We start from the raw sequence: 230,686 nt of genomic DNA, 5'->3' as shown, positions 1-230,686 counted from the left end.
GCGCGAGCTGCAGGCCGCTGGTATCCACCAGCCACTGGCTGACAGGCTCCGGACAAGGCTGGCCCTGCAGGGCACGGTGCAGGTATGGCAACGCCACGCGCATACCGGGATGGCAGCGCAGCACGAAGGCTTCGAGGTTGTGCCCCTGCGCGTCGAAGGGGGTGAACAACTGGCAGACCAATTGCGCTTCATTGACGCCATAGGCCGCAAGCAGTCGCGCCTGGGCCTCGTCGCGCAAGGCCCGCCCCTGCGGCCAGGCCACCGCCGGCTGGCGCAAACGCTGGTAGAACGCCTGCGCGCCCTCGCGGTAGGTACGCTGCTCGAGGTACTGCGCCTTGAGGCCATGCAGGTGGGCCAGCGGCAAAGGGTCGAACAACCCTGCCGGCCCCTGGGCATGCCAGGCCTGCGCCTCCTCCCGACCGAGCATGCGGTCAAGGTGCCCGCCGTCATCGGGATGGCGCAGCAGATCCTCCACCGTCATCAGGTGGGTATCGCCCCAAGGCTTATCGTGCATGGGCGCTGTCGGCGACTGCCAAGGGTCGGACAACATCTGGTGCAGCTGTTCGACACCGGCGGCCAGGACGCTGTGGGGTGTCACGGTGTGCGCGACCTCCCCGCTATGGCGCAGGCAACGCCGCCCCCAGGCCAGCAGGCGGTGGCGCTGGGCAAGCGGCGCGGCGCTGACCAGGAGCTGCTCGCCGTCTTGTCCACCCAGCACCTGCCCAAGGCTGGCCCCCACATCCAGATACCCCCTGGCGCCGAGCAAAGCCCCGGGCTGCCCGCCGGCGAGGTGCCCGAACAGCAGCCAGGCGTTACCCGCGGCGGCCAATTGTTCGGCCGAACAGGCCTGTCGGGCACCAAATGGGCCAAGCTGCCCGCCATCGGCGCGCAACAGCTCCACCCGTGGATCATCGTGCAGGAACAGTGCGCTGAAGCAACGGTCGTGAAGGGCCAGGGCGGTGTCGTCGAGGGTGGGCAGGCGGGCCGCCAGCACCCGCAGGCGGAAGGTGGCGGCGTGGCGAATGGCGATACTCAGTTGCGCGGCGCGCAGGCAGGCCAGCAGATGCGCGCTGCGCCGGTCCACGCCGTGCAGGGCCAGTACCCGCAGGTTGCCGATGTATTCCTGGCCGCCAGCGATGACCAGCAGGCGCTGGATCAGCAACTGCACCGAGGCGCGCTGGGCCTGGGCTCATGTGCTCCAGCAGGCGCTGCAGGACTTGCTGGTAGATATAGTGCATGGCTTGGTCGTGGGTCTCGGTCATGCTATCGCTCCATCTCCCTGACGGCTTCGAATTGAAGTCCGATTCTGGCAGATGAATAGCTGACCGGGTTTGAAGGAAACTTCCCAAAACCGGGTAAGAAAATTAGCAATGTTTGGCAGTGAGGCCGCGAACCAAGGCCCGCCCCTACAGGGCGGGCGTCATGCCACGGCGGTAGAAGCGCGCTTGCCCGGCGCTGGCGTCGGCAGCGTCAGCCCTGCCCGCCCATGTCCAGCACCACCCGGCCACCGCAAGGGCAGGCGTCCATATGCCGGTGCGCCTCGACCACCTGCTCGAACGGGTACACCTTGATGATCTGCGGTGTCAGCAGCTGGTCGGCGGTGAACTGGTTGATGTCGCGCAAGGCCCGTTGCAACGCCACCTGGTCCTGGGCGATGCCCAGCTCCGGCTTGCCGGTGAAGTTGCCGATGCAGTGCACATGGAACTGGATGTTCTTCTGGAACGCCGCGCAGGCCGGGAACGGCGTCTGGTTGCCGCCCTGCAGGCCATACAGCACCAGGTTGCCACGTGGCGCCAGGACATCGCCGAGCAGCGACATCTGCGGGCCGCCCATGCCGTCGAGGACCATGTCCACGCCACGGCCATCGGTGTACTTGCCGATCTGCATCAGCAGGTCCTGCTCCTCGGTGACGATCACCTTGTCCGCGCCCAGGCCCAGCAGGTATTCACGCTGCTCGGGTTCCTTGGTGGCAGCGAACACCTTCAACCCCAGGGCCTTGCCCAGTTGCACGAAGGCCGGCCCGGCGCAGTGGCTGGCGTCGGTGACCAGCGCGGTCTGCCCGGCCTTGGCCCGGGCCAGGTCGACATAGGCGAAGTAGGCGATCAGCAGCGGGGTGTAGTGCACGCTGGCCTCGATCGGGGTCAGCACGTCAGGGTAACGGGTGATGGCGCTGCGCGGCAGCACGATCACGTCACCGTAGACCGGATGGTCGTTGGGGCTGGTGGCCGGGAAGCTGGCGACCCGGTCGCCCACCGCGATATCGTCCACGCCCTCGCCGACCGCGGTGACCACGCCGGCCATCTCATGGCCGATACCCGCCGGCAGCCGCGCCTGGGACGGCGCCAGGTTCTGCCGCCAGAGCACGTCGTACCAGCTGATGCCGATCGCCTCGACGCGGATCTGCACCTCGCCGGTGGCCGGGGACGGTTCGGCCTGCTCCTCGCAACGGAGCACATCGGCCTGGCCGAACTTGTGGAAACGGATCATGCGGGACATCGCATACCTCGCCTTTGTGAATCTCGTATTACCACGGACTTTATCCGGGCTTTCACGGTTGGACCATCAGTGGCTGTTAATAGTCGACATGCCTGTCATTGATTGGGCCCCTGACAAATCTGTGCATTGGCACCCGGAAATCGGTGCAGGGTACCAGCCTTTGGCCTTAAGATTCACCCCTGCCCCACTTCAGGCGAGCCGCATCGAATGAATCGTAACGACTTGCGTCGCGTAGACCTCAACCTGCTGATCGTGTTCGAGACGCTGATGCACGAACGCAGCGTGACCCGCGCCGCCGAGAAACTGTTCCTCGGCCAGCCGGCGATCAGCGCCGCGCTGTCGCGCCTGCGCAACCTGTTCGACGACCCGCTGTTCGTGCGTACCGGCCGCAGCATGGAGCCGTCGGCGCGCGCCCACGAGATCTTCGCCCTGCTGTCGCCGGCGCTGGACTCGATCTCCACCGCCGTCAGCCGCGCCGCCGAGTTCGACCCGGCCACCAGCAACGCGGTGTTTCGCATCGGCCTGTCGGATGACGCCGAATTCGCCCTGCTGCCCCAGCTGCTCAAGCGCATCCGCGCCGAGGCGCCCGGCATCGTGCTGGTGGTGCGCCGGGTCAACTACCTGCTGATGCCCACCCTGCTGGCCTCCGGCGAAATCTCGGTGGGCGTGAGCTACACCAGCGACCTGCCGGCCAACGCCAAGCGCAAGGTGCTACGCCGCAGCATGCCCAAGCTGCTGCGCGCCGACAGCATGCCCGGCAACATCACCCTGGACGACTTCTGCGCCCGCCCCCATGCGTTGGTGTCGTTCGCCGGCGACCTGTCCGGGTTCATCGACGAGGCGCTGGAGGAGATCGGCCGCAAGCGCCATGTGGTGCTGGCCGTGCCGCAGTTCAACGGCTTGGGGAGCTTGCTGGCGGGGACCGATATCGTCGCCACGGTGCCGGATTACACCGCCGATGCCCTCACGGCAGCGGGCGGCCTGCGGGCCGAGGACCTGCCGCTGGAAGTGCGCAGCTTCGAGCTGCACATGGCCTGGCGCGGGGCGCAGGATAATGATCCGGCGGAGCGGTGGTTGAGATCGCGGATACAGATGTTCTTCGGCGACCCCGATAGCCTCTGATCAAGCTCCACCAAGCAAAACACAGCCTTCAAATACATCTACCAATTTGGAGATAACAACGATCTATCCAGCCATCATGCCTTAGACAGCTCGCCAATCTTCTCCAGCCGCGCCCGCACGATATTGCGGCTGATGCTCAGCAAGCGCCCGGTCTGCAGCTGATTACCGTGGCAATACCGATACGCCGCCCTGAACACAGTCTCCTCGATATGCTCATACAAGTTCGGGACATTCTGCTCGAATAGCGCCAGCAAAGCGCTTTCCAATTCAGGCGGTGTCGCGCTCGCTGCCGGCAAGTAAGCCTGTGCAACAGGCGCCGCCAGCTGTGGCCGGATATCGACCAAGTGCAGGTCCGCCGGTGCCACCACCTGATACCGGCACACCAGCAACGCATGGTGAATGGCATTTTCCAGCTCGCGGATGTTGCCCGGCCAGCTATGCGCCAGCAACTTGCGCTCGGCATCCGGGCTCAGCGCTGCCCGTTCGTAACCCAGCCGTCGGCAATGTTCTTCGATGAAGAATTCCGCCAGCGGCAGGATGTCTCCTGGCCGCTCACGCAAGGGCGGCAGGCGTATCGTTGCGACGTGCAGGCGGTAGAACAAATCCTCTCGAAAATGCCCTGCCACCACCGCATCAGCCAGGTTGACGTTGGTTGCCGCCACCAGCCGCACGTTGATCGGTATCGGCGTACGTGAGCCCAGGCGCACCACCTCACGCTCCTGCAGCACGCGCAACAACTTCACCTGCATGTTCAACGGCAGGTCGCCGATTTCGTCGAGGAACAGCGTGCCGCCATTGGCAGCCTCGAACCAGCCGGCCTTGTTGCTGGTAGCGCCCGTGAAAGCGCCTTTCTCGTGGCCGAACAACTCGCTCTCCACCAGGGTTTCGGCAAAGGCGCCGCAGTTCACCGCCACGAACGGCTCACGCCCTCGGCGGCTAAGGTGGTGGATATGCCGGGCGACGAGCTCCTTGCCGGTACCGGTTTCGCCGATGATCAGGGTATTGGCCTCGCTGGGTGCCAGGCGCTCGATGCGGCTGAGCAGCTCCTGGGAGCGCGGGTCCTTGAACACGAGCACAGTGGCGCGTACCGACTTGGTCAGCTCGCGGGCATTTGGGTGGGTGATCAGCGACATGGGGGCATTCCTGGCAGTTGACGCGCAGGCCCATAGTGCATGAAACAAATTAGATCAAAAAATTATTAATTAGCATTTGAATATTCGAATTGGAAATATTCGATTTTTCAACAATCGACTGCTGCTACAGCAGCAATCCGCCAGCACTGCCCTGCCCGCCGATCAGCAGCCCCTGCCCTTCACGCCCACTTCCCTTTGGCTGGAGGCCCTGTAGATAAAGGGCTGTAGCACCTAACAGCATGCTGGCATGCATTTCGCTCCTGGCCTGTAGAAACCTTTGCCTGGAGCTGCACATGAACAATCCCTGGCGTCACGCCCTCGCCCTGCTGGGCGGTCTGTTCCTCAGCCTGGCTGCGCTGGCAGCCGAGCCACCGGCGGCGGTGCGCATCGCCATCGTCGCCTTCACCCAGGGCGGCGCACCGGTGTTCGGTGGCATCCCTGGGCGAGTGATCGAAGAAGGCTGGCTGGAACAGCAACTGGCCGCCCGCGGCGTGAAACTGCAATGGACCGCCCTGCCCCATGCCGGCGCCGGGCCGCAGATCAACGAAGGTTTCAGCAACGACAGCCTGGACTTTGCCGTGCGCGGCGACCTGCCCTCGGTCATCGCCGGTGCCGGCCAGGTGCCGGGCAAGCTGGTGGTGCCGGGCGGCAGCGGCAACAACATCTACCTGGTGGTGCCGAGCAACTCCACGGCACGCAGCATCCAGGACCTCAAGGGCAAACGCCTGGCGCTGCACCGCGGCCGGCCATGGGAGTTCGCCTTCAGCAATTTCCTGCAGAGCCAGGGCCTGCAACTGAGCGACTTCAAGATCGCCAACCTCAACCCGCAGGTCGGTGCCGCTGCGGTGTCTGCCGGTAAAGTGGATGCCGCCGTGCTGCTCAACGAAGCCTACGCCCTGGAAGACAAAGGCGTGGCGCGCATCCTCTGGTCGACCAAACAAGGCGCCAACGACTGGCGGCTGGTCTCCGACCTCTGGGGCACTGACCGCTTCGTGCAGCAGCACGCCGACCTGACGCAATTGGTTGCCACCGCCTGGGTGCGCGCGGCCTGGTGGATCTCCCAGGAGCACAACCGCGACGCCTACTACGCGCTGTCTTCGCGCGCCGGCGTCAGCGAAAGCGTGCTGCGCCGTGACGACCAGGACGACCCGGTGGCCTGGAAGGTGCGCTGGGCACCGAAAAGCGATGCCCAGCTCAAGGCCCACTACGACGCCCTTGGCCAGTACGCCTTGGCCAACCGGCTGATCCGCACCCCCTACGACATTACCAGCGACCTGGCCACGGGCTTTACCCGCCAGGCGTTGATCGACCTGCAACTGACCCACTACTGGCCATCCTTCGACGCCCAGATCAGCCAACACCCTTGAGAGACTTTCCCATGAAACTGCCTGCTTCGCTCGTCTTCGGTCTCAGCGCCCTGGCCCTGTCCATCGGCGCCATGGCCGCCGAAACCTACGCCCCCAAACCAGACCCGCAACAGGGCGATGGTCGTGTGTCGGCCTTCTACACCTGGACCAAGGCCATCCCCGCTACCCCCGGCAAACTGCTGCGCAGCGAACCACTGGAGCAGGCGCTCAGCCTGCCCAATGCCGCCAGCGCGCAACGCCTCCTTTACACCTCGCTCGATGGTATCGACGGCAAGACCCCAATCGTGGTTTCCGGTGCGCTGTTCATCCCCAAAGGCAAGGCACCAGCGGGCGGCTGGCCGGTCGCCAGCTGGGGCCATGGCACCGTCGGCGTGGCGGATATCTGCGCGCCGTCCTGGGCAGGCCGCAGCTACCGCGACGTGCAATACCTCAATCGCTGGCTCGATGAAGGCTATGCCATTGTCGCCACTGACTATCAGGGCCTCGGTGTGCCGGGCGGCCACCCGCTGCTGAACAACCGCATGGCCGCCTACGGCATTCTCGATGCGGCCAAGGCCGTGGTCGCAGGCGTGCCGGGGCTGGCCGACAAGGTGTTGATCATTGGCCAGTCGCAAGGGGGTGCCGGGGCCTTTGCCGCCGGGGCCTATGCGGCGACTTACGCGCCCAAGCTGGGCGTCAAGGGCAGTATCGGCACGGGTGTGATCTACACCGTGGGCGCGAAGAATGTTGGCGAACAGGACCAGGACAAGGTCGACCCGGCCCTGGCCTACGGCTTCTATACCCTGCTGGCCGCACAGCAGTATGACCCGAGCATCGACCCGCGCGACTTCTACACCGACAAGGCCCTGCCGCTGTTCGAGCAAGCGCGCACCAGTTGCCTGTCAGCATTGGTCAGCGACGTGGTCGGTACCGGCCTTACCCCGGCCAACGCCAAGAAAGACTACAAGGGCGATCAGCTCAAGCCATGGCTGGCGCAGGTGTCGTACCCGACCCTGAAGCTTGCCCAGCCGATCTTCATTGGCACCGGCGCCGAGGACAAGACCCCCGCTGCCACCACTCAGGTCGCGCTGATGCAGGATGCCTGCAAAGCCGGCTCGGTGGTGCAGGGCCACCTCTACAAGGGCCTGGGCCATAGCGAAACGGTGAATGCGTCGCTCAAGGACTCCATCCCGTTCGCGCGCCAGGTCATCAGCGACCAGCCGGTCACCCCCAATTGCAGCCCAAGCGTCCAGTAAGGAGGCCAGCCCATGAGCATCGAATTCTTTACCCGCCTGCCCCTGCATGGCGAAACCCAGTTTCTCCCCGGCGACCCGCGCAACCGTGGCGACTGGCATGCGGGCGGGCCCAGCACCGGTGCGGTGTCGGGGTTTGCCGTGGGTGACCACTTCACCTATATCGACTACCTCGGCCAAATCGCCCGTGCCGCAGAAATTAATGGCTTTGGCGGCGCGCTGATGGTCAATGCCCCCACTGGCGAAGAGCCGTGGACGGTGTGCTCGCTACTGGCCCGGGAAACCCGCTCGCTGAAGTTCGTCACCGCGTTCCAACCCTATCACTACACCCCCTGGGTGGCCGTGCAGCAGGCCGCGACCTACCAGCGCGCCACCGGCAACCGCCTGGTGTGGAACATCATCAACGGCGGCTCGGATGCCATCCAGCGCCAGGTCGGCGACTTCGAAGACCATGACCAGCGCTATGCCCGCGCCACCGAGTTCATGGACGTGGTGCGCGGCTACTGGCACCACGAGCAGTTCCATTACCAAGGCACCTACTACCGCGCCGAAGGCGGTGGCCTGCGCGGCCCGCTGAAAAAGGCCGAGCTGCCGCTGATCTGCACGGCCGGCTCGTCAGTGGCAGCACGGGAGTTCGCCGCCAAGCACGCCGACTTCTATCTGATGCGCGCTGAACACCCGGACGAGATTGCTGCGCTGATCGCAGATATCCGCGCCCGCGCGCTGAAGTGGGGCCGCACCGATATTCGCTTCGGCCTGTCCATCGACGTGATCGCCCGCGAAACCGAAGACGCAGCACTGGCCGAGGCCAAGCGGTTCTTCGACGAAGGCGTGGCCAAGGGCACGGTCAAGGCGCGCGCCGCTCACGCCGGCCTGCGCACGGCGCGCAAGCTGAGCTACGAGCATGACTACAGCGACAAGGACGAGCAACAGGCCTTCGACGACTTCTTCATCCACCCCAACGTGTGGACCGGCTTCGGCTACATCGGCATCCCGCCGGGCTGCGCGCTGGTGGGCAGCTACGCCAACGTGGTGGCGCGTATCCGCGAGTACCACGGCATCGGTGTCGATCTGTTCTTCCTTGCCGGCTACCCGCACCTGGAAGAAGCCTACCGTATCGGTGAGCACATCCTGCCGCACTTTCGTGAGCAGCGTGCAGCCCTTGCCCGCCCGGTAGCCGAACCCGTGCCACTGCACGCCAGCAACGGAGCCTGACGCCATGGCCAGGGACGGTTACCCACTGAACCGGCGCAGCTTTCTCGGCCACGTCGGCGTACTGGCCGGCGGGCTGCTGGCCGGCTGCGGCCCCGCCGACAGCCCGAACCCTGCCGTGGCCGACGAGCCACGCCATGGCGGGCGCCTGCGCCTGGGTATCATCGACGGCAGCCAGAGCGGCAACCTCGACGCCCACAAGCCTGTCGGCAGCGGCATCGTGCGTGGTTTTGCCTTGTACAGCAAGCTGTGGGAGTGGGACGAGCAGATGCAGCCGCGCCTGGCCTTGGCCGAGTTCGCCGAGCCCAATGCCAACGCCAGCAGCTGGACCTTGCGCCTGAAGCCGGGGCTGGAGTTCCACCACGGCAAGACCATCGACGCCGACGATTTGATCTTCTCCATCCGCCGCCTCACCGACCCGCAGCTGGCCTCGCCCTATGCGGCGCTGCTGCACTGGGTGGACCGCGACAACCTGGTCAAGCTGGATGAGCGTACCGTGCGCCTGGGCTTTCGCGAGGGGCGCAGCTACCTGCCACTGCCGGAAACCTGGGTCAACTTCGGCGGCATCGTGCCGGTGGACTACCACCCGGTCACCAACCCGGTCGGCGCCGGGCCGTACAAACTGAAAAGCTTCACCCCAGGCCAGCGCTCGCTGTTCACCCGCTTCGACAATTACTACAAGCCTGGCAAACCGTATGCCGATGAACTGGAAATCATCGACTTCAAGGACCAGACCGGCCGCCTGGCGGCGTTGCGTGCAGGGCAGATCGACATGGCCAACGTCATGTCCACCGAACACCTGCAGGTGCTGCAGGCCGATCCACGGTTACGGTTGCTGAAATCGGTGAGCGGCAACTGGCTGTCGTTCGACATGAACACCGCCAAGGCGCCGTTCGACGATCCGCGTGTGCGCGAGGCGTTCCGCCTGCTGGCCGACCGTGAGGAGCTGGTACGCCGTGCGCTGAATGGCCAAGGCCGGGTGGCCAACGACCTGTATGCACCGTTCGACCCAACCTTCGACCACAGCATTGGCCCGCGCCCCTATGACCCGCAGCGCGCAGTGCAGTTGCTGCGCGAAGCCGGCCATGAACAGTTGCAGGTGGAACTGGTGACCACCCCTGGCCCGGGGTTGGCTTCGGCCCTGGTGCTGGCCGAACAGGCCCGGCGCGTCGGCGTGACACTCAACGTGCGCCAGGTCGACCTGGCCACCTTCCAGGGACCGCAGCGCGACGACTGGACCTTGAGTACCGGCGGCAGCATCGGTGCGCCGTTCCTGGCCAGCGCCATCCACACCGATGCGCCGTTCGCGGTGGCCAACAAGACCCACTTTCATGACCGCGAATTCAACGAGGCCTTCCTTGGCGCCATGGCCCAGCCGGACCTTGCGCAACGCAAGGCGCTGGTGCACCGGGCGCAACGTATCCAGTACGAGCGCGGCGGCATGCTGATCTGGGGCTTTGCCGACCTGCTCGATGGCGTCAGCACCCGCGTGGGTGGCGCGCAGGCCGAGCAGTCGCTGTTCAGCACCTGGCGGTTCGAGAGCTTGTGGCTCAGAAGTTGACCTGCAGGCCCTCTACCGCCTGTCCTGGCCCTATCGCCGGCAAGCCAGCTCCCACAGGGATAGCGCCAGCCTTCAAGCCCATGCAGTCCCTGTGGGAGCTGGCTTGCCGGCGATAGGGCCGGGACAGGCAACACAAAAAACAAACCAACCGCAGGCGCGGCTGCGCCCTCGTTTCTCCCACATTCTTACTATTGAACGAGGCCCAGCCAATGCCCCGCGTTACCTTGCTGCACCCCAAATTCCAGCCCAGCGCCCTGGCGCTGGCCATTCTGGCCGGCAGCCTGCCGCCAGCCCACGCCGAAGATACCCAGCTGCAAACCGTCACCGTGCAGGCCAAACAGGCCGACGACGACGCCCTGCCCACCCGCCCACCGGCCTCGATCTACGGCGGCCTGGAAGCCAAGGTGCTGGACACCCCGCGCTCGGTCACCCAGATCAATGCCGAACAATTGGCCAACGACCCGATCCGCAGTTCCGACGACCTGGTCAAGTACGCCCCCGGCATCACCCGCGGCGGTGGCCAGAACGCCGGCATCGCCCCGCAGATGCGCGGGCAGAACACCGAGGTGTTCCAGGATGGCCAGCGCGCCTACGGCGTGCGCCACCCGGCCAACTTCAATGCCTACGAAGGGGCCGACATCGTCGCCGGGCCGTCCTCTGTGACCTACGGTTCGGTCAGCGGCAGCGGTGGCTACGTCAATTACTTGAGCAAGAAACCCGACTTCAACCGTTTCCGTACCAAGCTCAGCGGCGAAATCGGCAGCTGGATCCCCGATGGCGAATCGCGCGATGCCACCAAGTTCAGCATCGACAACACCGGCCCGCTGACGGACAACCTGGCCTACCGGGTGAGCATCACCCGCCAGCGCCAGGAAGACTTCTACGACAACGTCGAGAACAACTTCGACGCCTTCTATGGCGCGCTGGCCTGGCGCAACGACAACCTGCGGGTTGACTGGAACGCCGCCTACGACGACTACTACGACTACAACATCACCCACGGCTGGAACCGCGCCACCCAGGACCTGGTCGACCACGGCAAGTACTACGCCGGTCGCGCCACGCCAATCGTCCAGAACGGCAACAACTTATGGTCGCCGGTGTTCTCCTCCGGCGCCGCCGACGCCCAGGTGCTTGGCTGGGTCCAGCGCCAGCGCAATGCTCAGGGCCAGTATCAGGTAGTCGATGGCAGCTTCCAGAATGCCTCGCCCAATACCCAGGCCAACCCCGGCAGCCTGCGTGGCTGGGTCTACGACCCGTCGCTGGCAGGCAACGGCCTGACTTCGTTGTCGTCACAGACCGGCCAGCGCGCGCAGGATGAAAACCGCTCGCGGCGCTTTACCACGCAACTGCGCGTCGAAGGCGACCTGACCCCATCGATAACCCTGGCCAACAGCACCTTCTACCAGCACTCCACCGACACCACCGATGCCGTCGGGGCGTTCCAGGTGCAGGGCAAGGACGACATTTTCGACAACCGCTTCGAATTTCGCGCCCGTGGTCAGTGGCAACTGGGCGACCTGACCCTGGTCGACGACAGCAACACCGGGCTGATCTACCGCCGCGAGCGCAACGAGTCGATCGCCGCCAACAACAGCTTCGGCAGCACCATCAACGCCTATGACCTGACCCTCGACCCGACCTTGAAGAACCCCGGCGACCTGCTCGGCCTGAGCGGCCGTAACCCCGCCGGTGGCAACGCAGCCTGGATCGGCCAACCCGGCGTGCCGCAGTTTTCCAGCTACTACGGCTGGCTCAACCTGCCCGCCATGTACCCGGCCGGGCACGGCCTGTATGCAGAATCGGTGGCGCCCTACACCGCCGACAGCACCTGGACCACCAAGACCCTGTTCAGCCAGCACAACCTGCGCCTGGGCGAACGTGTGGGCCTGAACATCGGCGCCAGCCGCAGCTGGATCGACGCCCGTATCGAAAACCCCTTCGTGCTGCCCGGCGGCAACCCGCGCAAAGACTCGGACAACTACCGGCTGTTCTCGGTGCAGGTAAGCCCCTACGTAAAACCTACCGAAAACAGCACCCTGTACTACACCTTCGACCGCTCGCTGGCGGTGAATACCGGCTTCTTCACCAACGGCCTGGGTTGGGGCAGCGGCACGGGGGCCAATCAGCTCAACCCGCTGGCCTTCGAAAGCCTGAGCGTGCTGCATGAGGTCGGGTTGAAAGTGGAAGCGGTGCCTGACCAGCTATTCCTTACCCTGGCCGCCTACAAACAGGCCCGCGACCAGTCGCCGGACAGCAACAACAACATCGCCCGGCTGATCGTCAAAGGCTGGGAAGCGACCCTGCGCTACCAGGACCAGCACCTGCGCGGCGGCCTCAACCTCAGCCGCATCAGCGCCTACAACGAGTTCACCAGCCAGGCCGGGTTCGCCTCGGCCGGATTCATGCCCGATAACGGCACCGTATTCGGCGACAACAACAGCCTGAATCAGCGCCCGTCCGGCAAGTTCGATGCGGTGCAGATCCCCGAATACAACGCCGGCGGGTATATCGACTACCGCTTCGACTCGGGGTTTGGCGTCGAGCTTTCCGGCTGGTGGACCAGCAGCTGGTACCTGAACCTGAGCAAGACGGTGAAAGTGCCGGACGAATACAACCTCGACCTTGCCGTGTACTACCGCCAGCCGCAATGGGGCGTGACGGTGCGCATGCTCAACGTCACCGACGAGCTGAATTTCGTCAGTGGCCTGGCCGGTTCGACCAACACATTCCTGCAACCGATGCCGGGCCGCACGCTGCTGGCCCAGGTCGATTACCAGTTCTGATCACCCTCAACCTGAAAGGCTAGGCGAATGCTCCACCAGCGTCCGGGTATAAGCATCAACCGGACGCCCAAGAACCTGATCAGCAGCCCCCTGCTCCACCACCCGTCCCTGGCGCAACACCAGCACCCGGTCGGCAATCGCCCGCACCACCCCAAGGTCATGGGTCACGAACAACACCGTCAGCCCCTCTCCCTGCAGTCGCTTCAGCAAGGCCAGAATCGACGCCTGCACCGACACATCCAGCGCCGAGGTAATCTCGTCACACACCAGCAACTTCGGCTCGCAGATCAACGCCCGGGCAATCGCCACCCGCTGGCGTTCACCACCGGACAAGCTATGCGGGAACATGTCCGCCACGCGCGCCGGTAGCGACACCCGCTCCAGCACGGCCTCGACCCGCTGACGCGCTTCACCGCCACGGACCCCGAAAAAGTGCGCCAAAGGGGCGCCGAGCGTTTGCCCTATCGTGTGCCTTGGGTTCAAGGCCCGGTAGGGGTTCTGGAACACATACTGGATCTGGTGACGCAACCCGGCATCCCGTTCACGCGCTGCAAACGCCAAAGGTTTGCCGGCGTAGCTGAGTTGCCCCTGAACGTTTTCGCCCAGCCCGGCAATCGCCCTGGCCAGGCTGGTCTTCCCCGAACCCGACTCACCCACCAGCGCCAGGCACTCCCCTTGCCCCACCCGCAGGGAAACATCGAACAGCACCTGGCGATCGTAGGCGACATCCAGCCCCCGGACCTCCAGCAACACTGCTGCGCCCGGCGCAGCAGCAGCCTCGACAGCCGTCTCACCGAGGGACAGCGGCTCTCTGTGCGGCACCAGGCACGCCACCCGATGCCCGCTGTCGTGCGCCAACAACGACGGCTCGATTACACAACACTCTGCACGACGCCTGCCGCAGCGCGGCGCAAACGCACAGCCATCCGGACGCTGCCCCGGTGCCGGTGCGTGCCCGGCAATCGCCTGCAACGGCTGGCGCCGGGCAATGTCGGGAATGGCCGCGAGCAAGGCGCGGGTGTAGGGATGCAGGGGTGCGCCGAACAACGCCTCGCGCCCGGCCACTTCCACCAGTCGGCCCGCGTACATCACCATCACCCGGTCGACCAGGTCACGCACCACCGCCAGGTCATGGGTGACGTAAAGGGCCGCCACACCCTGGTCACGGCACAGCCGCTTGAGGGTCTGCAGCACATGGGCCTGGGTGGTCACGTCCAGTGCGGTGGTGGGCTCGTCGAGTACGATCAGGCGGGGGCGCAAGACAAACGCCAGCGCCAGCATCACCCGCTGTTGCTGCCCGCCAGACAGTTGATGCGGGAACCGCCGCAGGAAGGCGTCGTCATCGGGGAGGCCTACATCCAGCAGGGTATCGCCGATGCGCTGGCGTGTTGCCTCACTCGACAGCGCAGGCTGGTGCGCCAACAGGGTTTCACGCAGCAAGGCCCCCAGGCGCAACGCCGGGTTCAGTGCCGTGGCCGGGTCCTGGGCCACGTAGCCGACCACCCCGCCACGGGCCAGGCGCAGGGCCTCGCCTTCGAGCTCGAGCAGCGATTGCCCGGCCACCACTACTTGCCCGCCAACAATGCATGCGCCTTGCCGGGCATGGCACAACAACGCAGTGGCCAAGGTGGTCTTGCCCGAGCCAGACTCGCCGACCAAGCCAACAATCTCCCCTGCCGCAAGGCTGAAGGACACCTCGGCCAGTACATCGACCTGCCCGGCAAGCTCTACCCGCAGGTCGCTGACCTGCAACACTTCACTCGCCACATTCAACAGCGCGCTCATGGCTGCTTCTCCCCAATCCGTGCACTGGCCCGGCCAATGCCTTCGGCAAGGATGTTGGTGCCATAGGCAAACACCCCGATCAGCAATGCAGGGGCCAGTACGGCCCAGGGCTGCACCAGCAGGCCGGCCTGGTTTTCGTTGATCATCAAGCCCCAGTCCGCAGCGGGGGGTGCCACTCCATAGCCCAGAAAACTCAAGCCGGACAGCATCCCCACTGCCCAGGTCAGCATGTTGCCGAAGTGCACCAACAGCGGCGTGAGGATGTTCGGCAGGATTTCATGAAAGAGGATGCGCCAACGCGGGTAACCCATCATCTGCGCCGCCTCGACATACTCCTGCCCGGCCACCGCCACGGCACTGCCCCGGGCCAGACGGACAACCCCAGGGATAAAGGCGATCGCCACGGTCAAAACGATCAGCCAAGGCGCCCGACCGAGCATGGACACGATCAACAGCACCAGAATCAGGTCCGGGAACGCCAGCGATACATCCGCCGCCCAGCTGATTAGCTGATCCAGGCGCCTGCGCGAGAAGCCGGCCAACAGGCCCAGGCTGCCGCCCACCAGCAATGCGAGGGTGGCTGCAGCCACCGACATCCACAGCACCGACAGGCCGCCGCTGAGCAAGCGTGAAAGCAAATCATGGCCCAGAAAATCGTGCCCCAGCGGTGCCCCGGCAGCCGGGGGGCCGTACACCGGCCCGACCATCGCCGTGGGCGCGTGGGGTGCCAGCCAGGGGCCGAAAGCGGCCAGCAGCGCCACCAGCAAGGTGATCACGGCGCCCCGGCGTATCTGCGGGTCGGCCAGCCAACGGGAATCAGTCATGGGTGGCCTCCTGGGCAGGGGTGCTGCGCGCACGCCGCCACCATGGCCGAATGCCACGGCGGATACGGCGGATCATCCGCACCCGACGTGCGGTGCGCAGTTTGGGGGTAAGCAGCACGGTCAGCAGGTCGGCCAGCAGGTTGATCAACACCACCGCCAAAGTGATGACCAGCACCACCGCCTGGATCATCGGCAGGTCGCGCATCTGGATCGCGGCGTTCAACGCCGTACCGATGCCCGGGTAGCTGAAGATCACTTCGGCCAGCAGCGCACCGCCGACCAGTGTGCGCAACGTCAGCGCCACGCCCTGGATCGCCGGGGTCAAGGCATTGGGCAAGGTATGCCGCCAAACGATTCGCCGCTCGGGGATGCCACGCAGGCGCGCGGCGATCACATACTCGGACTCCAGTGCCTCGATCATTGAAGCCCGTACCATGCGCGTGAGGTACGGCAGCGCAGACAGGCTCAGCGCCACGACCGGCAACACCAACGACGGCCACTGCCGCCACAACGACAGTTGCGGGTCGAGGATCGACACCGCCGGCAGCCAGCCCATGCCCGGCATGGAAAACAGCAGCACCAAACCGATGGCCAACAGAAAGCCCGGCGTGGCCTTGAGCAGGATCAACGCCGACAACCCCCAGCGGTCGAGCCGGCTGTCACGGCGCAGGGCCAGGCTCACCCCCAGCAGCAACGCCAGCGGCACCACCAGCGCCAGCACCCCGGCCAGCAAGGCCAGGGTGTGTCCGAGGCGGCCGAACAGCAGCTGCGCCACCGGTACCTGGGAGTCCAGCGAGATGCCCAGGTCCCCGCATAACAAGGCACCGAACCAACGCAGGTACTGCAGCAGGATCGGCTGGTCGAGGCCCAGTTGCCGCTGCAGGGTGAGGATGCTTTCCAGTGGCGCATCCGGGCCGAGAATCACCCGCGCCGGGTCCGAGGGCAGTGCCTGGGTGGCGATGAACACCACCAGGCTGATCACCCAGGCGGTCAGCAACCCATAACCGAGGCGGCCGATGAACCAGGCCAGCCAGGCCGGCGTGCGGGGGGTGTGGTGAGCGTCAGGCATTGGGGTTCAACCAGAGTTCATCGAAGCGCCAGGAGGCGAAGGTGGTCTGTTCCGGGGTAAGCCCACCGACCTTGGCCGACGCGGCATCCAGCACGTCGGCAAAGCCCCAGATCAGCAACCCGCCACGTTCGTGCTGGATGACCTGGGCTTCATGCACCAAGGCCGTGCGCCGCGCCAGGTCGGGCTGGGCCAGGGCCTGCTGGAACAGCTCGCTAAAGCGTGGGTCGTGGAAGTTGCTGCGGTTATAGATCGCCTGCGGCGCATCGTTGTGCAGCGCCGAGGCGAGAAAGCCGCGGGCTGGGGTCGAGCCCGGCGACAGTTGCCATTGCTCGCGTTGCGGGCCATTGAACACCGAGCCATCGACTTGGTTGACCTTCACCTGCACCCCAGCCTTCAGGGCCTGCTGGGCAAACACCAGCGCGGCGTTGACGCCAGGCCCAGATGTGGTGGTCAGCTCGACGCGCAGATCACTTTGCCCAGCCTGGCGCAGCAGCGAACGGGCTTGGTCCAGGTCGTAGGGGCGCTGGGCAATGGCGTGGTTGTAGGTAGGGTCGTGAGGCGAATACAGGTCGTTGGCCACCCGGCCAAAACCATTCAAGCCACGCGCCACCAGTTCCTGGCGGTCGGCCAGCAGGCGGAACGCCTGGCGCACGCGCACATCCTGGAACGGCGCCTTGGCCAGGTTCAGGTTGAAACCGGTGAACGAGGTGGTTGGCGAGGCATACAGGCGCAGCCGTGGGTCGGCCTTGAGCAACGCACTGTGCTCGGCCTGCACACCGCTGGCCACGTCGATCTGCCCGGCGCGCAGCGCTGCGGCGCGTGACACCTGGTCCTTGAATTCGATGATTTCCAACTCGTCCGCATAGGGGCGATTGGGTTTGTAGTAATTTTCAAAGCGGGTGTAGAGCGAGCGCTGGCCGGGAATGAAGCTTTTCAGGCGGTACGGCCCGGCGCCGACCGGGTTGGTCACCGGATGGTAATCGGTAGGCACAATGCCGCCGAAACTGATCAGCGTCTCGTCCAGTGGGTAGAAGCTTTGCCCCTGCTTGAAACGTATTTCGATGGTGCGCTCGTCCAGCTTGCGCAACGCCTGCCGGTCGATAGCGCCGACCAGCCCGGCGAATGGCGAGGCCAGTTGCGGGTCGGTCAGGCGCAGGATCGAGAACAGCATGTCGTCGGCAGTTATACTTTTGCCGTGGTGGAACTCCAGCCCCGGCTTCAGGCGGATGGTCCAGGCACTGGCATCGGCATTCGGCTCGGCGAACTCGGCCAGCGCCAGGCGCGTGCTTACATCGGCGTTCCATTCCCAGAACTTGGCGTACAGCGCCCAGCCACGGATGATGCCGCCGCCTACCGGCTTGTGTGCATCGAGGTTACCGGCCTGGTCACCATCGATAATGCCCACCCGCAAGCGCCCGCCACGCACCGGCGTACCCGGTAGCAGCGCCGTGGCGGCTGCCGGCGCGCCGCTGTCGCAGCCGCTGAGCAGCCCGCCGCCGAGCAGCAGGCCGCCACCGACGGCCAGGCTGTTGCCGAGAAACACCCGGCGCGAAAACAGCTCGCTCATCACCCTCTCCTCACGCCGGTTGCGTCACGTCGGGCTTGCTGGCTGCGCCCAGGCGCGGCACTTCAAAGCCATGGTCCAGGTCCAGCAGCGGGAACAGCAGGTCAGCCACCCGGTGCGCCTCGTCAATCAGCGGGAAGCCGGACAGGATGAACGCCGAGGTGCCCTGCGCTTCGTACTCGCGGATGCGTTCGGCAACCTGTTCGGCGCTGCCGACCAGGTAAGTGCCGGCTGCAGGGCCAAGGATGTTGAAACCGAACAGGCTGGGGCCCAGCCAGACGTTGGGGTAGATCTCCAGCTCACGGGCGGTGGGCAGGCGCCCGGCGCGGATGCTGTCGAGGTTGCGCTGGATACGCGGGTCGTCGCTGACGTAGTTGTCGAAGGTTTGCCCGGGAGGCAACTGCCGTTCAATGGCCGCGCGCGCGGTGGCCAGCGAGGTCCGTTGCAAAAGGCGCTCTGCATGGGCCCAGGCTTCTTCCTCGGTCTCGCGCACGATCACTTGCAGGCGGGTACCGTAGGTCAGTTCACGGCCGATCTTCGCCGCCTCGGCTGCCACCCGGCGGAACTTGTCGCCGAGCTTTTGCGGGGTGTCGGCGAAGCTCAGGTAAACATCGAGCAGTTGCACGGAGTGGGCCACACCCGGTGCCGAGGTGCCAGCCCCCCACAGCGGGATGCCGGGCTTTTGCTTCGGTGGGTGCCAACCGCCCAGCGGGTGTTGGGCAGCGCCTGGCGAACGGGGTGAAAGCTTGACGTAGCGGCCATCGTAACCGGCGGTTTCACCGGCGTAGAAGCTTTGGAAGGCGCGCCAGTATTCCAGGCTGAAGTCGTAGCGTTCATCGTGCGGGTAATGCACGCCCAGGGTGGCCAGGCCAGCGTCGTTGCCGTTGACCACGTTGAACAGAAGGCGGCCGTTGGAGAACTGGTCGAAGGTGAGCGCCCATTTGGCCAACACGGCTGGCGACAGCTCGCCCGGGTGTTGGGCAACCAGGAAGCGCAGGCGCTTGGTCGCGTCGATCAGCGCTGCCGACACGGCCAGGCTTTCATTGGGGCTGGAGCCGAGCAGCGAGCCGTAGAAACCCAGGCGGTCAGCGGCGATGGCCAGTTGCTTGAGGTGCTCGAAGTCGGTGTGCCAGCGCCCTTCTGGCTCCCAGGGGTGCGGGCCGTCCGGCGTGGTGAGGTACCAGAGTATTTTTACTGCCATGGGGTGAATCCTTTTCTGGAAGGGGGCGCGCCGCGCCCCAGCGATCACATCAGCTACGCCGGTCAATACCCGGCACCAGGCCCAGCTCGGTAGCCCGCTCATACAACCCGCTCATCTTCCACTGCTGGGTCAGCACCCCCGGTCCATACGGCCGCGACCCACCCAAGGCATCGGCCAACAGTTGAATCTGCGCGCCCTCCTCCAGCAACAGGATGAACTCCGCCGTGGCCCGCAGCCCCTGCTTGCCCCATACCGTGGCGCCGCCATTGGCTTCCAGGATCGCCAGGTAGAACGGGTTTTCGGCGATCTTGTCGAGGATGAAGTCGACCTCGGCCTGGCGCCGGTCGATGTACACCGGCAGCTCGCGGGCCAGCTGGTAGCGCTGCACCGGCACATAATGGAACGGCAAGGTACGGTGGGTTTGCGCCCAGGCCCCCAGGTACGGGCTGTGCACGTGTGACACGGTGGTGATGTCGGCGTGGGTCTGGAACAGCTTGGTGTAACGGCCCAGGCCACCTTTGCCCTTGCCGACGATGACGTTGCCGGCAAAGTCGGTCACCGTGGCCTGCAGCGGCTTGCGGTGGTGCCACGGGCCGCCGTAGTTGACCGCTACCAGCAGTTCTTCGCCGGGCACGCGTTCGATAAAACCGACCGTGCCATTGGCCGTGATGGTGTTGGTTTCGCGAAATACGCTGAAGGCCGCTTCGGCTTCGGCCACCACCTGGTCGATGAAGGCTTGTAGTTCGGCAGTGACGGGGCGTTCGTTGATCAGTACGGTCATGTTCAATCTCCAGTCAAGTCAGGCGCGGCGCTGGGCCAGCAATTCTTGGGCAGCTTGCAGGGGCCGCGGGTCGACCCAATCGGCGATGGCGAAGTCGGCCTCGAGGAAGCCGTGCAGGTACAGGAAGTCCTTTTGCGTGCCAAGGAAGGCCAGGCGCTGCTCGGACAGGTCTGGCGCCAGGGTGGTGTGGAAGTCACCCCGGTAGGCCTGCGCCACGCCTTGGCTGCCGGCGCGGGTTTCTTCTTCGAGGATGCGGTTGAGCGCGTCGCGGTTGTTGGCCGCCCAATCTGCGGCACGCAAGGTCTGGGCAAGGAAGCGCACCACCAGCTCGAAGTGGTCGTCGAGCAAGCGCTGGTGCACGGTGATCGGTCGTGGCGTGCCGTTGTTGATGCGGTGGCGGGGGTCGGCCAGCAGGTCGAGGTCGACGCCGACCACCAGGCCCAGCCGACGTGCCGCATCAGCCGCTGCAGCGCCCTTCACGTACACCGCATCGACTTCACCGCGCGCCAGGTACTCCAGCCCCGACCACAGCCGTTGCAGGCCCAGCTGCGGGGGTTGCAGCGTTGGCCTGGTCGAGCAGGGCCACTTCCACCAGTTGCACATCACCCAGCTGCAGGCCAGCCGACGCCAGGGCGCCTTTGTAGCCGTGCAGGCTCATGGCCCGGGCGATGCTGCCGGGGCGGCTGTCGCCCCAGGCCGGCAGGGCCAGGCGCTTGCCGCGCAGGTCGGCGGCGCTGCGGATGCCGGAGTCCGGGCGGACCAGAATGGTTTGCCATTCTTCGATCCAGGTCAGGCCGATCAGCCGGCTGGGCGAGCCAGCAGCGCGTGCGGCCAACGCCGGTACGTTGCCGCCTTCGCGGAACAGCCCGGGCAGCTGGTGATCGTAGTGGTGATGGCCAAGCTGGCGGGCCTCCTGCAGGGTCGAGACCGGCAGGCCGTCGAGGGCGAATTCCTGCTCCAGCCAGCCAAGCTTGTAAGCGATGCCAGAGGCGGTGGGCACCGGGCAGCGGGTGAACCAGATGCGTTCCAGGGCAGACAGGTCGTGCGCGGGGCGTATTGCGGTGGGGCTTGCGAGGGTCATGGGGTGGCTCCTTGGGCGTCGTGCAAGCACCATTGCAGTGTGCGTGCCAACCGCTGGAGGCCTTGATTTCATTGGCGTTGGATGTTTTGACAGGGCGCTTGCTGCTGGAGTGGGAGCAGGATTGCGGGTGGGGTGCTGCCAGATCAGCAGGGCGGCTGCTGCCCTGGCAACAAAAGGTTGCGCAAGCCGCGCAGCACGGGGCCTGAACAGGGGTGGCAAAGATATTGCTCGAGGGGTTCATGCCGCGCTGTGGCCAATTGCGGGTTCACCCGCGAGACAGGCCCACTGGCCCCTTCAGACATAGCCGAGACCTCTCCATGAGTGCCATAGAACCCTCCCCTGCCCGCCGCCTCACCAGCGCAGCCGAAGCCCTCGAAACCGCCCGCCAGGTCGCTGCAAAAATCGCCGAGCTGGCCGCCGACCCGAGCAACAACGGCCAGCTCCCCCGCCGCCAGGCCGAGCTGTTGTCCAGCAGCGGCCTGACCGCCATCGCCGTGCCGGCCGAATTCGGCGGCCTGGGTGCCTCGGTGCAGACCGTGGTCGAAACCGTGCGCCTGGTGTCCACCGCCGATGGCGGCGTCGGCCAGTTGCTGCAGATTCACAACGTGATGCTGCGCGGTATCTTTACCGGCTACCCGGATGAAGTACGCGACCGGCTGATCGCCGATGTACTGGCCGGCAAGCGTTTCGGCAATGCCCTGGCCGAAGTCGGCGGCAAGAACAAGTTCGCCCTCAAGACCCGCGTCGAACGCAACGCCGATGGCCAGTGGGTGCTCAACGGCAGCAAGTTCTACTCCACCGGATCCTACCTGGCCGAGTGGATCTCGCTCACCGCCGCCAGCGAAGACGGCGGTGTTGGCGTGTTGCTGCACCGTGACACCCCAGGGCTGACCCTGGTCGATGACTGGCAAGCCTTCGGCCAGCAGAACTCGGTGAGCGGTACGGTGAATTTCGACAATATCGTGCTCGACGAGCGCTACCTGACCCGTCGCAGCGGGCCGATGAAGCGCACCGGCCTGACCTTCCCGCAGATCCTTCACGCGGCCATCGACACCGGCATCGCCGCTGGCGCCTTGCAGGCTGCCATCGCGTACCTGCGCGAGCATGCCCGCGCCTGGGTGGAGAGCGGCGTCGAGCGTGCCAGTGACGAGCCCCATGTGATCCGCCAGGTTGGCGAATATGCCGTGGCCCTGCGCGGTGCCGAGTCGGTGCTGCGCGAGGCCGCGCGGGTGTTTGACGATCACGAGCGCGACCCGGAAAACAAGGCCTTGCAGGATGAGCTGATTCTTTCGGTGGCCACCGCCCGCGCGCATTCCGATGCGGCGTCACTGAAGATTTCCAGCGACCTGTTCTCGCTGCTGGGAGCCAGCGCGTCGCTGAGCAAGTGGAACCTTGATCGCTTCTGGCGCAATGCCCGGGTGCACACCACCCACGACCCGATCCGTTGGCGGCTGCACAACGTCGGCAACTACTACCTCAACGGGGCGGACCCTGGGGAGTACACCGCGGTGCTCAACGCCAAGGAAAACCAGGGCGCTACCCGCCGTTGAAACCAGGTTTGGACGGGGGGTGCCTTGCGCCCCTGTCGCGACACAAGGCCGCTCCTGCAGGGGGCGGCGTCGCATTCTGATCGAGCATTTACATGAACCACCCTCTACTTCGGGCCTTGGCCATCTATCGCGAAATGCCTTGGCGCTTCGCCCTGGTCACAGCCTTGTACATGGCCGGCAATCTCGGCCTGGCCTGGCAACAGTGGCTGATCGGCCACGCGGTCGACGATGTCAGCGCCGGTCGCGCCGTGTCGCGCCTGGCTGATGGCAGCCTGGACGCCAGTACCGCCTGGCACTGGCTGTGGCTGCTGTTGGCCATCGCCTTGGGCCGCGGCCTGCTGCAATACGCCGCCGCCGTGCTGTCGCTGGTGCTCAGCCAGGCCCTGCTCACGCGCCTGCGCGAACGCATCCTCAACCAGGTGCAGCGCCTGCACCTTGGCTACCACTGGGGCCACGGCATGGGTGAACTGGTCACCCGCACCACCCGCGATGCCGACAAGGTGCGCGACGCATTGATCACCTTCTGGCGGCAGATCATCGAAACACCGCTGGTGGTGATCGCCGCCGTCGGCCTGTTGAGCTGGTACGACCCGCTGTTGGGCCTGGTGCCCTTGCTGCTGACCGGCGCCGGGCTGTGGCTGTTCGTGGTACAGACCGATCGCCTGGTAACCCTGGACCGTGCCGTGGGCGCCGCCTATGACCAGGTCAGCCAGGACCTGGCCGAAGGCATCGGCGGCGTGCGGGTGATCAAGGCTTTCGGCCTGGAACGCCAGCGTATCGCCCGGTTCGCCAGCCAGGTCGAGGTGTTCACCCATCACGCCCGCGCTGCCCTCGCCTACGCCAGTTCGCGCATTCCGCTACCGCAGGCAGTGGTGGCGCTGGGGCATGTGTGGATCCTGGTCTACGGCGCCCATCGCGTGGCGGCTGGTGCCCTGGGCATCGGCGAACTGGTCACCTCGCTGCTGGTGGCGACCACGTTGGTGTTCCGTATCGAAGGCATCGGCCGGGTGATGCAGACCTTCGCCGATGCCCGCGCCAGCGCCGAACGCATCTGGCAGTTGCTGGACGAACGCCCGGCCATCCTCGGCGGCCATGCCACGCTGCCTGCCGGGCCGCTGGGGCTGAAGCTGAACCAGGTGCAGGCCAGTGCAGCAGAGGCTGGTCGGCCTGTCTTGCAGGACTGCTCGCTGACCCTGCTACCCGGTGAGGTGGTGGCGCTGGTCGGCGCCACCGGTACCGGCAAGAGCCTGCTGGCCAGCCTGCTGCCGCGCCTGACCGACGTAGAGCACGGCAGCGTGCAGGTCGGCAGTGATGCCGGCGGCTGGCATGACGTGCGCAACCTGGACCTGACTGACCTGCGCCGCCGCGTTCACGTACTGCCGCAGGAAAGCTTCCTGTTCTCCGACAGCCTGGCCGCCAACCTGCGCCTGGGCGCGCCGCAAGCCAGCAACGCCCAGTTGCGCGAAGCCTTGCGCCTGGCCGCCGCCGAGGATGTGCTGGCGCGCCTGCCCCACGGCCTGGATACGCCGCTGGGTGACCGTGGCGTTACCTTGTCTGGCGGCCAGCGCCAGCGCCTGTGCCTGGCCCGAGCGCTGCTTGGTGCACCCGATATCCTCTGCCTGGACGACGCCACCAGCGCCCTGGATGCCCTGGGCGAACGCCAGGTGCTGCACAACATCCGCCACCTGCACAGTGCCCACGGCCAAGGCCCGACCCTGCTCCTGATCACCAGCCGCCTCTCCACCCTGCTGCAGGCCGACCGCGTGCTGATGCTGGAAAACGGCCGTATCAGCGCCAGCGGCAGCCATGCCGAACTGAGCGCGAACAATGCCCATTACCGCGATTTGCTGGGGGTCGACCATGACTGATGTGCAACACGCGCCCGCCAGCGATATCGACATCGAGCAGCGCCTGGCCCGCCAAACACTGGACCGGGGTATGTTCCACCGCCTGCTGCCTCTGTTGCGACCCATTCGTGGGCAGATCCTGGCGGTGATCGGCATCGAGCTTCTGCTGGTGTTTACCGTGTTCCTGCGCCCGTGGTTCGTGCGCGAACTGCTGGACAAGGGCTTGGTACACAGAGCCGACCACTGGCTGCTCGACGAACGCCTGGTGCTGTGGCTGGGCCTTGGCCTGGCGGCGAGCTGGCTGGGACGCTTTCTGCTGGCCGGCGTATCGCAGTTCATTGCCGGGCGCGCGGCGATCGGCGTGCTCAACAACCTGCGGGTCAAGGTGTTCGCCCATGTGCAGGCATTGTCGGTGAACTACTTCGACCAGACCCGTGCCGGGCGGATCATTTCCCGCGTTGACCGTGATGTCGATGCACTGGAGCCACTGCTGGTGCAAGGCCCACCAGAACTGCTGGGCGCCCTGCTGCGCTGCGGGTTGGCTGCGCTGATGCTGTGGCGCATAGAGCCCAGTTTCTTCTACAGCCTGGCCGCCACTGTACCGTTGCTGGCCGTGGCCACCTGGCGCTTCAAGCGGGTGTCGCAGCGCAACTGGGCCAAGGTGGCGGAGCAACGCAGCCGCTTCACCGCGCATCTGGTGGAAAGCGTAAGCGGGGTGCGGCTGATCCAGCAATGCGGGCAAGCGCAGATCAACCAGGCGCGCTACCGGCGGCTGCTGGAAGACTTCAACCAGGCGCTGATCCGGGGCAGCCTGCGCGCTGGCTGGTTCGCCCCGTTCACCGCGTTGCTCAGCACCGCCGGCATGGCCGTGCTGTTGCTGGTCGGCGCCCATGGCCTGGCCGAGGGCAAGGTCAGCGTTGGCCAAGTGGCAGAGAGCCTGTTCTACGTGTTTCTGTTCCTCGGCCCGCTGCAGGAGTTGTCGGACCTGTTCGAGCGCTATGCCACCGGCAGTGCCTCGGCCCAGCGCATCTTCCTGTTGCTCGACACACGCCCGCAGGTACTCGACCCACCTGCGCCACAAGCGCTGGCCAGGGCACACGGCCAGGTGGACTTCGAAGAGGTCGGTTTTGCCTATCTGCCAAACAGCCCACGGCCAGTGATTGACCGGCTCGACCTGCATATTCGCGCTGGTGAAGTGATAGCCATCGTCGGCCCCTCGGGGCATGGCAAAAGCACCTTGGTACAGCTGCTGACGCGCTTCTACGAAGTGCAGGACGGCGCCGTGAAGCTGGATGGCATCGACCTGCGTGCCCTGGCCCAGCATGACGTGCGGCGCAACGTGGGCGTGGTGCTGCAGGACAACGTGCTGTTCAGCGGTAGCATCCTCGACAACCTGCGCCTGGCCTCGCCAGCTGCCAGTGATGCGCAGCTGATTGCCGCGGCCCGCGAGCTGGGCGCCGACGAAGTGCTGGAGCGCCTGCCGCAGCGCTACCATACCGAAGTCGGCCCGCTGGGCGCGCACCTGAGCCATGGCCAGCGCCAGTTGGTGTGCCTGGTGCGGGCTTACCTCGCCGACCCGGCGGTGCTGGTGCTGGACGAAGCCACCTCGGCAGTGGACGTGCACACCGAACGGCGCATCCAGCGCGCCCTGCGCCGGCTGTGCCAGGGGCGCACGGCGATCATCATTGCCCATCGGTTGGCGACTATTCGTGATGCTGACCGGATTGCCGTGGTGAAGCATGGGCGGGTGGTGGAGCAAGGGGCGCATGCCGAACTGATCGGGCGCGGGGGTGCCTATGCGGCGCTCCATGACGCGTATCTGCGCAGTGCCGGGGAGGTTGTAGCCGAGAAAATCGAGGCCTGACTTGCCGGCCTCTTCGCGGGGCAAACCCGCTCCCACAGATATGGCGCTGGACTTACTGACCGCGCCGGACCTGTGGGAGCGGGCTTGCCCTGCGAAGAGGCCGGACCTGTTCATGCTGCTGTCCCAGCATCCACTGCTGCCCGATTGCTGCCACAGCAGCACCCCTCTCCCCGTCTGCTCCACAAATCCCCGCCCCACAGGCCCTACACCACGCATGGCACAGCCGTTGCACCACCCTCCCCACTCGCACACCCTCCCCCTTCAGGAGTCCCCATGACCACCGAATTCTTCTGGCGCCTGCCCTTGGGTACCGACGGCCCGCAGCTGTCCACCGACAGCCACAACCGTGGCAACCCTGTACACCGCGCCGGCAACATCGCCCCCGGCCGCCTGCCCGATGGCCAGGCCGACAGTTTTACCTACATCGACTACATCGCCCAGGTGGCCAAGGCCGCCGAGCTGGCCGGCTTCGAGGGCGCGCTGCTACCCACCGGCCCGGAGCCTTGGATTGCCGCCGCCGCGCTCGCCCGCGAAACCCGGCGCATCCGCTTCCTGATCGCTTTCCAGGCCACCTGGACCCTGCCCGCCTATGCCGCCCAGCAGGCGGCAATCCTGCAGAACCTCAGCGGTGGCCGGCTGGACTGGAACATCATCACCGGCGGTAACCCGGCAAGCCAACGCGCCAATGGCGATTTCCTGGAACATGACCTGCGCTACAAGCGCACCGGCGAATTCCTCGACGTGATCCAGGGCCTGTGGGCGCAGGACAAGTTCTCCTACGATGGCGACATCTACCGCCTGGAAAACGGCAGCCTGCCGCCAGGCCTGCAGCACGAACGCAAACCGGGCGTTTATTTCTCCGGATTTTCCGATGCCGCGCTGGAGGTGGCCGCGCGCCATGCCGACGTATACCTGAACTGGGCCGAGCCGATCGACAAGCTCAAGCCGCATATCGAACGGGTACGCGAGCTGGCCGACAAGCAAGGGCGCACGGTGCGCTTCGGTCTGCGCGTCGACCTGTTCGCCCGCGAAACCGAGGAGCAGGCGTGGCGCGAGCTGCGCCAGCAGTTCGAACGCCTGGAAGGCAAAGCCAGCGCCAGCGCCAAGGGTTTCGTGACCGGTTCGGACTCTGTGGGCGGCGCACGGCAGGCGGCCTATCACCAAGGCTTGCAAGGCTTCGACGAGCTGGTGCTGGCGCGCAACCTGTGGGCCGGCTTTGCCAAGGCCAAGCCTGGCCCTACCGTGGGCCTGGTGGGCAGCCACCAGCACATCGCCGAACGCCTGGCCGAATACCGCGATGCCGGTTTCAGCACCTTCATCCTCGCCGCCAACCCGCACCTGGAAGAGGCCTTGCGCATCGGCCAGGAAGTGCTGCCGCTGGTGCAACAGGCGACCAATCCCCCTTTGCAGGCCAGCGCCTGATCCCGACCGGAGCCCGAACATGAGCCAACCCCTCGAAACCCTGTGGTACACCCGCTGTCCGGTGCCCACCGGCCTGGGCATTGCCGTGCAGCAAGGCTGGCTGCAAGACGACCTGGCCAGCCTGGGCACCCAGGTGCAATCGCTGCGCGAAGCCGACCAGCAGGCGGTGCGCGAATCGCACTTCGACCACAGCCTGCTCAACTCGGTGCGCCATGGCGGCAGCATCCCAGCCATCTGGGCCCGCGCCCAGGGCCGCGAAACCCGCGTGATCGGCCTGTCGTGGGCCGATGAGGCGCAGTTGATCCTGACCCGGCCAGACAGCGGCATCCACAGCGTGAAAGACCTCAAGGGCCGGCGCTTCGGGCTGCCTGACTGGGCTGCCGCGCAGATCGACTTCACCCGTGCCCAGGCCCTGCGCGGGCTGGAAAACGCCTTGAAGCTCGAAGGGCTGCAAGTGGGCGACGTGGCGCTGGTCAACTACCGATACGACGGCACCTTCAGCGACCGCCCAGTGCGCAACGTGGCCGGCACACCGGTGTCCAGTACCCAGAGCGAAGGCCGCAACCTGGAACTGGCTGGCCTGCTGCGCGGCGAAGTGGACGCCATCTTCCTCAAGGGTGCCAGCGCCGTGCAACTGGCCCACGCCTTTGCCCTGCACACGGTGATCGATACCGGCAGCCACCCCGACCCACTGATCCGCAGCAACAACGGCACACCACGCACCCTGGCGGTGGACAGCCACCTGCTGACGCAGCACCCGCACGTGGTACGCACCCTGCTCGGTTCGGTGCTGCGCGCCGAGCGCTGGGCGCACCAGCACCCGGATGAAACCCGCCGCTACCTGGCGCGAGAAACCAACAGCAGCGAGTACTGGGTGCAAGTGGCCTACGGCAATGACGCCCACCTGCGCCTGAGCACCCGCCTGGACGAGCAGGCCATCGTGGCCTTGCAGGATTTTGTCGAGTTCCTCGCACGCTGGCGCTTCATTCCGGCGCGCTTCGAGGTGCGCGACTGGATCGCCCGCCAACCCCTGGATCAGTTGCTGGCCCCCACTCCCATGGACAGGAAACCCGCTACCCCATGACCAAGCCCCTGGAAACCCTCTGGTACACCCACAGCCCGGTGCCCACCGGTCTCGGCATTGCCGTGCAGTCGGGGCGCCTGGCCAAGGCCTTTGCGCCATTCGGCACCAATATCCAGTCGCTGCGCGAGTCCAGCGAACGCGAGGTGCGCGAGGCCCACTACGACCACCACCTGCAGAACTCGGTGCGCCACGGCGGCAACATCCCGGCGATCTGGGCCTACGCCAGCGGCGTCGAGACCCGCGTGCTGGGGCTGTCGTGGAGCGATGAGGTGCAGTTGATCCTCACCACCGAAGAAAGCGGTGTTCGCAGCATCCGCGACCTGAAGAACCGCCGCTTCGGCTTGCCCAAGTGGGCCAATGTACAGATCGACTTCACCCGTGCCCAAGCCCTGCGCGGGCTGGAAAACGCCCTGAAGCTCGAAGGCCTGGCGGTGGCCGATGTGGAGCTGGTCGACTACCCCTACGGTGGTACCTACAGCGACGATGCCAAGCAGCACCTGTATGGCGCCGAAGTGAGCCTGGACACCAGCCGCTTCAGCCGCCGCAACAACGAGCTGATCGGCCTGCTGCGTGGCGACATCGACGCCATCTTCCTCAAGGGCGCCCATGCGGTACACCTGGCCCATGAGTTCGGCCTGCGCGTGGTGGTGGATACCGGCAGCCACCCCGACCCACTGATCCGCAGCAACAACGGCACGCCGCGCACGCTGACCGTCGACCGGCACTTGCTGGAGAACCACTTCGAGGCCAGCCGCACGCTGGTCGACACGGTGCTGCGCACCGAGCAATGGGCCTGGGCCAACCCCGAAGAGACTCGGCGCTTTCTGGCGCGTGAACTGAACACCAGCGAGTACTGGGTAGCGGCGGCCTATGGCGATGATGCGCACCGGCGGTTGCGTACGACGCTGGACAGCCGCTCGATCGAGGCGCTGCAGGACTTTACCGAATTCCTGTTCAGGTGGGGGTTCATACCTCGGCGCTTCGATGTGCGGGAGTGGATTGATTTTCGCGTGCTGGAGAATGTGATCGGCTCGACTTCGCGCTTGGCCGTTTAAGACGCTGGGGCTGCTGCGCAGCAGCCCCAGGCATTTCTGCCACCCCACTGCTGCCCCAGCAGCACCCGCCCAGCACCCCACTGCTGCCCAACCTGCAAGACCCTCCAAGCAAAGGCATTAAATTCATATAAATCAATCATTTAACAATGTGGCACAGTCCCTGCTCTAGCTCTCCCCAACAACGTTTTACATACGGGGAGATCCACCATGCACCAACGTCAACCACTCGCCCGCCAGGTCAGCCTTGCGCTGCTGCTGGCCGGCACCGGCACCCAGGCCATCGCCGCCAACGAAGACAAAAAGAACGAACCGGCCCTGGAAACCGTCACCGTCACCGCCCAGCACCGCGAACAGACTTTGCAGGAAGTCCCGGTCGCCGTGTCGGCCATCAAGGGCACCAGCATCACTGCCGACGGTGTGCGCGCGATGGGCGACATCACCACCTTCGTGCCCAACGCCTCGGCCAAGAACCCCGACGGCGACGGTCGCCCGCGTTGGTACATCCGCGGCCTGGGCACCGGCGACACTGGCGCGGCGACGGTCTACCCGGTGGGCATCTACGCCGATGACGTGTACCTCAACGCGCCCATCGCCGGTGGTGGGCCGCTGTTCGACCTGGAACGCATCGAAATCCTGCGTGGCCCGCAAGGCACCCTGTATGGCAAGAACACCACGGCCGGCGCGGTCAACGTGATCTCGAAAAAGCCGACCTTCGACACCGACGGCTACGGCACGGTCGGCTTCGGTACCAAGAACGAGCGCATTGTCACCGGTGCCATCGGTGGTGCGCTTGTGGATGAAAAATTGGCTGGGCGGGTAGCGCTGTACTCCGAGGAGCGCGACGGTTTCCAGAACAACGACTTCGATGGCAACACTTACGGCGATGTGAACAAGAAGGCCATCCGCCTGCAGTTCCTGGCCCAGCTCAACCCCGACCTGGACGCCCTGCTCAAGCTGCACAGCCGCCAGTTCAAGGGCGACGGCAGCAACGGCTCGCTGCCGGTGGGCCGCTACTACAACGTCGGCTACGAACGCCCGCACGGGCGCGACATCTCGTTGAACGTCAATGAAGACTATCGCCTGGACCACGACGGCGCCTCGCTGACCTTCAACTGGTACCTGGGCGACTACACCCTGACCTCGATCAGTGCCTACGACTACATCCGCAACCGCTCCACCAGCGATGCCGACTACACCCCCTACGAGGTCAACGGCGCGGCCATCACCGACAACAGCTACCGCCAGTGGTCGCAGGAGCTGCGCCTGGCCTCGCCGGAAGACCGCCCACTGCACTGGCTGGTGGGCACCCACTACTTCCATGAAGACCTGGACAGCTCTGCGCAGCGTATCGTCACCCCGGGGCCGACCCCCAACGGTACCGGCTCAAACCAGGTGGGCACCACCGCGTTCCGCGACCTGGGTTACGATCACCGCACCGACAGCTACGCCCTGTTCGGCAACCTGACCTACGACTTCACCGATGACTTCAGCGTCACCGGCGGCCTGCGCTGGACTCAGGAGAAAAAGGACATCGACCTGGACCTGGTGCAGCAGACCCGTGCCACGGCCAGTGGCCCGCTGATCCCATTGGCTGGAGCAGGCACCAACGGCAACCGCCAGGAAGACAAGACCTGGGAAGCCTGGACTTACGACCTGACGCCTGAATACCGCATCAACGACAACCTGCGGGTGTTCTTCCGCTACGCCCATGGCTTCCGCTCGGGCGGCTTCAACACCGGGCTGTCGACCAGCCTGGCACAGTTGACCACGGTCGACCCGGAAAAGCTGGACGCCTACGAACTGGGGCTGAAGTCGGAGTGGTTCGACCGCCGCCTCACGGTCAACGCGAACATCTTCTACTACGACTACTCCGACATCCAGGTGAACCTGCTGACGGTGAACAACGGCGTGCTCACCACCGCTCTGACCAACGGCGCCAAGGGCAAGGTCAAGGGCGCGGAACTTGAGATCGAGGGCCAGCCGACCGAACGCCTGCACCTGCGCGCGGCGTTATCGTTCCTGGACACCGAGTACACCGACTTCAAGAACACCAACCCCACCACCGGCGCAGTGACCGGCGACTACAGCGGCAACAGCTTCGTGCGTTCGCCGCGCAACGTGGTGTCGCTGGGGGCGGACTACACCATCCCGCTGGAAGTGGGCGGCAAGCTGGTGGCCGGCGGCGACGTGAGCTTCCGTGACAAAGAGTACTTCCTGGCCGACCGGCAGAGCAGCGCCGACGCCACCCTCAGCCAACCCCACTACACCCTGGCCAACGCCCGCCTGAGCTGGTTCAGCCATGACGACAAGCTGAGCGTGACTGGCTTCGTCAACAACCTCACCGACCGCCGCTACCAGGTGCACGGCCGGCCCAACGGCACCGCCGGGCAGTACGTGATCACCTACGGTGACCCGCGCACCGTCGGGCTCAGCGTTACCAGCCGCTTCTGATTATCAGGCCATTGGGCTGCTGTGCAGCAGCCCCAATGCATCACGCTGCATAAAAGGATTACTCCATGCCCCGTCCAACCGCCTTGGCCAGCGCCATCGCCCTGGCCATCGCCGGCCTTGCCGTGCCCGCATTCGCCGCCGAACCCTACGCCCGCCTCGACACCGTTGTCGTGGTCGGCACCCATCGCAGCGACGTCACCGCCCTGCAAAGCGCCGCCCCGGTCGATGTTCTGAGCGGCGAAAAACTCCAGCAAACCGGTGCCAGCGACCTGTCCGCCGCGCTCACCGCGCTGTCACCCTCGTTCAGCTTCCCACAGTCGCCGCAAGGTGCGTTTGCCGGCTCCATCGCCCAGGGCGCCTCGCTGCGCGGCCTGGCTTCGGACCAGGTCCTGGTGCTGGTCAACGGCAAACGCCGCCATACCAGCGCCAACGTCACCCGCCAGGGCCTGGTCAACGCCCGGGGCGCGGCAGCAGTGGACCTTAGCCTGATCCCGCTGTCAGCCATCGAACGGGTGGAAATCCTGCGCGATGGCGCCGCCGCTCAGTACGGCTCGGATGCCATCGCCGGGGTGATCAACATCGTGCTCAAGGAGCGCGACGAAGGCGGCAACGCCGGCTACCGCTTCGGCGGCTACAAGAAAGGCGACGGCCTGCAGCGCAAGCTCAGCGGCTGGAAGGGCTTTGCCCTGCCCAACGACGGCTTCCTGACCCTGGCCTTCGACGCCGGCAGCCAGGACCCCGCCAGCGATACCCGTGACGACAACCGCCTCTTCTACCCCGGCTCCACCAGCATCGACACACCGCGCGAGCAGAACAACCGCTACCGCAACTGGCGCTGGGGCTCGGGCAATGTCTCGGACCAGTACAACTTCACCGCCAATGCCGAAATGGGCTTGAGCGAGGGCCTGAGCGCCTATGGTTTCGCAACCTACGCGCACAAGAACACCGATGCCGAGAACTTCTTCGACCCACCGACCACCCTGCGCAGCAACTATGGCAGCGTAGCCCTGGCGCGCTACCCAGACGGCCGCCTGCCAGTCACCCGCTACGGCCTGGAGGACTATGCCGTCACCGGTGGCCTGCGCCTTGAAAACGACACCCTGGGCAACTTCGACCTGGCACTGAACTACGGTAACAACCGCGTCGACTCCACCGACCGCAACGCCATCAACCCCAGCTGGGGCACCACCAGCCCGTCGACCATCTACACCGGCCGCCGCGAAGCAGACCAGACCAACCTGACCCTGGACTGGACCCGCGATTTCGCCAACGACTGGCTGTTCAAGCCATTGACCGTGTCCGCCGGGCTGGCCTGGCGCCAGGAAAACTACGACCTCAGCGAGGGCGACGCTGCCGGCTGGTCCAACGGGCCGCTGTTCAACACGATCGACCCGATTACGGGCCGACGCATTCCTGGTTACTACTCGGGGATCACCCAGGTCGATGCGGTGTCGCTGGACCGCCGCGTGATCGGTGCCTACTTCGATGTCGAAGCCCAGCTGACCGAGAAATTCCAGGCCGGCGTGGCGGTGCGCAGCGAACATTACTCGGACTTTGGCGACACCACCAACGGCAAGCTGTCGCTGCGTTACGACTTCACCCCGCAAATTGCCGCGCGGGCCAGCGCCAGCACCGGTTACCGCGCGCCCTCGCTGGTGCAGAGCGGGTTGTCGTCGTTCAGCGTGCAGGTGGTGGAGCAGCCGCCGGGCAGTGGCAACTGGGTCGAGGTGCAGCAGCGCACCCTGCGCGCCGACAGCCCGGAAGCAGCCTTGCTGGGCGGCAAGGCACTGAAGCCGGAAGAGTCGACCAACTTCTCCGTGGGCCTGGTCTGGCAGCCACTGCCTAACGCCTCGCTCACACTCGATGCCTACCGCATCGACATCGACAACCGCATCACCCTGTCCGACCAGTTGCCCGCGTCGGTGGTCGGCCCGATCTTCGCCGGCACGCCCTACGCCAACATCCAGAGCGCGGCGTTCTACACCAACATCGCCGACACCCGCACCGACGGCTTCGAGCTGGCCGGGCATTACCAGCTGGACGTAGGCCGCTGGGGGCGTGTGGACTTCAATGGCGGCTATGCACGCAACAACACCCGCATCACCGGCCTGGGCGACGTGGGCAACATCCCCGGCAACCAGATCATCGGCCGCAACACCCAGGGCCTGATCGAAGACGGCACGCCCAAGGACAAGCTGACCCTCAGCGCCAACTGGCTGTATGACGGCTGGAGCGTCACCGTGGCCCAGCGCCGGTATGGCGAGTGGCAGAACCGCAACGCCGCCAACCCCGCCCTGGACCAGACCTTCAGCCCGCAGTGGGTAACCGACCTGGACGTGTCGTACCACTTCGACCTGGGCCTGACCTTGTCGGCGGGCGCGATCAACCTGTTCGACAGCCACCCGGACAAGCTTGAGGGCGCGCAGTTGTATGGCGTGCCGAAATACTCCATTACCAGCCCGGAGGGGGCGCAGGGGGCGTTCTACTACACCAGTGTGAGTTACGATTTCTGATCTGGAACCGAGTGGGCGGCTTCTCGGGCAAACCCGCGAAGCGCCGACGCCGATGCTGCTGACCGACTGCTGCTGCAGCAACACCGCGCTGCTTCCCCAGCACCATCCCCCTCCCTGCAGCCCTGTAATCCAGGGCCTGCGCCGCCTGGCACAGCTCTTGCGATAAGCCGTTACCCCCTGCTCTCCCAAGGCCAGCCATGCGCGTGCTCTCGTCCCTTACCTGGTTCATCTCACCCCTGGCCCTGCTCACCCTCTGGGCCGTGGTGGCCAATGCCGGACTGTTTCCGGCCAACCTGCTGATCTCGCCGCTGGAGGTGTGGCGCAGCCTCACCGACCTGCTGGCCAGCGGCGAGCTGCAGGAGCACCTGGCCGGCAGCCTGTCGCGGCTGGCCCTGGGCTTTACCGGTGGCGCACTGGCCGGCCTGGCCTTTGGCGCGGCACTGGCGCTGTCGAAAACCGTGGAGGCTTACTGCGCCCCTCTGTTCCATACCCTGCGCCAGGTGCCGAGCATCGCGCTGATCCCGATGTTCGTGCTGCTGTTCGGCGTCGACGAAACCTTCAAGGTGGTCATCGTCGCCAAGACCGCGTTCTTCCCGGTGGCGCTGGCCACCTGCGAAGGCATCCGCGCGATCCCGCGCAGTCATTTCGAAGTGGCAGCGGTGTACCGCCTGCGCTGGCCCACGCTGGTAGGCCGGATTGCCCTGCCCGCCGCGGTCCCGGCCATTGTCACCGGTATCCGCGTGGCCCTCACCCGTGCCTGGGTGGTGCTGGTGGCCTGCGAACTGCTGGCGGCCGACAGCGGCCTGGGGCAGATGATCGAGATGGGCCGGCAGATGCTGCGCATCGATGTAGTGATGGTCGGCGTGGTGCTGACCGGGCTGATCGGTTTCTGCCTGGATTTCACCCTGCGCCGTGTGCAGCGGCGCCTGTCTGCCTGGCAAAGCCGCTGAGGAGGATGCGATGAAACTGCAGAGTGTGCGTGGCCTGGTGTTACCGCTATTGCTGCTCGGTGCCTGGGAATATGCCTCGCGCCAGGGCGCGACTGGCGCCTATGCCTTCGTACCGCTGGCGCAGGTAGGTAGCGCACTGGCCGAACTGCTGGCCAGCGGCGAGTTGCTGGTCAACCTGTGGGCGAGCCTGTTGCGCACCTGCAGCGGCCTTGCCATCGGCATCGTCGGCGGTGTCGGCCTGGGGGCGCTGATGGCCCTGTCCGTGCCGGCCAACCGTCTGATCGCACCGCTGTTCCATGCCCTGCGCCAGGTGCCGATGCTGGGCTGGATCCCGTTGATTGCCCTGTGGCTGGGTAACGGTGAAGGCGCCAAGCTGCTGATCGTCAGCCTGGCGGCGTTGTACCCGATGGTGCTGAACACCTTTGAAAGCCTGCGCCAGGTCGCCGGCCCGCACCGTGAGGCCGCGCGAGTATTGATGCTCGGCCGTTGGCAGCAACTGTGGCTGATCCTGCTGCCGGCGGCATTGCCAGGCATTGCCGCCGGCGTCTTGCAAGCCCTGGCCTTCGCCTGGGTTACCTCGGTGGGCAGCGAGTTGTTCCTGTCCGCCGGGGCTGGCCTTGGCAGCCTGATGATGAACGCCGAGGCCGCGGCGCGCATGGAGATCATCGTGGTCTGCGTGCTGTGTATCGGCCTGTGCGGCTACCTGATGTCCTGGCTGTGTTCCCTGCTTACCCGCCGCCTGCTGCGCTGGCAGCCCACCCGTTGAAAGGCCCGATCATGAACGCTATCGCCCATGCCTTACCCACCAGCGTCAGCCCTGGCGCCCTGACCATCCGCGGCCTGAGCAAGGCCTACCCGCTCAAGGGCAAGCCAGTGCCGGTACTTGAAGACATCGACCTGGACATCCGCCCCGGCGAGTTCGTCAGCATTCTCGGCGCCAGCGGCTGCGGAAAGTCGACCTTGCTACGACTGATCGTCGGCCTTGATCAGGATTACCAGGGGCAGATCCTGCTGGACCAGCAGGCGGTGCGCGGGCCGGGCCTTGAGCGCGGCATCGTGTTCCAGGACCACCGCCTGTTCCCGTGGATGACCCTGCAGCAGAACATTGCCCTGGCCTTGAAGAACCATAGGTTACCGGCGGCTGAAAAGAGCCGGCTGGTGGCCGAGCACATCGAACTGGTGGGCCTGGGCGGTTACGAGCAGGCCTACCCGCACCAGCTGTCTGGCGGCATGGCCCAGCGCGCGGCGATTGCCCGGGCACTGGTGAACAAACCCAAGGTGCTGTTGCTGGACGAACCGCTCGGCGCACTGGATGCCTTGACCCGGGTGCGTCTGCAACAGGAGCTGCAACGCATCTGGGTGCAGGAGCGCTGCACCGTGATCATGGTGACCCATGACGTCGAAGAGGCTCTGTACCTGGGTGACCGGGTGATCGTGATGGATGCGCGGCCTGGCAGGATAAAGGAAGACATCAGCATCCCCCTGCCCCATCCACGCCGACGAGACAGCGCACGCCTGCACGATCTCAAACAGCGTCTGTTGCAAGAATTGGCCGGCGCTTGAGCTCAGCGTTACGCATCATGCCGAATAGCACCCGGTTCGAACACGTGGGCGGTGGCAAGTCACATTCAGAACAATGCAGGTTCTGGATAAACCATCCTCGGATGTGCGATGGAGATCTCATTGTGCTGCCCACGACTTACCGTTGATCAACCAACCCAACCTGCCCCGCATCGTCAACATGGGGAATCAGCGCACTGGCCTCCAGGTCGCGCATCAGTTCAGTCAGCATCTGCCGCTGGTTCTCGGTGATCGGCGGCGGCACATACCAGGCGCCCACGCTCATGCCCTCACGCTTGTAGCTGAAGGTGCGCAGCAGCTCGCCGTCCTTGTAGACCTTTCCGGTCAGGTTGTGCACGTAGCTGTAGGGCATCGGGAACGTCAGCAGCGTCAGGGCGTTGAGCGCGACCAGAAAACCAGCCCCTTCGCCTGGTGGTTGGCTGATGACCAGGGCGTAACCCTTGCGCGGCAGTCCGTGATCGACGAAAGAGAATGCGCCGGACGACCTGACTGCGCTGGTCAGCTCGTCACGCTCCTGGACGTCGAAGCGGGTGTAGCCATCCGGCAGCACCAACAGGCTCATCGGCACATAGGGCTTTTGCGCGTGATAGCCCAGCGGCTTCATCGACGGGTTGCAGCCGCCGAGCAATGCCAGCCCGGCCGCCATCAGCGCCACCTTGACCAGGTTGTTCATCGCTGCGCCTCCAGCGGCTTGCTGGCCAGGTTGGCGGCCTGCATGTCACGGGCGAAAGCACGGGCGACCCGACGGATGTTTTCCTCGCGTTCAGGAACACCGAGGTCGAGCAGCCAGGCGTACTTGGCCATGTAGTTCTCATAGTGATAACGCTTGAGCACCTTGCCATCACGCATCACGGTGAAGTCGGCCTTGGTGTCCAGGTCACTCTGCAAGGGCAAGAGGAACAGAGTGGCGGCACTGAGGAACAGCAACGGCGCAGGCGCAACCTTGCGCTGGGCATCCAGCTTGACCATCACCTGGGTCTCCCCTTCGCCGGCGGCACCGTTCTCGACCTTGCTGAACACGCCGCTCTCGCGCAGGTAATTGCGCAGCTCGGTGCCGTGCTCGAGCGAATCGACCATTACCGCGATCGGCGGCAGGTAATCCTGGCCTGCCTCGATGCGCGGATCGGGCAAGGTCTGGGTACCTGCGCAGCCGGCCAGCAGCAGGCTGGCGCTAAGCAACAGAGTCTTTTTCATTGCGGGTTATCCTGGGTACGGGTCACTTCGCCGGCTGGGCGGCTTGGGGCAGTGGCATGACGAAGGGGAATGCCGGCGCCATGTTCAAGTTCAGGGCCTGCAGGGGTGGCAATGCAGGGGTGTAGCGCCGGGCGATCACTTCATCGCGCGGCTGTTGATCACCATGGAAGAACAGGCAGGCGGAAGTCCCGAGGCAGCGCGAACGGAATTCGCCAATGTAGTAAGCCTTGCCGGCTTCCAGGTGCATGGGCACGAGGAACTGTTCCCGTGCCCTGATGGAGCTGTAGCCACCGTTGTAGCCATTCCAGAAGAACTGGAAGTCATAGAATTCGTAGTCGCCGGGCTTGAGGGGCATGACGAACACGCTTGCCTCGCCGGGCAGCGCCTGTTTGTCGGGGCCGCGCACCTCTTCGATGTCCTTCGGGGTATGGGCCACCTCGGCAAACCCCCACCATGCTGCCGCGCCGTCCTGCGCGCCACGTTTGCGCAGGAGGATGCGCTGGTTGGTGTAGGCACTATCGCGGCCAAGGGGGCCGATGCTGCCTACCAGGTACGTTACTGGACCACCAGCGGCCGGTTGCAGGGCCTCGCTGACCAGGGCGGGGGATTTGGCGGCGCAGCCGGTAAGTAGGGCAAGCGGTAACAGACGTGCGAACGCACGGAGCAATCCAGACATGAAAAATCCTTGGGGCGGGTCTCGATCCATCGGCAGCTGCAATCAGCGAGCAAGCACCTCAGCTGCGGGGGCGCAATGATATAGCGCGGCAAGGGATCAGGCGAGCAGGAATACGGCCTTTTGCCACCATCATTGGGCAGGCGGTATTGCCCTCCCTCAATCCAAGCAACGACAACGCATTGAGCCGAACGCCCCATTGGTCAGGCGGTCATGGCGGATCGCCTTCAGGGGGCTATCGTTGCTTGTCTGGGCGACCACGACCGACGAGGGCGGTGCCATGAATACCAGTGATCTACTCGAACAGCTGCTTCGGGCAGGACAAGCTTCGCAGATGCAAAAAGGGAGCGGCGGCAGCTCATCGCAAGACAGCATGGGTGGCTTGGGTGGCTTGCTCGGCGGCCTGCTTGGCGGCGGCGGTACGACGGCTGGCGGTGGCGGCCTTGGTGGATTGCTGGGCGGACTGCTGGGCGGCGGTGGCAGCAACACTGGCGGCTATACCCAGGGGCGTTCCGCGGGCGGCGTCAATTACGCGGCCCTGGCGTCGCTGGGGATGATGGCATTCAAGGCCTATCAAAGCTGGCAGCGCAGCCAGGCGGCAGCCCCGCAGCAGGCGGTTCGCACGGTGGATCAACTGTCCGGCGCCGAGGCCGAGGATCACAGCCATGCGATCCTGCGCGCGCTGATTGCGGCGGCCAAGGCCGATGGGCGCATCGACCAGCAGGAAGAACAGTTGATCTACGCCGAAATCAAACGCCAGACCAGCGACCCGCAACTGCAGCAATGGCTGGATGAAGAAGTCGGCAAGCCACTCAATGCTGCAGAGGTGGCGCAGTCGGCGCGGGACCCGGCGATGGCCGCGGAAATGTACCTGGCCAGCGTGATGCTGGTGGATGACCAGCAGGCAGCTGAGCGGGCCTACCTGGATGAGCTGGCCGGCGCACTGCAACTGGATCCGGCATTGCAGGTGCATCTGGAGCAGCAGGCCAAGGGCGCCGCCTGACTTGGCAGCGATGCCTGCGCTAACCATTGATCCCGGGCCAGGGCGGGCAAGGCTTTTGCGAACGATGGCCGTGGGTCGATAGCTGCAATCCTCGGGTGAGCGCTTACGACCCAAGCGGGCTATTTCCTATGGGACACCCTCGGCCAATAGCGGATATTCCGGGCATCGTCTCAGATCGAGCGCTGGTTGACACGGGCAGCGAGTTGCTCGGCGTTTTCCTTACGCTCCGAATAGCGATCCACCAAGAACGCCTGGCGGTCGCGCAACAGAACGGTGAACTTCACCAGTTCCTCCATGACGTCCACCACACGATCGTAGTACGGCGAGGGTTTCATCCGCCCGGCGTCATCAAACTCAAGGTAGGCTTTGGGCAGCGAAGACTGGTTGGGAATGGTGAACATGCGCATCCAGCGGCCAAGCACGCGCAACTGGTTGACCACGTTGAATGACTGCGAGCCGCCGCATACCTGCATGACCGCCAGGGTCTTGCCTTGAGTAGGGCGAACCGCACCCAGTGCCAGAGGAATCCAGTCGATCTGCGCCTTGAACACTGCTGACATTGCACCGTGGCGTTCTGGCGAACACCAGACCTGACCTTCCGACCACTGCACCAGATCACGCAGCTCCTGCACCTTGGGGTGCTCAACAGGTACATCGTCAGGTAGCGGCAAGCCCGACGGATTGAAGACCCTGGTCTCGGCACCGAAGTGCTCCAACAGGCGTGCAGCCTCCTCCACCAGCAGGCGACTGAAGGAACGTTCGCGGGTCGATCCATACAGCAACAGGATGCGCGGTTTGTGCTCGCTGGAGCGGGTTGCCGCTGGCGGTAGATCGAACAGCGAGAGATCGAGATTAGGCAGTTGCTCGGACACGTTTCCTCCTGCTCAAAGCATAGCGATGCGATCCAGCTCATTTTTGAGCTGATCACGGTCGAGATTTTCGAATGGCAGCGTAAAGAAGGCCTGGCAGCGAGACTGGATCCGGGCCAGCGTGGCGCGGAATGCAGCGTCGACCGACGCTTCGTCAGCCACGACAGCGGACGGATCCTCCAGCCCCCAGTGCGTCTTCAGCGCAGGGCCGAAATACACCGGGCAGGCTTCGCCGGCGGCGTTGTCGCAGACGGTGATGACGATGTCAGGAGGGCAATGCTCGAACGCGTCATTGCCCTTGCTGCTCAGCCCCTCGATCGGGATACCGGCATGCTGCAAGGTGGTCAGGCTGCGCGGCAACACTTGGCCCTTTGGGAAACTGCCGGAACTGACGGCTTCAAATCCATGAGGGGCCAGGTGATTGAACACGGCCTCGGAAAGGATGCTGCGGCAGCTGTTGGCCGTGCACATGAATAGGACTCGCATGAGGGCTCCTGCGCTTCGTGGCGGGTTCAGAGGCTAAGGCGCAATGCCAGAGCCGAAAGGGTGATCAATAGAACTGGCAGCGTCAGCAGGATGCCGACTTTGAAGTAATAGCCCCAGGTGATGCGCATGCCTTTGCGCTCCAGCACGTGCAGCCAGAGCAGCGTGGCGAGGCTGCCGATGGGGGTAATTTTCGGGCCGAGGTCGCAGCCGATGATGTTGGCGTAGATCATCGCCTCGCGTACCAGCCCTTGCGCCTCGCTGGCCTGGATCGACAAAGCGCCGATCAACACGCTGGGCATGTTGTTCATGACCGAGGACAGCAATGCAGCGATCAGCCCGGTGCCGATGGCGGCACTCCACAGCCCTTGCTGCGCAAGGCGGTCGAGCAGGTGGGTGAGCATGTCGGTGAGGCCGGCGTTCTTCAGCCCGTATACCACCAGGTACATACCGAGAGAAAAGATCACCACCTGCCAGGGTGCTTCGCGCAGCACACGCCGGGTCGAGATGTGATGGCCACGGGCGGCGACGGTAAACAGGATCGCTGCACAAGTTGCTGCTACCGCACTGATCGGGATACCCAGTGGTTCCAGAGCGAACAGGCCGATCAGCAACACCAGCAGCACCCAGCCACCCACCTTGAAGGTTGCGCGGTCATGAATTGCCTCGTTTGGCATCTTCAGGGCCGCGAGCGCGTACTGTCTCGGGATATCACGGCGGAAGAACAGGAACAGCACCAGCAGGGTTGCCGACACACTGGCGAGATTCACTGGCACCATCACCGAAGCGTATTCGCTGAAGCCCAGCTTGAAGTAGTCGGCCGAGACGATGTTCACCAGGTTGGAGACCACCAACGGCAGGCTCGCCGTGTCGGCGATGAAACCGGCCGCCATGACGAAGGCCAGTGTCGCGGCGGGCGAGAAACGTAGCGCGAGCAGCATCGACATGACGATAGGTGTGAGGATCAGTGCCGCACCATCGTTGGCGAACAGCGCCGACATGGCGGCGCCGAGCAGCACACAGAAGGCGAACAGGCGATAGCCGCTGCCGTTTGCCCAGCGCGCCACGTGCAGCGCGGCCCACTCGAAGAAACCGGCCTCATCCAGCAGCAGGCTGATGATGATGACGGCGATGAAGGTGACGGTGGCGTTCCAGACGATGGCCCACACAGTCGGGATGTCGTGCAGCGAAACGGCGCCTGCCGCCAGGGCGATGAGGGCACCGAGCGCTGCGCTCCAGCCAACGCCAAGCCCCTTCGGCTGCCAGATGACCAGGATGAGGGTGAAAACGAAGACTGCAATCGCTACCAGCATGATGACCTCGTACAGTAATGATCAGCAGCAGGCAGCGTCACGAACGGGGCGACCGTCCATGTTCTGCAGACGCAGGGTGTTTTCTGCCAACCATTGCCTGTTGGCCTGCAGTGTCGCCTGCAAGATCTCGTGTACCCAGGCGGGCAGGTCCGGGTTGAGGCGGTAGTACACCCATTGCCCTTGGCGGCGGTCCAGCAGCAGGCCACTGCTGCGCAGCTGCGCCAGGTGGCGACTGATCTTCGGCTGGCTGTCGTTCAGCGCGCACATCAGCTCACAGACACATAGCTCACCGAGACTGGCAATCAGCAGGCTGGCGCGAGCACGGGTTTCGTCAGACAGGCTCTTGAACACATCGGGCGGGGTTATCATGGCTGCACCAATACATATGGAAATCCAAATATACGGATCCCCATATGTATTTTGCAAGCGTCCACGGGCGTTCAGGCGTGCCAGGGGTGGTCGTATTCGCGGTACAACCATCGATCAGGCTGATGTTTACTATCGAGCGCCCCGCCTGTCGGCTCGGCAAAACCGTCTCTTATAATCGCCAACCATTTTTTCCGCTCCCCGGTCCGCCCCAGGCGGCATCCCCCCATGGAATCCAACACCATGCCCAGTGTCACTCCGCCGTCTCACGGCCGTCCCGAACACAGTCAACAAAGCGTCAGCCAACAGTGGCTGGCGATTCTCTCGGTCGCCGTGGGCGCCTTCGCCCTGGTCACCAGTGAGTTTCTACCGGTGGGCGTACTCAACGATGTCGCCAGCGACCTGGGCATCAGCGCCGGCCAGGCCGGCCTGATGGTCACCCTGCCCGGCATCATGGCCGCCCTCGCCGCGCCCTTGCTGTCGGTGGGCATCGGCGCCCTGGACCGTCGCTACCTGCTGATCGGCCTGACGCTGATCATGATCCTCGCCAACGCCGTCGTGGCCTACGCCAGCGACTTCAGCCTGCTGCTGTTCGGCCGCGTGCTGCTGGGCATCAGCATCGGTGGTTTCTGGGCCACCGCCATTGCCCTCAGTGGCCGGCTGGCACCCAAGGGCGTGGGCGTGGCCCAGGCCACCTCGATCATCATGGTCGGCGTGACCCTGGCCACCGTGCTGGGCGTGCCGGTCGGCACCTGGCTGAGTGGCCTGATGGGCTGGCGCATGACCTTCCTGGCTACCGCGCTGGTTGGCGTGCCAGTACTGCTGGCGCAGGTCTTCCTGCTGCCGCGGCTCACCCCCGACAAAGCCATTCGCATCAGCGACCTGCCGGCGCTGTTCGTCAATCCGCAGGCACGGGTCGGGTTGATCGCGGTATTGCTGATCGGCCTGGCGCATTTTGCCGCCTATACCTATGTCGCACCGTTCTTCAAGCAAAGCGCCGGCTTCGATGGGCCGACCATCGGTTCGCTGCTGTTGCTGTACGGCGTGGCCGGGGTGATCGGCAACATCTTCGCCGGTTTCGCCGCCAACCGCAGTGTGCGTCACACCCTGTTGCTGGTCGCCCTGATGATCGGCATCAGCACCGCCCTGTTCCCCTACTTCGCCACCGGCATGACCGGCGCCGCGATGCTGATCGCGCTGTGGGGCTTCGCCTTTGGCGCCTTCCCCGCCTGCGCCAGTATCTGGATGTTCGTGGTGGCGCCCAAGGATGTCGAACGCGGCATGCCGCTGTTCGTCGCCATGTTCCAGGTAATCATCGCCTTGGGCTCGTTCTTCGGCGGGCGCATTGTCGATCAGCTCGGTACCGCGGTGCTGTTGAGCCTGGCCACGGCCCTGGTGGGCTGCGGTTTTGTCGCGGTACTGGTGCTCGGGCGCAACGTCTCCAATCGGATGGCGGCGCAGCCTTGCTGACCAATCGCGGTAGATAACACTGGGCAGCGGCTGCCCTCGGGAGGACACGAGCGGCAAGGCGAACACCTCGATGTGCGGTATGGTTGCACGATCGCTACGGCGTTGCCGATCAACGCCGCGCCCTTCCGGAGACCAGCATGCTGCGTGTTTTTGAACGATGGCTCGACCCCTTCCCGCCTGATGAAATACCACCGCCACCGCTAGGCCTGCTGCGCTTTTTGTGGGCCTGCACGCGTGGCGCGCGCGGGTACATCCTGGCCCTCGCGCTGTTCAGTGCCGGCGTGTCGATCTATGAAGCCTGGCTGTTTTCCTTCCTCGGCCAGGTGGTCGACCTGCTTCCCGCCTGGCAGGCGGGCGGCGCAAGCGAACAGGAAAGCCGCGTGCTCTGGAGCATCGGTATCGTCCTGCTGACCAGTATCGTGCTGGTGACCCTGCGCACCCTGATGCAGCACCAGGTGCTGGCGATCAACCTGCCGCTGCGCCTGCGCTGGGATTTCCATCGGCTGATGCTGCGCCAGAGCCTGTCCTTTTTCTCCGATGAGTTTTCCGGCCGGGTCACCACCAAGGTGATGCAGACCGCGCTGGCCGTGCGCGAGGTGTTGTTCACCCTGATCGAGGTCCTGCCCGGCATCGGCGTGTACTTCATCGCCATCATCGCCCTGGCCGGCGGCTTCGCCCTGCAACTGATGCTGCCGTTCCTGGCCTGGGGTGCCCTGTTCGGGCTGGCCATGCTGTACTTCGTGCCGCGCCTGGGCAAGGTCGGCCAGGAGCAGGCTCATGCGCGGTCGTCGATGACCGGGCGCATCTCCGATGCCTACACCAACATCACCACGGTGAAACTGTTCTCCCATTCCAAACGCGAAGCACACTTTGCGCGGGCGGCGATGGAGGACTTCAAGCTCACCGGCTTTCGCCAGATGCGCCTGGTCAGCCAGTTCGAGATCGTCAACCAGGCGCTGGTGGTCGGCTTGATCCTGGGCGCCGGCGGCTATGCCCTGTGGCTCTGGCACCAGGGCCAGGTCGGCGCGGGCGCCGTGGCGGCGGTCACGGCCATGGCCCTGCGGATCAACGGCATGTCGCACTGGATCATGTGGCAGATGACCTCCCTGTTCGAAAACATCGGCACCGTGCAGGACGGCATGGCCACCCTGACCCGCGGCCCCAAGGTGCAGGATGCGCCCGACGCCGGCACGCTGGTGACCTGCGGTGGCGCGGTGACCTTCGACAAGGTGAGCTTTAACTACAACGGCGAACGCCAGGTGCTCGATGACCTGACCCTGCACATTCGCCCCGGCGAAAAAGTCGGCCTGGTGGGCCGCTCCGGCGCCGGCAAATCCACGCTGATCAACCTGCTGCTGCGCTTCTACGACGTCAACGACGGCGAGATCCGCATCGATGGGCAGAACATCGCCCAGGTCACCCAGGACAGCCTGCGCAGCGCCATCGGCATGGTCACCCAGGACACGTCATTGCTGCACCGCTCCATCCGCGACAACATCGCCTATGGCCGCCCCGAAGCGACCGAGGCGCAGATCCGCAGCGCCGCGGCCAACGCCCAGGCCGATGGTTTCATCAGCCAGCTGAGCGATCGGCAAGGCCACAGCGGTTACGACACCCTGGTGGGCGAGCGTGGCATCAAGCTGTCCGGTGGTCAGCGCCAGCGCATTGCCATTGCCCGGGTGATGCTCAAGAACGCGCCGATCCTGTTGCTCGACGAAGCCACCAGCGCCCTGGACTCGGAGGTTGAAGTCGCGATCCAGGAAAGCCTCGACGACATGATGCAGGGCAAGACCGTCATCGCCATCGCCCACCGTTTGTCCACGATCGCCGCCATGGACCGGCTCATCGTCATGGACGAGGGGCGCATCATCGAACAAGGCAGCCATGCCGAACTGCTCGACAGGAACGGCACCTATGCACGGCTGTGGCGGCATCAGAGCGGTGGTTTCCTGGGTGAGGACCAGGGGCTGGCGGAGGCAGTGGAGTAGCGGCGGGGAAACATCGTGAAAGTCGCGACCCGGAAAAATACTGCCCCCTACCCTCTAGCCACCGACAAGCTGCCCAGCCAGCCAGTCGATGAACGCCCGCACCGGCGGTCGTTCGAGCTTCTCCCTGCGGGCGACCACGTAATAGGCGAAACGCGACGGCCAGGGCCGGTCCAGGGCCACCACCAGTCGCCCCTCGCGCAGGTCTTCCTCGGCATGCTGCGCCTGCACCAGCGCGATGCCCTGGCCACCGACGGCCGCACGCAACAGCAGCAAGTCCTCGTCGAAGCTCGGCCCGCGCCGGCTGCGGCTGTCCGGCACCACGCCGTGGGCCTGCAACCACAGCGCCCAGTCGGCGCGCTCGGCCTCCTGCAGCAGTGGGTATTGCAGGCAGTCCTGCGGCTCGCGCAGCAGCGGCCCGCCGGCGAGCAGGGCCGGGCTGCAGACTGGCAGCAGCACCGGTGCCAGGAAGGGGATCGATTCAAGCCCCGGATAGTCGCCCAAGCCATGGCGCAATGCGATATCGACGCGCCCGCGCTGCAGGTCGACCAGTTGCGCGGTAGCCTCCACGCGCACCTCGATATGCGGATGCAGCGCATTGAAAGCGGCCAGGCGCGGCACCAGCCAGCTGGAGGCGAACGAGGGCTGGGTACTGATGGTCAAGGTACTGGCGCCCACCAACGCGTCCAGGTCCAGCAACGCGCTCTCGATCTCGCCGAAGCCACGCGAGAGGCCCGGGTACAACGCCGCTCCCGCCTCGGTGAGCTGCACGCCATGGCGGCTGCGGGTCAGCAAGCTGACGCCAAGGCGGTCCTCCAGCTGGCGGATCTGCTGGCTGATCGCCCCAGGCGTCACCCCCATGCGCTCGGCCGCAGCCTTCAGGCTGCCCAGGCGAGTGGTTTCGGTAAAAGCGCGCAAGGCGAGCAATGGCAGGACAGCGCCCATAGGGACCCCTTGATTTAGAAAATCTAATTCTGGTGACAGAAGCTATCGTTTTAAATGCGCATACAGCATGCATAGGATAGCGCTCAGGCCAAACAACTTACGTTAGTTTTCCTGAGGTTATCCAGCATGCAAGACCCCTCCCTCGTTCTTTACACCGACAGCTCCCCCAACGGTTTCAAAATCACCATCGCACTGGAAGAGATGGGCCTGCCCTATCACCTGGAACATGTCCGAATCGAGCACGGCGAGCACATGCAACCAGACTTTCTCGCGCTCAACCCGGCAGGCCGCATACCCGTGCTGGTCGACCGTGATGCGGACATCGTGCTGTTCGAGTCCGCCGCCATCCTGCTTTACCTGGCTCAGCTCAGCGGCCAGTTGCTCGATCAGGCAGCGCAGCCCCGCTGGGCCGCGATCACCTGGCTGATGTACCACAGCGCCAGCATGGGGCCCCTGCTCGGCCAGCGCGTGCACTTCGAGTGCTTCGAGGTCACGCCCAACCCGGCGGCGCTGCAGCGCTACCGCAGCCTGACCGAAAGCACCTTCGAAACGCTCGACCAGCACCTGGCCAGCCGCTCGTGGCTGGCTGGGGACGCTTATTCGATTGCCGACATCGCCACCTTCGCCTGGCTGCATATAGCAGCCCTTGTGAGCTTTGATTTCAGCGCCCACCGCCACCTGACGCGCTGGTACCGGCAGGTCGAACGGCGCCCGGCCGTGCAACGCGGTATCCGCCTCCCCGCCCCGGCCACCGGCCCGTGAACACGCTGACCCAAGGAGCAGTCATGAACACCACCCCGAGCACCTGTGGCGCCGACGCCGATGCCTTCCGCGAGCATCCCGGCTACCGGCGCATGTTCGCCCCCGACACACTGACGCTGGGCATCTTCATGCCACTGCGCTTCTATGACGGCGATATGCGCGTGCTGTCCGGCCAGGCGCGCCTGGTCGGCAAGATCGACCAGTTGGGTTTCGCGGCGGTCTGGGTGCGTGACGTGCCGTTGTTCGACCCGCACTTTGGCGATGCCGGGCAGGTCTTCGACCCATTTGCCTACCTCGCCTATCTGGCCGCCCATACCGAACGCATCGCCCTGGTGACCGGCAGCACCGTCTTCCCCTTGCGCCACCCCATCGACCTGGCCAAGGCCGCGGCCACCCTCGACAACCTGTCGGGCGGGCGCCTGGTGCTGGGTATCGCTTCGGGGGACCGGCCCGTAGAGTTCCCGGCCTACGGCCTGGACCACGATAGCCGTGGCGAGCGCTTTGCCCAGGCGTGGACTACTTCCGTCGGCTGCTGGCCCAGCAACCTGGGCCGATCGACTCACCGCTGGGGCAACTGCACGGCGCCCGCCTGCTGCCCGCGCCGATCTGCGGGCGCATCCCGCTGGTGATGACCGGTTCTTCGCGGCAAAGCCTGCAGTGGCTCGGCGAGCATGCCGATGGCTGGCTCACCTACCCGCACGCCACCCACGACAGGCACGGGCCGCTGCGCCTGGCGGCAAAAGTCCGCGCCTGGCGCGAAGCGATACCCGGTGGCGGTTTCCGCCCGCACATGACCAATGAATGGATCGACCTGGACGACGACCCGCACTTTCCCCGAACGCCCCTGCAGGGCGGTTACGTACTGCGCACAGGGCGCCATGGGCTGGTCGAGCTGCTGGAGGAATGGCGCGCGGCCGGGGTGAACCACGCCGCGCTGGGATTGCAGATGGCCAGGCGTCCGGCGCAGGACATCATCCAGGAGCTGGCCGAGGAGGTATTGCCATTGTTTCCGACGCTGCCAGGGCCGCAGCCTCATTCACAAAGCTGGTAGCGCCAGGCAGCCGCAGAGCCTGTCCATCGCGGTATGTCGGGTGGCCTCGGCTGTGGGCCCCACCCGACCTGCCCGACGTGGGTCAGAATGCGTAGACCAATGTCGCCGTGGCGCTGCGCGGGGTGCCGTACCACCCGCGCCCACCGATCGCAGAGTAGTACTTCTCATCCAGCACGTTGTTGAGGTTCAAGGCGACGCTGGTCTGCGGCGTGAACGCGTACTGCGCCATCAGGTCGACCACACTGAAGGCGCCCTGGGTGAACGTCTCCTTGTTCGGGCCGGCGTTCTTCTTGTACTCCATGCCCTGCCAGCGCACGCCGCCGCCAATCTTCAACTGTGGCAAGGACTGCAGTTGGTAACTGGTGAACAGCTTGAAGGTATCGCGCGGTACTTCGGTGAGCAGGCGCTTGCCATCGGAATCCTCGGCCTGGGCATAGGTGTAGCTGGCGGAAACCTGCCAGTCAGGCAGGATCTGCCCCGCCATTTCCATCTCGAAACCACGGGTCTTGGTGCCAGATTCGGCGCGGTAGGCCTGGTCGCCGTTTGGTGCCAGCTTGTCGCCATCGGCCACGGCCAGGTTGTCCTGCTGCACCTCGAAGACACTGAAGGCGGTGGTCAGGCGCTTGTCCCAGAACTCGCTCTTGATACCCAACTCGTAGTTCACGCCCTCCAGCGGCTCGATGTAGCCGCCACTGGCATCCTGCCTGCTCTGCGGCTTGAAGATCGCGGTATAGCTGGCGTACGCCGACCAGTTTTCGGCGAAGTCGTAGACCAGCCCCACGTAAGGCGTGACAACCCCGGTTTCGCTGCGCGAGGTGCGCGTGGTGGCGCCGCTTGACAGAGTGGTCCCGGTTTCGTCGCGTTTCCAGTCGATCACCCGTGCGCCGGTGATCAGCGACAGCTCATCGGCCAGGCTCCAGCGTACCGACGCCACCAGGCCGTCCTGGGTTTCGTCCAGCGCATCTTGCGAATACTTGTTGTGGATGGCGTCCGGAATCGCCAGCGAACCGTCCCAGGTATGAATGTTGTCGATAGGCTGGCGTCGTCCATAGCTGGTAACCGGGATTACGGTAGTAGGCCCGGTAGTGACTGGCGCCGAGGTACGCTTGATGCTCGCGGGAAAGCAGCTCGAACGGGCCGCTGGCGGACAGGTCGAACGACGTCTGCCGGGGCTCGCCCGCCCAACGCCCGGTCCAGGTGCTGATACCGCTGCCATCGGGCTTGACGCTACCGGCGGCGGCGGTGGCGAAGGTGTCGTCATAGCTGCGGCGACTGTGCTCGGCATTCAGTTTCAACTGCCAGCCGTTGTCCAGCTGGTGTTCCAGCGTGGTGAACAACGTTTTCGTGCGGCGCTTGTGGTAGCTCCAGTCCGAGGCCGAGTTGAACGAACGCGACGGATTGAAGTGGCTGCCATCGGAGTTGTACATCGGGAAGCCGTGGTTGCCTGCGCCGTCGTTGTCCATCTCCTGGTACTCGGCGCCCACGGTCAGCATCGTGCTGTCGGTGACATCCCATTCCACCACCCCGTAGGCCACCTGCCTCTCCAGCGACTGACGATCGACATGGCTCTGGCTGTCGGTGGTCGACGCCACGAAACGCCCACGCACATGGCCGCTCTCCGACAGTTTGCCGGACAGGTCCAGCTCGGTGCGGTAGCTGTCCCAGGAGCCCGCCTTGAGGGTCAGCTTGCGCTGCGTCTCGAGGGTCGGTTTCTTGCGCACCAGGTTGATGGTGGCGCCGGGGTCGCCGGTCCCCGACATCAGGCCGGTGGCGCCGCGCACCACCTCGACCCGGTCGTACGACACCATGTCGGCCAGGTCGTCGCGAAAGCCGAAGGTATCGGGGCGGTTGACGCCATCGACCTGGATGCTGCCGACCTGGAAGCCGCGCACATAGATATGGTTGGCGTCGCTGCCGGCCGGGCCCATGCTGTCAACGACCACGCCCGGCGTCTGCTCGAGCACCTGGGTGACATCTGTGAGGTTCTGGTCCTCTATCTGCTGACGGGTCACCACACTGACCGACTGCGGCGTCTCGCGTGCCGACAGGCGCAGGCCGGTCGCGGTGCTGGCCGAGCCTGTGGTATAGCTGCCGGTACCTTCGGTAGTGCTGCCCAGACCCAGAGCGTCGATGCTGGTCGCGCCGAGTTCGACCGCGCCGTCGTTGTGCACCTTGCTCAGCACATAGCGCTTGTCGCCCACCTGCTGCACGCGCAGTCCCGATCCCTGCAGCAACTCGGAGAAACCTTGCTCCAGTTCGAAGCTGCCGTGCAGCCCCGAGGAATGCAGCCCGCTGGTTTCGTCATTGCTGAAGCTGATGGTCACGCCGCTGGCGGCGGCGAACTGGCTGATCGCGGAAGCCAGGCTGCCGGCCGGGATATCGTAGCGCTGCGCGGCGGCCCAGGCGGTCGAGGTCGCCAGCGCGGCGCCGCAAAGGCTCAGTGCGAGGGTCGCCTGACGAATACTGCAGGCTAGCGAGGTACGGCGTGCGGACATGAAAAAGGGTTCCTGTTTCGGGTTGGCTTGGGCACGCTTGATGCGCGCGCCCTCAAGAGCCGAAGCAGCGAAGGAAATCTGCTACCCCAAATGCGAAAAATTCTCGAATGTTTGAGAACAGATGAAATTTCACCCACTCTTCCCAGCGCGGGCCTCCACGATTGTGGGCCCCTACCCCTTGCCGATTGGCTCCAGGCGCACCCAGTAGCGCGTCATGCGCCGTGCGCGAACCGGCAACGCGTCTTCCAGGCTGGCCAGGGCGACGTCGGTGTCGTCCAGGTTGAATGCGCCAGACAGGCGCAAGCCCGCAACCTCCCCGGCGCAGCCGAAATATCCGGGGCGGTAGCGCGCCAGCTCGTGGACCACCTCGTCCAGGCGCCAGTCGACACTGACCAGCATGCCCTCGGCCCAGGCCTGGCCACCGGGGGCCAAGGGTTGCAGGGGGCCGATGTGGTCGGCGGCAAAACTCAGGCTGTACCCGCTGTCGATACGCACCACCTGCGACGCCCGGCTGGGCCGCACCTCCACGGCATGGGCGGCCACCGCCACATGGCTCACGTCGTTGTCCTGACGCACGCTGAAGCGGGTACCCAGGGCCAGGATGTCGCCTGCCATGGTGCGCACGCTGAATGGCCGCGCATCCTTGGCGGTTTCCACCAGGATCTCGCCGCGCTGCAGCTGGATCAGGCGTTGGCCCGCGTCGTAGCGAACATCGACACGGCTGTCGGTGTTGAGGTCCAGGCGTGTGCCATCGGCCAGGGTCAGTCGGCGGCGCTCGCCGATCCGTGTCGCATAGTCGGCACTCCAGGGCGAAGCCCGGTACCCCTGCCAACCAACGGCCCCGACGCCGAGCAACAGCGCCAGTGCCTTCACGGCATGGCGCCGGTCGCGCCGGGCGTTCTCCAGGGTCTGCGCCGCGCCGCGGGGGGCGCTGCCCAGGCGGCCTTGCAGTTGCTCCAGGCGCGCCCAGGCTGCGGCGTGGCGAGGGTCGGCCATGCACCAGGCTTGCCATGCGGCGCGGGTGGCGTCATCGACACTGCTGTCATGCAGGCGCACATACCAGTCCACCGCGGCGCTGAGAATGGCCTTCATGCGTCCTCGACCAGCAGGCAATGCATCAGCGCGCGGGCCAGGTGCTTGCGCACGGTGCTCACCGAAACACTCAGGCGTTCGCTGGTCTTCTCGTAGCTCAGGCCATCGAGTTGCACGGCGAGAAACACAGCCCGCGTGCGCGGGCCAAGCCCATCGAGCATACGGTCGATGGCCATCAGGGTATCGAGGATCGCGGCGTGGGTTTCGGCCGAGGGCGCATAACGCTCCGGCTGCTGCGCCAAGGCTTCGAGATAGGCGCTTTCCAGGCTGCGGCGGCGGTAGAGGTCGATGGTCAGCCCACGCGCGATGGTCGCCAGGTAGTGCCGCGGCTCCTTGAGGGTGCCGGCGGTGCGCGCCAACAGCACCCGGATGAAGGTGTCCTGGGCCAGGTCCGCGGCATCGGCGGAGTTGTTCAGACGCTGGCGCAACCAACCGTGCAGCCAGCCGCTGTGCTCACGGTACAGTGTTTCCAGGCCGGTGTGCGCAGTGCCATCGGGAACAACGGTGGACATCACGCCTCCCTAAAAAGATTACCAGGTGCAAATAAGAACTTGTCTCAAGTGTACTCAGTGAGGGAGGAATTGGGAATGCTGGCATGTGAAAGGGGTCGCAGGGATTGAAGTCCGCCATAGGCCCTGGTGGGGTCTGGGCATAGCTGGATGTTTGGGCGAGCGCAAAGCTAGGCAACGAGGACTTTGCTAGTCTCGAAAGGCTCCCGGAGGGCGGTCGAACCAGCGCTTGAAGGCACGGTGGAAAGTGCTGGTATCCCTGAACCCCAGCCGCTCGCTGACCGTCGCCACGGGCAGCCCCTGGCGAATCAGCTCCGCGGACAACTCGCGACGTACCTCCGCCACCAGCGCGCTGAAACTGGTGCCCTCTTCCTTCAAGCGTCGGTAGAGCGTGGTGCGACTGACGTGCAACGCCTGGCAGGTTGGCTCGATGCTCATGGCATCGGGCAGGCTTGCGAGAATCAAGCGACGCACCGTGCCGACAAGCGTATCTGCGTCTTGCAGCTGCGCGAGTGTCGCCCTTGCACGAGCCTCCAGCATCTGTCGCAGGTAGTCGCTGGCGCCGAGAATGGGATGCTGCAGGAAGTCGCGCGGCAGGTGGAGGCTGTTTCTCTCGCTGTCGAAGCGCAGCTCGCTGCCGAACAGCTCGACATAGTGCGCATGGTAGGCCGGGGATGGGAAAGCGAACTCGCAGGCCAAAGGCCGCAGCTCTACGCCGGTCATCTCCCGGCTCCAGCGCAGCACTGCACTCATGCTGCGCTCGATGGCGGCCTGCGGGTAGGTTTTGCCGGGGGCGAAGGTGATCTCCAGCACCAGAGCATCTGCCGTTTCACTGTACTGCCAGCTCTCCGAAGGGTTCATCAGCGCGATATGCCGCTGGAACACTTCCAGCGCCTCGCTCACCCGGCTGCATTGGCACAACCAACTAGCCAGCACGCCATGCGTGGCGGGGTTGAAGGTCTGCCCGATCAGCAGGCCGATATGCGGCAAATGCGTGTTGTTCGCGGCGAACTGCCACAGCGCCAGTAACTGGGTCTCGTCGACACGCTGCTCCTGGATCGGCGATGCCGCAGCCCCCTGGTCGAGAAGTTTGGCACCCTCCACTCCGGCCTCCCGCAACTGGGTTGCAGTGACCACGCCGAGATTCAGCAACTGGTCGTGCAGATCCAGCACTGCGACGGCCGATACGGTGGTACTTCTGACCATCGGGCCTGCTCTTGGTAATTGCTTGGGTAACGACTCTAACGCACGGTGCAGAGTGGCGGCCAGCCGTCGGCCGTGCAAGTGCAGGTTGCAACCAAAAGCCATGCAGGTTGAACCGCAGAGCCATGGCCAGCCGTCATCGGACTGCCTAGCATCGACGACACGACCATGGCACAGGAAGACCTGCTATGCCCGAGCACAGAATCGCATCGTTAAGCGCCTTGCGCGCACTGATTCCGCCACCACCGGCGATGATGCACAAACGCCTGCAGCGCAGGTTGGATGGGCACTGCCTGCTGATGATCCGCCAAGCGACGGTTTGCGCCGTAGGCTTCGCCGACCCGCGGTTAGATATCGAGTACCTCGATTTGCGCCACCATCCAGTGTTACGGGCCGAGGGCCAGGACATCCTGCTGCCCTGGCCGGCAGACAAAGCGATCTCACAGCAGCCGATAGAGGAAATGGCCTGCAGTCTGTATTTCATCCTGCCCGGCGTGGGGTTCAGCCTGCGCGCCAATGGCCGGTGCTCTCTGCGAGCCGGAAAGCTGTTGGAGTTTCGCGCCGAGGCGCTGTTCCTGCACTGTTCGCGAGCCAAGGTACGCGCCGATTTCTGGAGGGCCAGAGCGTACACGACACCTTTTTTAGCTGACACAGGGCAGGCCTTGTCCGAGCCAGCGCAGGCCTTTATCGCCGCCTCGCCGTACCTGCTGATGCTCACGCAGCGCCAGACCGACGCCACCGAGATGTCGCCACGAGGTGACCCGGCTGGTTTCGTCCAGGTACTGGATCGCCACACTCTGCTGGTACCGGAACGCCCCGGCAACAAGGTTGCCTGCAGCCTGAGCAATATCCTCGTCGATGGCGCCTTGCGCCTGTCCTTCCTTCAGCCCGGCGCCGACACGGTTTTATCCGTGGCCGGACGCGCCTGGTTGAACAGCGACTCGAACTTGCTCGCCCCACTGGCAATCAACGGCAAGCCACCTCGGGTCGCTACCGTCGTGAACGTCGAGCGCTATCGCTTCCAGCACTGCCCAGAACTGCTGGCCGCGGGCTTGTGGGATCGCGCAACACACCTGGACGAAAGGCAGATTCCAGCCTTTTCCAAGATGCTGTCCGAGCACATGAACGGTACGGGCCTGTTAGGCAAGGCCACCAGCCTGGTGGTCGATGCGGTGGTCAAGCATGACCTGCGCCATCTCTACTGAGGTGGCGGGGTAGGCGACGGTTTAAGTGCCCTTCTGTACCTTGCCCAGCCGGATGCTTATTGCTATCCGTCAGCATCCGAATCCGCTGCGCTTTCTAGCGAGGTTCTGCTCTAGCCGGTCATGTAAGCATTCGACTGACGGGTATTGGCCGGTTCAGGTCATCCACGAACGAGCGCAAAGGGTCGAAAACAGCCGGTCGCGACTGGCTGCTATCGACCCATAGCTGCCAGTTGCGGCTTAGAACGTTCCGCGCAAGGTCAGCATGTAGTTGCGCGGAGCCCCATACCAGTTGCCGCCCGCTGTGGAGTCCACCGTCTGGTAGTAGGTCTTGTCGAAGAGGTTGTTGGCATTGACCTGCGCAGTCCAGTTCGAATCTATTCGGTATTCGACCAGTCCATTCCACACCGCATAACCAGGCTGTTCGAAGGAATACGCTTCTGCACTGCTGAGCCCCCCGTTGGGCAAACGTTGCTGGACCGTGCCGGTCTTGTAGCTGTCGCTCTGGATGGTCGCGCCTACTCCCACCTTCCAGCGCTCGAATTCACCCGGCAGCTGATAGGTAGTGAACAGCTTGAACAGGTGCTTTGGCGTCTGCGAGCTCGTGGGTTTGCCGTTGTTGCCGGTGTTGTTACCGACACGCTGTTCGTTGAAGTTCAAGGTATAGCCGACCATGGCCTGCCAGCCTGGGGCCAGTTCACCGGAAATCTCGCTGTCCAGCCCCTTGCTGATCGCTTCACCAGAGGCGTCATAGAAGCCGTTGCCCATGCTCACCGCTTCGTTCAGGCGTTTGGTGTAGTACAGCGCCGAAGAGAGGTTCAGCCGCCCGTCGAACAATTCGCCTTTGGTACCGAACTCATAGGTCTCCCCTTCGATGGGGTCCAGGGGGGAACCGCTGAGGCTCTTGTAGGCGGTCTGGGGCTGATAGATCTCGGCGTAGCTGGTATAGAGCGACCAGTGCTCGCTCACATCCAGCACGAGCGAGCCGAACGGTGTGATGACGCCGCGGTTGCTTTCCTTGACCGGGGTATCCATGTTGAAGCTCGGCACGACGGTACGCACGTAATCCCGGTAGTCGGAATAGCGCGCGCCGAGGGTCAGGTGCAGCGGTTCGGCCAGTTGTGCCTTGAAGGTAGTGTAAACCCCGGATTTACGCTGATTCCAGTCCGGGTTGTAGTAGTAGATCCCGGGCTTGGCGGGCTTGGGCATCGAGCCGGCATCATCCGCGAGGGGGTCGAAAGGCACGTTGATATCGCTGACTGCCCGTAGATCGGAGTGATCAGAGTAGGTACGTTTCACCTCGGAATAATCACCACCTACCAACCACTCGTGTTGCAGGCCGAAGGCTTCGAACTGCCCGGCCAGGTTGATATCGAACAGGTCCTGTTCGTTGGTGTAGCCACGGATGAAGCGCGAGAACGTGCCTCCATCGGCTACGCCCTGGGTGATCGAGGACTTCACCTCGCCAATGTCCTGAGTCGAATCGAACTTGGTCTTGGTGTAGCTGCTGTTGATCTTCCAGTTCTCATTCAGCGCGTGCTCGACCTTGGCGAAGTACTCGGTGCGCTTGTAGTTGTTCGACGACCAGTCGGCCGCCAGCGACGTGCTGCGCGAGGTGCCCAGCGGTGTGCCATCCTTGTAGCGCACCAGCCCCCGGTCCCAGTAGCCGTCCATGTCACGCCACTCGTAGGTGCTACCCATCGTCAGCAGTGTATCGGGCGTCAGGTCCGCTTCCAGGGTGCCGAAAACGACGTGTTTTTCGCTGTCGGCATTGTCGTAGAAATACTGCTTGTCCTCGAACGACACGGCCACTCGGCCCCGAAGGGCGCCGTTGAAGGCCAGTGGGCCGGTGAGGTCGACCTCGCTGCGGTAGTTGTCCCAGCTACCGGCAGACTGGCTGACTTTCACCTGGTTGTACGGCAGCGCGCGCTTGCGTACCAAGTTGATGCTGCCCCCCGGGTCGCCGGTACCACCGAACAGGCCGTCGGAGCCGCGCAGCACTTCGACATGGTCGAACGCCGTCATGTCCGGCAGCGTGTCGTAGGCTTCGTTGCGCAGCATCGGCGCGCCGCTGTCTACCTGGATGCTGCGAATGACGAAGCCGCGGGAATAGATTTCGTTCTTCGAGTCATTGCCACCGACCACGGTGATGCCGGTGGTCTGGTCGAGCACCTGGGTCAGGCTGGTGAGGTTCTGGTCCTGCATGCGCTGCTGGGTCATCACCGACACCGACTGCGGCGTTTCGCGCAGGGTTTTCTGGGTCTTACCGCCGATGTTGGCGGTGCCGATGGTGTAGGAACCAGTGCCCTCGGTGTTCGCGCCCAGGCCGACACCGACAACGCTGGTCGGGTCCAGCGCCACAGTACCTTGAAAAACCGGCTCTATAGGTACTAGGCGATAGCCGTTCGCGTCCTGGCTCACCGCCTGCAACCCGCTACCCGCTAGTACGCGCTGCAAGGCCTGGTCGCGATTGAAGCTGCCCTGCAGGCCCGCACTGTGCTTGCCCGACAGGTCGGCGGACGCGAAGGCAATGTTGAGCCCGGTGGCGCGACTCAGTTCAGTGAGCACGGCGTCCAGCGTACCGGCAGGGATTGCCAGGTCATAGGTGGCGTTGTGGTCGGCGGAGGGAGCGGCCAGAACCAGCGGCGGCAAGGCACCCAGCCCGAGGCTGGCACATAGCACGGCGTGGCGAACGGCAATGCGAAGGGAAGACTGTCGGGACACGTGAGTTCTCGTTGGCAATTGAGTTGTTCTGCCTTGTATGCCGGGTGAAATGAAAAAACCCTTCACGCGCCGAGAACTTTTTTCAACTCCTTGTTGATTGATGGCTCAAGCGGTCAGGCGCACCCAATAGCGGGTCATGCCATGGAGGCGAAGGCCGTGCGCCTGGGCGATGAATCGCAGGGTCGCATCCGTGTCGTCGAGGTTGAAGTTGCCACTGATGCTGCGCCGGGCAATCTCCGGGTCGCAGCCCAGATAGCCGGGGCGGTAGCGGCCCAGCTCGCCGAGCAGTTCGCTCAGTGGCATTGCCCGGGCAATCAACAGGCCATCACGCCAAGCCTGGGCATCCTGCGCACTACCCGATAGGCGCCACACGCTGTCGCGGGTGAGTTGCCAGGTTTCACCCGCCTGGGCGATGTCACCCTCCCCTGCACGTGGCTGCATCCGCACCGCGCCTTCTGTGACGCCGAGGCGACAGCCGTCGCTGTCCTCGCGCACACTGAAGCAGGTGCCCACGGCTTCGAACAGGCCGAAGGTACTGGTGACGCGCAGCGGCCGGTGGAGTGGGTTGTCGGGGTCGGTACCGCTGGCCAGGTACAACTCGCCGCGCAAGAGTTCGATGACGCGTTCGTCCTCGTCGAAGCGCAGGCGCACCGCACTGTCCGTATTGAGCTCGAGCAGGCTGCCGTCATCCAGCGTCCACTGCCGGTGCTCGCCAAGGCCGGTGCTGTAGTCAGCCATCAAGCGTTGCCAGGACAGCGTATCGCGGGTGTTCCAAGCGGTGGTTCCGACGGCGGCGAACAGCGCCAGCAAGCGCATCATCTGACGGCGCTGCAGCCGGGCCTCGGGAAGCCTGTCAAGCGCCTGCCGAGCCATGCCCGCTGGCATGCCGGCAAAGCGACCGCCAAGACTCTGCAAGCGCGACCAGGCCAGGCGATGGGATTCGTCGCTGGCCAGCCAACGGTCGAACGCCAGCTGGGTTGCCGTGTCGGGGCGGTTATGGACCATGCGGATCGACCACTCGATGGCCTGGTCGACGGTTTCGCTGGGCAGGGCAGCCAATCCGGTGTCTATCATGGCGCAGACTCGAACATCAACTGATAGCAATGACGAAGCGCCTTAGCCAGATCACGTTCGACCGTCGACAGAGACACGCCCATGTGTTCGGCGATATGGGGGCATGGCAGGCCATCAATCTGCGCAAGCAGGAAAATGCTGCGCATCCGCGAGGGCATTGCATCCAGCATCTGGTCGATGGCCTCCAGCGCCTCGATGGCCAGGGCCGTGATTTCAGGCGATGGCGCCTCGGCCCCGGGTAACTGTGCCACCACCTCCAGCCAGGCATTCTCGACATCACGACGGCGCCACATGTCGATCACCAACCCGCGGGCGATGGTGCGTAGATAGGCTCGCGGCTCCAGCAGCGGTTGGGCTTGGCGCCGCTGTAGCAAGCGGATGAACGTGTCATGGGCCAGGTCTGCCGCATCTGCAGAATTGTTCAAGCGCTGGCGTAGCCAGCCTTGCAACCAACCGTGGTGCTCGACGTAGAGGTGTTCGATGGGGTGTGGAGTGGTCATCACGGTTGCCCATGGGTATTAATGCTAATTGTTCGCATTATTACCTACTGAACAGATCAGACACCACCGCTGATTCCGTCGTGGAGGCTCAGCTGTTGAGAAAAGCTCCATCAGCACCTGCAAAGCGTTCAGGCTGGGCCAGCATAAAGAAGTGGAAACCGCCCCCAATGGGCTCGAAGCTTGCGTTGGATGTCGGGGTACGCTTGAGGTCCGAGAGGAGTTAAATTCAGTGTCAGGTATTGGGATTATCTGGTTGTCAGTTCTCCTGCGAAGGGCAGCTATGGGTCGATAGCTGCCGATCCTGGATGACCGCTATCGACCCAGAGCAGACATTGATCCAAGCCTTTGTGTTGTCCACGACCAACATTCGCTCGCGCCATGAGCCCTGTGGCAATCACAGCAGACCCTCGCGCACTACAGCCAAACTAGAGTTCAGGCGTGTATTTCACACTGAACATGACGTTGCGCGGGTCGCCGTAGTAGTTGTTGTAGTCGATGGTGTTGTAGGCCGGCTGGTAGTACTTCTTGTCCAGCAGGTTGTTGAGGTTCGCCGCCAGGGTCACCTCGTCGCTGACCTTGTACGCGACCCGAGCATCCCAGATGGCATAACCGGGCAGGTCGAAGACGTGGTCGTAGGAGGTGGTGCCGGTGACTGCCGTGGTGCCCAGCCCCACCGAGGTACGGCTCCAGTTACCGGGCAAGGTGTAGTCGGCCCACAGCTTAAACTGATGCTTGGGCGTCCAGGTGCTGTAGACCTTGTCCTTGTAGGTGGCGTCTTCCAGGTAGCGCGTGGTGTTGTAGACGTAGCCGGCCATCACTTGCAGGCCACTGAGGACTTCACCGCTGACCTGCGCCTCCAGGCCCTGGCTGCGCACCTTGCCTGAGGCCTTCGAGCAGTACCAGCCATTGCAGTCCATCGGCCCGCTGCGGTCGAGCACCGCGTGGTGCTCCTGGTCGTAGCGGAACAGCGCAACCGAGGTGTTCAGCGCCCCGTCGAACAACTCGCCCTTGAGCCCCAGTTCGTAGTTGCTGCCGATGATCGGCTCGACCACCGAACCGCTGCTGGTGCGTGCACTCTGCGGCTGGAAGACGTCGGTGTAGCTGGTGTAGACCGACCACTGTTTGTTCAGCGCATACACCAGGCCCGCATAGGGCGAAACCTTGCCGTTGCTGCTGGTTGTCGACTCGCTGTAGCCGGTGCGGGCGAAGGACTGCGAGGCGTAGCTGTAGTCGTACCAGCTGGTGCGGGCACCGACGATCAGCTTCAGCGGCTCGGTCAGGTTGATCGACCAGCGCGAATACAAGCCTTTCTGGGTGACCTGGTACTCGGTCAACTCGCCACGGCCCCGGCTTGCCAGGCCGTAGATGTCTGGCATCGGCCGGTGATGGTCGACGTTACTGGAGTCTGCGCCTAATGTGGGAGCCCTGGCCCAGCGGTCGTCGGTATTGATGCGTGAGTAGTTGGCGCCGAGCAAGAAGGTCTGCTCGAAACCGAAACCGGTGAACTGGCCGTCCAGGTACAGGTCCAGGCCCTTGCTGTGGGTGGTGAAATCGGTGCTCCAGTCGATGTAGGTGTTGCTGGTGGAGCCGTTGGCCGGGAGGGCATCCCACAACGCCTGGTAGGTCGCGCCGTTGTGTTCGCTCATGTACACGCCGGCAGCCTTCAGCCGCCAGTCGTCGTTGAGCCGGTAGCTGGCGTCGAGGAACACGCTGGTCTGGTCGTTGTTGGCACGGTTCCAGTCCGCGCCGACATAGGTCGAGCGCGACCAGTCGGGGTTGCCGCCGTCGGCATAGCGCGGCAGGCCGAGCATGGCCGGGCGGGCGTGGCCCTTCTGGTTGGCAACGCCAAGGCCCATCGTGAAGTCCGGGGTGAAGTCATAGTCCACGGCAGCGTAGACGGTCTGGTTCCAGCCACGCACGTAGTCGATGAACGAGCCGTTGTCGTTCTGGCTGACCACCGTGCGGGCCCGCAGGGTGCCCTCGGCATTCAACGGGCCGCCAGCGTCCAGTTGCAGGCCATAGCGGTCCCAGGAACCGGCCTTGCCGGTCAGGCTGACCACCGCCTTGTCCTGCCCGCGCTTGCGTACCAGGTTCATCGCCCCGCCCGGGCTGTCACCGCCTTGCAGCAGCGCGGCCGGGCCACGCAGCACTTCGACACGGTCATAGAAGCTCAGGTCTTCGGTGAGGTAGCTGCCGAGCGAGTAGGTATTGCGCGGGATCGGCACGCCATCGTACTGCAGCGTGTCGATGCTGAAACCGCGCGAATAGATGAACAGCCCCGACCCCGGCGAACGGCTGGCGGTGAGGCCGGGCGTGCGGTTGACCAGGTCGCTGATGGTCTGGGTGTTCTGGTCGTCCATCTGCTGGCGGGTCATCACCGTGACCGACTGCGGGATGTCCTTGAGGGTCTGTACGCCCTTGCCCAGGGTGACCGCGCCGGAGGTGTAGGAATGGCTGCCCTCGGTGGTGGTGACCGGCTGGCGGCCGATGACGCTGGACGCGTCCAGTTCCAGCGCACCGTTGCTGGGTTCGCTGGGCAGCGCGATCAGATACTGGCCATCGGCTGCCTGGGTGAGGCTCAGGTGGCTGCCGGCGAGCAAATGGCGCAGCGCCTGTTCGACGCTCAGTTGCTGGTGCAATGCCGGCGCTTGTACCGCGTGCGCGGCGTCAGTGTTGAATAGAATGCGGCTACCGGTCTGGCGGGCAAGGGCGTTGATCGACTGATCCAGCGGTTGGGCCGGCAGGTCGATGCGGTAGTGCGTCTGTTCGGCCTGCACAGGCCCGGCAAGCAGAAATCCGAATGTCGCCAGGCCCATGGCCTGACGCAGCGGGTGGTTAAAGAGCGTCATGGAATCCCCATCAGAGCAAGTGAGAATGCGTTTCATAGGGATTGGCGTTTGTGCTGACCCGCACATTGATGCAGCGCTGAAAAAATTTTTCAGCGCTGCACATCCACCTGCACAGCACCGCTCTTGTCGCGACTGACCGTTACCGGCGCCAGTTGGGGCAGGCTGTCGAGCAACTGTTCGACATTGCCGGTGGGGAACTCTCCGCTGAGCCGGTGTTGCCTGGCGGTCGCGCCCTGCAGCCGAATCGGCGCGTCACGGTGGCGGCGCAGTTGCGCCAGGACCGACTCGAGCGGGGTGCCGTCGAAATGGAACAGGTCATGCCGCCAGGCATCTCGTTCGCCGGGCTTGCTGGCGTGCACCGGCCCCAGGCGCTGAGGGTTGGCAAGCAGTTGCTGGTTGGCCGTCAGCCGTTGACGCGCCATACCGTTGTCCACTTCCACCTCGCCCTCCAGGACAGCCACCCGCACGCCGTCCAGGTCGCTGCGTACATCGAACACCGTGCCGATATCGCGCACAGCCACGCCCTGGCTACGCACAATGAAAGGCTTGGCTTGATGAGCCACGCTGAACAAGCCTTCGCCATCGAGCAGCTCGAACTGCCGACTGCGCAGGCGATACTCGATGCGCAGCACGCTGCCGGCGTCCAGTTCGACCACGCTGCCGTCGTCCAGGTGCAACGTTTCGCGACCGCTGCTGGCCACCTCGACCTGGCGGTAGCCCAGCGCCGGGTCGGCCAGCCAGGCCCAACCGGCCAGGGCCAGCAGCAGGGCCGTGCCGGCGGCCTTGCGCCGACGATTAGCGTTGCGTGCGCTCTGCGCCTTGGCTTCCTGCAAAAGCGCCTCACGGCTGGGCACCAGCGCACGCAAGGATTCAGCGTAAGGCTCGAGGGCATCGCGCGCGCCGGGCGCGCTACGGCGTTGCATCGATCAGGCCTCCGGCTGCCAGCGTTGTGCGAGGGTGCGCATGGCCCGCATGAAATGCTGGGCAACCATGTTCACGGAAATCTCCAGCTCCTGCGCGATGTCCTTTTGTGGCATGCCGTGGATACGGTGGAGCAGGAACACCTGGCGCTGGCGCGCCGGCAATGCGTCGATCACCGCCAGCAAGGCACGCAGGCGCTGTTCGAATTCGAGCGCCATCGCACCATCCAGCGGGTCGCAGTGCTGCTCGACCACGGCGATCTGGCTCTGCGCGTACAGCGTGCGGGTGCTTTCCGAACGGCGCCGGTCGATTGCGCGGTTGAGCGTGGCACGCCGCAAAAAGGCCATGGGCACGCTGATGGCGTTGAGCGGCGGCTTTTCCAGGATCTGCACGCAGACATCATGGACCACGTCGCGGGCAAAATGCTGGTTGGAAAAACGTCGGCGAATGTGCTCGACCAAATCGTCGTAGTGCAAGGCCAGGGCTCGCAGGAGATCGTTGTCGGTCGACGCCATGATGGCAACCAATTGATAGTGAATCTCATTTATATCATGCGCTTTTCAGGTCGGGCAACTTGACCTGCCATGACAGGCACGTCACCTATGTTCGGCGCCCAGCGCTTCGAATCCCCCCGATACTCAAGAGAAAAGCCCGAGTGTGCGTCCACCCATGCATCTGCAAGTTAGTGACTGGCCTGTCAGTGCAGGCTTTGCCAGGCGCGCAGCACTGCATAACCGCGCCAGGGTCGCCAGCCCTGCGCGGCTTGCGTTGCCGCCTGTGCGCTGCTCACCCCCAGGGCTTTTTGCAGCGCCACATCGCCCGCCGGGAAGGCATCGGGCCAGCGCAACGCACGCAAGGCGATGTATTGCGCGGTCCAGTCGCCGATCCCCGGCAGTGCGCGCAAGCGGGCACAGGTGGCCGCGACGTCCACCCCTGGGCTCAGGATCAGGCCGCCCTCCAGCACCGCTTCGGCCAGCGCCTTGAGCGCCGCCTGGCGTTGGCGCGTGATGCCCAGCCGGCCCAGTTCATCACCGCTGGCCGCAATCAACGCGGCGGGTGTGGGGAACAGACGGTCCGTGCCAGCCAGCGCTGTTGTGATGGGTTGTCCGAAGGCCGCGACCAGGCGTGCGCCCAATGTGCGCGCAGCGGCCACGGTGATCTGCTGGCCCAGCACGGCACGCACGGCCAGCTCGAAACCATCCACCGTTCCCGGAACGCGCAGGCCCGCACCCGAGGGGAACGCACTGTGCAGCACGGCGTCGATGGCGAGCGGGTCGGCATCCAGGTCGAACGCGGCGCGCACGCGGTTGATCACCGTGGGCAGGACGCCCGCCAGGGAATCGCTGATCGTGACCCGCGCCTGGGCGCGCACCTCGTCAAAGGCCACGCTCAACCAGCCGCAATGTTCCTGACTGTCCTGCATGAGGCGCAGCGTACGGGTGTATGTCCCCTCCTCCACACGCTCCAGGCCGGGTATCGCCCGCAGGCGCAGAAAGCCGAGCATTGCCGCAGTGTCATAGGGGGGACGCCAGCCCAGGAAAAAACAGCCGTCCAAGCGCGCATCGTGCGCTTTCAGTGCCAGGTCGCAGGCGTCGTTTTCGGTGGTGTCGTTGATATTGGCCATGGGTGACATGGTAGCCCCTGTGCATAGCGGTGACTCGCCATTTTCGTACCGGCGCCCTAGTGTGGTGTTTTGCAAATACGACCAATAAATCGCGAGCGATTTTTGCGCTCAGGCAAGGCGTCGCGACGAGTCGTAGCCCAGCTACGGCGAGGAGCGACAACGCTGCATGAGCGCAAAAAGCGCCGCGAGTTATGGTCGTTATTTGTGAAACACCACACTAGCGACCAGGCACAAAAAATCCGATGCCTTGCGGCATCGGATCTTCATGCGGTGATCAAGCCGACAGGCCTCGACTGTCGGGCATCAGGCACGTCTGCCGGATGCTGGCTCGATCAGGCGTCGGTGGACGCTGTGGCCTTGTTGCCACTGTTGATCAGCGGCCCGTAGCGCCGGCTGAACTCCTGGTTGTAGGGCACGTGGTTCTTGTTGACCCCGCTGTCCCAGTTGACCGACCAGGTCATCAGGCCCTTGATCGACACGCCCTTGGCGTAAAGGCGCTTGAACGCGTTGGTCACCGCCGTCGGGTTGATCACATAGCCGGTGGCGGCGGCATCGACGTTGGCCGGCAGGCCGATGACGAACTTGTCGGCCGGGATCCGGGTGAAGCCGCGGGTGCCACTGACCAGGCTCTCGGTCAGGTAGAACAGGAAGTCCTCCTTCATGGCATCGTTGTTCTGCGCGATCCAGGCGCCGTTGCCATTGTTGGCCTCCTGCACCCAGAGCCCGTCGCCCCCCTGGTTGTAGAACTGCGGGGCGATGAAATCGTAGTACCCCTCCAGTGCCTTGAGGTAGTCGACGTAGCGCCCCGCGCTGGTCAGGTAGGGGAACTCCGGTGCCATGCTGATGATGAAATGCTTGCCCTCGGCGGCGTAGTGATCCTTCACCAGTTTCAGCGCGGCAGGCAGGACCGTCTTGTTGGCGGCGAAATCGATCGCGCTCTGTTCAAGGTCGATGTCCAGCCCGTCGAAACCGTAGGTTTCCACCAGGCGAATGATTTCATTGGCCAGCGGTTGTTCATGGCCCGGGTTCAGGGCGATATGCGCATCGGCGCCGCCCAGGGACATCAGCACCGCCCTGCCCTGGCTGTTGAGCACGCCCACCTGGCGCCGGAACTCGGCATCGGACAGGTTGTACGGCTTGAAGGTCGGTATGCCGCTACCTTTCATGAAGGCCACCGCCACCACGTTGTAGTCGCGTGGCACCTCCTCCAGGCTCATGTTGGCGAACTGCCCGCGCTGGTAACCATCCGCCGGGCCGGCCGGCCAGTTGTGCCAGTAGCCCATGAGGATCTTCTTGCCCGCCAGGCTGGGCATCCGCGATGCAGCGTCATCCTGCGCTGCCTTGAGTTGGGTAAAGTCAATCATTGCCATGTTCCAATCCTTCAGAACGTGTGTAGATCCCGCGGACTTACTGGAAGTCGACGTCGAATGCCTGGTAGAAGGCGTTGCCGGTGTTGGCCACGATCCACATCAGCACGATCACGTGACGACCCTTCTTGTTGGCCGGCAGCTTCACTTCGTGATCGACCTTGGCCTTCAGCTCGCCGGCGTGGCTGTAGTACGGCACCTGCGGGTAGAAGTCCTCGGCGAACGGCTTGTCTTCCAATTGCGCACGGGTGATGCGTTGTTTCGGGTCCCAGCCGTCCTTGGTGATCAGCCAGCGATAGCCGCGGGTGGTATGCGGCGCGGTGTAGCGCCAGGTCACCTTGAACACTTGCCCGGCGTCGACATTGATCAGCGGCCAGGTGAAGGCGCGGTTGAGCTTCTTGCCCATCTCCTCGTCGGTGAAGTTGACGCAGTCACGGGCGTCGGTCTTGCCACCGCTGAGGATGTAGCCATCGGCGGGCGGTGCGACGCTCGGGTTGTCCGACTGGAACGGCGCGGGGAACGGACCGGCGGCCAGGGCCGGGAAGTTCTTGCCGCCTTCCATTTCATCGACCTGCCAGCCGCTCAGCACGCCGAGGTCGATGGCGACGGCGCCACGCGAGGCTGGGGTGGTGACACGACCGTGGCGAAGCGGGTTCTGGTTTTCTGGTTGGTTCATCGTTGTAACTCCATGTGGTTTGAGAACTCTCCCTTTCCGAAGGAGAGGCCTTCAAACTAACGGAGCTGGATTTATTGTCCACGCAGCCATTTTTGCTCCTGGTGTGCTCAGGCATTGTAATCACCAATGAGTGCTGGACAAATATACAGTATCGCTTGAATTATCCTACTCACCCTGAAGCAAAACACCTACACGCTAGCGCGACGTCTGCCAGTGCCCGAGCCTGTCAGCCAATGAAGTACTGCCGGCGTTTCGAGCGGTAGTTCGACGGGTCCAGGTGCGCGGGCAGCCACTGCCCGGCCGTCTCCTTCAGATAATTGCCCTGGCTGCCGGGCCGGTCCTGGTACCTGGCCGCCAGGTAGCGGGCGTAGTGATGGTCGAACAGGCGCATGAATTCGCCGAAGTAGATGTCCGCCACCCGGGTGTCGCCGTGGATCACCAGCATGTTCTCGTCGTTCTTCACCTGGGAGGCGCTGCTGAAGTTCGCCGAGCCCGTCACCACCGTGGGCTGCTCGCCCAAGGGATCGACCAGCATGTACTTGGTGTGGATGTAATCGTTGCTGTTGAGCGGGTTGTCGCGTTCCTTCAGCGCGTTGCTCAGCGTGTTGTCCTCGCTCAGGTAGCTACCGGCAGCGAAGATCACGTCACCGTCGGTACCGATGTTCTCCGTCGCCTTCAGCGGATCGTCCTTGATCACGTAGCGCAGCACATCGTTCTGTGCCTGGAACACCGCCTGGAATTCGGCGGCGATCTCGAAGGCAGCGGTGAAGCACACCAATTGACTGGCCGCGCTGGCCAGGTTGGCGTACCACTGCAAGGTCTTGCGCGCCTGGGGCTCCTCGTTATCTTCGCGCGGGCTGAACACGGGATAGGTACCCGGCTGCAACGGCAATGCCGGCAGCGGGCTGGCCTGGGCATTGGGCGTGCGCAACTTGCCTGGCGTCAGGTTGCGTTGCAGGCGTGTCCAGTAATCGAGGTATTGCCGGGCGATTTCGGGGTCGTGGACGACGTGCCCCACGTTCGAATGGCCGAAGATCCCACCGGCCGAGATATTGGTCGAGCCGGTCCAGACACTGACCGGCTGGCCATGCTCGAGCAGCACGATGAACTTGTTGTGGCGGATACCTTCGCTGACCGTACGCGGATGAGCGTGGGCGGCCAGGCCGGCCTGGGCGATGGTGGCCTGGTTCTCGGCCTTGTATTTGCTGGCCGCATCATAGACCACCTGCACGTCGCCTGCTTGCGCGGCATCGCTTAGCGCCTGGGCGACCGGCAGGTAGTGAAATTCATAGAACGCCGCGCGCAAACCCATGCCCGGCCTGGCACCGCGTTCGATGAAGGCAAGCAGGGCTTCGTACAAGCCTCGCGAAAGCCACCTCATCGGCTTGGATTGCGGCGCGTCAGGGTCGGGGGCAACGTTGTCGAACTCCCGGGCATAGGCCTGGGAGCCGATCACGCCACGGTTGAAGTGCACGTCGTGCCTCACGCCCGCGCCCGGCGCCGCCGTGCTTTCGCAGCGCACACGGACGGCAACACCCAGGGCCTCATCGACACGCAGGTTCTTCGGCTCGCCGAACACCGGTTGCACCGCGTACTCGTAGTCGCCTTCGGCAGTGGCGGTGTAGTCCGCCCACAGGAAACTCTGGATGGGGTGTTCGCTGGTCGGCACCCGCGTGCCCGGGGGCAGCCCCTTGTCCTTGTCTGCGAAGCGTTTCAAGCCACGCAGGTAATAGCGGGTACGCACCTGGCCGGCCGCGTCGAACTGCTTGCGCTGCACGGCAAAGCCCAGCAGGTTCTGCTCGGCGACCAGCGTCGCAAGGTTCGGTGGCGTGACGAAGTCCCAGGCCAGCACCACGACATGGGTGCCGGCGATGGCGCGTACGCGCAGGTAGTCGCCCGTGGCGGATGCTCGCATGGGAGGCACTCCTTGCAGGAAGGTTACTGGTAGGGTGTGCGGACCTTGATCTGCTGGTTGTCGGGGGTCCCGCCGGCCGGGCACGGCATTGGGCCGAGCTGTTTGTCCAGGCAGACCCAGAGCTCTTTCAGGCGGTTGCCCGAACCCACCGATACCCGCAGGCTCTGCGCAGGCAGCGCCGGGTTATGGGCCAGGAACGCCTGCTTGATGTCGCTCACCTTGGCGTCCAGCAATTGGTTGGGACCCGCTTCGCTGCCGAGCATTTCCTGCAGGGAGGGCCGCTGCAGCGAGTCGTAGACCCGCTGGATATCGGCAAAGTAGCGCTCCGGCGATGACCAGCCGCAGGTACCGTGGGCCTGCCATTCGTTCTGCATCAGGTCCGGCCCGGGCATCATGCACAGGTGCTGCCTGACCAAGGGTGCCGGTAGCGAACCGACTGTCTGGCAGTTGCGCGGATGGTCCTGGTTGGACTTGGCATAACCATTCTGCGGCCACAGGCCGTGCACCACCCATTCGAAACGATTCCCCGAGAAGCACTGGAAGGCATGCTTTTCGCGTTGCGCCTTGGGCTTGTTGCGCTGGGCTTCACAATGCTCCGGCGACCAGGACAGCACCAAGGCCAGGTAATCGGTGGGCAGGTCCTTGTTGACGTAGTCCACCGGGCGGGCCGGCGCAGGCTCGACATTGTCGGGCAACACGCAGACTTGCTCGGCGAAGGCGGGCCAAGCGGCGGCTGCCAGGCAGCCAAAGAGCAGCGCTTTCAGGCAGGTTGCAGATCGTGGTGTCCATTGCATGATGACCTCCTTGTCGGGTGCGACAGGCTCCGTGCCTGTCGCTCGGTTTAACCCGTCATGTGATGGTGTAGCGCGAATATGACGATTCGTCAGTGGCGGTTTGCTGTATCGTTCACCCCTGCGGCAGCACCCAGCGTCAATGAAGTGGAATAACATGAACCGTCGTAAAAAGATCAACCAGCTGTTGAAAGCCCACGCCAAGAAGGCCAGTGCCAAGTTGGCGCCGAAAAACAGGAACCCCTACATCTCCAAGGCCGACCGGTTGAAACTGGCGGCCGAGGCCGGCCAGCCCGAAGCAGACCTGGTGAGCGACGGCGCGCCGGCACAGCCCTGAACCTTCTGCATGAGCGAGCAATGCGATGGACCTCAAGTTCAGCCACGTGGATGTACTGGTCGCCGATCTGGATGCCGCCTGTAGCTATTACGCGCAGGTGCTGGGCGCCGACATTTCCCGGACGCTGGTCTGGGAACGCGGCGGCCTGCACGTCCACTACGCGATCGCCCGGGTCGGCCAGGAGCGTTTCATGCTGGTCCAACCGTTGGCGGGCAACCTCAAGGACCTGCTCGATACCCATGGCGAAGGGATGATCTACCGCCATTGCTATTCCACGCCGGACATCGAGCAGGCCTATGACCAGCTGACGGCCAATGGCATCCAGCCCGAGGACGAGAACGGCAGGCCACTGGCTCGCGAGCACCTGCAATCGCCTGCCGGGGCCCGCATCATCTGGTTGCCCAAGCGTTTCGGGCATTTCTCGATCGAGATCATCGAGGCCCTGGCGCTCGAGGCCTTCATCGCAGACGCGTTCAGCCCTTCGGCCGTTGCAGACTGACTGCGGCGCCTGTCACTCGCCTGGCCCGGCAAACGCCCGCACCAACTGCTCGATCACCGCGCGCACCCGCGCCGTGTGGCGCAGGTCCTGGTGGGTGACCATCCACACCTCGTAGGGCTGGCTGCGCGTACGCTGCGGCCAGACCCGCCGCAAGCCGTCACGCTGCCCCAGCTCCACCGGGATCTCCCCCAGGCCCAGGCCTTCGGCGATGCCGCGGCGCAGCATCATGCTGGCGTTGGCCGCCATCACCACCCGCCCTTCGCCCAGGGGCACGTCCACCAGGGTCGGTTCGGCGCGGTCGCGCCAGTACGGCTCATACACCACCAAGTCGTGGCCGGCAAAGCTGCCCTCCTCCGGCACGCCCCGCCGCGCCAGGTAATCCGCCGAGGCGAACAGGCCCATCTGCCAGCTGGCCAGCTTGCGCAGCACAAGGTCGGGGCTGTCCGGGCGCTGGTTGCGGATGGCGATGTCGGTTTCGCGTTGCGACAGGTTGACGATCTCCGAGCTGCCGCTGAGCACCGCGCGCACCTCGGGATGGGTCTCGTGCACCTGCCGCAGTGCCGGGATGACGAACTCCAGGGCCAGGGAGTCGGTGGTGGCGATGCGCACCTCGCCGGCCTCCTCGTTGTCCGCGCCTCGGGTTCGGCGAGCCAGTTCCAGGGCCGCCTGTTCCATCTTCTGCGCCATTTCCACGGCCACTTCACCGATGGCGGTCAACTGGTAGCCGGCCGGCGTGCGCAGGAACAGGGTCGAGCCCAGATCCGCCTCCAGTGCCGCCACCCGCCGGCCCACCGTGGCCTGGTCGACCCGCAGCACCCGGGCGGCGCGGCGCAGGGTCTGTTCGCGGCTCAAGGCCAGCAGCATGCGGGCATCATCCCAGTTCATTGGTCCACTCCTGATTGGGGGCGCGCCGCGCCCCATCGCTGGCAAGCCAACTCCCACAGGGATCACCTGCGCATTGTGGGAGCTGGCTTGCCAGCGATGAGGCCAGTACAGGCAACACAAAACCGCTTCCCACAACAATTCGCAGGGATGCGGCAGGCTGAAGAAAATCTGCAAAGGTGCGTCGCAAAATCGCCGCGCGACCCGGCAACCCGGGTTGCATACCCTGTGTCGCAACGGGCCGGCACGGCCTTTCTTCAGAATGACAGAGGTCTTCATGCGTCACATCATCCCCAGCCAAATGAGCGCTATCGATATCACCCGGCCAGGCGGCCCCGAGGTCTTGCAGGCTGCCAGCCATGCCACGCCCCAGCCAGGCCCGCGCGAGGTGCTGGTGCAGGTGCATGCCGCCGGCGTCAACGGCCCCGACCTGCTGCAGCGCAAGGGCCTGTACGATCCACCCGCCGGCGCGCCGGCCATCCCGGGCCTGGAGATCGCCGGCAAGGTGGTGGCCATCGGCGAGCAGGTCTGTCACTTTGACCTCGGCGATGCCGTGATCGCCCTGGTCCAGGGCGGTGGTTATGCCGAGTACGCCGTGGCCGACGAACGCACCACCGCGCACCTGCCGGAAAACCTGTCGATGGTCGAGGGCGCGGCGCTGCCGGAAACCTTCATGACCGTGTGGGTCAACCTGTTCCAGCGCGGCGGCTTCAAGGCCGGTGAAAGCGTGCTGATCCATGGTGGCGCGTCGGGCATCGGCACTACCGCGACGCAGCTGGCCCGGGCCTTCGGCGCGGCGAAGATCTTCACCACGGTCAATGGCGCCGGGCAACAGGCCGCCAGCCTGGAACTGGGCGCCGACGTGGCCATCGACTACACCCGCGAGGACTTCGTCGAGCAAGTCATGGCGCACACCGACGGCAAGGGCGTGGATGTGATCGTCGACATCATCGCCGGCGACTATGTGGCGCGGAACTTCAGGGCTGCCGCCATGGACGGGCGCATCGTGCAGATCGGCGTGGTCAAGGGCCCGGCCACCGAGGTCGACCTGTTCCCGCTGCTGACCAAGCGCCTGACCCATATCGGCTCGACCCTGCGCGCGCGCAGCGCCGACGACAAGGCGGCGATCCTCGGCGAGTTGCAGGCCAAGGCCTGGCCCCATGTACGCAGCGGCGCGGTCAAGCCGCTGATCCATGCCACCTTCCCGCTGGCAGCGGCCAGCCAGGCCCATGAACTGATGGAGTCGGGCCGGCATATCGGCAAGGTGGTGCTGACAGTGGCGCACGGGGGTTGAGCCGCCCAGTGCGCCAACTTGGGGCCGTCAACCGCAGTTGACTTCCTTGAGCAGCGCTGCGGCGGCCAGCTTGCCCAGCGCATTGCCCGCCAGCGGGCTGTCGCCGCTGAGCAGCTTGTGGTCCTGGTGAACGGCACCGGAGATACCGTCGTTGATGATTTCGACGCCACAGGCCTTGAGGCGCTCGCCGAACCTCCAGGTCAGGTGGCCGGGCATGTAGCCGATGTCCGGGGTCTTGGCATCCAGGTCGTCGGGGAAGGCGCACATCTTGTAGCCGTTGTAGAGGTGCCCGGCGGCCAGCAAGGCCGCCGGCCCGTGGCACAGGCTGATGACGAACCTGTCGTTATCGGCGGCCCATTGCAGCACCTGCCCGACTTCCTTGCTGTTCGGCAGGCCGATCAGCGCGCCGTGGCCACCGGGGATGAACACGCCGATGTAGTCGGACAGCGAGCCTTCGAGTACCTCGGCCAACTTGCGTGGCTGCTTGAACGCCTTGCGGTAGCGCTCGAACAGGCCCAGGACCTCGTTGTCTTCACCGGGCATGGCCCAGTACTCGAACTTGACCGGGTTGCCCGACAGGGTCGCCACGTCGAAGGCGAAGCCGGCCTTGTCCAGGTGATACATAGGCAGCAGGGTTTCCACCGGGTGGTTGCCGGTGGAGAACAACGTGCCGTTGTCAGTGAGCAGATAGCGCTCATCGGCGCCGATCAGCAGAATTTTCCAGCGCCCGCCTTTATAGGGGGCCGGGTAGTAGGCGCCGCTGAGGTCGGACTTGCTTGAAGTGAACTGGCTGAGGGAGTACGGCGAGGGGAAGAAGGCGTTGTCTTCGGCCGGGTCGGGTTGTGGGCGTTTGTCGTCAGGTGAGGTAGTCATTGCTGTGCTCCTGTGCCTGGGGTGGGTAATTGGGTCCCTGCTAGGAGGCCAACGAATCAGCCGCGATGATGGCACTCCTTTAGCAGAGGTCAGCCGCCGACATTCCTAGACATTTGAACATAGCCTAAAAGCCTGTCGGTTCTGACATCACAAGATGGATAGCTCCGCTCCCAATTTTTTCGAGCGTCTCAACGTGCTTCGGCCTGCCGCGCTGCCTGAAGCTCCCACACTCGTCGCTTGCCTCACAAGGTGACCGCAAGCTGAGATAGGTAATCACCTAGGTATTTTTTTACCAGCATGCGTGTCATGGCAACGTAAGCTTCTTTAGGAGATAGCAAATCAACCAAGTCTTGCAGGTCCGCCCCTGGATCCTCACCCGCATCCAAAGCTGCCACGGTGTGACGGATTGCAGCCATTACCACTCTTCGATGCCTGGCGCGCATCTGCAGGAGCTCCCATCGCCCCAATCCAAGTAAATGGATAGTCGTACGCCCCTTCAGGCTAGGCTCGCCGTTGATGATGGCTGGCTCGACCCCTCCGTCCTCCCTGAAAACCAGGTGCTCTGTAGGATCATCAACACAGGGATTCAAAATCAACGGCTGCTCTTGACCAAGTTGCCAATGCCCCTTGGCACGCTGACTTTCATCTGCCAAAGGAAAGAAATTTGCCTTTCCAATGACTCGTTTACGGGCATCATGGTCGAATTGAGTTCGGGGGCGATTACAATCCGCACAAGACAGCAGGAGGTTGGGCCACCTTGCCGCCAACCAGAAGTAGCCCTCAACAGATGCGCCCCCTGCAGTAGGTGGATATAAAACGACCTTACCCTTCGGCCGATAGTGCTCAACGTCTCCGGGCTGAGTACCCGCCAGCAACGACTCGCAAAACATACACTTGCGCCCAAATAATTCTGCCAGCCGCTCCTTCACAACCTCATTCGAATATGCCTTGAATTTCCGCACATTTGTTAGACGGTTTAATTTAAGCTCCCTTCGCCCTGCTGCAGACAGCCCCTTGGGAAGGCTGCCAAGCGGCCTACTCAACTTGATCATGCGCCAGACTCTTTATTTCCCGATGCAGGAGCGATCCCTTCTATCAGTAACTTTAACCTTGCTACCGTCTTCTGCGAAAGCTGCTGGGCGCTAACTTGGGGCGATGCTGTCTGATCAAATTTCCCAGCGGCATCAACTAACTGTAAAGCTATACGCTCGCGGCGACTGCCACCGAGATACCGAATATCGGTAAGCAGGTCGATCAACCTGACGAACTCTTGCTCGTCCTCTGCCGTACGATGGGGTTGTTCAAGCAGTTTTTCATAGGTCTTTATGTCAGCTTCCAACTGCGGATCAACCGTACTGCGCAAGCCGAAGTGCTCAGAAGAGAGCAGTTGCTCAACGCTGAGCCGAGCAACATTCGGAAGGTCTTCCAACACATAGACCTGACCATTCATGTCTTTACGAAGAACAGCCACTTCGCCTTCGCACAAGCCTCGCAAGCAGAGAGGGTCGTGCGTGCTGTATATGAATTGTGCTCTTGGGAATGCCAGCCTTAAGGCTGACAAACACTGCAGACGCCATGCAGGATGGAAGTGATTCCCCAGCTCATCGATGATCACAATGCCTTCAGCGGAGTCAATCGAGGAGCCCGTCCTATAGAGCACCTTCATGATGTCCACCGAAATGCCGAGCATTGATTGATAGCCATCACTGAGGTTCTGAATCTGCGTCCCTGTAAGTCCATCTACGCTCAGCGTGACTGTACCGTCATCATCGAGCAACACGCGGACCTCGCTCTCCTTCGGCATCAAATTGGACAAAACGGTATTGATCTCCCCCAGCCTGCCCTCATCCTGCACCTCCAGCCACTCTTCAGGATGATTCAATGGTAGAAAGGGATCAAACAGGTTATCTATCTTGGCATGTTCACGACCCGATTTTGGCTTATGACGCCCCCTCGGGAGCAACCGCGTGGCCCCATATGCCAATACCAATGACTGTGAGCTATCGGCACTGAACCGTATCGGGGCATTACGCCTGAAACTCATGACTACTCTTCGATTACCAACAAGGTATACGTTGACAAACCCTTCATAGGCATTAGGCGAGAGCACTTTATTACTGGTAAACCCCAACGACTTGACATAAGACTTTCCCGCCAGAGCAAGTGCTAGCGCCCTGAGCACCGTACTCTTACCTACCCCATTCTCCCCTAGCAATGCGAAACATGGGGCGCCCGCGGACTGGGATTGATCCAGATCTAGAACCAGATCATCAATCGGGCCGAAGCACTTTATCTCTATTCGTGTTACATACTGTGACTGGGCCCTATATTCATCAAACCCTTCGCCTGCTTCAGTGTTTATTCCTGCATCACGGCCCTGATCCAGCGCCCGTTCAAAAATGTGCTCATAAAATGCGTCGAAGTAAGGGTTCGGACTAGGCAATTCAGGATACACATATGAATATTCAGGAAAAGACATTGCTTTTGTCAGCTGACGCCAAACAGCCCGATGAGAACCATTAACCTGATGACTGGCGCGTTCAGACTGAGTAGAGCGCGGAATTATAGATATCTGTTCCAGCCGAGAAAGAATCAATTGCCGCCGATTCAAGTCAAGCGTATCAATTGTCACTCGGCCGCGCTCACTCAATGGCCTAACTGATCCATCCGATAAAAACTGAAGGTGATCATCTGCATTATCGAGGCACGGATCGAGCAGCAGTGGCCGCTCACTACTTATCGCGTCACTGTATTCGGCACTCGAACTAAACCCGCCACTTTCCAGAGGGAAGCGGTCCGCCTTGTAACGGCTACAAACCGGACAGGCCCAATACAGATTCTCCCAATCAAAGTAGAATTGTGGATACTGGGATTCAGGACGAAACCTCTCAATCACACCGTCCTGTGCAATCAGCGTCTCGCAATAGCAACAAACATCTACAAACATCCCACTGAGGTGAGCCTGAAGCTCACGCTTAATTTCTTTTGTTGAAGACCAAGCGATAGATGCCTGCAGCTTTCCTGAAACATCAAATTCCTCCAGGCGCAGCCTCTCAAGAAACACCTCAAGAAATTTAGGGCATCTCGCTCGCTTTACCGGGGTCATCTTGGGCTCCAATCAAAAATCATGCTTTATTTTGTGCTTATAAAGTCACGCCTATTGACGCCCGAAAATTAGCCACCTAAAGAGGTAATTCAACTCGAATCAATATCAGCAGATTAACTATTGAACCACTATCGCTTCAACCTCGCCACCCTACTGAATTGGCGAAAAGTCACTGTAAGCGGTCGCTACATCATGCTGACAGCAGCACCCAGGCGTCATAACGTTCGAAGGATACAACGTGCCAAGGCCAATGTGCCATCATGGCCTCCGATAAAAGGGCCAACCCCTAAATAGCCAGCGATACCACTAACCCAGCGCGGCGGGTGTATCGACGTCGCGCGACACCCCGCTGTCGTCCACGTCCAACACCAGCACGCGATCACGGTGCCGTTGCAGCACCGAGCGCGCCCCTTCATCACCGGAAAGCTCGGCCAGCGCAGGCCAGCAATCGCGGCCGAACAGCACCGGATGGCCGTTCTGGCCCTGGTAGCGCGGCACTACGATGGCTGCCGGGTCCGCCGCCTCGACCAGCCGACGGTAAGTGTGCGGCAAGATCCAGGGCATGTCTCCCAGCACGATGGCCACCGCCTGGGCATCGCAGTCACGCAACGAAGCAGCACCGGCCGCCAGGCTGTGTCCCATGCCCATGCCCGCATCAGGGCTAGGGACGATACGACAGGCGGCGGGTAAACCCAACGCGTCGGTGTCCTCCCCTGCGCGCAATACCACCCGCACCTCGTCGAACGTCGCCAGGGCGCGCTCCACACTGTGCTGCAACAAGCTGCGCCCATCGGCCATCAAGGCCCGGCGCTTGTCCGCGCCGAAGCGCGCGCCCTGCCCGGCCGCGAGCACCAGGGCGACGACCTTCACAAAGCCTCGCGGGCGATGCCGCTGCGGGTCCGCAGGATATCGGCGAGCACCGCCAGGGCGATTTCCGCCGGCGTCTTGCTGCCCAGGTTCAGGCCGATCGGCGCATGAATGCGCGCCATGTCGGCATCACCCAGCTCGCCGATACGGCGCAGGCGCTCACGACGCTTCGCCGACGTGGCCTGTGAACCCATCACACCGATGTAGAACGCTTCGGTACGCACTGCTTCGAGCATGGCCAGGTCGTCGATCTTGGGGTCGTGGGTGAGCGCCACCACCGCAGTGTCGCGATGGCAGCCGCCGTTGGCGATGAACAGCGAAGGCAGTTCACGACGGATTTCTATCCCGTCCAGCGCCACGTTGTCCATCACCTCGTCGCGAGGGTCGCACAGCACCACCTCGAAGCCCAGGCCCTTGCCGAATTCGGCGCAGAAATGCGCGACGCTCGAATACCCCGCCAGCAACAGGCGCTGGGCAGCGCCGATGCGCAGGCGCACGCAATGCTCGCCACGCTCCACCCGTGGCCCCTGGCCGAGGTCATCGCTCAGGCGCCGTTCACCGCTGCGCAGGTCGACCTCGCGCAACAGCCGCCGACGCCCGAGCAAGGCGCTTTCCAGCTCGGCAAGATGCGCCTGGGTGGCGCAGTCGCCGGGCAGGTTCTCCACCAGCACGTCGAGAATGCCGCCGCACGGCAGGCGAATGTTGCCGCGGGTGTCGCTGCCGTCGCCATAGCGCACCACGGCAACCGCCGTGGCGAACTCGCCGGCGGCGACCCGCTCGAGGAAGTCATCCTCGACACAGCCGCCCGACAGCGATCCCACCCAGTGCCCGCCCTCGCTCACCGCCAGCAACGAGCCCGGCGCGCGCGGCGCCGAGCCATAGGTGCACAGCACACTGCACAGCCACACGCGCAGCCCGTCGCGCGACCATTGCGCCGCCTGGCGCACCACCTGCAGGTCGAGATGCTGCACGGGTCAATCCGCCTTCAGCTGGGCCAGCTGCTGGGTGGTCAGGTCGCCCGGCAGGCCGCCCCAAGCTTCGCGCAAGTAGTTGACCATGTCGGTCAGCTGCTGGTCGTCAAGCTTGTCGGCAAAGCCCGGCATCGGCTGCATGCGCTCGAAACCGGTGAACTGCTGTTCGCGGATGCCGTCGACGATGGCCTTGACCAGGTTGCGCGAGTCGGCCTGGCGCAGCACGGTATTGCCCTGCATGGCCACGGCAATGTGCGGCTTGCCCTCGCCATCGCCGCCGTGGCAACCGGCGCAGACATTGAGGTACTGCTGGCGGCCACGCTTGGCGCTCTCGCCCAGGGTTTCGTGGGCCACCGCCTGCACCACCTTGGCCGCCGGCGGCTGGTCGCCGAGCAGGTAGGTGGCCATGGCCGACAGGTCGCTGTCTTCAAGGTGCTGGGTGCTGTGGTGCACCACCGGGTACATCTCGTTGAACATGCTGCCCTGGGCACTGATACCGTGCTTGAGGAAGGTCGCCAGGTCGGCCTGGTTCCAGCCGCGGTCGGCCAGGTCCTGGGCCAGCAGGCTCGGCGCCAGATAGCCCAGCAGCAGGCCGCCGGTCAGGCGTTTGTCCTGCTGCAGTGCGCCGATGGGGTTGCGCGGGGTGTGGCACTCGCCGCAATGGCCGAGCACCTCGACCATGTACTGGCCGCGCTTCCACGCCTCGCTGTTGCCCTTGCCCTCCTCCAGTTGCACGCTCTTGCCGTACAGCAGGTTCCAGCCCATCAGGCCGGTGCGCACGTTGAACGGGAAGCTCAGGCTGGTTTCCGGCGCCGGCCGGTTGATCGGCGCCACGCTCATCAGGTAGGCGTGAATCGCATCGGAATCCTCGCGCTTGATCAGGTGGTACGAGGTGTAGGGCATGGCCGGGTAGAGGTTGGCGCCGTCCTTGCGCTTGCCCTCGGTGAGGGCGGCGAAGAACTCGTCGCTGCTGTAGTTGCCGATGCCGTGCTGCTTGTCCGGGGTGATGTTGGTGCCGTAAATGGTGCCGAATGGCGAATGGATCGGCAGACCGCCAGCGTAGGGCGCGCCGCCCTCGGCGGTGTGGCAGGCCATGCAGTCGGCGGCGCGGGCGAGGTATTCGCCGCGCTTGATCAATGCCTCATCGGCCGCCTGGACATTGCAGGCGACCAGCGCGCCAATGGCCAGGGCGAGGCTGCTCAGAACTCGCGTCATGCTCAACCCTCCTTGACCAGGCCGAGGTCGCCCAGCACGTCGCGGGTCGCCTCGTAATAACGCACATAGCCGGTGCAGCGGCACACATGATGGCCGAGGCTGGCTTCGATGGCCTGCTCCAGCTCGCTTTTTTTCAGCGGCTTGCGCTGGGCCTTCTCCACCAGCACCGTGGCGGCGTTGACGAAGCCCGGGGCGCAGTAGCTGCACTGGAAGGCGAAGCGGTCGACGAACTTCTGCTGGATCGGGTTCAACTCAGTGGGGTTGCCCGCTTCGTCGCGTTTGGCGTGACCTTCGATGGTGCGCACTTGCTTGCCCTCGAAATAGTGCGCGCCGGTGATGCAGGTGCGCACTTCCTCGCTGGTGCCGTCGGGGTTGTCGACGATCACCACGCAGGCGTGGCAGATGCCCTGCCCGCAGCCCAGGCGCGAGCCTGTGAGGTTCTGGTATTCGTGCAGGTAGTCGATCATCGCCAGGTCATCGGGGACCACTTCGGTGACGACAGGTTGACCGTTGAGGGTCAGTTGCAGCTTGCGGTCAGCCATTGAGGGCCTCCTTGACGCGGGCGGGGGTGATGGGCAGGTCGCGGACACGCTTGCCGATGGCATGGGCCACGGCGTTGCCGATGGCGCCGACCACCGGGATCATCACCACCTCGGCGATGCCCTTGGACGGGTCGGTCGGCGACAGCGGCGGCAGGATCTCGGACGTCTGTTTCCACACCGCCACATGCCGGGCCATCGGCAGGCGGTAACGGTTGAAGTTCCAGTCGCCTTCGCCCGGGCCACCCTCGTACAGCGGCATCTCCTCCAGCAGCGCATGGCCGATGCCCATGGCGATACCGCCTTCGAGCTGGCCCTTGACCAGTTCGGGCACCAGCACCCGGCCGCACTCGACCCAGCTGTGGTGGTTGAGCACGCTCACTTCACCACTGCCCTTGTTCACCTTCACCTCGACGATGGTCGCCACCGGGCTGTAGTAGGTGACCATGGCGTTGTTCAGCTGGGTGGCCGGGTACTCGACGTTCTGCCGGTCGAGCAAATGGAAGCCAGCGCTGTTCATCTGCGCCTTCTTCGCATTCAGCGCACCGTCGCCGTACTTCACCGCCAGCGCATCGAGCGGCAGGCGCTCGCGCACGCCGTCGATGACGAAGTCGGCCTCGGCCCAGCTCCAGCGGTTGAAGCCATGCACGCTGACGCCGGTGATCAGGCCCATCTCGTGGGCCTTCTTCGCAAGCTCCGCGAACGGGATCGGCTCCAGGCCGTTGCCGGTCAGCGCGCCGTTGACCCACACCGCGTTCTCGCGACGCACCACCAACGGGTTGGCCTGGCCGCCGAACGGGCCCTGGCTCCACAAGGCCATGGCTGCCGGCCACAGGCCGTGGTTGAACAGCACGCGGGCCGCCTCGCGGGTGGCGTGGCTGAAGTAGAACGCCGAGTTGGTCGCCGACGACGGCGAAGCCAGCTTGGCGACCCAGCGCGGGTTGCGCAGCGCGGCGTCCTGCTCGGCCTGGCTGATCAGGTAGGGGTTGCCGCTGGTGCTCAGCTGCAGCTCAGGCCATTCGGTCTGGGCGGTCTGCACGTGATCGGCAACGCGGCCGAGGAAGTCGCTGACCACCAGGGCCTGGGAGGTCGACATGCCGGTGCCCAGCTCGGTGCCGATATGGCGCAAAGTAATCTGGCCATCGGCAGTGAACTCGACCGCCGCCATCGGCGCTTCGGCGCCGGTACCGAAGTCCTTCTGGGTGATGGCGAAGCCCACGCCGTACCAGTTGTCGTGGTCCTTGGCGTCTTCGGCTTGCTTGCGTGCGTGGCGGTGCTTCCACCAGTCGTGTTCGGCGGCCTTGTCGAGAATCTCGTGCAGGCGCAGGGCGCCGGCGGGCACCGCGCCCTGGGTGTTCTTCATGCCCGACTTGAGGGCGTTCTTGCGGCGCAGCTCGATGGCATCCACGCCCAGGCGATCGGCGATCTCGTCGACCATCATCTCGGTGGCGGCCATGCTCTGCAGGGTGCCATAGCCGCGCATGGAGCCGGCCTCGACGCCGCGCGAGTGGTAGGCGGTGACCGACAGGTCGTTCTGCGGCATGTAGTAGATCGACTGCGCGGCAGTAGCGCCTACTGAAGCCACCGACGGGCTGTAGTTGATGCGCCCGCCGCCGTCGACAGTCATGTCGGCGCGGAAGATCTTGAAGCTCATGTCCTTCTTGTCGACGGCCAGCTGGTAGCGGATGTCGAACGGGTGGCGCTTGATGCCGCTCTGGAACTGCTCGTAGCGGTCGTTGGCCAGGCGGATCGGCACGCCCGCGCCGTACAGGGCGGCGACGGCGGCGTAGAACACGAAGATGTTGTTGTCCTTGGAGCCATAGCCGACGGTGTAGCCCGGGTGCATGTTCAGGTGCTTCAGGCCGAAACGCGACGGCTTGATCATGTGCACGCATTCCTGCGCCACTTCGAACGGACACTGGGTGGCGACGACGAAATGCAGGGTGCCGGTGGCCGGGTCGAACCAGCCGTTGCCGTTGTCCGGCTCGAGGGCTGCGGGCTCGATCGACGGGGTCTTGTAGCGCTCGTCGAACAGCAGCCAGTCTTCCGGCGGCTGCTTGAGCTGCTCGTCGATACGCTGGGCGTAGAACATCCCCTGCTCGGTGAGGGTGCCGTGCTGCTTGGGCTCGGCGGTCCATACCGGCTTGCGCGCCAGGATGGTGGGGAACAGCATGGTGTTCTTCAGGCTGGAGTATTCATCTTCGTCGAACGGCGTCTTGCCGGCCACGCGCACGAAACGGAAGCTGCCGTAAGGATCGCGCTGGTACAGCGGGGCCTGGGCACCGTAGCGGATCGCCTGGTCGTTGAACTGCAGCTTGAGCTTGGCCTTGCGAAAGCGCTCGAAGTCGTTCCAGATCAGGATCGCCACCGGATGGCCGATGAACATCGGCACCTGGCCGGGCGGCAGCAACGGGTCTGGCGAATGGGCTTCGGGCCAGGCGATGCCGTCCTTCTTCAGGTCATCGGCGCTGACGACGCGGTCCGGCTGCAGCTCGGCGCCCAGCAGTGACAGGTCGTAGCCCGCGTAGATTCGGTCGGCCTTGGTCGCCTTGAGCAGCATGGCGTGGCCTTGCTGCTGTGGCCAGCCTGGCATGTCCTTGGCACGGATGTCGCGGGCGAACACCTTGTTGCCGCAGACCTTGGACAGCGCGTCGTTACGCAAACGCACCTTGCCGTCGTGGTTCATCCACTTCTGCGGCGAGGTGGTGACCTTGCTCTCCATCAGAGCGGCGAACGCCTGGCTGCCGAGCGGCGCCATGGTCACGCCGACACCGGCGATCAGCCCGCCTTGCAGGAACGAACGCCGGGAAATATCACGGTTGGACATGGTTGATCCTCTGGGCAGCTCTTGGGTTGCCCATGCTTTTTCTGGTGCTTGAGAAACTGAAAGGGCGCGCACGATCACAAAAACTGACTACGAAGTCAAGTTAACGATCGTAGAGTGCCCTTGCAAGTCAAGCAGACAACTTGTCGCGGGGCGGCGCGAAGGGTCAATCCGGCAAGCGATAGCGCTCGGCGAAGTACTGGCGGAAGAACTCCACCGCCACCCGCACCTTGGCCGAACCTGCCAACGGCGCGGTATACACCGCCCAGATATCCGCCGCCTGCTGGTACTCGGGCAGCACCTGCACCAGGCGCCCATCGGCGATGCTGTCATGCACGTCCCACCAGGAGCGCAGCAGGATCCCTCGCCCGTCCAGGCACCACTGGTGCGCCACCTCGCCGTGGTTGCTGGAAAGCCCGCCGGTGACGCGCACGCTTTCCTCGCCCTGGGGGCCTTCCAGGTGCCACAGGCCGAACGGGTGGTCGCGCTCCTTGATCACCAGGCAGTCATGGCTGGCCAGGTCGGCCAGCACCCGCGGCGTGCCATGCGCGGCCAGGTAGCCAGGGGCGGCGCACAGCACCCGACGGTTGCGTGCCAGGGGCTTGGCGATCAGGTGCGGGGCGATGACGTTGCCCACGCGGATGTCCAGGTCCACCCCTTCGGCGATCAGGTCCACCAGGCGGTCATGCACATCCAGGCGGATGTCCAACCCTGGGTAGCGCGCCGCCAGCTCCGACAGCGCCGGCGCCACGAAGCGCCGCCCCAGCCCCAGGCTGCTGGCGATGCGCAGTTGCCCCGCCGGCTCGCGCTGGCCGGCGTTGAGGTCGTCGTCCATGCGCCGCAGGGTCTCGAAGATCTGCTGCGCCCACTGGTACACGCGCTCGCCCTCCTCGCTCACCGTCACCCGCCGGGTGGTGCGGTGCAGCAGGCGCACGCCGAGGCTTTCCTCCAGCAGGCGAATTCGCTTGCTGATGAACGCCGCCGACATGCCGCGCTCGTCCGCCACTGCGGCGAAGCTGGCGCGGCGCGCCACCTGCAGGAAGATGTCGAGGTCATCCAGGTTCGGCAGATTATTCACGTTTCGTGCACCAAGAATTGATGGATTGCCGGATTATCTCCGAAGCACAGCCTTATAGCATGGCCTGCATCTTCCCTGGACACGAGATGCGCCCCATGACCAAGACCTTCAAGATCGCCGCCATCCCCGGTGACGGCATCGGCAACGAAGTCCTCCCCGAAGGCCTGCGCGTGGTCGAGGCCGCCGCCCGCAAGCACGGCCTGGACCTGCGGTTCGAGTTCTTCGAATGGGCCAGCTGCGATTACTACCTGGCCCACGGCAAGATGATGCCCGACGACTGGTTCGACCAGCTCAAGGGCTTCGACGCCCTGTACTTCGGTGCAGTCGGCTGGCCCGACAAGGTCCCGGACCACATCTCGCTGTGGGGCTCCCTGCTCAAGTTCCGCCGCGACTTCGACCAGTACGTGAACATCCGCCCGGTGCGCCTGTTCCCCGGCGTGCCCTGCCCGCTGGCGCACAAGCAACCCGGCGACATCGACTTCGTGGTGATCCGCGAGAACACCGAGGGCGAATACTCCTCCCTGGGCGGGCGCATGTTCGAAGGCACCGACAACGAGTTCGTGCTGCAGGAGTCGGTGTTCACCCGTCGCGGCGTCGACCGCATCCTCAAGTACGCCTTCGACGTGGCGCAGACCCGCGAGCGCAAGCACGTGACCTCGGCGACCAAGTCCAACGGCATGGCCGTGAGCATGCCCTACTGGGACGAGCGCACCGCCGCCATGGCCGCCCGCTACCCCGAGATCAGCTGGGACAAGCAGCACATCGACATCCTCTGCGCCCGTTTCGTGCTGCAGCCTGAGCGTTTCGACGTGGTGGTGGCCTCCAACCTGTTCGGCGACATCCTCTCCGACCTCGGCCCGGCGTGCGCCGGCACCATCGGCATCGCGCCGTCGGCCAACCTCAATCCCGAGCGCAAGTTCCCCTCGCTGTTCGAGCCGGTGCATGGCTCGGCGCCGGACATCTACGGCAAGAACATCGCCAACCCGATCGCGATGATCTGGTCCGGCGCGCTGATGCTCGAGTTCCTCGGCCAGGAGAACAACGATGCCCGCTACCAGGCGGCCCACGACGACATCCTCAAGGCCATCGAGACGGTGATCGCCAACGGCGACACCACCCGCGACATGGGTGGTAGCCGTTCGACCCAGGAAGTGGGCAAGGCCATCGCCGAGCTGCTCGGCGCCTGATTTGACGTCAGGTCATCGCGGGGCAAGCCCGCTCCCACAAGTAGAAACACGTCTTTGCGTGGGAGCGGGCTTGCCCCGCGATAGCGACAGCCCACCCAATCATCCGGATTGTCCGACGATCCTATTGCCACCCACTTCGATTCAATGCAGAATCTGTCAACCATAAGATACTTGTTATCTATTAGTTAACAGAAAGGAAACACAGAACCTCGATACGGACTTCCCAACGCCTGACGCCTACTACAAAAAAAATGCTCCAGGAGACAATTGATGTCCCCCAATAACAAAAAGATCGACGTGTTCCTGATCGCCGTGAGCCTGTTGGCCGTGCTGCTCACCGTGATCGGCCTTGCCGCCTTCCCTGCCCAGGCCGAAAACCTGGCCAACCAGCTGTTCGAAGTGGCCACCCGCACCTTCGGCACCAGCGTCCAGGTACTGGTGTTCGGCAGTTCCCTGGCCGTGCTGTACCTGGCCTTCAGCAAATACGGCAACATCCGCCTGGGTGCCGGCAAGCCCGAGTACTCCACCGCTACCTGGGTGTTCATGTTCATCTGCGCCGGCATGGGTTCCTCGACCCTGTACTGGGGCGTGATGGAATGGGCCTACTACTACCAGACCCCAGGCCTGAACATCGCGCCGATGTCGGCCAAGGCTCTGGAATACAGCGTCAGCTACTCGTTCTTCCACTGGGGCATCAGTGCCTGGTCGATCTACGCCCTGGCCTCGCTGGCCATGGCCTATCACTTCCATGTGCGCAAGAAGAGCGGCCTCAACCTGGCCTCGATCATCGAGGCGGTCACCGGCTTCAAGGCCACCGGCCCGGTCGGCCGCGCCGTCGACCTGATCTTCCTGCTGACCATGATGGGCGCGCTGACCGTGTCGCTGGCGCTCACCGCCTCGACCCTGACCCGCGGCCTTGCCGACCTGGCCGGTACCCCCAACACCTTCACCGTGCAGTTGCTGGTGATCGGCGCGGTGGCGCTGCTGTTCTCGCTGAGCTCGTACATCGGCATCGACGGCGGCCTGCAGCGCCTGTCGAAGATGGTCTGCATCGGCGCCCTGGTATTCGCCGCCATCGTCCTGCTGGTGGGGCCGACCCAGTTCACCCTGAACAACACCGCCAATTCCATCGGCCTGATGCTGCAACATTACGTGCAGATGAGCCTGTTCACCGACCCGGCCGGCGACGGCGCCTTCACCCGCAACTGGACGGTGTTCTACTGGCTGTGGTGGGTGTCCTACGCCCCTGGCGTGGCGATGTTCGTCGCCCGCGTATCCCGTGGCCGACTGATCAAGGAAGTGGTGTTCGCCCTGCTGCTGGGCGGCAGCTTCGGTTGCTGGTTCTTCTTCGGCGCGCTGGAAAGCTACAGCATGCACCAGTTCATCAACGGTCAGATCGACGTACCCAAGCTGCTCGGCACGCTGGGCGGCGAAGCCGCGGTGACCGACCTGTTGCTGGCCCTGCCCTGGGGCACGCTGTTCCTCGCCGCGTACCTGTTCATCATGGCGGTGTTCTGCGCCTCGCACATGGACGCCGCCGCCTACGCCGTGGCCGCCACCAGCACCCGCAACCTGCGCGAAGGTGAAGACCCAAGCCCCACCCTGCGCCTGTTCTGGTGCGTGGTGCTGACCCTGGTGCCACTGGCCATGCTGTTCGCCAAGGCCTCGCTGTCGACCATGAAGACCGCCGTGGTGCTTACCGCGATCCCGTTCATGCTGATCCTGCTGGTGAAGATCTACGGGTTCTTCAAGTGGCTGGTGGCCGATTACGGCCAGGTGCCGGCCTACCGCATCGAGGAAGAGGCCACCCGCCTGGCGGGTGAGGAACCGCAGCCGCATGCGCCGCGTAGCGCTGCCGTAGTGCACTGAAATACAACCTGGGAGCGGGCTTGCCCGCCCCCGTTCTGGCAAATTTTTTTGCCCAGATTGTTAACCATCAGATACGCGTTAACCAATAAGAACCGAGATAGAGCCATGAACGATTTCAAACGCCTGCCCGCCGACTTCTGCGCCAACCCCGAGGAGGCCTTCACCCTCCCGGCCAAGTTCTACACCCAGGCCGCCGTGTTCGAACACGAGAAGGAAGCGATCTTCGCCCGCAGCTGGATCTGCGTCGGCCACCGCAGCGAAGTCGCCGAGAAGAACGCCTACATCACCCGCCAGGTGATCGGCGAGAGCATCATCGTCGTGCGTGGCCGCGACGACGTGCTGCGGGCCTTCTACAACGTCTGCCCGCACCGTGGCCACCAACTGCTCGAAGGCAGCGGCAAGGCCAAGAATGTGATCACCTGCCCGTATCACGCCTGGACCTTCAAGCTCGACGGCGAGCTGGCCCATGCGCGCAACTGCGAGAACGTGGCCAACTTCGACAAAGGCAATTCCACCCTGGTGCAGCTGCGCGTGGAGGAATACGCCGGTTTCATCTTCATCAACATGGACAACGACGCAGGCTCCGTCGAAGACCAGCTGCCGGGCATGCAGAAGCGCATGCGCGAAGCCTGCGCGGTGATCGACGACCTGCACCTGGCCGCGCGCTTCGTCAGCGACACTCCGGCCAACTGGAAATCCATCGTCGACAACTACCTGGAGTGCTACCACTGCGCCCCGGCCCACCCTGGCTTCTCCGATTCGGTGGACGTCGGCCAGTACAGCCACAGCCTGCACGGCAACTGGACCCTGCAATATGGCCTGGCCAAACCGTCGGAGCAGTCATTCACCTTCGACGAGTCGGTGAAAGACCCGTCCTTCGCCGGCTTCTGGGCCTGGCCGTGCACCATGTTCAACGTACCGCCAGGGGCCAACTTCATGACCGTGATCTACGAGTTCCCGGTCGATGCCGAGACCACCCTGCAGCACTACGACATCTACTTCCTCAACAAGGAGCTCAGCGAAGAGCAGCACAAGCTGATCGACTGGTACCGCGAAGTGTTCCGCCCCGAGGACCTGCGCCTGGTCGAGAGCGTGCAGAAAGGCCTGAAGTCCCGCGGCTACCGTGGCCAGGGCCGGATCATGGTCGACGCCCAGCGCAGCGGCGTCAGCGAGCACGGCATCGCCCACTTCCACAACCTGATCGCGGTCGCCCACCTGGACGACTGAACACACGCCAGCTCCCCGCCCCGCGCCAGGGCCTGGCGCGGGGCTTTGTTGTCGAGGTACGCCATGGCCAAGCAATACGAGATGTTCAAGGTGCGCGTGACCGGTGTGGAACAGGCCACGCCGCAGATCAAGCGCTTCACCCTGGCCCGCGCCGACGGCGCCGCCCTGCCCGCCTTCAGCGGTGGCAGCCACGTGATCGTGCAGATGCAATCCGCCTGCGGCAGCCAGTTCAGCAATGCCTACTCGCTGATGAGCGACCCGCGCCAGTTGCACAGCTACCAGATCGGCGTGCGGCTCGAGGAGCAGTCCAAGGGCGGTTCGGCGTTCATGCACAACCAGGTAGCGGTGGGCAGCGAGCTGACCATCTCCACCCCCAACAACCTGTTCGCCCTGGACGCCGATGCCGGGCGCCATGTGCTGATCGCCGGCGGCATCGGCATTACCCCGTTCCTGGCGCAGTTGCACGAGCTGGAAGGGGGCGCCACCCCCTACGAGCTGCACTACGCCTTCCGCGCCCCGGAACACGGCGCCTTCCAGGGCGACCTGGAACAAGGCCCGCATGCCGGCAACACGCGGTTCTACATCGACAGCCTGGACCGCAAGCTCGACCTCGCCGCGCTGTGCGCGGGCCTGGCCGATGACGCCCACCTCTATGTGTGCGGGCCCAAGCCGCTGATCGACGCGGTGATCGCCACCGCCGCCGCCGCTGGCATCGCCGAATCGCGGGTGCACTGGGAACAGTTCGCCGCCGCCGCGCCGGCCACAGGTGCGGCCTTCACGGTGGTGCTGGCCCGTTCAGGCACCGAGCTGGCAGTCGAGGCAGGCATGACCATCCTGCAGGCCATCGAGAAGTCCAAGGCCGCGAAGGTCGAGTGCCTGTGCCGCGAAGGCGTGTGCGGCACCTGCGAGACGGCGATCCTCGAAGGCGAGGCCGAGCATTTCGACCAATACCTCAGCGACGAGGAAAAGGCCGCGCAGCAGAGCATGATGCTGTGCGTGTCGCGGGCGCGCTCGGCGCGGTTGGTGCTGGATCTCTGAAGCCAGATCGCGTCCCAACGGGGCGAACGATACCATCGCGGCGCAGGCCCGCTCCAGGAATAGCGCATGAGCTGGAGCGAGCGTGCCGCGATGGCGTCAGGCGCCTCGATGTAAATGCAGGCCAGTGGATTGAAAAATTGTTATGAGATAACATTTTACTTCCACTGTTTGCGACTTTTTTCAATGGCCAGCCCCCAACTCCCCCAACGCCTGCAAAGCATCGACGCCCTGCGTGGCCTGGTGATCCTGTTCATGCTGCTGGATCACGTGCGCGAAACGTTCTTCCTGCACCGCCAGGTCAGCGACCCGATGACCATCGACGCCACCGAACCCAGCCTGTTCGCCAGCCGCACCCTGGCGCACCTCTGCGCGCCGGTGTTCGTGCTGCTTACCGGGCTATCGGCCTGGTTGTATGGCGAAAAGCACCAGGGCCGTGGCGATGTCTCGGTGTTCCTGTTCAAGCGCGGTCTGTTCCTGGTGGTGCTGGAATTCACCCTGGTCAACTTCGCCTGGACCTTCCAGTTGCCTCCGAGCGTGATCTACCTGCAGGTGATCTGGGCCATCGGCCTGAGCATGCTCGCCCTGTCACTGCTGGTGTGGCTGCCGCGCCCGGCGCTGCTCGCCCTCGGCGCGCTGATCGTCGCCGGTCACAACCTGCTCGATGGCCTGCACTTCAGGCCGGAATCGGCGCTGCATGTGCCATGGGCGATCCTGCATGAGCGCAGTTGGCTGGAGGTAGGCGAACATCTGCGCCTGCGCACGTCCTACCCGCTGTTGCCGTGGATCGGCGTGATCGCCCTGGGTTATGGGCTCGGGCCGTGGTTTGCCCGGGGCAGCGACGCCGGCAAGCGCCAGCAGCGTCTGCTATGGGCCGGCGCGGGCCTGCTGCTTGGGTTCGTCGCGCTGCGCCTGCTCAATGGCTACGGCGAAGCCCCCTGGAGCCTCTACGCCCGCGTCGGGCAGACGCTGATGAGCTTCTTCAATATCACCAAATACCCACCGTCGCTGCTGTTCCTGGCCCTGACCCTTGGCGTCGGCCTGCTCCTGCTGCGCGGCTTCGAGCGTGCCGGCGACGCCCGCTGGATCGGCCCGCTTGCGGTGTTTGGCGCAGCGCCGATGTTCTTCTACCTGCTGCACCTGTATGCGCTCAAGCTGCTGTACGTGGCCTGCGTGGCACTGTTTGGCCTGAACCAGGGCCGCTATTTCGGTTTCGATGGCATCGGGGCGGTATGGCTGACCGCCGTGCTGCTGCCACTTGTCCTGTACCTGCCGGTGCGCTGGTTCGCCCGGCTGAAAGCGCGACGGCGCGATATCGCCTGGCTCAAGTACCTGTAAAAGCGTTTTCACCCGACAGCCCGATGGTCTACCATGCCGCCCGCCGGTTTCCACACGGAATCAAAAGGGAATCCCGGGCTCGCCACTGGCGATCCAAAGGGAACTGCCCCCGCAACTGTAGGTGCCGAGCCTGCGCCATCGATGCCACTGGGTCTGCCGACCCGGGAAGGCTGGCGCCGGCCTGGACGCACCAGTCAGGAGACCTGCCGGCACGCATTCACCAACCGGCGGGGTGTCCGGGATGGTCATCCGCCCTGGCCGCGTGCTTGCGCAGGCTGCCGGGCGATGCCTGTCCGTGGGCCATTCCGTGCACCACCCAGGAGATCGCCCCACCATGCCGCACCGCCTCGCCGCCCTCCTCGCCGGCCTGTCCCTGTCGGGCCTGGCCCACGCCAGCGCCACCCAGTACCCGCTGACCGTCGACAACTGCGGCATGCCGCAGACCTTCACCCAGGCCCCGCAACGGGCGGTGACCGTCGGCCAGGCCGGCACCGAGCTGCTCTATGCCCTGGGCCTCGGTGAGCGGCTGGCGGGCACCTCGCTGTGGTTCAACAACGTGCTGCCGGAATTCAAGACGCAGAACGACAAGGTCCCGCGTCTGGCCGACAACGAACCGAGCTTCGAGGCGGTGGTCGGCAAACGTCCGCAACTGGTAACGGCGCAGTTCGAGTGGATGATCGGCGCCCAGGGCGCGGTCGGCACCCGCGAGCAGTTCCAGGAGCTGGGCATCCCCACCTACCTGCTGCCCTCGGACTGCGAGGGCAAGGACAACCTGGTGGGCGCCGACGGCACCCGCCTGCAGCCGTTCAAGGTGCAGAGCATCTACAAGAGCGTCAGCCAGCTGGCCGAGATCTTCGACGTGCAGGAACGTGGCGCGCGCCTGAATGCCGAGCTCCAGGGCCAGCTGGAACAGGCCAGGCAGCGCCTGGCCGGCCAGGACCTGGCGCACACCAGCGCGCTGTTCTGGTTTTCCAGCGCCGACCTCAAGACCGACCCCTATGTCGCCGGCCGCCAGGGCGTGGCCGACTACATGCTGCAGACCCTCGGCGTGCGCAACGTGGTCGAATCCAGCGAAGAATGGCCTACCGTGGGCTGGGAGACCCTGGCCAGGGCCAACCCCACCTGGCTGATCGTCGCGCGCATGGACCGCCGTCGCTACCCGGCCGACGACTACCAGAAAAAACTCGACTTCCTGCGCAGCGACCCGGTCACGCGCAATATGGACGCGGTCAAGCACGGCCGCATCATCGTCCTCGATGCCGACGCCATGCAGGCCGGCATCCGCCTGTTCCGCGGCCTGGACGTGCTGTCCAGCGCCTTCGCCAGCGGTAAAGCACCCCAGTCATGAACCGCCTGCTGCCCATCAGCCTCTTTGCCTTGCTCGCCCTGTGCCTGGCCATGCTTGCCGGGATTGCCATCGGCGAGACCCGAGTCGGCGCCGAGGCGATCTGGCAGGTGCTGGCCAACCAGCTGTGGCAGGCCGGCCATGCCGTCGACCCGATCGACGCCGGCATCGTCTGGAACTACCGCCTGCCGCGCACCCTGGTCGCCGCCGCTTGTGGCGCGGGGCTGGCGACCTGCGGGGTGATCCTCCAGGCGCTGCTGCGCAACCCGCTGGCCGAACCGTATCTGCTGGGCCTGTCGGCCGGTGCCTCGACCGGTGCGGTGGCGGTGGGGTTGTTCGGCCTGGGCGGCGCGGTGCTGTCGCTGTCGGCAGGCGCCTTCATCGGCGCGCTGGCGGCATTCGCCCTGGTGCTGCTGCTGTCGCGCGCCAGTGGCAGCCGCCATGACAACGCCCAGGTGATCCTCGCCGGCATCGCCGGCTCGCAGCTGTTCAACGCGCTCACCGCCTTTCTCATCACCAAGTCGGCCACCGCCGAGCAGGCCCGCGGCATCCTGTTCTGGCTGTTGGGCAACCTCAGCGGCGTGCGCTGGCCGTCGGTGTGGCTGGCGGTGCCGGTCGCTCTGTTCGGCCTCGCGATATGCCTGTGGCAACGCCGGGCACTGGACGCCTTTACCTTCGGTGCCGACTCGGCGGCCTCGCTGGGCGTACCGGTGCGCCGTACACAGCTGCTGCTGATCAGTTGCGCGGCGCTGGTCACCGCGGTGATGGTGTCCATCGTCGGCGCCATCGGCTTCGTCGGCCTGGTCATCCCCCACGCCTTGCGCCTGCTGCTCGGCCCCGGGCATAGCCGCCTGCTGCCGGCCAGTGCCCTGGGCGGTGCGCTGTTCCTGATTATCGCCGACATCCTCTCGCGCACCCTGATCGCCGGCCAGGTGATCCCGGTGGGAGTGGTCACGGCCTTGATCGGCGCACCGGTGTTCGCGCTGATCCTGATCAGCCGCCGGGGGCGCCCATGAGCGTGATGACCACCATCGCCGACGCGCCGCTCACCTGCCAAGGGCTCGGCCTGCGCTTGGGCGGGCGCGATGTGCTGCAGGGGGTCGACCTGAGCGTGATGCTTGGCGAAACCCTCGGCGTGGTCGGCCCCAACGGCTCGGGCAAGTCCACCCTGCTCAAGCTGCTCGCCGGCCTGCGCACGCCCAGCAGTGGCAACGTGCGCCTGCTCGGTGAAGCGCTGGAGCGCATGCCGCGCCGGCATATCGCCCAACGCCTGGCCCTGGTCGAGCAACAGGCCGACACCCTGGACGCCATCAGCGTGTACGACGCCGTCGCCCTGGGCCGAACGCCCTGGCTCTCGGCCCTGGCACCGTTCGGCAACGATGACCGCGCCATCGTCGAACAGGCGCTGGCCGACGCCGACGCCAGCCACCTGCGCCGACGGCTATGGGGCGAACTGTCTGGCGGCGAACGCCAGCGCGTGCACATCGCCCGGGCGCTGGCGCAACGGCCGCAGGTGCTGTTGCTGGACGAGCCGACCAACCATCTCGATATCCAGCACCAGCTCGGCTTGCTACGCCAGGTGCAGGCGCTGCCGGTGACGACGCTGGTGGCGCTGCATGATCTCAACCAGGCACTGACTTGCGACCGGCTGGCCGTGCTCGATCAAGGGCGGTTGGTTGCGCTAGGCAAGCCGGAGGCGGTGTTGACGCCGGAGCGGTTGTTGGGGACGTTTGGGGTGCGGGGGCACTACCTGGTCGATCCGTATGATGGGGCGCGGGTGCTGCGGTTTCGTGCCTGAGTCGGCATGGAAAGCGCCGCTCACGCGGCGCATCGCCGGCAAGCCGGCTCCCACACCGACCGCGCCAGCCTGAGGCCATGCGCCATCCCGTGGGAGTCGACTTGGTGGCGATCAGGCCGATTGGTTTACCTGCGGCAGCTTCCAGGCCTTCATCTCCTGCGGCGTCAGGCTGGCCAGTACCTGCATGAAGGTTTCGGTCAGCTCGCTGCTGACATTACCGTGGGCGCGGTAGTTGCTCAGCAGGTAGCGCTTTACCGTATTCGGCCAGTTGTTCGCCAGGTGAGCGGCCTTGATGATGCCCTTGGCGTCCTGATAGTTGGCGGCGGGCTTGACCTGGGTCAGCCGGCGCTCGAAGTGGCCGAAGCTCCAGTCGTCCTCGCGAGCCTCGAATTCGTCCAGCAGTTTCACCTTGTACAACGCAAGCTCGGGCATGCGTGATCTCCTTGTGATGGGGTGGAAGGAGACGGTAGGTGAATACGTCGGGAATGGAAATGAACACGGTGTTGAGCATGGCGGGTGTCGGTTGGGACGGCCTGTCAGACGCCAGCTGCAGGGGCTGGTAGCAAGGGCTACCGCGCGGATAACGCAACCGGACGCTCGCCCAGTTTCTGCGCCAACCTCAACAGGTAGCCATCGGGGTCCTGGACCAGGAACTGGCGCAACCCCACTTCGACGGCATCTGCGCGATACCAGACTTCCTCGCATGCCTGGAACAACGGCCAGCGATGGCGCTCCAGCCGTTCGAGCAGCGGCGCGACAGCGGGGACATCGATCTGCAGGTTGATCCCCCGCCCAAAGGGTTTTTCCAGCGGCCCGGTGAGCCAGTGATCATCGGCATCGAGCTGCTCGAGCATCACCTGCGCGCCGTGCAGGTCGAGGTAGGCGAAACGCTGCTCCGGGCGTTGATAGGCAATCTCGAAGCCCAGCAACGACACCCAAAAATCCAGGCTGCTGTCGAGGTCGCTGACGATCAGTTCGGGCACCATCCTGTTGCGCTGTAGCATGCGGGTCGTCCTTGAGGGGTATGGGCAAGCGGACGACATGATAACGCTTACCCCAACTTCCACCAGCGTGGCCGGCAAGCACGAAACGAATGCGATGTGGGCCGCAGGGCCTGGGCGCCCTTGCCATCGAAGCAGCCCAGCAGCCCAGCAGCAAGGCGACCGTGGGGGTGCGCATGGAGCGCCGTAAAAGTGTTACGCCGTATGGCATCCTGGCCTGCGCGCCCGCGCCACTGCTAAAGTGCGCGCCGCGGCCCTCCCGGCCCCAGCAATGATGGAAACCTGCCGATGGAAAGAATGATCCAGTTCGTGGCGGTGGTGGTGGTCTGCACCAGCATCGGCATCGCCTGCGAGCACTACGAAGTGAACCGCTACCTGAAATGGCTGCTGATGGCCCTGCCGGCGATTGTCTGGGTGCGCCTGCGCAATCCGTTGCAACGCTGAATTTGCGCATGGGTTTGCAGTAAACTCGCAGGCCTTAACGTGCCCAAGGCTGCCCCATGTCCCGCCTGACCCGACTGCTGTTGCCCGTGCTCCTGCTCGGCGCCCTCGCCGCCTGCGACCAGAAGCCCAGCCGCGAGGAACAGATCCTCGCCAACCTGCCCTTGCAGGAAGCCTACGACCACAACATCGAACGCATGGCCGGGCTGCTGGCCATGAACCACGCGCAGGTGCCCCAGGACAAGATCAAGGAGGTGCTGCGCAAGCACCTCACCGTCGAGGATCAGCGCCAGGACCTTTTCAAGTTGTACAGCGAGGAGCACTTCGACGACGCCGAATTCGCCAGCATCGTCCAGGCCACCCGCGACCCGGCCAAAGCCAGGGAACTGGGCCAGAGCGACGAGGGCAAGCGCCTGAGCGAGAAGCTCACCCGGCTGATGCGCGAGAGCGCCAGCGACCCCCAGGTCCAGGCCCTGGCTCAGGCGCGCATGCAGCAGGTCGAGGATGACCTGCGAGCACTGCAACAGGACGCGCCCTGACCCTGTAGGGCACAGGAATCAATCACGGCAAAGTCCGTGATAGCTGTGAGAAGCCGGAGCGCCCTGCGTAATCCAACCCTGCAATTGCCCGCCTGCATGGTTCACCTTGCGCCTAGCGCGTAAGGTGAGGCACCTGCTGCATCCCATGAGGCCAAGGATTGCGATACATGCCCCCCCACGCTCGGCGCCCCGACCTGCGCACTCTCATCCTCGCGCTCTGCGCCATCACCGCGCTGGTGATGCTGCTGGCCAGTTACTTCGCCAGCTACCGTGTGCAACGCCAACTGCTGATCGACAGTGCCCTGGAAGCCAACCGGGCCTACGCCGCCAAAGTGGCCGCCGTGACCGAGAACACCCTGGGCAACGCCCTGCAGCAACTGGCCTACAGCGCCAGCCAATGTGCCCGGCACCCCGATGACGTTAACCTGGTACAGGCTGAAATCGACCGCCTGCAACAGCAAAGCAACCTGTTCAACTCAACCTTGCGAGTCAGCGCCCAAGGTGTGGTGCGCACGCTTGCGCCAGCGCCACTGCAACACCTGGCCGGTACCCAGGCCAGCTCGGCCGCGTCCCGGGAAGCCTTGCGCGAGCGCCGTACGCTGGTTTCCACGCCCTTCCTGTCGGCGGCCGGCAACCTGTTGGTGATCATGTCGCAGCCGATCTTCGACGCCGACGGACGCTACCAGGGCTATATCGGCGGCAGCCTGTACCTGCGCGAACGCAACTTGCTCAACAGCCTGCTGGGCACGCACTTCTACCAGAACGGCGCCTACCTCTACGTGATTGATCGCAACCGTCGACTGCTGTTCCACCCCGACAGCCAGCGGGTCGGCACGCTGGTGGGCGACAACTCGCTGGTCGACGAGCTCCCCCATCTTGACCAAGGCACCCGCCGGCTGGTGAACAGCCAGGGCGTGGAAATGCTCGCCGGTTTCGCCACGGTGCCCAGCACCGGCTGGGCCATCGTTTCCCAGCAACCGCTGCAACAGACCGTGGCACCGCTGCGCCACCTGATCCTCAATGTCATCGCCATTTCCGCGCCGCTGGCCCTGCTCGGCTGCCTGCTGCTGTGTTGGCTGACGCAAGTCATCGCCCACCCGCTCAGGCAACTGGCCACGGTCGCCCGGGGCACGGGCGAGCAACAGACCACCGAGCGCATCCACCAGGTTCGCGCCTGGTACGCCGAGGCTGCGGAGCTCAAACGCGCCCTGCTGTTCGGCCTGAACCTGTTGCAGGAGCGCATCGGCCGACTCAACCATGACGCCCAGACCGACCCGCTCACCGGACTGCTCAACCGCCGTGGCCTGCAGCAGGCACTGCGTTTGCTGCAGGCCGAGAAACGCGGCTTCGCCGTGGTGGTACTGGACATCGACCATTTCAAGCGGATCAACGACAACCACGGCCATGACATCGGCGACCTGGTCCTGCAGCGGCTGGCAGGCCTGATGCGTGGTACCTGCCGTGAGGGCGACCTGCTGTGCCGCACCGGTGGCGAGGAGTTCCTGATGCTCCTGCCGGGCGCGGGCCTGGAGGTGGCGACCGCCATCGCCGGCCACCTGCGCCTGACCGTGGAGCATACCCCTATCGAACCTATCGGCGGGATTACCCTGTCCCTGGGCGTGGCCAGCTGGCAGCCCCTGACGGGTGACGAGCCTGGCGATACCCTGCGCAAAGCTGACCAGGCGCTGTACCGGGCCAAGCAGAAGGGGCGCAACCGCGTGTGCATCGACAGCCAGGCCTGACACTTCGCCAGCACAGGCCGGAAAAAGGCCGGCCTCCTGCAGACTGCTGTAACATCCCGCGCTTTTGTTCAAGGAAGACGCGCCATGCGCCGTTTGCTGTTCCTGTTGCTGGCCCTGAGCCTGACCTCGTGCGCGCCCCGCCTGCCCTCCCCAACACCTCCCGAGCCTGCCGCCACGCCGCTGACCCTGCTCGACCATGGGCGCTTCCGGCTCTGGTACGACTGCCAGCGCGGCGAGCCGCACCGTTTCAGCTTCACCCTCGACAATGACCAGGGTCACCTGCCTCGCGTCGATAACTTCCGTATCGATCGCAGCCTGCCCGAGGGTTGCATGGGCCAGTTCTCGGCCAAGGCCTACTCGACACCCAAGGGCTATCACCGCGGCCACCTGGCAGCCAACAATCATTTCGACGACGACCGGGCGGCGATGGACGCCTCCAACCTGATGAGCAATATCGTCCCGCAGTTGGCCTCGCACAATAGCCGCACCTGGTACCAGACCGAGCTGCTGACCGAGTGCTACCGCGACCTGCGCCCGGTGACGGTAATCGGTGGCGTGGTGTTCGGCCATGCCGGCGCGGCCCTGGACAACGATGCCTTCGTCCAGTCCCACGGCATCGCCACGCCCGAGGCGTTCTGGAAGGTGCTGCTGACCGAGGATGAACACGGACAGCCCCAGGTCATCGCCTGGTGGATCCCGCACCAGGCCGGACTCGGTACCGACCTGGACCCATACTTGCGCAGCGTTCGCCAGATCGAGACTGCGCTTGGCCCGGACGAGCCGCCGATCGAGGTGCCCGAGCAGCTGAAAGATCAGCGCCCGCCCCACACCTGGCCGCTGCCTGCGCGTTGCGACCGTGAGTGAGGGGAAGCCTTCCCCCTGAAGAATGAGGCGCAGTCACATTAAGCTACCGCCCCTTCTCAAACCGGTACACGCAGGTACCGGTGTTTGCCTCCAAGGACGTTGCCGTGTCGAAGATCCAGCGTTTCACCCTCTCCCCCCTGGCAGCGCTTGGCCTGCTCACCCTCGTGGCCTGCAGCGCGAACCCCGAGGCCAGCGCGAAAGTCGACGCCGCCGCCCTGTCCGGTTTCACGGCGGCCATGCAGAGCGCCCTCATCAACCGCATCGATGCCGCCAACCAAGGCACTCTGGTTGGCGTAGTCACGCTCAAGCTCACCCTGGACCGGAACAATCGCCCCATCGCCTGCAAGGCCGTGCGCAGTTCGATTGCCCATGAACGGCTGTTGCCCTTGGGCGTCACGGCATCTTCCTTGAGCCAATTGAAGCAACTGGTCGAGCACGAATGCTGGAGAACCACCTACCCGCCAGTGCCTGAAGGCCTGTTCGAGAACGACCAGGTGGAAGTGATCGCCCCCCTTGTGCTGATCTCTCGCCTGCCGATGCCGCGGCCCTGAGTCCCACATCCGGTGCTAACAGGCATCCGGATGTCGCCCCCGACAAAGCGCCCTCGCCCTACCGCTTGTCTACTGGCCCGAGAACAACGACGGCGCGCCCCGAGCGCGTCGCATCCGTCCAGGCTGCCAAGACCACCGGAGAGCACCCCATGTCCATCGCCCACGAGGTCCCACCCGCCACCTTGCGGCGGGTGATCGCTGCCTCGGCCATTGGCAACTTCGTCGAATGGTTCGACTTCGCCGTCTACGGTTTCCTCGCCACGCTGATCGCCAGCCAGTTCTTCGCCAGCGAGGATGAAAGCGTCGCCCTGCTCAAGACCTTCGCCGTGTTTGCCGTGGCCTTCGCCCTGCGCCCGCTGGGCGGCATCGTGTTCGGCGCGCTGGGCGACCGCCTCGGGCGCAAGCGCATACTGTCGTTGACCATCCTGCTGATGGCCGGCTCCACCACGCTGATCGGCCTGCTGCCGACCTATGCCAGCATCGGCGTGCTGGCCCCGGCGCTGCTCACCCTTGCCCGTTGCCTGCAGGGGTTTTCCGCTGGGGGTGAATATGCCGGCGCTTGCGCCTACCTGATGGAGCACGCGCCACGGGGCAGACGGGCGTTCTACGGCAGCTTCGTGCCGGTCTCGACCTTCTCCGCCTTCGCCTGCGCGGCGGTCATCGCCTATGGCCTGGAGGCGAGCCTCACTGCCGAGGCGATGAATGCCTGGGGTTGGCGTATTCCGTTCCTCGTCGCCGCGCCCCTGGGCCTGGTCGGCCTGTACCTGCGCTGGCGCATGGAGGAAACCCCGGCGTTTCGCCAGGCAATCGCCGAAGGCAAGGCCCACAACCATTCGCCGTTGGGCGACACCCTGCGCCACCATGGCCGCACCATCCGCAACCTTGGCGCGTTCATCTCGCTGACAGCGCTGTCGTTCTACATGTTCACCACCTACTTCGCCACCTACCTGCAGACGGTCGGCCACCTGAGCCGCGCCCAGGCGCTCCTGGTCTCGACCGTGGCGCTGCTGTTCGCCGCCGCCGGTTGCCCGCTGGCGGGCGCCTTTTCCGATCGTGTCGGGCGACGCCGGACCATCGGCTTCACTTGCCTGTGGGTGATGGTGGCGGTATTCCCGGCCTACTGGCTGGCCAGTTCGGGGTCGCTGACCGGGGCATTGCTGGGGGTGATCCTGCTGGCCATCGGCGCGCTGATGAGTGGCGTGGTCACCGCCGCGCTGCTGTCGGAGTGCTTCCCCACCCGCAGCCGCTACACCGCCTCGGCGATCACCTACAACGTTGCCTACACCCTGTTTGGCGGCACCGCGCCGCTGGTGGCGACCTGGTTGATCGAACAAAGCGGCAGCCGCCTGGCGCCGGCGTTCTACCTGGTGGTGATTGCCTTGCTGGCGTTGGTGGGCGGGTTGGCGTTACCGGAGACATCGCAGGTTTCACTACACCGTGAAAGCGAAGGCGCGCGCCGGCATGCCGATAGCGATAAAGCGATGTCGACGGACTGATTGCACGCGCTGTCGACAGCATCAAGACATGGCGATAGGCCATGCATTAGCATGCGTGGCCTCGGTGGCCTGATGGGGGCCACCTGTCTTGTTCCTACTCACTGAGCCGTGAGTCGGTCAATGCCATGTAAAGGATGCGCTGATGGCTACAGATGTCTGCACTCTGGCGGGAATCGCTTTCGAATGTTTCCAGCTGGACAAGAATGCGCCCAAGCTCTTTGGTTTCGCCGAACTGCTCAGTGGCCTGGCCCTGACCCTGCTGGTCTGGACCATTGCCGATGTACGCTACAAGTTTCGTATAGAGACCGCCGGGTTCAGGGTACGAGACACCTCGATCGCTATCATCCTGGCGCTGGGTGTAGTGGTACTGATTACTGATCTATGGCGCTACAGCCAATGGTGGATGCCCCTGAAGGGACCGATCACTCCCGAAATCTGGCAATTCATGCTGGGCCTGGTGTTCTTCGCGGTATTCAGCACGTGGTTGATTGTCGCGTTCCTGAGACCTCCAGTCTTCAATCACTGCAATGCCAGACAGTTCGGCAAGAGTGTCGAGTCTCGTCTACAGCGTGGGTCCACGGGCGAATTGACGATTGTCGCAGCAGAACTGATCCGATCATCCAGCAGCATTATCAGCCATGCTGCCGAACGGGCGCCGAAAGGCAATCTCAAGACCACAGCACGCGCCCGTGAGCTACTCAACACCATTGCCAGCCCCAGGTTCTGCAAGGTTTTCGTGGAAAGCGCACCAAAGTTGATCATCAGCTTGTTCAACGAGATCCGCGCACAGGAGGCGTATGGTCCCGAAGCAGAAAACCTGGCACGAAATGTCCTGACCGCCGCCATCAACAATCGTGACTCATTCCTGTTCGTAGAATTGCAACATGAAGAGCTGGGCTTGAAGGACTACCCGGTTATCAGGGCACTGTGGGGCGACCTGAACATGGTCAACGGTATCAGCATGCTGCTCTCTCCCTACACTTCGCGCAGAACCCCATGGGATCTCGAACAATGGCGCGCTTATCTCCACCTGGTCCGGGAAGCGTTCGCTACGTATGTGAAGGGGCCCTGCACGATGAATCCCAATTCGCTGCATTGGGCATATCTAAATATTCGCGGGATGTATGCAGATCTGAATGCGGATCTGTCAGTTCAGGAACTACGGCCCGACGACGATCTTTTCCAGCGCCTCCAGGCCCTTGGAGAATTGATCGAGGACATGGTCGAAATGCTGGACAAGCACAAAGCGCCTGCGCCCCTGCCGCACACAACTATCGCCAAGATCATCCTTGACCTGATCAAAGCAGCCTCTTGCGTACGCAAGCCACGCCCCGTAGCGAGGAAGATCCAGGCCAAACTGGTCTGGGAGGACATCCTCAACTCCTGCGCACTCAGGAGCGATGCAGGTACAGCGATCCAGTCCATCGTACATGAGCAGCTCCTGAACACGATCAAGCGATGCCCGGATCTCGATAGCGTTCGCCTGCTGGGATATAGCCTCAACGTGCTCGGTTTCGTGGTCTCCAAGGAAGACAGTGACTATGGATCGACCTGGAGAACACTTCACATCGAGCTTCTGCAATGGGTCAGGGCGCATCTGGCAGGAATGCTCAGGCAACACCCCCGCATGGCCAGTGAATGCTTCGTCGACGGGATGTCATTCGATGCGGTACATAATCGACTGGTCATACGCTACCCCACCGATTGGGGAGACGTACCGCCTGAATACTTCGAACTGGACCCGACACCCGACGAACCGCAAGCCGCTGCGGGTTGAAGGCTATTACCCAAGGGTTAAAAGGGGGCGCACAGCGCCCCCTGACCTTCGGGAATCAAGGCAAATCGAACCTGTCCAGCTCCATCACCTTCACCCACGCCGCGACGAAGTCCTTGACGAACTTCTCCCTGGCATCGCTGCTGCCATACACCTCGCTCAAGGCACGCAGCTGCGCATGGGAGCCGAACACCAGGTCGACCCGGCTGGCGGTCCATTTCACCTGGCCGGTCTTGCGGTCACGGCCCTCGAACGCTTCGTTGTCCGCCGAAGTCGGTTTCCACTCCACGCCCATGTCCAGCAGGTTGCGGAAGAAGTCGTTGCTGAGCACGCCGACCTTGTCGGTGAACACACCCTCCTTGCTGCCGCCATGGTTGGCGCCAAGCACCCGCAGGCCGCCGATCAGCACGGTCAGCTCCGGTGCGGTGAGCGTCAGCAACTGGGCCTTGTCCAGCAGCAATTTCTCGGCCTTGACGCTGTAGCGCGCCTTGCTGAAGTTGCGGAAACCGTCGGCCAGAGGCTCAAGCACCGCGAACGACTCGACATCGGTCTGCTCCTGCGAGGCATCCACGCGCCCCGGATGGAACGGCACGCTGATGTTGTGCCCGACATCCTTGGCGGCTTTCTCCACCGCCGCGCTGCCGGCCAGCACGATCAGATCGGCCAGGGAGATCGTGTTCCCGCCCTCGTTGCGGATCTTCTCCAGCGCCGCCAGCACCTTGTCCAGCCCCTGGTTCGCCGTCCAACCGTTCTGCGGAGCCAGGCGCAGGCGACCGCCGTTGGCGCCGCCGCGCTTGTCGGAACCGCGGAAGGTCGAGGCCGAGGCCCAGGCGGCGGACACCAGTTCGCCGACACTCAGCCCAGAAGCCAGCACCTTGGCCTTGAGCGCGGCGATATCGGCGTCGCTGGGTTGAGGCCCTGCCTTGGGCAGCGGGTCCTGCCACAGCAGTTCCTCGTTGGGCATTTCCGGCCCGAGGTAGCGTGCCAGCGGGCCCATGTCGCGGTGGATCAGCTTGTACCAGGCACGGGCGAAGGCATCGGCGAGCTGGTCGGGGTTGTCCTTGAAGCGCCGGGCGATGGGCTCATAGATCGGGTCGAAGCGCAGCGCCAGGTCAGAGGTGAGCATCGACGGCGCGTGCTTCTTGCCGGGATCATGGGCATCAGGCACGGTCCCCGCGCCCTTGCCATCCTTCGGCCGCCACTGGTGGGCGCCAGCCGGGCTCTTGGTCAGTTCCCACTCGAAGTTGAACAGGTTGTTCAGGTACTCGTTGCTCCACTTCGTCGGGGTCGAGGTCCAGGTCACTTCCAGGCCGCTGGTGATGGTGTCGCCACCCTTGCCGGTACCGAACTTGTTGCTCCAGCCCAGGCCCTGCAGCTCGAGGCCCGCGGCTTCCGGCTCGGCGCCGACGTTGTCGGCGGGGCCGGCACCGTGGGTCTTGCCGAAGGCATGGCCGCCGGCGATCAGCGCCACGGTCTCTTCATCGTTCATGGCCATTCGGCCGAAGGTCTCGCGGATATCCTTGCCGGATTTCACCGGATCGGGCTCGCCTTCCGGGCCCTCCGGGTTGACGTAGATCAGGCCCATCTGCACGGCGGCCAACGGGTTTTCCAGGTTGCGCTCGGCAGACAGGTCGCGGTTCTGCTCCTCGCCATGCTTGGCGGGCTCGGCCACCAGGTCACCCTGGCCGGGCGGCTGGGCCTTGACCTGTTCCTTGCCGTAGCGGGTGTCACCACCCAGCCAGACCTTCTCCGAGCCCCAGTACACGTCCTCGTCGGGCTCCCACACATCGGCGCGGCCACCGGAGAAGCCGAAGGTCTTGAAGCCCATGGACTCCAGGGCGACGTTGCCGGTAAGCACAATCAGGTCGGCCCAGGAGATCTTGTTGCCGTACTTCTGCTTGATCGGCCATAGCAGGCGCCGGGCCTTGTCCAGGCTGACGTTGTCCGGCCAGCTGTTGAGCGGGGCGAAGCGCTGCTGGCCGGAGCCGGCGCCGCCACGGCCATCGCCGATGCGATAGGTACCGGCGCTGTGCCAGGCCATGCGGATGAACAATGGGCCATAGTGGCCGAAGTCGGCCGGCCACCAGTCCTGGGAGTCGGTCATCAAGGCGCTCAGGTCTTTTTTCAAGGCCTGGAAGTCGAGGCTCTTGAACGCCTTGGCGTAGTCGAAGTCCGGGTCCATGGGGTCGGACTTGCTGGAGTGCTGGTGGAGGATCTTCAGGTTGAGCTGGTCAGGCCACCAGTCACGGTTGCTGGTGCCGCCACCGGCGGTCTGGTGGAACGGGCATTTCGATTCGTTCGCCATCTGCTTCTACCTTTAGGGTCGGTTCAATTCAGATTTCCGGGCGTTCTTGTAATTGCGCTGCCAGGTGTTGGATCAGGCGTTCGCCAAGCGCGCCTGCCCCTCATCGGTTATGGCCGGGCACACCTGTGCACCGGCTTTTCACGGAACCAGCAGAAAGACTAGCCGAGCCTGGGCAGAGGTCTAATAGAGGCGATATTGGGGGGTGATAGCCTGGCTCTGTCAGCCTGTGGCGCCGGCAGATCAGGATCGTCACATTGATCTGTTCAACTGGGCTCGCCCCGATGCAAAAGCACATTCGGCCGTCCTTCGCGATAGCGGCCGACCCCGCGCCAAGGACGGCGCAGTCACGGGCCTGATGGCACTTGCCTGGCCAAGTGCGTGGACAACTCGGACGAAATGCGCCTCACGCCCTTTCGTACCGCGGCAAGTGAAGGCACAATGCGTGTCCTTTTTTTGGCCGGCCTGGCCGGGGGCCTTTAAATGATCAAGACGCCGTACTACCTCATCGACAAAACCAAGCTGCTGAGCAACATGGAGAAGATCGCCTACGTGCGCGAACACTCCGGTGCCAAGGCACTGCTTGCCCTCAAGTGTTTCGCTACCTGGTCGGTATTCGACCTGATGCAGCAGTACATGGACGGCACCACCTCGTCTTCGCTGTTCGAGCTCAAGCTCGGCCGCCAGAAGTTCGCAGGCGAAACCCATGCCTACAGCGTGGCCTGGGCCGACGACGAAGTCGAAGAGATGCTCGAGAACTGCGACAAGATCATCTTCAACTCCATCGGCCAGCTCGAGCGCTTTGCCGAGCAGTCCGAAGGCAAGGTGCGCGGGCTGCGCGTCAACCCGCAGGTGAGCAGCTCCGACTACCTGCTGGCCGACCCGGCGCGCCCGTTCAGCCGCCTCGGCGAGTGGGATCCAGAGAAGATCGAGAAGGTGATCGAGAAGATCTCCGGCTTCATGTTCCACAACAACTGCGAGAACGGCGACTTCGGCCTGTTCGACAAGATGCTCACGCACATCGAGGAGCGCTTCGGCCATCTGCTGCACAAGGTCGAGTGGGTCAGCCTCGGCGGCGGCATCCACTTCACCGGCGAGGACTACGCGGTGGACGCCTTCTGCGCGCGCCTGAAGCAGTTCTCGCAAACCTACGGCGTACAGGTGTACCTGGAGCCGGGCGAAGCGGCCATCACCAACAGCGCCTCGCTGGAAGTGACCGTGCTCGACACCCTGTACAACGGCAAGCACCTCGCCGTGGTCGACAGCTCCATCGAAGCGCACCTGCTCGACCTGCTGATCTACCGCCTCAACGCCAAGATGACCCCCAACGACGGCGCGCACACCTACATGGTCTGTGGCAAGTCGTGCCTGGCCGGCGACATCTTCGGCGAGTACCAATTCGACAAGCCACTGGCCATCGGTGATCGGCTGTCGTTCGTCGACACGGCGGGCTACACCATGGTCAAGAAAAACTGGTTCAACGGTCTGAAAATGCCATCCATCGCGGTCAAGCAACTCGACGGCAGCGTCGAAGTGGTGCGCGAGTTCGGTTTCGAAGACTACGTTTCGAGCCTGTCGTAAGACAGGCTTTCATGAAGGAGAGCAGCTGAATTGAAGAAGAACGTTCTTATCATTGGTGCAGGAGGTGTCGCCAAGGTGGTGGCCCACAAGTGCGCACAGCATAACGACGAACTGGGTCGTATTGCGATTGCGTCACGGAACATCTCCAAATGCCAGGCCATCATCGACAGCGTCAAGGCCAAGGGTAGCCTCAAGGTACCCGCCGACATCCAGGCCTTCTCGCTCAACGCCCTCGATGTCGAGGCGACCAAGGCACTGATCCGCGAGACCGAATCGCAGATCGTGATCAACGTTGGCTCCGCCTTCCTCAACATGTCGGTGCTGCGCGCCTGCATCGATACCGGTGTCGCTTATCTTGACACCGCCATCCACGAAGAGCCGGGCAAGATCTGCGAGACCCCGCCGTGGTACGGCAACTACGAGTGGAAACACCTCGAAGAGTGCCAACAAAAGAACATTACCGCCATTCTCGGCGTCGGCTTCGACCCGGGTGTGGTGAACAGCTACGCGAAACTCGCGCAGCAGCAGTACTTCGACCAGATCGACTCGATCGACATCCTGGACGTGAATGCCGGTTCTCACGGCAAGTACTTCGCCACCAACTTCGACCCGGAAATCAACTTCCGCGAGTTCACCGGGCAAGTCTGGAGCTGGCAGAACAGCCAGTGGACCAGCAACACCATGTTCGAGGTCAAGCGCACCGACGATCTGCCGGTAGTGGGTTCGCAGAACCTGTACCTGACCGGCCACGACGAAGTGCACTCGATCTCGAAGAACCTGAACGTGCCGAACGTGCGTTTCTGGATGAGCTTCGGCGAGCACTACATCAATGTGTTCACCGTGCTGAAGAACCTCGGCCTGCTCTCCGAGCAACCGGTGAAAACCGCCGAAGGCCTGGAAGTGGTACCGCTGAAGGTGGTCAAGGCCGTGCTGCCGGATCCGGCCTCGCTGGCCCCGGGCTACACCGGCAAGACCTGCATCGGTGACCTGGTCAAGGGCACCAAGGACGGTCAGCCGCGCGAGGTGTTCATCTACAACGTGGCCGACCACGAAGAAGCCTACGCCGAGACCGACAGCCAAGGTATTTCCTACACCGCAGGCGTGCCTCCGGTAGCCGCCGCGCTACTGGTTGCCCGTGGTCAGTGGGATGCCGGGCGCATGGTCAACGTCGAGGAGCTGCCGGCCGAGCCGTTCCTCAAGGCGCTGGACGTGATGGGCCTGCCGACCCGCGTCAAGGATGAAAAAGGCGATCGTCCGTGGGACGCTGAAGCCTAAGCTGCACGATGAAGGGGCGCCAGATGGCGCCCCTTCTGTTTGTGGGATCTAACTGAGGGAGCGGGCTTGCCCCGCGATAGCGCTAGCACCGGCAAATCGCTACTTCCTGGCCTCCAGTATCAAGTTGAACGGCGTCTGCGTCGCCCGCCGGAAGCGCCTGAACCCCGCCTCCTCGAACACCGCCCGCAACCGAGCTTCCCCAGCCTGCGCACCCAGCCCCAGCCCCACTTCCTGCGACAGCGAGTTCGGCGTGCAGATGAACGTCGAAGCCGCGTAGAACAAGCGCCCCACCGGGTTGATATTGGCATCCAGGGTATCCTCGGCGAACGGCTCCACCAGCATCACCGTGCCGTCGTCCTTGAGCGCCTGATAGGCGTGTCGTGCCGCGCCCACCGGGTCACCCATATCGTGTAAACAATCGAAGAAACACACCAGGTCCAGATCGTGGCCGGGATAGTCCTTGGCCGACGCCTGCTGGAAGCCGACCCGCTCGGCCACGCCTGCATCACGCGCGCGCTCGCTGGCGGTGAGCACCGAAGGCGCATGGTAGTCGTAGCCGATGAAGCGCGAGGCGGGAAACGCCTCGGCCATGACAATGGTCGAGGCGCCATGGCCGCAGCCGACATCGGCCACCTGGGCGCCGGCCTGCAGCTTTTCCACCACCCCGTCCAGAGCCGGCAGCCAATCAGCCACCAGGAACGTTCGGTAGCCGGGTCGAAAGAAGCGCTCGGTGCCACTGAACATGCATGGATGGTGATCGCCCCAGGCCAGGGCGCCATCGCCGCGCATGGCCGCCACCAGCTTGTCCTTGTCATGGAACAGTGCCGCCAGCACCGAGGCGCCGCCGGCCATGTAGGCGGGCGAATCTTCCAGCGCCAAGGTCATGGCCTGCTCTTCGGGCAGGGTGAACTGTCCATCGTGATGCACCAGATAACCCGCCGCGGCCTGGCCATTGAGCCACTCGCGTACCAGCCGCGGCTGGCAGCCGGTGCGTTCGGCCAGGGCCTCGGGCGTGACTGGCTGACTGTCGGCCATGGCCCGATACAGCCCCAGCTCATCCCCAAGGATGACATTGGCCAGCGTCGCCGCCGCGCCCATGTCGCCCACCAGCTTGCCCATGAACTCGTGAAGCCTTGCCTCGTCCATGACCTGCCCTCCTCTGCCAGAAGGCCACCGTCGGCGACGTCCGGTCCGGTAGGCGGTGGTCGGATGGTTGATCGGGTCGCATCTGCAACCGACCCGGGCTTTAAGTCTAGACCCGCCTGCGCTATCTTCGCCGCGCCGCAGGCTTGCCCGCCAATGGCGGACGACCGCATTCGCGCACTAAAGGAACTGTCAGCATGTTTTCCAGCCGTACCCTCGTCCTCACCCTGGGCGTTGCCTTCATCATTCTCGACCAGTGGGTAAAACTGATCGCCCTGGTCGCCCTGAACAATCACAGCTATGTCTATGGCAACCAGAGCGTCTGGCTGGACCTGGCCCTGAGCCTCAACCCCGGAGCGTTCCTCAGCCTCGGCGCCGGGCTGGCTCCGTGGCTCAAGCAACTGGTGTTCGTGGTCGCCGTCGGCGTGGTGTGCGCCTGGGCCATGGTCTGGGCCTGGCGCCACTGGCAATCGGCACCGGTCAAGGCCAGCGCGGCCTGGTTCATCGCCGTGGGCGGGCTGTCCAACTTGATCGACCGGGTGTTTCGCGACGGCCACGTGGTCGATTACCTGGTCCTCAACATCGGCACCCTGCACACCGGCGTGTTCAACCTGGCCGACATCGCCATCATGGCCGGCGCCACGGTGCTGGTGGTGGACGGCATTACCCGGCCGAGCAAAGGCTGATCCCGCCTCGCCAATGGGCCGCACTGCGGGCCGCCCCAAGCGAGGCAAAGCCTGCGCACCTGAATGAGCGAGGCCCTGCCAGCATCCGCAAGGCCTCGATCACCTGCACTCGCTCAGTTCTTGCGACTACCGACACTCTCCAACTGCTCGAGCAACGCCTTGGCCAACGCCTTGTCGGAAAACGGATTCTGCCCGGTGATCAACTCGCGATCGACCACTACATGGGGCTGCCAGGCCTGGGCATAACTCATGTCGCCTCCTGCGCCGGCCATGGCCTTGGCGGGATAGAACTGCAGACGCTGCTCCTTGAGTGAGCCCTCGAACACCTGCTCCTCAGGGTCAGAGAAAATGGTCATGCGATAGCCCCGGTACGTCCAGTCGCTGGCCGCCGGGGTTTCGCCACGAGCGAGCGCGGCGCGGTAGGCAACCGGATCCTGCTGCGCCGACAGCAACGTGATCGGGCCGTGGCAAATGGCAGCCGTGGGCTTGCCGGCCTGGTGGAAGTGACGCAACAGGGCACCGACGTCGGGGTTGTTGGCCAGGTCGATCAGCGGCGCATGGCCCCCCGGGATGAAGATCCCGACATAGCGGCCCATATCGCCCGCCAGTACCTCCTTCACCGACAGCGTGTCGTCGATATCCGGCAGGCTGTCGACCACCTGGCGGATACGCTGCATCTCGCGGGCATCGCCGCCGAAGTACATCGGATCGATCGAGCGCTCATCGACACTCGGCGCATTGCCCTTGGGAGTCACCAGCACCAGCTTGTAGCCGGCCTTGAGCAACTGGTCGGCAGGCACGCCGAATTCGTTGAGGTAGTAACCGGTGGGGTACGGTTTACCGTCCTTGAGCTGCAGCTGGTTCTCGCTGGACAACAGCACCAGTACCTCACCCTTCACAGCGGCGGCGGCCTGACCGGCGAGCAAAGTGCCAGCCAGTGCCAGCGCGACGGGAGCAATCATGTTCATGGTGTCTTCCTGATCAGTTGAATGGCGCGATATCCAGCCCGTGGGCAAGCTGCACCTGAGTCGGTGCGGCCAACCAGCCGGCGCTGGCGGCGCGATAGGCCTGGTAATGGGCACTGTTGCGATGGGCCTCGACGGCGGCGGCATCGACATACAGCTCGAACAGCTCGAACGCCATTACCTCGCCCTCGCGGACGAACAGGTCATAGCGCAGGTTGCCGGGCTCGGCGCGGGTCTGCTCCACCATCAGGCGCAAGGCCTGTTCTGTGACCTCACGGTGTTCAGGATGCGGCTGGATAGTGGCGAAGATGGCAATGGTCACGGGCGTCTCCCTCAACAAGTTGGGCCCATCCTACCCATCGCGTTATGATTCGATAATTCGAAAGCACTTATTCCTGTGATTCATTTTATGAATATCAGCAACAAGGACCTCAACCTGCTGCACCTGTTCCAGGTGCTCTATGAAGAGCGCAATGCCTCCCATGCAGCGCAACGGCTGGCCCTCAGCCAGCCCGCCCTGAGCCACAAGCTCAACAAGCTGCGCCAGCAGTTCGGCGACCCCTTGTTCGTGCGTGCGCCGCGTGGCCTCACGCCAACGCCCAGGGCCCATGAACTGGCGCCCCGGATACAGCAACTGGTTGCACAGCTACAGGACTTCTACAGGGATTGCGACGGCGATGATTTCCTCTCCCGCCCGACCCAGGTGCACCTTTACAGCACCGACTACCTGGAGCAGACCCTGCTGCCCAGGCTGCTGCCGATCCTGCGCACCCAGGCACCGAACCTGACCCTGATCACCCACAACACCCAGGGCAACCTGCCACGCGAGGCGCTGGAAAAAGGCACCTGCGACCTGGCCATCGCCGGTTTCTACAACGGCTTGCCGGACACCTTCCATCAACAGCGCCTGCTCAGTGAGGACTTCGTGGTACTGGCCGCCGCCGACAACCCACACCTGACCGAGGGCATGGGCCTGGAGGCGTTCCTGGCCTGCGAGCACCTGCTGACCACACTCACCGGCGACCTCGATGGCCGGGTCGATCACGCCCTGCGGGCTATTGGTCGGCAACGTCGGGTGGTGGCCGGCCTGTCCAGCTTCATTGCCCCTACGCGCCTGGTGCGCGGCACCGACCTGCTACTCACCTGCCTGCGCTCGCTGGCCATCGAAGCGGTCGAGCGCGACCCCGGCCTGCGCCTGCACACCCTGCCCCTGGCGCTGCCTCGGGTGGAAGTGATGCAAATCTGGCACGCGCGTACCCACGCCGACCCCTTGCGTCGCTGGTTCCGGCAACAGGTATGGGAGGTGGCGCAGCAGGTCACTGCACCAGCTGGTTGATCTCGATGATCGGCATCAGCACCACCATGACGATCAGCAGCACCACCGCCCCCATATCGCCCACCAGCTTGCCCATGAACTCGTGAAGGCTTGCCTCGTCCATGACCTGCCCTCCTCTGCCAGAAGGCCACCGTCGGCGACGTCCGGTCCGGGAGGCGGTGGTGGGATGGATGATCGGGCCTTGTCTGCAACCGGCCCGAACTCAAGTCCAGATCCGCCGGCACTGCCCCTGCGGCTGCGCATGTCCACTGAAACTCTCGGGCGGCCCGATGGGTCACACCCAGTGCATGCAACAAGGATCACACCTTCAAGGAGACTGGACATGCCCTACCCCCTGACATTCACACCCCCCTTCCGCCTGCTGGCCCTGGCTGGTGCCCTGCTGGCCTGCGCTTCTATGGCCAACGCCGACGACGTGCTGCTGGTCGGCAACAAGGCCGACGCCAGCGTGTCGGCCCTGGACACTCGCAGTGGCCAGGAAATGATCCGCCTGCCGGTAGGCACCGGCCCCCACGAGGTGGTGGTCAGTGGCAATGGCCTGCTGGCCGTGGTTGGCAATTACGGCGCGCAAGGCACGGCGAACAACAGCCTGAGCGTGATCGACTGGCCGACCCGGACGGTCGTGCGCACCATCGACCTGGGCGAAGACGCCCGCCCCCACGGCATTCGCTTCCTGCCCGACAGCCAGCGTGTGGTGGTGACCACCGAAGCCAGCGAACGCCTGCTGGTGGTCGACCTGGCCCAAGGCAAAGTGCTCGACCGGATCGACGTCGGTGGCGGCAAACCGCACATGGTCGCGCTGTCACCCGGTGCCGACCGCGCCTACGTCAGCCATGTCGAGAGCGGCACGCTGTCGGTGGTCGATCTGCTGCACAAGAAGAAAATCGCCGAGGTCCCCACGGGCGCCGGCAGCGAAGGCGTGGCGGTGACCCCCAGCGGCACCCAGGTATGGGTCAGCAACCGCGACGGCAACGAAGTGGTCATCGTCGATAGCAAGCGCCTGGAAGTCACCGACCGTATCCGGACCGGCCTGTTCCCGATCCGCGTCGCGATGACCCCGGATGGCAAGTATGCACTCGTCACCTGCGCCAAGTCGGCGGAACTGGCGGTGATCGACGTGGTGGCCAAGAAAGAGATCAAGCGCATCGGCCTGGCGCGCGAAGGCGCCGAATACCGCCGTACGATGCTCGGCGAAGAGGCGTTGCCAATTGGCGCGGTGGTCTCGCCGGATGGCAAGCGGGTCTATGTGGCGATCAGCGGCGGCGACGAAGTCGCGGTGATCAGCACCGCCAACTGGACCGAGAAGGCACGCTGGAAAGCCGGCCCCGAGCCGGATGCCCTGGCGATCGTGGTGCAGCCGAAAGAAGAGAGCTGAGCACCGAAGGCGCCTCGCGGGAGGCGCCTTTGCCGAGCGCTCGGGCCATGGCTGCCCCCCTCACTGCACCAGCTGGTTGATCTCGATGATCGGCATCAGCACCGCCATGACAATCAGCAGCACCACCGCGCCCATGATCACGATCATCAGCGGCTCGAGCAGCGCGGTCATGCCCATGGCGCGGCGCTCGATGTCCTTGGCCAGGCTGTCGGCGGCGCGATCGAGCATAGGCGGCAGGTTGCCAGTCTTCTCGCCGCTGGCGATCAGGTGGATGAGCAGCGGTGGAAAGACCTTCTCCACCGCCAGCGCCGAGGCCAGCCCGGCGCCCTCGCGCACCCGCGCGGTGGCCTCGCTGACACACTGGTCGAGGCGATCGTTGCCCAAGGTCTGGCGCGCCGCCTCCAGCGCACGCAGCAGCGGCACCCCGGCGCTGCCGAGGATCGCCAGCGTGGAGGCAAAACGCGCCGTGTTCAGGCCCAGCGCGAAACGGCCGAACAACGGCAGCCGCAGGATCCGGGCGTGCCAGGCCAGGCGCGCCGCCGGGGCGCGCAGGTAGACCCGCCAGGCCCAGAACGCCCCGACCATCAGGGCGCAGCACAGCGCGCCCCATTCACGCACGAAGTCACTGGCCGCCAGCATCGCCAGGGTCAGCCCGGGCAGGTCCTGGCGTGCCTGGGTGAAGGCGCTGACCACCTGCGGCACCACGTAGCTGAGCAGGAAGATGACGATGCCCACCGACACCAGCCCGACCACGCCGGGGTAGATGAACGCGGTGAGTATCTTGCCGCGCAAGGTGTTGCGCTCCTCGATGTAGTCGGCCAGGCGCTCCATCACCTGGGCCAGGTCGCCGGACTCCTCACCCGCCGCCACCAGTGCCCGGTAGATCTCGGGGAAGTCCCGCGGCCGCTGCGCCAGTGCGTCGGCCAGGCGCATGCCACTGCGCACATCGCCGCGCACCGCCCCCAACAACTGCGCCACATGCTTGCGCTCGGCCTGCTCCAAGGTCGCGCCCAGCGCCGCTTCCAGCGGCAGGCCGGCGGCCAGCAGGCTGGCCAGCTGACGCGTGGCCCAGGCCAGGTCGCCATCGCTCAGCCTGGCGCTGAACAGGCCCGCGCCCTGCCCGACAGCGGCCTGGGCCTCGACCTCCAGCGCGGTCAGCCCCAGGCCGCGCAGCTGCGCCATCGCGGCGCCCGGACTGTCGGCTTCGAGCAGCCCTTTGACAATATGCCCCTGGGCGTCGGCGGCTTCATAGCGATAGCGGTTCATCAGGCATCCCGTGTCACGCGCAGGATCTCTTCCAGGCAGGTGCTGCCGCTGTCGACCCAGCGCTGGCCGTCTTCACGCATGCTGCGCATGCCGTTGCCCCGGGCGGCGGCGCGCAGGGCCTGTTCATCGGCGCCCTGGTGCACCAGGGCGCGCACTGCGTCGTCCACGCAGAACAGCTCGTGGATGCCGGTGCGCCCGCTGTAGCCACAGTGATTGCAATGCGCGCAGCCCACCGCCCGGTACTGCCCGGGCGCGGTTGGGTCGGGCTCGCGGCAGTGCGGGCACAGGCGCCGCACCAGGCGCTGGGCCAGCACGCCGAGCAGCGCCGAGGCCAGCAGGAACGGCTCGACGCCCATGTCGACCAGGCGGTTGACCGCCGACACAGCATCGTTGGTGTGCAGCGTGGCCAGCACCAGATGCCCGGTCAGCGAGGCCTGCACGGCAATCTGCGCGGTCTCCAGGTCGCGGATCTCGCCGATCATGATCACGTCCGGGTCCTGGCGCAGAATGGCGCGCAGGGCCACGGCGAAGCTCATGTCGATGCGCGCGTTGACCTGGATCTGGCTGATCCCCGGCAGGTCGTATTCCACCGGGTCCTCGACGGTGAGGATGTTGCTGACACTGGCATCCAGCCGCGCCAGGGCGGCGTACAGGCTGGTGGTCTTGCCCGAGCCGGTGGGGCCGGTGACCAGCACGATGCCATGGGGCTGGCGGATCAACTGGTCCAGCCGCGCCAGCACTGCGGCGTCCATGCCCAGCGCCTCCAGGCGCAGGCGCCCGGCCTGTTTGTCCAGCAGGCGCATCACCACGCGCTCGCCATGGCCGGTGGGCACGGTTGACACGCGGATATCGATGGGCCGCCCGGCCACGCGCAGGGCGATGCGGCCGTCCTGGGGCAGGCGCTTCTCGGCGATGTCCAACTGCGCCATGATCTTGATCCGCGACACCAGCGCGCCGTGCAACGCCTTGCGCGGCGAGACCACGTCGCGCAGGGTGCCGTCGACCCGGTAGCGCACCAGGCAGTGGCTCTCGAACGGCTCGATATGGATATCGCTGGCCTGGTCGCGTGCCGCCTGGGTGAGCAAGGCGTTGATCATGCGGATCACCGGCGCGTCGTCCTGGGCCTCGAGCAGGTCGGTGACTTCCGGGATGTCCTGCAGCAGGCGGTCGAGGTCCACTTCGTTCTCTGCCGCGCCCACCACCGCCGCGGCGCTGCCGGTATCGGCGTAGGCGCTGACTAGCAACGCGTCCATGTTCGCATCGGTCACCGCTTCGACAGCCACCGGGCCAAAACGCCGACGCACCTCTGCCAACGCCCAGCCCGGGCTCGAAGGGCAACACGAGAGTACCGCCCTCGCCTCGTCATCGGCCTGCAGCACCACCCGCTGGGCCTTGGCCCAGGCATACGGCAGGCGGCTCAACGGGCCACCTCGTCCACCGGCACGGCACGGATCGAGGCCCGTGGTGCCTGCGATGACACCGGCCGCGCGCGGCCCTGGTCGGGCACGCCCTGCTCCACCGGCGGCAGCAGCGGCATGTCCATGTCCGGCAGCGCCCAGGAATGCTCGGGCTTGAGGTTGCCCTGGGTACGGCGGATGAAGTCGTAGCGGTTCAGGGTGATGCTGCGCCCGGCCGCGGCATCGCGCACGATGTACGGGCGCAGGAACACCATCAGGTTGGTCTTGGTGCTGGCCCGGCGCTCGCTGCGAAACAACGCGCCGACCCCCGGCAGCCCGGACAGCCACGGGATACCTTCGTTGCTCTGGGTGTAGCCGTCCTGGAGCAACCCGCCGAGGACCATGATCTGGCCATCGTCGAGCAGGATGCTGGTGTCGATGGCGCGCTTGTTGGTCACCGTGCCGGCGGCACTGGAGGCGCGCTGGTCGACGCTGCTGACCTCCTGGTAGACGTCGAGCTTGACCGTGCCGCCCTCGGAGATCTGCGGCCGCACGTTCAGGCGCAGGCCCACTTCCTCGCGCTGGATGGTCTGGAATGGGTTGTTGCTGTTGCCGCCGCCATCGGTGACGTACTGGCCGCTGACGAAGGGGATGGTCTGGCCGACGAAGATGCTCGCCGCCTCGTTGTCCAGGGTCAGCAGGTTGGGTGTCGACAGCACGTTGCTGCCACCCTTGCTGGTCAGCGCACGGGCCAGCACCTTGAGGTCGAGCACCTCGCCGATGCCGGGGATCTTCACCGTGCCATCGACCACGCCCACCGACAGCCCCTTCGGCAGTACGTCGATGCTGCTCGGCCCCTTGACCAGCCCGCTGCCACCGAGGTTGGCGCCGCCGAACACGCCATTCTTGCCAAGGTTGCCGGCTTGCCACTGGATGCCGAATTCATTGGCGTCGTCCTCGCCGACCTCGACGATAAGGCTTTCCACCACCACTTGGGCGCGGCGCTGGTCAAGCTGGTCGATGACCTCGCGCAGGCTACGGTACAGCGGCTCGGGGGCGGAAATCAGCAGGGTATTGGTGGTCTTGTCGGCCTGGATGGTCGCGCCGCCAGCGGAGAACGCGGTGCCTTGGTCGTTCTGCTGCGCGCTGGCGCCGTAGCCGTTCGGCGTGCTGCCGGCGCCCAGGCCGTTGCCGCGGTTCTGGCTGCCAGTTGTGCTGTTGTTCTGCATGCCGGTGTTGTTGCCGGTGCTGGCGCTATTGCTGTTGCCACTGCCGCCGGTGAGCATGCCGCCACCGCTGAGCAGCGCACGCGTGCCGTCGGCAGTGGCGCTGTCGCTCTCACCGGTCAGCAGCCCGCGCAGGCTCTGCGCCAGCTTGTCTGCCTGGGCATTGCGCAGGTACACCACGTGCAGATTGCCGGCGCTGTTCTGCGCATTGTCGAGCTTGTAGACCAGGTCGCGGGCCAGCTGGGTGCGCTCGGGGCTGCCGGAACGGATCACCACGCTGTTCGAACGCGGATCGCCCAGCACGCTGATCTTCTGCGTCGGGTCGCTGCCCTGGCTGTCGAGCAGCTCATTGACCATGCTGGCGATGTCGCTGGCGATACCGTTGTTGATCGCCACCACATCGGTGTCGATGGCGCTGGGGATGTCGACCCGATCGAGGATCTGCGCGACCCGCTCGAGGTTTTCGGCGTAATCGGTGACGACCAGGGTGTTGTTGCCCGGGTAGGCGTTGATCGGGTTGTCCGGCGAGACGATCGGGCGCAGCACCGGGATCAGGTTGACGGCATTTTCATACTGCAGACGGAAGGTCCGGGTGACCATGCCGTTGCCGGCGTCGCGGTCACCGCTCACCAGCGCGCCGCCGAGCAACTTGGCGTCGGCCTGGGGCACCACCTGGGCCACGCCGCCGACATCGACCACGCTGAAGCCCTGCATGCGCAGGGCCGACAGCAGCATGGAATAAGCCTTGGCGGCAGGCACCTCACCTTCGGAAACCAGGGTCAGCTGGCCCTTGACCCGTGGATCGACCAGGAACTGGCGACCGGTGGCGCGGGACAGGCCGCGCACCACTGCCTGGATATCGGCATCGACGAAGTTCAGCTGTACCGGCTGGTCGCCGAGTGGATTGGTCGGCACGGGTGCGGCCACGGCGCGGCTGTGGCGCTGGCCGACGCGAGGCGGTGCCTGGCGCTGCAGCGGGCGGCTCTGCGGTTCGCGGTGATCCAGGGTGCCCGCCGTGGCACCGGCTTCGGCCAGCGGGCGGCCCAGCTCGCTGCTGGCCAGGGGGCGTTGCACGCTCGGCGCGCTGGCGCAGGCGCTGAGTGCCAAGGCCAGGAGCAAGGGCGCGAACGGCAGTCGCGGTGAACGGAGGCACGTCATGAAGGGTCCTTAGCGCCATGCGCCTGAGTCATGCGAAGGGTTCCGGAAAAGGTCACCGGGCTGCCGGGCTCGCCGGGGTCCCGGCGCAATGTCAGCTGGCCAACACCGAGCCCGAGGCGCGGCGGCACAGACTGTAGCCACGCCATGGCCGCCTCTGCGGGGGCCCGCTGCCAGCCCAGGTGCCAGGTGTCGCCCTCGCCGTCGAGCTGTGACTGCGCCAGCAGGCCAGCCTGCTCCAGGCCCTGGCGCAAAGCCTGGGCGGTATCCGCTGGCCGTTGTGCCAGGCGCTCGCCGAGCAAGGCATCGAGCGCCTGCGCCTGGCTGCGCAGCTTGGGTGTTTCGGCCTGCCAGTGGTCGATCCGGGCCAGGGCGGGAAGCATCAGTACCTGCCAGCAGAACAGCGCGCCGAGCAAGCCGCCTGCCAGGGCGACCGCACGACGCTCCCGCGCGGCCAGGGCTTGCCAGCGTTGCCGGCCCTGCCCGCGCAGCAGGCCCAGGCGGGCCTTAATCGACATGGGCCAGCTCCTCACCGGATGGGTTGGCTGCCCTCAGGGTCCAGCCTTGCCCACTGGCCTGGCCCTCGATGCCGCGTGCGGCGAGGTCGGCCTGCCAGGCGCTGTCCGCCGGAGCCTTGCCACCATCGTCCAGGGGCGTGAGACGCAGCACGCCATCCTGATAGTCCAGTGCCTCGACATTACCCGCGAGGAACGGCATGACCTGTCCGGCGCCGTCGAGCAAGGCCGCCAGCCCCGAGCCGGCGCCGCCCTGCCCGCCCTGCAGTTGCTGACGCGCCTGCTGCAACGGGTTGAGAACCACCGGCAACTGCGGGAAGGCCATGCGCACCTGGGCGACCATGTAGGCGCGCAGCCGCTCGCCCTCGTCGGCCAGGTGCGCGGCATAGAGGTTCAAGCCCAGGCACCAGATCACTGCCGCCGCGCCCCAGATCGCCAAGGTGCGTCCCAACGCTGGCGATTTCACTGGCCCGGCAAGCCCGCCGGCCAAATCGACCGACGACGCTGTATCGTCCTGCCGGGCGAACAGCCCGGCCACGCGGATGCCATCGGCCTGCAGCCACGCCTGCAGAAGCGCCATCTGCGCAAGGCCCAGCCAGGCCACGGCGACCTGCCCATCAGCCCGGCGCGGCCCGTGCGCCACATGGACCTGCCCGACATCGCCAAGCACCAGCCCCTGGACCGCGCAGCCCACCGCCGCGCTCAACCGCTTGCCCGTCAGCGGTGGCAAGGCCAGGGCCAGGGCCAGGCTGTCGTGCGCATGCAGGTGCAGGCGCCAGGGCGCGCCCTTGGCCTGGCGCTGCAACTGCGCGCGGGTGGCCTGGCCGCCACGCTCGGCCTGGCGGTAATCCAGCAGCGAGGCATCCCCCAGCTCCGCCAACGGCGGCAGCTGCACGTCAACCAGCGTACTCATGCGCCCACCCGGCTCCAGATGACATCCGGCAACTGCCCCTCGCGCTGGCGCAGCAGCGCCTGCAGGGGTAGTTCACGGCTGCCCAGGCGCGCCTGGCCGCGCAGGCGGAACCAGTCGCTGTTGATCCCCACCCGCACATTGGCCATGGCCAGCTGCGGCATGCGCAAACGGTTGACGAAATCGCCCCGGTTGATGAACCAGCGCCCACTGTCGCGCTCGGCCACCAGCGCCATGGCCTGCTGCAGCGACAGCCCCGGCACCTGCGCGGCAAGCACTTCGGCGCTGGCGGTGTTGCCATTGATCCAGGTCAGCGCCGGCAGTACCGTGACGAATTGGCGCAGGCGTTGCAGGGCCTGGCCATCCATGCCCTTGAGCCGGGCCAGGGCATCGACGCTGCGCAGCATCGGGCGCCTGGCCGGCAACGGCTCGGCGGCAACGGCCGGCGAGCTCGCACGGCTGCCTTGCAGGCCTTGACCGGCACTGCTGGGGGATACCGGCGGGCGCTGTGGGTAGCTGTCGATCACCTGCCCGGCGATGGCCGTGGCCAGCCGCTCGCCGATGCCGATCAGCGCGCACAGGCGCTGGAAGGTCGCCAGTGCCTCGCTGTCCACCTGGCCATCGACCACCAGGTTGCGCAGGTTGAACTTGCCCTGCTCATCCTCCAGTTGCCCATCGAAGCGCACGCTACCGGACGGCACATCGCGCATCGGTCGCGTCCAGGGTTGGCCGCTACGTACCAGTGGGTCGCGCAGGCGTTGTTCGAACAACACCCGACGGCTCAACTGCAGGCCGCCTTCCAGCGCCCATTGTCCCTGCAGCGCCATCTGGCGGTTCTCTATCTGCCGGGTCTGCAGCCCCTGGCGTTCGATCATGCCTGCGGCGATCACCGCCACCACCGCGGCAATCAACAGCGCACTGATCACGGCCATGCCTTCCTGGCGCGCCATGGCCGGTCACAACTGCCAGGAGCCGAGGTCGGCGTTCACCCCGTCGCCCCCGGCCTGGCCGTCGGCGCCCAGGGAAAACACATCGATCTCGCCGTTGGCGCCCGGATTCAGGTACTGGTAAGGGCGGCCCCAGGGGTCGTTGGGCAGGCGGTCGAGGTAGGCACGCCATTGGCCATCCTTGGCCTGTGCCGGCTTCTCCACCAACACCTTCAGGCCCTGGTTCTGGTTCGGGTAGGCGCCGTTGTCCAGGCGGTACAGCTTCAGTGCCTGCATCAACCCGCCGATGTCCTGGCGCGCCGCCGTGGCGCGCGCCTGGTCGGGGCGGTCGAGTACCTTGGGCACCACCATCGCCGCGAGAATCCCGAGGATCACCACCACCACCATGATCTCGATCAGGGTGAAGCCCTGCTGGCGCAAGCGGCGGGCGGGAAGGTTGCGGCGGGCGATCTGCATCTCGGCATTCCTTGCGTGAGTTCGAATCGGGGGCCGATTGTGGCAAGGCGGTATGTCACGGATATTGAAAAAGCTCGGGAGTCGACGTCGTCAAAGCGTCATCGGGCCGCTCTACAGTGCTGCTTTGCCTTGCGCGAAAGGTGCCCTGTGCGTGCCACCGAGGATGGTTTCACCCTGATCGAAGTGCTGGTGGCGTTGACCATCGTGGCGGTGGCCATGGCCGCCGCAGTGCGCGCCAGCGGCTTGATGACCCAGGGGAACGGGCTGTTGCGCGACAAGGCGCTGGCCTTGCTCGCCGCCCAGGGACGCCTGGCCGAACTGCGCCTGGAAGGCAGCGCCAGGCCAGGCGTCAGGCAGTTCGAATGCGACCAGGGCCGCCTGCGCTTGCGCTGCGAGCAGCGCGTGTCGCGCTCGCGGCAAGGGCTGCTGGAGGTGTCGCTGCAGGTGTTCGACCGCCAGCATGAAGGGCCGGCGCTGGCGCGGTTGCAGACGTTGCTCGGGGGCGCCGAGGCTGCGCCCTCCACGTAAGAAGCGGGCGTGCCCGCTCCCCCGTGGCGGGTACCCTCAGAACGCGTAGCGCGTGGTCAGCATGAAGTTGCGTGGGTCACCGTAGTAACCGCCGTTGTAGAAGCCCAGGTTGTTAAAGTACTTCTTGTCGGTGAGGTTGTTGCCGTTGAGGGTCACCGACAACTGCTCGGTCACCTGGTACCGCGCCAGCGCATCCAGGGTCAGGTAGTTCGACTGGGTGTAGCGGATGGTCTCGCCCGCCGCCACCGGGCTGTCCAGGTCCTTCCAGATCTTGCTCTGCCAGTTGGCCGAGCCGCCGACGGTAAGCTTGTTCCACACCCCCGGCAGGCGGTAGGTGGTGGACAGGCGCAGCAGGTTCTCCGGCTCGATGGTGGAGATCTTGTCGCCCTCGCCATCGCGGGTGATACGGTGGGTGAAGCCACCCTGCACATGCCAGTCCGGGGTCAGCTCGCCCGCCACTTCCAGCTCGAAGCCACGGGTCTTGGCGCCCTGGATCGCCCGGTAGATGCCACGGTTGGTGGCCGGGTCGGTGCGGTCGAGTTCAGCGAGGTTGTCCTGGCGTACCTCGAACAGCGCCAGGCTGGCGTTGAGACGCCCGTCGTAGAACTCGCCCTTCAGGCCCAGCTCATAGGCGTCGCCCTCCTCCGGCTCGATCATCTTGCCGTTGGCGTCCTGCTCGGTCTCGTGCGGCTTGAAGATGCTGGTGTAGCTGCCATACACCGACCAGCTGTCGTCCAGGTCATAGACCACGCCGGCATAGGGTACGACCACGCCGTTCTCTTCCAGGTCCTGGGTCTTGCTGCGCTGGCCGCTGGTGGTGTCCAGGCGGGTGCTGTCGAGCTGCCAGTTGGACAGGCGACCACCGAGGATCACCGACAGTTTGTCGGTGGGCTTGAAGCGGCCGGTCAGGTAGGCCGCGTCTTCCTGCACACGGGTATCGACCTTCGACAGCGGACGCCCCCAGTCGGGTTCGCTGAACTCGCCGCGCCACTGGTAGATGTTGGCGCCACCGAAAAGGAACGGCCAGTTGCTTTCATGGGCGCGCACGTCGCGGTGGGAAATACCCGCTACCAATTCGTGCTCACGCCCCAGCAACTGGAACGGGCCACTGGCGTACAGGTCGTAGGCGTTCTGGTCGGTCTGGTAGCGGTAGCGGCCCAGCCACACGCCCATGCCGGCTCCCGTGGCGGCATCGGGGTAGCCACTGGCAGCCGAACCCAGGCGCATCGGCGCATCGGTCTCGCTGCGAGTGGCCGAGGCCTTGAGCGTCCAGTCGTTGGCCAGGCGCTGCTCGAGGGTGACGAACAGGTTGTCGGCGGTGTTGTCCCAGGCACTCCACTTGGCCCCGGGGTTGAACGAGCGCGACATGCCAAAGCGGTTGCCCTGGCTGTCCAGCAAAGGTGTCGACGGCCCCCAGGACGAACCTTCCGGGCGGTTGCTCTGGCGGCTCAGGCCGACGCTGAGCAAGGTGTCATCGCTGAGGTCGGCCTCGACGATGCCGTACATCACCTGTTTCTTCTCGGACAGGTTGTCCATGAACGACTGGCCGTCCTCGTAGGCCGTGACCAGGCGCCCGCGCACATTGCCGTCCGGTGTCAGCGCGCCGCCGATGTCGAACTCGCCACGGTAGGTGTCCCAACTGCCGGCGCCGAGCGATACATAGCCGGACAACTCGCGGGTCGGCCGCTTGCGCACCAGATTGACGGTCGCCGACGGGCTGCCGAAGCCACTGAGCAGGCCCGTGGCGCCACGCAGCACCTCGACCCGGTCGTAGATCACCAGGTCGGTCTGGTCGATGCCATTGCCGAAGCGGAAGGCCGCCGGGATGCCATCGACCTGGAAGTTGTCGATGTCGAAGCCACGGGCCTTGAAACTGGCGCGGTTGCTGTCGAGCTTGGTGACGGTGACGCCAGGCGTCTTGCCCAGCACATCGCTGATGCTGGTGAGGTTCTGGTCATCCATCTGCTGGCGGGTGATGACCGTGACCGACTGCGGCGTTTGCCGTGGCGACAAGGCCATGCGCGTGGCGGTGCGGCTGGCGCCGGTGGTGTAGGACCCGCTGCCTTCGGTGGTCTCGCCCAGCGCGGTATCGGTGATGGCGGTGGCGCCCAGCTCCAGGGTGCCCTTGCCGCTGGCGGCTTCGGCCCAGGCCGGGCCGGCCGGCGCGGCGAGGCTTGCCGCGAGGATGGCCAGTGCCAGCGGATGGCGCTGGCGGACGGTGGTGGCGTTCCCTGCCCTTTGAACCGTGTTCAGAGAGTGCTGTCGTTGCACGCTTGTCGACCCCTAGTTGTTGTGTCTGCTTGATGCAGGTGGGGCTAATCACTGGCGATTGTTGTGGTTGTGCGCCCGTTCAGCGACGGCTGAGGCGCATCCTAGGGTTTTTACGAATTTTTTACAATTGCGAATATTTCGCATTGATTGGATCCAGGCAAAGAAATGTAACAGCCTGCCATTCGGCAACCCCGGCGAACGCGACTAGGCTCAATGGCATGTGATGCCGGGCCCCTCTGACGGTTTGCGCCGCCATGTCGGAATCACTGTTGCCATGCAACGTCGACAATCAAGGAGGGGCTCATGACAGCTCTGCACACTTTTCTTTTCACGCCTTTTCTCGGTACCAGCGCCTGGTTGTGGCTGGTCTTCATCACCATCGTCATCGCCTTGCTGGTCCTCGACCTCGGTGTGCTGCACCGCCAGGACCGCGAGATCGAGATGCGCGAAAGCCTGCTGCTGTATTCGGGCTACTTCAGCGTCGGCGTGCTGTTCGGCGTATGGGTCTGGTATGAACTCGGGGCGCAGCCGGCGCTGGAGTTCTACACCGGTTTCCTGGTCGAGCAGTCGTTGTCGATGGACAACGTGTTCGTCATGGCGATGATCTTCAGCTTCTTCGCCATCCCCCGCCGCTATCAGCACCGCGTGCTGTTCTGGGGCATCCTCGGGGTGGTGGTGCTGCGGGCGATCATGATCGGCGTGGGCGCCGCGCTGGTACAGCACTTCGCCTGGGTGCTGTATATCTTCGGCGCCTTCCTGCTGTTCACCGGAGTGAAGATGGCGCTGTCCAAGGATGATGCCCACCCGGACCTGGCCAACAACCCGGTGCTGCGCTTCGTGCGCCGGCACATGCGGGTGACCGACCAGCTGCATGGCCGGCACTTCTTCGTCCATCTCACGCCGCCGGGAACGGACCGCGCCATCCGCTATGCCACACCGCTGTTCCTGGCCCTGGTGCTGATCGAGCTGGCCGACCTGGTGTTCGCCGTCGACAGCGTGCCGGCGATCTTCGCCATCACCCAGGACCCGTTCATCGTCTACACCTCGAACATCTTCGCCATCCTCGGCTTGCGCTCGCTGTACTTCGCCCTGGCGGCACTGATGCACCGCTTCGTCTACCTCAAGTACGCGCTGGCGTTGGTGCTGATCTTCATCGGCTGCAAGATCTTCTGGCACGGGCTGGTGGGCAAGGTGCCGGCCGGCATTTCGCTGGGGGTCACGTTCGGGCTGTTGCTCGGCGGCGTGCTGCTGTCGTTGCTGCGCACACGCAATCAGCAGCAACCGGCCGAACAACAACCAGCACAGGACGAACCACTGCCCACAGAAAACAAGCCGACCGCCATTGCCGCCGACAACATTGCCGAGAAGAAAGGCCCGCACCTGCGGGTCTGATCAGGGCACGAGCCCCTCGACGATGATCACCTGAGCCATCGCCGCCCCCTGGCGATGGCGGCAGGCCTCCTGGTACAGGTCCGAGCGATAGCAGGCCACGGCCTGCTCATAGGAATCGAACTCGACCACCACGCTGCGCTGCGGCGTCGCCCGCCCCTCCAGCGCCTCGCTGCGCCCGCCCCGGGCCAGGAAGCGCCCGCCAAAGGCGACGAACGCCGCCGGGGCGCGCTGGGTGTATTGCAGGTATTGCTCGGGGTCGGTGACGTCCACATGGGCGATCCAGTAGGCCTTCATTCGTCGCGCTCCGGTTGCATGGTCATTATCGTATTATGGTATACCATAAAACTTTCCTGACCAGTATGAGCGTGCAACATGGCCTTCAACAACATCGAAGAACTCCTCGACGACTACCGCCAGGGCCGGATGGTCCTGCTGGTGGACGACGAGGACCGGGAAAACGAAGGCGACCTGCTGATCGCCGCCGAGCGCTGCGACGCCCAGGCCATCAACTTCATGGCCCGCGAGGCGCGTGGCCTGATCTGCCTGACCCTCACCGATGAGCACTGCCAGCGCCTGGGCCTGGAGCAGATGGTGCCAAGCAACGCCAGCGTGTTCGGTACCGCTTTCACCGTCTCGATCGAAGCCGCCAGCGGTGTGACCACCGGCATTTCCGCCGCCGACCGGGCACGCACGGTGGCCGCGGCCATGGCCGCCGACGCCCGCCCCGAAGACCTGGTACAGCCCGGCCACATCTTCCCCTTGCGTGCCCGCGAAGGCGGCGTGCTGACCCGCGCCGGGCACACCGAGGCCGGTTGCGACCTGGCCCGCCTGGCAGGCTTCAGCCCGGCATCGGTGATCGTCGAGGTGCTCAATGACGACGGCAGCATGGCCCGCCGGCCCGACCTGGAAGTGTTCGCCGCCCGGCATGGCATCAAGATCGGCACCATCGCCGACCTGATCCACTATCGGCTGAGCACCGAGCAGACCATCAAGCGCATCGGTGAACGCGCATTGCCCACGGTGCACGGCAACTTCCGCCTGGTCACCTACGAAGACCGCATCGAAGGCGGCGTGCACATGGCCATGGTCATGGGCGAGATCCGCCGCGAGCAGCCCACCCTGGTGCGCGTGCATGTGATCGACCCGCTGCGCGACCTGGTTGGCGCCGAGTACGCAGGCCCGGCCAACTGGACGCTGTGGGCGGCGCTGCAGAAGGTCGCCGAGGAAGGTGCCGGGGTGGTGGTGATCCTGGCCAACCATGAATCCTCCCAGGCCCTGCTCGAACGCGTGCCGCAACTGACTCAGCCGGCCCGGCCCTACCAGCGTGGCCAGTCGAAGGTCTACTCGGAGGTCGGCACCGGCGCGCAGATTCTCCAGGACCTGGGCGTGGGCAAGCTGCGCCACCTGGGGCCGCCACTCAAGTACGCCGGGCTGGCCGGGTACGAGCTGGAGGTGGTGCAGAGCATTCCGTTCGAGGGCAATTGATTTCACGGGGCTGCAAGCACTGCCTGTCAGCGGGCTCCCCCAGGGACCTCGCAATTCCTGAGACCCGCGCCGTATCTGTCGGAGCCGGCTTGCCGGCGATGGGCCGCAAAACGGCCCTGTCGCCACGCGGAGTGATGGCCGGTCAGCGCCGACCTCTTGCGAAAAGCTTGGAATACCATAATATGACATTCCGTAGACCTTGATTCTGCCGGCCGCACCTACACTGACATGACGGCCACGCTCCACCCGTTTGACGCTGCTCCCCGAACATGATTGGCGGGCGACAGAAGCCCGCCTCGAATAACAAAAGCAACGAGGGCGTAACCATGCTGTTGAGCAAACGAGTAACCGCAGTGCTGTCCGCCAGCCTGCTGACCCTGGCCTGCCAGGCCACCCAGGCGGCCGACAGCCTGAACTTCGTCAGCTGGGGCGGGACCACCCAGGATGCGCAGAAGGCCGCATGGGCCGACCCCTTCAGCAAGGCGTCCGGCATCAAGGTGGTGCAGGACGGCCCCACCGACTACGGCAAGCTCAAGGCCATGGTCGAAAGCGGCAACGTGCAGTGGGACGTGGTCGATGTCGAAGCCGACTTCGCCCTGCGCGCCGCCAGCGAAGGCCTGCTCGAACCCCTCGATTTCAAGCAGATCCAGCGCGACAAGATCGACCCGCGCTTCGTCTCCGACCATGGCGTCGGCTCGTTCTTCTTCTCCTTCGTGCTCGGCTACAACGAGGGCAAGCTCGGCGCCAACAAACCGGTGGACTGGTCCGCCCTGTTCGACACCAAGACCTACCCCGGCAAGCGCGCCCTGTACAAGTGGCCCAGCCCCGGCGTGCTCGAACTGGCCCTGCTGGCCGACGGCGTGGCGCCAGACAAGCTCTACCCGCTGGACCTGGACCGCGCCTTCAAGAAGCTCGACACCATCAAGAAGGACATCGTCTGGTGGGGCGGCGGCGCCCAGTCGCAGCAACTGCTGGCCTCGGGTGAAGCCTCGCTCGGGCAGTTCTGGAACGGCCGCGTGTATGCCTTGCAGCAGGACGGCGCGCCGGTCGGCGTGAGCTGGAAGCAGAACCTGGTCATGGCCGATTTCCTGGTCATCCCCAAAGGCGCGAAGAACAAGGACGCGGCCATGAAGTTCCTGGCCAACGCCAGCAGCGCCGAAGGCCAGGCCGAGTTCGCCAACAAGACCGCCTACGCCCCGGTCAACGTCGACAGCGTGGCCAAGCTCGACAAAGACCTGGCGCCGAACCTGCCGACTGCCTACGCCCAGGACCAGGTGACCCTGGACTTCGCCTACTGGGCGAAGAACGGCCAGGCCATCGCCGCCCGCTGGAATGAGTGGCTGGTCAAATGAAAGTCGCCATCAATGCCCTGCACAACGCGCAAGGTGCCCCCAGCGGCACCGGCGCGCCCGGGGCGGCCGAGCGTCGCCCGCCCATCAGCCAACGCTGGCGCGGCAGCCGCAACCTGCTGCCGGCGCTGCTGTTCCTCGGCCTGTTCTTCTTCGCCCCGCTGGTCGGCCTGCTGCTGCGCGGGGTGCTGGAGCCCGAGCCGGGCCTTGGCAACTATGCGCAGCTGTTCGCCAACTCGGCCTATGCCCGGGTGCTGTTCAACACCTTCTCGGTGGCCGGCCTGGTCACCCTGATCAGCGTGCTGCTGGGCTTCCCGCTGGCCTGGGCGATCACCCTGGTGCCCAAGGGCTGGGGCCGCTGGCTGCTGAACATCGTGCTGCTGTCGATGTGGACCAGCCTGCTGGCGCGCACCTACTCATGGCTGGTGCTGCTGCAGAGCTCAGGGGTGATCAACAAGGCGTTGATGGCCATGGGCATCATCGACGCCCCGCTGGAGATGGTGCATAACCTCACCGGCGTGGTGATCGGCATGAGCTACATCATGATCCCGTTCATCGTCCTGCCGTTGCAGGCGACCATGCACGCCATCGACCCGATGGTGCTGCAGGCCGGCTCGATCTGCGGCGCCAGCCCCTGGACCAACTTCTGGAAGGTGTTCCTGCCGCTGTGCCGCTCGGGGCTGTTCTCCGGCGCGCTGATGGTGTTCGTGATGTCGCTCGGTTACTACGTTACCCCGGCCCTGCTCGGCGGCGCGCAGAACATGATGCTGCCCGAATTCATCATCCAGCAGGTTCAGTCGTTCCTCAACTGGGGCCTGGCCAGCGCCGCCGCCGCGCTGCTGGTGGTGATCACCCTGGTGCTCTTCTACCTGTACCTGAAGCTGCAGCCGGAGTCCCCGGTCGGCAACGCGAGGTAAACCGCCATGCTGCTTTCCCCCAATGCCATGGGTCGCCCACTGCGCACCGGGCTGTACCTGACCACCGGGCTGATCGCTGCCTTCCTGCTGCTGCCGGTGGTGTTCATCATCCTGCTGTCGTTCGGCTCGTCGCAGTGGCTGGTGTTCCCGCCACCGGGCTGGACCTTGAAGTGGTACGCGCAGTTCTTCGCCAACCCCGAGTGGATGGATGCGGCGCTGGCCAGCCTCAAGGTGGCGCTGCTCACCACCTTCGCCGCCGTGGCTCTCGGCCTGCCCACTGCCTTTGCCCTGGTGCGCGGTCGCTTCCCGGGCCGCGAGCTGCTGTACGGGCTGTTCACCATGCCGATGATCGTGCCCCTGGTGATCATCGCCGTGGCGGTGTACGCGCTGTTCCTCAAGCTGGGCTACACCGGCACCTTGTTCGCCTTCGTGGTCAGCCACGTGATCGTCGCCCTGCCCTTCACCATCATCTCGATCATCAACTCGCTCAAGCTGTTCGACCAATCCATCGAGGACGCCGCGGTGATCTGCGGCGCCTCGCGCCTGCAGGCGATCGTCAAGGTGACCTTCCCGGCGATCCGCCCGGGGATGATCGCCGGCGGCCTGTTCGCCTTCCTGGTGTCGTGGGACGAGGTGGTGCTGAGCGTGATGATGGCGAGCCCCGACCTGCAGACCCTGCCGGTGAAGATGTGGACCACCCTGCGCCAGGACCTGAGCCCGGTGATCGCGGTGGCCTCGACGCTACTGATCGGCCTGTCCCTGCTTGTGATGTTCATTGCCGCCGCCCTGCGCCGGCGCGCCGAAAACGCCTGACTGCCTGGAGACAATGACAATGAGTGCAGTGATCAAAGACGATACGCGCAACCAGACCCTGGTCAGCCTGCGCGGCCTGAACAAGCACTACGGCGACTTCACCGCCGTGGACAACCTGGACCTTGAGATCCAGGACGGCGAGTTCCTCACCTTCCTCGGCTCCAGCGGCTCGGGCAAGTCCACCACCCTGTCGATGCTGGCCGGCTTCGAGACGCCCAGCAGCGGCGAGATCCTGGTTGACGGCCAGTCGCTGGTCAACGTGCCGCCGCACAAGCGCGACATCGGCATGGTGTTCCAGCGCTACTCGCTGTTCCCGCACCTGAACGTGCGCGACAACATCGGCTTCCCCCTGGCCATCCGCAAACTCGGCGCCGACGAGACCCGCAAGCGCGTGGAGGCCATGCTCAAGCTGGTACGCCTGGAACCCTTCGCCCACCGCAAGCCCTCGCAGATGTCCGGCGGCCAGCAGCAGCGCGTGGCGATCGCCCGGGCGCTGGTGTACGAGCCGCGCATCCTGCTGATGGACGAGCCACTCGGCGCGCTGGACAAGAAGCTGCGCGAAGACCTGCAGGACGAACTGCGCCAGCTGCACCGGCGCCTGGGCATCACCATCGTCTACGTGACCCACGACCAGGAAGAGGCGATGCGCCTGTCCCAGCGCATCGCCATCTTCAGCCATGGCCGCATCGTCGGCCTGGGCACCGGCTACGACCTCTACCAGAACCCGCCGAATGCCTTCGTCGCCTCGTTCCTGGGCAACTCCAACTTCCTGCGTTTCACTGCCAGCGGCAACGGCGGCGGACACTTCGAGGGCCAGCCGGTGGCGGTGCGCCTGACCCCGGGCCTGGCCAACGCCCAGGAAGCGTTGATCATGGTGCGCCCGGAGAAGGCCCAGGCGCTGACCGTCGAGCAGGCCGCGCGCGAACCCTTGCCGGCAGGCTGGAACGAAGTCAGCGCCACGGTCGCCGAGTTGCTGTTCCTCGGCGAAAGCCAGACCTGCCATGTGGTCACCCAGGGCGGCACGGCGCTGACGGTCAAGGCGCTGTCCGCTGCGGGCATGCCCATGCAGCCGGGCGACCAGGTCAGGGTGCGCTGGGCCGTAGCGGATGCGTGCATCTACACCGACTGGGCCGAGAGCGACCTGAGCAAGGGCGCCGGGGCACATTGAGCCAACCAGGGGCCGCGGCGCGGCCCCTCACAGCAACAGGTTGCCCCGCTCCTCCTCGGTCAATTGCGCCTTGGCCCGCTCATCCAGCGCCCCCGCGCCCAGCACCTGCACCGGGCTCTGGCGGTTGTACTGCGGATTAAGGCTCGCCCCGTCCTGCCCCGGCACCAGCCGCTCGCCACCGAAGCCCAGCACCTGCACGGTGATCACCGATGGCTGGCGCTGACGCGACGCGGCCTGTTGCTGGCGGCCCGCCTCCTCGGCCGCCTGGCTCGCCGACGACGCCGCGGCGCTGGCCGAAGCAATCGCCCCGGTATTCACCGCGGCCACCACCGGCATGCCCTTGGCATCGCCCTGCACCTGGATGTTGGCAGCGTTGACCACCTGCAGCGCGGCGATGTTGACGTTGCCCGACACGCGGATCCCCGCCTCGCCGGCATCGATGGTGCCCAACGGTGCGATCAGGTCGATATCCCCCGGCGCCACCTCGGCAATCGGGTTGAGCGTGGCAATGCCAGCACCGGTGCTCGGCACGCTCGGCGCCAGGCCGACGTTACCCCACAGGTCGTAGGTGCGCTTGGGCGGCGTGTACACCACGGTGGTCTTCGAGCCGCGGCCGGCGTTGATGTCGCCCTGGGCCGACCAGCCGAGGATCGAGCCGCCGAAGGTGGTCATGATCCGGCTCTGGCCGAGCAGGATGCTGCCCTGGGAGTACAGCTGGATGTCACCGCTGCCCTGGGTGATCACCCCGGCGGTGGACGGCGGCGCTTCGCCCTCGATGCCGAACACCTGCTGGCCACCTGGGGTCAGCACCTGGATGCCGCCGCCGAAATCGGTGTGGATGCCCGCGCCGCCGTAGACGGTGGCGCTGCCGTCGTAGCGGATCGGATTGCCGGCCACGTCCTTGTCCGGGAACAACGCGGCGATCGCCTGGCGACCGCGCAGGTAGCTGCCGGTACGCGGGCCGTTGACGTCGTTGTACTCGCGCCCGCCTTCACGCAGCTCGCTGAAGTAGACCTGGCGGGCGAAGATGCGCTGCTGCTCGGCGGGCAAGGCGGCAAAGTAGGCGCGGCTGTCGGCGCTGTCGCCGCTGAAGCCGAAGCGTTCGCGCAGCCAGGCCTGCAGCTCCAGGTCATAGCGCTTGAACACGTTGTCCGCCTGGCCGCTGTCGACGGGCTGCTCCGCACCGAGGTAGCGCTCGAGCAGACGCTGGTAGTCCGGGCCGGCCTTGCCGGCGCCGACGACGATGGCGATAGCCGCGCCATCGTTGCCGCCACCACTGCCATCGACCCGGCCGATACTGTTGATCGCCGCCTCCTGGTAAGCCGAGCCCACGCCCTGGCCGGACTGGAACAGGTTGCGCCCGGCGACCACCTCCAGCTGGCCGGGCCCGGCAACATTGAAGGTGCTCAGGCGAATGTCGCGCCCGGCGCTGATCAGCGAGACATCCAGGGCATCGCCATGGATAACCAGGTTGCCCGAGGAATAGACGTTACCCTGGTCCCCCGCCACCATGCCCGGCGCGCCGAAGCGCTCGACGCCCAGCGCCTTGCCGGCGTTGACGATGTCGCGCCCGGCCATCACCCGCACCGGCCCCGCGCCCTGATACAGCTTGAGCCCGGTCTGCTGGTACTCGATGATCTCGCCGGTGTTCAAGCCGACGATGTCCCCGGCCAGGGCATAGAAGCGCGCGGGTGTCTGCGGCCGCGACCCGGCCTTGTAGGTGTTCAGGCCATAGGTGAACAGCGGCGACGCATCCAGGCTCGCGGCGATATCCGCGCTCAGGTTGCTGGCCTGGTACACGTACGAGAAGTCCTGGCCAAGCATTGCCGGCCGTTGCGGCGTGGCGATGGCCGAGGTGTCGGTGCCCGACTGGCTGATCACATAGCCGCCGGCGTAGATCGACTCACCGGCGATCAGTTGCAAAGCGCTGCGCGCCGAAGGTGCGGTCATCAACGAATAGGCGGAGGTGGCGATGCCACGCTCGCTGGCCGAACTGCCGTAGTACAGGCTGCCGTTGGCCGCCGTCACCCGCAGCGCCGTCGGGTAGAACAGGCGGCCACCGTAGAGCGGCAGGTTACGGCCCGGACGCAGCTCATCGAAGTTCACCGGCGTGACATTGCCGCCCAGGGCGAGCATGTCCACGGCGGTGGTCTCGCGCCACAACGAGAACCAGCTGTTGCCCTGCCCGGCATAGCGCACACCGTTGTCGCCGAGGAAGCCGGTCATGTTGAACTGCGGCACCCGGCCCGGGTCACCGACACCCTGCACGACCAGGTCGCCGCGGCTGTTCAGGCGCACCGCGGCATCACCAGGCATGAGCGTCAGCCCCCCCAGCGCCGCGGCCTTGGTCGAGGTATACGGGTCGTAGGCGCGCGACTCGCTGCTGTCATTGAAGGCGAAGCTGCTGCCATACACCTGCCTGACCACCCCGACGCTGCCCGCCTGGACATTCAGCGCACCCCGCAGGTTGACCAGCGTGCCGCCCAGGTCGGGGGTGACCCGCGCCATCTCCAGTGCCGCGGACGCCGGGTTGATGCCACCGGCCACCCGCAGGTTCAGGTCGCCGCCGCCGGTCTGCACCAGGCGACCATCCTCGGCGATCCGGCCGCTGCCGCCGACCACCAGGTTCAGGCCCTGGCTGCGCTCGGCCTCGACGCCCGCGGTATTGCTGGCCTGCAACAGGCCGGCCGAGCCACCCACGCCGACGTCCAGGTTGCCACCCCCCAGGGTGCCGATGCCGGTGAAGCCCACCAGCCAAGGTTCGGCCACCGAGGCCTGGGGCTGCTGGGCGAAGGTGCCGAAGTTGACCCACCACGCCGCCGGGGTATCGGCACTGGTCTGGCCCTGGCGCCACAGCCAGTTGCCCACCGCGGCCGATGCCACTTGCGGCCTGGAGAGGGCGCCGCCGGTCTTGCTCGCCACCAGGTTGCCGGCAAGATCGCCCCCGGCCGCGATCCGCAGGTTGCCGCCCTGCTCCGGATACCAGGCGCGGTACAGGCTTTCGGTCAGCGCCTCATAGGGCGCGCCGGCGCTGCCGAGCACGCTGCCGTCGGCCAGCCGGCCACGGGCGAGCTGGTGCGGATCGACGCCGTCGCGCCACAGCGACGGCGCCTGGGTGCCGGCGGTGTAGACACCGAACAGCGAGTCCATGCGCCAGTCGCCGGCACTGAGCAGGTCAAGGTCGCCGGTACCGGTGCGCAACACGCTGAACATCAGGGTGTGCGGCGTGACCTCGATACGCTCGGGCTCGGTCGGCGCGTCGATCTCCACGCACCAGCCGGGGATCGAGCACAACTCCATGTCGGCGTCGGCCACCGGGGTGCCGGGCTCCATGCCATAGGTGTTGTCCGGCCCCCAGACCCAGATTTTCTTGCCCCCCAGCGTCTGGTCCACGCACCAGCCGGCGATGTCGCACAACACCAGGTCCTCGGGCGCCACCGGCGTGCCCGGCTCCATGCCGTAGGTGTTGTCGGGGCCCCACACCTTGATGGTCTTCACCGCCGGCTCGCACCAACCGGCGATGTCGCACAGCGCCAGGTCCTCGGGGGCTACCGGGGTACCGGGCTCCATGCCGTAGGTGTTGTCCGGCCCCCAGACCATGCCGGTGCCGCCAGCCCCGCCACCGCTGCGCTTCTGCTGCGCGATGTAGTGCAGGTCGGCCAGGCGCAGCACGCCGGCATCGGTGTCGGCGCGGGTGATGCGGCTGTCGGCGGCGTCCAGGTCGGCGCCGGCCACCAGGCGCATCGACCACGACTGCGAGCCTGCCGGCAACATCTGCGCCAGCGCCCAGTTGCGCCCCTGCTGGCCATTGCTTGCGGGGCGCAGCTCGATCAGGTCGACGCCTGCGGCGAGCTTGACATCGGTGCCCGCCGGCAGCCGCGAGCCAACGGCCAGGGTAAGCGCGCTGCCTTGGGTAAGGCCGCCACTGGGCAGGGCGATGCCCTTGCTCCAGATACCGCCCTGCACGGCCACGCTGACCGGCAGGCGGCTGCCGGCGTCCAGGCGCGTACCCATGCCCAGGGTGACCGCCTCGCGCAGCAGCGTGCCGGCGGCGTACAACAGGTTGCCGCCAGCGTCGCGTATCGCGGCCTCGAGTACCGTGCCCGCGGGCAGGCTCAGCGGCACCGACAGGCTCATGGCGCTGGGCAGGCGCAGGTTGGCCGGCAAGGTGGTGGCGGCGAACGGCAGGTCGAAATTGAGCAGGCTGCCTTCGGGGAACTGCGTGCCCTCGGCCAGCTCGACGCCGCTGCGCGGGATCACCAGGTCGCTGTCGAACGGCTGCTTGCCGGGCAGCAGCAACCAGCCCTTGCCGTCCATGCGCGCTTCGTCGCTGGCCAGGTCCAGCGGCATGAAACCGTCGCTGATGCTGCCATACACCTCCAGGTTGCCGCCGGCGCGCAGCACCAGGTTGCCCACCTCGCCCGAACCGTGAACGGCAGTCTTCGGCGTCAGCGGGTTGAGGCTGGCGTAGCGATGGCCGGACAGGTCCAGGTCACCCTGCACCACCAGGTCGGTGCCGGTATCGACCGTGGCGATCTCCACACCCGGGCGCAGGTGCAGGGCCTGGGCGTAGCGGGCGTTGTTCAGCCCGGCCAGGCGCACGTCGAGCAGGGCGCGGTTGCGCAGCAGGTTGTCGATGAACAGCACACTCTGGTCGTGCTTGCGGGTCAAGTAGTCCTGGTCGATGACCTGGATCGGCCGGCCACTGGCCGAAGTGCCGCCCGGCGCCGCGTCGGTGTAGCGCTGGTTGCCGACCACGGCGATGGTGCGCGCGCCGAGAATGTCCACTGGGCCACGCACGTCGATGGCGATATCGCCCGCCGTATCGCTGCCCAGGCGCGGGGCGATCAGCTCCAGGGTGCCGCGCTGGCGGCCATCGCCCTGCCCGGAGGCGGTGCCGTGGCGCAGGTCGATGCGTGCGCCGCTGGCCAAGGTCAACTGGCCCTGGCCACTGCTGAGCTCGACCACGGCGCGGTTGGGCGCATCGATGATCGCGCCGTAGCTGTCGACCCGCAGCACACTGCCATGGGCGTCAAGCAAGGCCCCGGCGCCCAGGGTCAGGCCTCGATTGGCAGCCAGGCGGATGCTGCCGACCTGCTCGCCGCTGGCATCGACATGGCCGTTGACCGTGAGCTGCCCGTTGTCCAGCGACAGGTTGATCTGCTGGGCCTTGAGCTCATCGCCGATCACCAGGTCACCCTGCTTGATCTGGAAGCTGCGCGCACCGAACACCTGGTCGCGGTTCAGGCGCTGGTTGAGGCCGGCAAAGTCGTCCAGTTGCCGGGCGCGGATATCGACCACCCCGCCCGCGTACGGGACCTGCGTGCCGGCGGCGTCGTAACGGCCACTGGCCGCGCCGAGGATCTGGCCGAGCAGTTCGATGCGCCCACCCTGCTCGCCCAGAGCAATGGCCGTCAGCCGCCCGGCGCGGTTGCTGCGGGCACTGAGGTCGATCAGCGCGCCGGCGGCCTGGTGAATGTTGCCGAACTGGCTGCCGAGCACCAGCTCGCCGCCCCAGCTGTACTGGGTCACATCATTGAAGGTCAGGGTGCGCCCGGCCAGGTCCAGCCGTGCGGCGTCACCCAGGCGCAGGTCGTCCAGCGCCTGCAGGGTCAGGCGGCCGCTGGGCAGGCTGAAGGTGCCATCGACCAGCAGTTGCCGCGCCTTCAGGCTCAGCTCGGCGCCCAGGGCCTGACGACCGCTGGCCAGGGTGCCACCGCCGCCCTGCACGCGCAGGGTGTTACCGGCCTCGATACGATTGAGCGAGCCGGCGCTGCCGGTCCACAGCGGTGTGTCCACCAGCAGGTCACCGCCGCTGTAGGCGAAGCTACCGTCGGCCTGGTAGTCACCACGGCGGTGGTGGACCAGCAGGCTGCCCTTGTGGTTGGCGCTCACCTGGTGGCTGGCGTGCAGTTCCACGCGGCTGAAGCCCAGGGTCTGGCGCGCCATGTCGGCGCTGCCATCGGGCTGGCTGTTGGCGCCGTAACCGAACTCCAGGTCCTTGACGCGGATTGCCAGCAGGCCATCGCCACTGCCGGCCCCGCCCGCGATCGGCGCGCCCGCGGCGTTGCGCGCACCGCTCCAGATCAGCCGTTCGGTGCGAATGGTCGCCTGGTCGCCGGCCTGGCCATGGCCATAAATGGCCGGCACGCCGAGCACCAGCGCCTGCAGGCGGTTCTTGCCGGTGACCGGGTCGAAGGTGTCGAGCGCCGTGGTGCCGAAGAAGTTCAGCGAGTCGGACGCCGCCAGGGTCAGGGTCTCCAGTGCCGGCACAGCCTCGGCCGGGCTGCCCTGCAGCAGACGGTCGAGCACCTGCTGGTTGAGGGTCAGGCCCTGGCCCAGCACGCCGTCCGCCAGGGCGCGAGCCAGCGCGCCGTCCGCCAGGGCGCGAGCCAGCGCGTCGGCGCTGCCGACGTTGATCCGCCCGACCGCCAGGCCCAGGTGCCGGGTCCCGAAGGCTACCCCGTCATCGAGACTGAAGGTCTTGTCGGTGGCGGCGAACAACGAGCCTTCCGAGTACAGCCGGGTGGTGCCCTGGCAACCGCCGGTGCTGCAACCGCCAATGAGGATGGAGCCCGGCGACCAGCTGCTGGTGAACTGCGACGACACCACATCCAGCCGGCCGTTGGACACCGCCAGCAAGGCACGGCCGTTGCTGTTGATGAAGTAGCCGTCATCGGCATCGAAAGGCACCGCGCCTCGGCCAAGGGTGACGATCCCGGCCCCCTGCTCGACGACGATGCTGCCACGCGGGTCGTTGTTGGTCAGGAACACTTCACCGGCCTGCAGCACCGCCCCCGAACGCAGCCAGATATCGCTGGTGCCTTCGAGGAAGGTCATCTGGTTGCCGCCCTGGCCGTAGAGTACGTTGGCGCGGCCGCCCAAGGTCAGCCGGGGTGCCTGCAAGGCATTGAGCTCGCGGGCCGACAGCACCGCGATGTTCTCGCCGCTGGCCTGGCCGGCGCCACCATCGGCCACCACCTCAAGGCCGCGGGCGCCGAACACTGCCGCGCTGCCGGCATGACCGCCTTCGGCGGCGGCGAAGTTCACCCGGCCGGCGACGCGCAAGGTACTGGCGGCCTCGTTGTTGCCCTGCACCCGCAGGTTCAGCCACTTGCCATCGGCCTCGATCGCCGCGCGCGGCACGCCCTTGGCCGAGGCATCGGCACGGGCGAAGGCGGCGTAGGAGGTTTCGTTGTACTGCGAATAGCGCCGCAACACGTCGCCCGAGGTCAGGATCACCTGGCTCGACAGCGGCTGGCGGATACCGGTGTTGGCCACCGACAGGCTGCCCGTGGTAGTCCAGGAGCCGTTGCGCATCGCCAGGCTGGCAGCGCTGCCCCCGGCCATGGCCAGGCCATTGAGCTCGACCCTGAACGCCCCCGGCAGCAGCGCAAAGCTGGCCGGCAGCAAGGTGTAGGTGCCCGCCGCCAGGCCTGGAACGCTGCCATCCAGGGTGATCTGCTGGCCGATCCCCGGCGCCGTCACGCCGGCCTCGCCGGTCACCGGCGCGTAAGGGCCGGTGAAGCTCGGCACAATGGCGTAGACCGGGTTGCTGCCCAGCGTGGGCAGGACCAGGCGGCCCTCGCCATCGAGTTGCATCAGCGGATGGTAGCGGGCGTCGGTGGAGCCGCCACGCCCGGAGACGAAGCCGGCGCCGGTCAGCGTGCCGCCTCCGGACAGGTCGATCAGCGCGTCCTGGCGGATGTCGATGGACTTGCCGTTGAGCGATACCCCATACAGGCTGTCGCCCGCCGCGCCCAGCAGCTTCACCGCCAGGCCTGCGAACAGGTAGCTCAGGCCATCCACCGTCCCGCCGTAGGGCATGACCAGCCCTGCCGCGCTGACCGAGGTGATGCTGCCCGGCAGCAGGGTGACGGACTTGGTGCCGCCCGCCTCCAGCCCCAGCGACAGCCCGCCGAGGGGCGCGCGCAGCACCCCGCCCTGCTCGACCTTGCCGGCGATCAGCGCCAACCGGCCAAACACCGAGAACGGCTGGTCGGGCGTGCCTTGCCCAGCCCTGCCGATGCGCAAGGTGGCGTCGCTGGCCGTCTCGATCTGGCCGAAGGCGCCCGTGGTCGGATAGACCTGGGCAGCGAGCAGCTCCAGGTCGGCATTGCTGCGCAGCAGGGTCCTGTCGGTGCCCTCGCCAACCTTGCCCAGCACCCGCAGGTCGCCCTGGCTGCGCAGGCTGCCCAAGGCAAAACCACGGCGGTCGAAGTCCAATGAACCACCGGCGGCCAGCGCCAGGCTGCCATGGGCGCCCAAGGTCACGGCATCGCGCAGGTCCAGAAGGTGGGCGTCGACCTGCAACAGCGCCGCGCTGTCTTGCGTCGACAGCCCGCCCTTGAGGGTCGGCCGGGTCGCCTGGTCGGCGCTGCGATGGTTGCTGCCGGCAAGCCGCACATAGGGCGCCTGCAAGTGCACACGGGCATCGCCGGCACTGCTCTGGGCCAGCACCAGCGAGCCGGTGTACAGCTGCAGGCTACGGGCCATGCGCAGGTCCAGGTCACCCTCGAAGGCCACTACACCATCGCTGAGCAGCGACAAGCTGTCGAAGCCCCCCGCAGCAACCTGAGCAACGTCGAGCTGCCCCTGGCCATAGCGCAGCGGCCCTTGCTCGGCATTGGCCGCGCCTTGGCCGAGCACCAGCTCGCGTGGTGCCTTGACGGCGTCGACCAGGCTACCGTTGAGGTAGAGACCGCTATCCAGCGCCACCTCCAGGCTGCCGCCTGCGGCACCAAGACCACCGGAAGCGGCGCTGAAGCTGCCGTTCAGGCGCAGCCCGTGGCTCGACGCCAGGCTGATGCGCCCGCCGTTGCTGGCCATGGCCAGCGGCCCCTGGCCACGGATATCCAGCGTGGCCTGGGCACCATCGGCGCGCAGGCGAGCGCCCTCGGCCATGTCCAGGAACAGGTAGGCGCCGTTGCTGATGCCCTGGTCATGGTCGATCTGCCCGCCAATGACAATGCTGCCGCCATCGTCGACCCGACCATAACGGCGACCTTGCGCATCCAGCGCGGTGAACGCCCGCCCGGACACATCGATCAGGGCCTGGTCACCCAGGCGGATCGAGCGCTGATGCGCCCCTTCCGTCACGCCGGAGTCCATGGTCGGCAACCATTGCTGCAGCAGGCTGACACTGCCGCCCCAGGCATTGAGGGTACCGTTCAGGTTCAACTGCGCGGTGCTGGTCAGGCTGATCGACTGCAAGGGGTCGACGCTGATCGTCGCGCCGCGCCCGACCTCGAGCACCGCCGCTTCACGGCTCGCCTGGTCGAAGCGGCTATCACCCGCCGCCAGGGCCAGGCTCGCGCCGGCGCGCGGTTCCAGCTTGCCGGCCACCGCGTTCTGCGCCAACAGCGGCGCCAACCCGATCAGCGCCGGATCGCCGAGCGGCCGGCTGGCGTCGAGTTGCTCCACCGGCCGGGTGACGTCGATACGGCTGCCAGCGGCCACACTCAGGCCATGGTTGCCGGTGATGGCGTAATGAGCGAAACCACGGTTGAAGAAATCTTCGGCCAGGTGCACGCCGGTCTCGCCCTGCCCGCTGCCCCCCACACTCACCCGCTCGGCGGCCACGGTCAGGGTGCCTGCGCCACTGCTGCCGTAGCCGCGCAGCTCGCCATCGAGGCGCATGCGCCCGGTGCCGCTGTTGTCCAGCGCGCTACTCTGCAAGGTCAGGTTGCCGCCACTGCCACCGAGCAGGCGGTTGCCCTCGCGGCGTACCACACCGCCGGATACGTCCAGCACGCTGCCGTTGTCCAGCAGCACATCGCCGCTGCTGCGCAGGCTCAGGCTGCCACCGTTGCGCCAGGCGCGCTCACCCGTGTCGGTGCCCTCACTGCGCAGACCGCTGACATCCAGGCGCGCCCCGGCGGCCACGCCGACCTGCGCGCGCAGCCCTGCCGGGGTGGCCAGCGCCTGGTCCTGCAGGCTGGCGAGAACACGCTGACGGAGCACATCGCCCAGGACCATCTGCCCGCCCTTGGCGGTCAGGTCGGCATTAACCTGGACCTGCGGGGCATAGAGGGTCAGGCTGCCGCCATCGGCCAGACGCACGGCATCATCGACCTCGATGCGCCGCTGGGCGGCAACGCTAAGGCCTCCCAGTTCCAGGCCGTTGAGCCAGTCGCTGTCGAGTGCCAGCTGGCCACGGCGCTGCTCGTCCAACGGTGCCTGCAGGCCGACGTCGGCGCTCTGCCCCCCGGCGCCCTGGCGTATCAGCACCTGCTGCATGACCGGGGTCAGGCTGAAGCCGAGCTCCTTGGCGTCGCTGAGGTAGCCGGGCAGCTGTTGGCCGAGCACCAGTTGCGCGCCCTGGGCCCGGGCGGTGTGCACCTGGCGATAGCCGTCGCGCCCGCGTACCGGCGCCTGCACCTGGCGCTCGTCCTGCCAGGTCTGGCCGAGCAACTGGCCGTCGAGCAGCGCGCTCTGGGTCGCCACCACCAGGCTGCCGGCGTCGCGGCCCACGGTATAACCCTGCTCGTAACGCTGGCCGGGGGCAATCAGCGGGTTGTAGAAGGTGCGGGTCTGGTCCCAGCGCGCGCTGTGCGCCTCGTAGCCGTTGTACAGGCCGGTGTAGAGCAGGTCGCCCGGGGCCTTCGACAGTTCGTAAAGGCGGCCGTCCTCACCGCGCAGCCAGCTCTGGCGGATGTAGCCGTCCTGCACCGCCAGGGTGCCGCCAGACAAGTTGATCTCGGCGCCGGCGCGGGTCACCAGGTCCTGGCCGGTGAAGGTCACCGTGCCGCCCTGGGCCATCCACTCGCCGACGCTGTGGTTGCGCGTGCCCAGGTAGCCGCCCACCTCGAGCAGGCCACCGGCGGTGTACCAGCGCTCGCTGGCGTAGCCGTTGACGCCCTTTTCCACATGCACCAGCTCACGCACGTCCACCCACACATCGCGGTTGATCAGGCCGCCCTTGTCACGGTTGCCGGCCGCGTCGCGCTGTTCGTTGCCCTGCACGTTGATCTTGATGACATTGCTTTCCATGGCGACCTTGACCCCGAGGGCCCCGGCCACGTCGATGCGCGCGCCATCGTCCACCAGGCTGCGCAGCCCGGCGCTGACGGCCACCTGGCCACCGGTGGCCAGGGTCAGGGCGCCTTCCTGGAAATGCACGGTGCCACCGCTGACCACCTCCACCCGCGACTGCTCGGGGCGGTCGATGACCTTGCTCAGGTTGTCGAAGCGGCCCGTGGCATTGTTGCCGCTGACCCCATCCACCCCCTGCCGCGAGGCCTCGCGCTGGCTGTCCAGGGCCTGACTGTCGTCGAGCAGCACGGCGGTGACGCTGCCCTTGCCGAAACTGACCGTGCCGCTGGTGTCGCTGGCCGAGTTGAGCAGGTGGATGCTGCCGCGCCGGTCCACCGCGGTGCTGGCAAGGGCCACGCCATCCTGGCGCACGGCATGGCCGGTCAGGGTGATATCACCGCCCGCCGCCTGGATCAGTCCGTTGTTGACCACGTTGCCGGCGCTGCTGCCGGGCTTAAGGCTGCTGGCGACCTCATTGCCGCGGGTGGTGGAGAAGGCGTTGGCCTGGGTGCCCCTGCCCCGGCGGATGTAGAAGTCGTCACCGGCGGCAAGCGTTGCCTGGCCCTGGGGCGTGATGATCTGGCCTTCGTTGTTCACCTCGCTGCCCAGCAGCAGCACATACCCGCCGCCTTCGGTGGAGGTGGCTGGGGCGCGGGTCTGCAGTTGCGCGCCCCGTTGCACCACGACCTTGCCGCCGGCCTGGGTGAAGGTGGCCTGGCTGCCGTTGCTGTCGACATACAGCCCGCGTTCGCGGAACTGCTCGTCGCTGACCTGCGCCGCCGCCGCCACCAGGTTGCGCACGTTGACCTGGCTGCTGCCGTTGAATACCACGCCGTTGCGGTTGAGCAGCATCACCGTGCCCTGGGCCTCGATCTGGCCGTGGATCTGGCTCGGCCGGGCGTTGGGGTCGTTGACCCGGTTGAGTACCGCCCACTGCGCCTGCTGGTCGAACTTGACCGTGGTGTCGCGGCCAACGTTGAAGGTTTCCCAGTTGAGGATCGCCTTGTCGGCGGTCTGTTCGATCAGCACCTGGGTCTTGCCGCCCACCTGGCTCTGCTGCGGCGCCTTGGCGTTCTGCCAGCCCTTGGTCAGCGGGTTCTCGTCGACCTTCAGGCCGCCCTCGCCCAGGCCGTTGGGCACGGTCTGCGGCTGCACCTGCGCCAGGGTGCGGCCGGCGGCCTGCGCCGCCTGCTGCGCGGCGATGGCGGACACGGTGTTGTCGAGGTTGCCCAGGGAGCGCTGGAACCGCTGCTGCAGGCGCTGCTGCTGGGCCAGCGGAGGTGGCGCGCCGGGCAGTTGCACGTGGCCCGCTGCCGCGCCGCCACCGGCTGCGGGCGCGGCGCCCTTGGCCGCGAACCAGGCCGAGCTGAACGGCTGCGCGGCCTGGGCCGTGCCGGACAGCAACAACAGTGCGATGGCCTGGGCCAAGGGCTTGAGCAGCATCGGCGCGTGGCCTGCAGGCTGGCGACGCCGGCGGGCGACGGTGGCGGGTAGGTCTGGCTGGTGCTGGCCGCGCGACATTGCAGGGTTCCTTGTGCAGGGTCATGGAAGGCAGGTCGGTGCGGCCGTGATGCCGCTTTGCCATAAGGCAGTCGGCCCGGGCGCGGACCGAAGCTTTGTCATGCAAAGTTCATCTGCCTGGGGTACGCGCACACGCGAAAACCGACGGTGCCGTGCCGGCCACCGTCGGTTGTCCGCCCGTTGCGGGCCTGGCGCTTCGCGTGACGCTTACAGACGGCCGATACCGTTACAGACCGAAGCGTTGGCGATGTTGGTGCCTTCGTTGTAGCCGTTGTCCAGGAACACCTTCTTGATCTCGGCGGCGTAGGCGGCCGGCAGGCTGACGAAGGAGTGCTGGGCGATGGTGGCGGCCTTGGCACCGGTGTACAGATCGTTCAGGAAGCTGCGGATGGCGGTGGCATCGGCGGCGGTCTGGTAGCACTGGCCGACTAGCAGGTTGGTGTAGCCGACGATCGGATAGCCCGAAGTCGGTACCACGCCACCGGCGTTGAAGATCGGCACCCACTTGCTTGGGTCGGCGCGGTCGGCTGCGGTGCTCGGGGCGACAGCGGTACCCAGGGCGGTGCGGGCGTTGGCGGCGGTTGGCAGTGGCGCGGTACCGGCGGCCATGGCGTTCTTGCTGACGCGGGCGACCACGGCGTTGTTGCCGGTGGCGACATAGTCAGGGCTGACGTAGCCGATGGTGCCATCGGTGGCGTTGACCGCGTTGACCACATCGGCGCTGCCGGCGACGGCTTGCCAGGTGGCCGGTTCGCTGCCGACGTTGGCGGTGGTGAAGGTGCTGCTGACCACGAAGGACGATGGGCAGGCGTCAGCCAGGAAGCGCGACAGCAGCTCGGTGGTGCCGCTGCTGCCGGAGCGGTAGATGACCTTGATCGGCGTGGCGTCGGCGGTGCCCAGCAGCTGGCCCCAGGTGGTGGTGGTACCGGAGAACACGCCGCACAGCTGGGCGCCGGTCAGTTGCAGGTTGGTCACGCCCGACTTCTTGTAGGGAATGGCAACGGAGGTGCCCACCGATGGGATCTGCACCAGCTTGCCCCAGGTGGCGGCCTTGCTGCTGTTGTAGGTCGACAGCTCCGAGGCGCTCAGGACCGAGTCGCTGCCGGCGAAGTCGACGTTGGTGCCGGCCGGCTGGTTGATCGAGGCCGCTGCGTTGGTCAGGAACGCCGTCTTGCCGCCACCACTGCCGACACCGGTGTAGCTGAAGTCGGCCGGCAGCAGGCGCGGCAGGCTCGAGGTGCCGTTGTAGAGGTTTTCCGGCAGGGTGGCGCCGCCACCGACAACAGCAGCCATGGATTGGGCCGAAGCCAGGGTAGCAGCCACCAGGGAGGCGGCGATCACAGTACGCTTAAACATGAAGCAATCTCCTATCGTCGTGTTCATACGTTGAGTGGGTCGCGCATTGCTGTGGCCACAGGCCGTATACCCTGATCCAGAGGGGCTGAGGCCTGTCCACGGGGCCAACATTCGCAGCTTGTGGTGACAGGCAAAGGAAAAAACATCGGGAGTTCGGCGGGGAAAAGCTCGGGTGTCGGCGGGCGCTTTTCGGGTGTGCGGCGGGCTGGCCATGAGCCGGCGCAGGCGGTACGGGAGGGGACGCTCCGGAGGATGGCGAATCAGGCACTCGGGAGTTGGGCCAAGGGGAGAAAAAACAGTGTGCCAGCGCCGGCCACTTCACAGTGGCCGGTTGGTCATGGCCGGACTTTCAGGGCGCGGCCACCTCGCTGGGCGATGCCAGTTGCAGGAGTTCGCTGGTATAGGTCCACTCTTCCTGGACCTTGTCGGGGTGCTCGTTCAGGCGGATGCCATAGGAGGGGATGATCTGCTTGATCTTCGCCTGCCACTCAGGCGTGGCCACCTTGTCCTTGAACACCTTGTTCAACAGGTCGAGCATGATCGGCGGCGCGGTCGAGGCGCCCGGTGAGGCGCCGAGCAGACCGGCGATGCTGCCGTCCTTGGCGGTGACCACCTCGGTACCCAGCTTCAGCACCCCGCCCAGGTTGTCGTCCTTCTTGATGATCTGCACCCGCTGCCCGGCCTGCCACAGGCGCCAGTCTTCCTTCTTCGCCTCGGGGAAGTAGGTCTGCAGCGCGGCAAAGCGGTCGTCGTCGGACTGCATCAGCTGGCCGATCAGGTATTGCACCAGGTCGAACTCGCGCACCCCGACCCGCACCATCGGCCAGGTGTTGTGCAGCGACATGCTGGCGAACAGGTCGAGCAGCGAGCCCTCCTTGAGGAACTTGGTGGAGAAGGTGGCGAACGGCCCGAACAGGATCATGCGTTTGCCATCGAGTACCCGGGTGTCCAGGTGCGGCACCGACATGGGTGGCGCGCCGGTGGCGGCGATGCCGTAGGCCTTGGCCATGTGGCGCTGGGCGATGGCCGGGTTGTCGGTGACCAGGAACGAGCCGCCCACCGGGAAGCCGGCATAGTCCTTGGCCTCGTCGATGCCCGACTTCTGCAGCAGGTGCAGCGCGGCGCCGCCGGCACCGATGAACAGGAACTTGGCGTCGGTGCTCGCGGTGCCGCCGTCCTTGAGGTTCTTGTACTCGACGTGCCAGCTGCCGTCGTCGTTACGGGTGATGTCCTGCACCTCGCTGGACAGCTTGAGGTCGAAGTTCGGCCGGGTCTGCAGGTAGCCCACGTACTGGCGGGTGATCTCGCCGAAATTGACATCGGTGCCGATCGGCGTCCAGGTGACGGCGAGCTTCTGATTGGGGGCGCGCCCTTGCATCATCAGCGGCACCCATTTGGCGATCTGCGCGTGGTCCTCGGAATACTGCATCGGCTTGAACAGCGGGCTGGCCTGCAACGCCTCGTAGCGCTTCTTGAGGAAGCGGATGTTGTCGTCGCCCCAGACGAAGCTCATGTGCGGCGTGGTATTGATGAACGAGCGCGGGTTCTTCAGCACGCCCTGCTTGACCTGCCAGGCGAGGAACTGACGGGTGACCTGGAACGACTCGTTGATCTCCACCGCCTTGCTGATGTCGATCTTGCCGTCCTTCTCCGGCGTGTAGTTGAGCTCGGCCAGCGCCGAGTGACCGGTGCCGGCGTTGTTCCAGCCGTTGGAGCTTTCCTCGGCCACCTTGTCCAGGCGCTCGACCATCTGCATCGACCAGCCCGGCTCCAGCTCGTTGAGCCACACCGCCAGGGTGGAACTCATGATGCCGCCGCCCACCAGCAGCACATCGACGCGCTTGCTGTCGGCGGCCTGGGCATGCAACCCCAGGGCCAGGGTGAGGGCCGCCAATGCCCATCTGGGCGTTTTGTAGATGTTCATGTGCTCTCCCGTTTTGGTCATTCCGTGCGCCTGGAGGACAAGCTTAGCCGAGTGTTTTGCTCAGGCATGGTCGCAGTGTTTTCTGGTCCCTTGCCCGCGACAAGGCCAGTACACCCAGTTCGATAATCGCCCGTTTTCAACCCTTCGGGATTTGACGAAACTAACCAGATAGTACAAATATCGGAGTATTCAAAAACAACAAAGCGATACCCGCCATGACACCCCGAATCCTCGTGCTCAACGGCCCCAACCTCAACCTGCTGGGTACCCGCGAACCTACCCAGTACGGCCATGAAACCCTTGCCGACCTGGCCAGCCTGTGCGCCGGCAGTGCCCGCGAACTGGGCCTGGAACTGGAGTTCCGCCAGACCAACCACGAAGGCGAGCTGCTCGACTGGATTCACGCCGCCCGTGGCCGCTGCCACGGCATCGTGATCAACCCCGCCGCCTGGACCCACACCTCGGTGGCCATCCGCGACGCCCTGGTGGCCAGTGAACTGCCGGTGATCGAAGTGCACCTGTCCAACGTGCACAAGCGCGAGCCGTTCCGTCACCTGTCGTTCGTCTCCAGCATCGCCGTGGGAGTCATCTGCGGCCTTGGCAGCCAGGGCTACCGCATGGCCCTGGGCTATTTCAGCGAGCACCTGCGCGAGCACGCGGCATGAGCACCCAAGGCATCCTCGCCGGCCTCATCGGCCGTGGCATCCAGGCCTCGCGCACACCGGCGCTGCACGAGCGCGAAGGCGACGCCCAGGCGCTGCGCTACCTGTACCGGCTGATCGACGCCGACCAGCTGGGCCTGGACGACAGCGCCCTGCCCGCGTTGCTCGACGCGGCCCAACGCACCGGGTTCAGCGGGCTCAACATCACCTTTCCGTTCAAGCAGACGATCCTGCCGTTGCTCGACGAACTGTCGGACGAGGCCCGCGGCATCGGCGCGGTGAACACCGTGGTGCTGCGCGATGGCAGGCGGGTCGGCCACAACACAGACTGCCTGGGCTTCGCCGAAGGTCTGCGCCGGGGCCTGCCCGGGGTGGCCAGACGCCGCGTGGTGCAGCTGGGCGCGGGTGGCGCGGGCGCGGCGGTGGCTCACGCACTGTTGGCCGAAGGCGTCGAGCAACTGCACGTGTTCGAGGTGGATCCGGCCCGCGCCCAGGCGCTGGTGGACAATCTCACACAGCGCTTCGGCGCGGGCCGCGCCATGCTCGGCAACGATCTGGCCGAGACCCTGGCCGGCGCCGATGGCCTGGTCAACACCACGCCCGTGGGCATGGCCAAGCTGCCGGGCACCCCATTGCCGCCGGCGTTGCTGCACGCAGGGCTTTGGGTGGCGGAGATCATCTATTTTCCGCTGGAGACCGAGCTGTTGCGCCAGGCCCGGGCCCTGGGCTGTCGCACCCTCGATGGCGGCACCATGGCAGTGTTCCAGGCGGTCAAAGCGTTCGAGCTGTTCAGTGGGCGCCCGGCGGATGCCGCGCGGATGCAGGCGCATTTCGCCAGTTTCTAGTCGCCAGGCAGCTCATCGCGGGGCAAGCCCGCTCCCATGAAAGAGGGAGCGGGCTTGCCCCGCGCTTGCATTCAGGCCTTGATGTAACGCATCACCGCCTCGCAGATTACCTGCTTGTGACGCTGCTTGACCTGCTCGTCGGACAGGTCGATCTGGAAGATGTCGCCAAAGGTATGGCGGTTGGACACCCGGTAGAAGCAGAACGAGCTCATCAGCATATGCAGGTCGATCACTTCGATGCCGGGGCGGAACACGCCCTGGGCAACGCCACGGGCGAGAATCTTGCCCAGCGCGTCGAGCACCATGCTGCTCATTTCGCGGATCACCGGCGACTGCTTGACGTACTCGCCGTAGTGGATGTTCTCGGTGCAGACAATGCGCACGAAATCGACGTTGTTGGCGTGGTGGTCGAAGGTGAACTCCACCAGGCGCTGGATCGCCTGCTCAGGCGCCAGCGAGTCAAGGTCCAGGCTGTGCTCGGTCTTGCGAATGTCGCCGTAGAGCTTGACCAGGCACTCGACGTACAACTGCTCCTTGCTGCCGAAGTAGTAGTAGATCATGCGCTTGGAGGTGGCGGTGCGCTCGGCAATGGCATCGACCCGGGCGCCCGCCAGGCCCTGCTGGACGAACTCGGTGATGGCGGCCTGGAGAATGTTCTCGCGGGTCTTTTCCGGATTGTTCTTGCGCGTCTTGCGCAGGCCTTCGACTTCAGGCTTGACGACCGAATCACTCATACCGACTCACAGGCTCGTTGTAGTAATCCGGGCGATTATCCGTGAGCCGGGCGATGCTGGGAAGCGCGGTGTTGGTCGGGTGGTCAGGTTTGGCCTAGAGGCGCCGTCGCCGGCCAAGGGCCTCGCTCACAACACCACCTTGCGCCCTGCCCCGCTGCGCGCCTTGGCCATCGCTGCCAGGCGCACCGCCACGTTGGCCGCGCCATAGCCGGCATAGCCGCCCTTGCGCTGCAGGACCTCGAAGAAGAACCGCCCTTCGAACGGCTCGGTGTACACGTGGAACAGCTCGCCGCCCTGGGCATCGCGGTCGTACAGCACGTTGTAATACGCCAGCTCGCTGAGGAACTCGTCATCGAAGTCGAAGCGCGCCGCCAGGTCGTCGTAGTAGTTCAGCGGGATTTCCAGCAACGGCACGCCGGCTTCCTTGGCCCTGGCCACCTCGCGGAAGATGTCGTCACAGTCAAAGGCGACGTGGTGCACGCCCGAGCCGCGATAACTGTCCAGGGCATGGGCGATGGCGGTGTTGCGGTTTTCCGAGATGTTCAGTGGCAGCCGCAGGGTGCCGCAGTGGCTGCGCAGGGCACGGCTCTTGACCAGGCCATAGGGGTCGGGCAACACCACCTCGTCGTCGGCGGTGAAGTCGAACAGGCTCTTGTAGAACAGCACCCAGCTGTCCAGCGCTTCGGCCGGCAACGCCAGAGCCATGTGGTCGATTCGCTTGAGGCCACCACTGGCGCGGGCTGTCGGGTCCAGGCGGAAATCGGTGTCGTAGAGGGTCTGGCCGTTGCCGTCGGGCTGCACCAGGTACAACAGGCTGCCGTCCGGTGCGCGCACCGCCGGGATCTCGCGCTCGTTGGGGCCGACCAGGCCGCGGAACGGCTGGCCACGGTAGGCCATGGCGCGCTGCAGGGCGTCCTGGCCAGCGTTGACCCGCAAGGCCGTGGCGCACAGTGACGGGCCATGAGCTTCGAAGAAGTTGTGGGCGAACGAATAAGGTTCACCATTGAGGACGATGTTGATATCGCCCTGGCGCAGCAGACGCACGGCCTTGCTGCGGTGCTCGCCGGCCTCGGCGAAGCCCAGGCGCTTGAGCCAGGCGCCCAGGCGTGCGCCGACCGCCTCGTCGACGGCGAACTCGAGGAACTCCACGCCGTCGTAGCGGCTGGCGGCCGGCGGCGCGAACAGCACGCCCGGCTCGACCGCCCGCGCCTCGCGCTCGAGCTGGCGGCGGGTCTTCTCCTCCAGGTACAGCAGCGAGCGCAGGCCATCGGCGGCGTTCTGCCGGGGTGGTGCCGCGCGGAAACCGTCATTGAAGATCTCCAGCGACAACGGGCCGCGATAGCCGCTGGCCAGGATCGGCGCCAGGAAGCCCGCCAGGTCCATTTCCCCCTGGCCGGGGAAGCAGCGGAAGTGCCGGCTCCACTCCAACACATCCATGGCCAGGATCGGCGCATCGGCCATCTGCACGAAGAAGATCTTCTCGCCAGGGATATCGCGGATGCCGCTGGGGTCGCCCCTGAGCGACAGCGTATGGAAGCTGTCGAGGATCACCCCCAGTGCCGGGTGGTCGGCCTGGCGCACCAGGTTCCACACCTGTTGCCAGGTATTGACGTGGCGCCCCCAGGCCAGGGCCTCGTAGCCGATGCGCAGGCCCCGCGCGCCGGCATGTTCGGCGAGCAGGCGCAGGTCGTCCACCAGCAACTGTTCGTCGCCCAGGGCGTCGGGCTGGACATTACTGCACACCAGCACCAGGTCGGTGCCTAGCTCCTGCATCAGGTCGAACTTGCGCTCGGCGCGGTCGAGATTCTTGCGCAGGCGGTCGCGGCGGCAGCCCTCGAAATCGCGGAACGGCTGGAACAGGGTAATGGCCAGCCCCAGGTCCGCGCACAACTGGCGCACTTCGCGGGGGCTGCCGGCGTAGTACAGCAGATCGTTCTCGAAGATCTCGACGCCGTCGAAACCGGCGGCGGCGATGGCTTCGAGCTTTTCCGGCAGGGTGCCGCTCAAGGAAACGGTGGCAATCGAACGGTGCATGGCGGGTATTCCTTGTTATTGAGTGAGGCCTGGCACGATCGATTATTCGCAGGTAAAGTCGCCCCGGCAACGAACTTTGTACGGAACAGTTAGTTTTTGTTCGATTACCGAACAAAACCCGTTCCAGCGAATTGCGTCACCCACCCCCGTGAACAACCATGAACACCAGTCGCAGGCCCGCCGCCCCTTCCCGCCGCCACGCCGGTCGTTCGGCGGAACCTGCGCTGCAATACCCAACGTCACCACATAATAAGTTCAAGAAAACGGGTACCGACCTATGCACACCTTGCTCGCCCTGCGATCCGCGCCGCCTCGTTCGTCTTCTCCACACAGCCCCTGCCCGCGCCTCAAGCGCTGACCAATCCGGCCCCTGACAAGAACAACGGAGACAACATGGCCCGCTCAAGTTCCCAAGCCAAGAAAGCCACCGCCAGCGGATGGATCGGCTCTGCCCTCGAGTACTACGACTTCTTCATCTACGCCCAGGCCGCGGCGCTGATCTTCCCGCAGATCTTCTTCCCGTCCGCCGACCCGAAGATGGCCATCATCGCCTCGCTGGCCACCTACGGCGTGGGTTACCTGGCGCGCCCGGTGGGCGCCTTCGTGCTTGGCCACTGGGGCGATACCCGCGGGCGCAAGAACGTGCTGCTGCTGTGCATGTTCCTCATGGGTCTTTCGACCATGGCCGTAGGCCTGCTGCCGACCTACCACGATGTCGGCCTACTCGCCCCGGCACTGCTGGTCCTGCTGCGCCTGGTCCAGGGCTTCGCCGTGGCCGGCGAGATCTCCGGCGCCAGCTCGATGATCATGGAGCACGCGCCGTTCGGCCGGCGTGGTTACTACGCCAGCTACACCCTGCAAGGGGTGCAGGCCGGCCAGGTGATGGCCGCCGCGGTGTTCCTGCCACTGGCCTACTTCATGCCCAGCGAGGCCTTCAACGACTGGGGCTGGCGCATTCCGTTCCTGATGAGCGCGCTGGTGCTGGTGGCTGGCTTCATCATCCGCAAGGAGGTGCACGAGACCCCGGCCTTCGTTAGGGAAGAGAAACAGGACAAGGTGGCCAAGTCGCCGATCAGCGAGGCCTTCCGCCACAGCTGGAAGCACATGGTGCTGGTGATGTTCATGGCACTGATGAACGTGATCCCGGTGGTCGCCACCATCTTCGGCGCGGCCTACGCGGTGCAGCCGGCCTACGGCATCGGCTTTGACAAGAGCGTGTACCTGTGGATCCCGGTGGTGGGCAACATCGTCGCGGTGCTGGTGATCCCCTTCGTCGGCAACCTCAGCGACAGGATCGGCCGGCGCCCGACCATGATCGCCGGTTGCCTGGGCTCGGGCCTGCTGGCGTTCGTCTACCTGTATGCGATCAGCATCCAGAACGTGCCGCTGGCCTTCGCCGCCTCGATCATCATGTGGGGCATGGTCTACCAGGGCTACAACGCGGTGTTCCCAAGCTTCTACCCAGAGCTGTTCCACACCCGCTACCGGGTCTCGGCCATGGCCATCGCGCAGAACCTCGGCACCATGATCACTGCCATGCTGCCGGCGTTGTTCGCCGCAGTCGCGCCGCCGGGCTCGGACAATATCCCGCTGGTGGTCGGCGGGCTGGCGTTCCTCATTACCTGCGTGTGCGCGCTGGCCGCCTACCTGGCACCGGAAACCCACCGGCTGGCTATGGAAGACCTGGGCAACCCGCAGGCACGACCCATGGCGCGGGAAGCCTATGAAGCGAGCCGCAAGGGCAGCTTGAAAGCGTTCGGTCACTGACCGTCAACAGCCGTTCCGAACATGGTGTTAGGTTTCCCGTACGGGCCTCATCGCCGGCAAGCCGGCTCCCACAGCGATTGCGCATACCCTCTGGGAGCCGGCTTGCCGGCGATGCGCCGCGCGAGCGGTGCTCTATCTCCAGGGCCGCAACACGTCCGTCGAACAGGTGCCGATCAGAGAATCGACAACGGGTACTCGACGATCACCCGTACCTCGTCCAGGTCCGACTCGAAGGCTGTCGCCCGGGTGGTGGCCTGGCGCACGCGCAGTGCCAGGTCTTTGGCCGCGCCGGTCTGCACCACGTACTTGACCTCGATGTCGCGCTCCCAGCGCTTCTGGTCGGTGAGCGGGTCGCCGTTGCCGTCGCGGCGCATGTAGTAGGCGTTGGCATGGCTGTAGTCGGCGTCGCTGCCACGGCCATAGCGGGTCATGAACGACAGCCCCGGCACACCGTAGGCGGCCATGTTCAAGTCGTAGCGCAGCATCCATGAGCGCTCTTTCGGCGAGTTGAAGTCGCTGTACTGGATGGAATTGTCGAGGAAGATCGAATCGGACTGGCGCAGGTAGTCGAAGTCGTCGTCGCCGTTGTTGCGCTGGTGGGTCAGGGCCAGGGTATGGGCGCCGTAGCGCACGCCGAGCTTGGCGCTCCAGATGTCGTTGTCGAACTGGCCCAGGCGCTGACGCCCTTCGTCCCTGGCGTTGTAGAAATTGAACCCGCCGATCAGCGCCAGCTCATCCGACAACGGCCAGGTCACGCTGGTGCCGGCGTAGTACTGGTTCCACACATCCTTCAAGCGACTGCCGAACAGGCTGACGCTGACGTTTTCGTTGATCGCGTAGTCGCCACCGCCGTAGGCGATCCACGGCGAATCCACCGGGCCGCCGTAGAACGTCACGAAGTTGTCGCGCAAGTCGCTGGACACCGGCTGGCTCATGGCGTGCAGACGCCCGGCCTGCAGCGTCAGGCCTTGCACACTGGTGTTCTCCAGGGTCACGCCGCGAAAACTTTCCGGCAACAGCCGCGAGTCGCCGGCCGCCACCACCGGGTTGACCGGGAACACATCGCCCACCCGCAGCACGGTGTCGAACAGGCGCACCTTGGCCGCACCGCCGAGCTTGGTGTATTCGTCGCGAGCCTGGCCATCGCGGTCCACCGGCAGCACGTCGAACGAGCTGCGCCCACCGTTGCGCCCGCCACCGGTGTCGAGCTTGAGCCCGAGCATGGCGAAGGCGTCCACCCCGACGCCCACCGTGCCTTGGGTGAAGCCGGACTCGAAGCGGGTGATCACGGCATGGGCCCAGGCTTCGGAGTAGCCGTTGCCGCTGTCCTTGCCGCTGTTGTAGGTGGGGGCCGGGCCATCGCGATGGTCGCGATTGAAATAGTAATTGCGGTTGAGCACGCTCAGGCGGCTGCCCTCGATGAACCCTTCCTTCTGCTCTTCTGCGGCCCAGGCCGCCGGGCCGAAGCCGGTCAGCGCCACCAGGGCGGCCAGGGAAAGTGTCGGATTGCTCTTCATCCACTGCTCCTTCGATTGCGGCTGTTCTTGTTGTCAGGCCCTGGCGCTGGAGCCTCCCTGGTCTGGCCAGATGCGCACGCACCCAGCCCCATTGGCCGAGCCTGATGCTCGCTGCTGGCGGATAACGGGAAGGTGATGGGGGCATTACAATCGTGTCATGCGCAGCGGGGGGAGCTGCGTGCGCGCCCAGCTTTCAGATCTGTAACCCGGCCGTCATGCCCCTGTTGGCCGGGCATCGCTAGCGTGGTCTGCGAAACGAACTTTTCGGAGGCACGACCATGCTACGACCGACCCTCACCGCCGCCCTGCTGGCGCTTTCCCTCTCGACCCAGGCCAGCGGCTTTTCCAGGCTGGACAGTGAACAGCTGCTGGCGGACCACCAGCAGGCCGTGGCGGCCTATGCGGCCAAGCGGGCGAAGCCCATGCCGGAGATCGTCGACTACCGCTATGGCATGAAGCTCGACGTTGCCCGCCTCGTGCGCCAATCGGGCGACCCGCGCACCTGCGAGGTGGTGCCACGGCTGATGACCTTCGAAGACAGCCAGGGCACCTTGCGCACCGTGCGCTACGCGGTGCAGTCGCAGTGCATCAACAACAAGTAGTTCAGCCGCGCAGCCCGTCCACCAGTTGCAGGCTGTTGCGCCCGCTGCGCTTGGAGGCGTACAGCAGCACGTCGCCTTGCTCGATCAACGCCGCCAGGCTGGCCGGCGGGCGGTCGAACAGATTGGCGCCGATGCTCAGGGTCACCGCCTCGGGGGTGCGGAACGCCTGTTCGGCGGTGCCCTGGAACTGCTGACGCAGGGCCTCGGCCAGGCGCTGGATGGCTTCGCGCGAAGCCCCGGCCAGGAGGATCACGAACTCGTCGCCGCCCAGCCGTGCGGCGATCGCCCGCTCCGGCAGCATGGCCCGGATCATCTCGCTCAAGGCCACCAGCAGGCGGTCGCCGGCGGCATGCCCATGCAGGTCGTTGACCAGCTTGAAGTGGTCGATGTCGATCAGCAGCAAGGCCCCGGGGTTTGCCGGGGAAACCTCGTTGAACAGGTTCGCCGCGCGCATTTCCAGGGCACGGCGGTTGTACAGCGCGGTCAGCGGATCGCGCGCGGCCAGGCGCTCGATGCGCTCCTCGCGGCGGTAGCGCACGGTGCCGGTCATCGACAGGGCAATCAGCATGATCGCCATGGCCCCTTCCACCAGCGACACCTGGATGATCTGCCCGCGAAACGCGGTCAGGTCGATCAGTGTCCCCGGCAGCAGCGCCGGCAGCGTCTTGGCCAGGTAGAACAGCCCGTGCAGCAGCAGGATGCAGCGCAGCTGCACCGCACCGACACTGAACGACTTGCCGTGCGGGCGCAACAATGCGCTGGCGTACAGGGTGAACGCGGCGACCAGCAGCGAGTTGGTCACCAGGAAGGTCTTCGACCAGTTGGGCCACTGCGGCAGCAGCAACAGGCTCAGCCAGGCCAGCGGGGCCAGGTAGCAGAGCCGTGACAGGCGGGTTTCGGTAAAGCGTGACACCCCCAGCAGGAATAGCCAGTGGGCAGCCACCAGCATGCCGTTGGCGAACCAGATACCGATGAACAGATATCCGCTGCCACGCAGCAAGGCGAGCGAGGAACCGACGCTGATGGTGGCGAAGCTGGCGCTCCAGCAAAGCAGCGAGGACTCGCGCACGCTGCGCCACTCCACGGCCAGATAAAGCGCGGCGGCCGCGGCCAGCGCGATGGTGAGGGTCAGCATGGTGGAAGCGTCGAACGCCATGGGTGGAAGTGGCCTGTATCTGGGTTACCGTTCAGAACGGTGATTGTATGCGTTCAAGGGCCATTGCACAGGCATAAATGATATCCAAATGATGGCGCTCGGACGACCAACCAATTCATCCGAATACTCGACGACAGTCACCTGTCATTGCCCGGAGAGGAAACTCACCAGCTGTCGCCCGTGCGAGCTGAGCGCCTCCCAGCTACGGAAACAGATACGCAGTTCCAGGGTCGCCCAACGCTCCTCAAGCGCCACACGGCGCACCGCCAGCTCCTGCTCGGCGCGCAGCGCCGCCGTTTCCGGCAGCATGGCGATACCCGCGTGCTGGGCCACCAGTTGGGCGATGGCTTCGAAGCTGGGCGCGCGCACCCGCACCTTCAGCGGCATGGCCAGGTTCATCGCCAGCTCCTCGACAAAGCGCTGCATGGCACGCTCGGCGGGCAGGCAGACGAAGGGAAAGCCCAGCGCGTCCGCCAGGCGCAGCTGGCCGCCCCCGGCCAACGGGTGATCGAGCGGCACCAGCAGCACCAGGCGCTCGGTGCGAAACGGCAGCGACACCACGCCCTCGTTGACCAGGTTGCCGTCGTACACGCCGATCTCGCACTCCCCGGCCAGCACCACCCGCAGCACATCGATGCTCTTGTGCTCGACCAGTTGCAGGTCCACCTCCGGGTAGTCGGCCAGGAACGGCCCGAGCACGGCCGGCAACAGGGTGCTGTTGGTCACGGTGGACGCCGCCAGGTGCAGGGTGATGCGCCGCTGGCCGGCGAGTTCGCGCAGCGTGTCCTGCAGCTTCTGCGCCTCGCCCAGCACGCCCCGCGCCGACTCCAGCACCAGGCGCCCGGCCGGGGTCAGCTGCATACCGTCGGCCTTGCGCAGGAACAGGGTCAACCCGCTGCGCGCTTCGAACAGGCGCAGGCGGGTGCTGGCGGCCGATACCGCCACCGGGAAGGTGGCCGCCGCCTTGCTCAGGCTACCGGTGGCGGCAATGGCGGCGAGCAGCCGCAGGTCGGCCAGGTCGAAGTGCATCAGGGCTTCTCCAAATCAGAACGCCATGTTCGAGAAAAAGCGATTCTAGCGCGGGTGTGTTCTGCGCAGAATAAACCACACTTCCTCTGTGCCACGGACCCGCCATGACCCGCCTGCCCGCCCCGCTCCAGCGCGCCCTTGCCAACGGCAGCCTGTACGCCGTACTCGCAGCCCTGGGCTTCAGTTTCAAGGCCATCTTCGTCAAGCTTGCCTATGCCGCAGGCCCGGTGGACGCCATCAGCCTGCTGGCACTGCGCATGGCCCTGTCGCTGCCGCTGTTCGCCTGGCTGGTGTGGGCCAGCCGTGGCCAGGGCGGCGCGCCGCTGAGCGCTGGCGACGGCCTGCGCGTAGCCTTGCTTGGCCTGTTCGGCTACTACCTGGCCAGCCTGTTCGACTTCTACGGCCTGCAATACATCAGTGCCGGGCTCGAGCGGCTGATCCTGTTCACCTACCCGACCCTGGTGCTGGTGATCCAGGCCATTGTCCAGCGCGAACGCCCGACCCTGCGCACCCTGGCGGCCATGGGCCTGTGCTACCTGGGGCTGGGCATCGCCTTTGTCCACGACATCGGCGCCTCGGGCGGCGGCAATGCGGTGCTGGTCGGCTCGCTGTGGGTGTTCGCCAGCGCGGTCACCTATGCCCTGTACTACTCGGGCACCGGCATGATGCTCAAACGCATGAATTCGATGCGCCTGGCCGGGTTGTGCGGCACCGCCTCCTCGCTGATGGTGCTGGCCCACTACCTGCTGGTGGCCGATGTCGCGCCGCTGCTGCAGCTGCCCGGCACGGTGTGGCTCAACGCAGCATTGATGGCGCTGTTCTCCACGGTGCTGCCGATCTACTGGGTGGCGCTGGCGATCCAGCGCCTCGGGCCCACGCACACGGCGGCGGTGGGCAACCTGGGGCCGGTGCTGACGATGCTGGCCTCATGGCTGATCCTCAGCGAGGCGATCTCCTTGTACCAGGTGGCCGGGCTGGTCCTGGTGCTGTTCGGGGTATCGCGGCTGAAACCGGCGAAAAAGCCAGAGGCGCCAACCGCACCGATTCCGGCCTCGGCGCGGTCCCTGTAGGCGCCATGCATCCGCTGCGGGCACGCATGGCATTTGCCCTGCACGGCGAACCCATGGCATAGAAAGGCTGTCCACGTCCTTACCCGGCCGCATCGCGCCCTCCAGGAGATCTCCATGAGCAAGCCCCCTTATGTCCCGCCCAAGGTCTGGACCTTCGAGGCCCCTTCCGGTGGCCAGTTCGCCAGCATCAACCGCCCGGTGGCCGGCGCCACCCACGACAAGCCGCTGCCCACCGGCAAGCATCCGCTGCAGCTCTACTCCCTGGCCACGCCCAACGGGGTCAAGGTCACCATCCTCTTGGAAGAACTGTTGGCCCTCGGCCACGGCGACGCCGAGTACGACGCGTGGCTGATCCGTATCGGCGAAGGCGACCAGTTCGGCAGCGGCTTCGTGCAGGTCAACCCCAACTCGAAGATCCCCGCCCTGCTCGACCGCAGCGTCGAACCGCCGGTGCGGGTGTTCGAGTCCGGCGCGATCCTGCTGTACCTGGCGGAAAAATTCGGCGCCTTCCTGCCCCAGGACCTGGCCGCACGCACCGAAACCCTCAACTGGCTGTTCTGGCAGATGGGCGCCGCACCTTATCTGGGCGGTGGTTTCGGCCACTTCTACGTCTACGCGCCAGAAAAGTTCGAATACGCGATCAACCGCTTCACCATGGAAGCCAAGCGCCAACTCGACGTGCTCGACCGGCGCCTGGCTGAAAGCGCCTACCTGGGCGGCGACGTGTACAGCATCGCCGACATCGCCGTCTGGCCCTGGTATGGCCAACTGGTGCGCGGCAACCTGTACGGCGCGGCCGAGTTCCTCGCGGTGGACGAATACGCCAATGTGCAGCGCTGGGCAGAGGCCATCGCCCAGCGCCCGGCGGTGCAGCGTGGTACCCGCATCAACCGCACCTGGGGCGAGGAAGCCAGCCAGGTGGCGGAGCGCCACGCGGCCAGCGACCTGGAGTGACCCAGTCACCCCGCACATAGCGACGCGTACACCTCATTCGTGTTGCCTATGCCTCGAGGGGCATAGGCAACTGCGCACACCGACCTGCCGTTCGATTGCCTGGCTGCAACCAACCATTTCCCCGCTGCATGCCTGCGCCCATCGGGACCTTCTTGCTACACTCGCCGCCATGATTTTCCACCTGCACAACTGTGGTGACAGCATGATCGAGGTAACCGAGGTTTCCATTGCCGAGCTGCGCGACGCGCTCGAGTCCGGCCGCACGACGGCCGTCGAGCTGGTCAAGGCGTACCTGGCCCGCATCGACGCCTACGACGGCGCCGACACCGCCACGCGGCTCAACGCCGTGGTGGTGCGCAACCCCGAGGCCCTGAAAGAGGCCGAAGCCTCCGATGCCCGCCGTGCCCGTGGCGAAACCCTCGGCCCGCTGGATGGCATCCCCTACACCGCCAAGGACAGCTACCTGGTCAAGGGCCTGACTGCCGCCTCCGGCAGCCCGGCATTCAAGGACCTGGTCGCCCAGCGCGACGCCTTCACCGTCGAGCGCCTGCGCGCCGGCGGCGCCATCTGCCTGGGCAAGACCAACATGCCGCCGATGGCCAATGGCGGCATGCAACGTGGCGTGTATGGCCGTGCCGAGAGCCCGTACAACGCCGCCTACCTGACCGCCCCCTTCGCCTCCGGCTCCTCCAACGGTGCCGGCACCGCCACCGCCGCCAGCTTCAGCGCCTTCGGCCTGGCCGAGGAAACCTGGTCCAGTGGCCGCGGCCCGGCCTCGAACAACGGCCTGTGCGCCTACACCCCGTCGCGCGGGGTGATCTCGGTGCGCGGCAACTGGCCGCTGACGCCGACCATGGACGTGGTCGTGCCTTATGCGCGGACCATGGCCGACCTGCTGGAGATCCTCGACGTGGTGGTGGCCGACGACGCCGACAAGCGCGGCGACCTGTGGCGCCTGCAACCCTGGGTGCCGATCCCGGCCGCCTCGAGCGTGCGCCCTGCCTCGTACCTGGACCTGGCCGTGGGCGCCGAGTCGCTCAAGGGCAAGCGCTTCGCGGTGCCACGCATGTACATCAATGCCGACGCCGAAGCCGGCACCTCGGAGAAGCCCGGCATCGGCGGCCCGACCGGCCAGCGCATCAATACCCGTGCCAGCGTGATCGAGCTGTGGCAGCAAGCCCGCCAGGCCCTGGAAGCGGCCGGTGCCGAAGTGGTCGAGACCGACTTCCCGCTGGTCTCCAATTGCGAGGGCGACCGCCCCGGCGCGCCGACCGTGTTCACCCGTGGGATCGTCAGCAAGGAGTTCCTGCATGACGAACTGTGGGAACTGTCCGGCTGGGCCTTCGACGACTTCCTGCGCGCCAACGACGATCCCAAGCTCAACCGCCTGGCCGATGTCGATGGCCCGCAGATCTTCCCCCACGACCCCGGCACCCTGCCCAACCGTGAAGACGACCTCGCCGCCGGCATGGACGAGTACGTCAACATGGCCAAGCGCGGCCTGAAGAGCTGGGACAAGATCGCCACCGTGCCCGATGGCCTGCGCGGCCTGGAAGCCACCCGCAAGCTCGACCTGGAAGACTGGATGGACGCCCAGGGCCTGGACGCGGTGCTGTTCCCCACCGTGGCCGATGTCGGCCCGGCGGATGCTGACGTCAACCCGGCCTCGGCGGACATCGCCTGGAGCAACGGCATCTGGGTGGCCAACGGCAACCTGGCGATCCGCCACCTCGGTGTGCCGACCGTGACCGTGCCGATGGGCGTGATGGCCGACATCGGCATGCCGGTGGGCCTGACCTTCGCGGGCAAGGCGTACAGCGACAACAATCTGTTGAAATTCGCCGCCGCCTTCGAGTCCACCGGCTCGCGCCGCATTGTCCCGCCGCGTACGCCGAAACTGGGCTGACGCACCTGATCGCGGGGTCATCCCGCTCCTGCCTTGAGTAGGAGCGAGATGGCCCCGCGGTTGCTTTTGAGCATTCGAAACTCTCGCCAAATTCAACTTTTTGTGTAATATTCAACACAATATTGAATCTGGTGCCGACCATGCTCACCCTCGCCCACGAACGCCAGCTCACCCTGAACGTGCTCAAGACCGCCCTGCAGGCGCTGGGCAGCGTCGTCCCGCGTAATGTGGAAATCCTTCTGCACGACCTCGAACACCCGGAACGCTCGGTGGTGGCGATCGTCAATGGCGAGCTCTCCGGCCGCCAGGTCGGCAGCCCGATACTCGCCGCTCCCGAACAGGATCAAGGGTTCAAGGCCTTGATGCAGGCCGCCGCCGACCAGCAAGGCTGCGACCCTGTGGTACTGCCCGACTACCCCACCACCCTCAAGGGGCGCAGCCTGCGCAGCGCCACGGCGATCTACCGTGACAGCACCGGACAGCCCTTCGCCAGCCTGTGCGTGAACACCGACGTCACCGGCCTGGACGCCGCCATGGCGTTCCTGCGGCACTTGCAGCCGCTGGGCGCCACACCGGCGACGGTGCCAGGCGACGAGCCAGCGGACATGACCGCGTTGATGGCCGGGATCATCCAGGACGCGCTGCAGCGCAGCGGCCAGGGACGGATGACGAAGCAGGCCAAGGTCGAAGCCGTGCGCGTGATGCAGGAGCGCGGCCTGTTCATCGTCAAGGGCGGCGTCGAGAAAGCCGCCGAGGCCCTCGGCGTGACCCGCTACACCGTCTACAACTACCTGGAACAGCTGCGCGGCGAGCCCGCCGCGGCTGCCCGCGACTGAGCCACGGAGCCCACCATGCCCTTGCATATCCCTACCCCACTGATCGAATCCCGTCCGCTGTCGCTGAGCGCCGGCCGCCCGGTGTGGCTCAAGCTCGAAGCCCTGCAACCCTGTGGCTCGTTCAAACTGCGCGGCGTCGGCCACGCCTGCGAGGTGCACCATGCTCGCGGCGCCCGTCACTTCGTCTCCTCATCCGGCGGCAATGCCGGGCTGGCGGTGGCCTACGCCGGCCGCAAGCTCGGCGTGCCGGTGACCGTGGTGGTGCCCGAGACCACCACCGAACGGGCCAAGGAACTGCTGCGCCTGGAAGACGCCAGCGTGGTGGTGCGCGGCAGCTCCTGGCAGGAAGCCAACGAGCACGCGCAGACCCTGCTGGGCGCGGGTGACGCCTTCATCCACCCGTTCGACGACCCGCTGCTGTGGACCGGCCACGCCAGCATGATCGATGAAGTGGCCCAGGCCGGCTGCAAGCCGGATGCGGTGGTGCTGTCGGTCGGCGGCGGCGGCCTGCTGCGCGGCGTGGTCGAAGGGTTGCAGCGCAATGGCTGGCAGGATGTGCCGGTGCTGGCCGTGGAAACCGAAGGCGCGGCGTCGATGCACGCGGCCATGGCTGCCGGGCACACCGTGGAACTGCCGGGGATCACCTCGGTAGCCACTTCACTGGGGGCCAAGCGGGTGGCCGAACAGGCGCTGGCCTGCACCCGCCAGCACCCGGTGGTCAGCCACCTGGTGAGTGATCGCGAGGCGCTCGACGCCTGCGAACGCCTGCTGCGCGATCACCGCCTGCTGGTGGAGCCGGCCTGCGGCGCGGCGCTGGCCTTGCTCGAACACCCCGACGCAGTGGCGGCCTTTGGCAATGTCCTGGTGATCGTCTGCGGTGGCGCCACCGCAACACTGGAGCAGATCCGCGCCTGGCGCGAAGCCTGCTGATCCGACACAGGCTCGCTTGAACACGAGCCTGGGCAGCTGTCGGCGAACACGTTACCGCTATATACTTTTGAACATATCGATTCAGAAGTACGTGTTTGCCATGCCCAGTATCCGTGATCGCAACCTGCAACTGATCCTCGCCGCCGCCAGCGAGGAATTCGCCCACCATGGTTTCGCCGCCGCCCGGGTCGACGCTATCGCCGCCCGCGCCGGGCTGCCCAGGGCCAACGTGTTCTACTACTTCCGCAACAAACGCCTGCTCTACACCGCAGTGCTCGACCTGGTGATGGAACCCTTGCTGCGCGCCTCGCGCAGCCTGGTGCCGGAGGCTCACCCCGAACAGGCCCTGCCCCGCTACTTCAAGGCCAAGGCCGAGGTGGCACGCCAACACCCCGGCGCGGTGCGCGTCTGGCTCAAGGAAATGCTGCATGGCGCCCGGCAACTGCCCGGTGAACGCGCCGAGCTGCTGCGCGGCAGTGCCAGGCAGACGCTGGCCTGCCTGGCGCAGTGGATGGAGCGCGGGCTGATCGTGCGGACCACGCCCGAGCACCTGCTGCTGTACCTGTGGTCTACGTCCCTGGCGACCTTCCGCTTCGGCATGGCCCCCGGCAGCTCAGCGCAGATCAAGCCATCCCGCGCCTCGACCCAGGCCCAGGCCGAGCTGCTCTTGCGTGGCCTGCGCCCCACGCCCTTTTTTGCCCATTCGCTATAGCGTAAAGATTATAGCGATAGCTTCAGGCTTGTTCAGCTACCCCCCCCTGCAACCGCGCCCACAGCCGCTCGACATGCTCGCGCTCGGTGGGCAGCGCCCCCACCGAGACCCGTACCATCCAGCGCCCGTCCAGGGTCGCCGGGGTCACATAGGCATCACCCGAGGCGTTGAGGCGCTCGGCCCAGGCGCGGGTGTGGGCATCCAGCGCCTCGCCCTCGAGACCTGTCGGGCAATGGCGGATGCACAAGGTCTGCAACTGCACCGGCGCCAATACCTCCCACGCGGGCGCCCCCTCCACCTGCGCGGCCAGCCACTGCGCGTTTTCCAGGTCACGCCGCAGGCGTTGCTGCAGGGCCTCGACACCTTCGCTGCGCAGCATGAACCACAGTTTCAAGGCGCGGAACCGACGCCCCAGGGGAATGCCCCAGTCGCGCAGGTTCTTCACCTCGCCATCGACCGCCGACTGCAGGTAGCTGGGGTTGGTGCTCATCACCCGGATCAGGTGCTGCGGGTCACGCACATAGTAGATCGAGCAATCGAAGGCCACGCCCAGCCACTTGTGGGCATTGACCACCACCGAGTCGGCCAGCTCGATGCCGTCCCACATCCAGCGGCATTCCGGGAGGATCATCGCCGAACCGGCCATGGCCGAGTCCACGTGCAGCCACAGCTGGTTGGCCTGGGCGATCTCGCCGATCGGGCGCAGCGGGTCCAGCGCGGTGGTGGTGGTGGTGCCGGTGGTGGCAACCACGGCGCAAGGCTGGTTGCCGGCGGCGAGGTCCTGGGCGATGGCTTCGCGCAGCGCCTCCGGGCGCATGGCGTAGTGCGCGTCGGTAGGGATCAGGCGAATGTTTTCACGGCCGAATCCGGCCAGCAGCGCGGCCTTGTCCACCGAGCTGTGGGCATGGGCGCTGACGTAGACCACCAGGGGCTTGCCCTGGGCCTGCAGGCCGCCGCGCACCTGGGCATGGTCGGTGGCACGCTCGCGGGCGCAGATCAGCGCCACCAGGGTACTGGTCGAGGCGGTGTCCTGGATCACCCCGCTCCATTGCCCGCTCAGGCCCAGCAGCTGACGCAGCCAGTCGAGGGTGGTTTCCTCCAGTTCGCTGAGGGCCGGGCTGGACTGCCACGACAGGCCGAGCACGCCCAGGCCGGTGCTGAGGAAGTCGCCGAGCACCGACGACAGGGTGCCGTTGGAGGGGAAGTAGCCGTAGAAATCCGGGTGCTGCCAGTGGGACAGGCCGGGCATCACCAGCTTGTCGACGTCGGCGAGGATCGCCTCGAACGGCTCGCCTTGCTGCGGCGCGCCCTGGGGCAGCGCGGCCTTGAGGTAGCCGGGTTCGACCTGGGCCATGACCGGGCGTTCGCCGACGGTCTGGCGATAATCGGCGATCAGGTCGATCAGTTGGTGGCCGTACTGGCGGAATTGTTCGGGGGTCATGGGCGGTCTCCTGGCTGACAATGCCTCGCAGTCTAGGCCTCCATCACCCGCCGAATAACCCCGCTTCACGCATAGCTGCTATGGCAAAGGCGCATGCCCACCCTGCACGCCGAACTGCGACTGGCGCCACACCTCGAACACCCGGTTACGCAGCCAGCGATGTTCGGCCGAGGCCTGCAGACGCTGATGCCATACCACCCAGTAACGCTGGGTGTGCTCGACAAAGCCCATCGGCCGCCAGCTCAGCCCATGCAACCGCGCCAGTTGCCGGGCGATATGCTCGGGCACCGTGGCCAGCGCCTGGCCGTTGCCGACCACCTGGACCATCGCGCTGAAGAACGGCACCTCCAGGCTGACGCGCCGTTGCAGCCCCTGGGCACGCAGATGGCGGTCGATGAAACTGTCCTTGTCGCCGCCACCGGACACCCGCACGTGCTTGAAGGCCAGGTAGTCATCCTGGCTCAGTTCGGCGCGGGCGCTCAGCGGATGGTCATGGCGCATCAGGCACACCGCCCGATCCTCGCCCAGCAGCCGACCGTGCAGGTTGGGTGGCGACTCATCGAACAGCGTGGTGGCCAGGTCGATCTCGCCGCTGGCGAGCAAGGCGTACTGCCCGGCCTGCCAAGTGCGGTACTCCAGTGATACCCCTGGCGCCTCCTGCTCCAACGCTTTCACCAGCTGCGGCAGCATATGTTCAGCCACGTAGTCCGATGCCGCCAGGCAGAAGCGCCGTTCGCAGCGCGCCGGGTCGAACGCTGCGGGCTGGCGCAGTGCGTTGAGCTCGTCCAGTACCTGGCGCAATGGCTCGACCAGCGTTTCGGCGTGTTCGCTGAGCACATAGCCACGCCCCTGGCGCACCAGCAGCGGGTCGTCGAAAGCCTCGCGCAGGCTGGCCAGCTGGCGGCTCAGCGCCGATTGGCTGCAGCCCAGGCGCTCGGCGGCGTGGCTGAGGTTCTTCAGCTGCAGGAGGCAGTCGAGGGTGCGCAGGTGGGCGAGGCTGAGGGAGGCGAAGGTGGGGTTCATGCAAGCTCCCCTTGGGTGAGTCTAAAGGCCTCATCGCCGGCAAGCCGGCTCCCACAGGCATCTGCGCAACCCTGTGGGAGCCGGCTTGCCGGCGATTGGGCCGCAGAGCGGCCCCTGAAGCACAAATCAGTCAGTCAGGCCGACATAGACGTTCTGCACGTCTTCGTTCTCGTCGATAGCCTCGAGGAAGGCCTCGACCTCGGCCAGGGCTTCGGCGCTCAGGCTGGCCGCACTCACCGGGTTTTTCGGGGTGTAGCCGATCTTCGCCGAGGTGACGGTGAAGCCATGCACGGGCAGGGCCTTCTGCACGGCATCCAGGTCAGTGGTGTCGGTGATGAACAGGGTCGAACCCTCTTCCTCGCCGTCCTCGAAGTCCTGGGCACCGGCTTCGATGGCTGCCATTTCCGGGTCGGCGTCGCCTTCCGGGGTCGCCTCGATCAGGCCGACGTGGTTGAAGTCCCAGGCCACCGAGCCGCTGGCACCCAGCTGGCCCTTGCGGAACAGGACGCGGATCTGCGCCACGGTGCGGTTGACGTTGTCGGTCAGGCACTCGACGATCAGCGGCACCTGGTGCGGCGCGAAGCCTTCATAGCTGACGGCATGGTACTGCACGGCCTCGCCGTCCAGACCTGCGCCCTTCTTGATCGCGCGCTCCAGGGTCTCACGGGTCATCGAGGCTTTCTTGGCCTGGACGATGGCCAGGCGCAGGCGCGGGTTCATGTCCGGGTCAGCGCCGGACTTGGCGGCGATCTGGATCTCCTTGGCCAGCTTGCCCATGATCTTGCCCTTGGCGTTGGCCGCCGTTTCTCTATGCTTGGCTTTCCACTGTGCGCCCATATCGACTCTCTTTGTTTCAGCGGCCGGTTCAGGAAGCGACCGGCCAAAAAGTGGGGAGAGTTTATACGCCCTGCGCACCGGGTTCGACAAGAAATCGCATCAGCTTCAGCCCTTGTCGGCCTTCCCCGCCGCCGCCGCGAACTTCGCCAGGCGCACATCCAGCCCGCGTGGACGCAAGCCGCGGTCTTCGGCGCGCTCCTTGCGGCGAATGGCGTTGCGCACCATCAGCGACCCCAGGTAGCGCACCGGCTCCGGCGGGAAACGCCCCAGCGGACCCTTGACCAGCGGCGAGCGGGTCCAGGCGTTGTCCAGCCCCAAGGTCAGCGACGAGAGGATCTGCCCGCCCATGTGACACGGCCCCACCCCGCTGCCTGAATAGCCGAAGCCATAGAACACGTTGCCCTGCCCATCGAGCCGGCCAAAGAACGGCAGGCCGGTCACCGAGCGGTCCGACGGCCCGTTCCAGCTCGCCGCCAACGGCACCTCGGCCAGCGCCGGGAAGAACTCGGCCAGGCTGTCACGCAGCAACGGTTGATACGGCGACGGCTGGTCGAACACCGGCAGCATGCGCCCGCCGTAGGCAAAGGTATTGCCGCCCTTGCCGAGCATCAGCCGACCGTCGGAGGTGTTGTGGTAGTAGTGCACGAAGATCCGCGAGTCGAGCACGCTGACGCCGCTGTCCAGGCCGATCTGACGCAGCAGCTCGGGGCACGGCTCGGTGATCACCATGTCGCTGGAGACGATCGCCACGCTGCGCTCGAACTGCGGGAAAGCCCGCGCCATCCAGGCATTGAGGCCCAACACCACGCGGTCGGCGCGGATGGTGCCGGCCCGGGTGCGCACCTGTGCCGGCGCGCCATGCTCCAGGCCGGTCATCGCCGTGCCTTCGTGAATGCGCACGCCACGCTGCAAGGCTACCCGGCGCAAGCCGCGCACCAGACGCCCCGGCTGTACCGTGGCCGCGGCCGGCGAGTACCAGCCCTCCAGATGCCGCTGGGAGCCGGCCAGGCGCTGCACCTGTTCCAGCGCCAGGCGCTGGAACGAGTTGATGCCGTGGCGCTCCAGCGCGGCGATCACCGCATCGGTGCCGCCGAGCTGGGCCTGGTTGGTGGCGGTGTAGAGCGTGCCGTCCATGCGGAAGTCGCAGCGGATGCCATTGGCCGCGCAGAACTCGCCGATGGCGCCGATGCTGCGTTCGGACTCGCCCACCAGACGCACCGCCTCGGCCACCCCGAACAACCGTTCGAGGGTGAAGTACTTGGCCGACCAGGACAGCGCGCAGCCACCGTTGCGCCCGCTGGCCCCGGCGCCGCAGATGTCGGCCTCGATCAGCAGCACCTCCAGCTGCGGCGCCTGTTCCTTGATCATCAAGGCAGTCCACAACCCGGTGTAGCCACCGCCGACGATGCACACGTCGCAGCGCGCATCGCCGGCGAGCGGCGGGCACAGGGCCTCGTCTTCCTGGTCCAGGGCCTGTTGCAGCCAGAAGGGTCTCATCTGCTCGCTTTCCTCTAGGTACGCAGTGGCTTGATCGCCATGCCGGTATTGGGGGCCACGTCGGTGGCCTGGGGTGCCGTCGCCGGCCGGCTGTTCCAGTGCGGCAGCAGCACCAGGGCGGAGAACAGCGCGGTGCCGGCGAAGACGATGAATACCGTGACGCTGTCGAAGTAGCCCGGCAGCAAGCCGCCAAGCACCGCGCCCACCGAGCCGCAGCCGTTGACGAAACCAGCCGCGGTGGCGCCGGCCTTGGCCGTGCCGAAGTCGATGGCCGCGGCGCCGCTGATCATCGAGTCCGGGCCGTAGAGGGTCAGGCCCATGACGAACAGCAAGGCCACCACCAGCGCCACGCTGCCGCTGTGCATCGCCGCCATGAAGCCGGCCAGGGTCAGGGTCAGCAGCACCAGGCTGATCACGCAGGCCGGCATGCGCCGGGCACCGAACAGCTTGTCCGAGGCCAGGCCGATGAGGATCGGCCCGAGCAGCCCGGCCAGCTCGAACGCCGTGGGGATGATCGCCGCGCCGACCTTGCCAACCGAGGGCATCTGCTCGAAGACGATCACCGGCCCCCACAGCAGGATGGCGTAGCGCGCCGGCTTGAGCATGAAGTAGGCCAGGCCCAGGGTCAGCACCGTGCGGTTGCGCAGGATCTCGCGCAATGGCGCCCACACGCTGCACAGGTTCGCCCCTGGGGCCATGCTCTGTGGCTCGGGCTCCACCGCCGGCAGGCCGACGTCCTCGGGCTTGTTGCGCTGGAAGATGAAGAACAGCACCGCCACCACGGCCACCACCACGGCACTGGAGAAGAATGCCGCGTGCCAGGTGCCGACCAGGGTGTAGGCCCACCAGCCGGCGAACGGCGAGGCCACCAGGCCACCGAAGGCGTAGCACGAACTCCACAGCCCCAGTACCCGTCCGCGCTGGGACGCCGGGAAGAAACTGCCGATGTTCTTGCACAAGCCCGCCCAGCCGGTGGACTGCGCCAGCCCTTGGACCAGCATGCAGGTAGCGAAGATCGGGAAGGTTGCGTAACTGCCCATCACCACCGCGGCGGCCGACGAGATCAGCAGCCCGCCGAGCACCACCACGCGCGGCCCGAAGCGATCGGCGAGCATGCCCCAGGTGAACTGGCCCACGGCGTAAGCGGCCAGGTAGATGGCGTCGAGGTTGGCCATGGCGGCCTTGTCCAGCATGAAGGTCGGGTCTTCGCCGATGCCGAGCTTGGCCACCGAGAAGGCCTTGCGGGTGAAGTAGAAGGCGGCATAGGCCAGCCAGGTGATCGCGAAAATCTGCACGCGCCAGCGCTTGATGGCGCCCAGGGATTGGTTCATTTGACTCTGACCTCTTGTTTGAGTGTGCCGGCAGAATGTGAGGAAACGCCTGTCTTGTTGTTGTGTTGCGCACTGCGTGACGGAGGGACGTCACCTGGTCAGATGGCGGTGGTGCCGCCATGGCCGACATGCCGCTGCTCGTGGCAGAGGCGTCGGGTTGAAACACATGGAAACAGCTGCTGACTGATAAATAAAATCGATTTATCGTATTTCACACATAAGCCCAGCTTGTAAGCGGAGTGTTCGATGTCGGTTTCCCACGCTCAACTCAAGGCCTTCCACGCGGTTGCCGAGCAAGGCAGCTTTACCCGCGCGGCGCAAAAGCTGTTTCTCACCCAGCCGGCGGTGTCCGACCAGGTGCGCAAACTGGAGGAGCGCTTTGGCGTTTTGCTGTTTCACCGCAACAAACGCTCGGTGCAGTTGACCGACCTGGGCGAGCGCCTGCTCGGCGTCACCCAGCGCCTGTTCGCCTGCGAGGCCGAGGCCCAGGAGCTATTGCAAGACTCACGCGCCCTGCACACCGGTAGCCTGACCCTGGCGGTGGACGCGCCAGTGCATGTGCTGCCGCAGATTGCCCGGTTCTGCCAGCGCTATCCGGGGATCCAGGTGAAGATCGAGACCGGCAACACCGATGAGTCGCTGGCGCGGTTGTTCAGCTACCAGGCCGACCTGGCCCTGCTCGGGCGCGATGTCGATGACGAGCGGCTGTTCTGCGTGCCGATGCGGCGCGACCCGATGGTGGCGTTCGTCTCGCACCAGCATCCCTGGGCCAGCCGTGGGCAGATCAGCCTGGCAGACCTGGACGATACGCCGCTGGTGCTGCGTGAGCCGGGGTCGGTGACGCGGCAAACGCTGGAGGAGGAGATGCAGCGGGCGGGGTTGCGGATTCGGTCGGCGATCCAGGTCGAAGGGCGGGAGGCGGCGCGGGAGGCGGTGGTCGTGGGGATTGGTGTGGGGGTGGTGTCCGCGGCTGAATTCGGGGCCGATGCGAGGGTTTGTGCTTTGCCGATTGTGGATTGTCAGCGGCATTTGACGGAGACGTTGGTGTGTTTGCAGGAACAGCGGATGCGGCGGGTGGTGGCTACGTTTTTGGAGATGGTTTTGGAGGGGGGTTAGGGTCTGGGCCTGGGTGATTGTTTTGGGATTTGTATGCGCATTCGTAGACGATGCTGACATTTAGTCACCTTTCCGCCCTTACGGCGGCCTACTTTGGTCTTGGCCAAAGTAGGCAAAACCGTTCGGCTCCGTTCATACGGCCCCTGCGCTTCGCTCCGGGGTTCCCTCGCTCCGGGCTTGCTCCGGGAGGACGCGCCGACGGGCCATCCATGGCCTGATCGGCGCTTGACGGGCATCCATGCCCGTCACCTCCCTGCGCAAGCCCTGCGCTCGGCCTCCTGAAGTCGCAATTTGTGTCGCCTGAACTATCGCGCGCTTAGAAGCAAGATCAAGTGCAGATCAAGTGCAGATATCTTGGTTTATTAGTGGATGATATGTTGTTCTTCATTACGCCATCGCGGGTCAAGCCCGCTCCCACGTTGAATGACATAATCAAACTATCGTGGGAGCGGGCTTGCCCCGCGATGTTGATCTAGAGCTCCCACGATGGCAACTAGCGACTAGCCGCGTTAGTGCAGGCGCCGCCCGTAACTTCGCGACTTCAGGAGGCCGAACGCAGGACTTGCGAAGGGAGGTGACGGGCATGGATGCCCGTCAAGCGCTGCGCCCCAGGATGGGGCGTTCAGCGCGGTCCTCCCGGGAGCAAGACCGGAGTGAGGGAACCCCGGAGCGAAGCGCAGGGGCCGTATGAATGGAGCGAGCGGCTTTGGTTACTTTGGCCAAGACCAAAGTAACCCGCCGTAAGGGCGGAAAGGTGAATAAGCGTCGACATCGCATATGAATGCGCATACAACTATCAAAACAATTAACCAAACTTAGAAACGAAAAACCAAAAAACCATGACAAACTAACCCATCTCCCCCAGCAAGGCCCCACCCACCATGCTCCACCGCCTGGCCGCCGACACCCTGGTCCTGTTCCACCTCTCGTTCATCCTGCTGGTCCTGTTCGGCGGCCTGCTGGTGCTCTGGCGCCGCCGCGCCCTGCTGATCCACCTCCCCGCCCTCGCCTGGGGCCTGGCCGTGGAAGGCCTGCACCTGGAGTGCCCTCTGACCGACTGGGAAAACCACCTGCGTAAAGCCGCCGGCGACGCCGGCTACCACGGCGGTTTCGTCGAACACTACATCTGGCCCGTGATCTACCCCGCCGGCCTGACCCCACAGATCCAGCTGTGGCTGGGCACCATGGTGCTGGCGCTCAACCTCGGCATCTATGCCTGGGTGCTCTGGCGCCTAACGCGTGGCCACCACAAATAGCCGCGGGAACGGCAACAACACCCGACCGTCGCTGGCCGCCGGGTAGTCATGTTGCATGGCCTGCAGGTACAACTGCAGAAAACCCGCCTGCTCCTGCTCATCCAGCCGCGCCAGGTAAGGCCGCAACGCCGATCCCTTGAACCACTCCACCACCGCCTCGGCGCCACCGATCAAGGGGTGGTGATAGGTGGTGCGCCACACATCCACCCGCGCGCACAAAGGGCTGAGCAGGTCGTAATAGAAACCTGCGTTGTGCCGCGGCGGCAGACTGAAGTCAGCGAACTTGTCAGCCCAAGGTCCTTGGCTGGCTATCTCGCGCAAGCGGCGATGAGCCGGCTCGTCGAGGTTGTCCGGCGTCTGCACGGCCAGGCTCGCACCTTCGTTCAGCTGCCGTACCAGATGCGGATAGAGGCTGGCATGGTCCGGCACCCACTGCAGCGAAGCGTTGGCAAGAATCAGGTCCTGGGGCACCTGGGCCGCCCAGCCGGCGATCTCGCCAATCTCGCAACGCACCCGTGGAATACTCAACCGTGGCCGCTGCCGGGCCTTGTCGACCATGTCCGGATCGCTGTCCAGGGCGACGACCTGCGCATCGGGGCAACGTTGCAGCAACACTTCGGTGGAGTTGCCCGGACCGCAGCCAAGGTCGGTGGCGTGGCGCACCGGGCGCGTCGGCACGGCGGCAAGCAGGTCGCGTACGGCGCGAGTGCGTTCGTCTTCGAACAGCGAATACTGGGTGGCGGACCAGGACATGGGACACTCCTTGTAGGGCAATTGCGTGCAGCATAAGCCATGTCGGCACCCCACAGCGTAGGGATGATCCGATTGGCGCAGGCGAAAACGGAAACGGCCGGTCCCTTGACGGGTACCGGCCGTTGCGCGCGGCGCTACCGCAGTCAGTGACGCTTGGCGGTACGCATCTGGTGCACCACGCCCATGGCCACCACGATCGCCGCAGCGATACCGGTGGAGATCACCAGGATCTGGTAGTCAGGCATGAAGGCCATGGTCACCAGCGCCGCCACGATGAACACGATCACCAGGTAGGTCAGCCACGGGAACAACCACATCTTCAGGCGCACTTCCTTGCCCTCGGCCACCAGCTTGCGGCGCATGCGCAGCTGCGAGAAGGCGATCACCAGGTACACCAGCAGGGCGATCATGCCGGTTGTGTTCATCAGGGTTTCCAGCACGTCTTTCGGGCGCAGGGTGTCGCTGAAGTTGATCAGCGCGCAGAACACCGCCACCAGGCACGAGCCGATGATCGCGTTCACCGGTACGCCGGTGCCGGTACGGGTGAACTTGAACAGACGCGGCGCGTCGCCACGCTGGGCCAGGGAGAACAGCATGCGCGAAGCCGTGTAGTGGCCGGAGATCAGGCAGCTGCTCACCGAGGTCAGCACCACGAAGTTCATCAGCAGCTCGGCATAGGGCACGCCCAGCAGCTCGAGGGTGCGTCGGTAGGCGCCATAACCGGAGACGCCCAGGTGCGGGTCGTTCCACGGCACCAGGCAGACGATCAGGAAGATCGAGCCGACATAGAACAGGCACACCCGCCAGACCACCGAGTTGGTCGCCTTGACGATCTGGGTGGCCGGGTCCTTCGCTTCGGAGGCGGCGATGGTGACGATCTCGGCGCCGAGGAAGGCGAACATCACCCCCAGCAAGGCGCCGATCACCGTGGTGATGCCGTTGGGCATGAAGCCTTCGGCGGTCAGGTGGCTGATGCCGCGCACCTCGCCGAACTGCCAGACGTTCATCACCGCGGCGGTGCACACCACCAGGAAGCAGACGATCGCCACCACCTTGATCAGCGCGAACCAGAACTCGAACTCGCCGTAGTGCTTGACGTTGAAGAAGTTGACGGTGATCAGCAGCAGGGTCGTGGCCAGCACGAACACGTTGACGCTCACGTCCGGGAAGAAGCCGTGCAGGATCTTGCCCGCCACGTAGGCCTCCCAGGCCATGAGGATCACCCAGTACCACCAGTACAGCCAGCCGATGGTGAAACCGGCCCAACGGCCAATGGCGCGGTCGGCGTAGGTGGAGAACGAGCCGGTGTCCGGCGAGGAAGTCGCCATTTCACCCAGCATGCGCATGATCAGCACCACCAGGATGCCGCCGGCCAGGTAAGCCAGGACAGCGGCCGGGCCGGCGCTGTGGATCACGCTGCCGGAACCGACGAACAAGGCGCCGCCGATCACCCCGGCGATGGACATCATCGTCAGGTGGCGCGACTTGAGCGAGGCACTGAGCTTGCTCTCGTGCCCATCCTTCGCGGTGGTGGATGTGGATGTTGCGTCCATCAGTTATTTACCCCGTGCTTCTTTTTATCCAAGGAAAAACTGTGAAACCCCGATGGTTATCGGTCTCACCTGTACATCAGTGCTACTGCGGGCAGGGAGGTGTGCGCGAGCACACGCAGGCCATCCGTGGCGGCCTGCTTACGCGGCCAGAGGCGACCCTCTGGACGAACTGAACCATGCTGGGGACGGACGAGCAGCGTCCGGCCACGCGGGAAGAAGGTGCGAGGCGGACCTCGACGGTAAAGCAGCGATGTTGTGATTATTCATGGCGCTGTCATGTGCTGTGTTGGCTATATCTGACACGTAATGTAAAAATGTCGAACACATTGAGCCATGCACAGCGGCATGAAAAACGCACTGCACTGTACAGGCCGCCGATGCAATACACCCGCTGTGCCCCGCAGGCGCCTGGCGTCCCGCACACCTGAAGGCCCCCGAATGCTCCAGCTACATCCGGACTCCTCCACCCCGCTGGTCAACCAGATCATCGACGGCTTGCGCGCGCTGATCGACGACCAGACCCTCAAGCCCGGGGCGAAGGTCCCGTCGATCCGGGCGTTCGCCTCGACCTACTCGGTGAGCACCTTCACCGTGGTCGAGGCCTACGACCGCCTGGTGGCCCAGGGGTTGCTGGTGAGCAAGGGCAATGCGGGGTTCTTCGTCAATCGTGCGGCCAACGATCTGCTGGACAAGCACTCCGTCGAGGCCGATACCAGCCGCCCCACGTTCAACTCGGAATGGTACCTGCAGCAGATCTTCGAGATCCGCCAGCTGCCGTTCAAACCGGGTTGCGGCTGGCTGCCCAACGACTGGATGTACGAAGAAGGCTTGCGCCGTGGCCTGCGCCAGGTCGCCGGCAGCCCGCTGGAGCTGTCCGGCTACGGCGACCCCATGGGCCTGCCGGAATTGCGCGCATTGACTGCGCAGAACCTGCAGCAGGAACTGTCGATCGTCGCCAACCCGGCGCAACTCATGCTCACCCACGGTGCCAGCCAGGCCCTGGACCTGGCCGTGCGCACCCTGGTGCGCCCCGGCGACGTGGTGCTGGTGGACGACCCCGGCTACCCCAACCTGATGAGCATCCTGCGCACCCAGGGCGCCACCCTGGTGGGCGTGCCGCGCACCCCGGCCGGCTACGACCTCGACCAGCTCGAGCGCCTACTGGCCCACCACCGCCCCACGGCCTTCTTCACCCAGCCGCACCTGCACAGCCCGACCTGCTCGCGCACCCCGCTGGCGCAGCTGCACCGCCTGTTGCAGTTGGCCAGCCAGCATGGTTTCCGCCTGGTGGAGAACAACCTCTACGCCGACATGATCGCCGACCCGCAGCCCTGCCTGGCGAGCCTCGACCACCTGCAGCAGGTGGTGTACGTGGGCAGCTATTCGAAAAGCATCTCGCCCAACGTGCGCGTCGGCTACCTGCTGGCCAACCCCGAGCTGACCCAGCAACTGCTGCACCTCAAGATGCGCTCGGGCCTGACCACCTCGCAGGTGATGGAGCGGGTGGTGTACGCCGCGATCATCGACGGCCGCTGGCGCAAGCACCTCAAGCGCCTGCGCCAGCGCCTGGCCGAGGCGCACCAGGAAGTGGGCCGGCACCTGCATCGGCTGGGTTTCGAGCTGTTCATCGAATCGGATGAGGGGATGTACATCTGGACCCGCCATCCGGCCATCCCCGACAGCGCCGCGCTGCTCGACGATGCGCTGGAGAAAGGCATCATGCTCGGGCCCGGGCAGTTGTTCATGGTCGATGCCAAGGCCACCGGGTGGATGCGCTTCAACGTGGCGTTCAGTACCGACCCGGCGATGTGGGAGTTGCTGGAGAAGGTGTTGGTGAAGCATGTACGCCGGGGCGGGGTGTGATACCCGTACCAACGTAATCGCGGGACAAGCCCGCTCCCACCGTTGCGATACAACCTGTGGAAGCGGGCTTGCCCCTCGACAGGCTTAACGCCAATCGCGCTCTTCGCCGAAGAATGCCCGCGCATTCGCCTCCAGGCTCTCCAGGTGGTACCCGCCTTCCTGCACGATCAGGCACGGCAAACGCAACCCACGAATCTGTTCACCCAGGCAGGCGAACCCTTCGGTAGTCACCGCCACCTTGCTCTGCGGGTCCAATTCGTAGATATCGAAGCCCAGCGAAAGCACCAGCACCTCGGCGTCGAAGTCCTTCAGCGCTTGCAACGCAACCTCCAGCTGCGCCATGAAGTCCGCTTCACTCGCCCCGTGGGCCATCGGCAGGTTGAGATTGCAGCCCTCTCCTGCTCCACTACCGCGCTCGTCGGCAAAGCCCGCTACCCCAGGATAGAAATTGGTCGGGTCACCGTGCACAGAGACGTACAGCACGTCGTCCCGCTCGTAGAAAATCTCCTGGATGCCCTGCCCGTGGTGCATGTCGGTATCCAGGATCGCCACGCGCTGGTAGCGCCTACGCAATACCTGCGCTGCTACGGCGGCGTTATTGAGGTAGCAGAAGCCACCAGCAGCGTCGTACCGGGCATGGTGCCCCGGCGGACGGCACAGGGCATAGGCGGCGGGTTCGCCATCAAGGATGGCCTGGGCCCCGGCGACGGCGCTCTGTGCCGACCAGTAGGCCGAACGCCAGGTGTGCTCCCCCACCGGGCAGCTGCCATCGGCCAGGTAGCGCCCGGCCTGGGCAAGAATACCGCGCAGGGCGTTGGGTTCGCGGACGAAGATGTTGGACATCACCTCGTCGCCCCAATCCTCGGGCACCTCCTTCCAGCGCGCATGGGCTTCTTCGAGGAACGCGAGGTAGGCCTCGCCATGCACGGCCTTGAGCGGTGCCAGGCCGGCATCCTCGGGTTTGCGGATATCGAAGCCAAGGTCCTTGGCGGAATGCAGCAGGCGTTGGGCGCGCTCGGGGACTTCCTGCGGGGTGCGCATGGCGCCGCGCGAATAGTAGCTGCGCGGGTGGTGGAGCAGTTGTTCAGGGTGGAAATAGCAGCGCATCAGGCTTCTCCTTCGACAACCTGGCCGGCACGGGCCAGCACGGCGTTGAGCAATACATCGGCGCCCTGGCGGGCATCCTCGGGCAGCACATCCTCGGCTTCGTTGTGGCTCAGCCCACCAACGCAGGGGATGAACACCATCGCCGTGGGGCAGTAGCGTGCCAGCAGGATCGCATCATGGCCGGCGCCGCTGACGATGGACTGCTGGCTGTAGCCCAGGCCATCCACTGCCCGCTGCACGGCGGCCACGCAGTCGGCGTCGAACGGCGTGGCCGGGCTGACCCAGTGGCGCTCGATGCGCACCGCCAGGCCACGCTGGCCGGCGATGGCCTGCAACTGCAGGCTGATATCGCGCTCCATGGCGTCGATGGCCTCGTCGCGGTGGTGGCGCAGGTCGAGGGTGAAGCGCACCTGGCCGGGGATGGTGTTGCGCGACGACTTGGCGATGCTCAGCTCACCCACTGTGGTCAGGCCCTCGGGGGCGAAGTCGCTGGCCAGCTGTTCGATGGCCTGGATCATCCGTGCCACGCCGTACAAGGCGTCCTTGCGCAACTTCATCGGCGTGGTGCCGGCATGCGCGGCCATGCCCTCGACAGTCACGTCGAGCCAGCGGATCGCCTGGCCGCCGCTGACCACACCGATGCTCCTGGCGTTGTCCTCGAGGATCGGGCCCTGCTCGATATGCGCTTCGAAATAGGCGTCCACCTTGCCGCCCAGCGGGCGTTGGCCGGCATAACCCGTGCGCGCCAGTTCATCGGCGACGCTGATGCCGTCGGCATCGCGGATCGCCAGGGCCTGGGCCAGCGGCAAGGTGCCGGTGAACACCGCCGAACCGAACATGGCCGGGGTGAAGCGGGCGCCCTCCTCGTTGGTCCACACCGCGACTTCCAGCGGTTTGCGGGTACGGATACCCAGGTCGTTCAGGCGGCGCACCACTTCCAGCCCGGCCAGCACGCCGTAGACGCCGTCGAAACGCCCGCCTTCGGGCTGGGTGTCCAGGTGGCTGCCCATCATCACCGGCGCGGCATGCGGGTCGCTGCCTTCGCGGCGGGCGAACAGGTTGCCGATGGCGTCCACGCTCAGGCTCAGCCCGGCCTCGCGGCACCAGCGGCCGAACAGTTCACGCCCGGCCTTGTCCTCGTCGCTCAGGGCCAGGCGGCAGCTGCCGCCACGGGCGGTGGCGCCGATCTCGGCCATGGCCATCAGGCTCGCCCACAGGCGATCGCCATTGCTTTTCAACATTGCGGATACTCCAGATTCAGGCCAGCTCGAGCTGCCGGCCAAGGGCGTAGCGGCGCGCCAGCGCCAGCACGCAGACCAGGGAAGTGCAGGCGATCAAGCTGTAGAAGACCGCCATCGGCCACCATTGGCCGCTGAAGCTGTGGGCCAGCCAGGTGCCGATCAGCGGGGTCAGGCCACCGGCGATGGCGCCACACACCTGATAGGCCAGGGAGATGGCGGTGTAGCGCACGCGGGTGGCGAACATGCCGCTGACGTAGCCTGCGATCACTGCGTAGAACGACGCCATGCACGCCGCCGCCAGGGCGATGCCGAGCACGATCAGCGGGCCTTCGCCGCTGCTCACCAACACGAACATCGGGTACGGCGAGGCCATCGCCAGCAGCGCCATCAGGGCCAGGAAGCGCGTGGCGCCGAGCCGCTCCGACAGCCACGCCGCCAACGGCTGCACGCAGAACTGGATGATCGCCACGAAGAACAGGCATTCGAGGATCAGCGAACGCTCCAGGTGCAACTGCTGGGTGGTGTAGCTGATCATGAAGGTATTGGTGAAATAGACCCCGGCGATGCCCAGGGTGTTGGCGCCGATGCACAGCAGCAGCGGCCGCCAGGCGCTGCGCAGCACTTCCAGCACTGGTGCCTGCTCCTTGCGCCGGGTCTGCTCGGCCTGCTCGCGGCTGGCGAGAAACTCGGGCGACTCGTTGACCCCCAGGCGGATTGCCAGGCCCACCAGCAGCAACAGCGCGCTGGCCAGGAACGGCACGCGCCAGCCCCAGCTCATCAGGTCTTCTTCCGGCAGGCGGGTGACCGCGCTGAAAGCCAGCAGCGACAGGATCAATCCTGCCGGGCTACCCAGCTGGGCGAACGAAGCGAAGAAGTTGCGCCGGCCCTTGGGCGCATGCTCCCCGGCCATCAGCACCGCCCCACCCCACTCGCCACCCACGGCGATGCCCTGGACCACGCGCAACAGGACCAGCAGCACCGGCGCGCTGGCGCCGATCTGCGCGTAGGTCGGCAGCAGGCCAATGGCGACGGTGACCACACCCATCATCAGCAAGGTGATGATCAGCGATTTCTTGCGCCCGATACGGTCGCCGATATGGCCGAAGATGATGCCGCCCAAGGGCCGGGCGAAGAAGCCCACGGCAAAGGTGCCGAAAGCAGCCATGGTGCTGAACAGGCTGTTGTCCGAGGGGAAGAACAAGGCACCGAACACCAGCGCGGCGGCGGTGGCATAGATGTAGAAGTCGTACCACTCGATCATGGTGCCGATGAACGCGGCGGCGGCGGCACGGCGCGGTTGGGGCGAAGCGGCGGGCTTCATAGGGTGGCTCCTTTGGTTGTTTTTCTGGCAGGAGTTGTCGGGTCACGGTGGCGCTCTGGCGGCGCCTGGGTCGGGCTCCGCGAAGAGGCCCGCACTGCTGGAGATCATTCATCGCGGGCGCCTATAATTCAATTTTCTATTTATTATTCGAATTATTAACCACGCTTATCATCGAGCCCGACCATGCCCGACCGCCTGCTCAACGACCGCCTCGACTGGAACCTGCTGCGCACCTTCCGCGTCATCGGCCAGGAACTGTCGATCAGCCGCGCCGCCGCCCGCCTGCACCTTACCCAGCCCGCCGTGAGCCAGGCGCTCAAGCGCCTTGAAGAGCAACTCGGGCGCCAGCTCATCGCCCGCCGTGGACCGCGCTTCGTGCTGACCGAGGTGGGCGAGCAGCTGTTCCAGCTGGCCGGCGAGGTGTACGGGCAGATGTCGCAGATCGGCGGCCTGCTGGAGCAGCCGGCGGACGAACTGGTAGGCAAGGTGCGGCTGTTGATGATCAGCCGTATCGTCAGCGAACGCTTCGACGACTTCCTCGCCGACTTTCACCGCCAGCACCCGCGGGTAGAGCTGGAAATCGACGTGATGCGCAGCTCCGACATCGTCGCCGCCCTGCAGGAAAAAACCGCCACCGCCGGCCTCAGCCTCAACCGCCGGCCCCAGCCACGGCTGGAGCAGCGGTTGTTCCTGCGCCAGCGCTACGCGTTCTTTTGCGGCAAGCACCACGCGCTGTTCGGCCAGGCCGAAGGCGACCTGCAGCGGGAGAATTTCGTCAGTTTCACCAGCGACCAGATTGGCGGCATGCTCTCGCCGCTGACCATCTTCCGCGACCAGCAGGGCTTCGCCGGGCGCATCGTCGCCTCGTCGCCGAGCCTGGAAGAGGTGCGCCGCCTGGTGATCGCCGGCTTCGGCATCGGCTGCCTACCCGAGCATGTGGTGGCGCCGGATGTCGACGCGGGGCTGTTGTGGAAACTGCCGCCGCAGGAGGGCATCGCCGACGTCGACATCCACCTGTTGTGGAACAAGGACCAGCGTATGAGTCGAGCGGAAAGCCTGTTTATCGAGACCTTGCTGTCGGCCGCCACATCTGTGATCTAGCGGCAATCCTATAGGCGATCAGCGGCCGAGCGGTAGGCTTGCCCACGTTCGCGCTTACCTATCGCCACGACCACGACAACCACCCGATCATCCTCGACGCGGTAGACCACCCGATAGCCGCTGGCCTTGAGCTTGATCTTGAAATGGTCAGGCAAATCACGCATTGCATCCGCCCCAACCCTGGGGGAGAGCAGACGCTCCTTGAGTTTTCTCCTGGCTTGCTCGCGCACGGTGTGCCCAAGCTTCTTCCATTCTTTCAGCGCCGAAGGCAGAAACTCGAGCTTATAAGTCATCCAGTTCGACCGGGATGCCTTTCTCTCCCGCACGCGCCTTTACCAATGCCGCAAGTTCCATGTCTTCCAGTCGCTCCATCATCGCCTCGTAGAGTTCAGCGGGCACCATGTAACCCATGACGCGATTATGGTTGAGAACGGCCACCGGTTTCCCCTGCGCATCGGCCATCACCGCCGTAGGATTCTTCTTTAGTTCCGAGACGCTGACGGTCACGTCGGCAAAGATGTTCTGCATATCGATCGCCCTCATTCAAGAGCCATAGATTGGTCTGAATTCAGGTCTTTTTCAAGCCGGCGTGCCATAGGTCTATCGCCTACAGGCTATGTGATACCCCGGCAACCCGTGCCCGCCCCAACCAGACATACGCCAGCGCCAGTAACCCCAGCCCCAGCACGGCGAACACCGCCACCACCACCTGACTGTAACGCGCCAGCAGCGCCGGGAACCCCGTCACTTCACGAACCACCTGGATATCGGCACTGCCATCGGCATCGCGAATGCTGATCCCACCCTGGCGGATCTGCGAGTAGTCGGCGTCGAAGTACACCCAGACCTTGCTCTCGTTCACCCCGTCAATAGCCGGCAGGTCGATGCTGCTGGTCGGCGTCGGCACCAGCGTGTCGTTGCCGGCCGCATCGCGTACCTGCACCAACCCCTTGGCCGGCAGGCGAATGTGCACGGCCTTGAGCGGTACACGGGAGGGATTGGACAGCTCGATGAGCAGACCGGTGCGGTGGTCCACCAGGCCGGCCTCGAAGGGCCTGGCGAACAGGTGCAGATACGGCGCCTGGGCCAGGTCGACCAGCTTGTCGATCTGCGGGTGGCTGAGCGCGCCTGTGCCGATCTCGCTGATCTGGGCATGCAGCCGCTCGTACTTGAGCAGGTCGTTGGCCTGGCTGATGCGCTCGTTGAACTGGCCCGGGTAGGTGAGATGGGCGTAGGTCAGGCGCGCCTGCAGGCGGTCGTCGTCGCGCAACGTCATATAGAGCGTGGCGGCAACGGCAACCAGGGCCAGCAGGCCCACCAGGGATTTACCGACTTTCTCCCAACTCACCTTGAAGGTTCCTTGTTTGATGGGCGTGACGAGACGCAAGGCAGGCAAGGGTGCCAAGAACACCGGTTTCGGGCAAGGCCTGGCTGCCTGTGGCGACACTATCGCGGGGCAAGCCCGCGACAGGAGCCTAGCCCACCTGGTGTTCGTGAAGTGGGGAGCATTCCCCACCCAGCCCTGGGTGTCTATCCCCAGGTTTGTGGCAGTTGCCCGAGCGTGTCTCATTCGCACTCTTGCAACATCTTGAAACACGTGGCGTTTAGCCATTTGCCGATTGGCACAGCGGTTGCTGACCCCTGTTCAAGGCACATCGCCACTTATCGCAGTGGCAACAGATGCCAACCTGCACAACACGGGGCATACGGCAATGAAGAAACCAGTTGCAACATCGACCCAGGTGTTCAGGTTGTCCTCCCTCACGGCGCTGCTGCTCAGCCTGGGGATGGCCAACGTGTTCGCTGGGTCGCTTGACGACGTGAGCCAACCACCGCCCACCGACCCTTCCGCCTTCAGCGACCCGGCCGCCGACCCAGTGGCCCAGGCCGCCGCCCTGGAAGCCTTGAAATCGATGCCCGAGGCCAACGAAGGGTCGCTGGAACTGAGCAACGGTGCCTACGGCACCCGCGCCACGGTGACCAGCAACAACGTGCTGCCCCCTACCCTGCAGACTTCACGCAAGTACCCCACCAACGGCAAGCCCAGCCCGTTGTTCGGCGCCGAGCCGTTCACCCAGCAACTGCTGCTGTTCGAAGAATTCGGCCCGGAGAAACTCGACCCGGCCACCCCACCCTACAGCCTGACCTTCCCGCCCCCCGTGATCGGTGCCGCGCCCGCGCAGGACCCGGACTACGCCGCGCGCAGCAGCCCCAACGGCAATGCCCTGGAGGCGTTCCTCACCCAGCCGGGGCTGACACCGTTCCCGTCGCAGTACGCCAACGTGCTCGACCGCAACCCGTGGAAGGCGCAGATCGAGATGTTCCTCAACCGCAGCGGGGTCGGCTCGCCCGCCGAGGGCCGCCCGCCAGGAAAAGGCTGGTCGCACCAGCGCTGGAACGAGTTCTACCCACAGGCCGCCTTCAAGACCGCGCAGGCCGGCGCGCGCATCAACCAGGGCCTGCGCGACCGCAAGCAACTGCACAACTACGCCAAGGGCGAATTCGCCCCCGGCGGGCTGTACTACCAGACCTCCGACATCCCCACCACCCTGGGCACCACCAAGGGCATCGATACCCGCTTCCATCCGAAGATGCCCTTGCAGGGCCACAAGGCGCTGTGGACCTTCGACGGCACCTTCCCGGTCAAGCTGCTGATGGTGCGCTATGGCCAACCGGTGCTGATGCGCCACTACAACGCCCTGCCGATCGACCCCTCGGCCAACAACGGCTTCGGCCTGCACACCATCTCCACCCACGAGCACAACGGCCACTCGCCGGCCGAGAGCGACGGCTTCGCCAACGCCTACTTCTTCCCCGGCCAGTACTATGACTACCGCTGGCCAATCCAGCTGGCCGGCTACGACACCATCAACACCCACGCCCAGGACCCGCGCGCCGCCTTCCCCTGCGCGCCGGGCGAAACCCTGTACGTCAACGATGCCTCCCCGGGCCTCAAGACCTGCGAGAACGGCAGCATCAAGATCCGCGGCGACTGGCGCGAGACCATGAGCACCCACTGGTTCCACGACCACATGCTCGATTTCACCGCGCAGAACGTCTACAAGGGCAACGCGGTGATGATGAACTACTACTCGGCCATCGACCGTGGCAACGAGGCCCTGCAGGACGGCGTCAACCTGCGCTTCCCCAGCGGCGCGGCGATGCCGTGGGGCAACCGCGACTACGACGTCAACCTGGTGATCGCCGACAAGGCGTGGGACGCCAACGGCCAGTTGTGGTTCAACCCGTTCAACACCGACGGCTTCCTCGGCGACCAGATCCTGGTCAACTGGCAGTACCAACCCAAGCTCAAGGTGCGCGCACGCAGCTATCGGTTCCGCATTCTCAACGGCTCGGTGTCGCGCTACTTCAAGTTTGCCGTGGTGCGTGAAATCGCCGGCAACAGCGGCGAATTCAAAGGCCCGAGCGGCTCAAACGTCTCCTATGCCCGCGTGCCGTTCCACATGATCGCCAACGACGGCAATATCATGGAACACGCCGTGCCGTTCGACGGCACCCTCGACCTCAACGGCGACGGCAGCCTGCAGGACAACAACGCCATCCTGCCGCTGCAGGGCATCGCCGAGCGCTACGACATCATCATCAATTTCGCCAGGAACGGGATCAAGGTCGGCGACAAGCTTTACTTCGTCAACCTCATGGAACACGAGACCGGCAAGGGCCCGAAACAACCCATCGCCCTGGCCGACGTGCTGTCGGGCAAGTACAAGCCCGTGATCAAGCAGACCAGCAACGGCCCGGAATGGGATGGCGGCGACCCGGTGGTCGGCAAGTTCATGCAACTGATCGTGCAGCCCTACGCCGGCCAGGACCTCAGCATGGACCCAAGCCTGTATGAACCGGCCAAGCCCGGCAAGGCTGCTGGCCTGGTGATGATTCCCCTGCCGATCGACCGCAACAGCGCCAGTGACCAGGTCAAGATCAAGGCCGCCCGCCACCGCGAGTTCATCTTCGGCCGCTCCGACGGCACCGACAGCACCCCCTGGACCATCAAGACCGACGGCGGCTTCGGCTACACCATGGACCCACGGCGTATCAGCGCCGCACCGCAACTGGCCAACGAGGCCACCGACGGCGGTTTCAGCGGCGACGGCACCCTGGAAGTGTGGAAGATCAAGAACGGTGGCAATGGCTGGAGCCACCCGGTGCATGTGCACTTCGAGGAAGGGGTAATCCTCAGCCGCGACGGCAAGGCCCCGCCGGAATGGGAAAAATGGGCGCGCAAGGACGTCTACCGCATCGGCCCGGACAGCGACTCTTCGGAAGAAGTGGAAATGGCCATTCGCTTCCGCGAGTTCGCCGGCACCTACATGGAACACTGCCACAACACCCAGCACGAAGACACCTCGATGCTGCTGCGATGGGACCTCGAGCACCCCGGCCAGTTCCAGATGATGCCGACGCCATTGCCTGGCTGGGATGGCGTGGAGTATGTCAACTCCGCAGCCCTGCCGACCTTCCGCACCTCGAGCAGCGGCCCGGGCAACGACAGCAATAAGCCGCCGGTGGCGGTCAACGACAGCGCCGCGACCATGGCCGGCAGGCCGATCGTGCTCAACGTGCTGGCCAACGACACCGACCCCGACGGTAACCTGCCGCTGAGCGTCAGCAGCCTGGCCCAGCCCGACTCCGGCCAGGGCACGGTCAGCAGCAACGGCACCCAGGTCACCTACACCCCACCGGCCACCGTCGCCACGGCGTTCACCGCCAGCTTCACCTACGCCGCGCGCGACGCCAAAGGCCTCGAATCCGTGGCCCCGGCCACGGTGAGCATCGCGGTCTCGCCCGCAGTGCCAATGGACGAGATCCAGGTCAGCAGCGCTTCGGTGCAGTTGCGCAGCAACAGCCGCTGGACCTGGGAGATCTCCGGCACCACCTCGGTAGCCGCCGGCAACAGCATCCGGGTGACCACCAACACCACCAGCGGGCCGCTCGACCTGGGCCTGGCAGCGCTGAGCGCCAGCGGTTCCGGGGCGCGCTGGAAACTATCGGTAACCACTACCGGCAGCGGCCCGGCCTCGCCGCCGGCGGTAACGGTCAAGTCAGCGCTGGGGCAGAGCGTGACGGTACCGTTGAGCATACGTTGATATCGCCAAGACCCGACAGGGAATTGGCGTGGGAGCGGGCTTGCCCCGCGATGAACGCACCGCATGGCACCGGCTCTGCCGGTGTTCGCGGGGCAAGCCCGCTCCCACGCTGCCCTGGCCTGCCCCTGACCAGAGGGTAAAACCATGCCCCGCCTCTTCCGCCTGCTGCTCCTGTTGCTGCTCACCCTCAGCCTCGCCTGGTCGCTGCCCCCCAGCACCCGCGCAACGCCCTCCACCCCCTGGGGCGCCGACTACTTCCCCAACATCCCCCTGCTCACCCAGGACGGCCGCCAGGTGCATTTCTTCGACGACCTGATCAAGGACAAGGTGGTGGCCATCAATTTCATATTCACCGGTTGCGGCGACTCCTGCCCGGTGGAAACCGCCCGCCTGCGCCAGGTACAGAAGCTGCTGAGCGAGCGCGTCGGCCAGGACATCTTCATCTACTCGATCAGCATCGACCCCTACAACGACACCCCCGCCACCCTCAAGCGCTACGCGGAAAAATTCGCCATCGGCCCCGGCTGGACCCTGCTCACCGGCGAGGCCGCCGACATCGAACAGCTGCGCCGCAGCCTGGGCCTGTACATCGAAGGCCTGGAGAATGGCCGCAGCAAGGACCATAACCTCAGCCTGATAATCGGCAACCAGGCCACCGGCCGCTGGATGAAGGCCTCGCCCTTCGAAAGCCCGTACATCCTCGCCGACCGCCTGGCCAACAGCCTGCACAACTGGAAAACCGCCAGCGCCCAGCACCGCGACTACACCCAGGCCCCCGACATCCGCCCGCCGAGCAAAGGCGAGCAACTGTTCAGGACCCGCTGCTCGTCATGCCATACCCTGGGCGACGCAGAGCCAGGCGCCACCCACGGCATCGGCCCGGATCTGCTGGGGGTGACCCGGCAGCGGGACGAGGCCTGGCTCAAGCGCTGGCTGATGGAGCCCGACAGGATGCTGGCGGAGAAAGACCCGTTGGCGATGCTGCTGTTCGCGCAGTACAACCAGTTGGCGATGCCCAACATGCGATTGGGAGAAACGGAGGTGGCCGCCTTACTGGGGTATCTGGACGAAGAAACCACGCGGCTGAATGGGCAGTAAATGCCTGCTGGCAACCAGCCTGCAGCGCTTGCCAAGCGTTGTGTCCGGCATCCAGAGGGATGCGCGCTCGATGGCACTCCACACCGTCACGATTGCGACGAGAGCGGCCAGGCGAGCAGAAAACCGGCCAGGCTCAGGCACAGAATGATCCAACCGATATAAATGGGCGGCGCGGCGCCCGTACGCTGCCTGACCCCGCTGGACACCCTGATGACCGGCGCAGTGCCCAGCGTGATCAACGCCTGCAATGCCATAAGCAGGCTAGGTTGCGCGGGCTGGTAATGCCAGGCGCCCAACAAGGCAAAACCGGCGAAGGCAATGACCATCCAGCCCCAGCCAACCAAGTGGATCAATGCCAGCAGCAGTAGCCGCTGAGCGTCATCCAGATCGCGCCAACTGCGTGAAAGCGCCACGCTGTGATAGGGCATGAACTGTTTGCGCGTGCTGTAGACCACGCCCACAAACAGAACGAGCAGCAAGGCAGCGCCGTAGAAAGACGATGAAGCGACCATCAGGGTCGACATAGCATGGCTCCTGAGCGTGCACCGCCCACATGGCCAGGTGCGTGCGCCGATGATGGCGCAGGCTTCCCTCCGGCAACTACTGGCAAAACTGCCAGGTCCCCCCACCTTGACCCCTTGACCAGCGCGTCCAGCCCACTCCATGCTCGACCGCTTCCACCCCACGCTCAAGGAACGATTGCATGAAGCTGGAAACACTCGCCATCCACGCGGGCTTCAGCCCCGACCCGACCACCAAGGCGGTGGCCGTGCCGATCTACCAGACCACCTCGTTCGCCTTCGACGACACCCAGCACGGCGCCGACCTGTTCGACCTCAAGGTGGCCGGCAACATCTACTCGCGCATCATGAACCCCACCAACGATGTGCTCGAACAACGCATGGCCGCCCTCGAAGGCGGGGTTGGCGCGCTGGCAGTGGCTTCGGGCATGGCCGCCATCACCTATGCCATCCAGACCGTCGCCGAGGCCGGCGACAACATCGTCTCGGTAGCCAAGCTGTACGGCGGCACCTACAACCTGCTGGCCCATACCCTGCCGCGCCAGGGCATCACCACCCGCTTCGCCGCCCACGACGACATCGCCGCCCTCGAGGCGCTGATCGACGAACGCACCAAGGCGGTGTTCTGCGAGTCCATCGGCAACCCTGCCGGCAATATCGTCGATATCGCGGCGCTGGCCGAGGCCGCCCACCGCCACGGCGTGCCGCTGATCGTCGACAATACCGTGGCCACGCCAATCCTCTGCCGCCCGTTCGAGCACGGCGCTGATATTGTCGTGCACTCGCTGACCAAGTACATCGGCGGCCACGGCACCAGCATCGGCGGCATCGTCATAGACTCGGGCAAATTCCCCTGGGCCGATCACACGCAACGTTTCGCCCTGCTCAATACCCCCGACCCGTCCTACCACGGCGTCACCTACACCGAAGCCTTCGGCCCCGCCGCCTTCATCGGCCGCTGCCGCGTGGTGCCGCTGCGCAACACCGGCGCCGCGCTGTCGCCGTTCAACGCCTTCCTGATCCTGCAAGGCCTGGAGACCCTGGCCCTGCGCATGGAGCGCCATACCGAGAACGCGTTCAAGGTTGCCCGCTACCTGCAGGAACACGACCAGGTGGCCTGGGTGAAATACGCAGGCCTGCCCGATCACCCCGAGCACCAACTGGCCCAGCGCTATACCGGCGGCAAGCCGGCCTCGATCCTGTCGTTCGGCATCAAGGGCGGCCAGGCCGCCGGGGCGCGCTTCATCGATGCGCTGCAACTGGTGGTGCGCCTGGTGAACATCGGCGACGCCAAGTCGCTGGCTTGCCACCCCGCCTCCACCACCCACCGCCAGCTCAACGACGACGAGCTGGAAAAGGCCGGTGTGCCGCGAGACATGGTGCGCCTGTCGATTGGTATCGAGCACAGCGATGACATCATCGCCGACCTCGCCCAGGCCCTGGAGGCCAGCCGCGGCTGATCCACCCGCGCCCCACCCAATACCGACGGCGGGCGCCCCCTTGCAGAACCGGAACTGCGCGCAATGACCCTCTTCTACCTGAAACTCCTCGTCACCCCGCTGCTGATGTGGGCCATCTCACTCGCTTCGCGGCGCTGGGGCGGCCTGCTCGGCGGTTTGCTGTCTGGCCTGCCGATCACCTCGGCGCTGGTGATGACCTTCCTGTGCCTGGAGCAAGGCACGGCCTTCGCCCTGGGACGCGGTGCCGGGTGCGTTGGGCGGCCTGGCCGCGGTGCAGGCCACCTACACCTTCTACCTGTTCGCCACGCGCAAGCTCGGCATCGCTGCGGCGGTATCGCTGGCGATCCTGTTCTATGGCCTGGCGGCCTATGCCTTCACCCACTGGGGTGGGCTGTACCTGTCGATCGGCGTGGCGCTGCTGCTGATCGGCGTGCTGATTCGCGCCAGTGGCCGCGAACCCAAGCCCGATACGCTTGCCCAGCCCCGACACCGCTATTGGGAGATCCCCCTGCGCATGGTGTCCGCCACCGCGCTGCTGATGCTCACCACCAGCCTGGCCAGTTGGCTGGGGCCGGCAACCAGCGGGATGCTGGCGCCGATCCCGGTGATTGCCTGGCCGTTGGTGGTGTTCGCCCATGTACAGGGCGGCCGCGCCGGGATGGCAGCGATGGTGCGGGGCAATGCCATCGGCGCGGTAGGGGTGATTGCGTTCTATCTGGCGATGGCGGGGTTGCTCGAACACACGGGCGTCGCCATTACCATGCTGGTTGCGATGGCGACCGCCGTTGGCCTGACCATCGCCCTGGCAGCACTATTGAAAGGGCGCACCTAACTGCCGTAATCGACGGCACATCGGTATCGCCGACATTGATACCCCGTACCGCGTCTTGCGCCAGGGCCTGGGCCCCTTCGAAAATTCAATGATGGCAAACTGGCATTCCGCCAAACCTCGACAATACTGGCTCGACACATGGATTCCTTGCCCACAACAACAAAAGGGAATTTGCGATGAGCCAGCCCCAACCCTTGGACGTCGCCATCATCGGCGGCGGTGTCTCCGGTACCTACAGCGCCTGGCGCCTGCAACAGGCACACGGCGACAGCCAGCGTATCCAGCTATTCGAATATGGCGACCGCATCGGCGGGCGGCTGTTCAGCGTCAAGCTGCCCGGCCTGCCCAACGTGGTCGCCGAGGTGGGCGGCATGCGCTACATGCCCGGCGCCGACGGCCATGTGATGGTCGACACCCTGGTGCAGCACCTGGGCCTGCCGAGCAAGGACTTCCCCATGGGCAACGAACTGCCCAAAGACGCGCCCATCGGCGCCCAGGACAACCTGTTCTACCTGCGCGGCCAGCGCTTCCGTTTCCGCGACTTCGTCGAGGCGCCGCACAAGATTCCCTACGACCTGGGCTGGACCGAGCGCGGCTACAACCCCGAAGACCTCCAGGTCAACGTGATGAACAGTATCTACCCCGGCTTCGACAAGCTGAGCCTGGCCGAGCAGATGCAGGTGCAGGTGTTCGGCAAACCGATCTGGCGCTACGGCTTCTGGGACCTGCTCTACCGCGTGCTGAGCAACGAGGGCTACCAGTTCATGAAGGACGCCGGTGGCTACGAGGCCAACGTCGCCAACGCCAGCGCCGTGACCCAGCTGCCCGCCACCGAATACAGCGACGCCACCGTGTTCCGCACGCTCAAGGATGGCTTCCAAAGCCTGCCGCTGACCCTGGCCCAGCGCTTCAGCGAACAGGCCGGCGGCCTGGTGCCCGCCGACCAGCGCATCCAGATGAACCGCCGCCTGGCCGCCCTGAGCTACAGCGACGACACCGAGTACCCCTACCGCCTGCACCTGCGCCACACCGAAACCGTCAACGGCAAGACCCACGACCTCGAAGGCGAGGACATCGTCCACGCCCGCCAGGTGATCCTCGCCCTGCCGCGCCGCGCGCTGGAGCTGATCGACTCGCCGCTGTTCGACGATCCATGGCTCAAGGACAACCTCGGCTCGGTGCTGGTGCAGTCGGCGTTCAAGCTGTTCCTGGCCTACGAGCAACCCTGGTGGCGCAACCTGGGCCTGGTGGCCGGGCGCTCGGTCACCGACCTGCCGATCCGCCAGTGCTACTACATGGGCACGGAGTGCGATCAGGCCGGTGGCGAGAACACCTTCAACTCGCTGCTGATGGCCTCCTACAACGACATCGGCACCGTGCCGTTCTGGAAAGGCCTGGAAGACGGCCCCGAATTCATCGGCTACACCCCGCGCAGCCTCGAAGGGCGCATCGCCAGTGACGCGGTGGTGCCGCGCACGCAGTTCCAGATCAGCGACGAGATGGTGCGCATCGCCCAGCGCCAGGTCACTCAGCTGCACGCCCAGGTCGAGCTGCCGGCACCCTACAGCGCCGTGTACCACGCCTGGGATGCCGACCCCTACGGTGGCGGCTGGCATGAGTGGAAGGCCAACTACCGCCTGGACCTGATCATCCAAAAGATGCGCCACCCGGTTAAGGACCAGCAGGTGTTCATCGTCGGCGAGGCCTATTCCTATGGCCAGGGCTGGGTCGAAGGCGCGCTGACCACCGCCGAGTCCGCCTTGCAGGAGTTCTTCGAACTGCCGCGCCCCAACTGGCTGCCGGCCTCCTACCAACTGCTGCCGACCCCGGCACCGGAAGAGATCGACTACGCCACGCCGCCAATGCCCGGCCACGCGCCGCAGGTGCTCGAAGCAATCACCCAGGCCATCTGTGCGGGGGTCAAGCCATGAGCACCTTCACCGTAGCCGACTACCTGCTGACCCGGCTCAAGGAACTGGGCCTGGACAAGGTGTTCCAGGTGCCGGGGGATTATTGCTCCAGGTTCATGAGCGCGCTGGACGCCTTCGACGGCATCGACGCCGTGGGCGAAGTCTATGAGATGGGAGCCGCCTACAGCGCCGACGGCTACGCCCGGGTGCACGGCCTGGGCGCGGTGTCGCTGCAGTACGGCGTGGGCACCTTCAGCGCGGTGAACGCCATCGCCGGCGCCTACGTGGAGCGCAACCCGGTGGTGGTGATCTCCGCCAGTCCCTCGACCAGCGACCGGCTCAAGGCCAATGCCCAGAACGTGCTGTTCCATCACTCCACCGGCAACTTCGAGGCCGACCGCAACGTCCTGGAGCAGGTGACCGTGGCCTGCGAGATCCTCGCCGACCCGCACCGCGCGCCCTGGCAGATCGACAACGCGCTGATCGCCGCCCTCACCCACCGCCAGCCCATTTACCTGGAAGCCTACCAGGACATCTGGGGCGCCGAGGTCAGCCGCCCCCACGGCCAGCTGACCCCAGCCCCGCGTCCGTCCAACCCCCAAGCCTTGCAAAGCCTGGTCGAGGCCACCGTGCAACGTCTGGCCACGGCGCGCCAGCCGCTGGTGCTGCTGGGCGTGGAAATCATCCGCTACGGCCTGCAGGACGCCGTGCAACGCCTGATCGACAGTTGCGGCCTGCCCTTCTCCACCACCCTCGACGCCAAGACCGTGCTCGACGAAAGCCAGGCGCCGTTCATCGGCACCTACGCCGGCCCCGCCTCGCGCCCGGAAACCTCGGCCCAGGTGGATGCCTGCGACTGCATCCTGGCCATCGGCGTGATCTTCACCGACGACTACCTGGACCTGCTCAAGGCCCGCTATGGCGAAATCGTCCAGGTGAACTGCGAGCTGGCCCGCGCCGGCGCCGACTACTACCCCAACGTGCGCCTGCCCGACTATGTCGACGCCCTGCTCAAGGCCCTGAAGGTGGACACCCAGTTCCCCCGCCCAGGCACGGCCCTGGCCGCCTCGCGCCCGCTGCTGGGCAGCGGCGCGGTGCCCAGCGCGCTGAGCTATGCAAGCTTCTTCGACAGCCTGGTGAACTTCGCCCAGGAGCATCGCCTGTGGCAGACCAGCACGCTGATCCTCGGCGAAAGCTCGTCGCTGTACGTGGCCAGCAACATCAACGGCATGCCCCGCGGCAGTTTCATCTCCGATGCCATCTGGGGCTCGCTCGGCCACGAGACCGGCTGCGCCCTGGGCGTGGCGCTGGGCAGTGGCCGGCGCCCGGTGGTGGTGGCCGGTGATGGCGGGTTCATGATGGTCAGCCAGTCGCTGGCGGCGCTGGCGCGCAACAGGGTCAATGCCGTGGTGTTCGTGATGAGCAACCAGGTGTATGCGATCGAGCAGGCCTTCGTCGACCCTGATGCGTTCACGCCCGAAGGTGAATTCGCGCCGTTCGATACCCTGCCAGCGCTGGACTACACCGCGCTGGCCAGCGGGTATGGCGCGCTGGGGTATCGGGTGGAAACGGTGGACGAGCTGGAGCGCTTGCTGCCGCAGTTGCTGATGGTGGTGCAGCGGCCAGTACTGGTGGAGGTGAAGATTGCCGAGAAGGACTTCGCCGAGCAGATCAAGCGGTTGGCCGGGGTAAGTTGATTGCACGGCTGATCGCTTGCCTGCAGTAAACAAAAAGCCGCTTTCGATTGCTCGAAAGCGGCTCTTGCGTTTGCAGCGCTGCTCAACTGTCACCCTGTTCCTTGCTTGCCGGCAACTGCCCGTCGATCATCGCCTTGGCCATCCCGCTGAGGTAGTACGTTGCGCGCATCAGCGTCTGTGCCTGTTTCGGCTGGCTCAACGCCTGGTACGTGAGCGCGGTGATACAGCCCAGGATGATCGACGTTTCCTGCAGCACCTCGGCCGTCGGCAACCCCGGTATCGCCTGCACCCAGTCGCGTACCGACCGGCGTCGGGTACGGCCGACCAGGCTGACGATTTTCAGTTCGCCGCTGCCCTTTGCTTGTTCGTCCTTGTCCATGACCCACCCCCTGAAAAATGAAAGAGCCCGCCGCGTCTCACCGCCCGGGGCCAGCGGGCCAAACCGCGCGATCCTTGCGCGGCGCTCTGCCCAAAGGCCCGGCCAACCCCGGACGGCGAAACACGACGAGCAGGGCGAGACTAAAGGGCCTACCCACTCGCTACAACGGCCCGACGAGTGGAAAAGGTACCTTTAGGAAAAGGACTACACGAACAACGGAAGAATGGCTGTAGGACCTACAAAATCTGCCTGAGCAAGCGGCCGCATAAGTCCATCGCAAGGCACGCACCTACAGAACTGTGCGCTGCCCTGCTTCGCCACTTCAGGCTAGGATGACACCTCGCCCCTCCAGGCCCAGCCACCGCCATGCCCAGAACAAGTAAAGTCACCGACCCGTCCTACGAGCTGATGGACGACCACGAAGGCGCCTCGCTGATCTACCGCCAGCACGGTTTCCCCAGCCCGCTGGTGCGCTGGCACTTCCACAAGGAATACGAGCTGCACCTGATCGTGGCCAGCGCCGGCAAGGTGTTCATCGGCGACTACATCGGCAACTTCGCCCCCGACACGCTGTTCCTCACCGGCCCCAACCTGCCGCACAACTGGATCAGCCAGGTCGGCCCCGACGAGGTGGTGGGCAAGCGCGACATGCTGGTCAACTTCACCGACCAGGTACTTGAACACGGCAGCCAGGTGTTCGCCGAGCTCAACCAGCTGGCCCCGCTGCTGGCCCGGGCGCGCTATGGCATCGAGTTCCGCGACCCGGCATTGATCAACGAGAGCCGCCAACTGCTGCAACGCATCGCCGACAGCCGCGGCATGACCCGCCTGGGATACTTTTTTATCCTCATGGAACAGCTCGCCGCCTGCGAGGACTACCAACTGCTGTCCACCGTGACCTCTTCGCAGCTGGCCGACGAACACAACGTCGAGCGCATCAACCGGGCGGTGGACTACATCTTCCAGCACTACGCCCAGGACCTGACCCAGAACCAGGTCGCCGAGCACCTGGGCATGACGCCGACCTACTTCTCGCGGTTTTTCAAGCAAGCTGCCGGGCGCGGCTTCGTCGAGTTCGTCAACCGGCTGCGGGTGAGCAAGTCGTGCGAGCTGCTGGCCAAGGGCGAGCTGCCGGTGACCGAGGTGTGCTTCGAATCGGGCTTCAGCAACCTGTCGAACTTCAACCGGCGCTTCCTGCAACTCAAGGGCATGACCCCTTCCGACTACCGCAGCCTGGTGACCCAGCGGCTGACCGAGCAGAACCGCGCCTGAGCCTTGGGGCTGCGTTGCAGCCCATCGCCGGCAAGCCGGCTCCCCCCCCGACCGCAGCGCCTTCAAGCCAGCGCCATCCCTGTGGGAGCCGGCTTGCCGGCGATGGGGCGCGCATCGGCCTCTGTCCAAGCACTGCAAAAAAGTATCAGCCAAGGTGCAGGCGAGGCTTTGTCGGCATCGCCGTGCACGGGTGTAATCAGCGCCGAGCGATACAAAAACAATAAGGGAGTTCACTGATGAACGACTCGATCAAGGCCTGCCTGGCCGCCGCCTGCCTCAGCCTGCCGCTGCATGCCCAGGCCGCCGACACCCTGACCATCGCCACGGTCAACAACAACGACATGATCCGCATGCAGCGCCTGGCCAAGGTGTTCGAGCAGCAGCACCCGGACATCCAGCTCAAGTGGGTGGTGCTCGAAGAGAACGTGCTGCGCCAGCGCCTGACCACCGATATCGCCACCCAGGGCGGCCAGTTCGACGTGCTGACCATCGGCATGTACGAAGCCGCGCTGTGGGGCGCCAAGGGCTGGCTGGCACCGATGACCGACCTGCCCGCCGACTACAACCTCGACGACGTGTTCCCCTCGGTACGCAACGGCCTCTCGGCCAATGGCACGCTGTACGCCCTGCCCTTCTACGCCGAAGCCTCGATCACCTACTACCGCAAGGACCTGTTCCAGCAAGCCGGCCTGAGCATGCCCGAGCAACCGACCTGGACCCAGCTCGGTGAGTTCGCCGCCAAGCTCAACCACCCCGACCAGGGCCAGTACGGCCTGTGCCTGCGCGGCAAGGCCGGCTGGGGCGAGAACATGGCGCTGATCGGCACCGTGGCCAACGCCTTCGGCGCGCGCTGGTTCGATGAGCAATGGAAACCCGAGTTCAGCGGCAGCGAGTGGAAGAACGCGCTGAACTTCTATGTGAACACCCTCAAGCAATACGGCCCGCCCGGTGTCTCCAGCAACGGTTTCAACGAAAACCTCGCGCTGTTCAACAGCGGCAAGTGCGCGATGTGGGTCGACGCCAGCGTCGCCGGCTCGTTCGTCACCGACAAGACCCAGAGCAAGGTCGCCGACCAGGTCGGCTTCACCTTTGCGCCCAAGGAAGTCACCGACAAGGGCGCCACCTGGTTGTATTCCTGGGCACTGGCGATCCCCACCAGTTCCAAATCCAAGGACGCCGCCAGAACGTTCGCCACCTGGGCCACCTCCGAGGCCTACGGCAAGCTGGTGGCCGAGAAAGAAGGCGTGGCCAACGTGCCGCCCGGCACCCGCGCCTCGACCTACAACGACGCGTACCTGGCCGCCGCGCCATTCGCCAAGGTCACCCTCGAATCACTCAAGCGCGTCGACCCCAACCACCCCACCCTCAAGCCAGTGCCCTACGTGGGCATCCAGCTGGTGACCATCCCCGAGTTCCAGGCCATCGGCACCCAGGTCGGCAAGCTGTTCGCCGCCGCCCTCACCGGGCAGATGAAGGTGGAGCAGGTGCTGGCTGCCGCCCAGCAGTCCACCGAACGCGAGATGAAGCGCGCCGGTTACCCCAAGTAACCCCTACCGCCACCAACCGCGCCGAACCCCGGCGCGGTGACCGCCCCTTTTTGCCGCACACGGAGTCGCCATGAACACATCGGCCCTCGACACCCCGAGCCTCGCCACCGCGCGCCCCGGCAAACGCCGCGTCGGCCCCGGCTGGTTCCTGGTCAGCCCTTCGGTGGCGCTGCTGCTGTTGTGGATGATCGTGCCCCTGGGCATGACCCTGTATTTCTCGCTGATCCGCTACAACCTGCTGTACCCCGGCGAAAACCAGTTCGTGGGCCTGGAGAACTTCGCCTTCTTCGTCACCGACGCGGGCTTCGTGCCCGGCGCCCTGAATACCCTGACCCTGGTCGGCAGCGTGCTGGCGATCAGCGTGGTGCTCGGCGTGCTGATCGCCGCGCTGCTGGAGGCCGGCGAGTTCTGGGGCCGCGGCGTGGTCCGGGTGCTGCTGATCTCGCCGTTTTTCATCATGCCCACGGTCAGCGCGCTGCTGTGGAAGAACCTGATCTTCCACCCGGTGTCGGGCATCCTCGCCGCCGTGTGGCGCCTGTTCGGCGCGCAACCGGTGGACTGGCTGGCGCACTACCCGCTGCTGTCGATCATCCTGATCGTCTCGTGGCAGTGGCTGCCGTTCGCCATCCTGATCCTGATGACCGCCATGCAGTCGCTGGACCAGGAACAGAAGGAAGCCGCGCGCCTGGATGGCGCAGGCCCCTTGGCGATCTTCTGGCACCTGACCCTGCCGCACCTGGCGCGGCCCATCGCCGTGGTGGTGATGATCGAGACCATCTTCCTGCTGTCGGTGTTCGCCGAGATCTTCACCACCACCAGCGGCGGCCCCGGATACGAGTCCACCAACCTCGCCTACCTGATCTACAACCAGGCGCTGCTGCAGTTCGACGTCGGCATGGCCTCGGCCGGTGGCCTGATCGCCGTGCTGATCGCCAATATCGCCGCCATCGTGCTGGTTCGCATGATCGGCAAGAACCTCACCGCGCGCAGCTGAGGAGCCCGCCATGCTGACACTCAAGCAAACTCGCACCCTGAAGAACGCCCTGCTCGGCCTGCTGTGCTGGGCCATCGCCCTGGTGATCTTCTTCCCGATTTTCTGGATGTTGCTCACCAGCTTCAAGACCGAGCTGGACGCCTTTGCCACGCCGCCGCAGTTCATCTTCGCGCCGACGCTGGAGAACTACCTGCACATCAATGAGCGCAGCGACTACTTCGCCTACGCCTGGAACTCGGTGCTGATCTCGTTCTCGGCGACCCTGCTGTGCATGCTGATCGCCGTGCCGGCGGCGTATTCGATGGCCTTCTTCGAAACCCGCCACACCAAGCGCACGCTGCTGTGGATGCTGTCGACCAAGATGCTGCCACCGGTGGGCGTGCTGATGCCGATCTACCTGCTGGCCAAGCAGTTCGGCCTGCTCGACTCGCGCCTGGCGCTGGTCATCGTCTACACCCTGATCAACCTGCCGATCGTCGTGTGGATGGTGTACACCTACTTCAAGGACATCCCCGTGGACATCCTCGAAGCCGCGCGCCTGGATGGCGCCGGCACCTGGCAGGAGATCGTCCGCGTGCTGCTGCCGATCGCCCGCGGCGGACTGGCCTCGACCCTGCTGCTGTCGCTGATCCTGTGCTGGAACGAGGCGTTCTGGTCGCTCAACCTGACCTCGTCCGCCGCCGCCCCGCTGACCGCGCTGGTGGCCTCCTACTCCAGCCCCGAAGGGCTGTTCTGGGCCAAGCTCTCGGCCGTCTCGACCCTGGCCTGCGCACCGATCCTGATCTTTGGCTGGATCAGCCAGAAGCAGCTGGTGCGCGGGCTTTCATTCGGTGCTGTGAAATGACTTCCTGCCATGCACGCTCCCACGCCAGCCCCTTTCCACGCCTTCCTTTCCACGGCTCTGACAAGGACACCCATCATGGCTGACCTGAAAATCCGCAACCTGCACAAAGGCTTCGATGGCCACGCCATCATCAAGGGCATCGACCTGGACGTGCGCGACCGCGAGTTCGTGGTGTTCGTCGGCCCCTCCGGCTGCGGCAAGTCCACCCTGCTGCGCCTGATCGCTGGCCTCGAGGAGGTCAGCAGCGGCAGTATCACCCTCGACGGCGCCGACATCACCGACACCGCCCCGGCCAAGCGCGACCTGGCCATGGTGTTCCAGACCTACGCCCTGTACCCGCACATGACCGTGCGCAAGAACCTGTCCTTCGCCCTGGACCTGGCCGGCGTCGCCAAGCACGAGGTCACCGCCAAGGTCGACAACGCCGCACGCATACTCGAGCTGCAACCGCTGCTCGAACGCAAGCCGCGCCAGCTCTCCGGCGGTCAGCGCCAGCGGGTGGCGATCGGCCGCGCCATCGTGCGCAACCCGAAGATCTTCCTGTTCGACGAGCCGCTGTCCAACCTCGACGCCGCCCTGCGCGTGCAGATGCGCCTGGAGCTGGCGCGCCTGCACCAGGAGCTGGCCGCGACGATGATCTACGTGACCCACGACCAGGTCGAGGCCATGACCCTGGCCGACAAGGTGGTGGTACTCAACGGCGGGCGCGTCGAGCAAGTGGGCTCGCCGCTGGAGCTGTACCACCATCCGGCCAACCTGTTCGTCGCGGGGTTTCTCGGCACACCGAAGATGGGCTTCCTGCGTGGCCACCTGAGCCGTAACCAGGGCAACCAGTGCGAGGTAGCCCTCGAATGTGGTGCGCGCATCGCCCTGCCGCTGTGCGCGGGCGAGCTGCACACCGGCAGCCAGGTGACCCTGGGGATCAGGCCCGAGCACCTGAGCATCAGCCCGGTGTGCCAGGGCGCGCCGGGCTCGCTGCAGGTGACGGCCGATGTCAGCGAGCGGCTGGGCAGCGACAGCTACTGCCATGTGCGCGCCGCGTCCGGCGAGATGCTCACCGTGCGCGTGCGCGGCGACTTCGCGCCGACCTTCGGCGAGGCCCTGGAACTGACCTTCGACCCCGTCCACTGCCACCTGTTCGACAGCAACGGCCAAGCCCTCGACAAGCGCCTGCAACAGGCGGCCTAAGGACCTTCAGGATGAAACTCAACCAACACAACCTCCCCCGCCTGGCGGTAGCCCGCCCCAGCTACGACCCAAGCCAATTGCGCCAGGGCATCGTGCACATCGGCGTCGGCGGCTTCCACCGCGCCCACCAGGCCGCCTACACCGACGCCCTGATGAACCTGGGCGAAGGCCTCGACTGGGCCATCTGCGGTGCCGGCCTGCGCCGCCAAGACCGCGCCATGCGCGATGCCCTGGCCGCGCAAGACCACCTCTACACCCTGGTCGAGCTGGGCGACCAGCCCGACACCCAGGTCCGCGTGATCGCCGCGATCAACGGCATGCTGCTGGCCGAGGACGGCGCCGAAGCGCTGCTGGCCAAACTGGCCGAACCCAACATCCGCATCGTCTCGCTGACCATCACCGAAGGCGGCTACTGCATCGACGACAGCACCGGCGAATTCCGCGCCGACCTGCCGCAGATCCAGCACGACCTGGCCAACCCGCAAGCCCCGCAGAGCGTGTTCGGCTTCCTCTGCGAAGCCCTGCGCCGCCGCCGCGAGGCCGGCAGTGGGCCGTTCACGGTGATGTCCTGCGACAACCTCCCGCACAACGGCGACGTCGCCCGCAAGGCCCTGCTGGCCTTCGCCCACCTGCAGAACCACGACCTGGCCCGCTGGATCGACGGCCACGTCAGCTTCCCCAATGCCATGGTCGACCGCATCACCCCGATGACCAGCCCGGCCCACCGCCAGCAGCTGCTCGAGGGCCACGGCGTCGACGATGCCTGGCCGGTGGTGTGCGAGCCGTTTTTGCAATGGGTGGTGGAAGACAAGTTCGTCGCCGGCCGCCCGACCTGGGAGCAGGTCGGCGTGCAGTTCACCGACGACGTCACGCCCTATGAAGAAATGAAGATCAAGCTGCTCAACGGCAGCCACCTGGCCCTCACCTACCTGGGCTTTCTGCAAGGCTACCGCTTCGTCCACGAAACCCTCGCCGACCCACTGCTGCACCGCTACATGCGCACCTTCATGGACCAGGACGTCACCCCGCAACTGGCCCCGGTACCGGGCATCGACCTGACGCGCTACAAGCACAGCCTCACCGAACGCTTCGCCAACCGCGCCATCGCCGACCAGCTGGAGCGCGTGTGCTCCGACGGCTCGTCGAAGTTCCCCAAGTTCATCGTGCCCACCGCCAACCGCCTGATCGCCGACGGTAAGCCCCTGGAGCGCGTGGCCCTGGTGGTGGCCGCCTGGGCCCTGTACCTGCGCGGCGAGGACGAACAGGGCACCCGCTACAGCATCCCCGACCCCCGCGCCGCCGACTGCCAGGCCCGGGTGGCGCAGCGCGACGGCCTGGCCGCCCGGGTGCTCGGCGACGAGGCGATCTTCGGCAGTGCAGTCCCCGCATCCAAAGCCTTCGTCAGCGCATTCGAGCGCCTGTACGACAGCTTGCGCGAAGTCGGCGTGAGTGAAACCCTGCGCCAGGTCCTCGGCGACTGACACGGAGGTTTTCGAAATGGACGGACTGTTCCTCGGCATCGACTGCGGCACCCAGGGCACCAAGGCCCTGGTGCTGGACGCCGGCAGCGGCCAGGTGCTGGGCCTGGGCAGCGCCGCCCATGCGCCGCCCCGAGGTCGCGATGGCCGGCGCGAACAGGACCCGGCCGACTGGCTGCAAGCCCTGCGCACGGCGGTGTCCGCTGCCTTGCGCGATGCCGGCGTGGATGGCCAGGCCATTCGCGCATTGGCGGTGTCCGGCCAACAACACGGCCTGGTGCTGCTCGACACCCAAGGCCAGGTGCTGCGCCCGGCCAAGCTCTGGTGCGACACCGAAAGCGCGCCTGATAACGCGGAGTTGCTCGATGCCCTCGGCGGCGCCCAGGGCTCGCTCGAACGCCTCGGGCTGGTGATCGCGCCGGGCTATACCGTGTCCAAGTTGCTGTGGACCCAGCGCCAACATCCCGAGATGTTCGCCCGCCTCGCCCATATCCTGCTGCCCCACGATTACCTCAATTACTGGCTGACTGGTCGCGCCTGCACGGAGCCCGGCGACGCCTCCGGCACCGGCTACTACGATGTACGCCGACGCACCTGGGCGCCCGATATCCTTCAGCACATCGAGCCAGGCGCACGTCTTTTGGCCGCGCTACCCGAGCTGGTCGAATCCGGCGATTGCATCGGCACCCTGCGCGAACAGGCCGCCACGGCACTCGGCCTGAGCCCACAGACCTGGGTAGCCACGGGCGGCGGCGACAATATGCTCGGCGCCATCGGCACCGGCAATATCGCCCCCGGCATGATCACCCTGAGCCTCGGCACCTCCGGCACCCTGGCCGCCCATGCCGACCAGCCCCACGTCAGCGCCTTGGGCGAAGTGGCGACCTTCTGCGCCTCCAGCGGCGGCTGGCTGCCGTTGATCTGCACCATGAACCTCACCAGTGCCTGCGCCCTGGTGCGCGACCTGCTGGAACTCGACCTTGACCGTTTCACTGAGCTCGCCGCCCAAGCCCCGATCGGCTCCGACGGCCTGCTGATGCTGCCCTTCTTCGACGGCGAACGCGTGCCCGCCTTGCCCGAAGCCACGGCCAGCCTGCACGGCATGACCAGCGCCAACCTGACCCGCGCCAACCTCTGCCGCGCCGTGCTCGAAGGCACCTGCTTCAGCCTGCGTTACGGCCTCGACCTGCTGCGCGCCAGCGGCCTGCCAGGCAGCGAAATCCGCTTGGTCGGCGGCGCGGCGAAAAGTCCGTTGTGGCGACAGGTGCTGGCCGACCTGCTCGGCCTGCCGGTGGTATGCCCCCAACAGACCGAAGCCGCCGCCCTCGGCGCCGCAATCCAGGCCGCCTGGAGCCTCGGCCGCCAGCTGGGCCAGGGCGACAGCCTCGAAACTCTGTGCGAACGCTGCGTCGCCCTCGACGAAAGCACCCGCACCCTGCCCCGCCCGGCGCAACAGGCCGAGTACGAGGTCGCCTATCAACGCTACCGGGATCAACTGCCTGCGCACTGAGCGCAGGTATCCTGCCCTTATCTATCGCTCTGGAGAACTGCATGTACCTGGTGTGTGGCGAGGCCCTGTTCGATGTCTTCAGCCTGGAAAACAGCAACCGCAGCAGCGAGCTGGGGTTTACCGCGATTGCTGGCGGGTCGCCGTTCAACGTGGCCGTCGGCCTGCGACGGTTGGGCGTGGCGTCGGCGTTGTTTGGCGGGTTGTCCAGCGACTACCTCGGTGCCCGGCTACGCCGGGTGCTGGAAGAGGAACGGGTGGACTGCCGCTATGTGGTGACCAGCGATGCGCCGACCACACTGGCCATGGTCGGGCTGGATGCCAATGGCTCGGCGCAGTATCAGTTTCGTGGTGAAGGGTGTGCGGATCGGCAGGTGAAACTGGAGCATCTGCCGCTGCTGGATGAGCGTGTGCGGGGGTTGCATGTGGGCTCGTACACCCTGGTGGTGCAGCCCGTGGCCGATACACTGATGGCGTTGGTAGAGCGCGAGCGGGACCGACGACTGATCAGCCTTGATCCGAATGTACGGCTTAATCCGCAGCCGGATGTGGCGTTGTGGCGGCGGCAGGTCGAGGCGTTTGCCGGGCATGCGCATGTGATCAAGGCCAGTGAGGAAGATATCGCCTTGCTCTATCCGGGCCGGGAGACCCGTGATGTGGCGCGAGGCTGGCTGAACGATCGCTGCCGACTGGTTTTCATCACCCATGGAGCAGACGGTGCCAGCGTGCATTGCGCGCATGGGTCATGGCAGCGCCCAGCGGATACCTCATTGCCGGTATGCGATACCGTCGGCGCCGGTGACACCTTCCAAGCCGCCGTGCTCGCCTATCTGGCTCGCCTAGGAGCAGACAGCCCGGCCGGTGTGGCGAAGCTCCCCCATAAAACCATCGATTCAATCCTCGCCTACGCAATCCATGCCGCAGCAATCACCTGCTCCCGAACAGGCCCGAACCTGCCCTTCGACCATGAGCTACCAGCCAACCCATACGCCGCCCCCCTGTAGGAGCGGCCTTGCGTCGCGAAAGGACCGCAAAGCGGTCCCGGCGATTTCAGCCCCGCAAGCGTGCGGCCAAGTCACCGTCCAAACGCCCGCATTGAAGCGATGCCTGGTGCTATCCTCTTTCACCGGATTTTTCGCATTCCGAATCAAGTACTGCACCAGGTAGATACAGAGCCAAGTTGCTGCCAAGGCCGACCTCAGCGCGGGTATCACCAGGCGACTTGACCCAGGGCACCCGTGCCACAACCGCATCAAAGAGATCCAGGATGTCCCTTAGCACCCTCTCCCCCCATTCGCTGCCTGATCATTGCAAGGCTGTTCTCTATGCGCTGGTAACCTCGGTTCCTGGCAAAGGTAAGACCTCGCTGCTCAAACTGCTGCGGGCCATGGAGATCCGTGACGATGGTGGCAGGCTGCTTGACGCCACGACCTTGCCCGCCTTGCTGGAGTGGTTGCAAAGCCAGGGCTGGGTCGAAGTGGAGCAGCGCAACGAAGGGCAATATTTCTGCGTGACGGCACAGTGTCGTAACAGCGTGCTCCTCAGCCTGCTGGGCACAGCCGAGGGGAGCCTGCGCTTGCATCAGATCAACGCCAGTTTGCCTGCACTTGGGCAATGGCAAATGCCTGGCAGACCCCGAGTACTGCAAGAACTCTGGCTACGCCTGCTTAGCGGTGACCGCCAGCGACTGCCCGACTCGCTGTACCTGTCGTACAGGCTGCTCCCGGTGAGCGAGTGGCATGCCCAGCACCCTATGCGCCTGCTGCAGTGCGATCCGGCCGGGCGGGAAGTGATCGGCCAACTGGACGAGACGGTGCGGAGGCTGCTGATCGAGGATCACCTGCGCCTGAACAACGACCTGCTTGGGCCGGCAGACGAGAGCTATGCATTGGCCAAGCAGGAGATGGCACTCAAGCCCTCTCTCGCATTGCGCCTGCAACTGGTTCAACAGGCGCTTTGGCGTGGCGACTGGGCGGCGCTGCAACACTATGGCGAGCAAGAGCTGCCGCTGACGACACAGTGCCTGCAGTCGCTGCTGCGCGGCCAGCCCGACGAGACCCTGCGATTGCTGCGAGCCTGGCTCACCGACCAGCGCAAACAGACCAAGAAGCGCAAAATCGACCTGCCACCCTTGAACAATGCACTGTACTGCCTGGCGCTGATCGCTGAAAACGACAGCCAGCACTACGCTGCGCTCAAACAGGCACTGGCTCTAGGCACAAAGGAAAACTACGGCAGCGCTTATCCGGCGCTCTATCAAGTGTTCGAGCGCTTGCAAGGCAACACGCCGGACTTGTCCTACCTACGGTCAACCACCCTCAATGGCCTGGATGGGCTGATGCTCTCCCTGGCACTGTACTGGCTGGATGCCCCACTCGCGCGTGGGCCCGATTGGCGCGCGAAGCTGGAAGGTTACCGAGGCGGACTCGATCAACAGGGTTACAACTGGCTGGCGGCAGAATTCGACGCCCTGATCGCCATGCAATTCGGCGTGCCCCGGCAACTTCACGACCTGCATCACGATGCAGGTTTCAAACCACTGACTGCGCTGCTTCAGCGCCAGGAAGCCTGGCAGCATGCCCTTAGCGCATTGAGTCAGCTGAAACCGGCCAATGCACCGGTCACCGCGGCTGGCAAGAAGAGCACCCGCCTGGCGTGGTTGTTGAATCTTCATCGCTACGGCAACCAGCTTGAGCCGCGCGAGCAGAAACTGGGGGCCAAGGGACAATGGAGCAAGGGCCGCCCAGTGGCACTCAAACGCCTCATGGACGAGGGCGACAGCCTGGACTTTCTCTGCGAGCAAGACCGCCAGGTGATCAGCGCGATTCAAGTCAGCCAGTCCTACTACCACGCCGAGTACGAATTGCCGCTTGGCATGGCCCTGCCCAGGTTGGTCGGTCATCCGGCGTTGTTCTGGCAAGATGCCCCTGACACACGCATCGATCTCCAGGCAGGCGAAGCCAGCTTGCACCTTCAGGCCGAGGACGGACAGATCCATCTGCGTCTCGAGCCTCCGGGCGTCGTCACCGCCGAGACCTTCTACATCGATCAGCAGACACCGACCCGCTTGCAGCTCTATCCGGTCAACAGCGATCTGCGCCAGATCGCCAGGATCATCGGCGACGGCCTGCGCGTACCGCAATCGGGCAAGGCGCAACTGATCGAAGCCGTCAGTGCCATCGCACCGCTGCTACCCATCCACTCGGACCTGCCCGAGCTCTCGGTGAACCTTGAACAGGAACCTGCCGATACGCGCCTGTACGCGCATTTGCTGCCACTTGCCGAGGGTTTGCGCTTGCAACTGCTGGTGCGCCCTTTGGCCGAAAGCAGCTGGTTTCGCCCGGGCCAGGGCGCGCAGAACCTGCTTGGCGAGCGCGACGGCAAACCCTTGCAGGTCTGCCGCGACCTGGCAGGCGAACGCCAGGCACTGCAACAGGTATTGCATGACTGCCCCGGCCTGGCCAACGCCAATAGCGATGGCCAGGAATGGCAGCTGGACCAGCCTCAGGATGCCTTGCAGGTACTCGGCGAACTGCATGCATTGGACGGCAGTTTGCTGCACTGCGTCTGGCCAGAGGGCGAGCGCCTGCGCATAAAAGGCCGCGTGAACCTCGACGCGCTCAAGCTGGGCCTGCGCAAACAGGGTGACTGGTTCATCCTGCAAGGGGAAGTCGCACTCGATGACGGCAAGGTACTGCAACTGCGCCAGCTTCTGGAACTGCTCAAGGCCGGCCCCGGACGCTTCCTCAAACTCGACGAGCGTGACTGGCTGGCACTCGACAAGCGCTTGCGCCAACGCCTGGAGGAACTGGCGTATCTGGCTGATCGGGTCACGGACCAGGGCCTTCGCCTCAGCCCGTTGACTACCCCGTTGCTGGCCGGGCTGGCCGCCGAGGTGAGTGAGTTCAAGGCCGATAAAAGCTGGCAGGCGCACCTCGATAAACTACAGTCGATGCGCGACCACCAGCCCCAGCTCCCTCGCACCTTGCAGGCCGACCTGCGCGCCTATCAGCATGAGGGTTTCACCTGGTTGGCACGCCTGGCTCAATGGGGTGTCGGTGCCTGCCTGGCCGACGACATGGGCCTGGGCAAGACGGTACAGCTTCTGGCCGTTCTGCTGCAGCGGGCCGCCGGTGGCCCGCAACTGGTCGTGGCACCGACGTCGGTGACCCTCAACTGGCAGGCTGAGAGCCGGCGTTTCGCGCCACAACTGAAACTGCATATGTATCAGCAAGCGCGCAGTCTGGCAGATCTCGGCCCCGGCGACCTGGTGATCACCAGCTACGGGTTGCTGCAGCAGGACAGCGCAGCCTTCGCCACCTGCCACTGGCACAGCGTCGTGCTGGACGAGGCCCAGGCCATCAAGAATGCCCAGACCAAACGCTCTCAAGCGGTAATGGCCTTGCAGGCCGATTTCCGCGTGGTCGCCACTGGCACCCCGCTGGAAAACCACTTGGGCGAGTTGTGGAACCTGTTCCGCTTCATCAACCCAGGGCTGCTCGGCAGCCAGGAACACTTCAACAGCCGCTTCGCTACCCCTATCGAACAGGGCGATGCAGCAGCCCGACGGGCTCTGAAAGCGCTCATCCAGCCCTTTATCCTGCGCCGTCTGAAAAGCCAGGTGCTCGACGAATTACCCGCGCGCACAGAGATCACCTACAAAGTACCGCTGTCCGATGAAGAGGCTCACCTCTATGAGGCCCTTCGCCAGCAAGCGGTGAGCAATGTCTCTGATCTGGCGCCCGGAGCAGGCAGATCATTCCAGATCCTGACGGAGATCACCCGCCTGCGCCGGTTCTGCTGCCACCCGGCCCTGGTGACTCCCGGCTCGACCCTGCCTGGCAGCAAGTTCCAGGCGGTCACCGCAATCGTCGAAGAGCTGTTGGACAATGGCCACAAGGCCTTGGTCTTCAGCCAGTACGTCGACCACCTGAGTATCGTCCGTACCTGGCTCGATGAAAAAGGCATCGCCTACCAGTACCTCGATGGCAGCGTGCCGGCCAAGGAACGGGAAAGCCGAGTCAATGCCTTCCAGGCTGGCGCGGGTGAAGTCTTCCTCATCAGCCTGAAAGCTGGCGGCAGCGGCCTAAACCTTACCGCCGCCGACTATGTGATCCACCTCGATCCCTGGTGGAACCCGGCGGTGGAGGATCAGGCCAGTGACCGTGCCTACCGCATCGGCCAGCAGCGTCCGGTGACGATTTACCGGCTGGTAGCCGAGAACACCATCGAGGAGCAGATCGTCGCCCTGCATGCTCGCAAACGAGACCTGGCCGACAGCCTGTTGGAGGGTGGCGAAGTGAGTGCCAAGCTGGATGCTGATGCCCTGTTGGCGCTGCTTGCGGGGTCGCTGCAATGATTGGGTGGGCGTAGGAAAAGCATGGCCTGTATCGGGGTTGCCGGGAAGGCGAAGCACACCGCAGGCCTCACCCGGCAATCCAGAGCGATGTTACCTTTTGCCCAACAATTCAGAACGGCCAATCACCTCACCGCTGCGTTCAGGCTTGCCCGGCCCAGAAAAGCCTGCGCCCGCAATGGCAGCATCCAGACCTCGAAAATGTGGAGCCGCCTTCGGGCTGCGCAAGGCTTCCATGCCGACGTTCCAAGCATGCACCATGTTCTTGGCAACATCACGCCACGCAGGTTCGTTTTTCGACGCTTCGATGACTTCCTTTCCAACCGCCACGGCAGACTCGCAAAGCTGCTCGATCATCGCCGCGTACTGCCGTGGCGATATGCTCAGAACACCTTTGAAAAATGACTCCAGTGAGCGCCCAGGTGTCCAGGTCTGCCTTCCACCAACGGAGAGTCCAGGCGGGTTGTTGGCGAAGCGAGGGTAGGCTTGCGTGGTAACCAAATCAAAGACGGGCGTGAACGCCACATCAGTCAGCGAGGTGTAAAGCAGTGCAATATTCTTCGCGTGGCAATCCGCATTGCGCACCACATAGTTGGTCAATAGCTGCCAGCCAAAGTGCTCACGTTGCGCCTTGAGGTGTTCCGCGGACAAGTAGGCCCGACAGGCATTCCAGACGCGCTCTGTCGTGGGCGCATATTTTTCATGTGGAGGCAGCCCTAGCAGCCCACAGGCATCTTCGACGCCCCGGCACGCGTTACCTTGGTCGTCCACGTCAAAACGATCCACTACCAGAACCTTGCCATCCTCGGACATACGGCATGAAGCTACGGGCACCACACCAAGCCGGCCCAGCACACGCATGGTGTAGAACTCGTTGAAACCCAGGAATGGGGTCGTCTCATCAGAGCCTTTGATGATGTGAGATCCGGTGCGCAAGGTCGGCTTGCCAAGTGGTTCGACACGCCGGGCAACAGCATCTGCCGCAATGAATTTTGGCACTACCCCCGATACCGCTACCCGAGCATATTGCCGAACAAGCTCGGCGAACCGCTCAGTGGTGTTTTCCGCCTTGAGCAGATGACCGAGGTCCAAAGGCTCCATCACAATTCCAGGCTTGATACCTTCAGGCGTGACCGAGACCCTGCCAATACCCGTACCACCCACCAAGCCCAGCATCGACAGATCGGTACCATCGAGCAGCGGGCCGAACGCTTCGCGGATGACGTTCAGCAAATACCCTTCAGGAAGGTTCTGCCGGAAGAAAGGGAATAAATCACGGGGCCAGCGCCAAGGCGCTTCACGAACAGGCAGGGCCAAGCTGACAAAGTCCTCCCGGGCTGTTCCGGGAAGATAGTGCAGTACATATTCGTCACGGTCCCGATAAAGCTTGGCCACGAGCCTCGAACGGACATGGACGTCAAGGATCATGGTCAAGCAACCCCAGACCGTTGTTCCTCGAGGATGTCCTCGACCGTACGTGCGTGACCAGCCTTCACCAGCTTCAGGTCATAGCCTGCGGCTTCCAGGAGCCGGACAAGCGCCAAGACACTCATGTCCCCCTTGGCCAGGGTCTCCATCCTCGCCACTGTGGAACGGGAAACACCTGCGCGGCTGGCCAACGCATCTTGGCTTAGCTTTGCTTCACGCCGGACGGTTTTAAGCATTTCAGCGACATCATAGAGAGAGGACATTTGTAGCTCTCGAGCATCAAAATGAAGGGTTTCTCTGAATAATGTAGCCCTTGGGCCACATAGCGGCAACCTCTCACCCAGATAGTTGTGTGTCACATGGGCTACAAAATTTGTAGAAAACCTCACTTTAGTAGCTCAGGGGCCACAATATTAGAGGGACGCTCAAGATTAGCTTGCGCCCGGGCCCGAAGATGAGCCGTCCGACTCAGCAACGATGCCGGGATGGGCTGGATACATTCCGCGTGCTCGGTAATGTCAGCGTGCACAAGCTCGAGAAAGGCTTTTTTAGCCTCCTGCGCTTCGCGCTCGGCTAGAAGAGCCACTTTCAACCTTGATTTGGACATGTTTTGCTCCTTAATCCGGCCCCTGCGACAGCTGCCGCCTGTGCGGTCTGCCCAAGGGAATGTACAGCAGAATCACTTGAGGGAAATGAGGCACAAGCCCACCGTTACATGTTTCAGAACGGGACTACATACCCATTGCCGATCGATTGTGCTCTACCTATTCACGGACGCTCTGTTTACCGCACCTGAACCCCACACAGGCCTTTAGCCATTAGCACAACCGCCCTAATCGACCCTGCTCACTCAGCGCTCGTATAGTTCCTTCTTGATTACAAAAACCAGGAAAGGACTCCATGGGCCACAAACTTCCACCCCTCTGCCAATGGCTGGCCATCCTGGCCCTCACCTGCAGCACCCCGGCCCTCGCCGCCCCCGCCTCAGGCGACTACTGGATCATCTACGGCAAAGGCGAACGCCTGCACAACGAGGTCTACGTTGCCGATGCCGCCGGCATCCTGCAAAAACCCGGTGGCGTGCAATCGGCCCAAGTCATGCAGCTGTTCGAAGACCCGGCCTTCCCGACCCTTGCCGCCTACGAGGTGCAGGTCAAATGCAAACAGCGCCAGATCCGCCTGGACAGCGCCCGGGCGATACGTCGCTTCGACGGCGCCGTGCGCGATGTGAAAACCAACGCCAAAGACTGGGTCGCACCAAAGGACTACTGGCTGCAGCGCACCTTCGCCTTCGTCTGCGCCCCCGACAACCGCGCGCGCAACCAGATGCTGTCGATCGGCAAGATGCCGGCGGCGAAGATGGTCGCCACCATCCAGGCCATGTTCATCCAGTTGATTGGCGTGCAGGCCAACAGCCAGGCGGTGCAGGAGCTGGACGACATGCTGGCGAACACCCCACGATGAACACGCGCCCGCTGCTGATTCTTGGCCTGTTGCTGCCGACGTTGGCCGGCTGCATCCCGACTCTGCCGGAGCTGATGGCGGGCAACCAATGGCAAGGCCGCGACGCCAAGCAGGCCATCGACTTCTTCGGCCCACCCATGCGCATGGAGCCGTTGCCCGACGGCGCTGGGGTGCAGTTGGGCTGGTACCGCGATACCACCTACGTGCGAAAGGAGGTGATCGGCAGCACCGCCGAGATGCAAGGCAACGTGATGGTCCATACCAACTACTGGGATGACGTGGCTCATCCTGGCGGCTGCACGATCCTGATGTCGGTGAACAAGGCGCGGCAGATCAATGATTTCTCCACCAAGGGCCGCTGTAACGGCGTGAACCTGGCGCCATAACGGCTAGCCGAAACTCGGGAGCAGGCCTGTGGGACCGGGTTCGAGGAATCGGGCTCGCAGGCGCGGATTCGTGGGAGCGGGCTTGCCCCGCGATAACGCCCGCCCAGACAACCAAACCCCCAGCCAGATACCCTCCCCCTACTCAGCCCCCCGCCCAACCATCAACCCATGATTCACATCCTGGGCCAACGCCTTGGCCATGCCACTGAGGTAATGCACCGCCGTCAGCAGCGTAGGCAGATGTTCCGTCTCCACCATAGCCAGATCACTGATCCTGTGCACCGCACACATCAGCACGGTCGCCTGCTCCACCGCATGGTCCAGCGGATGCCCCGCCACCACGCGGAACAGCGGGTCTTGCACACCCACCTCCGCGCCTTCGCCGAAATGCCCGACGCCGGTGGTGGCGAGTTTCTTGATGCGCGGGATTTGCAATTCCTTCTCCATACCATTCCTCCTGCGGCACCGCGAACGGCGCGGGGCCTGATCGGTGAACATCAAGTACGAGCCCAGGCTCGCCAGGTCAGTGCCGGGATTGCACGCGGCTCAGCGCCACTTCCACCAGGGTGCGGGCGCTGTCGATTTCGTGCATGGCGGCGAGGGTCAGTACCTGGCCTGGGGGTTTGGCGTGGAGCAGGACGGTCTGCTGGCTGACGGTCAGGGCGCAGACGAGGTATTCGGAGATCTGGACCAGGAGGTCTTCGAGGGTGTGGGTGGTGTATTTGTCGTGTTGGGGTGGATCGGGGACTATTTTCAGCATGGTAGAACTCCTATTTTCAAATGGAGCTACCGTTCTCTGCTGTCAAACAGAAAGGTGGCAGCTGTACGCGGGTTGACAGACCGGGAAAATAGGAAACCGGCGCACCGAAGTGCCCCACGTACAGCCACCATAGACGGCTATGCACGCGCGTTACTATCTTCCCGGTCTGTCAAAACCGGTCGCTGAATTGGCAGCGACCTGGCGAGACTAGATGGGTGATGCAGCGGCTGCAACGGGCTGTAAGGGGGTAGAAGTATGTTTCGGAAACGGACTACAGAGAAGAGGGAAAATCTGATCCCGTAGACCCTGGGCACGTCTGCTGCCACAGCGGATATGTCCCCGGGATGCATACGAGCTCTCGCGGGGCCAACACGATCGCAGTGGCGCTTTCCCCCTCACCAATGAGCTTTTAAATTGTGGATCGTGCGATGCCAGTCGAGTCGATGATATCCTTCAGTTGGATAATCCTCATAAGTAAGAACCCAGAATCACGCGGGCCAATACAATCGTTTCAACGGCACGATGCGTTTGGTCTCAGCGTCGGTTGCGTCGTAATGCTCAATGAGCGCGCGCACCACGTGATCCAATGTCCACATCGCCAGAGGAATAGAGGCTCGATCAGCCTCGTACTGGGCGTCTTTGCTAAAGCCTCCGGTACTCACATAGAGGCCTCGATCATCCTTGTGTCGACCACCCAGGAAGCTACGAATCTCCTGGCTACCCATCTGCCCTTTACGGTGCTTAACCTCCACAACGATACGTGGATGCTCGAAACCGAAGCCGTCAGGCGAGGCAACGATGTCCTTGCCTCGATCGGAACCAGGTGGCGAGACTTGAGTCTTGTAGCCCATTGCGCGAAGAATTCCTGCTACTAGCTGCTGCATGTCATCCCAATCCAGCTCGCTTACACGATCCTTGATACGCTCCAGTGCCTGAGCCTCAACATCTGCCAGCGGGTCGGCAATGCTTTCCTCGGCCTCATCTTCCTTCGGCGCTACTGGCTTGCCTTTCAACGCCTCAAACACTTCAGCAGCTGCATCGGAAGGTACTTCGAACAAGGTCAAAGTCGAGCCCAAGCTATTTTTGGTGCTGGTACCCAAGTTATCGCGGGGCAGCTCTTGTTGCTGCCACTGAACCTTGCGCACCAGAGCCATGCCCTGCTCTGCCCATTCCGGATGATGCTCCGCCTGACCGACTACCTTACCGACAAGATACAAGCGGTTAGCTGGCGAGTAGGTCACAACCCAATCACCGACCGCGACTTCGTTGACGAAGCGCCACACTTGCGAAGCGCCTGCGACCACAGAGCCCTTCTTGAGCTGCGGCTCAAGTGCTTGATACATGGCAGTGAGCTCTTTACGCCCAACGCCGAGCTTTGCATGCGGTGCCAAATGGCTCCAGCCGACTGCCGTCACTTCACGCTCGCGAAAAGCATCGTAAAGGCTTCCAGATTCGCCACGTACCATCCACATTCGGCTCATGTCTTCTCCTGCGGAATAAAAATCAATCAACCACTTCTGATCTAGGCAGACTCAAAGATACCTCTCGAAAAGCAAGCAGTGCCGCTTCGAGATGCTCAATGATCTCCTGCTGGAGAACATCCGGTGGCGGCAGATCATCAAGGTTGTCCAGGCTGTCGTCCTTGAGCCAGAAGATGTCGAGACTGGCCTTGTCGCGCGCCATTAGTTCTTCGTAGCTGAAGAACTTGAACCGATCGGTAGCCACTCGCTCGTGACGATTTTCCGGGTTGTAGCAGGTGATGAAATCCTGCAAATCGTCCAGCTTGAGCGGGCGCGTCTTCAGAGTGAAGTGCTTATTGGTGCGCAAATCGTAGAACCAGATGCCCTTGGTGTGGGTCTGCCCATCCTTGGGCTTGGCGTCGAAAAACACCACATTGGCCTTCACGCCCTGGGCGTAGAAGATGCCGGTGGGCAGGCGCAAAATTGTGTGTACATCGCAGTTCAGGAGAAGCTTGCGACGAATTTTTTCGCCTGCCCCGCCTTCAAACAGAACGTTATCTGGCAACACCACTGCCGCTTTACCGTCCACCTTAAGCATGCTGACGATATGCTGTAGAAAGTTGAGCTGCTTATTCGACGTGGTTTCCCAGAAATCCTGGCGCTCGTAGGTCAGCGCTTCCTTATCTTCATCACCCTCTTCATTGGTGATGGTCATGCTGCTCTTCTTGCCGAAGGGCGGGTTGGCCAGCACGTAATCCACCTTGCGTTTGGGCTCGGAGATCAGGGCATCAGAACGCTCAACAGAAGGCTCCCCGTCCAGTTCGCCAATGTTGTGCAGGAACAGGTTCATCAAGCACATACGGCGCGTGTTCGGTACGATTTCATTGCCGTGGAAAGTCTGATCACGCAGGAATTCTTTCTGACGCTTGTCCAACTTGGCGCCCGGGCGTGTCAGCCAGTTGTATGCGCCCAAGAAAAAGCCGCCCGTGCCGCAGGCGGGATCGGCAATGGTCTTCATCGGCTCGGGGCGTACACAGGCAACCATAGCGTCGATCAGCACACGTGGCGTGAAATACTGGCCAGCACCGCTCTTGGTGTCTTCGGCGTTTTTCTGCAGCAACCCTTCGTACAGATCGCCCTTGGTGTCGGCGTCCAGGCTGATCCAGCTCTCGGCATCAATCAATTGCACCAGGCGCGAGAGCTTGGCCGGGTCCTGAATCTTGTTCTGGGCCTTGAAAAAGATCGCACCCAGCATGCCAGGCTCCCTACCGAGCTTGTGCAGAGTGGCGAGATAGTGAGCCTCGAGCGGCTCACCAACCTTGGAGGTCAGGCTGGCCCAGTCATAACCTTTCGGAATGTGGGTGTCGCGATTGTAGGGCTCTTGGGCGTATTCATGCGCCAGCTTCAAAAACAGCAGGTAGGTGAGCTGTTCGAGGTAATCGCCATAGCCTACGCCGTCATCGCGCAAGGTGTGGCAGAAGTTCCAGACTTTCTGGACGAGGGTGCTTGTATTCATAAAAGTGCCTCCACCCAAGCCTTGTCTCGATGCGTGCCGATGGCTGATCGGAAGAAGCTGGAGTATTCGTGATCGATAGATAAATGTTCTTGCAAGTGTGTGAGAACAGCAGGTTGATTACCGGCAAGTCGAATCAAATCATCGAGAACTCGCCAAGATTTTTTTTTGGTTTCTGGCGTGTTCCATTCATTGAACCCCAAGCGGTCAATCGTGTATCGCGCACGCGTGTATTCCCAGGTCCCATCTAGAGCGACTGGCTTAACTTCGCCATCAATACCATGGGCGAGCAACTCACAATCAACCTGCACACAAGGGTCTAATAATCTGGGCAATTCCGAATTAAGTTGTCCCGAAGGTAGTGCGCAACGTTGTGCCTCATCACGAATAGGGAATTCATTGGCTTTGCCGTGCTGTACGCCGGCATCGTCATTTTCCGGTCGATTGCAACGCTGGCATGACAGTCGGAAATTCCACCATTCATAGGCCAGCCAGTAATACCCGTCATGACCCGCCAGCTTCACGCCATCCACAGTGATACCCAGCTTGGGTCGGAAGTGGTCGACATCAAACGGTGCGCGCGTGCTTTTCGCTTCGCAATACCAGCATTTTTGGCCACTGGCATTGGCGAGCCATTTTTTTAGTAAGCCCCAGCTACCGTTATTCTTGATGTAGTCAGATCGAGGAGTTTGGGTGCCCAACAAATTCACTCTTGCGAGCCTGGCCGCATAAACCTTGGGCCAGCGTGCTGGTAAATGTGGGGGCGTCGGAATCTGAATGAATCTCAAGCCTGACCCTCCTGCAAGCTGCGCAGCAGGCTTTGCACCAGAGCGTCGAGAGCCTTTTGCTTGTTCTCCGGCGTGACGATGGCCCCGTCGATATCGCCGTCTGCAGCTAGATCAAATCGGGCACGCAGATACTCTTGCTCCAGCCTGTCCCTCGACGCAAAGTTAAAATCCAAGCCTTCAAGGCGCGTGCGGATTTCAACGAGTTTGGCCCGATCCGCATCGCTGAGAGGGGGCTGCTGAGTGGAGAGTTGATGAAGTGCTAGCAGATCCTCATTCGTGGCTTTATCCAGGCTGGTACCCAAGCCGAACATATCGCTGGTCACGATCCCGGCAAAGCCCATGCCTTTGGGATCGACGGCAGGATTCTCGGCACGCACTGTACGGCTTGCTGCTTCACGATACAGGATCTGCACCTGCTCCTTCACCAACTCTGCTATGGCCAAGGGATTGTGGGTCGTGAGCACAATGTGACTGTTGTCCTTACCCTCAGTGCTCTGGCCGACAAAGGACTTCAGGTAGTTCAGGTAGTCAACGCACCAGCGCGGATTCAAATGAGTGTCCGGCTCATCCAGCAGGAACAGGCTTTCATCCTCTGCGGTAAAGCGCAGCAGGCCCAATACGGTCAGCAATTGCTGCTCACCCTCGCTGAGTTCTCGGAACGTAACGCTGCCATCGTTCTTCTTCAGGCGCACACGGATGCGCACCTCTTCAATGAGCTCCGAAACATACGTGCTCTCAAGATCACGGAAGAACTGCGCTGGGGACTGGTTGCCAACCAAGCGACGAAGAGCCGCAATATCCTTTACGTACAAATATTTAAACTGCAGCGTTTCCTTGTTCCAGATCGAGGTGGAAACACGACGACTGATTTCCACTGGTGCCAGCGCGATGTCGTAGAGTCGTGACAGAAAATCGCGCACCACGCCCCGCGCGTTCCAAAAGCGCGGGTCGCCATCGGCAGCCTTCGACTTCCAAGGTGGCTGCCGCAGCACGAATAACACCGACTCAATACCTTCGTCCGGATCAAGGCCGAGGTGATCATCGAGGAATGCCCGCACAACGTCGGATTGCTGAATCAAAAAGGCCAGCAAAACGAACTGGCTGTGCACCGGCATGGCATAAAACAGGCGCTTCAGGCCAGGGTCTTCGCCGTTACGCAGCTTGCTGTCGTAGTTTTCGAGATAGGGACGAAACACCTCGTGCATACGCGGACTCTCGCCCGAGTAATAGCTGAACACATAGCGCGGCAGATACTCGTTATCCGCATTCAGGAACGCCGTGAGCTTGATAGCCTTACCACGCAGAGCCGAAACCTGCGCTGCGCCCTCCATGAATGGGATCAGGGTGCCAGCACCACGAGCTTCTGCATCTGTCGCAACGCGAATGGTGAAAGGCTCTTTCTCACGATCCGGATCGGCATCAATGTGGATGTGCCGAAGATTTTCGCCAGCCCCCATGCGATAGGCCAGCTGAAAGGCAAACACGGGTGTTCGTTTTTTACCGATCAGATCACGAAAGATGATGGCCAGCGCCTCCAGTACGTTGGACTTACCAGTTCCGTTCCAGCCGATCACCACCGTCACCCAGTGATCCTGATCGAAGTCGATGGTGACATTCTTCAGATTCTTGAATTGGTGTGTTGGGCTGTCCTTGGCACTGCCTATGGTGAGTTTGTCTAAGCGCATGCTCAGCCCGCCAACAGTTTCAGCTTGTCATACAGCTTGCGGCCTTGCGCATCGGTCACAGCCTCCACCGCCAGGCGGCCAGCCTTATCCAGCTTGCGCAGTTCGGCGTACAGCTCTTCGATGCGTTCCGTCAGCGCGCCATCAGCTACACCACAGCGGCGGAAGGCTTCTTGAGCCGGTACCCAGTCGCCCGCTTGGGCGAGCACGTCGATGAGTTTGCTCACCATGATGGCTATCTCTTTCGGCTTGGTTTTGCGGGTCTTGGGCTGTTTAACGCGTTCCGCCCGTTCGGCACGGATACGCTCCAGCAGAGCACTAGCGGGCTCATCGTTCGGATCTTGCGGCACCAGTAGGCCGGCGAAGGCTGCGCGCAGAATATTCTGTCGTTGGGCGTTGGATTGTTTGAGGGAAATATCAACACTCTTTAATTGCTCAACAATCTCGCTGGCTTGGGCCTGAAGCGCCGAGACTATTTCTTGTTGCTCTTGAAACGGAGGAACCGGCACGGCAAGTGCGGACAGTTTGGAACCATTCACATTAGCCTGACCGACTTGCTGAACCACAACAGATTTTATCCAGCGTTTTCCATATGCCGAATTGATAAATGCTGATGCAATCTCAGGAATGTAGCCAGCAGAAAATCGAACGCTAATCAAATACGAGGCAAATGAGCAGGGTGAGATTTGAGATCGGTAGACCGCAGTCTTTCCAACCAGCTCTGGACTGTTTGTGCGATTAAATAATAAATCACCGTCTTGAAGATGGAGGCTAGGAAATTCAGCATGACAAACAGGTAGGTACTTCAAATTTGAGAAGTCCAGACCCCCATCTTTAATATTGCCCATCCGCAAGACGGGAACACCAGTTGGCTCCTCATTCGTTTTTGACGAAGAGCCGTACTTTTGCTCGACGGTAAGCTGGTCGACGCTCGCCCAGACCCACCCCTCCGGCAACGTCGGTAAGTCGGTGATGTCCGGCCGAACCGGCTCGGGGTATTTCTTCTGCCAGTCCTTGGGCGGGATTTTGCCTTGTTCAGTAAATTTGGCAAGTTGTTTGGCTTCCCAGCGAGCGCGACGCTCCTGCAGGATGCGTTCGAGCAGTTGCGCGCCACTTTCTGCTGGAGTGTTATTTGCTCGCCACTCGACAGTAAGAGCACCGTCCATGGCGGCTTTGAGCAGTGATTGCCGGTACTGTGCAAGCTTTTTCTGCGCACCCTTGAGTTCGGCTACACCGGCATCGAGGTCGGTCAGCAGCTCTTCGAGTTTGGCTACGATGCGGGTTTGTTCGGCGGCGGGGGGTAGGTGAAATGGGATGGTTTTCGCCAGAGTCTTTGAAGAAATACTGGCTTGATTCACGTGGTTGGTACAACGATGCTTCATGTACCCCGCCATCCACAGAAAATGCAATTGCCGCGCAACAAAGACGGAGTTCACCCCATCCTCCGGGCGAATGCGGGTCATGTGATTGGAGAAGGCATAGCCGCCTTCACGAGCAGAAACTACTGCAGTCTTGCCAACTAGCTCTGCGGAGTTTGTATTATTGAATAAAACGTCACCCTGGCGAAGTTCAATGCCATTGCTCATAGCCACTGACTTAATAACTTTCAGATCGATCTGACCATCACGATCGACATTCATAGGTCGAAGGTGTGGTACCCCGGCACCATCAGAGTTATGTTTTCCGCTGGCAAAGCCAGGACTCACGTCCGCTGATACTTCCTCCAGAGCCACAAGGCTCCAATTCAGTGGTAGAGTGATATCGGCAAAGGGATAGCTCTGCATTGCCTCGTCGCTAAACTCACTCACGCCACCAAGTCCTCATTCATTTCATTCATTAGCGTGTCTAACTCCTTGCCAAACAGGCCCCAGGCTTTTTGCAAGCCGCCATTGTCGGCCAGTTCTGCGTAATCAAAATCGTCGCGGCTGATGCTGCAACTGCTGGCAATGTGGTCTTTTATCAGGCGCAGCCATTCAGTCTGCTCCGAAGTGAAGGCCGTGCCGCGCTGCGCGTTGTGACGAAAGATCCACGTTTGGAATCGCTTATCTACATCGTCGGCAAAGGGTTTGAGTTCGCCATCCAACCCCAGCGCAAAGCGCAGCAGGGACACTAGATCAGTGAGCTGGCGTTTGCGGTCAACACCTTTCACGGCCGTGGCCTGCACACGGGCATAGGCATTCCACAACCGTTCGGTGGTGAGCATCAATGGCGGCTTTCTCAGGTGCTCGTGTAGCTCTTCGAGCATGTCGAAGGTGAGTGCGCGGCGCTGGTAGGGCTGTTGGTAGAAAAAGTCCAGCGCGGCGATTTCATCCTTGTTCTGCGCGATATAATCGGCAAATGTCTGGATCACAGCCTTGGCCTGGATTTCGGCCTGTTCACTAAACCCGCTGAAGGTGACCTGATCGAGGTTGATGTGATCGATGAGCTGCTCGCGCTCACGGCGGGCGGCTTCTATCTCGTCACGCAGTTCAGGTTTGTCGAAGGGGGCACAGGCTGCAGCAACGCGCTCAGCTCGGGCGACTTCAATCTCTTCGGGCAGCAAGGTGTCCTCAGAGCGCGTGATGCCTTTGGCCTCGGCCGTGACTAGCGCGGCTTGCACGATAGCGTCCGGGTCCAGCGCGGCGATCAGACCTTTGCCGAGTTCACCTACTGAAATGCCACCGCTGACCTTCTCGATGCGCGCCTGCGCTTTGTCGTCCAGCTGCTTGGCCAGTCGCACAAGTCGGTTGGCGAGCGAGAGCACGGTGTCGTCGTCGCGACTACCCATGGCCACGCCTTGCAGCAGGTCCTTGAGAGCCACGCCGGGCTTTTTCTCCAGCGGGCGGCTTTCGGTCTTGAGGCTTTTTTCCACGCCCACAGCGTCGATTAGGACGAAGCGGGTCTTGGCACCATCAGCGCTGTTGCTGACACGCTTCAGGCTTTCGCCATCGAGGCTGCGCACACCACGACCCTTCATCTGCTCGTAGTAACCCTTGCTACGCACGTCACGCATAAATAGCAGCACTTCAAGCGGCTTCACGTCGGTGCCGGTGGCAATCATGTCCACGGTGACGGCAATGCGTGGATTGTAGTCGTTGCGAAAGCCGCTGAGGATGCTGTCGGCGTCTTCCTCAGCACGGTAGGTGACCTTCTTGCAGAAGGCGTTGCCCTGGCCATAGACCTCGCGCACGATGTTGATGATGTCGTCAGCGTGGCTGTCGGTTTTGGCGAAAATCAAGGTCTTGGGTGTTTCTTTGCGCGCCGGGAAAATCTGCGTTTCCACCGCCGTTTTCATCGCCTGAATCACCTGGCGGATCTGGCTCACGTTGACCACCGACTTATCTAGCTCCTTACCGGTGTAGGTGGTGTCTTCTTCGGTTTCACCCCAACGCTTTTTGCGGGTGGCGCGGTCGCGATGGTCTACCCACTCTTTGGCCTTCAGCTCCGCACCCTTCTGGGTGATCTCGGTTTCGATCTCAAACACGTCGTAGCCTACGTTGACACCATCCGCCACGGACTGCTCGTAGGTGTATTCAGCAACGATGTTTTCTTTGAAGAAGCCGAAGGTGCGTTTGTCAGGTGTGGCGGTGAGGCCGATCAGGCTGGCATCGAAGTAATCGAGCACCTGCTTCCACAGGTTGTAGATGCTGCGGTGGCATTCATCGATGATGATGAAGTCGAAGGTTTCTACCGGTACGGCCGGGTTGTAGCGGACGAGCTTTTCCTGCTTGCCAGTTTGTTGTACTTCGTTGAGCGAGAAATCCTCGGCAGACTCATCAATCGGCTCACCACTAAGAATCGAGTACATGCGCTGGATGGTGCTGATGCACACCTGCGAATGCGGATCGATATTGGGTGAGGCCAACCGCTGTACGTTGTACAACTCAGTGAACTTGCGACCATCGTCCGGTGGCGTGTAGGCCATGAATTCTTGATGGGCCTGCTTGCCGAGATTGCGGGTATCGACCAGAAATAGGATGCGCTTAGCACCACCGAACTTAAGAAGACGGTAAACCGCAGTGATGGCGGTGAAGGTTTTGCCCGCGCCGGTGGCCATATGCACCAAGGCGCGGGGTTTGTTCAAAGCCAGTGATTTTTCCAGCCCGGTAACGGCGCTGATCTGGCATTCGCGCAGATTTCTTTCTGGCAGCGCTGGCATTTGTTCGGCTAGACGGCGACGGAGGGTATCTGGCTTCGCCAGCCAGGCGGCCAGCGTTTCCGGCTTGAAGAAGTGGAAAATTTCGCGCGAACGAGGCACCGGATCGGCACCATCGGTAAAGCGGATGATCTTGCCGGTTGCTTCGAACAGGAAGCGCAGCGGTGCATTGCCTTGCCGATGCTTGAGTGTGGCTTTGACGTAGCGCTCCGTTTGGCTTTCTGTGACCGTAAGGTTTACACCCGCGCCGTCTTTCTTAGCCTCAATTACCCCGACGGAGACCCTGTCAACAAAAAGCACGTAATCCGCACGCCCAGAATCAGTCGGAAACTCTCGCACAGCCACCCCACGAGCCGCACCTAAATTAAGCTGCTTCATGTCCTGGATGACCCAGCCAGCGTGTTGTAGCTTCTGGTCAATCTGCTGACGTGCTTCTGATTCTGGGGTCATGATGCTTATCCCTGCGATTTTGGCTCCGTTGATCTAGAGCTTTTCGAAAACTTGCTGCGACTCACATGACAGGAGTCTGAGCAAGCCACTATCAATTGGCAACCAGAAAGCGACTTTCACTAGGGGCACAGAAAAATCAGTGAGCATAAAAAAATCCAGCCACCGTTAAGTGACTGGATTCTTTGGAGTATTTTGGTCGGGACGGAGTGATTCGAACACTCGACCCCTTGCACCCCATGCAAGTGCGCTACCGGGCTGCGCTACGCCCCGACATCATTCTCGATACCGCTGAGAACGTTGAAGAATTTAACCTAACCTTTTGAATAATGGAAGCTTTTTTTCAAAAATTTCCACTCGTCGCCAACCAGGTCACTTCTTCAGAACCACCAACACATCCTCCAACTCCGCAATCATCTGCCGAATCAGCTGCTTGTACTGGCTGGATTCATCCTTGACCTCATCACTGGAAAGCCGTAACCGCGCCCCGCCAATGGTAAAGCCCTGGTCATACAGCAAAGCGCGGATCTGGCGGATCATCAGCACGTCCTGGCGCTGATAATACCGCCGGTTGCCACGGCGCTTCACCGGGTTGAGCTGCGTGAACTCCTGCTCCCAGTAGCGCAGCACGTGCGGTTTTACCGCACAGAGCTCGCTGACTTCACCAATGGTGAAGTAGCGTTTGCCCGGGATGGGGGGCAGCTCGTCGTTATGGCTTGGTTCCAGCATAGGCCTCTACCCGGGCTTTCAGCTTCTGCCCTGGACGAAAGGTGACGACGCGGCGCGCGGTGATCGGGATCTCTTCCCCTGTTTTAGGGTTGCGGCCCGGCCGCTGGCGTTTGTCGCGAAGGTCGAAGTTGCCGAAACCGGACAACTTGACCTGCTCGTTGTCTTCAAGCGCGTGCCGAATTTCTTCGAAAAACAGCTCGACCAGCTCCTTGGCCTCACGCTTGTTAAGCCCCAGCTCCTCGTACAGCCTTTCGGCCATCTCAGCTTTCGTCAGAGCACCCATGCCGTTATTTCCTTAACGTGGTGTTCAACCTTTGTTCAAGCGAGGTGAGGATGGTTTGCAGGGTTTCATTCACCTCATCGTCGTTAAGAGTGCGCGATGGATGTTGCCAGGTCAAGCCGACCGCCAGGCTTTTTCTATCAGGATCAATGCCTTTACCCTGGTAGACGTCAAACAGCCTGAGGTCTGTGAGCCATTCGCCCGCATTGTCACGAATTACTTCAAGCACCGAGCTAGAAGCTACATCACGACCTGCGATCAAAGCCAGGTCACGACGGGTTTCCGGGAACTTGGACAGCTCGCTGAACTTTGGCAGGCGGCCTTCGACTACATCGCCGAGCACCAGCTCGAAGACGAACACCGGGCGGTCGAGGCCGAGGGTCTTGGCCAGCTCGGGGTGGATGGCGCCGAGGTAGCCGACTTCCTTGCCGTCGCGCTCGATGCGGGCGGTCTGGCCGGGGTGCAGGGCCGGGTGCTTGCCGGCGGCGAAGGTGAAGTCGCTCAGGGCACCGGAGTAACCCAGCAGGGCTTCCACGTCGGCTTTCACGTCGAAGAAGTCGATGCTGTCGCGGCCATTGGCCCAGCCTTCCGGCAGGCGGCTGCCGGTGACGACGCCGGCGATCATCGGTTGCTGCTTGAGGTCACCAAGCTGGCCGACGAAGCGCAGGCCGCTTTCGAACAGGCGCACGCGGTCTTGCTGGCGGTTGAGGTTGTGCTGCATGGCCTTGACCAGGCCCGGCCACAACGAGGCGCGCATGGCGGCCATGTCGTTGGAGATCGGGTTGGCCAGCAGCAGCGGCTCGACGCCTGGGGTGAACAACTCGAACAGTTTCGGATCGATGAAGCTGTAGGTGATGGCTTCCTGGTAGCCGCGGGCAACCAGCAGGCGGCGCAGATTCGGCAGCTCGCCACGGGTTTCCGGGCGGGCTTGCGGAGCCAGGCGGGCCTGCGGGTAACGGACCGGCAGGTTGTTGTAGCCATACAGGCGGGCCAGCTCTTCGATCAGGTCGACTTCCAGGCTGACGTCGAAGCGGTGGCTTGGGACGGTGACGGTCCATTCCCCTGCCCCATTGGCGCTGGTGTTCAGCTCCAGGGCGTTGAGCAGCTGCTCGACCTGGGCGGCTTGCATTTGCATGCCGAGCATCTGGGTGATGCGTTCGTCGCGCAGGGTGATCGGCGCGATGTTCGGCAGGTGCTGCTCGCTCACGGCTTCGACTACGGGGCCGGCTTCGCCGCCGACGATCTCCAGCACCAGGGCGGTGGCGCGCTCCATGGCTTCACGGGCCAGTTGCGAATCCACGCCTCGCTCGTAGCGGTGCGAGGCGTCGGTGTGCAGGCCGTAGGAACGGGCCTTGCCGGCGACGGAGATCGGCTCGAAGAAGGCGCTCTCGAGGAACAGGTCGCGGGTCTTCTCGGTGTTGACGCCGCTGTGCTCGCCACCCATCACGCCGGCAATGGCCAGGGCGCGGGTGTGGTCGGCGATCACCAGGGTGTCGGCGCGCAGGGCAACTTCCTGGCCGTCCAGCAGGACGAGTTTCTCGCCCTCCTCGGCCATGCGTACGCGGATGCCGCCGTTGATTTCGGCGAGGTCGAAGGCGTGCATCGGCTGGCCGAGTTCGAGCATCACGTAGTTGGTGATGTCGACGGCGGCGTCGATGCTGCGCACGTCGCTGCGGCGCAGGCGCTCGACCATCCACAGCGGGGTCGGCTTGCTCAGGTCGACGTTGCGGATCACGCGGCCCAGGTAGCGCGGGCAGGCGGCCGGGGCGCTGACTTCGACCGGGCGCACTTCGTCGTGGGCAGCCGGTACGGCTGGCACCACCGGGCGGGTGACCGGCACGTCGTACAGGGCGCTGACGTCACGGGCAAGGCCGGCGATGGACAGGCAGTCGCCGCGATTCGGGGTCAGGCCGATCTCAATGCTGGCGTCGTCCAGGTTCAGGTACTGACGGATGTCCTGGCCAACCGGGGCGTCGGCGGCCAGTTCCAGCAGGCCGTCGTTCTCGTCGCTGATCTGCAGTTCGGAAGCCGAGCAGAGCATGCCGAAGGATTCGACGCCGCGCAGCTTGGCCTTCTTGATCTTGAAGTCGCCCGGCAGTTCGGCGCCGATCATGGCGAACGGGATCTTGATGCCTGGGCGGGCATTCGGGGCGCCGCAGACCACCTGGAAGGTCTCTGCGCCGTTGCTTACCTGGCACACGCGCAGCTTGTCGGCGTCCGGGTGTTGTTCGGTGGTGAGGATCTCGCCCACCACGATGCCGCTGAACTGGCCGGCAGCAGGGGTCACGCTGTCGACTTCGAGGCCGGCCATGGACAGGCGGGCGACCAGTTCGTCACGGGAGACTTGCGGGTTTACCCAACCGCGCAGCCACTGTTCACTGAATTTCATGCTGTTCTCCTGAAAGTTGCGTCGATTGGGCCTAGCGGAATTGAGCCAAGAACCGCAGGTCGTTGTCGAAGAACAGACGCAAATCGTTGACGCCATAGCGCAGCATGGCCAGGCGCTCGGCGCCCATGCCGAAGGCGAAGCCCTGGAACTCTTCAGGGTCTATGCCGGACATGCGTAGCACGTTCGGGTGGACCATGCCGCAGCCCATCACTTCCAGCCAGCCGGTCTGCTTGCACACGCGGCAGCCCTTGCCGGAACACATCACGCACTGGATGTCGACTTCGGCGCTCGGCTCGGTGAAGGGGAAGAACGACGGGCGGAAGCGCACGGCCAGTTCTTTCTCGAAGAACACCCGCAGGAACTCTTCGATGGTGCCCTTGAGGTCGGCGAAGTTGATGCCGCGATCGACCAGCAGGCCTTCGACCTGGTGGAACATCGGCGAGTGGGTGATATCCGAGTCGCAACGGTACACACGGCCTGGGCAGACGATGCGGATCGGCGGCTGGGTGCTTTCCATGGTGCGCACCTGGACCGGCGAGGTGTGGGTGCGCAGCAGCATGTTGGCGTTGAAGTAGAAGGTGTCGTGCATCGCCCGGGCCGGGTGGTGGCCGGGGATGTTGAGCGCTTCGAAGTTGTGGTAGTCGTCTTCGACCTCAGGGCCTTCGGCGATGCCGTAGCCGATGTGGGTGAAGAACTGCTCGATGCGCTCGAGAGTACGGGTGATCGGGTGCAGCCCGCCGGTGGTCTGGCCACGGCCTGGCAGGGTCACGTCGATGCATTCGGCGGCCAGGCGAGCGTTGAGCTCGGCCTCTTCAAAGGCGGCCTTGCGTGCGTTGAGCACGTCGGTGACGCGTTCCTTGGCGTCGTTGATCAGCGCGCCGACCTTGGGGCGCTCTTCGGCTGGCAGGTTGCCCAGGGTCTTCATCACCTGGGTCAGCTCGCCTTTCTTGCCGAGATATTGGACCCGGATCTGTTCCAGGGTAGTGATGTCTTCAGCGCGTTCCACGGCCTCGAGGGCTTGGGCGACCAGCGCGTCCAGGTTTTCCATGTACAGACTCCAGATACGAAAATAGGGGAAGAGCTTTTGAAGGCTCTTCCCCTATCCGATGACGTTTTACACCCGACGGCGCAGGCGCCGCCGGATGATTGTCGTGGGTACTTAAGCCAGTACGGCTTTAGCCTTCTCGACAATCGCAGCAAACGCCGCTTTTTCGTTCACTGCCAGATCAGCCAGAACCTTACGGTCGATTTCGATCGACGCTTTTTTCAGGCCAGCAATCAGACGGCTGTACGACAGACCGTTGGTGCGGGCACCGGCGTTGATACGAGCGATCCACAGTGCGCGGAACTGACGCTTCTTCTGGCGACGGTCGCGGTAGGCGTATTGGCCTGCCTTGATGACCGCTTGCTTGGCAACGCGGAATACGCGCGAGCGTGCACCGTAGTAGCCTTTAGCCAGTTTCAGAATTTTTTTGTGACGCTTACGAGCGATAACGCCGCGCTTAACACGAGCCATGAGTAACTTCCTCTATCTTAACCAGAATTAACGAACGCGCAGCATGCGCTCGACTTTTGCCACGTCAGACGGGTGCAGCAAGCTGGCACCGCGCAGTTGACGCTTACGCTTGGTCGACATTTTGGTCAGGATGTGGCTCTTGAAAGCGTGCTTGTGCTTGAAGCCGGAAGCCGTCTTCAGGAAGCGCTTCGCAGCACCGCTCTTGGTTTTCATTTTTGGCATGTTGGAACTCCGCATTCGAATAAAAATTACACAATAATCATCAGGCCTGCCGTGCCCGGGAGATTACTTCTTCTTTTTGGGGGCGATGACCATCATAAGCTGGCGTCCTTCCATCTTCGGATGCTGCTCAACGGTGCCGTATTCCACGAGGTCAGCTTCGACCCGCTTCAACAGCTCCATGCCCAGCTCCTGGTGGGCCATCTCACGGCCGCGGAATCTCAGAGAGATCTTGGCCTTGTCCCCATCGCTAAGGAAACGTACCAGGTTGCGTAGTTTTACCTGGTAATCCCCTTCTTCCGTCCCTGGACGAAACTTGATTTCTTTGATCTGGATCTGCTTCTGGTTCTTCTTGGCTTCGTTGGCCTGCTTCTTCTTCTCGAAGAGGTGCTTGCCGTAGTCCATCACCTTGCAGACGGGCGGTACCGCGTCTGCAGAGATTTCCACCAGATCCAGCTTCGCTTCATCAGCGATACGCAGCGCTTCATCAATCGAGACGATGCCAATCTGCTCGCCGTCAGCACCAATTAACCGAACCTCGCGTGCCGAGATATTCTCGTTGATCGGGGCTTTCGGTGCAGTTCGTTTATCGTTTCTCATTTCACGCTTAATAGTCATTACTCCGATTCTTGGCGACCACGCCGGGAAACCGCTTGCGACAGCAGCTCAGCGAACTGCGCGACGGGCATCGAGCCCAGGTCTGCGCCTTCGCGGGTGCGCACAGCGACGGTTTGCGTTTCGACTTCGCGATCCCCTATAACCAAAAGATAAGGGACCCGCAGCAACGTATGCTCGCGGATTTTAAAGCCGATCTTCTCATTTCTCAAGTCCGACTTGGCACGGAATCCGCTACCGTTCAGGGCTTTTTCCACCTCGAGGGCGAAATCGGCCTGTTTGTCGGTGATGTTCATGATCACGGCTTGGGTCGGGGCGAGCCAGGCCGGGAACACGCCGGCGTAGTGCTCGATGAGCATGCCGATGAAGCGCTCGAACGAACCGAGGATGGCGCGGTGCAGCATCACCGGGCGCACGCGGCTGTTGTCTTCGGCGATGTAGCTGGCGTCCAGGCGCTCGGGCAGGTTCGGGTCGTACTGCAGGGTGCCACACTGCCAGTTACGGCCGAGGCAGTCGCGCAGGGTGAACTCGATCTTCGGCCCGTAGAAGGCGCCCTCGCCCGGCTGGTATTCCCACTCCAGACCCGACTCGTTCAGGGCGTCGGCCAGTGCGCCTTCGGCACGGTCCCACAGCTCTTCGGAGCCCACGCGCTTGGCCGGACGGGTCGACAGCTTCATGGCGACGTCGGTGAAACCGAAGTCCTTGTACACGTCCAGGGTCAGCTTGATGAAGTCGGCGGCTTCCTTCTTCACCTGTTCTTCGGTGCAGAAGATGTGCGCGTCGTCCTGCACGAAGCCACGCACGCGCATGATGCCGTGCAGCGCGCCGGACGGCTCGTTGCGGTGGCAGGCGCCGAACTCGGCCAGGCGCAGCGGCAGGTCGCGGTAGGACTTCAGGCCCTGGTTGAACACCTGCACGTGGCACGGGCAGTTCATCGGTTTTACCGCGTAGTCGCGGTTTTCCGACGAAGTGGTGAACATGTTCTCGGCGTAGTTGGACCAGTGGCCGGAACGCTCCCAGAGGATACGGTCGACAACCTGCGGGGTCTTGATTTCCTGGTAGCCGTTTTCACGCTGGACCTGGCGCATGTACTGCTCGAGCACCTGGTACACGGTCCAGCCGTTGGCGTGCCAGAACACCATGCCCGGGGCTTCTTCCTGCAGGTGGAACAGGTCGAGCTGCTTGCCGATCTTGCGGTGGTCGCGTTTTTCGGCTTCTTCGATGCGCTGGATATAGGCGGCCAGCTGCTTCTTGTCGGCCCAGGCAGTGCCGTACACGCGTTGCAGCTGCTCGTTCTTGGCATCGCCGCGCCAGTAGGCGCCGCTGAGCTTGGTCAGCTTGAACGCTTTCAGGAAGCGAGTGTTCGGCACGTGCGGGCCACGGCACATGTCGACATATTCTTCGTGGTAGTACAGGCCCATGGCCTGTTCATCCGGCATGTCCTCGACCAGGCGCAGCTTGTAGTCTTCGCCACGCTGGGTGAACACGTCGATGACTTCGGCGCGCGGGGTCATCTTCTTGACGACGTCGTAGTCCGTGTCGATCAGCTGCTGCATGCGCTTTTCGATGGCGGCGAGGTCGTCCGGGGTGAAGGGACGCTCGTAGGCGATGTCGTAATAGAAGCCTTCGTCGATCACCGGGCCGATCACCATGCGGGCGGTCGGGTACAGCTGCTTCACTGCGTGGCCGATCAGGTGGGCGCACGAGTGACGGATGATCTCCAGTCCCTCTTCATCTTTAGGGGTGATGATCTGCAGGGTGGCGTCGTGGTCGATCTTGTCGCAGGCATCGACGAGCTTGCCGTCGACCTTGCCGGCCAGGGTGGCCTTGGCCAGGCCTGCGCCGATCGAGGCGGCGACTTCGGCTACGGATACCGGCTGGTCGAACGTGCGTTGACTGCCATCGGGAAGAGTAATAA

At 64.7% G+C, this 230,686-nt stretch carries 178 protein-coding genes, 1 tRNA gene, 6 pseudogenes and 1 riboswitch (2 of these 186 cut by a window edge); of the genes and pseudogenes, 84 read left to right on the top strand and 101 right to left on the bottom strand.

What is annotated here, in order from left to right; translation table 11 throughout:
* On the bottom strand, positions 1-1,168 hold the 5' portion of the coding sequence (locus ACZ9C1_RS04075) for a hypothetical protein (RefSeq protein WP_476253630.1). It extends 119 nt beyond the left edge of the window; 1,168 of the gene's 1,287 nt are visible here — the first part of the coding sequence; the start codon lies at positions 1,166-1,168; its stop codon lies beyond the left edge, outside the window.
* 302 nt (positions 1,169-1,470) lie between these two features.
* On the bottom strand, positions 1,471-2,496 hold the full coding sequence (locus ACZ9C1_RS04070) for a zinc-dependent alcohol dehydrogenase family protein (protein ID WP_102684953.1): 1,026 nt from the start codon (positions 2,494-2,496) through the stop codon (positions 1,471-1,473).
* A 207-nt stretch (positions 2,497-2,703) separates the two neighbouring features.
* Here ACZ9C1_RS04070 and ACZ9C1_RS04065 point away from each other — a divergent pair, with 207 nt between their 5' ends.
* On the top strand, positions 2,704-3,618 hold the full coding sequence (locus tag ACZ9C1_RS04065) for a LysR family transcriptional regulator (RefSeq protein ID WP_046855927.1): 915 nt from the start codon (positions 2,704-2,706) through the stop codon (positions 3,616-3,618).
* A gap of 74 nt (positions 3,619-3,692) precedes the next feature.
* Here the strand turns inward: ACZ9C1_RS04065 and ACZ9C1_RS04060 are convergent, their stop codons facing one another.
* Positions 3,693-4,751, bottom strand: coding sequence for a sigma-54 interaction domain-containing protein (locus tag ACZ9C1_RS04060; protein WP_277503690.1), 1,059 nt, complete (start codon positions 4,749-4,751; stop codon positions 3,693-3,695).
* A gap of 293 nt (positions 4,752-5,044) precedes the next feature.
* Between ACZ9C1_RS04060 and ACZ9C1_RS04055 the strand changes: the two genes are divergently transcribed.
* From ACZ9C1_RS04055 to ACZ9C1_RS04035, 5 genes are all read left to right on the top strand, one after another.
* Positions 5,045-6,118: an ABC transporter substrate-binding protein gene (locus ACZ9C1_RS04055; protein WP_277503688.1), complete on the top strand. Its 1,074-nt coding sequence runs from the start codon at positions 5,045-5,047 to the stop codon at positions 6,116-6,118.
* Positions 6,119-6,129: 11 nt separating this feature from the next.
* Positions 6,130-7,353 carry a lipase family protein gene (locus ACZ9C1_RS04050; RefSeq protein ID WP_457378070.1) on the top strand — a complete coding sequence of 408 codons (1,224 nt, stop codon included), beginning with the start codon at positions 6,130-6,132 and terminating at the stop codon, positions 7,351-7,353.
* Between the two features lie 12 nt (positions 7,354-7,365).
* The gene (locus tag ACZ9C1_RS04045) at positions 7,366-8,565 is read left to right on the top strand and encodes an LLM class flavin-dependent oxidoreductase (RefSeq protein ID WP_476253629.1); all 1,200 of its coding nucleotides are present in this window, start codon (positions 7,366-7,368) and stop codon (positions 8,563-8,565) included.
* A gap of 4 nt (positions 8,566-8,569) precedes the next feature.
* Positions 8,570-10,123, top strand: a complete 1,554-nt coding sequence (locus ACZ9C1_RS04040; protein ID WP_476253628.1) for an ABC transporter substrate-binding protein — start codon at positions 8,570-8,572, stop codon at positions 10,121-10,123.
* A gap of 209 nt (positions 10,124-10,332) precedes the next feature.
* Positions 10,333-12,909 carry a TonB-dependent receptor gene (locus ACZ9C1_RS04035; protein ID WP_476253627.1) on the top strand — a complete coding sequence of 859 codons (2,577 nt, stop codon included), beginning with the start codon at positions 10,333-10,335 and terminating at the stop codon, positions 12,907-12,909.
* Between the two features lie 6 nt (positions 12,910-12,915).
* On the opposite strand, the gene ACZ9C1_RS04030 is transcribed toward ACZ9C1_RS04035, so the two are convergent.
* The 7 genes and pseudogenes from ACZ9C1_RS04030 to ACZ9C1_RS04000 form a co-directional block, all read right to left on the bottom strand.
* A complete protein-coding gene (locus tag ACZ9C1_RS04030; protein WP_476253626.1) occupies positions 12,916-14,694 on the bottom strand; it encodes a dipeptide ABC transporter ATP-binding protein in 1,779 nt (592 codons plus the stop codon).
* The gene (locus ACZ9C1_RS04025) at positions 14,691-15,518 is read right to left on the bottom strand and encodes an ABC transporter permease (protein WP_102683984.1); all 828 of its coding nucleotides are present in this window, start codon (positions 15,516-15,518) and stop codon (positions 14,691-14,693) included. The genes ACZ9C1_RS04030 and ACZ9C1_RS04025 overlap by 4 nt, the downstream gene beginning before the upstream one ends.
* Entirely contained in the window at positions 15,511-16,587 is a 1,077-nt protein-coding gene (locus tag ACZ9C1_RS04020) for an ABC transporter permease (RefSeq protein WP_476253625.1), read from the bottom strand. Before ACZ9C1_RS04020 ends, ACZ9C1_RS04025 begins: the two co-directional genes overlap by 8 nt.
* Positions 16,580-18,154: an ABC transporter substrate-binding protein gene (locus ACZ9C1_RS04015; RefSeq protein WP_457378064.1), complete on the bottom strand. Its 1,575-nt coding sequence runs from the start codon at positions 18,152-18,154 to the stop codon at positions 16,580-16,582. Before ACZ9C1_RS04015 ends, ACZ9C1_RS04020 begins: the two co-directional genes overlap by 8 nt.
* Before the next feature lie 10 nt (positions 18,155-18,164).
* Positions 18,165-19,352 carry an LLM class flavin-dependent oxidoreductase gene (locus tag ACZ9C1_RS04010; RefSeq protein ID WP_457378063.1) on the bottom strand — a complete coding sequence of 396 codons (1,188 nt, stop codon included), beginning with the start codon at positions 19,350-19,352 and terminating at the stop codon, positions 18,165-18,167.
* Between the two features lie 49 nt (positions 19,353-19,401).
* Positions 19,402-20,133 carry a class II aldolase/adducin family protein gene (locus ACZ9C1_RS04005; RefSeq protein ID WP_476253624.1) on the bottom strand — a complete coding sequence of 244 codons (732 nt, stop codon included), beginning with the start codon at positions 20,131-20,133 and terminating at the stop codon, positions 19,402-19,404.
* A gap of 18 nt (positions 20,134-20,151) precedes the next feature.
* Positions 20,152-21,214, bottom strand: a pseudogene (locus ACZ9C1_RS04000) (ABC transporter substrate-binding protein).
* Positions 21,215-21,531: 317 nt separating this feature from the next.
* On the opposite strand from ACZ9C1_RS04000, the gene ACZ9C1_RS03995 reads away from it, so the two are divergent.
* The 11 genes from ACZ9C1_RS03995 to ACZ9C1_RS03945 all read left to right on the top strand — a co-directional run bounded on the left by ACZ9C1_RS03995 (position 21,532) and on the right by ACZ9C1_RS03945 (position 37,513).
* Positions 21,532-22,764: an acyl-CoA dehydrogenase family protein gene (locus ACZ9C1_RS03995; RefSeq protein ID WP_277503667.1), complete on the top strand. Its 1,233-nt coding sequence runs from the start codon at positions 21,532-21,534 to the stop codon at positions 22,762-22,764.
* A gap of 92 nt (positions 22,765-22,856) precedes the next feature.
* Positions 22,857-24,632, top strand: coding sequence for an ABC transporter ATP-binding protein (locus ACZ9C1_RS03990; RefSeq protein ID WP_277503666.1), 1,776 nt, complete (start codon positions 22,857-22,859; stop codon positions 24,630-24,632).
* Positions 24,625-26,475, top strand: coding sequence for an ABC transporter ATP-binding protein (locus tag ACZ9C1_RS03985; protein ID WP_476253623.1), 1,851 nt, complete (start codon positions 24,625-24,627; stop codon positions 26,473-26,475). The genes ACZ9C1_RS03990 and ACZ9C1_RS03985 overlap by 8 nt, the downstream gene beginning before the upstream one ends.
* Positions 26,476-26,748: 273 nt before the next feature.
* Complete coding sequence (locus tag ACZ9C1_RS03980; protein ID WP_476253622.1) at positions 26,749-27,897, top strand: LLM class flavin-dependent oxidoreductase; 1,149 nt, start codon at positions 26,749-26,751, stop codon at positions 27,895-27,897.
* A gap of 19 nt (positions 27,898-27,916) precedes the next feature.
* Positions 27,917-28,981, top strand: coding sequence for an ABC transporter substrate-binding protein (locus tag ACZ9C1_RS03975; RefSeq protein ID WP_434728527.1), 1,065 nt, complete (start codon positions 27,917-27,919; stop codon positions 28,979-28,981).
* Positions 28,978-30,036: an ABC transporter substrate-binding protein gene (locus tag ACZ9C1_RS03970; RefSeq protein ID WP_102683995.1), complete on the top strand. Its 1,059-nt coding sequence runs from the start codon at positions 28,978-28,980 to the stop codon at positions 30,034-30,036. The genes ACZ9C1_RS03975 and ACZ9C1_RS03970 overlap by 4 nt, the downstream gene beginning before the upstream one ends.
* Before the next feature lie 207 nt (positions 30,037-30,243).
* Positions 30,244-32,487: a TonB-dependent receptor gene (locus tag ACZ9C1_RS03965; protein WP_277503660.1), complete on the top strand. Its 2,244-nt coding sequence runs from the start codon at positions 30,244-30,246 to the stop codon at positions 32,485-32,487.
* Between the two features lie 65 nt (positions 32,488-32,552).
* On the top strand, positions 32,553-35,000 hold the full coding sequence (locus ACZ9C1_RS03960) for a TonB-dependent receptor plug domain-containing protein (protein WP_476253621.1): 2,448 nt from the start codon (positions 32,553-32,555) through the stop codon (positions 34,998-35,000).
* A gap of 197 nt (positions 35,001-35,197) precedes the next feature.
* Positions 35,198-35,950 carry an ABC transporter permease gene (locus ACZ9C1_RS03955; protein WP_110699580.1) on the top strand — a complete coding sequence of 251 codons (753 nt, stop codon included), beginning with the start codon at positions 35,198-35,200 and terminating at the stop codon, positions 35,948-35,950.
* Positions 35,951-35,960: 10 nt separating this feature from the next.
* Positions 35,961-36,716, top strand: a complete 756-nt coding sequence (locus ACZ9C1_RS03950) for an ABC transporter permease (RefSeq protein ID WP_401105128.1) — start codon at positions 35,961-35,963, stop codon at positions 36,714-36,716.
* Positions 36,717-36,727: 11 nt separating this feature from the next.
* Complete coding sequence (locus tag ACZ9C1_RS03945; RefSeq protein WP_277503655.1) at positions 36,728-37,513, top strand: ABC transporter ATP-binding protein; 786 nt, start codon at positions 36,728-36,730, stop codon at positions 37,511-37,513.
* A 136-nt stretch (positions 37,514-37,649) separates the two neighbouring features.
* On the opposite strand, the gene ACZ9C1_RS03940 is transcribed toward ACZ9C1_RS03945, so the two are convergent.
* Genes ACZ9C1_RS03940 through ACZ9C1_RS03930 form a run of 3 tightly spaced genes read right to left on the bottom strand, consistent with a single transcriptional unit; the run spans position 37,650 to position 39,401 of the window.
* Entirely contained in the window at positions 37,650-38,204 is a 555-nt protein-coding gene (locus ACZ9C1_RS03940; RefSeq protein WP_277503653.1) for a hypothetical protein, read from the bottom strand.
* The gene (locus tag ACZ9C1_RS03935; protein WP_476253620.1) at positions 38,201-38,725 is read right to left on the bottom strand and encodes a hypothetical protein; all 525 of its coding nucleotides are present in this window, start codon (positions 38,723-38,725) and stop codon (positions 38,201-38,203) included. Before ACZ9C1_RS03935 ends, ACZ9C1_RS03940 begins: the two co-directional genes overlap by 4 nt.
* Before the next feature lie 22 nt (positions 38,726-38,747).
* Complete coding sequence (locus tag ACZ9C1_RS03930; protein WP_139670759.1) at positions 38,748-39,401, bottom strand: hypothetical protein; 654 nt, start codon at positions 39,399-39,401, stop codon at positions 38,748-38,750.
* Between the two features lie 277 nt (positions 39,402-39,678).
* On the opposite strand from ACZ9C1_RS03930, the gene ACZ9C1_RS03925 reads away from it, so the two are divergent.
* A complete protein-coding gene (locus tag ACZ9C1_RS03925; protein WP_277503651.1) occupies positions 39,679-40,401 on the top strand; it encodes a tellurite resistance TerB family protein in 723 nt (240 codons plus the stop codon).
* A 170-nt stretch (positions 40,402-40,571) separates the two neighbouring features.
* Here ACZ9C1_RS03925 and arsH read toward each other — a convergent pair whose 3' ends face one another.
* From arsH to ACZ9C1_RS03905, 4 genes are read right to left on the bottom strand one after another with little or no spacing between them, the layout of a single operon-like run.
* Positions 40,572-41,273 carry an arsenical resistance protein ArsH gene (gene arsH, locus ACZ9C1_RS03920; RefSeq protein ID WP_277503650.1) on the bottom strand — a complete coding sequence of 234 codons (702 nt, stop codon included), beginning with the start codon at positions 41,271-41,273 and terminating at the stop codon, positions 40,572-40,574.
* 12 nt (positions 41,274-41,285) lie between these two features.
* The gene (locus tag ACZ9C1_RS03915) at positions 41,286-41,756 is read right to left on the bottom strand and encodes an arsenate reductase ArsC (RefSeq protein ID WP_277503648.1); all 471 of its coding nucleotides are present in this window, start codon (positions 41,754-41,756) and stop codon (positions 41,286-41,288) included.
* Between the two features lie 26 nt (positions 41,757-41,782).
* Positions 41,783-43,066, bottom strand: a complete 1,284-nt coding sequence (locus ACZ9C1_RS03910) for an arsenic transporter (protein ID WP_277503647.1) — start codon at positions 43,064-43,066, stop codon at positions 41,783-41,785.
* Between the two features lie 21 nt (positions 43,067-43,087).
* A complete protein-coding gene (locus ACZ9C1_RS03905) occupies positions 43,088-43,435 on the bottom strand; it encodes a metalloregulator ArsR/SmtB family transcription factor (protein WP_102684010.1) in 348 nt (115 codons plus the stop codon).
* Between the two features lie 240 nt (positions 43,436-43,675).
* On the opposite strand from ACZ9C1_RS03905, the gene ACZ9C1_RS03900 reads away from it, so the two are divergent.
* Both ACZ9C1_RS03900 and ACZ9C1_RS03895 read left to right on the top strand, forming a co-directional pair.
* Positions 43,676-44,902 (top strand): MFS transporter, encoded by a 1,227-nt coding sequence (locus tag ACZ9C1_RS03900; RefSeq protein ID WP_102684034.1) that lies wholly within the window; start codon positions 43,676-43,678, stop codon positions 44,900-44,902.
* Positions 44,903-45,039: 137 nt separating this feature from the next.
* The gene (locus ACZ9C1_RS03895) at positions 45,040-46,890 is read left to right on the top strand and encodes an ABC transporter ATP-binding protein (RefSeq protein ID WP_476253619.1); all 1,851 of its coding nucleotides are present in this window, start codon (positions 45,040-45,042) and stop codon (positions 46,888-46,890) included.
* Positions 46,891-46,944: 54 nt separating this feature from the next.
* On the opposite strand, the gene ACZ9C1_RS03890 is transcribed toward ACZ9C1_RS03895, so the two are convergent.
* Positions 46,945-47,832 (bottom strand): LysR substrate-binding domain-containing protein, encoded by an 888-nt coding sequence (locus ACZ9C1_RS03890; RefSeq protein WP_476253618.1) that lies wholly within the window; start codon positions 47,830-47,832, stop codon positions 46,945-46,947.
* Positions 47,833-47,958: 126 nt separating this feature from the next.
* On the opposite strand from ACZ9C1_RS03890, the gene ACZ9C1_RS03885 reads away from it, so the two are divergent.
* Together ACZ9C1_RS03885 and ACZ9C1_RS03880 are read left to right on the top strand one after the other, a co-directional pair.
* Positions 47,959-48,594 (top strand): glutathione S-transferase family protein, encoded by a 636-nt coding sequence (locus ACZ9C1_RS03885; RefSeq protein WP_476253617.1) that lies wholly within the window; start codon positions 47,959-47,961, stop codon positions 48,592-48,594.
* A 23-nt stretch (positions 48,595-48,617) separates the two neighbouring features.
* A pseudogene (locus ACZ9C1_RS03880) lies at positions 48,618-49,645 on the top strand (LLM class oxidoreductase).
* An 82-nt stretch (positions 49,646-49,727) separates the two neighbouring features.
* Here the strand turns inward: ACZ9C1_RS03880 and ACZ9C1_RS03875 are convergent.
* The 4 genes and pseudogenes from ACZ9C1_RS03875 to ACZ9C1_RS03860 all read right to left on the bottom strand — a co-directional run bounded on the left by ACZ9C1_RS03875 (position 49,728) and on the right by ACZ9C1_RS03860 (position 54,947).
* Positions 49,728-52,140 (bottom strand): annotated as a pseudogene (locus tag ACZ9C1_RS03875) (TonB-dependent siderophore receptor).
* Positions 52,141-52,311: 171 nt separating this feature from the next.
* Positions 52,312-53,232, bottom strand: a complete 921-nt coding sequence (locus ACZ9C1_RS03870) for a FecR domain-containing protein (protein WP_277503637.1) — start codon at positions 53,230-53,232, stop codon at positions 52,312-52,314.
* On the bottom strand, positions 53,229-53,744 hold the full coding sequence (locus ACZ9C1_RS03865; protein ID WP_139670749.1) for a sigma-70 family RNA polymerase sigma factor: 516 nt from the start codon (positions 53,742-53,744) through the stop codon (positions 53,229-53,231). Before ACZ9C1_RS03865 ends, ACZ9C1_RS03870 begins: the two co-directional genes overlap by 4 nt.
* A 186-nt stretch (positions 53,745-53,930) precedes the next feature.
* Positions 53,931-54,947: an AraC family transcriptional regulator gene (locus ACZ9C1_RS03860; RefSeq protein WP_277503636.1), complete on the bottom strand. Its 1,017-nt coding sequence runs from the start codon at positions 54,945-54,947 to the stop codon at positions 53,931-53,933.
* Between the two features lie 185 nt (positions 54,948-55,132).
* On the opposite strand from ACZ9C1_RS03860, the gene ACZ9C1_RS03855 reads away from it, so the two are divergent.
* Positions 55,133-56,149 carry a PNPOx family protein gene (locus ACZ9C1_RS03855; RefSeq protein WP_277503635.1) on the top strand — a complete coding sequence of 339 codons (1,017 nt, stop codon included), beginning with the start codon at positions 55,133-55,135 and terminating at the stop codon, positions 56,147-56,149.
* Positions 56,150-56,386: 237 nt separating this feature from the next.
* Here the strand turns inward: ACZ9C1_RS03855 and ACZ9C1_RS03850 are convergent, their stop codons facing one another.
* The 11 genes and pseudogenes from ACZ9C1_RS03850 to ACZ9C1_RS03800 form a co-directional block, all read right to left on the bottom strand.
* Positions 56,387-58,870 (bottom strand): TonB-dependent siderophore receptor, encoded by a 2,484-nt coding sequence (locus ACZ9C1_RS03850; protein WP_476253616.1) that lies wholly within the window; start codon positions 58,868-58,870, stop codon positions 56,387-56,389.
* 105 nt (positions 58,871-58,975) lie between these two features.
* Entirely contained in the window at positions 58,976-59,944 is a 969-nt protein-coding gene (locus ACZ9C1_RS03845) for a FecR domain-containing protein (RefSeq protein WP_476253615.1), read from the bottom strand.
* Positions 59,941-60,444 carry a sigma-70 family RNA polymerase sigma factor gene (locus ACZ9C1_RS03840; protein ID WP_277503630.1) on the bottom strand — a complete coding sequence of 168 codons (504 nt, stop codon included), beginning with the start codon at positions 60,442-60,444 and terminating at the stop codon, positions 59,941-59,943. The genes ACZ9C1_RS03845 and ACZ9C1_RS03840 overlap by 4 nt, the downstream gene beginning before the upstream one ends.
* 425 nt (positions 60,445-60,869) lie before the next feature.
* Complete coding sequence (locus ACZ9C1_RS03835) at positions 60,870-63,293, bottom strand: TonB-dependent siderophore receptor (protein WP_277503629.1); 2,424 nt, start codon at positions 63,291-63,293, stop codon at positions 60,870-60,872.
* An 89-nt stretch (positions 63,294-63,382) separates the two neighbouring features.
* Complete coding sequence (locus tag ACZ9C1_RS03830) at positions 63,383-64,216, bottom strand: FecR family protein (protein ID WP_111532277.1); 834 nt, start codon at positions 64,214-64,216, stop codon at positions 63,383-63,385.
* A 3-nt stretch (positions 64,217-64,219) separates the two neighbouring features.
* Positions 64,220-64,729 (bottom strand): RNA polymerase sigma factor, encoded by a 510-nt coding sequence (locus tag ACZ9C1_RS03825; RefSeq protein WP_046855966.1) that lies wholly within the window; start codon positions 64,727-64,729, stop codon positions 64,220-64,222.
* 182 nt (positions 64,730-64,911) lie between these two features.
* Entirely contained in the window at positions 64,912-65,847 is a 936-nt protein-coding gene (locus ACZ9C1_RS03820; protein WP_476253614.1) for a DNA-3-methyladenine glycosylase family protein, read from the bottom strand.
* 353 nt (positions 65,848-66,200) lie between these two features.
* A pseudogene (locus tag ACZ9C1_RS03815) lies at positions 66,201-67,208 on the bottom strand (chitinase); the annotation flags it as partial.
* Positions 67,209-67,245: 37 nt separating this feature from the next.
* Positions 67,246-67,881 (bottom strand): lytic polysaccharide monooxygenase auxiliary activity family 9 protein, encoded by a 636-nt coding sequence (locus tag ACZ9C1_RS03810; RefSeq protein WP_046855967.1) that lies wholly within the window; start codon positions 67,879-67,881, stop codon positions 67,246-67,248.
* 226 nt (positions 67,882-68,107) lie between these two features.
* Complete coding sequence (locus tag ACZ9C1_RS03805; RefSeq protein ID WP_476253613.1) at positions 68,108-69,796, bottom strand: phospholipase D-like domain-containing protein; 1,689 nt, start codon at positions 69,794-69,796, stop codon at positions 68,108-68,110.
* A gap of 23 nt (positions 69,797-69,819) precedes the next feature.
* On the bottom strand, positions 69,820-70,590 hold the full coding sequence (locus ACZ9C1_RS03800) for a ribonuclease T2 family protein (protein ID WP_476253612.1): 771 nt from the start codon (positions 70,588-70,590) through the stop codon (positions 69,820-69,822).
* 154 nt (positions 70,591-70,744) lie between these two features.
* Between ACZ9C1_RS03800 and ACZ9C1_RS03795 the strand changes: the two genes are divergently transcribed.
* Together ACZ9C1_RS03795 and ACZ9C1_RS03790 are read left to right on the top strand one after the other, a co-directional pair.
* A complete protein-coding gene (locus ACZ9C1_RS03795; RefSeq protein ID WP_277503622.1) occupies positions 70,745-70,924 on the top strand; it encodes a DUF2986 domain-containing protein in 180 nt (59 codons plus the stop codon).
* 25 nt (positions 70,925-70,949) lie between these two features.
* Positions 70,950-71,423, top strand: coding sequence for a VOC family protein (locus ACZ9C1_RS03790; protein WP_277503619.1), 474 nt, complete (start codon positions 70,950-70,952; stop codon positions 71,421-71,423).
* A gap of 12 nt (positions 71,424-71,435) precedes the next feature.
* Here the strand turns inward: ACZ9C1_RS03790 and ACZ9C1_RS03785 are convergent, their stop codons facing one another.
* Positions 71,436-72,308 (bottom strand): LysR family transcriptional regulator, encoded by an 873-nt coding sequence (locus ACZ9C1_RS03785; RefSeq protein ID WP_277503618.1) that lies wholly within the window; start codon positions 72,306-72,308, stop codon positions 71,436-71,438.
* Between the two features lie 298 nt (positions 72,309-72,606).
* On the opposite strand from ACZ9C1_RS03785, the gene ACZ9C1_RS03780 reads away from it, so the two are divergent.
* Positions 72,607-73,599, top strand: a complete 993-nt coding sequence (locus ACZ9C1_RS03780) for an NAD(P)H-quinone oxidoreductase (protein ID WP_277505587.1) — start codon at positions 72,607-72,609, stop codon at positions 73,597-73,599.
* Positions 73,600-73,626: 27 nt separating this feature from the next.
* Here the strand turns inward: ACZ9C1_RS03780 and hchA are convergent, their stop codons facing one another.
* The 9 genes from hchA to ACZ9C1_RS03735 form a co-directional block, all read right to left on the bottom strand.
* The gene (gene hchA / locus ACZ9C1_RS03775; RefSeq protein ID WP_277503615.1) at positions 73,627-74,472 is read right to left on the bottom strand and encodes a glyoxalase III HchA; all 846 of its coding nucleotides are present in this window, start codon (positions 74,470-74,472) and stop codon (positions 73,627-73,629) included.
* 242 nt (positions 74,473-74,714) lie between these two features.
* Positions 74,715-75,524 carry an HNH endonuclease family protein gene (locus ACZ9C1_RS03770; RefSeq protein ID WP_277503613.1) on the bottom strand — a complete coding sequence of 270 codons (810 nt, stop codon included), beginning with the start codon at positions 75,522-75,524 and terminating at the stop codon, positions 74,715-74,717.
* Positions 75,521-77,578, bottom strand: a complete 2,058-nt coding sequence (locus ACZ9C1_RS03765) for a retron system putative HNH endonuclease (RefSeq protein ID WP_476253611.1) — start codon at positions 77,576-77,578, stop codon at positions 75,521-75,523. Before ACZ9C1_RS03765 ends, ACZ9C1_RS03770 begins: the two co-directional genes overlap by 4 nt.
* 306 nt (positions 77,579-77,884) lie before the next feature.
* On the bottom strand, positions 77,885-78,448 hold the full coding sequence (locus ACZ9C1_RS03760) for a nucleotidyltransferase family protein (RefSeq protein ID WP_277503610.1): 564 nt from the start codon (positions 78,446-78,448) through the stop codon (positions 77,885-77,887).
* Positions 78,445-79,416, bottom strand: coding sequence for an XdhC family protein (locus ACZ9C1_RS03755; RefSeq protein WP_094011103.1), 972 nt, complete (start codon positions 79,414-79,416; stop codon positions 78,445-78,447). The genes ACZ9C1_RS03760 and ACZ9C1_RS03755 overlap by 4 nt, the downstream gene beginning before the upstream one ends.
* Positions 79,417-79,419: 3 nt before the next feature.
* The gene (locus ACZ9C1_RS03750; protein ID WP_038705916.1) at positions 79,420-80,631 is read right to left on the bottom strand and encodes a cytochrome c; all 1,212 of its coding nucleotides are present in this window, start codon (positions 80,629-80,631) and stop codon (positions 79,420-79,422) included.
* A gap of 2 nt (positions 80,632-80,633) precedes the next feature.
* Positions 80,634-81,173, bottom strand: a complete 540-nt coding sequence (locus ACZ9C1_RS03745) for a (2Fe-2S)-binding protein (RefSeq protein WP_102684029.1) — start codon at positions 81,171-81,173, stop codon at positions 80,634-80,636.
* A complete protein-coding gene (locus ACZ9C1_RS03740; protein ID WP_457378904.1) occupies positions 81,166-83,997 on the bottom strand; it encodes a xanthine dehydrogenase family protein molybdopterin-binding subunit in 2,832 nt (943 codons plus the stop codon). Before ACZ9C1_RS03740 ends, ACZ9C1_RS03745 begins: the two co-directional genes overlap by 8 nt.
* A gap of 163 nt (positions 83,998-84,160) precedes the next feature.
* Positions 84,161-85,072, bottom strand: a complete 912-nt coding sequence (locus tag ACZ9C1_RS03735) for a LysR substrate-binding domain-containing protein (protein ID WP_046855980.1) — start codon at positions 85,070-85,072, stop codon at positions 84,161-84,163.
* Positions 85,073-85,167: 95 nt separating this feature from the next.
* Here ACZ9C1_RS03735 and ACZ9C1_RS03730 point away from each other — a divergent pair, with 95 nt between their 5' ends.
* From ACZ9C1_RS03730 to ACZ9C1_RS03695, 8 genes are all read left to right on the top strand, one after another.
* On the top strand, positions 85,168-86,259 hold the full coding sequence (locus ACZ9C1_RS03730) for a tartrate dehydrogenase (protein ID WP_277503601.1): 1,092 nt from the start codon (positions 85,168-85,170) through the stop codon (positions 86,257-86,259).
* Positions 86,260-86,529: 270 nt separating this feature from the next.
* On the top strand, positions 86,530-88,128 hold the full coding sequence (locus tag ACZ9C1_RS03725) for a BCCT family transporter (RefSeq protein WP_476253610.1): 1,599 nt from the start codon (positions 86,530-86,532) through the stop codon (positions 88,126-88,128).
* A gap of 105 nt (positions 88,129-88,233) precedes the next feature.
* Entirely contained in the window at positions 88,234-89,355 is a 1,122-nt protein-coding gene (locus ACZ9C1_RS03720; protein ID WP_198755660.1) for an aromatic ring-hydroxylating oxygenase subunit alpha, read from the top strand.
* 63 nt (positions 89,356-89,418) lie between these two features.
* On the top strand, positions 89,419-90,393 hold the full coding sequence (locus ACZ9C1_RS03715; protein WP_476253609.1) for a PDR/VanB family oxidoreductase: 975 nt from the start codon (positions 89,419-89,421) through the stop codon (positions 90,391-90,393).
* A 183-nt stretch (positions 90,394-90,576) separates the two neighbouring features.
* On the top strand, positions 90,577-91,728 hold the full coding sequence (locus ACZ9C1_RS03710) for an acetyltransferase domain-containing protein (RefSeq protein ID WP_476253608.1): 1,152 nt from the start codon (positions 90,577-90,579) through the stop codon (positions 91,726-91,728).
* 27 nt (positions 91,729-91,755) lie between these two features.
* A riboswitch (cobalamin riboswitch) is annotated at positions 91,756-91,953 on the top strand.
* A 109-nt stretch (positions 91,954-92,062) separates the two neighbouring features.
* Positions 92,063-93,076: an ABC transporter substrate-binding protein gene (locus ACZ9C1_RS03705; protein ID WP_476253607.1), complete on the top strand. Its 1,014-nt coding sequence runs from the start codon at positions 92,063-92,065 to the stop codon at positions 93,074-93,076.
* Positions 93,073-94,089 carry a FecCD family ABC transporter permease gene (locus ACZ9C1_RS03700; RefSeq protein ID WP_476253606.1) on the top strand — a complete coding sequence of 339 codons (1,017 nt, stop codon included), beginning with the start codon at positions 93,073-93,075 and terminating at the stop codon, positions 94,087-94,089. The genes ACZ9C1_RS03705 and ACZ9C1_RS03700 overlap by 4 nt, the downstream gene beginning before the upstream one ends.
* Positions 94,086-94,871 (top strand): ABC transporter ATP-binding protein, encoded by a 786-nt coding sequence (locus tag ACZ9C1_RS03695; RefSeq protein WP_476253605.1) that lies wholly within the window; start codon positions 94,086-94,088, stop codon positions 94,869-94,871. Before ACZ9C1_RS03700 ends, ACZ9C1_RS03695 begins: the two co-directional genes overlap by 4 nt.
* A 111-nt stretch (positions 94,872-94,982) precedes the next feature.
* On the opposite strand, the gene ACZ9C1_RS03690 is transcribed toward ACZ9C1_RS03695, so the two are convergent.
* On the bottom strand, positions 94,983-95,303 hold the full coding sequence (locus ACZ9C1_RS03690) for a hypothetical protein (protein WP_198755225.1): 321 nt from the start codon (positions 95,301-95,303) through the stop codon (positions 94,983-94,985).
* A 137-nt stretch (positions 95,304-95,440) separates the two neighbouring features.
* On the bottom strand, positions 95,441-95,875 hold the full coding sequence (locus ACZ9C1_RS03685; protein WP_102683730.1) for a bleomycin resistance protein: 435 nt from the start codon (positions 95,873-95,875) through the stop codon (positions 95,441-95,443).
* Positions 95,876-96,160: 285 nt separating this feature from the next.
* On the opposite strand from ACZ9C1_RS03685, the gene ACZ9C1_RS03680 reads away from it, so the two are divergent.
* The 7 genes from ACZ9C1_RS03680 to ACZ9C1_RS03650 all read left to right on the top strand — a co-directional run bounded on the left by ACZ9C1_RS03680 (position 96,161) and on the right by ACZ9C1_RS03650 (position 103,282).
* Entirely contained in the window at positions 96,161-96,316 is a 156-nt protein-coding gene (locus ACZ9C1_RS03680) for a hypothetical protein (RefSeq protein ID WP_156177603.1), read from the top strand.
* Between the two features lie 56 nt (positions 96,317-96,372).
* Positions 96,373-96,852 (top strand): hypothetical protein, encoded by a 480-nt coding sequence (locus tag ACZ9C1_RS03675; protein WP_476253604.1) that lies wholly within the window; start codon positions 96,373-96,375, stop codon positions 96,850-96,852.
* Positions 96,853-97,019: 167 nt separating this feature from the next.
* A complete protein-coding gene (locus tag ACZ9C1_RS03670; protein ID WP_457378365.1) occupies positions 97,020-98,594 on the top strand; it encodes a sensor domain-containing diguanylate cyclase in 1,575 nt (524 codons plus the stop codon).
* Between the two features lie 84 nt (positions 98,595-98,678).
* A complete protein-coding gene (locus ACZ9C1_RS03665; protein ID WP_476253603.1) occupies positions 98,679-99,458 on the top strand; it encodes a DNA/RNA non-specific endonuclease in 780 nt (259 codons plus the stop codon).
* Positions 99,459-99,562: 104 nt separating this feature from the next.
* On the top strand, positions 99,563-100,009 hold the full coding sequence (locus ACZ9C1_RS03660) for a hypothetical protein (protein ID WP_102683734.1): 447 nt from the start codon (positions 99,563-99,565) through the stop codon (positions 100,007-100,009).
* 149 nt (positions 100,010-100,158) lie between these two features.
* Positions 100,159-101,505, top strand: a complete 1,347-nt coding sequence (locus ACZ9C1_RS03655; RefSeq protein ID WP_258598191.1) for an MFS transporter — start codon at positions 100,159-100,161, stop codon at positions 101,503-101,505.
* Positions 101,506-101,647: 142 nt separating this feature from the next.
* Positions 101,648-103,282, top strand: coding sequence for a hypothetical protein (locus ACZ9C1_RS03650; protein WP_457378363.1), 1,635 nt, complete (start codon positions 101,648-101,650; stop codon positions 103,280-103,282).
* A 55-nt stretch (positions 103,283-103,337) separates the two neighbouring features.
* Here the strand turns inward: ACZ9C1_RS03650 and katG are convergent, their stop codons facing one another.
* Entirely contained in the window at positions 103,338-105,584 is a 2,247-nt protein-coding gene (katG, locus tag ACZ9C1_RS03645; protein ID WP_476253602.1) for a catalase/peroxidase HPI, read from the bottom strand.
* Between the two features lie 480 nt (positions 105,585-106,064).
* On the opposite strand from katG, the gene ACZ9C1_RS03640 reads away from it, so the two are divergent.
* Both ACZ9C1_RS03640 and ACZ9C1_RS03635 read left to right on the top strand, forming a co-directional pair.
* The gene (locus tag ACZ9C1_RS03640) at positions 106,065-107,162 is read left to right on the top strand and encodes a carboxynorspermidine decarboxylase (RefSeq protein ID WP_277503574.1); all 1,098 of its coding nucleotides are present in this window, start codon (positions 106,065-106,067) and stop codon (positions 107,160-107,162) included.
* A gap of 30 nt (positions 107,163-107,192) precedes the next feature.
* On the top strand, positions 107,193-108,437 hold the full coding sequence (locus ACZ9C1_RS03635; protein WP_038705903.1) for a saccharopine dehydrogenase family protein: 1,245 nt from the start codon (positions 107,193-107,195) through the stop codon (positions 108,435-108,437).
* Between the two features lie 99 nt (positions 108,438-108,536).
* Here ACZ9C1_RS03635 and ACZ9C1_RS03630 read toward each other — a convergent pair whose 3' ends face one another.
* Positions 108,537-109,583: a class I SAM-dependent methyltransferase gene (locus ACZ9C1_RS03630; protein ID WP_277503573.1), complete on the bottom strand. Its 1,047-nt coding sequence runs from the start codon at positions 109,581-109,583 to the stop codon at positions 108,537-108,539.
* A gap of 194 nt (positions 109,584-109,777) precedes the next feature.
* Between ACZ9C1_RS03630 and ACZ9C1_RS03625 the strand changes: the two genes are divergently transcribed.
* The gene (locus ACZ9C1_RS03625; protein ID WP_277503572.1) at positions 109,778-110,266 is read left to right on the top strand and encodes a signal peptidase II; all 489 of its coding nucleotides are present in this window, start codon (positions 109,778-109,780) and stop codon (positions 110,264-110,266) included.
* Positions 110,267-110,379: 113 nt separating this feature from the next.
* Here the strand turns inward: ACZ9C1_RS03625 and ACZ9C1_RS03620 are convergent, their stop codons facing one another.
* Both ACZ9C1_RS03620 and ACZ9C1_RS03615 read right to left on the bottom strand, forming a co-directional pair.
* Complete coding sequence (locus ACZ9C1_RS03620; RefSeq protein ID WP_277503570.1) at positions 110,380-111,234, bottom strand: type 1 glutamine amidotransferase domain-containing protein; 855 nt, start codon at positions 111,232-111,234, stop codon at positions 110,380-110,382.
* Positions 111,235-111,247: 13 nt separating this feature from the next.
* Entirely contained in the window at positions 111,248-111,553 is a 306-nt protein-coding gene (locus ACZ9C1_RS03615; protein WP_111532256.1) for a putative quinol monooxygenase, read from the bottom strand.
* Between the two features lie 87 nt (positions 111,554-111,640).
* Here ACZ9C1_RS03615 and ACZ9C1_RS03610 point away from each other — a divergent pair, with 87 nt between their 5' ends.
* On the top strand, positions 111,641-112,567 hold the full coding sequence (locus ACZ9C1_RS03610; protein WP_476253601.1) for a LysR family transcriptional regulator: 927 nt from the start codon (positions 111,641-111,643) through the stop codon (positions 112,565-112,567).
* On the opposite strand, the pseudogene ACZ9C1_RS03605 reads toward ACZ9C1_RS03610, so the two are convergent.
* Positions 112,548-112,622 (bottom strand): annotated as a pseudogene (locus ACZ9C1_RS03605) (hypothetical protein); the annotation flags it as partial. The gene ACZ9C1_RS03610 and the pseudogene ACZ9C1_RS03605 overlap by 20 nt on opposite strands.
* A 267-nt stretch (positions 112,623-112,889) precedes the next feature.
* On the opposite strand from ACZ9C1_RS03605, the gene ACZ9C1_RS03600 reads away from it, so the two are divergent.
* Positions 112,890-113,942, top strand: coding sequence for a YVTN family beta-propeller repeat protein (locus ACZ9C1_RS03600; protein ID WP_476253600.1), 1,053 nt, complete (start codon positions 112,890-112,892; stop codon positions 113,940-113,942).
* A gap of 60 nt (positions 113,943-114,002) precedes the next feature.
* On the opposite strand, the gene gspF is transcribed toward ACZ9C1_RS03600, so the two are convergent.
* Genes gspF through gspG form a run of 7 tightly spaced genes read right to left on the bottom strand, consistent with a single transcriptional unit; the run spans position 114,003 to position 121,814 of the window.
* Entirely contained in the window at positions 114,003-115,208 is a 1,206-nt protein-coding gene (gene gspF / locus ACZ9C1_RS03595) for a type II secretion system inner membrane protein GspF (protein WP_457378359.1), read from the bottom strand.
* The gene (gspE, locus tag ACZ9C1_RS03590) at positions 115,208-116,629 is read right to left on the bottom strand and encodes a type II secretion system ATPase GspE (RefSeq protein WP_476253599.1); all 1,422 of its coding nucleotides are present in this window, start codon (positions 116,627-116,629) and stop codon (positions 115,208-115,210) included. The genes gspF and gspE overlap by 1 nt, the downstream gene beginning before the upstream one ends.
* Positions 116,626-118,989 carry a type II secretion system secretin GspD gene (gspD, locus tag ACZ9C1_RS03585; RefSeq protein WP_457378358.1) on the bottom strand — a complete coding sequence of 788 codons (2,364 nt, stop codon included), beginning with the start codon at positions 118,987-118,989 and terminating at the stop codon, positions 116,626-116,628. The genes gspE and gspD overlap by 4 nt, the downstream gene beginning before the upstream one ends.
* Positions 118,986-119,504, bottom strand: a complete 519-nt coding sequence (gene gspM, locus ACZ9C1_RS03580; RefSeq protein WP_457378357.1) for a type II secretion system protein GspM — start codon at positions 119,502-119,504, stop codon at positions 118,986-118,988. Before gspM ends, gspD begins: the two co-directional genes overlap by 4 nt.
* On the bottom strand, positions 119,494-120,414 hold the full coding sequence (locus ACZ9C1_RS03575) for a GspL/Epsl periplasmic domain-containing protein (protein ID WP_457378356.1): 921 nt from the start codon (positions 120,412-120,414) through the stop codon (positions 119,494-119,496). The genes gspM and ACZ9C1_RS03575 overlap by 11 nt, the downstream gene beginning before the upstream one ends.
* A complete protein-coding gene (gspK, locus tag ACZ9C1_RS03570; protein WP_457378355.1) occupies positions 120,411-121,361 on the bottom strand; it encodes a type II secretion system minor pseudopilin GspK in 951 nt (316 codons plus the stop codon). The genes ACZ9C1_RS03575 and gspK overlap by 4 nt, the downstream gene beginning before the upstream one ends.
* A gap of 6 nt (positions 121,362-121,367) precedes the next feature.
* On the bottom strand, positions 121,368-121,814 hold the full coding sequence (gene gspG / locus ACZ9C1_RS03565) for a type II secretion system major pseudopilin GspG (RefSeq protein WP_038705895.1): 447 nt from the start codon (positions 121,812-121,814) through the stop codon (positions 121,368-121,370).
* A gap of 147 nt (positions 121,815-121,961) precedes the next feature.
* On the opposite strand from gspG, the gene gspI reads away from it, so the two are divergent.
* Positions 121,962-122,342: a type II secretion system minor pseudopilin GspI gene (gene gspI / locus ACZ9C1_RS03560; protein ID WP_110701631.1), complete on the top strand. Its 381-nt coding sequence runs from the start codon at positions 121,962-121,964 to the stop codon at positions 122,340-122,342.
* 36 nt (positions 122,343-122,378) lie between these two features.
* Here the strand turns inward: gspI and ACZ9C1_RS03555 are convergent, their stop codons facing one another.
* Complete coding sequence (locus tag ACZ9C1_RS03555) at positions 122,379-124,613, bottom strand: TonB-dependent siderophore receptor (protein ID WP_457378354.1); 2,235 nt, start codon at positions 124,611-124,613, stop codon at positions 122,379-122,381.
* 303 nt (positions 124,614-124,916) lie between these two features.
* Between ACZ9C1_RS03555 and ACZ9C1_RS03550 the strand changes: the two genes are divergently transcribed.
* A complete protein-coding gene (locus ACZ9C1_RS03550; RefSeq protein ID WP_232968116.1) occupies positions 124,917-126,005 on the top strand; it encodes a TerC family protein in 1,089 nt (362 codons plus the stop codon).
* On the opposite strand, the gene ACZ9C1_RS03545 is transcribed toward ACZ9C1_RS03550, so the two are convergent.
* On the bottom strand, positions 126,006-126,299 hold the full coding sequence (locus ACZ9C1_RS03545) for a DUF1330 domain-containing protein (RefSeq protein WP_457378352.1): 294 nt from the start codon (positions 126,297-126,299) through the stop codon (positions 126,006-126,008).
* A 78-nt stretch (positions 126,300-126,377) separates the two neighbouring features.
* Between ACZ9C1_RS03545 and ribBA the strand changes: the two genes are divergently transcribed.
* The 5 genes from ribBA (at position 126,378) to ACZ9C1_RS03520 (ending at position 131,737) form a co-directional block, all read left to right on the top strand.
* On the top strand, positions 126,378-127,490 hold the full coding sequence (ribBA, locus tag ACZ9C1_RS03540) for a bifunctional 3,4-dihydroxy-2-butanone-4-phosphate synthase/GTP cyclohydrolase II (protein WP_110701627.1): 1,113 nt from the start codon (positions 126,378-126,380) through the stop codon (positions 127,488-127,490).
* A gap of 326 nt (positions 127,491-127,816) precedes the next feature.
* A complete protein-coding gene (locus ACZ9C1_RS03535) occupies positions 127,817-128,842 on the top strand; it encodes an ABC transporter substrate-binding protein (protein ID WP_476253598.1) in 1,026 nt (341 codons plus the stop codon).
* A complete protein-coding gene (locus tag ACZ9C1_RS03530; RefSeq protein ID WP_038705891.1) occupies positions 128,839-129,756 on the top strand; it encodes an ABC transporter permease in 918 nt (305 codons plus the stop codon). Before ACZ9C1_RS03535 ends, ACZ9C1_RS03530 begins: the two co-directional genes overlap by 4 nt.
* Before the next feature lie 6 nt (positions 129,757-129,762).
* On the top strand, positions 129,763-130,569 hold the full coding sequence (locus ACZ9C1_RS03525; RefSeq protein ID WP_110701623.1) for an ABC transporter permease: 807 nt from the start codon (positions 129,763-129,765) through the stop codon (positions 130,567-130,569).
* 19 nt (positions 130,570-130,588) lie between these two features.
* The gene (locus tag ACZ9C1_RS03520) at positions 130,589-131,737 is read left to right on the top strand and encodes an ABC transporter ATP-binding protein (RefSeq protein ID WP_214501841.1); all 1,149 of its coding nucleotides are present in this window, start codon (positions 130,589-130,591) and stop codon (positions 131,735-131,737) included.
* 27 nt (positions 131,738-131,764) lie between these two features.
* On the opposite strand, the gene ACZ9C1_RS03515 is transcribed toward ACZ9C1_RS03520, so the two are convergent.
* From ACZ9C1_RS03515 to mqo, 3 genes are all read right to left on the bottom strand, one after another.
* Entirely contained in the window at positions 131,765-144,292 is a 12,528-nt protein-coding gene (locus ACZ9C1_RS03515; protein ID WP_476253597.1) for a filamentous haemagglutinin family protein, read from the bottom strand.
* 207 nt (positions 144,293-144,499) lie between these two features.
* Entirely contained in the window at positions 144,500-145,648 is a 1,149-nt protein-coding gene (locus tag ACZ9C1_RS03510) for a substrate-binding domain-containing protein (RefSeq protein WP_102683759.1), read from the bottom strand.
* Between the two features lie 349 nt (positions 145,649-145,997).
* Positions 145,998-147,572, bottom strand: a complete 1,575-nt coding sequence (mqo, locus tag ACZ9C1_RS03505) for a malate dehydrogenase (quinone) (RefSeq protein ID WP_476253596.1) — start codon at positions 147,570-147,572, stop codon at positions 145,998-146,000.
* A 215-nt stretch (positions 147,573-147,787) separates the two neighbouring features.
* On the opposite strand from mqo, the gene aroQ reads away from it, so the two are divergent.
* Both aroQ and ACZ9C1_RS03495 read left to right on the top strand, forming a co-directional pair.
* Positions 147,788-148,237 (top strand): type II 3-dehydroquinate dehydratase, encoded by a 450-nt coding sequence (gene aroQ / locus ACZ9C1_RS03500; protein WP_110701615.1) that lies wholly within the window; start codon positions 147,788-147,790, stop codon positions 148,235-148,237.
* Positions 148,234-149,079, top strand: coding sequence for a shikimate dehydrogenase (locus ACZ9C1_RS03495; protein ID WP_476253595.1), 846 nt, complete (start codon positions 148,234-148,236; stop codon positions 149,077-149,079). The genes aroQ and ACZ9C1_RS03495 overlap by 4 nt, the downstream gene beginning before the upstream one ends.
* Positions 149,080-149,150: 71 nt before the next feature.
* Here the strand turns inward: ACZ9C1_RS03495 and ACZ9C1_RS03490 are convergent, their stop codons facing one another.
* Both ACZ9C1_RS03490 and quiC read right to left on the bottom strand, forming a co-directional pair.
* Positions 149,151-149,813 carry a TetR/AcrR family transcriptional regulator gene (locus ACZ9C1_RS03490; protein WP_102683763.1) on the bottom strand — a complete coding sequence of 221 codons (663 nt, stop codon included), beginning with the start codon at positions 149,811-149,813 and terminating at the stop codon, positions 149,151-149,153.
* Between the two features lie 126 nt (positions 149,814-149,939).
* Positions 149,940-151,847, bottom strand: coding sequence for a 3-dehydroshikimate dehydratase QuiC (gene quiC, locus ACZ9C1_RS03485; RefSeq protein WP_214501846.1), 1,908 nt, complete (start codon positions 151,845-151,847; stop codon positions 149,940-149,942).
* Positions 151,848-152,240: 393 nt separating this feature from the next.
* Here quiC and ACZ9C1_RS03480 point away from each other — a divergent pair, with 393 nt between their 5' ends.
* Positions 152,241-153,614, top strand: coding sequence for an MFS transporter (locus ACZ9C1_RS03480; RefSeq protein WP_102683765.1), 1,374 nt, complete (start codon positions 152,241-152,243; stop codon positions 153,612-153,614).
* Positions 153,615-153,787: 173 nt separating this feature from the next.
* Here ACZ9C1_RS03480 and ACZ9C1_RS03475 read toward each other — a convergent pair whose 3' ends face one another.
* Positions 153,788-155,131, bottom strand: a complete 1,344-nt coding sequence (locus ACZ9C1_RS03475; protein ID WP_476253594.1) for an OprD family porin — start codon at positions 155,129-155,131, stop codon at positions 153,788-153,790.
* Positions 155,132-155,409: 278 nt separating this feature from the next.
* On the opposite strand from ACZ9C1_RS03475, the gene ACZ9C1_RS03470 reads away from it, so the two are divergent.
* On the top strand, positions 155,410-155,733 hold the full coding sequence (locus ACZ9C1_RS03470; protein ID WP_046856021.1) for a DUF2790 domain-containing protein: 324 nt from the start codon (positions 155,410-155,412) through the stop codon (positions 155,731-155,733).
* Between the two features lies 1 nt (position 155,734).
* On the opposite strand, the gene ACZ9C1_RS03465 is transcribed toward ACZ9C1_RS03470, so the two are convergent.
* The gene (locus ACZ9C1_RS03465; RefSeq protein WP_476253593.1) at positions 155,735-156,889 is read right to left on the bottom strand and encodes a GGDEF domain-containing protein; all 1,155 of its coding nucleotides are present in this window, start codon (positions 156,887-156,889) and stop codon (positions 155,735-155,737) included.
* A 144-nt stretch (positions 156,890-157,033) separates the two neighbouring features.
* A complete protein-coding gene (locus ACZ9C1_RS03460) occupies positions 157,034-157,918 on the bottom strand; it encodes a LysR substrate-binding domain-containing protein (RefSeq protein WP_476253592.1) in 885 nt (294 codons plus the stop codon).
* 104 nt (positions 157,919-158,022) lie between these two features.
* Here ACZ9C1_RS03460 and ACZ9C1_RS03455 point away from each other — a divergent pair, with 104 nt between their 5' ends.
* The 6 genes from ACZ9C1_RS03455 (at position 158,023) to ACZ9C1_RS03430 (ending at position 164,326) form a co-directional block, all read left to right on the top strand.
* Entirely contained in the window at positions 158,023-158,988 is a 966-nt protein-coding gene (locus ACZ9C1_RS03455; protein ID WP_110701603.1) for a DMT family transporter, read from the top strand.
* A gap of 114 nt (positions 158,989-159,102) precedes the next feature.
* Entirely contained in the window at positions 159,103-159,942 is an 840-nt protein-coding gene (yghU, locus tag ACZ9C1_RS03450) for a glutathione-dependent disulfide-bond oxidoreductase (protein WP_476253591.1), read from the top strand.
* 202 nt (positions 159,943-160,144) lie between these two features.
* On the top strand, positions 160,145-161,848 hold the full coding sequence (locus ACZ9C1_RS03445) for an amidase (RefSeq protein WP_476253590.1): 1,704 nt from the start codon (positions 160,145-160,147) through the stop codon (positions 161,846-161,848).
* 140 nt (positions 161,849-161,988) lie between these two features.
* Positions 161,989-162,684, top strand: coding sequence for a helix-turn-helix transcriptional regulator (locus ACZ9C1_RS03440; protein ID WP_367856344.1), 696 nt, complete (start codon positions 161,989-161,991; stop codon positions 162,682-162,684).
* 15 nt (positions 162,685-162,699) lie between these two features.
* A complete protein-coding gene (locus ACZ9C1_RS03435; RefSeq protein ID WP_139670155.1) occupies positions 162,700-163,614 on the top strand; it encodes a pyridoxal-phosphate dependent enzyme in 915 nt (304 codons plus the stop codon).
* Between the two features lie 100 nt (positions 163,615-163,714).
* On the top strand, positions 163,715-164,326 hold the full coding sequence (locus ACZ9C1_RS03430; RefSeq protein WP_476253589.1) for a TetR family transcriptional regulator C-terminal domain-containing protein: 612 nt from the start codon (positions 163,715-163,717) through the stop codon (positions 164,324-164,326).
* A 22-nt stretch (positions 164,327-164,348) separates the two neighbouring features.
* Here the strand turns inward: ACZ9C1_RS03430 and ACZ9C1_RS03425 are convergent, their stop codons facing one another.
* The 5 genes from ACZ9C1_RS03425 to ACZ9C1_RS03405 form a co-directional block, all read right to left on the bottom strand.
* Positions 164,349-165,767 carry a DOPA decarboxylase gene (locus ACZ9C1_RS03425; protein ID WP_476253588.1) on the bottom strand — a complete coding sequence of 473 codons (1,419 nt, stop codon included), beginning with the start codon at positions 165,765-165,767 and terminating at the stop codon, positions 164,349-164,351.
* 78 nt (positions 165,768-165,845) lie between these two features.
* The gene (locus ACZ9C1_RS03420) at positions 165,846-166,790 is read right to left on the bottom strand and encodes a LysR family transcriptional regulator (RefSeq protein ID WP_139670148.1); all 945 of its coding nucleotides are present in this window, start codon (positions 166,788-166,790) and stop codon (positions 165,846-165,848) included.
* Between the two features lie 126 nt (positions 166,791-166,916).
* Positions 166,917-167,627, bottom strand: coding sequence for a YebC/PmpR family DNA-binding transcriptional regulator (locus ACZ9C1_RS03415; protein WP_476253587.1), 711 nt, complete (start codon positions 167,625-167,627; stop codon positions 166,917-166,919).
* Between the two features lie 105 nt (positions 167,628-167,732).
* Positions 167,733-169,124 carry an FAD-dependent oxidoreductase gene (locus tag ACZ9C1_RS03410; RefSeq protein WP_110701585.1) on the bottom strand — a complete coding sequence of 464 codons (1,392 nt, stop codon included), beginning with the start codon at positions 169,122-169,124 and terminating at the stop codon, positions 167,733-167,735.
* Between the two features lie 14 nt (positions 169,125-169,138).
* Positions 169,139-170,455 (bottom strand): MFS transporter, encoded by a 1,317-nt coding sequence (locus ACZ9C1_RS03405; protein WP_110701583.1) that lies wholly within the window; start codon positions 170,453-170,455, stop codon positions 169,139-169,141.
* Between the two features lie 246 nt (positions 170,456-170,701).
* Between ACZ9C1_RS03405 and ACZ9C1_RS03400 the strand changes: the two genes are divergently transcribed.
* Entirely contained in the window at positions 170,702-171,571 is an 870-nt protein-coding gene (locus ACZ9C1_RS03400) for a LysR substrate-binding domain-containing protein (protein ID WP_139670143.1), read from the top strand.
* 881 nt (positions 171,572-172,452) lie between these two features.
* Positions 172,453-172,827 carry a DUF2784 domain-containing protein gene (locus ACZ9C1_RS03395; RefSeq protein WP_476253586.1) on the top strand — a complete coding sequence of 125 codons (375 nt, stop codon included), beginning with the start codon at positions 172,453-172,455 and terminating at the stop codon, positions 172,825-172,827.
* Here ACZ9C1_RS03395 and tam read toward each other — a convergent pair.
* Both tam and ACZ9C1_RS03385 read right to left on the bottom strand, forming a co-directional pair.
* Positions 172,804-173,601 carry a trans-aconitate 2-methyltransferase gene (tam, locus tag ACZ9C1_RS03390; RefSeq protein WP_256659305.1) on the bottom strand — a complete coding sequence of 266 codons (798 nt, stop codon included), beginning with the start codon at positions 173,599-173,601 and terminating at the stop codon, positions 172,804-172,806. The genes ACZ9C1_RS03395 and tam overlap by 24 nt on opposite strands.
* Positions 173,602-173,723: 122 nt before the next feature.
* Positions 173,724-175,133 carry an amino acid permease gene (locus ACZ9C1_RS03385; RefSeq protein WP_046856038.1) on the bottom strand — a complete coding sequence of 470 codons (1,410 nt, stop codon included), beginning with the start codon at positions 175,131-175,133 and terminating at the stop codon, positions 173,724-173,726.
* Between the two features lie 438 nt (positions 175,134-175,571).
* Between ACZ9C1_RS03385 and ACZ9C1_RS03380 the strand changes: the two genes are divergently transcribed.
* The gene (locus tag ACZ9C1_RS03380) at positions 175,572-176,996 is read left to right on the top strand and encodes an aminotransferase-like domain-containing protein (RefSeq protein ID WP_277503507.1); all 1,425 of its coding nucleotides are present in this window, start codon (positions 175,572-175,574) and stop codon (positions 176,994-176,996) included.
* A gap of 84 nt (positions 176,997-177,080) precedes the next feature.
* Here ACZ9C1_RS03380 and ACZ9C1_RS03375 read toward each other — a convergent pair whose 3' ends face one another.
* From ACZ9C1_RS03375 to ACZ9C1_RS03365, 3 genes are read right to left on the bottom strand one after another with little or no spacing between them, the layout of a single operon-like run.
* On the bottom strand, positions 177,081-178,103 hold the full coding sequence (locus tag ACZ9C1_RS03375; protein WP_476253585.1) for a histone deacetylase family protein: 1,023 nt from the start codon (positions 178,101-178,103) through the stop codon (positions 177,081-177,083).
* On the bottom strand, positions 178,103-179,344 hold the full coding sequence (locus tag ACZ9C1_RS03370) for a Zn-dependent hydrolase (RefSeq protein WP_102685411.1): 1,242 nt from the start codon (positions 179,342-179,344) through the stop codon (positions 178,103-178,105). The genes ACZ9C1_RS03375 and ACZ9C1_RS03370 overlap by 1 nt, the downstream gene beginning before the upstream one ends.
* Positions 179,345-179,360: 16 nt before the next feature.
* Positions 179,361-180,665, bottom strand: coding sequence for an MFS transporter (locus ACZ9C1_RS03365; RefSeq protein WP_198754865.1), 1,305 nt, complete (start codon positions 180,663-180,665; stop codon positions 179,361-179,363).
* 183 nt (positions 180,666-180,848) lie between these two features.
* Between ACZ9C1_RS03365 and ACZ9C1_RS03360 the strand changes: the two genes are divergently transcribed.
* Positions 180,849-181,766, top strand: coding sequence for a LysR family transcriptional regulator (locus ACZ9C1_RS03360; protein ID WP_277503499.1), 918 nt, complete (start codon positions 180,849-180,851; stop codon positions 181,764-181,766).
* Positions 181,767-181,774: 8 nt separating this feature from the next.
* Here the strand turns inward: ACZ9C1_RS03360 and ACZ9C1_RS03355 are convergent, their stop codons facing one another.
* The 3 genes from ACZ9C1_RS03355 to ACZ9C1_RS03345 form a co-directional block, all read right to left on the bottom strand.
* Positions 181,775-182,059, bottom strand: coding sequence for a type II toxin-antitoxin system RelE family toxin (locus ACZ9C1_RS03355; RefSeq protein WP_046856044.1), 285 nt, complete (start codon positions 182,057-182,059; stop codon positions 181,775-181,777).
* Complete coding sequence (locus tag ACZ9C1_RS03350) at positions 182,049-182,294, bottom strand: type II toxin-antitoxin system Phd/YefM family antitoxin (RefSeq protein WP_046857823.1); 246 nt, start codon at positions 182,292-182,294, stop codon at positions 182,049-182,051. The genes ACZ9C1_RS03355 and ACZ9C1_RS03350 overlap by 11 nt, the downstream gene beginning before the upstream one ends.
* Before the next feature lie 79 nt (positions 182,295-182,373).
* Positions 182,374-183,114 (bottom strand): hypothetical protein, encoded by a 741-nt coding sequence (locus tag ACZ9C1_RS03345; protein ID WP_277503493.1) that lies wholly within the window; start codon positions 183,112-183,114, stop codon positions 182,374-182,376.
* A 364-nt stretch (positions 183,115-183,478) separates the two neighbouring features.
* Here ACZ9C1_RS03345 and ACZ9C1_RS03340 point away from each other — a divergent pair, with 364 nt between their 5' ends.
* Together ACZ9C1_RS03340 and ACZ9C1_RS03335 are read left to right on the top strand one after the other, a co-directional pair.
* A complete protein-coding gene (locus ACZ9C1_RS03340; RefSeq protein WP_277503492.1) occupies positions 183,479-186,874 on the top strand; it encodes an Ig-like domain-containing protein in 3,396 nt (1,131 codons plus the stop codon).
* A gap of 144 nt (positions 186,875-187,018) precedes the next feature.
* On the top strand, positions 187,019-187,972 hold the full coding sequence (locus ACZ9C1_RS03335) for an SCO family protein (protein WP_277503491.1): 954 nt from the start codon (positions 187,019-187,021) through the stop codon (positions 187,970-187,972).
* An 86-nt stretch (positions 187,973-188,058) separates the two neighbouring features.
* Here ACZ9C1_RS03335 and ACZ9C1_RS03330 read toward each other — a convergent pair whose 3' ends face one another.
* Positions 188,059-188,496: a hypothetical protein gene (locus ACZ9C1_RS03330; RefSeq protein WP_277503490.1), complete on the bottom strand. Its 438-nt coding sequence runs from the start codon at positions 188,494-188,496 to the stop codon at positions 188,059-188,061.
* 179 nt (positions 188,497-188,675) lie between these two features.
* Between ACZ9C1_RS03330 and ACZ9C1_RS03325 the strand changes: the two genes are divergently transcribed.
* The 4 genes and pseudogenes from ACZ9C1_RS03325 to ACZ9C1_RS03310 all read left to right on the top strand — a co-directional run bounded on the left by ACZ9C1_RS03325 (position 188,676) and on the right by ACZ9C1_RS03310 (position 194,392).
* The gene (locus tag ACZ9C1_RS03325) at positions 188,676-189,953 is read left to right on the top strand and encodes a bifunctional O-acetylhomoserine aminocarboxypropyltransferase/cysteine synthase (protein ID WP_102685020.1); all 1,278 of its coding nucleotides are present in this window, start codon (positions 188,676-188,678) and stop codon (positions 189,951-189,953) included.
* 63 nt (positions 189,954-190,016) lie between these two features.
* Positions 190,017-190,785, top strand: a pseudogene (locus ACZ9C1_RS03320) (hypothetical protein).
* Between the two features lie 176 nt (positions 190,786-190,961).
* Positions 190,962-192,716, top strand: a complete 1,755-nt coding sequence (locus ACZ9C1_RS03315) for a flavin monoamine oxidase family protein (RefSeq protein ID WP_198754858.1) — start codon at positions 190,962-190,964, stop codon at positions 192,714-192,716.
* Positions 192,713-194,392 carry an alpha-keto acid decarboxylase family protein gene (locus ACZ9C1_RS03310; RefSeq protein WP_102685024.1) on the top strand — a complete coding sequence of 560 codons (1,680 nt, stop codon included), beginning with the start codon at positions 192,713-192,715 and terminating at the stop codon, positions 194,390-194,392. Before ACZ9C1_RS03315 ends, ACZ9C1_RS03310 begins: the two co-directional genes overlap by 4 nt.
* A gap of 82 nt (positions 194,393-194,474) precedes the next feature.
* Here the strand turns inward: ACZ9C1_RS03310 and ACZ9C1_RS03305 are convergent, their stop codons facing one another.
* Positions 194,475-194,771, bottom strand: a complete 297-nt coding sequence (locus ACZ9C1_RS03305; RefSeq protein WP_102685025.1) for a DUF3077 domain-containing protein — start codon at positions 194,769-194,771, stop codon at positions 194,475-194,477.
* Positions 194,772-195,137: 366 nt separating this feature from the next.
* Here ACZ9C1_RS03305 and ACZ9C1_RS03300 point away from each other — a divergent pair, with 366 nt between their 5' ends.
* The 9 genes from ACZ9C1_RS03300 (at position 195,138) to ACZ9C1_RS03260 (ending at position 208,960) form a co-directional block, all read left to right on the top strand.
* Positions 195,138-196,043: an AraC family transcriptional regulator gene (locus tag ACZ9C1_RS03300; protein WP_139671506.1), complete on the top strand. Its 906-nt coding sequence runs from the start codon at positions 195,138-195,140 to the stop codon at positions 196,041-196,043.
* Between the two features lie 236 nt (positions 196,044-196,279).
* Complete coding sequence (locus ACZ9C1_RS03295; protein ID WP_476253584.1) at positions 196,280-197,590, top strand: ABC transporter substrate-binding protein; 1,311 nt, start codon at positions 196,280-196,282, stop codon at positions 197,588-197,590.
* 70 nt (positions 197,591-197,660) lie between these two features.
* The gene (locus tag ACZ9C1_RS03290; RefSeq protein ID WP_102685028.1) at positions 197,661-198,584 is read left to right on the top strand and encodes a carbohydrate ABC transporter permease; all 924 of its coding nucleotides are present in this window, start codon (positions 197,661-197,663) and stop codon (positions 198,582-198,584) included.
* Positions 198,585-198,594: 10 nt separating this feature from the next.
* A complete protein-coding gene (locus tag ACZ9C1_RS03285; RefSeq protein ID WP_046856056.1) occupies positions 198,595-199,428 on the top strand; it encodes a carbohydrate ABC transporter permease in 834 nt (277 codons plus the stop codon).
* 75 nt (positions 199,429-199,503) lie between these two features.
* Complete coding sequence (locus ACZ9C1_RS03280; protein WP_476253583.1) at positions 199,504-200,616, top strand: ABC transporter ATP-binding protein; 1,113 nt, start codon at positions 199,504-199,506, stop codon at positions 200,614-200,616.
* 11 nt (positions 200,617-200,627) lie between these two features.
* The gene (locus tag ACZ9C1_RS03275) at positions 200,628-202,097 is read left to right on the top strand and encodes a mannitol dehydrogenase family protein (RefSeq protein ID WP_476253582.1); all 1,470 of its coding nucleotides are present in this window, start codon (positions 200,628-200,630) and stop codon (positions 202,095-202,097) included.
* 16 nt (positions 202,098-202,113) lie between these two features.
* Entirely contained in the window at positions 202,114-203,604 is a 1,491-nt protein-coding gene (gene xylB / locus ACZ9C1_RS03270) for a xylulokinase (protein ID WP_476253581.1), read from the top strand.
* A gap of 41 nt (positions 203,605-203,645) precedes the next feature.
* Positions 203,646-204,605: a carbohydrate kinase family protein gene (locus ACZ9C1_RS03265; protein ID WP_476253580.1), complete on the top strand. Its 960-nt coding sequence runs from the start codon at positions 203,646-203,648 to the stop codon at positions 204,603-204,605.
* A 263-nt stretch (positions 204,606-204,868) separates the two neighbouring features.
* Positions 204,869-208,960: a DEAD/DEAH box helicase gene (locus ACZ9C1_RS03260; RefSeq protein WP_476253579.1), complete on the top strand. Its 4,092-nt coding sequence runs from the start codon at positions 204,869-204,871 to the stop codon at positions 208,958-208,960.
* A gap of 90 nt (positions 208,961-209,050) precedes the next feature.
* On the opposite strand, the gene ACZ9C1_RS03255 is transcribed toward ACZ9C1_RS03260, so the two are convergent.
* Positions 209,051-210,385 (bottom strand): type II toxin-antitoxin system HipA family toxin, encoded by a 1,335-nt coding sequence (locus ACZ9C1_RS03255; protein WP_476253578.1) that lies wholly within the window; start codon positions 210,383-210,385, stop codon positions 209,051-209,053.
* A 2-nt stretch (positions 210,386-210,387) separates the two neighbouring features.
* Positions 210,388-210,648 carry a helix-turn-helix domain-containing protein gene (locus ACZ9C1_RS03250; RefSeq protein WP_213883658.1) on the bottom strand — a complete coding sequence of 87 codons (261 nt, stop codon included), beginning with the start codon at positions 210,646-210,648 and terminating at the stop codon, positions 210,388-210,390.
* 637 nt (positions 210,649-211,285) lie between these two features.
* On the opposite strand from ACZ9C1_RS03250, the gene ACZ9C1_RS03245 reads away from it, so the two are divergent.
* Both ACZ9C1_RS03245 and ACZ9C1_RS03240 read left to right on the top strand, forming a co-directional pair.
* On the top strand, positions 211,286-211,849 hold the full coding sequence (locus ACZ9C1_RS03245; RefSeq protein ID WP_134694085.1) for a hypothetical protein: 564 nt from the start codon (positions 211,286-211,288) through the stop codon (positions 211,847-211,849).
* Positions 211,846-212,235 carry a hypothetical protein gene (locus tag ACZ9C1_RS03240; RefSeq protein ID WP_476253577.1) on the top strand — a complete coding sequence of 130 codons (390 nt, stop codon included), beginning with the start codon at positions 211,846-211,848 and terminating at the stop codon, positions 212,233-212,235. Before ACZ9C1_RS03245 ends, ACZ9C1_RS03240 begins: the two co-directional genes overlap by 4 nt.
* Positions 212,236-212,373: 138 nt before the next feature.
* Here the strand turns inward: ACZ9C1_RS03240 and ACZ9C1_RS03235 are convergent, their stop codons facing one another.
* From ACZ9C1_RS03235 to thrS, 17 genes are all read right to left on the bottom strand, one after another.
* A complete protein-coding gene (locus tag ACZ9C1_RS03235) occupies positions 212,374-212,682 on the bottom strand; it encodes a DUF3077 domain-containing protein (RefSeq protein WP_476253576.1) in 309 nt (102 codons plus the stop codon).
* Between the two features lie 76 nt (positions 212,683-212,758).
* A complete protein-coding gene (locus tag ACZ9C1_RS03230) occupies positions 212,759-212,995 on the bottom strand; it encodes a hypothetical protein (RefSeq protein ID WP_069017822.1) in 237 nt (78 codons plus the stop codon).
* Between the two features lie 488 nt (positions 212,996-213,483).
* The gene (locus ACZ9C1_RS03225) at positions 213,484-214,476 is read right to left on the bottom strand and encodes a restriction endonuclease (RefSeq protein WP_476253575.1); all 993 of its coding nucleotides are present in this window, start codon (positions 214,474-214,476) and stop codon (positions 213,484-213,486) included.
* Positions 214,477-214,498: 22 nt separating this feature from the next.
* Entirely contained in the window at positions 214,499-215,971 is a 1,473-nt protein-coding gene (locus ACZ9C1_RS03220; protein WP_476253574.1) for a class I SAM-dependent DNA methyltransferase, read from the bottom strand.
* Positions 215,968-216,756 (bottom strand): hypothetical protein, encoded by a 789-nt coding sequence (locus ACZ9C1_RS03215; RefSeq protein ID WP_476253573.1) that lies wholly within the window; start codon positions 216,754-216,756, stop codon positions 215,968-215,970. The genes ACZ9C1_RS03220 and ACZ9C1_RS03215 overlap by 4 nt, the downstream gene beginning before the upstream one ends.
* Positions 216,753-218,441, bottom strand: a complete 1,689-nt coding sequence (locus tag ACZ9C1_RS03210) for an AAA family ATPase (protein ID WP_476253572.1) — start codon at positions 218,439-218,441, stop codon at positions 216,753-216,755. The genes ACZ9C1_RS03215 and ACZ9C1_RS03210 overlap by 4 nt, the downstream gene beginning before the upstream one ends.
* Positions 218,442-218,443: 2 nt before the next feature.
* Positions 218,444-220,246: a restriction endonuclease subunit S gene (locus ACZ9C1_RS03205; RefSeq protein WP_476253571.1), complete on the bottom strand. Its 1,803-nt coding sequence runs from the start codon at positions 220,244-220,246 to the stop codon at positions 218,444-218,446.
* Positions 220,243-223,023: a type I restriction endonuclease subunit R gene (locus ACZ9C1_RS03200; protein WP_476253570.1), complete on the bottom strand. Its 2,781-nt coding sequence runs from the start codon at positions 223,021-223,023 to the stop codon at positions 220,243-220,245. Before ACZ9C1_RS03200 ends, ACZ9C1_RS03205 begins: the two co-directional genes overlap by 4 nt.
* Before the next feature lie 193 nt (positions 223,024-223,216).
* A tRNA-Pro gene (locus ACZ9C1_RS03195) sits at positions 223,217-223,293 on the bottom strand.
* 99 nt (positions 223,294-223,392) lie between these two features.
* Complete coding sequence (locus ACZ9C1_RS03190; RefSeq protein WP_023629031.1) at positions 223,393-223,749, bottom strand: MerR family transcriptional regulator; 357 nt, start codon at positions 223,747-223,749, stop codon at positions 223,393-223,395.
* Complete coding sequence (gene ihfA, locus ACZ9C1_RS03185; RefSeq protein WP_009394049.1) at positions 223,730-224,032, bottom strand: integration host factor subunit alpha; 303 nt, start codon at positions 224,030-224,032, stop codon at positions 223,730-223,732. The genes ACZ9C1_RS03190 and ihfA overlap by 20 nt, the downstream gene beginning before the upstream one ends.
* 4 nt (positions 224,033-224,036) lie before the next feature.
* Positions 224,037-226,418 carry a phenylalanine--tRNA ligase subunit beta gene (gene pheT / locus ACZ9C1_RS03180; RefSeq protein ID WP_111533098.1) on the bottom strand — a complete coding sequence of 794 codons (2,382 nt, stop codon included), beginning with the start codon at positions 226,416-226,418 and terminating at the stop codon, positions 224,037-224,039.
* 31 nt (positions 226,419-226,449) lie between these two features.
* Positions 226,450-227,466, bottom strand: coding sequence for a phenylalanine--tRNA ligase subunit alpha (gene pheS, locus ACZ9C1_RS03175; protein ID WP_139671551.1), 1,017 nt, complete (start codon positions 227,464-227,466; stop codon positions 226,450-226,452).
* Between the two features lie 111 nt (positions 227,467-227,577).
* Positions 227,578-227,934 (bottom strand): 50S ribosomal protein L20, encoded by a 357-nt coding sequence (gene rplT, locus ACZ9C1_RS03170; RefSeq protein ID WP_003250671.1) that lies wholly within the window; start codon positions 227,932-227,934, stop codon positions 227,578-227,580.
* 27 nt (positions 227,935-227,961) lie between these two features.
* A complete protein-coding gene (gene rpmI, locus ACZ9C1_RS03165) occupies positions 227,962-228,156 on the bottom strand; it encodes a 50S ribosomal protein L35 (RefSeq protein ID WP_003250667.1) in 195 nt (64 codons plus the stop codon).
* Positions 228,157-228,219: 63 nt separating this feature from the next.
* The gene (infC, locus tag ACZ9C1_RS03160) at positions 228,220-228,771 is read right to left on the bottom strand and encodes a translation initiation factor IF-3 (protein ID WP_172670897.1); all 552 of its coding nucleotides are present in this window, start codon (positions 228,769-228,771) and stop codon (positions 228,220-228,222) included.
* Positions 228,771-230,686, bottom strand: partial view of a threonine--tRNA ligase gene (gene thrS, locus ACZ9C1_RS03155; RefSeq protein WP_046856069.1) — the 3' portion only. It continues 7 nt past the right edge of the window; 1,916 of the gene's 1,923 nt are visible here — the last part of the coding sequence; its start codon lies off the right edge, out of view; the stop codon is at positions 228,771-228,773. The genes infC and thrS overlap by 1 nt, the downstream gene beginning before the upstream one ends.

It is taken from the genome of Pseudomonas sp. TE21435 (assembly GCF_056279265.1).
The sequence above is the reverse complement of the archived record's forward strand: the minus strand, read 5'-3'. Positions and strand labels throughout refer to the sequence as shown.

What these genes read in the sequence shown, in the direction of transcription:
- ACZ9C1_RS03465 (WP_476253593.1), bottom strand. Translation starts at nt 156,889, where the DNA reads ATGGCGTTCGACGCTTCCACCATGCTGACCCTCACCATCGCGCTGGCC.
- ACZ9C1_RS03800 (WP_476253612.1), bottom strand. Translation starts at nt 70,590, where the DNA reads ATGCAATGGACACCACGATCTGCAACCTGCCTGAAAGCGCTGCTCTTT.
- ACZ9C1_RS03520 (WP_214501841.1), top strand. Translation starts at nt 130,589, where the DNA reads ATGAGTGCAGTGATCAAAGACGATACGCGCAACCAGACCCTGGTCAGC.
- ACZ9C1_RS03865 (WP_139670749.1), bottom strand. Translation starts at nt 53,744, where the DNA reads ATGTCCACCGTTGTTCCCGATGGCACTGCGCACACCGGCCTGGAAACA.
- hchA (WP_277503615.1), bottom strand. Translation starts at nt 74,472, where the DNA reads ATGACTACCTCACCTGACGACAAACGCCCACAACCCGACCCGGCCGAA.
- ihfA (WP_009394049.1), bottom strand. Translation starts at nt 224,032, where the DNA reads ATGGGTGCTCTGACGAAAGCTGAGATGGCCGAAAGGCTGTACGAGGAG.
- ACZ9C1_RS03235 (WP_476253576.1), bottom strand. Translation starts at nt 212,682, where the DNA reads ATGGAGAAGGAATTGCAAATCCCGCGCATCAAGAAACTCGCCACCACC.
- ACZ9C1_RS03310 (WP_102685024.1), top strand. Translation starts at nt 192,713, where the DNA reads ATGAGCACCTTCACCGTAGCCGACTACCTGCTGACCCGGCTCAAGGAA.
- ACZ9C1_RS03200 (WP_476253570.1), bottom strand. Translation starts at nt 223,023, where the DNA reads ATGACCCCAGAATCAGAAGCACGTCAGCAGATTGACCAGAAGCTACAA.
- ACZ9C1_RS03685 (WP_102683730.1), bottom strand. Translation starts at nt 95,875, where the DNA reads ATGCTACAGCGCAACAGGATGGTGCCCGAACTGATCGTCAGCGACCTC.
- mqo (WP_476253596.1), bottom strand. Translation starts at nt 147,572, where the DNA reads ATGAACATCTACAAAACGCCCAGATGGGCATTGGCGGCCCTCACCCTG.
- ACZ9C1_RS03965 (WP_277503660.1), top strand. Translation starts at nt 30,244, where the DNA reads ATGCACCAACGTCAACCACTCGCCCGCCAGGTCAGCCTTGCGCTGCTG.
- ACZ9C1_RS03640 (WP_277503574.1), top strand. Translation starts at nt 106,065, where the DNA reads ATGATCAAGACGCCGTACTACCTCATCGACAAAACCAAGCTGCTGAGC.
- ACZ9C1_RS03445 (WP_476253590.1), top strand. Translation starts at nt 160,145, where the DNA reads ATGATCGAGGTAACCGAGGTTTCCATTGCCGAGCTGCGCGACGCGCTC.
- ACZ9C1_RS03725 (WP_476253610.1), top strand. Translation starts at nt 86,530, where the DNA reads ATGTCCCCCAATAACAAAAAGATCGACGTGTTCCTGATCGCCGTGAGC.
- ACZ9C1_RS03355 (WP_046856044.1), bottom strand. Translation starts at nt 182,059, where the DNA reads ATGACTTATAAGCTCGAGTTTCTGCCTTCGGCGCTGAAAGAATGGAAG.
- ACZ9C1_RS03410 (WP_110701585.1), bottom strand. Translation starts at nt 169,124, where the DNA reads ATGAGACCCTTCTGGCTGCAACAGGCCCTGGACCAGGAAGACGAGGCC.
- ACZ9C1_RS03675 (WP_476253604.1), top strand. Translation starts at nt 96,373, where the DNA reads ATGTCCCGCCTGACCCGACTGCTGTTGCCCGTGCTCCTGCTCGGCGCC.
- ACZ9C1_RS03600 (WP_476253600.1), top strand. Translation starts at nt 112,890, where the DNA reads ATGCCCTACCCCCTGACATTCACACCCCCCTTCCGCCTGCTGGCCCTG.
- ACZ9C1_RS03960 (WP_476253621.1), top strand. Translation starts at nt 32,553, where the DNA reads ATGCCCCGTCCAACCGCCTTGGCCAGCGCCATCGCCCTGGCCATCGCC.
- ACZ9C1_RS03470 (WP_046856021.1), top strand. Translation starts at nt 155,410, where the DNA reads ATGCTACGACCGACCCTCACCGCCGCCCTGCTGGCGCTTTCCCTCTCG.
- ACZ9C1_RS03695 (WP_476253605.1), top strand. Translation starts at nt 94,086, where the DNA reads ATGAGCGTGATGACCACCATCGCCGACGCGCCGCTCACCTGCCAAGGG.
- ACZ9C1_RS03250 (WP_213883658.1), bottom strand. Translation starts at nt 210,648, where the DNA reads ATGTCCTCTCTCTATGATGTCGCTGAAATGCTTAAAACCGTCCGGCGT.
- ACZ9C1_RS03210 (WP_476253572.1), bottom strand. Translation starts at nt 218,441, where the DNA reads ATGCGCTTAGACAAACTCACCATAGGCAGTGCCAAGGACAGCCCAACA.
- ACZ9C1_RS03855 (WP_277503635.1), top strand. Translation starts at nt 55,133, where the DNA reads ATGCCCGAGCACAGAATCGCATCGTTAAGCGCCTTGCGCGCACTGATT.
- ACZ9C1_RS03930 (WP_139670759.1), bottom strand. Translation starts at nt 39,401, where the DNA reads ATGTCTGGATTGCTCCGTGCGTTCGCACGTCTGTTACCGCTTGCCCTA.
- ACZ9C1_RS03575 (WP_457378356.1), bottom strand. Translation starts at nt 120,414, where the DNA reads ATGAGTACGCTGGTTGACGTGCAGCTGCCGCCGTTGGCGGAGCTGGGG.
- ACZ9C1_RS03425 (WP_476253588.1), bottom strand. Translation starts at nt 165,767, where the DNA reads ATGACCCCCGAACAATTCCGCCAGTACGGCCACCAACTGATCGACCTG.
- ACZ9C1_RS03665 (WP_476253603.1), top strand. Translation starts at nt 98,679, where the DNA reads ATGCGCCGTTTGCTGTTCCTGTTGCTGGCCCTGAGCCTGACCTCGTGC.
- ribBA (WP_110701627.1), top strand. Translation starts at nt 126,378, where the DNA reads ATGGCCTTCAACAACATCGAAGAACTCCTCGACGACTACCGCCAGGGC.
- ACZ9C1_RS03935 (WP_476253620.1), bottom strand. Translation starts at nt 38,725, where the DNA reads ATGAAAAAGACTCTGTTGCTTAGCGCCAGCCTGCTGCTGGCCGGCTGC.
- ACZ9C1_RS03705 (WP_476253607.1), top strand. Translation starts at nt 92,063, where the DNA reads ATGCCGCACCGCCTCGCCGCCCTCCTCGCCGGCCTGTCCCTGTCGGGC.
- ACZ9C1_RS04025 (WP_102683984.1), bottom strand. Translation starts at nt 15,518, where the DNA reads ATGACTGATTCCCGTTGGCTGGCCGACCCGCAGATACGCCGGGGCGCC.
- gspG (WP_038705895.1), bottom strand. Translation starts at nt 121,814, where the DNA reads ATGCAGATCGCCCGCCGCAACCTTCCCGCCCGCCGCTTGCGCCAGCAG.
- ACZ9C1_RS03335 (WP_277503491.1), top strand. Translation starts at nt 187,019, where the DNA reads ATGCCCCGCCTCTTCCGCCTGCTGCTCCTGTTGCTGCTCACCCTCAGC.
- ACZ9C1_RS03700 (WP_476253606.1), top strand. Translation starts at nt 93,073, where the DNA reads ATGAACCGCCTGCTGCCCATCAGCCTCTTTGCCTTGCTCGCCCTGTGC.
- ACZ9C1_RS03240 (WP_476253577.1), top strand. Translation starts at nt 211,846, where the DNA reads ATGAACACGCGCCCGCTGCTGATTCTTGGCCTGTTGCTGCCGACGTTG.
- ACZ9C1_RS03475 (WP_476253594.1), bottom strand. Translation starts at nt 155,131, where the DNA reads ATGAAGAGCAATCCGACACTTTCCCTGGCCGCCCTGGTGGCGCTGACC.
- ACZ9C1_RS03805 (WP_476253613.1), bottom strand. Translation starts at nt 69,796, where the DNA reads ATGCGAGCATCCGCCACGGGCGACTACCTGCGCGTACGCGCCATCGCC.
- ACZ9C1_RS03655 (WP_258598191.1), top strand. Translation starts at nt 100,159, where the DNA reads ATGTCCATCGCCCACGAGGTCCCACCCGCCACCTTGCGGCGGGTGATC.
- ACZ9C1_RS03790 (WP_277503619.1), top strand. Translation starts at nt 70,950, where the DNA reads ATGGACCTCAAGTTCAGCCACGTGGATGTACTGGTCGCCGATCTGGAT.
- ACZ9C1_RS03495 (WP_476253595.1), top strand. Translation starts at nt 148,234, where the DNA reads ATGAGCACCCAAGGCATCCTCGCCGGCCTCATCGGCCGTGGCATCCAG.
- ACZ9C1_RS04050 (WP_457378070.1), top strand. Translation starts at nt 6,130, where the DNA reads ATGAAACTGCCTGCTTCGCTCGTCTTCGGTCTCAGCGCCCTGGCCCTG.
- ACZ9C1_RS03620 (WP_277503570.1), bottom strand. Translation starts at nt 111,234, where the DNA reads ATGAACATGATTGCTCCCGTCGCGCTGGCACTGGCTGGCACTTTGCTC.
- ACZ9C1_RS03895 (WP_476253619.1), top strand. Translation starts at nt 45,040, where the DNA reads ATGCTGCGTGTTTTTGAACGATGGCTCGACCCCTTCCCGCCTGATGAA.
- ACZ9C1_RS03285 (WP_046856056.1), top strand. Translation starts at nt 198,595, where the DNA reads ATGCTGACACTCAAGCAAACTCGCACCCTGAAGAACGCCCTGCTCGGC.
- ACZ9C1_RS03820 (WP_476253614.1), bottom strand. Translation starts at nt 65,847, where the DNA reads ATGTCACCCATGGCCAATATCAACGACACCACCGAAAACGACGCCTGC.
- ACZ9C1_RS03300 (WP_139671506.1), top strand. Translation starts at nt 195,138, where the DNA reads ATGCCCAGAACAAGTAAAGTCACCGACCCGTCCTACGAGCTGATGGAC.
- gspF (WP_457378359.1), bottom strand. Translation starts at nt 115,208, where the DNA reads ATGAACCGCTATCGCTATGAAGCCGCCGACGCCCAGGGGCATATTGTC.
- ACZ9C1_RS04045 (WP_476253629.1), top strand. Translation starts at nt 7,366, where the DNA reads ATGAGCATCGAATTCTTTACCCGCCTGCCCCTGCATGGCGAAACCCAG.
- ACZ9C1_RS03810 (WP_046855967.1), bottom strand. Translation starts at nt 67,881, where the DNA reads ATGAACCAACCAGAAAACCAGAACCCGCTTCGCCACGGTCGTGTCACC.
- infC (WP_172670897.1), bottom strand. Translation starts at nt 228,771, where the DNA reads ATGACTATTAAGCGTGAAATGAGAAACGATAAACGAACTGCACCGAAA.
- pheT (WP_111533098.1), bottom strand. Translation starts at nt 226,418, where the DNA reads ATGAAATTCAGTGAACAGTGGCTGCGCGGTTGGGTAAACCCGCAAGTC.
- gspD (WP_457378358.1), bottom strand. Translation starts at nt 118,989, where the DNA reads ATGACGTGCCTCCGTTCACCGCGACTGCCGTTCGCGCCCTTGCTCCTG.
- ACZ9C1_RS04020 (WP_476253625.1), bottom strand. Translation starts at nt 16,587, where the DNA reads ATGCCTGACGCTCACCACACCCCCCGCACGCCGGCCTGGCTGGCCTGG.
- gspM (WP_457378357.1), bottom strand. Translation starts at nt 119,504, where the DNA reads ATGTCGATTAAGGCCCGCCTGGGCCTGCTGCGCGGGCAGGGCCGGCAA.
- ACZ9C1_RS03770 (WP_277503613.1), bottom strand. Translation starts at nt 75,524, where the DNA reads ATGATCAAGTTGAGTAGGCCGCTTGGCAGCCTTCCCAAGGGGCTGTCT.
- ACZ9C1_RS03870 (WP_277503637.1), bottom strand. Translation starts at nt 53,232, where the DNA reads ATGAAGGCCATTCTCAGCGCCGCGGTGGACTGGTATGTGCGCCTGCAT.
- ACZ9C1_RS03415 (WP_476253587.1), bottom strand. Translation starts at nt 167,627, where the DNA reads ATGGGCGCACAGTGGAAAGCCAAGCATAGAGAAACGGCGGCCAACGCC.
- aroQ (WP_110701615.1), top strand. Translation starts at nt 147,788, where the DNA reads ATGACACCCCGAATCCTCGTGCTCAACGGCCCCAACCTCAACCTGCTG.
- ACZ9C1_RS03995 (WP_277503667.1), top strand. Translation starts at nt 21,532, where the DNA reads ATGAGTGCCATAGAACCCTCCCCTGCCCGCCGCCTCACCAGCGCAGCC.
- ACZ9C1_RS03420 (WP_139670148.1), bottom strand. Translation starts at nt 166,790, where the DNA reads ATGAACCCCACCTTCGCCTCCCTCAGCCTCGCCCACCTGCGCACCCTC.
- ACZ9C1_RS04070 (WP_102684953.1), bottom strand. Translation starts at nt 2,496, where the DNA reads ATGTCCCGCATGATCCGTTTCCACAAGTTCGGCCAGGCCGATGTGCTC.
- ACZ9C1_RS03350 (WP_046857823.1), bottom strand. Translation starts at nt 182,294, where the DNA reads ATGCAGAACATCTTTGCCGACGTGACCGTCAGCGTCTCGGAACTAAAG.
- ACZ9C1_RS04035 (WP_476253627.1), top strand. Translation starts at nt 10,333, where the DNA reads ATGCCCCGCGTTACCTTGCTGCACCCCAAATTCCAGCCCAGCGCCCTG.
- ACZ9C1_RS03375 (WP_476253585.1), bottom strand. Translation starts at nt 178,103, where the DNA reads ATGCGCTGCTATTTCCACCCTGAACAACTGCTCCACCACCCGCGCAGC.
- ACZ9C1_RS03545 (WP_457378352.1), bottom strand. Translation starts at nt 126,299, where the DNA reads ATGAAGGCCTACTGGATCGCCCATGTGGACGTCACCGACCCCGAGCAA.
- ACZ9C1_RS03710 (WP_476253608.1), top strand. Translation starts at nt 90,577, where the DNA reads ATGGCCAGCCCCCAACTCCCCCAACGCCTGCAAAGCATCGACGCCCTG.
- ACZ9C1_RS03395 (WP_476253586.1), top strand. Translation starts at nt 172,453, where the DNA reads ATGCTCCACCGCCTGGCCGCCGACACCCTGGTCCTGTTCCACCTCTCG.
- ACZ9C1_RS03835 (WP_277503629.1), bottom strand. Translation starts at nt 63,293, where the DNA reads ATGACGCTCTTTAACCACCCGCTGCGTCAGGCCATGGGCCTGGCGACA.
- ACZ9C1_RS03860 (WP_277503636.1), bottom strand. Translation starts at nt 54,947, where the DNA reads ATGGTCAGAAGTACCACCGTATCGGCCGTCGCAGTGCTGGATCTGCAC.
- ACZ9C1_RS03255 (WP_476253578.1), bottom strand. Translation starts at nt 210,385, where the DNA reads ATGATCCTTGACGTCCATGTCCGTTCGAGGCTCGTGGCCAAGCTTTAT.
- ACZ9C1_RS03765 (WP_476253611.1), bottom strand. Translation starts at nt 77,578, where the DNA reads ATGACCCCGGTAAAGCGAGCGAGATGCCCTAAATTTCTTGAGGTGTTT.
- ACZ9C1_RS04005 (WP_476253624.1), bottom strand. Translation starts at nt 20,133, where the DNA reads ATGACCGTACTGATCAACGAACGCCCCGTCACTGCCGAACTACAAGCC.
- ACZ9C1_RS03295 (WP_476253584.1), top strand. Translation starts at nt 196,280, where the DNA reads ATGAACGACTCGATCAAGGCCTGCCTGGCCGCCGCCTGCCTCAGCCTG.
- ACZ9C1_RS03925 (WP_277503651.1), top strand. Translation starts at nt 39,679, where the DNA reads ATGAATACCAGTGATCTACTCGAACAGCTGCTTCGGGCAGGACAAGCT.
- ACZ9C1_RS03480 (WP_102683765.1), top strand. Translation starts at nt 152,241, where the DNA reads ATGGCCCGCTCAAGTTCCCAAGCCAAGAAAGCCACCGCCAGCGGATGG.
- ACZ9C1_RS03785 (WP_277503618.1), bottom strand. Translation starts at nt 72,308, where the DNA reads ATGAACTGGGATGATGCCCGCATGCTGCTGGCCTTGAGCCGCGAACAG.
- ACZ9C1_RS03315 (WP_198754858.1), top strand. Translation starts at nt 190,962, where the DNA reads ATGAGCCAGCCCCAACCCTTGGACGTCGCCATCATCGGCGGCGGTGTC.
- ACZ9C1_RS03885 (WP_476253617.1), top strand. Translation starts at nt 47,959, where the DNA reads ATGCAAGACCCCTCCCTCGTTCTTTACACCGACAGCTCCCCCAACGGT.
- ACZ9C1_RS03680 (WP_156177603.1), top strand. Translation starts at nt 96,161, where the DNA reads ATGGAAAGAATGATCCAGTTCGTGGCGGTGGTGGTGGTCTGCACCAGC.
- ACZ9C1_RS03910 (WP_277503647.1), bottom strand. Translation starts at nt 43,066, where the DNA reads ATGCTGGTAGCGATTGCAGTCTTCGTTTTCACCCTCATCCTGGTCATC.
- ACZ9C1_RS03360 (WP_277503499.1), top strand. Translation starts at nt 180,849, where the DNA reads ATGCCCGACCGCCTGCTCAACGACCGCCTCGACTGGAACCTGCTGCGC.
- rpmI (WP_003250667.1), bottom strand. Translation starts at nt 228,156, where the DNA reads ATGCCAAAAATGAAAACCAAGAGCGGTGCTGCGAAGCGCTTCCTGAAG.
- ACZ9C1_RS03825 (WP_046855966.1), bottom strand. Translation starts at nt 64,729, where the DNA reads ATGGCGTCGACCGACAACGATCTCCTGCGAGCCCTGGCCTTGCACTAC.
- ACZ9C1_RS03670 (WP_457378365.1), top strand. Translation starts at nt 97,020, where the DNA reads ATGCCCCCCCACGCTCGGCGCCCCGACCTGCGCACTCTCATCCTCGCG.
- ACZ9C1_RS03900 (WP_102684034.1), top strand. Translation starts at nt 43,676, where the DNA reads ATGCCCAGTGTCACTCCGCCGTCTCACGGCCGTCCCGAACACAGTCAA.
- ACZ9C1_RS04065 (WP_046855927.1), top strand. Translation starts at nt 2,704, where the DNA reads ATGAATCGTAACGACTTGCGTCGCGTAGACCTCAACCTGCTGATCGTG.
- ACZ9C1_RS03430 (WP_476253589.1), top strand. Translation starts at nt 163,715, where the DNA reads ATGCCCAGTATCCGTGATCGCAACCTGCAACTGATCCTCGCCGCCGCC.
- ACZ9C1_RS03740 (WP_457378904.1), bottom strand. Translation starts at nt 83,997, where the DNA reads ATGTCCAACCGTGATATTTCCCGGCGTTCGTTCCTGCAAGGCGGGCTG.
- ACZ9C1_RS03220 (WP_476253574.1), bottom strand. Translation starts at nt 215,971, where the DNA reads ATGAATACAAGCACCCTCGTCCAGAAAGTCTGGAACTTCTGCCACACC.
- ACZ9C1_RS03275 (WP_476253582.1), top strand. Translation starts at nt 200,628, where the DNA reads ATGAAACTCAACCAACACAACCTCCCCCGCCTGGCGGTAGCCCGCCCC.
- ACZ9C1_RS03940 (WP_277503653.1), bottom strand. Translation starts at nt 38,204, where the DNA reads ATGAACAACCTGGTCAAGGTGGCGCTGATGGCGGCCGGGCTGGCATTG.
- ACZ9C1_RS03650 (WP_457378363.1), top strand. Translation starts at nt 101,648, where the DNA reads ATGGCTACAGATGTCTGCACTCTGGCGGGAATCGCTTTCGAATGTTTC.
- ACZ9C1_RS03795 (WP_277503622.1), top strand. Translation starts at nt 70,745, where the DNA reads ATGAACCGTCGTAAAAAGATCAACCAGCTGTTGAAAGCCCACGCCAAG.
- ACZ9C1_RS03975 (WP_434728527.1), top strand. Translation starts at nt 27,917, where the DNA reads ATGAGCCAACCCCTCGAAACCCTGTGGTACACCCGCTGTCCGGTGCCC.
- ACZ9C1_RS04060 (WP_277503690.1), bottom strand. Translation starts at nt 4,751, where the DNA reads ATGTCGCTGATCACCCACCCAAATGCCCGCGAGCTGACCAAGTCGGTA.
- ACZ9C1_RS03225 (WP_476253575.1), bottom strand. Translation starts at nt 214,476, where the DNA reads ATGAGCCGAATGTGGATGGTACGTGGCGAATCTGGAAGCCTTTACGAT.
- xylB (WP_476253581.1), top strand. Translation starts at nt 202,114, where the DNA reads ATGGACGGACTGTTCCTCGGCATCGACTGCGGCACCCAGGGCACCAAG.
- ACZ9C1_RS03435 (WP_139670155.1), top strand. Translation starts at nt 162,700, where the DNA reads ATGCCCTTGCATATCCCTACCCCACTGATCGAATCCCGTCCGCTGTCG.
- ACZ9C1_RS04055 (WP_277503688.1), top strand. Translation starts at nt 5,045, where the DNA reads ATGAACAATCCCTGGCGTCACGCCCTCGCCCTGCTGGGCGGTCTGTTC.
- ACZ9C1_RS03490 (WP_102683763.1), bottom strand. Translation starts at nt 149,813, where the DNA reads ATGAGTGATTCGGTCGTCAAGCCTGAAGTCGAAGGCCTGCGCAAGACG.
- ACZ9C1_RS03535 (WP_476253598.1), top strand. Translation starts at nt 127,817, where the DNA reads ATGCTGTTGAGCAAACGAGTAACCGCAGTGCTGTCCGCCAGCCTGCTG.
- ACZ9C1_RS04040 (WP_476253628.1), top strand. Translation starts at nt 8,570, where the DNA reads ATGGCCAGGGACGGTTACCCACTGAACCGGCGCAGCTTTCTCGGCCAC.
- ACZ9C1_RS03730 (WP_277503601.1), top strand. Translation starts at nt 85,168, where the DNA reads ATGACCAAGACCTTCAAGATCGCCGCCATCCCCGGTGACGGCATCGGC.
- yghU (WP_476253591.1), top strand. Translation starts at nt 159,103, where the DNA reads ATGAGCAAGCCCCCTTATGTCCCGCCCAAGGTCTGGACCTTCGAGGCC.
- ACZ9C1_RS03230 (WP_069017822.1), bottom strand. Translation starts at nt 212,995, where the DNA reads ATGCTGAAAATAGTCCCCGATCCACCCCAACACGACAAATACACCACC.
- ACZ9C1_RS03980 (WP_476253622.1), top strand. Translation starts at nt 26,749, where the DNA reads ATGACCACCGAATTCTTCTGGCGCCTGCCCTTGGGTACCGACGGCCCG.
- ACZ9C1_RS03550 (WP_232968116.1), top strand. Translation starts at nt 124,917, where the DNA reads ATGACAGCTCTGCACACTTTTCTTTTCACGCCTTTTCTCGGTACCAGC.
- ACZ9C1_RS03955 (WP_110699580.1), top strand. Translation starts at nt 35,198, where the DNA reads ATGCGCGTGCTCTCGTCCCTTACCTGGTTCATCTCACCCCTGGCCCTG.
- ACZ9C1_RS03265 (WP_476253580.1), top strand. Translation starts at nt 203,646, where the DNA reads ATGTACCTGGTGTGTGGCGAGGCCCTGTTCGATGTCTTCAGCCTGGAA.
- ACZ9C1_RS03745 (WP_102684029.1), bottom strand. Translation starts at nt 81,173, where the DNA reads ATGGCTGACCGCAAGCTGCAACTGACCCTCAACGGTCAACCTGTCGTC.
- ACZ9C1_RS03325 (WP_102685020.1), top strand. Translation starts at nt 188,676, where the DNA reads ATGAAGCTGGAAACACTCGCCATCCACGCGGGCTTCAGCCCCGACCCG.
- ACZ9C1_RS03985 (WP_476253623.1), top strand. Translation starts at nt 24,625, where the DNA reads ATGACTGATGTGCAACACGCGCCCGCCAGCGATATCGACATCGAGCAG.
- ACZ9C1_RS03400 (WP_139670143.1), top strand. Translation starts at nt 170,702, where the DNA reads ATGTCGGTTTCCCACGCTCAACTCAAGGCCTTCCACGCGGTTGCCGAG.
- ACZ9C1_RS03720 (WP_198755660.1), top strand. Translation starts at nt 88,234, where the DNA reads ATGAACGATTTCAAACGCCTGCCCGCCGACTTCTGCGCCAACCCCGAG.
- ACZ9C1_RS04010 (WP_457378063.1), bottom strand. Translation starts at nt 19,352, where the DNA reads ATGGCAGTAAAAATACTCTGGTACCTCACCACGCCGGACGGCCCGCAC.
- ACZ9C1_RS03280 (WP_476253583.1), top strand. Translation starts at nt 199,504, where the DNA reads ATGGCTGACCTGAAAATCCGCAACCTGCACAAAGGCTTCGATGGCCAC.
- ACZ9C1_RS03610 (WP_476253601.1), top strand. Translation starts at nt 111,641, where the DNA reads ATGAATATCAGCAACAAGGACCTCAACCTGCTGCACCTGTTCCAGGTG.
- ACZ9C1_RS03830 (WP_111532277.1), bottom strand. Translation starts at nt 64,216, where the DNA reads ATGCAACGCCGTAGCGCGCCCGGCGCGCGCGATGCCCTCGAGCCTTAC.
- ACZ9C1_RS03190 (WP_023629031.1), bottom strand. Translation starts at nt 223,749, where the DNA reads ATGCTGGAACCAAGCCATAACGACGAGCTGCCCCCCATCCCGGGCAAA.
- ACZ9C1_RS03530 (WP_038705891.1), top strand. Translation starts at nt 128,839, where the DNA reads ATGAAAGTCGCCATCAATGCCCTGCACAACGCGCAAGGTGCCCCCAGC.
- ACZ9C1_RS03840 (WP_277503630.1), bottom strand. Translation starts at nt 60,444, where the DNA reads ATGACCACTCCACACCCCATCGAACACCTCTACGTCGAGCACCACGGT.
- ACZ9C1_RS03460 (WP_476253592.1), bottom strand. Translation starts at nt 157,918, where the DNA reads ATGCACTTCGACCTGGCCGACCTGCGGCTGCTCGCCGCCATTGCCGCC.
- ACZ9C1_RS03950 (WP_401105128.1), top strand. Translation starts at nt 35,961, where the DNA reads ATGAAACTGCAGAGTGTGCGTGGCCTGGTGTTACCGCTATTGCTGCTC.
- ACZ9C1_RS03510 (WP_102683759.1), bottom strand. Translation starts at nt 145,648, where the DNA reads ATGTTTAAGCGTACTGTGATCGCCGCCTCCCTGGTGGCTGCTACCCTG.
- ACZ9C1_RS03340 (WP_277503492.1), top strand. Translation starts at nt 183,479, where the DNA reads ATGAAGAAACCAGTTGCAACATCGACCCAGGTGTTCAGGTTGTCCTCC.
- pheS (WP_139671551.1), bottom strand. Translation starts at nt 227,466, where the DNA reads ATGGAAAACCTGGACGCGCTGGTCGCCCAAGCCCTCGAGGCCGTGGAA.
- ACZ9C1_RS03330 (WP_277503490.1), bottom strand. Translation starts at nt 188,496, where the DNA reads ATGTCGACCCTGATGGTCGCTTCATCGTCTTTCTACGGCGCTGCCTTG.
- ACZ9C1_RS03630 (WP_277503573.1), bottom strand. Translation starts at nt 109,583, where the DNA reads ATGGACGAGGCAAGGCTTCACGAGTTCATGGGCAAGCTGGTGGGCGAC.
- ACZ9C1_RS03440 (WP_367856344.1), top strand. Translation starts at nt 161,989, where the DNA reads ATGCTCACCCTCGCCCACGAACGCCAGCTCACCCTGAACGTGCTCAAG.
- ACZ9C1_RS03780 (WP_277505587.1), top strand. Translation starts at nt 72,607, where the DNA reads ATGAGCGCTATCGATATCACCCGGCCAGGCGGCCCCGAGGTCTTGCAG.
- ACZ9C1_RS03990 (WP_277503666.1), top strand. Translation starts at nt 22,857, where the DNA reads ATGAACCACCCTCTACTTCGGGCCTTGGCCATCTATCGCGAAATGCCT.
- ACZ9C1_RS04015 (WP_457378064.1), bottom strand. Translation starts at nt 18,154, where the DNA reads ATGAGCGAGCTGTTTTCGCGCCGGGTGTTTCTCGGCAACAGCCTGGCC.
- ACZ9C1_RS03890 (WP_476253618.1), bottom strand. Translation starts at nt 47,832, where the DNA reads ATGGGCGCTGTCCTGCCATTGCTCGCCTTGCGCGCTTTTACCGAAACC.
- ACZ9C1_RS03365 (WP_198754865.1), bottom strand. Translation starts at nt 180,665, where the DNA reads ATGAAGCCCGCCGCTTCGCCCCAACCGCGCCGTGCCGCCGCCGCCGCG.
- ACZ9C1_RS03515 (WP_476253597.1), bottom strand. Translation starts at nt 144,292, where the DNA reads ATGTCGCGCGGCCAGCACCAGCCAGACCTACCCGCCACCGTCGCCCGC.
- ACZ9C1_RS03455 (WP_110701603.1), top strand. Translation starts at nt 158,023, where the DNA reads ATGACCCGCCTGCCCGCCCCGCTCCAGCGCGCCCTTGCCAACGGCAGC.
- ACZ9C1_RS03245 (WP_134694085.1), top strand. Translation starts at nt 211,286, where the DNA reads ATGGGCCACAAACTTCCACCCCTCTGCCAATGGCTGGCCATCCTGGCC.
- ACZ9C1_RS03385 (WP_046856038.1), bottom strand. Translation starts at nt 175,133, where the DNA reads ATGGACGCAACATCCACATCCACCACCGCGAAGGATGGGCACGAGAGC.
- ACZ9C1_RS03750 (WP_038705916.1), bottom strand. Translation starts at nt 80,631, where the DNA reads ATGACGCGAGTTCTGAGCAGCCTCGCCCTGGCCATTGGCGCGCTGGTC.
- ACZ9C1_RS03290 (WP_102685028.1), top strand. Translation starts at nt 197,661, where the DNA reads ATGAACACATCGGCCCTCGACACCCCGAGCCTCGCCACCGCGCGCCCC.
- ACZ9C1_RS03970 (WP_102683995.1), top strand. Translation starts at nt 28,978, where the DNA reads ATGACCAAGCCCCTGGAAACCCTCTGGTACACCCACAGCCCGGTGCCC.
- ACZ9C1_RS03305 (WP_102685025.1), bottom strand. Translation starts at nt 194,771, where the DNA reads ATGGACAAGGACGAACAAGCAAAGGGCAGCGGCGAACTGAAAATCGTC.
- ACZ9C1_RS04030 (WP_476253626.1), bottom strand. Translation starts at nt 14,694, where the DNA reads ATGAGCGCGCTGTTGAATGTGGCGAGTGAAGTGTTGCAGGTCAGCGAC.
- ACZ9C1_RS03905 (WP_102684010.1), bottom strand. Translation starts at nt 43,435, where the DNA reads ATGATAACCCCGCCCGATGTGTTCAAGAGCCTGTCTGACGAAACCCGT.
- ACZ9C1_RS03845 (WP_476253615.1), bottom strand. Translation starts at nt 59,944, where the DNA reads ATGATAGACACCGGATTGGCTGCCCTGCCCAGCGAAACCGTCGACCAG.
- ACZ9C1_RS03915 (WP_277503648.1), bottom strand. Translation starts at nt 41,756, where the DNA reads ATGCGAGTCCTATTCATGTGCACGGCCAACAGCTGCCGCAGCATCCTT.
- ACZ9C1_RS03260 (WP_476253579.1), top strand. Translation starts at nt 204,869, where the DNA reads ATGTCCCTTAGCACCCTCTCCCCCCATTCGCTGCCTGATCATTGCAAG.
- ACZ9C1_RS03380 (WP_277503507.1), top strand. Translation starts at nt 175,572, where the DNA reads ATGCTCCAGCTACATCCGGACTCCTCCACCCCGCTGGTCAACCAGATC.
- katG (WP_476253602.1), bottom strand. Translation starts at nt 105,584, where the DNA reads ATGGCGAACGAATCGAAATGCCCGTTCCACCAGACCGCCGGTGGCGGC.
- ACZ9C1_RS03690 (WP_198755225.1), bottom strand. Translation starts at nt 95,303, where the DNA reads ATGCCCGAGCTTGCGTTGTACAAGGTGAAACTGCTGGACGAATTCGAG.
- ACZ9C1_RS03945 (WP_277503655.1), top strand. Translation starts at nt 36,728, where the DNA reads ATGAACGCTATCGCCCATGCCTTACCCACCAGCGTCAGCCCTGGCGCC.
- rplT (WP_003250671.1), bottom strand. Translation starts at nt 227,934, where the DNA reads ATGGCTCGTGTTAAGCGCGGCGTTATCGCTCGTAAGCGTCACAAAAAA.
- ACZ9C1_RS03370 (WP_102685411.1), bottom strand. Translation starts at nt 179,344, where the DNA reads ATGTTGAAAAGCAATGGCGATCGCCTGTGGGCGAGCCTGATGGCCATG.
- ACZ9C1_RS03405 (WP_110701583.1), bottom strand. Translation starts at nt 170,455, where the DNA reads ATGAACCAATCCCTGGGCGCCATCAAGCGCTGGCGCGTGCAGATTTTC.
- ACZ9C1_RS03625 (WP_277503572.1), top strand. Translation starts at nt 109,778, where the DNA reads ATGTTTTCCAGCCGTACCCTCGTCCTCACCCTGGGCGTTGCCTTCATC.
- gspK (WP_457378355.1), bottom strand. Translation starts at nt 121,361, where the DNA reads ATGGCGCGCCAGGAAGGCATGGCCGTGATCAGTGCGCTGTTGATTGCC.
- ACZ9C1_RS03715 (WP_476253609.1), top strand. Translation starts at nt 89,419, where the DNA reads ATGGCCAAGCAATACGAGATGTTCAAGGTGCGCGTGACCGGTGTGGAA.
- ACZ9C1_RS03525 (WP_110701623.1), top strand. Translation starts at nt 129,763, where the DNA reads ATGCTGCTTTCCCCCAATGCCATGGGTCGCCCACTGCGCACCGGGCTG.
- quiC (WP_214501846.1), bottom strand. Translation starts at nt 151,847, where the DNA reads ATGCACCGTTCGATTGCCACCGTTTCCTTGAGCGGCACCCTGCCGGAA.